The 229,483-nt window shown below is 66.6% G+C and carries 202 protein-coding genes, 11 tRNA genes and 3 pseudogenes (1 of these 216 cut by a window edge); 107 read left to right on the top strand and 109 right to left on the bottom strand.

The genetic code is table 11. The features are described from left to right. The 4 genes in view from panC to pcnB are tightly spaced (at most 31 nt apart) and all read right to left on the bottom strand, a layout consistent with a single transcriptional unit that may run on beyond the window. Positions 1-752, bottom strand: the 5' portion of a protein-coding gene (gene panC / locus IB227_RS15270; RefSeq protein WP_192288095.1) for a pantoate--beta-alanine ligase. The gene continues 91 nt to the left of window position 1, outside the view; 752 of the gene's 843 nt are visible here — the first part of the coding sequence; its start codon is at positions 750-752; its stop codon lies beyond the left edge, outside the window. Further along, positions 749-1,564 carry a 3-methyl-2-oxobutanoate hydroxymethyltransferase gene (gene panB, locus IB227_RS15265; RefSeq protein WP_132862799.1) on the bottom strand — a complete coding sequence of 272 codons (816 nt, stop codon included), beginning with the start codon at positions 1,562-1,564 and terminating at the stop codon, positions 749-751. The genes panC and panB overlap by 4 nt, the downstream gene beginning before the upstream one ends. A 31-nt stretch (positions 1,565-1,595) precedes the next feature. Further along, on the bottom strand, positions 1,596-2,084 hold the full coding sequence (gene folK / locus IB227_RS15260) for a 2-amino-4-hydroxy-6-hydroxymethyldihydropteridine diphosphokinase (protein WP_192288094.1): 489 nt from the start codon (positions 2,082-2,084) through the stop codon (positions 1,596-1,598). A 6-nt stretch (positions 2,085-2,090) separates the two neighbouring features. Beyond that, positions 2,091-3,446 (bottom strand): polynucleotide adenylyltransferase PcnB, encoded by a 1,356-nt coding sequence (pcnB, locus tag IB227_RS15255; RefSeq protein WP_192288203.1) that lies wholly within the window; start codon positions 3,444-3,446, stop codon positions 2,091-2,093. Between the two features lie 68 nt (positions 3,447-3,514). On the opposite strand from pcnB, the gene IB227_RS15250 reads away from it, so the two are divergent. Beyond that, a tRNA-Glu gene (locus IB227_RS15250) sits at positions 3,515-3,589 on the top strand. Between the two features lie 160 nt (positions 3,590-3,749). After that, entirely contained in the window at positions 3,750-4,073 is a 324-nt protein-coding gene (gene fdxA, locus IB227_RS15245; protein WP_132862797.1) for a ferredoxin FdxA, read from the top strand. A 71-nt stretch (positions 4,074-4,144) separates the two neighbouring features. Here fdxA and IB227_RS15240 read toward each other — a convergent pair whose 3' ends face one another. Beyond that, positions 4,145-4,651 (bottom strand): hypothetical protein, encoded by a 507-nt coding sequence (locus IB227_RS15240; protein ID WP_132862796.1) that lies wholly within the window; start codon positions 4,649-4,651, stop codon positions 4,145-4,147. Between the two features lie 31 nt (positions 4,652-4,682). Then, on the bottom strand, positions 4,683-5,576 hold the full coding sequence (gene dapA, locus IB227_RS15235) for a 4-hydroxy-tetrahydrodipicolinate synthase (RefSeq protein ID WP_192288093.1): 894 nt from the start codon (positions 5,574-5,576) through the stop codon (positions 4,683-4,685). A 160-nt stretch (positions 5,577-5,736) separates the two neighbouring features. On the opposite strand from dapA, the gene IB227_RS15230 reads away from it, so the two are divergent. The 9 genes from IB227_RS15230 to IB227_RS15190 all read left to right on the top strand — a co-directional run bounded on the left by IB227_RS15230 (position 5,737) and on the right by IB227_RS15190 (position 11,466). After that, entirely contained in the window at positions 5,737-6,297 is a 561-nt protein-coding gene (locus tag IB227_RS15230) for a glycine cleavage system protein R (RefSeq protein WP_132862794.1), read from the top strand. Positions 6,298-6,374: 77 nt separating this feature from the next. After that, positions 6,375-6,854 (top strand): peroxiredoxin, encoded by a 480-nt coding sequence (locus IB227_RS15225; RefSeq protein WP_192288092.1) that lies wholly within the window; start codon positions 6,375-6,377, stop codon positions 6,852-6,854. 82 nt (positions 6,855-6,936) lie between these two features. Continuing rightward, positions 6,937-8,337, top strand: a complete 1,401-nt coding sequence (locus tag IB227_RS15220) for a PhoH family protein (RefSeq protein ID WP_132862792.1) — start codon at positions 6,937-6,939, stop codon at positions 8,335-8,337. Positions 8,338-8,354: 17 nt separating this feature from the next. Further along, positions 8,355-8,834, top strand: a complete 480-nt coding sequence (locus tag IB227_RS15215; RefSeq protein ID WP_225591920.1) for a hypothetical protein — start codon at positions 8,355-8,357, stop codon at positions 8,832-8,834. A gap of 11 nt (positions 8,835-8,845) precedes the next feature. After that, positions 8,846-9,517 (top strand): YoaK family protein, encoded by a 672-nt coding sequence (locus tag IB227_RS15210; protein ID WP_192288091.1) that lies wholly within the window; start codon positions 8,846-8,848, stop codon positions 9,515-9,517. 34 nt (positions 9,518-9,551) lie between these two features. Then, positions 9,552-10,361, top strand: a complete 810-nt coding sequence (thiD, locus tag IB227_RS15205) for a bifunctional hydroxymethylpyrimidine kinase/phosphomethylpyrimidine kinase (RefSeq protein WP_192288090.1) — start codon at positions 9,552-9,554, stop codon at positions 10,359-10,361. After that, positions 10,358-11,200, top strand: coding sequence for an alpha/beta fold hydrolase (locus IB227_RS15200; protein ID WP_192288089.1), 843 nt, complete (start codon positions 10,358-10,360; stop codon positions 11,198-11,200). Before thiD ends, IB227_RS15200 begins: the two co-directional genes overlap by 4 nt. Before the next feature lie 62 nt (positions 11,201-11,262). Next, a tRNA-Arg gene (locus IB227_RS15195) sits at positions 11,263-11,339 on the top strand. A 50-nt stretch (positions 11,340-11,389) separates the two neighbouring features. Continuing rightward, a tRNA-Arg gene (locus IB227_RS15190) sits at positions 11,390-11,466 on the top strand. A 503-nt stretch (positions 11,467-11,969) separates the two neighbouring features. Here IB227_RS15190 and IB227_RS15185 read toward each other — a convergent pair. From IB227_RS15185 to rlmE, 14 genes are all read right to left on the bottom strand, one after another. Next, positions 11,970-12,062: transfer RNA gene (locus IB227_RS15185), tRNA-Ser, on the bottom strand. Positions 12,063-12,134: 72 nt separating this feature from the next. Continuing rightward, complete coding sequence (gene csrA, locus IB227_RS15180; protein WP_132862742.1) at positions 12,135-12,338, bottom strand: carbon storage regulator CsrA; 204 nt, start codon at positions 12,336-12,338, stop codon at positions 12,135-12,137. 140 nt (positions 12,339-12,478) lie between these two features. After that, positions 12,479-15,130, bottom strand: a complete 2,652-nt coding sequence (gene alaS / locus IB227_RS15175) for an alanine--tRNA ligase (protein ID WP_192288088.1) — start codon at positions 15,128-15,130, stop codon at positions 12,479-12,481. Positions 15,131-15,229: 99 nt separating this feature from the next. Continuing rightward, on the bottom strand, positions 15,230-15,721 hold the full coding sequence (recX, locus tag IB227_RS15170; RefSeq protein WP_192288087.1) for a recombination regulator RecX: 492 nt from the start codon (positions 15,719-15,721) through the stop codon (positions 15,230-15,232). A 113-nt stretch (positions 15,722-15,834) separates the two neighbouring features. Then, entirely contained in the window at positions 15,835-16,872 is a 1,038-nt protein-coding gene (gene recA, locus IB227_RS15165) for a recombinase RecA (RefSeq protein WP_132862739.1), read from the bottom strand. A gap of 187 nt (positions 16,873-17,059) precedes the next feature. Further along, complete coding sequence (gene lexA / locus IB227_RS15160; protein WP_192288086.1) at positions 17,060-17,704, bottom strand: transcriptional repressor LexA; 645 nt, start codon at positions 17,702-17,704, stop codon at positions 17,060-17,062. A 111-nt stretch (positions 17,705-17,815) separates the two neighbouring features. Further along, positions 17,816-18,307, bottom strand: a complete 492-nt coding sequence (locus tag IB227_RS15155) for a nicotinamide-nucleotide amidohydrolase family protein (RefSeq protein WP_192288085.1) — start codon at positions 18,305-18,307, stop codon at positions 17,816-17,818. 105 nt (positions 18,308-18,412) lie between these two features. After that, positions 18,413-19,723 (bottom strand): ribosome rescue GTPase HflX, encoded by a 1,311-nt coding sequence (gene hflX, locus IB227_RS15150; protein ID WP_192288084.1) that lies wholly within the window; start codon positions 19,721-19,723, stop codon positions 18,413-18,415. A 14-nt stretch (positions 19,724-19,737) separates the two neighbouring features. Beyond that, positions 19,738-20,016, bottom strand: a complete 279-nt coding sequence (hfq, locus tag IB227_RS15145; protein WP_132862736.1) for an RNA chaperone Hfq — start codon at positions 20,014-20,016, stop codon at positions 19,738-19,740. 91 nt (positions 20,017-20,107) lie between these two features. After that, on the bottom strand, positions 20,108-21,061 hold the full coding sequence (gene miaA / locus IB227_RS15140) for a tRNA (adenosine(37)-N6)-dimethylallyltransferase MiaA (RefSeq protein WP_192288083.1): 954 nt from the start codon (positions 21,059-21,061) through the stop codon (positions 20,108-20,110). Further along, positions 21,061-21,957: a dihydropteroate synthase gene (gene folP / locus IB227_RS15135; protein ID WP_192288082.1), complete on the bottom strand. Its 897-nt coding sequence runs from the start codon at positions 21,955-21,957 to the stop codon at positions 21,061-21,063. Before folP ends, miaA begins: the two co-directional genes overlap by 1 nt. After that, a complete protein-coding gene (locus tag IB227_RS15130) occupies positions 21,957-22,142 on the bottom strand; it encodes a hypothetical protein (protein WP_132862733.1) in 186 nt (61 codons plus the stop codon). Before IB227_RS15130 ends, folP begins: the two co-directional genes overlap by 1 nt. 110 nt (positions 22,143-22,252) lie before the next feature. Further along, positions 22,253-24,181 (bottom strand): ATP-dependent zinc metalloprotease FtsH, encoded by a 1,929-nt coding sequence (ftsH, locus tag IB227_RS15125; RefSeq protein WP_132862732.1) that lies wholly within the window; start codon positions 24,179-24,181, stop codon positions 22,253-22,255. Positions 24,182-24,234: 53 nt separating this feature from the next. Further along, positions 24,235-24,867, bottom strand: coding sequence for a 23S rRNA (uridine(2552)-2'-O)-methyltransferase RlmE (gene rlmE, locus IB227_RS15120; RefSeq protein ID WP_192288081.1), 633 nt, complete (start codon positions 24,865-24,867; stop codon positions 24,235-24,237). A gap of 64 nt (positions 24,868-24,931) precedes the next feature. On the opposite strand from rlmE, the gene yhbY reads away from it, so the two are divergent. Together yhbY and IB227_RS15110 are read left to right on the top strand one after the other, a co-directional pair. Further along, positions 24,932-25,237, top strand: coding sequence for a ribosome assembly RNA-binding protein YhbY (gene yhbY, locus IB227_RS15115; protein ID WP_132862730.1), 306 nt, complete (start codon positions 24,932-24,934; stop codon positions 25,235-25,237). An 18-nt stretch (positions 25,238-25,255) separates the two neighbouring features. Then, a complete protein-coding gene (locus IB227_RS15110) occupies positions 25,256-25,636 on the top strand; it encodes an Mth938-like domain-containing protein (RefSeq protein WP_132862729.1) in 381 nt (126 codons plus the stop codon). A gap of 130 nt (positions 25,637-25,766) precedes the next feature. On the opposite strand, the gene IB227_RS15105 is transcribed toward IB227_RS15110, so the two are convergent. Genes IB227_RS15105 through surE form a run of 4 tightly spaced genes read right to left on the bottom strand, consistent with a single transcriptional unit; the run spans position 25,767 to position 28,633 of the window. Further along, positions 25,767-26,549 (bottom strand): peptidoglycan DD-metalloendopeptidase family protein, encoded by a 783-nt coding sequence (locus tag IB227_RS15105; protein ID WP_192288080.1) that lies wholly within the window; start codon positions 26,547-26,549, stop codon positions 25,767-25,769. Beyond that, the gene (locus tag IB227_RS15100) at positions 26,546-27,160 is read right to left on the bottom strand and encodes a YqaA family protein (protein ID WP_192288079.1); all 615 of its coding nucleotides are present in this window, start codon (positions 27,158-27,160) and stop codon (positions 26,546-26,548) included. Before IB227_RS15100 ends, IB227_RS15105 begins: the two co-directional genes overlap by 4 nt. A 19-nt stretch (positions 27,161-27,179) precedes the next feature. Further along, on the bottom strand, positions 27,180-27,857 hold the full coding sequence (locus IB227_RS15095; RefSeq protein ID WP_132862726.1) for a protein-L-isoaspartate(D-aspartate) O-methyltransferase: 678 nt from the start codon (positions 27,855-27,857) through the stop codon (positions 27,180-27,182). Beyond that, a complete protein-coding gene (gene surE / locus IB227_RS15090) occupies positions 27,854-28,633 on the bottom strand; it encodes a 5'/3'-nucleotidase SurE (protein ID WP_132862725.1) in 780 nt (259 codons plus the stop codon). Before surE ends, IB227_RS15095 begins: the two co-directional genes overlap by 4 nt. A gap of 170 nt (positions 28,634-28,803) precedes the next feature. Here surE and IB227_RS15085 point away from each other — a divergent pair, with 170 nt between their 5' ends. Beyond that, a complete protein-coding gene (locus IB227_RS15085; protein ID WP_132862724.1) occupies positions 28,804-29,343 on the top strand; it encodes a Smr/MutS family protein in 540 nt (179 codons plus the stop codon). 69 nt (positions 29,344-29,412) lie between these two features. Here IB227_RS15085 and truD read toward each other — a convergent pair whose 3' ends face one another. From truD to IB227_RS15045, 8 genes are all read right to left on the bottom strand, one after another. Then, on the bottom strand, positions 29,413-30,447 hold the full coding sequence (truD, locus tag IB227_RS15080; protein WP_192288078.1) for a tRNA pseudouridine(13) synthase TruD: 1,035 nt from the start codon (positions 30,445-30,447) through the stop codon (positions 29,413-29,415). After that, a complete protein-coding gene (ispF, locus tag IB227_RS15075) occupies positions 30,444-30,944 on the bottom strand; it encodes a 2-C-methyl-D-erythritol 2,4-cyclodiphosphate synthase (protein WP_192288077.1) in 501 nt (166 codons plus the stop codon). Before ispF ends, truD begins: the two co-directional genes overlap by 4 nt. A 51-nt stretch (positions 30,945-30,995) precedes the next feature. After that, on the bottom strand, positions 30,996-31,694 hold the full coding sequence (gene ispD / locus IB227_RS15070) for a 2-C-methyl-D-erythritol 4-phosphate cytidylyltransferase (protein WP_192288076.1): 699 nt from the start codon (positions 31,692-31,694) through the stop codon (positions 30,996-30,998). After that, complete coding sequence (ftsB, locus tag IB227_RS15065) at positions 31,691-32,053, bottom strand: cell division protein FtsB (protein ID WP_132862720.1); 363 nt, start codon at positions 32,051-32,053, stop codon at positions 31,691-31,693. Before ftsB ends, ispD begins: the two co-directional genes overlap by 4 nt. Positions 32,054-32,058: 5 nt before the next feature. Continuing rightward, a complete protein-coding gene (eno, locus tag IB227_RS15060; protein ID WP_192288075.1) occupies positions 32,059-33,351 on the bottom strand; it encodes a phosphopyruvate hydratase in 1,293 nt (430 codons plus the stop codon). 177 nt (positions 33,352-33,528) lie between these two features. Continuing rightward, a complete protein-coding gene (gene kdsA, locus IB227_RS15055) occupies positions 33,529-34,362 on the bottom strand; it encodes a 3-deoxy-8-phosphooctulonate synthase (protein ID WP_132862718.1) in 834 nt (277 codons plus the stop codon). A gap of 146 nt (positions 34,363-34,508) precedes the next feature. Further along, positions 34,509-36,173, bottom strand: coding sequence for a CTP synthase (locus IB227_RS15050; protein ID WP_132862717.1), 1,665 nt, complete (start codon positions 36,171-36,173; stop codon positions 34,509-34,511). Positions 36,174-36,302: 129 nt separating this feature from the next. Next, complete coding sequence (locus IB227_RS15045; RefSeq protein WP_132862716.1) at positions 36,303-36,554, bottom strand: hypothetical protein; 252 nt, start codon at positions 36,552-36,554, stop codon at positions 36,303-36,305. Between the two features lie 158 nt (positions 36,555-36,712). Here IB227_RS15045 and parE point away from each other — a divergent pair, with 158 nt between their 5' ends. After that, positions 36,713-38,602, top strand: coding sequence for a DNA topoisomerase IV subunit B (gene parE / locus IB227_RS15040; protein ID WP_192288074.1), 1,890 nt, complete (start codon positions 36,713-36,715; stop codon positions 38,600-38,602). A 370-nt stretch (positions 38,603-38,972) separates the two neighbouring features. Here parE and IB227_RS15035 read toward each other — a convergent pair whose 3' ends face one another. Together IB227_RS15035 and IB227_RS15030 are read right to left on the bottom strand one after the other, a co-directional pair. Beyond that, positions 38,973-40,094 (bottom strand): inorganic phosphate transporter, encoded by a 1,122-nt coding sequence (locus IB227_RS15035; RefSeq protein WP_132862714.1) that lies wholly within the window; start codon positions 40,092-40,094, stop codon positions 38,973-38,975. 13 nt (positions 40,095-40,107) lie between these two features. Continuing rightward, positions 40,108-40,734, bottom strand: a complete 627-nt coding sequence (locus IB227_RS15030; protein ID WP_132862713.1) for a DUF47 family protein — start codon at positions 40,732-40,734, stop codon at positions 40,108-40,110. 275 nt (positions 40,735-41,009) lie between these two features. On the opposite strand from IB227_RS15030, the gene IB227_RS15025 reads away from it, so the two are divergent. Together IB227_RS15025 and IB227_RS15020 are read left to right on the top strand one after the other, a co-directional pair. Continuing rightward, positions 41,010-42,320 carry a hemolysin family protein gene (locus IB227_RS15025; protein WP_132862712.1) on the top strand — a complete coding sequence of 437 codons (1,311 nt, stop codon included), beginning with the start codon at positions 41,010-41,012 and terminating at the stop codon, positions 42,318-42,320. Continuing rightward, the gene (locus IB227_RS15020; RefSeq protein ID WP_192288073.1) at positions 42,304-42,963 is read left to right on the top strand and encodes an exopolysaccharide biosynthesis protein; all 660 of its coding nucleotides are present in this window, start codon (positions 42,304-42,306) and stop codon (positions 42,961-42,963) included. The genes IB227_RS15025 and IB227_RS15020 overlap by 17 nt, the downstream gene beginning before the upstream one ends. Positions 42,964-43,133: 170 nt before the next feature. Here the strand turns inward: IB227_RS15020 and IB227_RS15015 are convergent, their stop codons facing one another. The 3 genes from IB227_RS15015 to IB227_RS15005 all read right to left on the bottom strand — a co-directional run bounded on the left by IB227_RS15015 (position 43,134) and on the right by IB227_RS15005 (position 45,462). Beyond that, positions 43,134-44,126, bottom strand: a complete 993-nt coding sequence (locus tag IB227_RS15015) for an LLM class flavin-dependent oxidoreductase (RefSeq protein WP_192288072.1) — start codon at positions 44,124-44,126, stop codon at positions 43,134-43,136. A gap of 188 nt (positions 44,127-44,314) precedes the next feature. Further along, complete coding sequence (locus IB227_RS15010) at positions 44,315-45,070, bottom strand: sulfurtransferase (protein WP_192288071.1); 756 nt, start codon at positions 45,068-45,070, stop codon at positions 44,315-44,317. 26 nt (positions 45,071-45,096) lie between these two features. Continuing rightward, positions 45,097-45,462: a DUF6164 family protein gene (locus IB227_RS15005; RefSeq protein ID WP_192288070.1), complete on the bottom strand. Its 366-nt coding sequence runs from the start codon at positions 45,460-45,462 to the stop codon at positions 45,097-45,099. A 61-nt stretch (positions 45,463-45,523) separates the two neighbouring features. On the opposite strand from IB227_RS15005, the gene IB227_RS15000 reads away from it, so the two are divergent. After that, positions 45,524-45,955, top strand: coding sequence for an FKBP-type peptidyl-prolyl cis-trans isomerase (locus IB227_RS15000; protein WP_192288069.1), 432 nt, complete (start codon positions 45,524-45,526; stop codon positions 45,953-45,955). Then, the gene (locus tag IB227_RS14995; RefSeq protein WP_192288068.1) at positions 45,939-47,177 is read left to right on the top strand and encodes a TIGR03862 family flavoprotein; all 1,239 of its coding nucleotides are present in this window, start codon (positions 45,939-45,941) and stop codon (positions 47,175-47,177) included. The genes IB227_RS15000 and IB227_RS14995 overlap by 17 nt, the downstream gene beginning before the upstream one ends. A gap of 121 nt (positions 47,178-47,298) precedes the next feature. On the opposite strand, the gene IB227_RS14990 is transcribed toward IB227_RS14995, so the two are convergent. The 4 genes from IB227_RS14990 to hemN form a co-directional block, all read right to left on the bottom strand. After that, positions 47,299-48,921, bottom strand: coding sequence for an FMN-binding glutamate synthase family protein (locus IB227_RS14990; RefSeq protein WP_192288067.1), 1,623 nt, complete (start codon positions 48,919-48,921; stop codon positions 47,299-47,301). Positions 48,922-48,951: 30 nt separating this feature from the next. Continuing rightward, positions 48,952-50,241 (bottom strand): nucleotide sugar dehydrogenase, encoded by a 1,290-nt coding sequence (locus IB227_RS14985; protein ID WP_192288066.1) that lies wholly within the window; start codon positions 50,239-50,241, stop codon positions 48,952-48,954. A 22-nt stretch (positions 50,242-50,263) separates the two neighbouring features. After that, positions 50,264-50,350: transfer RNA gene (locus IB227_RS14980), tRNA-Leu, on the bottom strand. Between the two features lie 67 nt (positions 50,351-50,417). Beyond that, positions 50,418-51,827 (bottom strand): oxygen-independent coproporphyrinogen III oxidase, encoded by a 1,410-nt coding sequence (gene hemN, locus IB227_RS14975; RefSeq protein ID WP_192288065.1) that lies wholly within the window; start codon positions 51,825-51,827, stop codon positions 50,418-50,420. 196 nt (positions 51,828-52,023) lie between these two features. On the opposite strand from hemN, the gene IB227_RS14970 reads away from it, so the two are divergent. The 3 genes from IB227_RS14970 to IB227_RS14960 all read left to right on the top strand — a co-directional run bounded on the left by IB227_RS14970 (position 52,024) and on the right by IB227_RS14960 (position 54,785). Beyond that, positions 52,024-52,314 carry a hypothetical protein gene (locus tag IB227_RS14970; RefSeq protein WP_192288064.1) on the top strand — a complete coding sequence of 97 codons (291 nt, stop codon included), beginning with the start codon at positions 52,024-52,026 and terminating at the stop codon, positions 52,312-52,314. Beyond that, positions 52,311-53,369 carry a 4Fe-4S dicluster domain-containing protein gene (locus IB227_RS14965; protein WP_192288063.1) on the top strand — a complete coding sequence of 353 codons (1,059 nt, stop codon included), beginning with the start codon at positions 52,311-52,313 and terminating at the stop codon, positions 53,367-53,369. Before IB227_RS14970 ends, IB227_RS14965 begins: the two co-directional genes overlap by 4 nt. 279 nt (positions 53,370-53,648) lie before the next feature. Further along, positions 53,649-54,785 carry a tyrosine-type recombinase/integrase gene (locus IB227_RS14960; protein WP_192288062.1) on the top strand — a complete coding sequence of 379 codons (1,137 nt, stop codon included), beginning with the start codon at positions 53,649-53,651 and terminating at the stop codon, positions 54,783-54,785. A gap of 16 nt (positions 54,786-54,801) precedes the next feature. Here IB227_RS14960 and IB227_RS14955 read toward each other — a convergent pair whose 3' ends face one another. Then, on the bottom strand, positions 54,802-55,059 hold the full coding sequence (locus tag IB227_RS14955) for an AlpA family phage regulatory protein (RefSeq protein WP_192288202.1): 258 nt from the start codon (positions 55,057-55,059) through the stop codon (positions 54,802-54,804). 370 nt (positions 55,060-55,429) lie between these two features. Between IB227_RS14955 and IB227_RS14950 the strand changes: the two are divergent. Then, positions 55,430-55,618, top strand: a pseudogene (locus IB227_RS14950) (IS5/IS1182 family transposase); the annotation flags it as partial. A gap of 166 nt (positions 55,619-55,784) precedes the next feature. Then, entirely contained in the window at positions 55,785-58,766 is a 2,982-nt protein-coding gene (locus IB227_RS14945) for an AAA family ATPase (RefSeq protein WP_192288061.1), read from the top strand. Positions 58,767-58,783: 17 nt separating this feature from the next. On the opposite strand, the gene IB227_RS14940 is transcribed toward IB227_RS14945, so the two are convergent. Continuing rightward, positions 58,784-60,454: a tetratricopeptide repeat protein gene (locus IB227_RS14940; protein ID WP_192288060.1), complete on the bottom strand. Its 1,671-nt coding sequence runs from the start codon at positions 60,452-60,454 to the stop codon at positions 58,784-58,786. Positions 60,455-61,009: 555 nt separating this feature from the next. Between IB227_RS14940 and IB227_RS14935 the strand changes: the two genes are divergently transcribed. Next, positions 61,010-61,303, top strand: a complete 294-nt coding sequence (locus tag IB227_RS14935) for a hypothetical protein (protein ID WP_192288059.1) — start codon at positions 61,010-61,012, stop codon at positions 61,301-61,303. A gap of 6 nt (positions 61,304-61,309) precedes the next feature. Here IB227_RS14935 and IB227_RS14930 read toward each other — a convergent pair. From IB227_RS14930 to uvrB, 14 genes and pseudogenes are all read right to left on the bottom strand, one after another. Then, positions 61,310-62,521, bottom strand: a pseudogene (locus IB227_RS14930) (OB-fold nucleic acid binding domain-containing protein); the annotation flags it as partial. A gap of 77 nt (positions 62,522-62,598) precedes the next feature. Further along, on the bottom strand, positions 62,599-62,859 hold the full coding sequence (locus tag IB227_RS14925; RefSeq protein ID WP_192288058.1) for a hypothetical protein: 261 nt from the start codon (positions 62,857-62,859) through the stop codon (positions 62,599-62,601). A 1,441-nt stretch (positions 62,860-64,300) separates the two neighbouring features. After that, positions 64,301-66,349 (bottom strand): BREX system Lon protease-like protein BrxL, encoded by a 2,049-nt coding sequence (brxL, locus tag IB227_RS14920; protein WP_192288057.1) that lies wholly within the window; start codon positions 66,347-66,349, stop codon positions 64,301-64,303. After that, positions 66,346-68,700: a BREX-1 system phosphatase PglZ type B gene (gene pglZ / locus IB227_RS14915; protein WP_225591895.1), complete on the bottom strand. Its 2,355-nt coding sequence runs from the start codon at positions 68,698-68,700 to the stop codon at positions 66,346-66,348. Before pglZ ends, brxL begins: the two co-directional genes overlap by 4 nt. After that, positions 68,697-69,464, bottom strand: a complete 768-nt coding sequence (locus tag IB227_RS14910) for a nucleotidyl transferase AbiEii/AbiGii toxin family protein (protein WP_192288056.1) — start codon at positions 69,462-69,464, stop codon at positions 68,697-68,699. Before IB227_RS14910 ends, pglZ begins: the two co-directional genes overlap by 4 nt. Further along, positions 69,458-70,447, bottom strand: a complete 990-nt coding sequence (locus IB227_RS14905; RefSeq protein WP_192288055.1) for a helix-turn-helix domain-containing protein — start codon at positions 70,445-70,447, stop codon at positions 69,458-69,460. The genes IB227_RS14910 and IB227_RS14905 overlap by 7 nt, the downstream gene beginning before the upstream one ends. A gap of 83 nt (positions 70,448-70,530) precedes the next feature. Beyond that, on the bottom strand, positions 70,531-72,366 hold the full coding sequence (locus tag IB227_RS14900; RefSeq protein WP_192288054.1) for a DUF262 domain-containing protein: 1,836 nt from the start codon (positions 72,364-72,366) through the stop codon (positions 70,531-70,533). Further along, positions 72,363-75,767 (bottom strand): DNA methyltransferase, encoded by a 3,405-nt coding sequence (locus IB227_RS14895; protein WP_192288053.1) that lies wholly within the window; start codon positions 75,765-75,767, stop codon positions 72,363-72,365. Before IB227_RS14895 ends, IB227_RS14900 begins: the two co-directional genes overlap by 4 nt. Before the next feature lie 10 nt (positions 75,768-75,777). Beyond that, positions 75,778-79,224: a BREX system P-loop protein BrxC gene (gene brxC / locus IB227_RS14890; protein WP_192288052.1), complete on the bottom strand. Its 3,447-nt coding sequence runs from the start codon at positions 79,222-79,224 to the stop codon at positions 75,778-75,780. 24 nt (positions 79,225-79,248) lie between these two features. Beyond that, a complete protein-coding gene (locus tag IB227_RS14885) occupies positions 79,249-79,797 on the bottom strand; it encodes a BREX protein BrxB domain-containing protein (RefSeq protein WP_192288051.1) in 549 nt (182 codons plus the stop codon). Beyond that, positions 79,784-80,494, bottom strand: coding sequence for a hypothetical protein (locus IB227_RS14880; protein ID WP_225591894.1), 711 nt, complete (start codon positions 80,492-80,494; stop codon positions 79,784-79,786). The genes IB227_RS14885 and IB227_RS14880 overlap by 14 nt, the downstream gene beginning before the upstream one ends. 401 nt (positions 80,495-80,895) lie before the next feature. Next, positions 80,896-80,970 (bottom strand) — tRNA-Val (locus IB227_RS14875). A 116-nt stretch (positions 80,971-81,086) separates the two neighbouring features. Continuing rightward, positions 81,087-81,161, bottom strand: a tRNA-Val gene (locus IB227_RS14870). Positions 81,162-81,257: 96 nt separating this feature from the next. Beyond that, positions 81,258-83,273, bottom strand: a complete 2,016-nt coding sequence (uvrB, locus tag IB227_RS14865; RefSeq protein WP_192288049.1) for an excinuclease ABC subunit UvrB — start codon at positions 83,271-83,273, stop codon at positions 81,258-81,260. Positions 83,274-83,431: 158 nt separating this feature from the next. Here uvrB and IB227_RS14860 point away from each other — a divergent pair, with 158 nt between their 5' ends. Then, positions 83,432-83,983, top strand: a complete 552-nt coding sequence (locus IB227_RS14860; RefSeq protein ID WP_192288048.1) for a GspH/FimT family pseudopilin — start codon at positions 83,432-83,434, stop codon at positions 83,981-83,983. Positions 83,984-84,030: 47 nt separating this feature from the next. After that, positions 84,031-84,107 (top strand) — tRNA-Asn (locus IB227_RS14855). A gap of 154 nt (positions 84,108-84,261) precedes the next feature. On the opposite strand, the gene IB227_RS14850 is transcribed toward IB227_RS14855, so the two are convergent. From IB227_RS14850 to IB227_RS14825, 6 genes are read right to left on the bottom strand one after another with little or no spacing between them, the layout of a single operon-like run. Continuing rightward, positions 84,262-84,693: a type IV pilin protein gene (locus tag IB227_RS14850; RefSeq protein WP_132866047.1), complete on the bottom strand. Its 432-nt coding sequence runs from the start codon at positions 84,691-84,693 to the stop codon at positions 84,262-84,264. A gap of 13 nt (positions 84,694-84,706) precedes the next feature. Continuing rightward, positions 84,707-88,303 (bottom strand): PilC/PilY family type IV pilus protein, encoded by a 3,597-nt coding sequence (locus tag IB227_RS14845; protein ID WP_192288047.1) that lies wholly within the window; start codon positions 88,301-88,303, stop codon positions 84,707-84,709. Positions 88,304-88,332: 29 nt separating this feature from the next. Further along, positions 88,333-88,896, bottom strand: coding sequence for a PilX N-terminal domain-containing pilus assembly protein (locus IB227_RS14840; RefSeq protein WP_132862697.1), 564 nt, complete (start codon positions 88,894-88,896; stop codon positions 88,333-88,335). Next, complete coding sequence (locus IB227_RS14835) at positions 88,893-89,819, bottom strand: prepilin-type N-terminal cleavage/methylation domain-containing protein (protein ID WP_165931103.1); 927 nt, start codon at positions 89,817-89,819, stop codon at positions 88,893-88,895. Before IB227_RS14835 ends, IB227_RS14840 begins: the two co-directional genes overlap by 4 nt. Before the next feature lie 14 nt (positions 89,820-89,833). Then, positions 89,834-90,349: a type IV pilus modification protein PilV gene (pilV, locus tag IB227_RS14830; RefSeq protein ID WP_192288046.1), complete on the bottom strand. Its 516-nt coding sequence runs from the start codon at positions 90,347-90,349 to the stop codon at positions 89,834-89,836. Between the two features lie 16 nt (positions 90,350-90,365). Continuing rightward, on the bottom strand, positions 90,366-90,896 hold the full coding sequence (locus IB227_RS14825; protein WP_225591893.1) for a GspH/FimT family pseudopilin: 531 nt from the start codon (positions 90,894-90,896) through the stop codon (positions 90,366-90,368). Positions 90,897-91,024: 128 nt separating this feature from the next. On the opposite strand from IB227_RS14825, the gene IB227_RS14820 reads away from it, so the two are divergent. After that, positions 91,025-92,050, top strand: coding sequence for a histidine kinase (locus IB227_RS14820; protein WP_192288044.1), 1,026 nt, complete (start codon positions 91,025-91,027; stop codon positions 92,048-92,050). Positions 92,051-92,056: 6 nt separating this feature from the next. Here IB227_RS14820 and ppnN read toward each other — a convergent pair whose 3' ends face one another. The 5 genes from ppnN to grxD all read right to left on the bottom strand — a co-directional run bounded on the left by ppnN (position 92,057) and on the right by grxD (position 98,605). Then, complete coding sequence (ppnN, locus tag IB227_RS14815; protein ID WP_192288043.1) at positions 92,057-93,445, bottom strand: nucleotide 5'-monophosphate nucleosidase PpnN; 1,389 nt, start codon at positions 93,443-93,445, stop codon at positions 92,057-92,059. Between the two features lie 111 nt (positions 93,446-93,556). Next, on the bottom strand, positions 93,557-96,715 hold the full coding sequence (locus tag IB227_RS14810; protein WP_225591892.1) for a TonB-dependent receptor: 3,159 nt from the start codon (positions 96,713-96,715) through the stop codon (positions 93,557-93,559). 239 nt (positions 96,716-96,954) lie between these two features. After that, the gene (locus IB227_RS14805) at positions 96,955-97,548 is read right to left on the bottom strand and encodes a YhgN family NAAT transporter (protein WP_132862691.1); all 594 of its coding nucleotides are present in this window, start codon (positions 97,546-97,548) and stop codon (positions 96,955-96,957) included. Next, entirely contained in the window at positions 97,545-98,288 is a 744-nt protein-coding gene (locus IB227_RS14800; RefSeq protein WP_192288041.1) for an SDR family NAD(P)-dependent oxidoreductase, read from the bottom strand. The genes IB227_RS14805 and IB227_RS14800 overlap by 4 nt, the downstream gene beginning before the upstream one ends. Then, entirely contained in the window at positions 98,285-98,605 is a 321-nt protein-coding gene (gene grxD / locus IB227_RS14795; RefSeq protein ID WP_132862689.1) for a Grx4 family monothiol glutaredoxin, read from the bottom strand. The genes IB227_RS14800 and grxD overlap by 4 nt, the downstream gene beginning before the upstream one ends. 118 nt (positions 98,606-98,723) lie before the next feature. Here grxD and IB227_RS14790 point away from each other — a divergent pair, with 118 nt between their 5' ends. Next, complete coding sequence (locus IB227_RS14790) at positions 98,724-99,302, top strand: superoxide dismutase (protein ID WP_132862688.1); 579 nt, start codon at positions 98,724-98,726, stop codon at positions 99,300-99,302. 157 nt (positions 99,303-99,459) lie between these two features. Here IB227_RS14790 and IB227_RS14785 read toward each other — a convergent pair whose 3' ends face one another. Genes IB227_RS14785 through purE form a run of 3 tightly spaced genes read right to left on the bottom strand, consistent with a single transcriptional unit; the run spans position 99,460 to position 101,505 of the window. Continuing rightward, entirely contained in the window at positions 99,460-99,798 is a 339-nt protein-coding gene (locus tag IB227_RS14785; RefSeq protein WP_192288040.1) for a carboxymuconolactone decarboxylase family protein, read from the bottom strand. 46 nt (positions 99,799-99,844) lie between these two features. Beyond that, the gene (locus IB227_RS14780; protein ID WP_192288039.1) at positions 99,845-101,005 is read right to left on the bottom strand and encodes a 5-(carboxyamino)imidazole ribonucleotide synthase; all 1,161 of its coding nucleotides are present in this window, start codon (positions 101,003-101,005) and stop codon (positions 99,845-99,847) included. Next, the gene (gene purE, locus IB227_RS14775; RefSeq protein ID WP_192288038.1) at positions 101,002-101,505 is read right to left on the bottom strand and encodes a 5-(carboxyamino)imidazole ribonucleotide mutase; all 504 of its coding nucleotides are present in this window, start codon (positions 101,503-101,505) and stop codon (positions 101,002-101,004) included. The genes IB227_RS14780 and purE overlap by 4 nt, the downstream gene beginning before the upstream one ends. A gap of 59 nt (positions 101,506-101,564) precedes the next feature. On the opposite strand from purE, the gene IB227_RS14770 reads away from it, so the two are divergent. The 10 genes from IB227_RS14770 to rnfB all read left to right on the top strand — a co-directional run bounded on the left by IB227_RS14770 (position 101,565) and on the right by rnfB (position 112,856). Next, complete coding sequence (locus IB227_RS14770) at positions 101,565-101,834, top strand: Trm112 family protein (protein ID WP_132862684.1); 270 nt, start codon at positions 101,565-101,567, stop codon at positions 101,832-101,834. Further along, positions 101,834-102,691: a carboxylating nicotinate-nucleotide diphosphorylase gene (gene nadC / locus IB227_RS14765; RefSeq protein WP_192288037.1), complete on the top strand. Its 858-nt coding sequence runs from the start codon at positions 101,834-101,836 to the stop codon at positions 102,689-102,691. Before IB227_RS14770 ends, nadC begins: the two co-directional genes overlap by 1 nt. A gap of 62 nt (positions 102,692-102,753) precedes the next feature. Beyond that, positions 102,754-103,737, top strand: a complete 984-nt coding sequence (locus IB227_RS14760; protein ID WP_318639554.1) for a DUF2272 domain-containing protein — start codon at positions 102,754-102,756, stop codon at positions 103,735-103,737. Between the two features lie 46 nt (positions 103,738-103,783). Next, positions 103,784-104,134, top strand: coding sequence for a DUF3301 domain-containing protein (locus IB227_RS14755; RefSeq protein WP_132862681.1), 351 nt, complete (start codon positions 103,784-103,786; stop codon positions 104,132-104,134). Between the two features lie 227 nt (positions 104,135-104,361). Continuing rightward, positions 104,362-105,255: an ABC transporter ATP-binding protein gene (locus tag IB227_RS14750; protein ID WP_192288036.1), complete on the top strand. Its 894-nt coding sequence runs from the start codon at positions 104,362-104,364 to the stop codon at positions 105,253-105,255. 12 nt (positions 105,256-105,267) lie between these two features. Further along, positions 105,268-108,855: a M1 family aminopeptidase gene (locus IB227_RS14745; protein ID WP_192288035.1), complete on the top strand. Its 3,588-nt coding sequence runs from the start codon at positions 105,268-105,270 to the stop codon at positions 108,853-108,855. A gap of 122 nt (positions 108,856-108,977) precedes the next feature. After that, positions 108,978-109,424, top strand: a complete 447-nt coding sequence (locus IB227_RS14740; protein WP_192288034.1) for a DUF2147 domain-containing protein — start codon at positions 108,978-108,980, stop codon at positions 109,422-109,424. Positions 109,425-109,618: 194 nt separating this feature from the next. Beyond that, positions 109,619-111,697, top strand: a complete 2,079-nt coding sequence (gene metG, locus IB227_RS14735; protein WP_192288033.1) for a methionine--tRNA ligase — start codon at positions 109,619-109,621, stop codon at positions 111,695-111,697. Between the two features lie 48 nt (positions 111,698-111,745). Next, complete coding sequence (locus IB227_RS14730; RefSeq protein ID WP_192288032.1) at positions 111,746-112,336, top strand: HAD family hydrolase; 591 nt, start codon at positions 111,746-111,748, stop codon at positions 112,334-112,336. Positions 112,337-112,391: 55 nt separating this feature from the next. Next, a complete protein-coding gene (rnfB, locus tag IB227_RS14725; protein ID WP_225591891.1) occupies positions 112,392-112,856 on the top strand; it encodes an Rnf electron transport complex subunit RnfB in 465 nt (154 codons plus the stop codon). Positions 112,857-112,937: 81 nt separating this feature from the next. On the opposite strand, the gene IB227_RS14720 is transcribed toward rnfB, so the two are convergent. From IB227_RS14720 to IB227_RS14710, 3 genes are all read right to left on the bottom strand, one after another. Next, complete coding sequence (locus tag IB227_RS14720) at positions 112,938-113,444, bottom strand: hypothetical protein (RefSeq protein ID WP_132862675.1); 507 nt, start codon at positions 113,442-113,444, stop codon at positions 112,938-112,940. A gap of 80 nt (positions 113,445-113,524) precedes the next feature. Then, positions 113,525-113,872, bottom strand: coding sequence for a RidA family protein (locus IB227_RS14715; RefSeq protein ID WP_192288031.1), 348 nt, complete (start codon positions 113,870-113,872; stop codon positions 113,525-113,527). Beyond that, positions 113,869-114,564, bottom strand: coding sequence for a DUF998 domain-containing protein (locus tag IB227_RS14710; RefSeq protein ID WP_192288030.1), 696 nt, complete (start codon positions 114,562-114,564; stop codon positions 113,869-113,871). The genes IB227_RS14715 and IB227_RS14710 overlap by 4 nt, the downstream gene beginning before the upstream one ends. 153 nt (positions 114,565-114,717) lie before the next feature. On the opposite strand from IB227_RS14710, the gene mprF reads away from it, so the two are divergent. Next, entirely contained in the window at positions 114,718-117,267 is a 2,550-nt protein-coding gene (gene mprF, locus IB227_RS14705; RefSeq protein WP_192288029.1) for a bifunctional lysylphosphatidylglycerol flippase/synthetase MprF, read from the top strand. 36 nt (positions 117,268-117,303) lie between these two features. On the opposite strand, the gene IB227_RS14700 is transcribed toward mprF, so the two are convergent. Together IB227_RS14700 and IB227_RS14695 are read right to left on the bottom strand one after the other, a co-directional pair. Continuing rightward, positions 117,304-118,692 (bottom strand): glutamine synthetase family protein, encoded by a 1,389-nt coding sequence (locus IB227_RS14700; RefSeq protein ID WP_192288028.1) that lies wholly within the window; start codon positions 118,690-118,692, stop codon positions 117,304-117,306. Positions 118,693-118,698: 6 nt separating this feature from the next. After that, a complete protein-coding gene (locus IB227_RS14695) occupies positions 118,699-119,454 on the bottom strand; it encodes a gamma-glutamyl-gamma-aminobutyrate hydrolase family protein (protein WP_192288027.1) in 756 nt (251 codons plus the stop codon). Between the two features lie 173 nt (positions 119,455-119,627). On the opposite strand from IB227_RS14695, the gene IB227_RS14690 reads away from it, so the two are divergent. The 3 genes from IB227_RS14690 (at position 119,628) to IB227_RS14680 (ending at position 122,965) form a co-directional block, all read left to right on the top strand. After that, complete coding sequence (locus IB227_RS14690) at positions 119,628-120,917, top strand: FAD-binding oxidoreductase (protein WP_192288026.1); 1,290 nt, start codon at positions 119,628-119,630, stop codon at positions 120,915-120,917. 140 nt (positions 120,918-121,057) lie between these two features. Beyond that, positions 121,058-122,404 (top strand): diguanylate cyclase, encoded by a 1,347-nt coding sequence (locus IB227_RS14685; RefSeq protein WP_192288025.1) that lies wholly within the window; start codon positions 121,058-121,060, stop codon positions 122,402-122,404. Between the two features lie 99 nt (positions 122,405-122,503). Beyond that, a complete protein-coding gene (locus IB227_RS14680; RefSeq protein WP_132862667.1) occupies positions 122,504-122,965 on the top strand; it encodes a bacteriohemerythrin in 462 nt (153 codons plus the stop codon). 129 nt (positions 122,966-123,094) lie between these two features. Here IB227_RS14680 and IB227_RS14675 read toward each other — a convergent pair whose 3' ends face one another. Then, a complete protein-coding gene (locus tag IB227_RS14675) occupies positions 123,095-124,393 on the bottom strand; it encodes an MFS transporter (protein ID WP_192288024.1) in 1,299 nt (432 codons plus the stop codon). Positions 124,394-124,614: 221 nt separating this feature from the next. Here IB227_RS14675 and IB227_RS14670 point away from each other — a divergent pair, with 221 nt between their 5' ends. Then, on the top strand, positions 124,615-126,582 hold the full coding sequence (locus tag IB227_RS14670) for an oleate hydratase (RefSeq protein WP_192288023.1): 1,968 nt from the start codon (positions 124,615-124,617) through the stop codon (positions 126,580-126,582). Positions 126,583-126,631: 49 nt separating this feature from the next. On the opposite strand, the gene IB227_RS14665 is transcribed toward IB227_RS14670, so the two are convergent. Then, the gene (locus IB227_RS14665) at positions 126,632-128,134 is read right to left on the bottom strand and encodes an aldehyde dehydrogenase (RefSeq protein ID WP_192288022.1); all 1,503 of its coding nucleotides are present in this window, start codon (positions 128,132-128,134) and stop codon (positions 126,632-126,634) included. A gap of 168 nt (positions 128,135-128,302) precedes the next feature. Between IB227_RS14665 and IB227_RS14660 the strand changes: the two genes are divergently transcribed. The 8 genes from IB227_RS14660 to IB227_RS14625 all read left to right on the top strand — a co-directional run bounded on the left by IB227_RS14660 (position 128,303) and on the right by IB227_RS14625 (position 136,527). Further along, positions 128,303-129,196 (top strand): plasmid replication/partition related protein, encoded by an 894-nt coding sequence (locus IB227_RS14660; RefSeq protein ID WP_192288021.1) that lies wholly within the window; start codon positions 128,303-128,305, stop codon positions 129,194-129,196. A 53-nt stretch (positions 129,197-129,249) separates the two neighbouring features. After that, positions 129,250-129,894, top strand: a complete 645-nt coding sequence (locus IB227_RS14655) for a DUF5671 domain-containing protein (RefSeq protein WP_192288020.1) — start codon at positions 129,250-129,252, stop codon at positions 129,892-129,894. Next, positions 129,891-130,319, top strand: a complete 429-nt coding sequence (locus IB227_RS14650) for a hypothetical protein (protein WP_192288019.1) — start codon at positions 129,891-129,893, stop codon at positions 130,317-130,319. Before IB227_RS14655 ends, IB227_RS14650 begins: the two co-directional genes overlap by 4 nt. 3 nt (positions 130,320-130,322) lie before the next feature. Then, positions 130,323-131,609 carry a DUF445 family protein gene (locus IB227_RS14645; protein ID WP_318639553.1) on the top strand — a complete coding sequence of 429 codons (1,287 nt, stop codon included), beginning with the start codon at positions 130,323-130,325 and terminating at the stop codon, positions 131,607-131,609. Between the two features lie 322 nt (positions 131,610-131,931). Further along, entirely contained in the window at positions 131,932-134,163 is a 2,232-nt protein-coding gene (locus IB227_RS14640) for a TonB-dependent siderophore receptor (RefSeq protein ID WP_192288018.1), read from the top strand. 104 nt (positions 134,164-134,267) lie between these two features. After that, positions 134,268-134,594 carry a DUF3649 domain-containing protein gene (locus tag IB227_RS14635; RefSeq protein WP_243693940.1) on the top strand — a complete coding sequence of 109 codons (327 nt, stop codon included), beginning with the start codon at positions 134,268-134,270 and terminating at the stop codon, positions 134,592-134,594. After that, positions 134,591-136,210 carry a PepSY-associated TM helix domain-containing protein gene (locus tag IB227_RS14630; RefSeq protein ID WP_192288017.1) on the top strand — a complete coding sequence of 540 codons (1,620 nt, stop codon included), beginning with the start codon at positions 134,591-134,593 and terminating at the stop codon, positions 136,208-136,210. The genes IB227_RS14635 and IB227_RS14630 overlap by 4 nt, the downstream gene beginning before the upstream one ends. Next, on the top strand, positions 136,207-136,527 hold the full coding sequence (locus IB227_RS14625; protein WP_192288016.1) for a DUF3325 domain-containing protein: 321 nt from the start codon (positions 136,207-136,209) through the stop codon (positions 136,525-136,527). Before IB227_RS14630 ends, IB227_RS14625 begins: the two co-directional genes overlap by 4 nt. A gap of 122 nt (positions 136,528-136,649) precedes the next feature. On the opposite strand, the gene IB227_RS14620 is transcribed toward IB227_RS14625, so the two are convergent. From IB227_RS14620 to IB227_RS14610, 3 genes are all read right to left on the bottom strand, one after another. Then, positions 136,650-137,186 carry a GNAT family N-acetyltransferase gene (locus tag IB227_RS14620; RefSeq protein ID WP_192288015.1) on the bottom strand — a complete coding sequence of 179 codons (537 nt, stop codon included), beginning with the start codon at positions 137,184-137,186 and terminating at the stop codon, positions 136,650-136,652. A gap of 22 nt (positions 137,187-137,208) precedes the next feature. Continuing rightward, positions 137,209-139,350, bottom strand: coding sequence for a bifunctional 23S rRNA (guanine(2069)-N(7))-methyltransferase RlmK/23S rRNA (guanine(2445)-N(2))-methyltransferase RlmL (gene rlmKL / locus IB227_RS14615; RefSeq protein ID WP_192288014.1), 2,142 nt, complete (start codon positions 139,348-139,350; stop codon positions 137,209-137,211). A 126-nt stretch (positions 139,351-139,476) separates the two neighbouring features. Beyond that, positions 139,477-140,004 (bottom strand): hypothetical protein, encoded by a 528-nt coding sequence (locus IB227_RS14610; RefSeq protein ID WP_192288013.1) that lies wholly within the window; start codon positions 140,002-140,004, stop codon positions 139,477-139,479. Between the two features lie 51 nt (positions 140,005-140,055). On the opposite strand from IB227_RS14610, the gene IB227_RS14605 reads away from it, so the two are divergent. Further along, on the top strand, positions 140,056-140,619 hold the full coding sequence (locus IB227_RS14605; protein WP_192288012.1) for an N-acetylmuramoyl-L-alanine amidase: 564 nt from the start codon (positions 140,056-140,058) through the stop codon (positions 140,617-140,619). A 7-nt stretch (positions 140,620-140,626) separates the two neighbouring features. Here the strand turns inward: IB227_RS14605 and IB227_RS14600 are convergent, their stop codons facing one another. The 3 genes from IB227_RS14600 to IB227_RS14590 are packed head-to-tail and all read right to left on the bottom strand — an operon-like array spanning position 140,627 to position 143,309. Then, positions 140,627-141,565 (bottom strand): DUF1684 domain-containing protein, encoded by a 939-nt coding sequence (locus IB227_RS14600; protein WP_192288011.1) that lies wholly within the window; start codon positions 141,563-141,565, stop codon positions 140,627-140,629. 41 nt (positions 141,566-141,606) lie between these two features. Further along, complete coding sequence (locus IB227_RS14595; protein WP_192288197.1) at positions 141,607-142,503, bottom strand: sulfurtransferase; 897 nt, start codon at positions 142,501-142,503, stop codon at positions 141,607-141,609. Positions 142,504-142,505: 2 nt separating this feature from the next. Continuing rightward, complete coding sequence (locus IB227_RS14590) at positions 142,506-143,309, bottom strand: CoA pyrophosphatase (protein ID WP_192288010.1); 804 nt, start codon at positions 143,307-143,309, stop codon at positions 142,506-142,508. A gap of 334 nt (positions 143,310-143,643) precedes the next feature. Between IB227_RS14590 and IB227_RS14585 the strand changes: the two genes are divergently transcribed. Continuing rightward, a complete protein-coding gene (locus tag IB227_RS14585; RefSeq protein WP_192288009.1) occupies positions 143,644-144,093 on the top strand; it encodes a hypothetical protein in 450 nt (149 codons plus the stop codon). Further along, on the top strand, positions 144,090-145,784 hold the full coding sequence (locus IB227_RS18660) for a PA domain-containing protein (protein ID WP_192288008.1): 1,695 nt from the start codon (positions 144,090-144,092) through the stop codon (positions 145,782-145,784). Before IB227_RS14585 ends, IB227_RS18660 begins: the two co-directional genes overlap by 4 nt. Positions 145,785-145,947: 163 nt before the next feature. Here IB227_RS18660 and IB227_RS14575 read toward each other — a convergent pair whose 3' ends face one another. Then, a complete protein-coding gene (locus IB227_RS14575; RefSeq protein WP_192288007.1) occupies positions 145,948-146,649 on the bottom strand; it encodes an FKBP-type peptidyl-prolyl cis-trans isomerase N-terminal domain-containing protein in 702 nt (233 codons plus the stop codon). A 168-nt stretch (positions 146,650-146,817) separates the two neighbouring features. On the opposite strand from IB227_RS14575, the gene IB227_RS14570 reads away from it, so the two are divergent. The 16 genes from IB227_RS14570 (at position 146,818) to rnt (ending at position 160,817) form a co-directional block, all read left to right on the top strand. Next, on the top strand, positions 146,818-147,600 hold the full coding sequence (locus IB227_RS14570) for an enoyl-CoA hydratase-related protein (protein WP_132862646.1): 783 nt from the start codon (positions 146,818-146,820) through the stop codon (positions 147,598-147,600). 18 nt (positions 147,601-147,618) lie between these two features. Continuing rightward, positions 147,619-147,954 carry a hypothetical protein gene (locus tag IB227_RS14565; protein WP_318639552.1) on the top strand — a complete coding sequence of 112 codons (336 nt, stop codon included), beginning with the start codon at positions 147,619-147,621 and terminating at the stop codon, positions 147,952-147,954. 113 nt (positions 147,955-148,067) lie between these two features. Beyond that, a complete protein-coding gene (gene nth, locus IB227_RS14560) occupies positions 148,068-148,706 on the top strand; it encodes an endonuclease III (protein ID WP_132866043.1) in 639 nt (212 codons plus the stop codon). A gap of 169 nt (positions 148,707-148,875) precedes the next feature. Then, positions 148,876-150,084 carry an OprO/OprP family phosphate-selective porin gene (locus tag IB227_RS14555; protein WP_132862644.1) on the top strand — a complete coding sequence of 403 codons (1,209 nt, stop codon included), beginning with the start codon at positions 148,876-148,878 and terminating at the stop codon, positions 150,082-150,084. A 249-nt stretch (positions 150,085-150,333) separates the two neighbouring features. Continuing rightward, complete coding sequence (locus IB227_RS14550) at positions 150,334-151,113, top strand: hypothetical protein (protein WP_192288005.1); 780 nt, start codon at positions 150,334-150,336, stop codon at positions 151,111-151,113. Positions 151,114-151,227: 114 nt separating this feature from the next. Beyond that, positions 151,228-152,247 carry a phosphate ABC transporter substrate-binding protein PstS gene (gene pstS, locus IB227_RS14545; RefSeq protein ID WP_132862642.1) on the top strand — a complete coding sequence of 340 codons (1,020 nt, stop codon included), beginning with the start codon at positions 151,228-151,230 and terminating at the stop codon, positions 152,245-152,247. A gap of 351 nt (positions 152,248-152,598) precedes the next feature. Further along, positions 152,599-153,690, top strand: a complete 1,092-nt coding sequence (gene pstS / locus IB227_RS14540) for a phosphate ABC transporter substrate-binding protein PstS (RefSeq protein WP_192288004.1) — start codon at positions 152,599-152,601, stop codon at positions 153,688-153,690. Positions 153,691-153,975: 285 nt separating this feature from the next. After that, a complete protein-coding gene (gene pstC / locus IB227_RS14535; RefSeq protein WP_132862640.1) occupies positions 153,976-154,944 on the top strand; it encodes a phosphate ABC transporter permease subunit PstC in 969 nt (322 codons plus the stop codon). Continuing rightward, the gene (pstA, locus tag IB227_RS14530; protein ID WP_192288003.1) at positions 154,944-155,822 is read left to right on the top strand and encodes a phosphate ABC transporter permease PstA; all 879 of its coding nucleotides are present in this window, start codon (positions 154,944-154,946) and stop codon (positions 155,820-155,822) included. Before pstC ends, pstA begins: the two co-directional genes overlap by 1 nt. Before the next feature lie 16 nt (positions 155,823-155,838). Continuing rightward, positions 155,839-156,669: a phosphate ABC transporter ATP-binding protein PstB gene (gene pstB, locus IB227_RS14525; RefSeq protein WP_132862638.1), complete on the top strand. Its 831-nt coding sequence runs from the start codon at positions 155,839-155,841 to the stop codon at positions 156,667-156,669. 112 nt (positions 156,670-156,781) lie between these two features. Then, positions 156,782-157,489, top strand: coding sequence for a phosphate signaling complex protein PhoU (gene phoU, locus IB227_RS14520; RefSeq protein WP_132862637.1), 708 nt, complete (start codon positions 156,782-156,784; stop codon positions 157,487-157,489). A 157-nt stretch (positions 157,490-157,646) separates the two neighbouring features. Further along, positions 157,647-158,003, top strand: coding sequence for an RcnB family protein (locus tag IB227_RS14515; RefSeq protein WP_192288002.1), 357 nt, complete (start codon positions 157,647-157,649; stop codon positions 158,001-158,003). Between the two features lie 130 nt (positions 158,004-158,133). Then, positions 158,134-158,511 (top strand): hypothetical protein, encoded by a 378-nt coding sequence (locus IB227_RS18530; RefSeq protein WP_225591890.1) that lies wholly within the window; start codon positions 158,134-158,136, stop codon positions 158,509-158,511. Further along, positions 158,495-159,367, top strand: coding sequence for a DUF692 domain-containing protein (locus IB227_RS14510; RefSeq protein ID WP_313251447.1), 873 nt, complete (start codon positions 158,495-158,497; stop codon positions 159,365-159,367). The genes IB227_RS18530 and IB227_RS14510 overlap by 17 nt, the downstream gene beginning before the upstream one ends. Beyond that, on the top strand, positions 159,360-160,106 hold the full coding sequence (locus IB227_RS14505) for a putative DNA-binding domain-containing protein (protein WP_192288000.1): 747 nt from the start codon (positions 159,360-159,362) through the stop codon (positions 160,104-160,106). Before IB227_RS14510 ends, IB227_RS14505 begins: the two co-directional genes overlap by 8 nt. A gap of 66 nt (positions 160,107-160,172) precedes the next feature. Next, complete coding sequence (gene rnt / locus IB227_RS14500) at positions 160,173-160,817, top strand: ribonuclease T (RefSeq protein ID WP_132862633.1); 645 nt, start codon at positions 160,173-160,175, stop codon at positions 160,815-160,817. A gap of 21 nt (positions 160,818-160,838) precedes the next feature. On the opposite strand, the gene IB227_RS14495 is transcribed toward rnt, so the two are convergent. The 3 genes from IB227_RS14495 to IB227_RS14485 all read right to left on the bottom strand — a co-directional run bounded on the left by IB227_RS14495 (position 160,839) and on the right by IB227_RS14485 (position 163,949). Beyond that, positions 160,839-161,642: a GGDEF domain-containing protein gene (locus tag IB227_RS14495; protein ID WP_192287999.1), complete on the bottom strand. Its 804-nt coding sequence runs from the start codon at positions 161,640-161,642 to the stop codon at positions 160,839-160,841. 181 nt (positions 161,643-161,823) lie between these two features. After that, a complete protein-coding gene (locus IB227_RS14490; RefSeq protein ID WP_192287998.1) occupies positions 161,824-163,242 on the bottom strand; it encodes an ATP-binding protein in 1,419 nt (472 codons plus the stop codon). Then, positions 163,239-163,949, bottom strand: coding sequence for a response regulator transcription factor (locus IB227_RS14485; RefSeq protein ID WP_192287997.1), 711 nt, complete (start codon positions 163,947-163,949; stop codon positions 163,239-163,241). Before IB227_RS14485 ends, IB227_RS14490 begins: the two co-directional genes overlap by 4 nt. Before the next feature lie 216 nt (positions 163,950-164,165). Between IB227_RS14485 and IB227_RS14480 the strand changes: the two genes are divergently transcribed. From IB227_RS14480 to IB227_RS14470, 3 genes are read left to right on the top strand one after another with little or no spacing between them, the layout of a single operon-like run. Then, a complete protein-coding gene (locus tag IB227_RS14480; protein WP_192288196.1) occupies positions 164,166-165,509 on the top strand; it encodes an efflux RND transporter periplasmic adaptor subunit in 1,344 nt (447 codons plus the stop codon). Next, on the top strand, positions 165,506-167,458 hold the full coding sequence (locus tag IB227_RS14475; protein ID WP_192287996.1) for a MacB family efflux pump subunit: 1,953 nt from the start codon (positions 165,506-165,508) through the stop codon (positions 167,456-167,458). The genes IB227_RS14480 and IB227_RS14475 overlap by 4 nt, the downstream gene beginning before the upstream one ends. Positions 167,459-167,466: 8 nt before the next feature. Beyond that, positions 167,467-168,882 (top strand): efflux transporter outer membrane subunit, encoded by a 1,416-nt coding sequence (locus IB227_RS14470; RefSeq protein WP_192287995.1) that lies wholly within the window; start codon positions 167,467-167,469, stop codon positions 168,880-168,882. 658 nt (positions 168,883-169,540) lie between these two features. Here IB227_RS14470 and IB227_RS14465 read toward each other — a convergent pair. The 3 genes from IB227_RS14465 to rnr form a co-directional block, all read right to left on the bottom strand. After that, positions 169,541-170,728, bottom strand: a complete 1,188-nt coding sequence (locus IB227_RS14465) for a P1 family peptidase (protein ID WP_192287994.1) — start codon at positions 170,726-170,728, stop codon at positions 169,541-169,543. 11 nt (positions 170,729-170,739) lie between these two features. Next, the gene (gene rlmB / locus IB227_RS14460; RefSeq protein ID WP_192287993.1) at positions 170,740-171,483 is read right to left on the bottom strand and encodes a 23S rRNA (guanosine(2251)-2'-O)-methyltransferase RlmB; all 744 of its coding nucleotides are present in this window, start codon (positions 171,481-171,483) and stop codon (positions 170,740-170,742) included. Between the two features lie 121 nt (positions 171,484-171,604). Further along, the gene (gene rnr / locus IB227_RS14455; RefSeq protein WP_192287992.1) at positions 171,605-174,067 is read right to left on the bottom strand and encodes a ribonuclease R; all 2,463 of its coding nucleotides are present in this window, start codon (positions 174,065-174,067) and stop codon (positions 171,605-171,607) included. Positions 174,068-174,182: 115 nt separating this feature from the next. On the opposite strand from rnr, the gene IB227_RS14450 reads away from it, so the two are divergent. From IB227_RS14450 to IB227_RS14440, 3 genes are all read left to right on the top strand, one after another. Beyond that, a tRNA-Leu gene (locus IB227_RS14450) sits at positions 174,183-174,267 on the top strand. Between the two features lie 146 nt (positions 174,268-174,413). Next, positions 174,414-174,500, top strand: a tRNA-Leu gene (locus IB227_RS14445). 516 nt (positions 174,501-175,016) lie between these two features. Beyond that, positions 175,017-175,101 (top strand) — tRNA-Leu (locus IB227_RS14440). Positions 175,102-175,307: 206 nt separating this feature from the next. On the opposite strand, the gene IB227_RS14435 is transcribed toward IB227_RS14440, so the two are convergent. The 4 genes from IB227_RS14435 to IB227_RS14420 are packed head-to-tail and all read right to left on the bottom strand — an operon-like array spanning position 175,308 to position 179,968. After that, positions 175,308-176,867, bottom strand: coding sequence for a DHA2 family efflux MFS transporter permease subunit (locus IB227_RS14435; RefSeq protein ID WP_192287991.1), 1,560 nt, complete (start codon positions 176,865-176,867; stop codon positions 175,308-175,310). Positions 176,868-176,874: 7 nt separating this feature from the next. Further along, entirely contained in the window at positions 176,875-178,056 is a 1,182-nt protein-coding gene (locus IB227_RS14430) for an HlyD family efflux transporter periplasmic adaptor subunit (protein WP_192287990.1), read from the bottom strand. Between the two features lie 11 nt (positions 178,057-178,067). Further along, a complete protein-coding gene (locus IB227_RS14425; RefSeq protein ID WP_192287989.1) occupies positions 178,068-179,546 on the bottom strand; it encodes an efflux transporter outer membrane subunit in 1,479 nt (492 codons plus the stop codon). Then, entirely contained in the window at positions 179,543-179,968 is a 426-nt protein-coding gene (locus IB227_RS14420; protein ID WP_132865109.1) for a MarR family transcriptional regulator, read from the bottom strand. The genes IB227_RS14425 and IB227_RS14420 overlap by 4 nt, the downstream gene beginning before the upstream one ends. Before the next feature lie 245 nt (positions 179,969-180,213). Between IB227_RS14420 and parC the strand changes: the two genes are divergently transcribed. Continuing rightward, a complete protein-coding gene (parC, locus tag IB227_RS14415) occupies positions 180,214-182,457 on the top strand; it encodes a DNA topoisomerase IV subunit A (RefSeq protein WP_192287988.1) in 2,244 nt (747 codons plus the stop codon). Positions 182,458-182,714: 257 nt separating this feature from the next. Beyond that, on the top strand, positions 182,715-183,371 hold the full coding sequence (locus IB227_RS14410; protein WP_132865111.1) for a thiopurine S-methyltransferase: 657 nt from the start codon (positions 182,715-182,717) through the stop codon (positions 183,369-183,371). Positions 183,372-183,548: 177 nt separating this feature from the next. Here the strand turns inward: IB227_RS14410 and IB227_RS14405 are convergent, their stop codons facing one another. Then, the gene (locus IB227_RS14405; RefSeq protein ID WP_132865112.1) at positions 183,549-184,037 is read right to left on the bottom strand and encodes a bacterioferritin; all 489 of its coding nucleotides are present in this window, start codon (positions 184,035-184,037) and stop codon (positions 183,549-183,551) included. A gap of 185 nt (positions 184,038-184,222) precedes the next feature. On the opposite strand from IB227_RS14405, the gene IB227_RS14400 reads away from it, so the two are divergent. Further along, positions 184,223-186,634: a penicillin acylase family protein gene (locus IB227_RS14400; protein ID WP_192287987.1), complete on the top strand. Its 2,412-nt coding sequence runs from the start codon at positions 184,223-184,225 to the stop codon at positions 186,632-186,634. 90 nt (positions 186,635-186,724) lie between these two features. Here the strand turns inward: IB227_RS14400 and IB227_RS14395 are convergent, their stop codons facing one another. From IB227_RS14395 to IB227_RS14385, 3 genes are all read right to left on the bottom strand, one after another. Further along, complete coding sequence (locus IB227_RS14395; protein ID WP_192287986.1) at positions 186,725-187,153, bottom strand: RidA family protein; 429 nt, start codon at positions 187,151-187,153, stop codon at positions 186,725-186,727. Positions 187,154-187,233: 80 nt separating this feature from the next. Next, positions 187,234-188,919, bottom strand: a complete 1,686-nt coding sequence (asnB, locus tag IB227_RS14390) for an asparagine synthase B (RefSeq protein ID WP_192287985.1) — start codon at positions 188,917-188,919, stop codon at positions 187,234-187,236. A gap of 144 nt (positions 188,920-189,063) precedes the next feature. Further along, entirely contained in the window at positions 189,064-189,270 is a 207-nt protein-coding gene (locus IB227_RS14385) for a hypothetical protein (RefSeq protein WP_192287984.1), read from the bottom strand. A gap of 2 nt (positions 189,271-189,272) precedes the next feature. Here IB227_RS14385 and IB227_RS14380 point away from each other — a divergent pair, with 2 nt between their 5' ends. Further along, a complete protein-coding gene (locus IB227_RS14380) occupies positions 189,273-190,169 on the top strand; it encodes a tetratricopeptide repeat protein (RefSeq protein ID WP_192287983.1) in 897 nt (298 codons plus the stop codon). Positions 190,170-190,239: 70 nt separating this feature from the next. Here IB227_RS14380 and dapE read toward each other — a convergent pair whose 3' ends face one another. The 5 genes from dapE to map all read right to left on the bottom strand — a co-directional run bounded on the left by dapE (position 190,240) and on the right by map (position 196,459). Then, complete coding sequence (dapE, locus tag IB227_RS14375; RefSeq protein WP_192287982.1) at positions 190,240-191,367, bottom strand: succinyl-diaminopimelate desuccinylase; 1,128 nt, start codon at positions 191,365-191,367, stop codon at positions 190,240-190,242. Positions 191,368-191,456: 89 nt separating this feature from the next. Continuing rightward, a complete protein-coding gene (locus tag IB227_RS14370) occupies positions 191,457-191,813 on the bottom strand; it encodes a Spx/MgsR family RNA polymerase-binding regulatory protein (RefSeq protein ID WP_192287981.1) in 357 nt (118 codons plus the stop codon). A 169-nt stretch (positions 191,814-191,982) separates the two neighbouring features. Beyond that, positions 191,983-193,041: a 2,3,4,5-tetrahydropyridine-2,6-dicarboxylate N-succinyltransferase gene (gene dapD, locus IB227_RS14365; RefSeq protein ID WP_192287980.1), complete on the bottom strand. Its 1,059-nt coding sequence runs from the start codon at positions 193,039-193,041 to the stop codon at positions 191,983-191,985. Continuing rightward, positions 193,041-195,686, bottom strand: a complete 2,646-nt coding sequence (locus IB227_RS14360) for a [protein-PII] uridylyltransferase (RefSeq protein ID WP_192287979.1) — start codon at positions 195,684-195,686, stop codon at positions 193,041-193,043. Before IB227_RS14360 ends, dapD begins: the two co-directional genes overlap by 1 nt. Next, positions 195,683-196,459 (bottom strand): type I methionyl aminopeptidase, encoded by a 777-nt coding sequence (map, locus tag IB227_RS14355; protein WP_132865122.1) that lies wholly within the window; start codon positions 196,457-196,459, stop codon positions 195,683-195,685. The genes IB227_RS14360 and map overlap by 4 nt, the downstream gene beginning before the upstream one ends. 341 nt (positions 196,460-196,800) lie before the next feature. Between map and IB227_RS14350 the strand changes: the two genes are divergently transcribed. From IB227_RS14350 to IB227_RS14240, 23 genes are all read left to right on the top strand, one after another. Further along, positions 196,801-197,313 carry a spore coat U domain-containing protein gene (locus IB227_RS14350; RefSeq protein WP_192287978.1) on the top strand — a complete coding sequence of 171 codons (513 nt, stop codon included), beginning with the start codon at positions 196,801-196,803 and terminating at the stop codon, positions 197,311-197,313. A gap of 41 nt (positions 197,314-197,354) precedes the next feature. Continuing rightward, complete coding sequence (locus tag IB227_RS14345; RefSeq protein ID WP_192287977.1) at positions 197,355-198,122, top strand: fimbria/pilus periplasmic chaperone; 768 nt, start codon at positions 197,355-197,357, stop codon at positions 198,120-198,122. Further along, positions 198,073-199,764 carry a fimbrial biogenesis outer membrane usher protein gene (locus IB227_RS14340; protein WP_192287976.1) on the top strand — a complete coding sequence of 564 codons (1,692 nt, stop codon included), beginning with the start codon at positions 198,073-198,075 and terminating at the stop codon, positions 199,762-199,764. The genes IB227_RS14345 and IB227_RS14340 overlap by 50 nt, the downstream gene beginning before the upstream one ends. 8 nt (positions 199,765-199,772) lie before the next feature. Further along, positions 199,773-200,669, top strand: a complete 897-nt coding sequence (locus tag IB227_RS14335) for a fimbria/pilus outer membrane usher protein (protein WP_192287975.1) — start codon at positions 199,773-199,775, stop codon at positions 200,667-200,669. 89 nt (positions 200,670-200,758) lie between these two features. Next, the gene (locus IB227_RS14330) at positions 200,759-201,718 is read left to right on the top strand and encodes a spore coat protein U domain-containing protein (RefSeq protein ID WP_192287974.1); all 960 of its coding nucleotides are present in this window, start codon (positions 200,759-200,761) and stop codon (positions 201,716-201,718) included. A gap of 361 nt (positions 201,719-202,079) precedes the next feature. Then, positions 202,080-202,886 (top strand): 30S ribosomal protein S2, encoded by an 807-nt coding sequence (gene rpsB, locus IB227_RS14325; protein ID WP_192287973.1) that lies wholly within the window; start codon positions 202,080-202,082, stop codon positions 202,884-202,886. 134 nt (positions 202,887-203,020) lie between these two features. Further along, positions 203,021-203,899 (top strand): translation elongation factor Ts, encoded by an 879-nt coding sequence (gene tsf / locus IB227_RS14320; protein WP_192287972.1) that lies wholly within the window; start codon positions 203,021-203,023, stop codon positions 203,897-203,899. A gap of 172 nt (positions 203,900-204,071) precedes the next feature. Then, a complete protein-coding gene (locus IB227_RS14315; RefSeq protein ID WP_192287971.1) occupies positions 204,072-205,583 on the top strand; it encodes a GGDEF domain-containing protein in 1,512 nt (503 codons plus the stop codon). 109 nt (positions 205,584-205,692) lie between these two features. Next, positions 205,693-206,421, top strand: coding sequence for a UMP kinase (pyrH, locus tag IB227_RS14310; protein WP_132865134.1), 729 nt, complete (start codon positions 205,693-205,695; stop codon positions 206,419-206,421). A 78-nt stretch (positions 206,422-206,499) separates the two neighbouring features. Next, positions 206,500-207,057, top strand: coding sequence for a ribosome recycling factor (frr, locus tag IB227_RS14305; RefSeq protein ID WP_132865135.1), 558 nt, complete (start codon positions 206,500-206,502; stop codon positions 207,055-207,057). Between the two features lie 3 nt (positions 207,058-207,060). After that, positions 207,061-207,837, top strand: coding sequence for a polyprenyl diphosphate synthase (uppS, locus tag IB227_RS14300; protein WP_318639551.1), 777 nt, complete (start codon positions 207,061-207,063; stop codon positions 207,835-207,837). After that, positions 207,834-208,655, top strand: a complete 822-nt coding sequence (locus tag IB227_RS14295; RefSeq protein WP_192287970.1) for a phosphatidate cytidylyltransferase — start codon at positions 207,834-207,836, stop codon at positions 208,653-208,655. Before uppS ends, IB227_RS14295 begins: the two co-directional genes overlap by 4 nt. Before the next feature lie 2 nt (positions 208,656-208,657). Continuing rightward, the gene (locus IB227_RS14290; RefSeq protein WP_192287969.1) at positions 208,658-209,854 is read left to right on the top strand and encodes a 1-deoxy-D-xylulose-5-phosphate reductoisomerase; all 1,197 of its coding nucleotides are present in this window, start codon (positions 208,658-208,660) and stop codon (positions 209,852-209,854) included. Between the two features lie 26 nt (positions 209,855-209,880). Beyond that, on the top strand, positions 209,881-211,239 hold the full coding sequence (rseP, locus tag IB227_RS14285) for an RIP metalloprotease RseP (RefSeq protein WP_192287968.1): 1,359 nt from the start codon (positions 209,881-209,883) through the stop codon (positions 211,237-211,239). A gap of 71 nt (positions 211,240-211,310) precedes the next feature. Then, a complete protein-coding gene (gene bamA, locus IB227_RS14280; RefSeq protein WP_192287967.1) occupies positions 211,311-213,776 on the top strand; it encodes an outer membrane protein assembly factor BamA in 2,466 nt (821 codons plus the stop codon). 324 nt (positions 213,777-214,100) lie between these two features. Beyond that, on the top strand, positions 214,101-215,123 hold the full coding sequence (gene lpxD / locus IB227_RS14275; protein ID WP_192287966.1) for a UDP-3-O-(3-hydroxymyristoyl)glucosamine N-acyltransferase: 1,023 nt from the start codon (positions 214,101-214,103) through the stop codon (positions 215,121-215,123). Next, positions 215,120-215,578 carry a 3-hydroxyacyl-ACP dehydratase FabZ gene (gene fabZ / locus IB227_RS14270; RefSeq protein ID WP_132865142.1) on the top strand — a complete coding sequence of 153 codons (459 nt, stop codon included), beginning with the start codon at positions 215,120-215,122 and terminating at the stop codon, positions 215,576-215,578. The genes lpxD and fabZ overlap by 4 nt, the downstream gene beginning before the upstream one ends. 18 nt (positions 215,579-215,596) lie before the next feature. Then, on the top strand, positions 215,597-216,388 hold the full coding sequence (lpxA, locus tag IB227_RS14265; protein ID WP_192287965.1) for an acyl-ACP--UDP-N-acetylglucosamine O-acyltransferase: 792 nt from the start codon (positions 215,597-215,599) through the stop codon (positions 216,386-216,388). After that, the gene (gene lpxB, locus IB227_RS14260) at positions 216,385-217,659 is read left to right on the top strand and encodes a lipid-A-disaccharide synthase (RefSeq protein ID WP_225591888.1); all 1,275 of its coding nucleotides are present in this window, start codon (positions 216,385-216,387) and stop codon (positions 217,657-217,659) included. Before lpxA ends, lpxB begins: the two co-directional genes overlap by 4 nt. 38 nt (positions 217,660-217,697) lie before the next feature. After that, positions 217,698-218,309 (top strand): ribonuclease HII, encoded by a 612-nt coding sequence (locus IB227_RS14255; protein WP_225591900.1) that lies wholly within the window; start codon positions 217,698-217,700, stop codon positions 218,307-218,309. Between the two features lie 190 nt (positions 218,310-218,499). After that, entirely contained in the window at positions 218,500-222,093 is a 3,594-nt protein-coding gene (gene dnaE, locus IB227_RS14250; RefSeq protein ID WP_192287963.1) for a DNA polymerase III subunit alpha, read from the top strand. 73 nt (positions 222,094-222,166) lie between these two features. After that, a complete protein-coding gene (locus IB227_RS14245) occupies positions 222,167-223,126 on the top strand; it encodes an acetyl-CoA carboxylase carboxyltransferase subunit alpha (protein ID WP_192287962.1) in 960 nt (319 codons plus the stop codon). A gap of 26 nt (positions 223,127-223,152) precedes the next feature. Continuing rightward, the gene (locus IB227_RS14240) at positions 223,153-223,902 is read left to right on the top strand and encodes a tetratricopeptide repeat protein (protein WP_192287961.1); all 750 of its coding nucleotides are present in this window, start codon (positions 223,153-223,155) and stop codon (positions 223,900-223,902) included. A 155-nt stretch (positions 223,903-224,057) separates the two neighbouring features. Here the strand turns inward: IB227_RS14240 and IB227_RS14235 are convergent, their stop codons facing one another. Then, entirely contained in the window at positions 224,058-224,513 is a 456-nt protein-coding gene (locus tag IB227_RS14235; protein WP_192287960.1) for a CopD family protein, read from the bottom strand. 63 nt (positions 224,514-224,576) lie between these two features. Here IB227_RS14235 and IB227_RS14230 point away from each other — a divergent pair, with 63 nt between their 5' ends. Continuing rightward, entirely contained in the window at positions 224,577-225,173 is a 597-nt protein-coding gene (locus IB227_RS14230; RefSeq protein ID WP_192287959.1) for a methyltransferase domain-containing protein, read from the top strand. 83 nt (positions 225,174-225,256) lie between these two features. Further along, positions 225,257-226,486: pseudogene (phaZ, locus tag IB227_RS14225) on the top strand (polyhydroxyalkanoate depolymerase); the annotation flags it as partial. A gap of 352 nt (positions 226,487-226,838) precedes the next feature. Here phaZ and IB227_RS14220 read toward each other — a convergent pair. From IB227_RS14220 to IB227_RS14210, 3 genes are read right to left on the bottom strand one after another with little or no spacing between them, the layout of a single operon-like run. Continuing rightward, complete coding sequence (locus IB227_RS14220; RefSeq protein WP_192287957.1) at positions 226,839-227,153, bottom strand: multidrug efflux SMR transporter; 315 nt, start codon at positions 227,151-227,153, stop codon at positions 226,839-226,841. A gap of 1 nt (position 227,154) precedes the next feature. Beyond that, the gene (locus IB227_RS14215; protein ID WP_192287956.1) at positions 227,155-227,511 is read right to left on the bottom strand and encodes an SMR family transporter; all 357 of its coding nucleotides are present in this window, start codon (positions 227,509-227,511) and stop codon (positions 227,155-227,157) included. 54 nt (positions 227,512-227,565) lie between these two features. Beyond that, positions 227,566-228,174: a TetR family transcriptional regulator gene (locus tag IB227_RS14210; RefSeq protein ID WP_192287955.1), complete on the bottom strand. Its 609-nt coding sequence runs from the start codon at positions 228,172-228,174 to the stop codon at positions 227,566-227,568. 285 nt (positions 228,175-228,459) lie between these two features. Here IB227_RS14210 and IB227_RS14205 point away from each other — a divergent pair, with 285 nt between their 5' ends. Next, positions 228,460-228,729, top strand: coding sequence for a DUF2798 domain-containing protein (locus IB227_RS14205; protein ID WP_225591887.1), 270 nt, complete (start codon positions 228,460-228,462; stop codon positions 228,727-228,729). Positions 228,730-228,814: 85 nt separating this feature from the next. Here IB227_RS14205 and IB227_RS14200 read toward each other — a convergent pair. Then, positions 228,815-229,483, bottom strand: a 669-nt coding sequence (locus IB227_RS14200) for a sensor domain-containing protein (protein WP_192287954.1), incomplete at its 5' end; no start/stop codon positions are given.

The following is a 229,483-nucleotide window of genomic DNA, read 5'->3' as shown; positions in this document are numbered from 1 at the left end:
CCCAGATCCGGCAGCCGCACCACCGCGTAGTCCACCTGGAAACCAGCCGCTTCCAGCTGTGCGGCGCCCTCGGCCTCGACCTGCTCGCGCGTGGCGCCCGCCAGGTAGGCCTCACGCATGGCCAGCAGCACGCGCCGGATCACCGTCGCCTGCGGACGGACCTCCGCGGTCAGGTACTGGTTGCGCGAACTCATCGCCAGGCCATCGCCTTCACGGACGATCTCGCCGCCGAGGATCTCGATCGGGAATGCCAGGTCGGTCACCATCTGACGGATCACCGCCAGCTGCTGGTAGTCCTTGCGGCCAAACGCGGCCACGTCGGGCTGCACCTGGTTGAACAGGCGGCTCACCACCGTGCAGACCCCATCGAAGTGGCCGGGGCGGAAAGCCCCTTCCAGCAGGGCGCTCACGCCCGGCACATGGACATTGGCGGCCAGACCCACGCCAAACGGGTACATCGATTCGACCGTCGGCAGCCACAACACGTCACAACCGGCCTGCTCAAGGCCGGTTGTATCGGCCTCCGGGGTACGCGGGTAACGGGTGAAATCCTCGTTCGGACCGAACTGGGTCGGGTTGACGAAGACGCTGGAGACGATCCGGTCAGCGTGCTGGCGCGCCAGCTTGACCAGCGAATAATGGCCAGCATGCAGATTGCCCATGGTCGGCACGAAGCCCACGCGCAGCCCATCGCGCTTCCAACCGGCAACGATGGCACGCAGCCGGGCAAGGTCGGTAACGGTCTCGATCATGATGCGTACGCATGCTCCGCGTCGGGGAAGGTACCGGCGCGCACGGCGTCGGCGTAGGCCTGTACGGCACCGGCGACCGAGCCGCCTTCGGCCAGGAAGTCCTTGACGAACTTGGGCCGGCGATGGCCGCTGTCCAGGCCGAGGAAGTCGTGCAGCACCAGCACCTGGCCATCGCAGTCCGGCCCGGCACCAATGCCGATGGTCGGCGCGCTGACCGCGGCGGTGACGCGCGCGGCGACCGGGCTGGGCACACATTCGAGCACCAGCAGGCTGGCGCCGGCGGCGACCACGGCCTTGGCGTCATCGACCAGTTGCTGGGCGGCATCACCTCGGCCCTGCACGCGGTAGCCACCCAGGCGTAGCACCGACTGCGGGGTCAGGCCAAGGTGCGAGCACACCGGGATTTCACGCTCGACCAGGTGGCGGATGATGTCCAGCTTGAAGCCGGCACCTTCGATCTTGACCATCTCCGCGCCGGCCTGCAGCAGCTGCAGCGAGGCCTCCAGCGCGCGCTCGGGGGTCGCATCCGCACCGAACGGCAGGTCGGCCACCAGCAGCGCACGCTGCAGCACGCGCGACACCGCGCGGGTGTGGTAGACCATGTCGGCCACGGTCACCGGCAAGGTGGAATCGTGCCCCTGCACGACCATGCCCAGCGAATCACCGATCAGGATCAGGTCCACGCCGTTGGCATCGAAGGCGCGGGCGAAGCCGGCGTCGTAGGCGGTCAACATCACCAGCTTCTGGCCGTTGCGCTTGGCGTCGGCCAGGGCCGGGACGGTCCAGGGTTTGCTGTCTGCGTGTGTGCTCATATGGGGGTAACGCTTGGTGATAAGCCGAGCATTATCCCCCTATCGGCGCGATGTCGCAGGTTTTGATGACAGCAAGTGTGTCCCGCACCGTTCCATGGCCCGGGATAAGCGCCAGCGGTGCCACGTCGGCCAGCGGCAGCAGGGCGAAGGCACGCTCGTACAGGTAGGGATGGGGCACTGTTAGTTGCGGCAGGTCGATGACCTGCTCGCCATAGAGGAGCAGGTCCAGATCCAGCGTCCGCGGCCCCCACTGCTCGCCCGGGTTGCGGATCCGCCCGAAGGCCTGTTCGGTGGAGAGCAGCTCGGCCAGCAACTCCGGCGCCGGCAGACTGGTCTCCACCGCGGCGGCAGCATTGATGAAGTCCGGCTGGTCCTGCTTGCCCCAGGCCGGGGTGCGGTACAGGCGCGAGGCCGCCAGCAGCCGCGTCTGCGGCAGCCGGCCCAGCGCCTGGATCGCGGCGCGCACCGTGCCGGGCGCGTCGCCGAGATTGGCGCCGAGCCCGATGCAGGCCATCACCATCGTGGCTTACTCGCCCGATACCGCGCCGCCGGGGCGCCGGCGGCGACGGCGGCGGCGACGCGGCGCCTCGCCGTCCTGCTCGGCATCGACCTCGGCGTGGATCGACTCCAGGCTCGATTCCAGCTCGCGGCCGTTCTGCTGCTGTGCTTCCTGCCAGAACACGATGTCCTGCTCATGCTCCGGCGAGGCCACCTGGCGCAACACCAGGAAGTCGAACGCGGCCCGGAAGCGCGGATGGGTCAGGGTGCGGAACACGCGCTTGCGCTGGCGCGAGGCGAAACGCGACTGCAGCAGCCAGATCTCCTGCATCGGCAGCGAGAAGCGGCGCGGCAGGGCGATCGTGCTCAACTGGTGCAGGGTCACCCGGTCGGCGGCGCGACGCTGCGCCTCTTCCGGGGCCAGGCCCTGCTTCTGCAGCCCGATCAGGGTCCTGCAGAACGCCGGCCACAGCAGCAGCGCGAACAGGAAGGCCGGCGAGACCGGCTCGTCGTTGGCCACCCGCTCGTCGGTGCTGCGCAGGCCGGCGATGACCATCCGGCGCAACGCGCCGGTACGGTTGCTCTTCAGCGCGGCGGCGCTTTCCGGGAACAGCACCTGCAGCAGGCCGTAGCGCTCCAGGCCCTCGAAGCTGGCCACGCCGTGGCCGGCCAGGAACAGCTTGAGCACTTCCTCGAACAGTCGTGCCGGCGCGGCCTCATTCAATAGCGTGGCCAGGCGCGGGATCGGCTCGGCGGTCGGCCCGTCGATCTCGAAGCCCAGCTTGGCGGCCAGCCGCACCGCGCGCAGCATGCGCACCGGGTCCTCGCGGTAGCGCTGCTCGGGGTCGCCGATCAGGCGCATGCGCCGGGCCATCACGTCCTCGAAGCCGCCGACGTAGTCGCGGACCGAGAAATCCTCGATGGCGTAATAAAGCGCGTTGCAGGTGAAGTCACGGCGGACCGCATCGTCCTCGATGCTGCCGTACACGTTGTCGCGCACCAGCATGCCGTTCTCGACCTCGCGGTCGCCGCTGCCGTCATCGCTGTTGGCGCGGAAAGTGGCCACTTCGATGATCTCGCGGCCGAACACGACATGGGCCAGGCGGAACCGCCGCCCGATCAGCCGGCAGTTGCGGAACAACTGCTTGACCTGCTCGGGGGTGGCGTCGGTGGCCACGTCGAAGTCCTTGGGCCGCCCGTCCACCAGCAGGTCGCGCACGGCGCCACCTACCAGGTAGGCACCAAAGCCGGACTCGCGCAGGCGGTACAGCACCCGCAGCGCATTGGGGCTGATGTCCTTGCGCGAAATGGTGTGCTGGTCGCGCGGGATGACATGCAGCGTGAATGGTGTTGTAACTGGGGAATTGATGGTGGCGCTTCCAATTGGGTTTACGGGATTGCCGAACGGCAACCAGGTGCATATACTAGCGCGCTCGCCAGACGCGACCAAACGCTCCCTTCGTCTAGTGGTTAGGACGTGGCCCTCTCAAGGCTAAAACAGGGGTTCGAGTCCCCTAGGGAGCGCCAACTCCGTCTGCGATACATCAAGAGCCCCGCCCTGCGGGGTTTTTTGTTTTGCGGCCCAGCCCCCCCCTGCCAGGCCCCGCGGCCTGCCGCGAACGAACATCCCCCCGCCCTGCCACGGCATCCTGCACTAGAATTGCCGGGCTCAAAGCCGGACCCCGCCATGCCTTTCGTCGTTACCGAAAACTGCATCAAGTGCAAACACACCGATTGCGTTGAAGTCTGCCCGGTGGATTGCTTCCATGAAGGCCCGAACTTCCTGGTCATCGACCCGGATGAATGCATCGACTGCACCCTGTGCGAGCCGGAATGCCCGGTCAACGCCATCTTCCCGGAAGACGACGTGCCGGCCGGCCAGGAGGTCTTCGTCGGCCTCAACGCCGAGCTCGCCAAGGAGTGGCCGGTCCTGACCGTGCGCAAGGACCCGCCGGCCGACGCCGCCGACTGGGACGGCAAGCCGGACAAGCTGAAGCTACTCGAGCGCTGATCGCGCCGCAGCTCCCCCTATGAAAACGGGCGCCCTGGGCGCCCGTTTTCGCTGCTGGCGGCGGCCCGGCCTCAGCCGGCCAGCTTGGCCTTCAGCGCGGCGATCAGCTTGACCGCGGCCGCGTCCGTCGCCGGCATGCCGCGCGGGTCCACCGCCGACACGTAGGCACCGGCATCCACGGCCACCACGCGCACCAGGAAGTTGCTGCCTTCGTAGCCGACATCATAGGAGCCCAGCAGCTGCGCACGGCTGGCGATGGTCACCCCTTCGATGCCGCCAAGGGCGTCACCCACCTTGCCGAACACCTCGTCGCGACTACCGGCGGCGGTGAAGCCGCTCTGCGAGGAGGCCACGCTCGCCTGCGAAGCGGCCACCGGCTTGTTGGCCGAGGCCAGCGCCGGGATGGCCGCGGCACCGGAGGTGTTGGGCAGGTTCAGATCCGGCGGGACTTCCAGCGGGCGAGCTTCCGGCGCCAGGGCGTAATCGCCGCGCGCACCGCGGTGGCAGCCGGTGGCGGCAATGGTCGCAACGGCCAGCAACGCCAGCGAAAGCACGCGAACAGTAGAGGTTTGACGCATGGGTGAATCTCCGAGGTTCAGGCCGCTGCGATCAGCGGCTGGATAGTTCTTCCAGCGCACCCACGTCGGCGGCCAGATGGTCGGCAGCAGCGTGATGCGGCGCGGAAAGCGGGAGCAGCGGCAGGCGCAGCCCGTGACCGATGCCAATGCGCTGCAGCAGCGCCTTGACCGGGATCGGGTTGGACTCGACGCCACAGAAATCGTGGTACGGCTGCAGGCGGGCATCCCAGGACTCGGCCGCCTCGTGCCGGCCGGCACGGGCCAGGTCGCACAGGGTCCGGTAAGCGCCCGGCAGGACATTGGAGCCGACCGAGACCAGGCCATCGGCACCGGCCAGGATCGAGCGCGCGGCGGTGCCGTCATCGCCACTGAGCAGGGCGAACGTGTCGCTGCGCAGCTCCAGCAGCGCCTTCAGGCGCGCCATGTCGCCCACCGCTTCCTTGATGCCGACGATGTTCGGGTGCGTGGCCAGCTGGGCCACCGTCTCCGGCAGCAGGTCGCAGCCGGTGCGGCCCGGCACGTTGTACAGCACCACCGGCAGCCCGCCCTGCTCGGCCACCGCCAGGTAGTGCTGGCGCAGCCCTTCCTGGGTCGGCCGCACGTACGGCGGGGTGACCACCAGCGCGTGGGTCGCGCCATTGGCGGCGGCACGCCGGGTCAACGCGATGGTTTTCGCGGTACCGGACAGGCCGGTGCCGGCCATCACCGGAATTTTGCCGCCGAAGGTCGACACGGCGCTGCGCAGCAGGCTGTCGTACTCCTCGTCGGACAACGTGGCGGCCTCGCCGGTGGAGCCGGCGACGACCACGCCCTGCACGCCGGCCTGGCGCTGCAATGCGAGCAGCCGCTGCCAGGCGTCAGGATCCAATGCGCCGTCTTCCCTGAACGGGGTGGCCAGCGCGGTGATGAGACCAGTAATGGACAAGGAATCGTCGCTCTTCGTGGGGGTAAAGAAGCCCGCCAGACGGCGGGTTCGTGACCAAAAGCATGTTACTTGCCGGTCGAAAGCAGGGGCAAGTATGCTGGACGCCAGTGAACGGGCCGCCAGCGGCGCCGTTCAGACTCTCCAGCATTCCGGAACCACCTTGACCGACACCACGCCGCGGCCGCTGCCGACTGAAAACCACCTCCTGATCAACGCCTACACGACGCATCCGGAGTCCCCCCTGCTGTCCGTCACCCGTCGCATCGCCGACAGCGGCTGCAACCTGGTCGACGCCCGCCTCTCCACCGTCGGCCGTGATGTCTCGGTCACCACCCTGGCCACCGGCTCATGGGATGCCGTGGCCAAGCTGGAAGCCATGCTGTCGCGCCTGGAGCGCGAGGAAGGCCTGAAGCTGGTGTGGTACCGCACCGCCGCCAAGCAGGTGCAGTCCAACCTGCTGCCGTACATCGTCGAAGTGATCGCCGCCGACAAGCCGGGCATCCTGTTCCAGCTGGCCGACTTCTTCGACCGCCAGGGCATCACCATCGAGAACCTGCAGAGCACGCGCTACCAGGCCATGCAGACCGGTGCGGAGATGTTCTCCGCGCAGATCACCATCGGCGTGCCTTCCAACATGCACATCGCGGCATTGCGTGACGACTTCCTCGAATTCTGCGACCACCTCAACCTGGACGCGATCATGGACCCGATGAAGTTCTGACATTCGCGCGCCCGTCACAGGCGCGCGGCGTTTCATGTGATTGCAATCGAATTACCCCAGGCTCCGGAAAGGATCCAATGAACATCGGCGACACCCTGGACCGCACGACCCTCGACCTCCCGCTGGCCCTGTCCGGCGGCGCCACCACCACCCTCGCCGAACAGGCCGGCCACTGGCTGGTGCTGTACTTCTACCCGAAGGACAGCACCCCGGGCTGCACCACCGAGGGACTGGACTTCAACGCCCTGCTGCCCAGGTTCAAGCGTGCCGGCGCGCAGGTGTTCGGCGTCTCCCGCGACTCGGTCAAGTCGCACGACAACTTCTGCGGCAAGCAGGGATTCAAGTTCCCGCTGATCAGCGACGCCGACGAGGCCCTGTGCACCGCCTTCGACGTGATCAAGCTCAAGAACATGTACGGCAAGCAGGTGCGCGGCATCGAGCGCAGCACCTTCCTGATCTCGCCCGACGGCACGCTCGTGCAGGAATGGCGCAAGGTCAAGGTTGCCGGCCATGCCGACGCCGTGCTGGACGCCCTGAAGGCCGCCCAAGCCAAGTGACCCACCTCCCGTACCAACCCACGCCACCGCCCTGCCCCGCAGGCGCGGTGGCGTGACCCTGTCCCGCCACCAGGAATCGACGATGACCCGAGGCAAGCGCATCTACGTACTGGATACCAACGTGCTGATGCACGATCCGACCGCGCTGTTCAAATTCGAGGAACACGATGTCTACCTGCCCATGCAGGTGATCGAGGAGCTGGACAACGGCAAGAAGGGCACCACCGAAGCGAGTCGCAACGCCCGCCAGGTGAGCCGCTTCCTCAACGAGCTGATCGAGGCGGCCGGCATCAACAGCGTCAACGAGGGCGTGCCGCTGCAACGTCCGCAGGGCCTGCAGCTGCGCGGCGCGCAGAGTGCCGGCCGCCTGTACTTCCAGACCAGCCATTTCGATGCCGGCAAGAGCTTTGGCAAGGTCATCCCGGACAACGCCATCCTCGGCGCGATCCTGGCGCTGAAGGAGCAGCACCCGGAAACACCGGTGGTGTTCATTTCCAAGGACATCAACCTGCGCATCAAGGCGGCCATCGCCGGCATCGACTCGGAGGACTACGAGAACGACCGCGCGCTGGACGACTTCAGCCTGCTCTACACCGGCGCCAACGCACTGCCGGAAGACTTCTGGAAGAAGCACACCGACGACCTGCGCAGCTGGAGCGACAAGGGCCGCACCAGCTACGAGATCCGCGCCACCGACGACGAGGACTGGCATCCCAACCAGTACGTCTACCTGCCCGGTGACGACGAGGTGGAACTGAAGGTCGCCAAGGTCGAGGGCGATGGCCGCGTCGTGCTCAGCCTGGTGGATGATTTCCGCCATGGCTCGCATTCGGTCTGGGGCATCACCGCGCGCAACCGCGAGCAGAACTTCGCGCTCAACGCACTGATGGACCCGGAGATCGACTTCGTCACCCTGCTCGGCACCGCCGGCACCGGCAAGACCCTGCTGGCGCTGGCCGCCGGCCTGGCCCAGACCATGGATACCCAGCGCTACCGCGAGATCATCATGACCCGCGCCACGGTCAGCGTCGGCGAGGACATCGGCTTCCTGCCCGGCACCGAGGAAGAGAAGATGACGCCGTGGATGGGCGCGCTCACCGACAACCTGGAAGTACTCACCCACAACCAGGAGGGCGGCGCCTGGGGCCGCGCGGCCACCAACGACCTGCTCGCCAGCCGCATCAAGATCCGCTCGCTGAACTTCATGCGCGGGCGCACCTTCCTGTCGCGCTACCTGATCCTGGACGAGGCGCAGAACCTCACCCCCAAGCAGATGAAGACGCTGATCACCCGCGCCGGCCCGGGCACCAAGATCGTCTGCCTGGGCAACGTGGAGCAGATCGACACGCCGTACCTGACCGAAACCACCTCCGGCCTCACCTACGCGGTGGACCGTTTCAAGAATTGGCCGCACAGTGCGCACATCACGTTGCGCCGGGGCGAGCGTTCGCGCCTGGCCGATTACGCCTCGGAGGTCCTGTGAAGCACCTGCATGTCCTGCTGTCGGCCGGCGCGATCCTCGCGCTGGCCGCCTGCACCCCGTCCAACGTCAAGCCCGGCGCCCTCGTGCCGACCGCGATCAAGGCCGGGCAATCCTGGGTGGTCACGCGCCCGGTCGTCGCCGCGCAGGTGCTGGACACCTGCTCGCGCGACAGCCCGGCCCGCCATGCCGGCGCGGTAACCGGCTACTGGGCCCCCAGCCGCAGCGATGTCGATGCGCTGGAAAGCCACCTGCCGCAGCTGTCCGCCTCGGTGCCGGATGCCGCGCAGTCCAACCGCCAGTACGTCGGCTTCGAATCCGAAGGCAGGCGCCTGATCTACGTCAACGCCTTCCCGCTGCCGGACCACAGCGAGATCAACCCCGCCCGTGAAGCCATCCGCGTCTGCGATGGCGGTCGCCAGTTCTGGGGCGCGGTCTACGACCCGCAGGCCGGCAGCTTCTCCGACGTGCAGTTCAACGGCCCGCCCGCGACGCCCTGAGTGCGAGGGACGTGGGAATACGCCTGCCCACCTGGGTCTGGATTGGTGCCGTCGCACTGTCGTGCGTTGCCGGCATGGTCAACGTGGTCGGCTTTCTCGGCTTCGAGCACCAGGCCGTCAGCCACCTGACCGGCAGCACCAGCCAGCTGGGCATGGCACTGGCCCAGCGCGACTGGCGCAGCGTCGGCCACCTCTGGGGCCTGCTGATCGCCTTCTCGCTGGGCGCCATGCTCAGCGGGCTGCTCATCCAGGACAGCACCCTGCAACTGGGGCGCCGCTACGGCGTGGCCCTTGCGCTGGAATCGATGCTGCTGTTGCTGGCCATTCCCCTGTTCAAGCAACACCAGGTGTGGGGCGCGATGTCCGCGGCCATGGCCTGCGGCCTGCAGAACGCGCTGGCCACCACCTTCAGTGGCGCGGTGGTGCGCACCACCCACCTCAGCGGCATGTTCACCGACCTGGGCATCGGCCTCGGGCATCTGCTGCGCGGCCTGCCACTGCAATTGCGACGACTGACCCTCAGCGGCCTGATCATCAGCGGCTTCCTCGCCGGCGGCGTGATCGGCGCCTGGCTGTTCGTGCGCTGGCAGTACGACGCGCTGCTGGTCCCGGCCCTGCTGACCGGCCTGACCGGCCTGGGCTACGTGCTGTATCGCCAATGGGCGCTGTTCCGGCATCACTGAGGCAGGCATCGCGCAAACACTGCACAATCGGCGCATGACTCCTTCCACGCCCGTTTCCGCCCTGACCATCGCCGGCTCCGACAGCGGCGGCGGCGCCGGCATCCAGGCCGACCTCAAGGCCTTTGCCGCCCATCGCGTGCACGGGCTGTCGGCCATCGCCGCGCTGACCGCGCAGAACACCCGCGGCGTCACCGCCGTGCATGTTCCGCCGCCGGGCTTCCTGCGCGCCCAGATCGACGCCTGCTTCGACGACTTCGACATCCATGCCGTCAAGCTGGGCATGCTGGCCAATGCCGAGGTGATCCATCTCGTCGCCGATGTACTTGAGCAACGCCGTCCCGCCCACGTGGTACTGGACCCGGTGATGGTCGCCACCAGCGGCGCCAAGCTGCTCGAAGACAGCGCCCTGCAAGCCATGCGCGAACGCTTGGTACCGCTGGCTACGCTGCTCACCCCCAACACCCCGGAGGCCGAGTTGCTGCTCGGCCGACGCATCACCCATGCCGGTGACGCCGAGGACGCCGCCGCCGCATTGATCCAACTCGGGGCCGGCGCCGTCCTGCTCAAGGGCGGCCACCTGCACGAAGGCAGCCGCGTCATCGACCGCTATTTCGACGGTGTCAGCAGCGAGGAGTTCAGCCACGCACGACTGCCGGTGGACGCCCATGGCACTGGCTGCACGCTTGCCTCGGCCATCGCCGCCCAGTTGTGCCGCGGCCTGAGCGCGGCCAACGCCTGCGAAGCGGCGATCGACTACGTCGCACGCGGCCTGCGCGGCGGCTACCTGCCCGGCCGCAGCGAGGTCATGGTGCTGGATCACTTTGGCGCGGCACCCTCCGCATGATCGGCGAGGCCCGCTTGGACGTCTCCACGACCGATGGGCACCGCTTCGAACTGCTGGCGCAGTTGCCTGACCGCCCCGTTGCCAGCCTGCTGTGGCTGCCCGCCCTGGGTGTCGCCGCCCGCCACTACCTTCCCTTCGCCGAAGCATTGGCGGCACGCAACATCGCCGTGTTCCTGCATGAGTGGCGTGGCAACGGCAGCAGCAGCCTGCGCCCGGGCCGCCACCAGGACTGGGGTTACCGCGAGCTGCTGCAGCACGACCTGCCTGCCGCCGAAGCCGCGCTGCACGCTGCGCTGCCGGGCCTGCCGATGCGCCTGGGCGGGCACAGCCTCGGCGGACAGCTCGGCAGCTGTTACGCCGGCCAACGGACCGACGAACTGGATGCGCTCTACCTGGTCGCCAGCGGCACGCCATGGTGGCGCAGCTTTCCCCCGCCCCGTGGCTACCTGCTGCCCTTGGCCTATCGCTTCCTGCCCTGGCTCGCCGATCGCAATGGCACCCTGCCCGGGCGTCGCGTGGGTTTCGGCGGTACCGAGGCCCGTGGCCTGATCCGCGATTGGGCCCGCGTCGGCCTCAGCAACCGCTACGCCGCCGCAGGACTGGATACGGACCTGGAGGCAGGGCTGCGCCGCATCCAGGCGCCGGTCGCGGCCGTTGTGTTCGATGCGGACTGGCTGGCGCCGGCCAGCTCCATGCGCGCCCTGTTGGCGAAGATGCCGGCCGCTCCGAGCACGCTGCAATTACTCTCTTCGGCCCAGCTCAACGCCCGTGCAGATCACTTCCACTGGATGAAATCTCCGCAGGCCGTCGCCTCGGCATTGCTTCATCACGATGATTAAGAAAATTTCACAAAGGCGTTGACGCAGCCGCAGCATATCCGCATAATCTCGCTCCTGACGACGCGCCCGTAGCTCAGTTGGATAGAGTACCTGGCTACGAACCAGGCGGTCGGGAGTTCGAATCTCTCCGGGCGCACCACGTCAGAAAGCAGAATTCAATTCTGCATGCTTCAAAACCTAATGAAATATGCGCCCGTAGCTCAGTTGGATAGAGTACCTGGCTACGAACCAGGCGGTCGGGAGTTCGAATCTCTCCGGGCGCACCATTTCAATAAAAAACAGCAGGCGCAGCCTGCTTTTTTTATGCCCGTCGTCCGGGCAGCCCTACCTATCCCCCCTCCCTCGCACGCGCCGCCGCAAGGCAGCCGCGCGCACCCGGCACGAAACAGCCCTCAGACGCGCGCGATCACAGCGCCACGCGCAACATACAGCTCCGTCGCACAACCCCAGGCCGCCTGCATCACCCAGGCAGGCGTCGTGCACACCCTGACGCGCACCAAGCAAGGCAACAGGACAGCGCACCACTCGCCACCACGGCACCCTGCCGCTTCATGCTTCGCCGTGCGCACCACGCATGCAAGCTCCCGCCTGAAAACGCCCTCAAGGGCATGCCCCAAGCAATGCATGCAATTCACCACGGCATCGCCTCAACCCACCCTCGGCACTGATGAAGACGAAGCCGGCACGCTTCGAACATACCGGCATGCATCGCACGCCGAGGCAATATCACGGGCAATAAAAAAGCCCCTGAAAAGGGGCTTTTTTAGACTGGCGGAGTGAGAGGGATTCGAACCCTCGATAGAGCTTTTGACCCTATACTCCCTTAGCAGGGGAGCCCCTTCGGCCTCTCGGGCATCACTCCGTTTTTCTTGCCCGCTGCGTATTCCGTAGCGGGGCGCGAAGAATAACGTTAAACGAGGTGAAAGGTAAACCCTTATTCGGAAGTTTCTTCACTTCCCGATGCACCCGCATCATCGCCACGCTGGATGCGCTGGAAAATCTCCTCGCGATGCACTGCCACATCCTTCGGCGCGGTGATACCGATACGTACCTGGTTGCCCTTGACACCGAGCACGGTCACGCTGACCGAGTCGCCAATCATCAGGGTTTCGCCTACACGGCGAGTCAGGATCAACATTTTTGCGAATCTCCATGGAACCGGGGGGCTTCCCGCCGGCATTGGCGCGCTTTGAAGCGATGCGCCCCACGACAAAGGGAAAAGACTCCCAATGTTAACGGCAGGGCGCAAAGACCTTCAAGGCAGATTTCTGTTCATGTTCAGGTCAAATGCGGCTTTATCCACGCCAGCACACCGTCAAGGGCCGACACGAGCTTCGGACCATCCTCACCGCCACCTTGGGCCATGTCTGGACGGCCGCCGCCCTTGCCTCCGATCTGACCGGCGACATGGGAGAGCAGTTCCCCGGCCTTGACCTTGCCCAGTGCGGCGCCGTTCACACCGGCGACCAGCGCCGCCTTGCCGTCCTGCACGCCCGCCAGCAGGATCACCGCGTCGCCCAGTTGCTGCTTGAGGCGGTCCATGGCGTCGCGCAGGGCCTTGGCGTCAAAGCCTTCCAGGCGGGCGGCAAGCACCTTCACGCCGCCAACCTCAATGGCCGAGGCGCCCAGGTCCTCGGTCGCACCGGAGGCCACCTTGGCCTTGAGTGCTTCCAGCTCGCGCTCCAGCTTCTTCTGGCGCTCGCCCAGCTGGCGGATCTTGTCCACCACGTCCCCTGCACTGCCGCCCAGCAACTGGGCCGCATCGTGCAGGCGCTGCTCCTCGTCGGCCACGTAGTCCAGCGCGCCCTGCCCGGTCACCGCCTCGATGCGGCGCACGCCCGAGGACACACCGCCTTCGGAGGTGATCTTGAACAGGCCGATGTCACCGGTGCGCGACACGTGCGTGCCACCGCACAGTTCGGTCGAGTACTCGCCCATCTTCAGGACACGCACGTGCTCGCCGTACTTCTCGCCGAACAGCGCCATCGCACCGAAATCCAACGCTTCCTGCATGCCCATGTTGTGCACTTCGGCCGCATTGTTGGCACGCACCTGCTCGTTGACCTTGCGCTCGATGACAGCCAGCTCTTCGGCCGTGATCGGCTGGAAGTGCGAGAAGTCGAAGCGCAGGCGATCCGGTGCCACCAGCGAACCCTTCTGCTGCACATGGGTACCCAGCACTTCGCGCAGGGCCGCGTGCAACAGGTGGGTAGCGGAGTGATTGAGGATGGTGGCGCCACGACGCTGGGCATCCACCTGCCCGGCCAGCACGTCGCCGATCTTCAGGGCACCCTGCTTCAACGTACCGACATGGCCGTGGAACTGGCCCGCGAACTTCTGGGTGTCGCCGACGGCGAACTGCAAGCCGTTGCCCACCAGCGTACCGGTATCACCGACCTGGCCACCGGACTCGGCGTAGAACGGGGTCTGGTCAGTCAGCACGATGACCTCATCACCGGCCTGGACGCTCTCCACCGGACGGCCATCCTTGAGCAGCGCGACCACGGTCAGGCCATCGGCCTGCAGGCGGTCGTAGCCCAGGAACACGGTCGGTTTCAGCGTAGCGACCAGTTCGGCGGACAGCGTCACGCCACCGCCGAACTTGCCGGCTTCGCGGCCCTTGCGGCGCTGGTCTTCCATTGCGGCGTCGAAGCCGTCGGTGTCCACGGTCAGGTCACGCTCGCGCGCGATGTCCTGGGTGAGGTCAAGCGGGAAGCCGTACGTGTCGTACAGGCGGAACGCATCCACGCCCGGGATCACGCCATCGCTCACCTTGGCGGCGACGTCGTCGAAGATCTTCATGCCGGCGTCGAGGGTTTCGGCAAAGCGTTCCTCCTCGGCCTGCAGGGCACGCACGACCGTATCGACCTGCGCCGGCAGCTCCGGATAGGCCTCGCCCATCTGCTCGACCAGGGTCGGCACCAGCCTGCTGAAGAACGGCTGGCGCACGCCCAGCATCCACCCATGGCGCAATGCGCGACGGATGATGCGGCGCAGGACGTAACCACGGCCTTCGTTCGACGGCAACACGCCATCAACGATCAGGAACGAACAGGCGCGGATGTGATCGGCGATCACGCGCAACGACTTGTTCTCCAGGTCGGCCGTGCCGGTCAGCTCGGCGGCCTTGCGGATCAACGCCTGGAACAGGTCGATTTCATAGTTGGTATGCACGTGCTGCAGGATCGCCGCCAAGCGCTCCAGGCCCATGCCGGTATCCACGCACGGCGCCGGCAGTGGCTGCAGCGAGCCGTCAGGCTGGCGGTCGAACTGCATGAACACCAGGTTCCAGATCTCGATGAAGCGGTCGCCATCCTCGTCCGGCGAGCCCGGGGGGCCACCGGCGATATGCGCACCATGGTCGTAGAAGATCTCGGTGCAGGGGCCACACGGGCCGGTGTCGGCCATCTGCCAGAAATTGTCCGACGCGTACGGTGCACCCTTGTTGTCGCCGATGCGCACGATGCGCTCTTCCGGGATGCCCACCATGTCACGCCACAGCGCATGGGCTTCGTCGTCGGTGTGATAGACAGTGACCAGCAGGCGCTCGGCCGGCAGCTTCCAGACCTGGGTCAGCAGCTCCCACGCCCAGGCGATGGCTTCCTTCTTGAAGTAGTCACCGAAGGACCAGTTGCCCAGCATCTCGAAGAACGTGTGGTGACGGGCGGTGTAGCCCACCGAGTCGAGGTCGTTGTGCTTGCCACCGGCACGCAGGCAGCGCTGGACGTCGGCCGCGCGCACGTAGCTGCGCTTTTCCGCCCCCAGGAACACGTCCTTGAACTGCACCATGCCGGAGTTGGTGAACAGCAGGGTCGGGTCATTGCCCGGCACCAGCGGCGCCGACGGCACGATGGTGTGGCCCTTGCTCTTGAAGAATTCGAGGAAATCGCTGCGGATCTGGGAGGTAGTGAATTTGACAGGTGTATTCATGGGGACTGGCAATAAGCTGGCAGACGGGTCCCGACCACCCTGGCGGGCACGGGAATTCGGGACAACCGAAACCCTGAAAGGGTATCAGGCCCAGCCCTCTCAGTCCTCTGGATCGTATCGGGTGGCGCTGCGGATACAGCTGCCGTCAAACCCGCGCCGGGCCAACAGGTCGGCGGCCTTGCGCCGTTGTGGCAGCTCCTGCGGGCCGTCCTCGCCAAAACGACGGCATACCAGCTCACGGGCGTTCTCCGCCCAATCGCCCTCGAACGTGGCCATCGCGGCCTCGATCTGCTCCCCGCTCAACCCATGGGTGCCCAGTTCGGCCCGGACATGCAACGGCCCATAGCCGGTATTGGCCCGGTTGCGGACCAGCGCTTCGGCGAAGCGGGTATCGTCCTGCCAGCCCTCCTCCGCCAGCCGGTTCACGGCGGCGTCCACCGCTTCGGCCTCGATGCCCCGGGCCTTCAGCTTGCGGCCAAGCTCCTTGCGCGAATGCTCGCGGCGCACCAGCAGGCCCAGCGCCCGCTGCAAGGGGGTTTGCTCACGGCGGCGCTTGCCCTTGCCGGCCGCTGGCTCCTCAAATTCGCTCATTGCGTCCATCACCCTCCAGGATGGCGCCATCCCTGGCACAACGGCTCCTGGATAAAATGCCGCGGGAGCGGGACGACGTCACTGACGATGCGCCGCCCGCCCCCACGGGAAACTCATTCCTCGTCCTGCTCGTCGTCGCCTTCTTCACGCGCAGCTTCGGACGGCTGGAACTTCTCGCGCAGCTCGGCTTCCAGGCGCGCGGCGACCTGCGGGTTGTCGCGCAGGTAACCACGGGCGTTGTCCTTGCCCTGGCCGATGCGCTCGTCGCCGTAGCTGTACCAGGCACCCGCCTTCTCGACGAGCTTGGCGTCCACGCCCATGTCGATCAGCTCGCCTTCGCGCGAAATGCCCTCGCCATAGAGGATCTCGGTGATGACCTGCTTGAACGGCGGGGCCAGCTTGTTCTTGACCACCTTGATCTTGGTCTGGTTGCCGATGATCTCGTCACCCTTCTTGATCGCGCCGATGCGACGGATATCCAGGCGCACCGAGGCGTAGAACTTCAGCGCATTGCCGCCGGTGGTGGTTTCCGGGCTCTGGCCCGGCATCATCACGCCGATCTTCATGCGCAGCTGGTTGATGAAGATCACCAGCGTGTTGGAGCGCTTGATGTTGCCGGTCAGCTTGCGCAGCGCCTGGCTCATCAGGCGGGCCTGCAGGCCCGGCAGCTGGTCGCCCATCTCGCCTTCGATTTCCGCCTTCGGGGTCAGTGCAGCCACCGAGTCGATCACCAGGATGTCCACCGAGCCCGAACGCACCAGCATGTCGGCGATTTCAAGCGCCTGTTCACCGGTATCGGGCTGGGACAGCAGCAGGTCATCCACGTTCACGCCCAGCTTGGCGGCGTAGATGGGGTCCAGCGCGTGCTCGGCGTCGATGAAGGCGGCGGTGCCGCCCAGCTTCTGGCACTCGGCGATGGCCTGCAGGGTCAGGGTGGTCTTGCCGGAGGACTCCGGGCCGTAGATCTCAACGACGCGGCCCTTCGGCAGGCCACCGATGCCCAGTGCGATATCCAGCATCAGCGAGCCGGTCGGGATGGCCTCGACGGGCTCGACCACACGGTCACCCATGCGCATCACCGAACCCTTGCCGAACTGCTTTTCGATCTGGCCCAGTGCAGCGGCGAGCGCGCGCTTCTTGTTCTCGTCCATCGGGTTCGTCCTCGTCGTTGATTTCGTAGATTTCGTCATGGGGTCCACTGTAGGGGTGTCGTATCGCAAAGGCTGAGACTGGCGGCGAGGCGACAAAATTATTGGGTCGGCAAGGATACCGGCAGCAGCACAACCAGCCCTCTAACGTAAGAAAAACAGGTGGTTATGGCTGCGCAATCCGTCCCCATCAGCGGTTCGGCCGGAGCAGGCCGCAATACAGGCCTTCGATCGAGAAGTCCTGGTCGGGCAGCACTTCGATCGGTGCGTAGTCGGGATTGCGGGGCAGCAGGCGGATGCGGTCCTTGGCGATCTTGAGCAGCTTGACCGTGATCTCCTCATCGATCCGCGCCACCACGATCTGGCCCGAGCGCGCGTCACGGGTGCGGTGCACGCCGATCAGGTCGCCATCGAAGATGCCCTCGTCGATCATCGAATCGCCCTGCACCTTGAGCAGGTAGTCCGGCGCCGGCGAGAAGAACACCTTGTCCAGCACCACGAAATCATCCGAGCCGATGTCCGCGCCGATCGGCAGGCCCGCAGCCACGCGCCCCAGCACCGGCAAGCGCAGGATCTGGTCGTTGGCGGCAAGCACGGCAGGCACGGCGGCATCCGTCCCGGCAGAGGGGCGTACCACGCGGATACCACGCGCCCGACCCGGCACACGCTCGATGGCGCCGGCCGCTTCAAGGGCATCCAGGTGATATTGGGCCGAGCGCACGCCCTTGAAGCCAAAGGCACGTGCGATCTCGGTCTGCGATGGGGGCACGCCCTCGGCTTCGATGCGCTCGGCGATCAGGTCGAGGATGGCCTGCTGGGTATCGGTCAGGTTCATGGTTAGTAGTATTGCTACTAACAAAACCCGCCGTCAACAGGGCAGGAGTTCAGTTGGCTGAACAGCCACGACGTTCCGGCCGGCCAGGACTTCATCCCGACCTGAATGCCCTCACAGGGTTTCCAGGCCGCGCAGCGCGGCGCCCACGGTCTGCCGTCGCACAGCTTCGCGGTCACCCTCGAAATGGAACAACTCGGCGCGGGTGTAGCCCCCGCGACGCTTCCAGCCGATCCACACGGTGCCAACCGGCTTGTCCTCGCTGCCGCCACCCGGCCCCGCGATCCCGGTCACCGCCACGGCTACGCTTGCACCCGAGCGCACCAGTGCGCCGGAAACCATCTCGATCACGGTTTCGCGACTGACCGCGCCATGGCTTTCCAGCGTCTGCGGGCTGACGCCCAACAGTGCCTGCTTGGCCTCGTAGCTGTAGACGACCATGCCGCTGTCGAACCAGTCCGACGAGCCCGCAACGCCGGTCATGGCCTTGGCGATCCAGCCGCCGGTGCAGCTCTCGGCGGTGACCACGTGATCACGCGCCGCGCGCAGGCGCTCACCCAGCTGGGTGGCCAACTGGTCCAGGTCGAAGTCGGTGGGAATGCTCATGGGAACGTCCGTGGGGGATGACAGCGTTGTAACGCAAATCACCGCCGGATGCGTCCCTTTGCCGCGCACTGGATGGCAGAAGGGCCGCTTGGCGGCCCTTCGATGTCACCACTCCGGTTCCGGCTCCGGCAGCAATGCGCGGATCACCGCACCGTCGGCGCCGGCCGCCAGTTTCTCCGCCTCCGCAATGGGCAGGTCTACTTCGATCAACCAGCCCTCCTCGTCGGCCTGCTCGCTACGGATCACCTCCAGCTGATGCAGGCGCGAACGCAGGCGGCCCGCACTGGGCGGCAGCCGGATCGTGCCGGTCACGTGCTGCAGGCCGAGTCGACGGCCCAGCACGGATTGCAGCAGTTCCAGCCCGCGTCCGTCGCGCGCCGAAATCCAGACGCGCTCGCGGCGAGACTCATCCGGCACGCCGTCCTGCGCGTCATGACGCACCTCGGCACCTTCGATCCGGTCGATCTTGTTGAACACCAGCAGCTGCGGCAGCTCGCCGGCACCCACCGCCTGCAGCACCTCGTCGACCTGCGCGATGCGCTCCTCGCGCAGCGGATCGGCCGCATCGACCAGGTGCAGCAGGAAGTCCGCCTCGCGCGCCTCGGACAGGGTGGAACGGAAGGCAGCAACCAGTTCGTGCGGCAGGTCGCGGACGAAACCCACGGTGTCGGCCAGCATCGCCTTGCCGCCGGGCAGCGCGATGCGCCGCACGGTCGGGTCGAGCGTGGCGAACAACTGGTCCGCCGCATACGCACCCGCACCGGTCAGTGCATTAAACAGCGTGGACTTGCCGGCGTTGGTGTAGCCCACCAGCGCCACGCGCGGCATTTCGCTGCGCACGCGCGCGCGACGCATCTGGGTGCGCTGCACTTCGACCTTTTCCAGGCGCTTCTGCAGTTGCTCCACCCGCTTCTGCAGCAGGCGGCGGTCGGTTTCCAGCTGGGTTTCGCCCGGGCCACGCAGACCGATGGAACCGCCACGCTGGCGCTCCAGGTGGGTCCAACCGCGGACCAGCCGGGTGGCCAGGTGGCGCAACTGCGCCAGCTCGACCTGCAGCTTGCCTTCATGGCTGTGTGCACGCTGGGCGAAGATGTCCAGGATCAGGCCGGTACGATCAATCACGCGCCGTTCCAGGAAGCGCTCCAGATTGCGCTCCTGCACGGGGGTGAGCTGATGGTTCACCAGCACCAGGTCGGCGCCGGTGGCGTCGGCCGCAGCCTTCACCTCGTCCAGTTTGCCGCTGCCGATCAGCGTGGAGGGGTTGGGCCGATCCATGCGCGCGGTGATGGTCGCCGCGATGCTGGCACCGGCGGAGCGGGCCAGATCGGTGAACTCCTCCAGCACATCCTCTTCCAGCCGCCCTGCATGCGGCTGGATCAGCAACGCATGTTCGCCCCGTTTCGAGCGGTCAAACATGCGCCGCCACCTGCTTATTCGTTGTCGTCATCGCCTGCCTGGGAACTGCTGTCGGCGGACTGCACGTAACCACCGCCCGGGCCAACCTTGACGTTGCGCGCCGGCACCACGGTGGAGATGGCGTGCTTGTAGACCATCTGACTGACGGTATTGCGCAGCAGCACCACGAACTGATCGAACGATTCGATCGTGCCCTGTAACTTGATGCCATTGACCAGGTACACCGAAACCGGCACGCGCTCGCGGCGCAATGCGTTCAGAAACGGATCCTGCAAAGACTGCCCCTTGGACATCGTCTACTCCTCGTTATTGTTCTTATGGGCCGGATGGCCGGCACTCCCCTGCCGATCCGGAACCCCGATGGTAACACCGGCCGGGGGCCTCTCAGTTTCCCAAAAACAGCGAAACCGCGTTCCGCAGGCGGTCCATTTCGTGCTGCGGGTCAAACCAGCGGGCATCCAGTTCGCCGCGCAACCAGGTCAACTGACGCTTGGCCAGTTGGCGGGTGGCGAAGACCCCCTTGTCACGGAACTCGGCCACGCTGCCCTGCCCGTCCAGGAACTGCCAGGCCTGGCGATAGCCGACCGCGCGAATGGCCGGCAGGTCCAGCGGCGAGGGCACCTGCGTCATCTGTGGCAGGGCCCGCAGCCCACGCACCTCATCAAGGAAACCGTGCTGGAGCATCAGGTCAAAGCGCTGCTCGATGCGTTGGTGCAGCACCGAGCGGTCCGCCGGTGACAGCACCAGCTTGAGCACCCGCGCCGGCAGGCGGGCGATGCCGGGCTGGGCCTGCCAGTAACTGATCGGCTTGCCGGTCAGACGATAGACCTCCAGGGCCCGCTGGATGCGCTGCGGGTCGGTGGCATGGATGCGTCGCGCGGCCACCGGGTCGATCCCCGCCAGCTGCGCGTGCAAGGCTTCCCACCCCGTTTCCCCGGCCTCGGCGGCGATCTGCGCGCGCATGGCCGGATCCGCCTCGGGCATCGGCGACAACCCCTGCAGCAACGCCCGGAAGTACAACCCCGTTCCACCGGCGAGGATCGGCAACTTGCCGCGCGCGACGATGTCACGCACCGCGGCCGCGGCATCGGCGGCGAACTCCGCCGCCGAGTACGTCTGCCACGGGTCGCGCAGGTCCAGCAGGTGATGGGGAATGCCCGCCTGCTCTGCAGCATCCGGCTTGGCTGCGCCGATCTCCAGGCCACGGTAGACCAGCGCCGAGTCGACGCTGACGATCTCCCCGCCATGCGCCTTGGCCAGGGCGATCGCCGCCGCGGTCTTGCCGGAGGCGGTCGGGCCCATCAGGGCGATGGCCAAGGGCCGCTGGTCGACGGCCATCAATCCTCGTCCGGCCAACGCGGCATCGTCGGCGTGTCGGCTCGCGGCGCCGGTACCGCATCGACTGCAGCCAATACTTTCAATGCATCCACGGTCGCGGCGACATCATGCACGCGCACGATCTTTGCGCCGCGCTGGACCGCCAGCAGGTGCGCCGCCAACGAACCGGCAACCCGCTCGGCCGCCAGCGCACGCCCGGTCACATCGCCGATGCAGCGCTTGCGCGAGAAGCCTGCCAGCACCGGCACGCCGAGCGTCAGCAGGCGTTCCTGGGCCGCCAGCAGCGCGAAATTCTGCGCGGTGTCCTTGTTGAAGCCATAGCCCGGATCGACCACCAGCCGGTTACGGGCAATCCCCGCCATCTCCGCGGCGAACACGCGTTCGGCAAGGAAGCGCTGGACGTCACCGGCGATGTCGTCATAGGCCTGCGCCTGCCCTGCCGCGTACGGCCCACCCACCGCATGCATCAGCACCACCGCTGCGCCGGCGCCGGCCACTGCATCCATCGCCCCGGGCTGCTGCAGCGCCTGCACGTCATTGACCATCCCGGCACCGACCGCCAGCGCCGCCTGCATCACCTCCGGCTTGAAGGTATCCACGCTCAGCGGCACCCCGGTACGTTCGTGCAGCGCGGCGATCACCGGCACAACGCGATCAATTTCCTCCTGCACCGATACCGGCGTGGCGCCCGGGCGGGTCGACTCTCCCCCGATATCGAGCAGGTCCGCACCCTGCTCCACCAGCGCCAGCGCGTGTGCGACCGCGGCGTCCACGCTGAAATGCTGGCCGCCATCGGAGAACGAATCCGGGGTGACGTTGACGATGCCCATCACCTGCGGGCGGTCCAACCGCAGCTTGCGGCCGGCGCAATCGAACATGGGGGCGATATCGAACATCAGCGCTTGTTCCTCGAACGGATCCTGTTGCCGATCAGGCTCAACACCACGCCCAGCACCACGCCAACGAAGATGCCGGTCAGGTAGTTGCCGGTCTTCACCCCGAAGGCAACGCCGGCCACGGTCGCGATGACCATTTCCGGCATGTTGAGCGGTGGTGGTTGCTGCGGCTTGGGGGTGTTCATGTCGGTACCGGGATAACAGGAGTCGCGCCTATTCTCGCCCAGCGCGGGGCGGCCGCAAACGGAAACGGGCCGGAAGACCGGCCCGTTTCGTCACGCTCATCACTGGACGGTCAGTGCTGGCCGGCCGGATCGGTGATCGGCGTCACCGGGCGCTGGTCGTCGCCGCCCTTGCCGTCACCGGTGCGGTCGTTGTTGCCACCCTTGGCCACCCAACCGGCCGGCGGCGACGGCTCGCGGCCTTCCATCAGCGCCTTCACCTGCTCGGCGTCGATGGTTTCCCATTCCAGCAGCGCCGCAGTCATGGCCTCGACCACGTCGCGCTTTTCTTCCAGGATCTTGTAGGCAACGGCGTACTGCTCGTCGAGGATGCGACGGATCTCCGCATCCACCTTCTGCTGTGTGGCCTCGGAAATGGTCTTGTTGTGCATGCCATAGCCGCCTTCGTCATCGGCGTAGACCATGGTGCCCAGCACATCGGACATACCGTACTTGGTGACCATGCCGCGGGCCAGCTTGGTCGCACGCTCGAAGTCGTTGGACGCGCCGGTGGACATCTGGCCGACGAAGATCTCCTCGGCGATGCGGCCACCAAACAGGATCGCCAGCTCTTCCAGCATGCGGTCCTTGTACTTGCTGATGTGGTCGTGCTCCGGCAGCTGCCAGGTCACGCCCAATGCCCAGCCGCGCGGCATGATCGTCACCTTGTGGACCGGGTCGGCCTTGGGCAGCGACATCGCCACCACGGCGTGGCCGGACTCGTGATAAGCGGTGTTGCGACGCTCATCCTCGCGCATGACCATGCTGCGACGCTCCGGACCCATGTAGATCTTGTCCTTGGCGTCCTCGAAGTCCTTCATGTCGACTTCCTGCTTGTTGCGACGAGCCGCAAACAGGGCGCCTTCATTGATCAGGTTGGCCAGGTCCGCACCGGAGAAGCCCGGGGTACCCCGTGCCAGCACTTCCGGACGCACGTCATCGGCGGCCGGTACCTTGCGCAGGTGCACGCGCAGGATCTGCTCGCGGCCCTTGATATCGGGCAGGCCAACCATGACCTGGCGGTCGAAACGGCCCGGACGCAGCAGCGCCTTGTCCAGCACGTCCGGACGGTTGGTGGCAGCGATCACGATCACGCCCTCACCGCCCTCGAAGCCGTCCATCTCGACCAGCATCTGGTTCAGGGTCTGCTCGCGCTCATCGTGGCCACCGCCCATGCCGGAGCCGCGATGGCGGCCGACGGCATCGATTTCGTCGATGAAGATGATGCACGGCGCATGCTTCTTGGCCTGCTCGAACATGTCGCGTACGCGGCTGGCGCCGACACCGACGAACATCTCGACGAAGTCCGAACCGGAGATCGCGAAGAACGGCACCTTGGCCTCGCCGGCGATGGCCTTGGCCAGCAGCGTCTTGCCGGTACCCGGCGGGCCCACCATCAGCACGCCGCGCGGGATCTTGCCGCCCAGCTTGGTGAACTTGGTCGGGTCACGCAGGAACTCGACCAGCTCGCCCACTTCCTCCTTGGCCTCGTCGCAACCGGCGACGTCGGCGAAGGTGACCTTGATCTGGTCCTCGCCCTGCAGCTTGGCGCGCGACTTGCCGAAGGACATCGCGCCCTTGGCACCACCGCCACCGCCCTGCATCTGGCGCATCATGAAGATCCAGAAGCCGATCAACAGCAGCACCGGCAGGAACTGCAGTACCAGGCCCCAGAAGCCCGGGCCGGTGGCCGGCTCCTGGCGTGCCACTTCGACGTTCTTGGAATACAGCTGGTCCAGCAGCTTCGGGTCGGCCGGTGCGAACAGCTGGCCCTCCGAGCCGTCGGAGCGCTTGAAACGCAGGTGGTTGGTGGTGAGCGTGGTCTTGTCGGTGTACTCGACCGACTTGATCCGGCCCGAGTCCACTTCCTGCAGGAACTGCGTGTAATTGCGCGCATCGCCTGCAGCGACGGCTCCGCCGCGCGGGGCGAAGCTCTGGAACACCACCATCAGCACGACGGCGACAACCACCCAAAGCAGGAGGTTCTTGGTCAGGTCGTTCATCCTCATCGGCTCCGATGTCCCTCTAATTTCTTAACGCGGTCGTATGGTTGAGCTTACTTGATCTGCTTGCGCTTGCCCTGGCCCAGGGCATACACCTCGGGCGAACGCTTGCGCGAGGCCTCCGGCTTGCGGATGGACACCTTGTCATAACGCCGGCGCATCTCGCGCACGTAGTCATCAAAGCCAACGCCCTGGAACAGCTTGATCAGGAACGCCCCACCCGGCTTGAGGTGGTTGTCGGCGAAATCCATCGCCAACTCGGCCAGGTGCATCATCCGCGGCTGGTCGACCGCATCCATGCCACTCTTATTGGGGGCCATATCCGACAGCACAAGGTCTACCGGCTGATTCCCCAGCATGGCTTCAAACTGGGATAGGACGGTTTCTTCCCTGAAGTCACCGTGAAGGAACTCAACCCCGGCCAGCGGCGGCATCTCCAGGATGTCCAGGGCAAGGACCCGGCCGGTGTCGCCCATCTGTCTCCGCACCTGCTGAGACCAACCACCCGGAGCGGCACCGAGGTCGACCACCACCATGTTCGGCTTGAGCAGGCGGTCGCGCTCCAGCAGCTCTTCCAGCTTGTAGGCCGCACGCGAGCGCATCCCCTCCTTTTGTGCCTTTTTCACAAAGGGATCGGAAAAGTGTTCTTTCAGCCAGCGCTGGCTGCTCTTGCTATGGGAAGGCATCGAGAATGGGGCTTACAGGGGTGGTCATGATACCCTGAACCCCCTTGATAACCCGTATTCCTGCATGTCCATTGTCCTGACCCCGGCCCAAAACCGATTCCTGCGCGGCGTGGCGCACGATCTGAAAGCACTACTGCAGATCGGCGGCAAGGGGGTTACTCCCGCCTTCCTGGCGGAGCTGGACGAAGTGCTGGAACGCCACGAGCTGATCAAGGTCAAGGTGGGCGCCGAGGACCGCGAAGCCCGTGAAGCCATCGTCGCCGAACTGGTCCAGGCCAGCGGCAGCGCGCTGGTGCAGCGCATCGGCTTCGTTGCCGTGCTGTACCGCCCGGCCAAGGAAAAGCGCCAGATCGTGCTGCCCCGCGGCTGACCGCCGAGGATTCCCCACATGTTGCTCAGCCGTGAACTGCCGGACTACACCTACTCCCTGCGATCGGCCGATGGCCACCAGGCCCGGGTAAACGACCAGACCCTGCAGCACAGCTTCGTGCTGGCCCCCAACCAGCTGATCGAGAACTGGCCGGTCACCTCCGCCAGAACACTGACGCCCGAGCACCTGGATGCCGCGCTGGCGCAGGACCCGGAGCTGGTGATCCTGGCCACCGGCGAGAAGCAGGTGTTCCCCGCCCCGGCGGTGATGGCGGCTTGCCTGACCCGCGGCATCGGCATCGAGGTGATGAACAATGCCTCCGCCGCCCGCACCTTCAATGTGCTGGCCGGCGAGAACCGCAAGGTCGTGGTCGCGTTCATCCTGGAACCCGCCGCCTGAGCATTCGCCCATCGCCCCGCGCTCGCCCAACGCAAAAAGCCCGATGCATCGCATCGGGCTTTTTGTTTGATCGCGTCGATACCAAACAGCCGGGAGCGTTCTGTACTTCATCCCGGCCGACGGCGATGCATCAGCGGCTGGGCAGGTACTGCAGCGGGTCGACCGGCTTGCCGTTGTAGCGGATCTCGAAGTGCAGCATGTCGCGCGAGGTGCCGGTGCGGCCCATCTCGGCGATCTGGTCGCCGGCCTTCACGCTCTGCCCTTCGTTGACCAGGCGCTTGCGGTTGTGGCCATAAGCCGACAGCCACTGGTCGTTGTGCTTGATGATGATCAGCTCGCCGTAACCGACCAGCCCGGCGCCGGAGTACACCACCACGCCCGGACCGGCCGCACGCACGGCCTGCCCGCTGGAACCGGCGATATCAACGCCCTGCTTGGTGGTCTCGCCGGCCACGAAACGCCCGACCAGTGCGCCGTCAGCCGGCCAACGCCAGCTGATGCCGCTGTTGACCGGCACGGTGACCGGCGCCGTCGGGGTCGGCGGGCGCGTCGTGGTCGTGGCCGAACCGCTGCCGGACGGCCGCGTGGCGGCGGTGCCGCTGCCCTGCGGATACAGCTTCAGGGTCTGCCCGGGGTAGATCGTGTTGGGATTGGACAGGCCGTTCCACGCAGCCAGGTCACTCGGGGTGATGTTGTTGATGCGGGCCAGGCCGAACAACGTATCGCCGCGGCGTACCGTCACCGTCTGTCCCGGCCGCGGCACCGAGGTACGCGGCGTGGTCGACGCGGCGCCCGCGGACGAGCCACCTGCCGGCTTCTTGACCACCGTGGCCGTACCGCAGGCCGCCAGCGCGATGACCATCGCCGCTGCCGCCGCACCGCGGATCCCCTTGCCCAACTTCTTTGCATTCATGCGAATTTCGCTCTCCAGACCAGCCAGCCCACCAGGCCCACCACCAGCGCGGTGGCAATCCAGCCCAATGGTTCGATCCAACGACGCAGCGCCTCGACCGCGCGCGCGCCACCGAAGCGGATTACCGCCGCCAACAGGTACACGCGCTTGCCGCGCCCGACCAGCATGCTCAACACGTACTGCGGCAGCGGCACGCCCACGATACCCGAGGCCCATGTGAAGACCTTCATCGGAATGGGCATGAAACCACCCAGCACCAGGAAAGTGAACACCGCCCACGGCGATTCGATCATCTTTTCCTGCAGCGTGGCGATGCCCGACTCGATCGCCGGCAGCATGCCCATCCACTCGAAGACCGGCTTGAGCACCTCGAAGGCGTAATGGCCCAGCGCGTAACCGACCAGGGCACCGGCCATCGAGCCGATCAGGCTCAACGTGGCGAACCACCAGCCCTTGCGCGGCTGCGCCACGCACATCGGCATGAGCATCACCTCCGGCATCACCGGAAAGATGATCGCCTCGACGAAGCTGAGCACCGTCAGGTAAGTCGGCGCGCGCTCGTGGTTGGCCCAGCGCATCGCACGGTCGTACAACGGCCCGAAGATCTTCATTGCAGTCCTTGTTCCCGGTTCAATCCAACATGCCCGACAGCAGGGGCACGAAGCTCACCGGCGCCAGTTCTTCCTGGGCGATGGTGCCATCGGCCTGCCGGGTCAACTGCAACAACACCTGTCCGCCCGCACCGCCCACCGGCGCGACCAACCGGCCACCCACGGCCAACTGGTCGATCAGCGCGTCCACCAGCGCCGGCGCGGCGGCGGTCACCACGATGGCGTCATACGGACCATGTTCGGGCCACCCGATACGGCCGTCATCATGCTTGCTGCGCACGTTCATGCCCAGCTGGCGGAAGCGCTTGCGGGCCTGCCGCAGCAGGTCGCCAATACGCTCCACGGTGAACACCTCCAGCCCCAGCGCGGCCAAGATGGCGGCCTGGTAACCCGAACCGGTGCCGACCTCCAGCACGGTCCTGGGCTCCACCGCCAGCACCGCCTCGGTCATGCGCGCCACGACCCAGGGCTGGGAGATGGTCTGGCCATGGCCGATCGGCAGCGCGGTGTCCTCATAGGCGCGTGAGGCCAGTGCTTCATCGATGAACAGATGACGGGGCACGACGCGCACCGCGTTGAGGGCCGCTTCGTTGACGATGCCGGCTTCGCGCAGGCGGTCGACCAGGCGGTCGCGCACGCGCTGGGAGGTCATGCCGATCCCGACCGCCTCCGGCTGCAGGCGCAGGCGCGGGGTCATTCCGCCTTCCCCAGGGATTCGGTGAGCCCACCCACCCAGCCGGCGACCTTTTCCAGCGCCTCGTAGCGGGTCAGGTCCACCTGGATCGGGGTGATCGAGATATGCCCGGTGCGCACGGCGTGGAAATCGGTGCCAGGCCCGGCATCCTGCTCGCTGCCCGCCGGGCCGATCCAGTACACGGTGTTGCCGCGCGGGTCGGTCGCCGGTACGCAGGCCTCGGCACGATGGCGGTTGCCCAAGCGAGTGACCTCGAAGCCACGGATATCTTCCCAGGCCAGGTCCGGCACGTTGACGTTGAGGATGGTGTCGGCCGGCAATGGATCAGCGATCAACCGCGCCACGATCTCCACCGCCGCACGTGCCGCGCTGCGGAAGTGCTTGGCCTCGTGCTTGTGGGTGACCAGCGAGACGGCCACCGACGGCAGGCCGAGGAAGCGTCCCTCCATCGCCGCGGACACGGTCCCGGAATAGATCACGTCGTCGCCGAGGTTGGCGGCATTGTTGATGCCCGACACGACGATATCCGGCTCGTATTCGAGCATGCCGGTCAGGGCAAGGTGGACGCAGTCGGTCGGCGTGCCGGCCACCGCGCAGGTGTAATGGTCGATGCGACGCAGCCGCACCGGCTGGTCGAGGGTGAGCGAGTTGGAGGCGCCGGAACGGTCACGGTCCGGGGCCACCACGGTGACTTCATGCCCTGCATTGCGGAGCTCCTCGGCGAGCATCTTGATGCCGGGGGCGTCCACACCGTCGTCATTGCTTACAAGTACGCGCATTAAAGACCTGGATCACTGGATCAACACGCGGCGCCCCCTGCGCGCCGCAACCGCCGGACCGTCCTGCGCCTGGCGCCAGGCCGGCCGACCTGAAGGGCCATGATACCGGAATGCGCCCGGCCACTTACCCTGCCATTTGCCGGATACATGCCGCAGGTTACGCTGTGCGCATGTCGTACCCCGAAGATGAAGATGACAGCGCCCTGTTCCGCTCGGCCATCGGCGAAGTGACGCCGATGCGGCCAGTGGAGACACCGGCCACCGGCAAGCCGCGCCCGAAACCGCGCGCACGCATGGCTGAACAGGATGAATCGGAGGCGTTGGGCGAGTTCGCCCGGCTGCTGCGCTCCAGCGCGCCACTGGAAGCCGGCGACACCGCCAGCTACCGGCGTGACAACCTGCCGGCGCGGATGTTCCAGCGGCTCAAGCGTGGCCAGTACTCGGTGCAGGACGAACTGGACCTGCACGGTGCCACTGCCGCCCAGGCCGAAGGGTTGTTGCGTCAGTTCCTGGGCGAAGCGCGCGACCATGAACACGGCTGCGTGCGCATCATCCACGGCAAGGGCCTGCAGGCCGATGGCGGCGCGCCGGTGCTGAAGAACCTGGTGGACCGCCTGCTGCGCCAGCGCAACGACGTGCTGGCCTTCCATTCCGCCCCGGCGGCACAGGGCGGCACCGGGGCGGTGTTGGTGTTGTTGGCCCATCGCTGACAGGTACCGGCAATCCAAGCGACGGGGCTTTCATCGGCTTCGCGGCCGAGGCCGCTGCTACTGGCGGGGCTACTCCGCGCGGCTGGCGTCGTTGGTCTGGCCCAGTTCGTGCAGCACCGCCGTGGCGTAGCACCCCGGCGGCAGCGCGAACGACAGTTCGAGCACGTCCGTGGCCAGCCACTGGTGCTGCATCAATGCCGGACGCAAGCGCAGGGCACGACGCTCCTGCTTCAAGCCGGCTTCTTCAAGCCCGGCCCGCAATGCCAGCGCCTGGTCGTCGGACAGCGCCTGTTCTTCCAAGGCACGCGCGGCATCGGCGGAACGCAGCTCGCCGACGCCCCACAGCGGCGCGCTGGGATGGATATCGAAACGCGCCAGGCGCTCGGCCAACACATCACTCATCGGTTCCGGGCCGAACACCGAGCGGCTGCCGTCCAGCATCCATACCTCACCGTCCAACGGCGTGCCCCAGTTGCCCTGCTCCACGCGCGCGGCCAGGACGCGATTGAACAAGGCCGAGCGCGCGGCCGACAGCAGCATCGAACGCTGGTCCTTGCGCACGCGACGTCCAGCAAACATCTGCAGCGCGGCCGGCACGTTGCCGCCATCGCGACCGAAGCGCTGTTCACCAAACCAGTTGGGCAGGCCACGTGCGGCGATCAGTCGCAGGCGCTCATCGATGGCCGCCGCATCACCCTGCAGGTCACGCAGCACCAGCTTGAACCGGTTGCCCGCCAACGCACCGCGCTGCAGCTTGCGGTTGTGCCAGGTCGAGGCCAACACCTGCACGTCGTCGGACGCCAATGCCGCCAGATCGGGGGCGACCCGCTTGGGCAGGTGCACGCTGAAGCGCTGCGTGGTCACCGCGTGGCGATCCTTCTGCCCGGCATAGCTGACCGCCATTTCCGGCAGGCCGGCCCACTGCGCCAGTTGCTTGGCGACGGCAACGGTGTTGGCGCCGCGCTTGCGGATGTCGAGCAGCAGGTGTTCCCCCTCGCCGGTGGCTTCGAACGCCGGCAGCTCGTCCACCTGGAAATCCTCCGGCGTGCTGCGGATCGAGGCCGTCAACAGCGGCGCACCGAACGCCAGCGGCAGCGCACTCACAGCGCCACCAGCAGCACCGTCGCCTGCGCAGCGATGCCTTCCTCACGACCAGTGAAGCCCAGCTTCTCGCTGGTGGTGGCCTTGATGCTGACCCGGTCCAGCGTGATGCCCAGCAGCTGCGCCACCGTCTCGCGCATGGCCAGCGCATGCGGCCCGACCTTGGGCCGTTCGCAGATCACGGTGATGTCGGCGTTGCCGACCTGCCAGCCCCGTTCGGCCAGCAGCGCATTGCAGTGGCTGACGAAGCGGCTGCTGTCCGCGCCCTTCCAACGGTCATCCGACGGCGGGAAGTGCACGCCGATATCGCCCAGCGCCAGCGCGCCCAGCATGGCATCGCACAGCGCGTGCAGGATCACGTCGCCATCGCTGTGGGCGAGCACGCCGCAACGGTGCGGCACGCGCACCCCGCCCAGCATGATGTGGTCGCCTTCGCCGAAGGCATGGACGTCGTAGCCCTGTCCAATGCGGATGGGCGGAAACGGAGTGGAAGCATTCATGGCAACACCGTACGTCAGAACTGTGCCGGCGCAGCGCGCCGAGCGGGGATATCAGCTGCCGCGGCGCGACAGCTCGAACTCGAAGCGGGCCAGATCGGCCGGCGTGGTGACCTTGAAGTTGCCCTCGGCCCCTTCCACCAGCAACGGACGCACCCCCTGCCGCTCCATCGCCATCGCCTCATCGGTGACGTCGATGCCGGCAGTGGCGGCGTCGATCAGCGCCCGGCTCAACTGGTGGCGTCGGAACAACTGCGGGGTCAGCGCGCGCCACAGGCGTTCGCGCGGCTCGGTACGGTCGATGCCGCCATCGTCGCCGGCCCGCTTGAGGGTGTCGCGCACCGGTGCGGCGAGGATGGCACCCACCGGATCGGCACGGCCGACCTCCAGCAGGCGGGTCAGATCCACCGCGTCCAGGTTGGGACGCGCGGCGTCGTGCACCAGCACGAAGTCATCGGCGCGCACGCTGTCCGGCAAGGCCTGCAGCCCCGCCAGCACCGACGCGGCGCGGGTATCGCCGCCGACGCAGGTGAGCACCGGTTTGTCGGCAAAGGAGGTCCAGCCCGGCCAATCGGCATCGTTCTCGGCAATGGCCACCATCACCCCGGCCACCCCGGGATGGGACAGCAGGGCATGCAGCGTATGCGCCAACAACGGCTCGCCATCGGCCAGCAGGTACTGCTTGGGCACCGGGCCGCCGAAGCGGGTGCCACGGCCGGCCGCCGGAACCACCGCCCAGACCTGGGTCATCATGGCACCGGCTCCGTTCCATGCTCGACCGCGGTCGCCGCCGGCGGCGGCGCAGCCGGTGCGACCGGCGCGGCCACGGGGGCGTCCTCCACCACGCGATAGAACTTCTCGCCGGGCTTGATCATGCCCAGCTCGCTACGCGCGCGCTCTTCGATGGCCGCCTCGCCTTCCTTCAGGTCCTTGACCTCGGCAGCAAGCGCATCGTTGCGCTGCTGCAGGCCGTCGTTGTCCCGCTTCTGGTTGGCGACCTGGGCTTCGAGCATCATTACTTCACCCGAATTGCCCGGGCCGAACCAGAAGCGGTACTGCAGCAAACCCAGCAGTACCGCGAGCACCAGCAGCAGCCAGCGCCAGTTGCGCATCAGCGTCAGCGCTTCAGCGACACGAACGCGTCACGGCCGGCGTAACGCGCGCCGGCACCGAGGGCTTCCTCGATGCGCAGCAGCTGGTTGTACTTGGCCACGCGATCGCTGCGGCACAGCGAGCCGGTCTTGATCTGTGTGGCGGTGGTGGCCACGGCGATGTCGGCGATGGTGGTGTCTTCGGTTTCGCCCGAGCGATGCGAGACGATGGCGGCGTAATGCGCCTTGTCGGCCATCGCGATGGCTTCCAGGGTCTCGGTCAGGGTGCCGATCTGGTTGACCTTGATCAGGATGGCGTTGGCGGTGCCCGACTCGATGCCTTCGGCGAAGATCTTCGGGTTGGTCACGAACAGGTCGTCACCGACCAGCTGCACCTTGCTGCCGATGCGCTGGGTCAGCAGCTTCCAGCCTGCCCAGTCGTTCTCGGCCAGGCCGTCCTCGATGGTGATGATCGGGTACTGGCTGGTCCAGTCGGCCAGGAAGTCGACGAACTGCTCGGAGGTCAGGCGCTTGTTCTCGCCGACCAGGTTGTACTTGCCGTTCTCGTAGAACTCGCTGGACGCCACGTCCAGGCCCAGCAGGATGTCTTCGCCGGCGGTGTAGCCGGCCTTGCCGATGGCTTCCAGGATGGTGTCCAGTGCCTCGACGTTGCTGCGGAAGTCCGGTGCGAAACCGCCTTCATCGCCGACCGCCGTGCTCAGGCCATGGCCCTTCAGCACCGACTTCAGTGCATGGAAGATTTCGGTGCCGGCGCGCAGCGATTCGCTGAACGAGCTGAAGCCGACCGGCAGCACCATGAACTCCTGGAAGTCCACGTTGTTGTCGGCATGCGCACCGCCGTTGATGATGTTCATCATCGGCACCGGCAGCGACGGCGTGGCGCCGGTCTTGCCGGCCAGGTACTGCCACAGCGCCTGCTTCTTCGAGGCGGCGGCGGCATGCGCGGCGGCCATCGAAACACCCAGCAGCGCGTTGGCACCCAGGCGACCCTTGTTCTCGGTACCGTCCAGGTCGATCAGGCGACGGTCCAGGCCCTGCTGGTCGTCGGCATCGAAGCCGGCCAGTGCCGTGGCGATGGTGCCGTTGATGTTGGCCACCGCGTTGCGCACGCCCTTGCCCAGGTAACGGGTCTTGTCACCATCGCGCAGTTCCACGGCTTCCTTGGTGCCGGTGGAGGCACCCGAGGGCACGGCAGCACGGCCGAAGGAGCCGTCGGCCAGGGTGACTTCGGCTTCCAGCGTGGGGTTGCCACGGCTGTCGAGGATTTCACGGGCGTGGATCTTGGCGATAGTGGTCATGATCTGGGGGATAGGCTCGTTGGTTGAGTCTGAATTCGACGGGTTTCGTAAAACTGCGGGGCAGTTTAAACGATGGGAAGGCCGGCGCGAGGCGTTGCTTTCGGGTGAAAGCGGCCCGCTGCCGGGCCCTGAAACGCCGATGGCCCGTGAAACACGGGCCATCGGTTCAAGCAGCTATCAGACGGTGGATTCGAGGAAACCGTTCTTCTTGGTGATCGAATCCAGCGCCAGCAGGGTTTCCAGCAGCGCCTCCATCTTGTCCAGCGGCCAGGCGTTGGGGCCGTCGGACAAAGCCTTGGACGGATCGGGATGGGTCTCGGCGAACAGGCCGGCCACGCCCACCGCAACCGCGGCACGCGCCAGCACCGGCACGAACTCGCGCTGGCCGCCGGAGCTGCTGCCCTGCCCGCCCGGCAACTGCACCGAGTGGGTGGCGTCGAACACCACCGGGCACTGCGTGTCGCGCATCACCGCCAGCGAGCGCATGTCGCTGACCAGGTTGTTGTAGCCGAAGCTGGCGCCGCGCTCGCAGACCATGATGTCGTTGTTGCCAGTGGACTTGGCCTTCTCCACGACCGGCTTCATGTCCCACGGCGACAGGAACTGGCCCTTCTTGATGTTGACCGGGCGGCCGGCCGAGCAGACCTTCCTGATGAAATCGGTCTGGCGCACCAGGAACGCCGGGGTCTGCAGCACGTCCACCACCGAGGCCACTTCGTCCATCGGGGTGTATTCGTGCACGTCGGTCAGCACCGGCACGCCGATCTGCTTCTTCACTTCGGCCAGCACCTTCAGGCCTTCTTCCAGGCCCGGGCCACGGAAGCTGGTGCCGGAGGTACGGTTGGCCTTGTCGAAGCTGGACTTGAAGATGAAGTTCATCCCCAGCTTCTGGGTGATTTCCTTGAGCTTGCCGGCGGTATCCAGCTGCAGCTGCATCGACTCGATCACGCAGGGTCCTGCGATCAGGAACAGCGGCTGGTCCAGACCTACTTCAAATCCACAGAGCTTCATTCAATCACCTCGTGATGGTGGAACCTCGCCCCCGTCGGGAACGAAGCTGGAATAAGGGCAGGACGCAGTGAAATCAAGCCGACCACTGTCCCTGCCCTCATCCGCCCCTTGCGGGGCACCCTCTCCCGTCGGGAGAGGGACGAACCTCAGGCGCGTGCTTCCTTGAGCAGCGCACCGCCGGCCTTGCGCTCGCGCGCGGCGCGGATGAACCCGATGAACAGCGGATGCCCGCCGCGCGGCGTGGACAGGAACTCCGGGTGCGCCTGGCAGGCCAGGAACCACGGGTGCTGGTCACGCGGCAACTCGACCACTTCCACCAGCGTGTCGTCCATCGACTTGCCGGAGATCACCAGGCCGGCGTCTTCCAGCTGGGTGCGATAGCGGTTGTTGAACTCGTAGCGGTGGCGGTGACGCTCGGCGACCACGTCCTTGCCGTACAGCTCGTGGGCCAGCGTGCCCGGCTTCAGGCGCTGCTCCTGCAGGCCCAGGCGCATGGTGCCGCCCAGGTCGGACTTCTCGTCGCGCTTCTCGACTTCGCCGCTGGCGGTGCGCCATTCGGTGATCAGGCCGATCACCGGGTTCGGCGACTGGCGGTCGTTCTCGGTGCTGTTGGCACCGTCCAGACCGGCCACGTGGCGTGCGTAATCCACCACTGCCGCCTGCATGCCGTAGCAGATGCCGAAGTACGGCACCTTGTGCTCGCGGGCGAACTGGGAGGTCAGCACCTTGCCTTCGAAGCCTCGGTCGCCGAAGCCACCGGGCACCAGGATGCCGTCCACGCCGTCCAGGCTGGCAAGGCCGGACTCGGCCAGCTCCTGCGCCTCGAGCCACTTCAGGTTGACCTTGGTGCGCTGGCGCAGGCCGCCGTGCTTGAGCGCCTCGCCGACCGACTTGTAGGCGTCCTGGTGGTCGACGTACTTGCCGACCACGGCGATGGTCACTTCATCCAGCGGATGCAGCGCGGCGTCGAGCACCGACTCCCATTCGGACAGGTCGGCCGGACCGGCCTTGTCGCCCAGCTTGAGCTGGTTGACCACGATGTCGTCCAGGCCCTGCGCATGCAGGCCCATTGGCACGCGGTACAGCACTTCCACGTCCGGCACGCTGATCACGGCGCGCTCGGAGACGTTGGTGAACAGCGAGATCTTGCGGCGCTCCGAATCCGGGATGGCGTGCTCGGAACGGCACAGCAGCACGTCCGGCTGGATGCCGATCGAGCGCAGCTCCTTGACCGAGTGCTGGGTCGGCTTGGTCTTCAGTTCACCGGCAGCGCCGATGAACGGCACCAGCGTCAGGTGCATGAACAGCGCCTTCTCCGGTCCGCGCTCGGTGCGCACCTGGCGGATGGCCTCAAGGAACGGCAGCGACTCGATGTCGCCCACGGTGCCGCCGATCTCCACCAGCGCCACGTCGAAGCCTTCGGTGGCCTCGTCGATGCAGCGGCGGATCTCGTCGGTGATGTGCGGGATCACCTGCACGGTGGCACCGAGGTAATCCCCCCGGCGCTCCTTGCGGATCACGTTCTCGTAGATGCGCCCGGTGGTGATCGAGTTCTTGCGGCTCAACCGGGTGTGGACGAAGCGCTCGTAGTGGCCCAGGTCCAGGTCGGTCTCGGCACCGTCGTCGGTGACGTAGACCTCACCATGCTGGAAGGGGCTCATCGTGCCTGGATCGACGTTGATGTACGGATCCAGCTTCATCATCGTGACCTTCAGGCCACGTGCCTCGAGGATGGAGGCCAGAGACGCGGCTGCAATGCCCTTGCCAAGCGAGGACACCACACCGCCAGTAACAAAAATAAGGGGGGTCACGGCTCACTGCCTCCCGGAAAGCCCTAGTTTAAAGGTTGTCGCCCAAACACCCAAGCGCAGGATGCGGCGAGATCAAAAAAAAGACGCCCCGGCCTGCGCCGGGGCGTCTGTCATCCAGCGGGAAACGCGTCAGCGACGGCGACGGGCTTCCTCTTCCTCTTCTTCACGCGGCGCCGACTGGTCGCCCTGCGCCCTGTCCTGGGCGGCAGCGGCGGCACGGCGTTTGGCCTTCTGCTCGGCCTCGCTCTGGGCCTTGTCTTCCGGCGCCTTCTGGGCGGTCTCGCCCGCCTTCGGCTTGCCGGCGTCCTGCGCCATCACGAAGGGAACCGCCACCACTACGGCAGCAACAGCAGCCAGAGCCAGCATTTTCGACGATTTCATCCGATTCCTCCTGGGAACACCCCGTCCGACGGGACCGGGCTCTTCTTGGACCGGGCATAGGATACCCCGATCCGGCTCGCCCGCCCCTGAATGCCCTGCGTGCAAAAATCGTCGGCAGACCGCAAACTCGCACGTCGCTTTGCGCCTTATCGAGATACATGAACGCCCGCTATAACGCCGCCGACATCGAAGTCCTCTCCGGCCTGGACCCGGTCAAACGCCGCCCCGGCATGTACACCGACACCGCGCGCCCGAACCATCTGGCGCAGGAAGTCATCGACAACTCGGTCGACGAAGCCTTGGCCGGCCACGCGAAGACGGTGGAAGTCACCCTGTTCAAGGACGGCAGCTGCGAGGTCAGCGATGACGGCCGCGGCATGCCGGTGGACATCCATCCGGAAGAGAAGATCCCGGGCGTGGAGCTGATCCTGACCCGCCTGCATGCCGGCGGCAAGTTCAGCAACCGCAACTACACCTTCTCCGGCGGCCTGCACGGCGTCGGCGTGTCGGTGGTCAATGCACTGTCCAACCTGGTGGAGATCCACATCCGCCGCGAAGGCAGCGAGCACCGCATCACCTTCCGCGACGGCGACCGCGCCAGCCCGCTGGAAGTGGTCGGCAGCGTCGGCAAGAAGAACACCGGCACCCGCCTGCGCTTCTGGCCGGACCCGAAGTACTTCGACACCCCCAAGTTCAACGTGCGCGCCCTGCGCCACCTGCTGCGCGCCAAGGCCGTGCTGTGCCCGGGCCTGACCGTCAAGCTGACCGACGAAGCCACCGGCGAAGTCGACACCTGGTATTTCGAGGATGGCCTGCGCGACTACCTGAAGGCCGAGCTGGGCGAGCGCGAGATGCTGCCGGCCGAGCTGTTCACCGGCAGCCTGAAGAAGGAAACCGAGGTGGTCGACTGGGCCGTGGCCTGGCTGCCGGAAGGCGAGCTGGTCCAGGAGAGCTACGTCAACCTGATCCCGACCGCCCAGCACGGCACCCACGCCAACGGCCTGCGCACCGGCCTGACCGAGGCGCTGCGCGAGTTCTGCGACTTCCGCAACCTGCTGCCGCGCGGCGTCAAGCTGGCCCCGGAAGACGTCTGGGACCGCGTGTCGTTCGTGCTGTCGCTGAAGATGACCGACCCGCAGTTCAGCGGCCAGACCAAGGAGCGCCTGTCCTCGCGCCAGGCCGCCGGCTTCGTCGAGGGCGCCTCGCATGACGCCTTCAGCCTGCTGCTCAACCAGAACGTGGAGCTGGGCGAGAAGATCGCCCAGATCGCGATCGAGCGCGCCAGCGCGCGATTGAAGACCGAAAAACTGGTCACCCGCAAGAAGGTCACCCAGGGCCCCGCCCTGCCCGGCAAGCTGGCCGACTGCATCAGCCAGGACCTGTCGCGCACCGAGTTGTTCCTGGTGGAAGGTGACTCGGCCGGCGGCAGCGCCAAGCAGGCCCGCGACAAGGACTTCCAGGCCATCCTGCCGCTGCGCGGCAAGATCCTGAACACCTGGGAAGTCGCCTCCGGCAGCGTGCTGGCTTCCGAGGAAGTGCACAACCTGGCCATCGCCATCGGCTGCGACCCGGGCAAGGACGACTTGTCCGGCCTGCGTTACGGCAAGGTGGTGATCCTGGCCGACGCCGATTCCGACGGCCTGCACATCGCAACCCTGCTGGCGGCGCTGTTCCTGAAGCACTTCCCGGCCCTGGTCGATGCCGGCCATGTGTTCGTGGCGATGCCGCCGCTGTTCCGCGTGGACGTGGGCAAGCAGGTGTTCTACGCGCTGGACGAGGAAGAAAAGCGCGCGATGCTGGACAAGATCGAGCGCGAGAAGATCAGGGGCCAGGTCAGCGTGACCCGCTTCAAGGGCCTGGGCGAGATGAACCCCTCGCAGCTGCGCGAATCCACCATCCACCCCGATACCCGCCGGCTGGTGCAGCTGACCGTGGACGACAGCGAAGCGACGCGTTCGTTGATGGACATGCTGCTGGCCAAGAAGCGCGCGGCCGACCGCAAGGGCTGGCTGGAGAGCAAGGGGGATCTGGCTTCACTGGAAGCCTGACGCCCGGCTACTCATTGCCCCCAGCCGTGGCGACGGCGCAAGCATTCCCGCAACGGATGTGACTGCTTGGCGCGGTTGGAGAGCAAGGGCGACCTGGCCTCGCTGGAAGCCTGATCGCCGGACTCGCCCAAGAGCGCCGGGATTGCATCCCGGCCTGCGAAGCCCGCCACCATGGCGGGCTTTTTGTTGGCCGCTTCAGCCGCCTGCCGGCAGCGCGGCGCCTCGCTCCGCCACGAGCTTGCCAGACAAGCCTCATTCCTTCCCCTTGGCTTCGCCAAGGGGAGGCGCCGGGAACCGGAGCAAATGCCGGAAGCAGAAAGGCCCGCCATTCCTGGCGGGCCTTCGCACTTCTTCGTCGATCAGCGACTGATCAATTCCAGCCGATCAACGCGAACAGCTTGAGGATCAGATAGGCGCAGCCGCCGGCGGCCGGGATGGTCAGGATCCAGGCCCAGATGATGCGCTCGATCACGCCGATGCGCAGCGACTTCGGGTTCTTGGCGAAGCCCACACCCATGATCGCGGTGGAGATGCTGTGCGTGGTCGAGACCGGCATGCCGAAGTGGGCAGCCAGGGTCAGGATCGTCGCCGAGCTGGTCTCCGCGGCGAAGCCGTGGATCGGGTGCAGCTTGACCATCTTGTGGCCCAGCGTCTTGATGATCTTCCAGCCACCGGAGGCGGTACCGGCAGCCATCACCACCGCACAGGTCAGCACGATCCACATCGCGATGCCGTCACCGGCATGCGCGTCCGGGTGCATGAAGGCCAGCCAGGACGGCAGGTCGTTCAGCGCACCGGTCGCTTCGGCACCGATCAGGGTCATGGCGATGATGCCCATGGTCTTCTGCGCATCGTTGTGGCCGTGGGCGAAGCCCATGTAGGCCGCCGAGACGATCTGCGCCTTACCGAAGAAGGCATTGACCCAGCGCGGACGGGCCAGGCGGCCAAGCACGCCACCGGCGCGCGCCATGCCGGCGATGATCGCCCACAGCAGGCACATCACCACGATGCCGAGCAGGAAGCCCGCCACCGGCGAGGTGATCATCGGCACGAACACCTTCCACAACAGGCCCTTGTTCTGCGCCCAGTCGCCGACGTTCTTGGACCAGATCAACGCGTCCCAGTTGTTGTGCGCGGCCGCCAGGCCGGCACCGCACAGACCACCGATCAGCGCGTGCGAGGACGAAGACGGCAGGCCTTTCCACCAGGTGATCAGGTTCCAGACGATGCCGCCGAGCAGCGCGCACAGGATCACCTGCGGGGTCACGTCGACCACGTCGGTATTGAGCAGGCCGTTGGCGATGGTCAGCGCCACCGCGGTGCCGGTCAGCGCACCGATCAGGTTCATGCCTGCAGCCAGCATCACCGCCCAGCCGGGCGAGAGCACCTTGGTCGCCACCACGGTGGCGATGGAGTTGGCGGTGTCGTGGAAGCCGTTGATGAACTCGAAGACGAGCGCTGCCAGGATCACCACCAGTACGAGGGTGAGCATCTACCCGCCCCCGTCAGCTGTTTTTCAGCACGATCTGGTAAACCACCACACCGGCCTCGCGGCAACGGTCGATGGCCTTTTCCAGGATCTCGAAGAATTCCTTCAGCAGGAACATCTGCAGGTTGTCCAGGCGACCGGAATAGATGTCGCGGTACAGCTCCAGCATCAGGCGGTCGGCTTCGTTCTCCAGCGCACGCAGCTTCTCGTTGAGCGCGGTCATGCGGTCCAGGTTCATGTGGCGCAGGTCGTTGACCATTTCCACCACCACCCCGGCCGCCTGCTCCAGCATCGCCGCGCGCGGCGCGAAGTCGATCTGGTCCAGGTGCTGCACGGCCAGCGAGTAGCGATCGGCGAACTTCTCGATCTGCTTGGGAATCTTGTACAGCGCCGAACCCAGCGCTTCGATGTCCTCGCGCTCGATCGGGGTCATGAAGCTGTCCACCAGCGCCTGGCTGATCTTGTCCGAGGCGGCGCGCTCGCGCAGACGGGCGAGCTTGAAGGCATCCAATGCCGGCTGACGATCGGCTTCGCGCATCATCCCGTGCAGCGCCTTGGCACTGTCATAGGCGGCCTGCGCGGCCTCGTCGAGGTAGGTGTAGAACTGCTTGCCGGAGCCAAAGATGGTCTGCAACGAAAACATGGGGAACCTATTCGCCGTCGCGGGAGGGACGGCACCGGGGGCGAATTATGACGACTAGATGGCAATCAGGGTATTCCTGCGTCCCACCTGAACGAGAAATGTGAACACGGCGTTGCCGCGAAAGGGGCCCGGTTTGCTACTATTCGCCAGCGCCTTCACGGCGCACCCTATGGACGACGACCCTTATCCCCCGCCGCCGCGCCGGATCCCGCTCCTGAGCGCCCGCCGCCATCGCATGCACCCGCCCTCCCTGCCACCAACCCGGGGAGACGCCCGTGTTTGAACTGATCATCGTACTTGCCCTGATTCTTGTGAACGGGTTCTTCGCCATGTCCGAAATGTCGGTCATGACCTCGCGCAAGAGCCGCCTCAAGCAGCAGGCCGCCACCAGCAAGCGCGCCCAGCGCGCACTGGAACTCTCTGAAAAACCTGAGAATTTCCTGTCCACGGTGCAGATCGGCATCACCCTGATCGGCATCCTTACCGGTGTCTACGGCGGTGAATCGATCGGCCTGATGATCGCCGGCTGGCTGCATGAGCTGGCCCCGGGCTTCGCCTATTCCGATTTCACCGGCAAGGCGCTGGCCGTTGCTCTGATCACCTATTTGACGCTGATCTTCGGCGAACTGGTCCCCAAACGTCTCGCCCTGACCCGCTCGGAGAACATCGCCGGCTTCGTTGCGGTGCCGATGAGCTGGCTGGCCCGCATTGCCGCCCCCGGCGTGTGGCTGCTGTCGCGTTCCACCCAACTGGTGCTGCGCGTGCTCGGCCTGGGCAAGACCGAGTCGGCGTCGGTCACGGAAGAGGAGATCCGCATGCTGGTGGCCGAGAGCCACGAGGCCGGCGTGATCGACACCCATGAGCGCGACATGATGAACCGCGTGATGCGCCTGGGCGACCGCACCGCCGACAGCCTGATGACCCCGCGCAACCGCATTGCCTGGCTGGACACCACCGCTGCGCCGGAGAAGAACCTGCAGGCGATGCGCGACCATGCGTTCTCGCGCTACCCCGTCTACCGCGGCCACGACCAGGACATCGCCGGCATCCTCGAGGTGAAGTCGCTGGTGACCCGCCTGGACGGCGGCAACGGCTCGCTGTTCGAGAACCTGCGCGAAACGCTGTACGTGTCCGAATCCACGCATGCGATGAAGCTGCTGGAAATCTTCCGCGAGGAACACCAGTCAATGGCGCTGGTCGTCGACGAGTACGGCGAAATCCAGGGCCTGGTGACCATTTCCGACCTGATGGGCGCCGTGGTCGGCCGCCTGCAGGCGGCCGAGAACACCGACGACGACGCGCTGGTGGTGACCCGCGCCGATGGCTCGCTGCTGGTCGACGGCTCGCTGCCGGTGGACGACCTGCAGGAGCTGATGGACGGCGCCAGCCTGCCCGACGCCGAGGATGGCGACTACTACACCCTGGCCGGCATGTGCATGCACTATTTCGGCCGCATCCCGCACGCCGGCGAGTTCTTCGACTGGGCCGGCTGGCGCATCGAGATCGTCGACCTGGACGGCGCCCGCATCGACAAGCTGCTGTTGCACCGCCTGCCGGAAGAAGATGCCGATGACACCACCGGCTGAGCAGGACGACCCGGCACTGGACAACGCCTATCAGAACGAGGGCATCCGCACCCTGCTGGGGATGTTCGAGAAGGGTGACCCGGCCGAGCAGCTGTCGTTGGGGCAGGTGCTGCACGGATTGGAGCAGAGCGCCTTCGGCATGTTCCTGTTCATCGCCATCCTGCCCTCCTTCATCCCGATCCCGGGCGTTGGCGGCGCGGTCAGCGGCCCGCTGGTGCTGCTGATCGGGTTGCAGTTGATCATCGGCCTGTCGCGCCCCTGGCTGCCGGGCTTCATCGCCCGGCGCGGCCCCAGGCGCAGCACGATGCACAAGTTCCTCAACCGGATCAGCCGCCCGCTGCAGCGCCTGGACCGGATGCTCAAGCCCCGCCTGCCGCTGCTGATCGACCCGCTGCCGGCACGGATCCTGACGGGCCTGCTGTTGATCCTCACCGGCATCCTGCTGAGCCTGCCGATCCCCTTCACCAACTATCTGTTCGGCTTCCAGCTGCTGTTGTTCGCGCTGGCACTGATCGAGCGCGACGGCGCGTTGATGCTGTTCAACTGGATCGCCGCCATTGCCGGCGGCGTGTTCTTCGGCATGGGGTCCGGGCAACTGGTGAGCAGCATGCTGGAGCTGTTCCAGCGCTGGACCGGCGGCTGAGCGCCCATCTGCAACGCCTATCAGGGTTCACCGGCTTCGCGGCCAAGGCCGCCCCTGGCGGCCCATCGTAGGAGCGCTTTCAGGCGCGAAGCAGGCATGAGCCCTACGTGCATGGCCCCTGTGACCGGATGATCCGTCGGCTTCGCGGCCGAGGCCGCTCCTGCGCTGCGTCAACGATTGGCTTCGGTCCAGGCCTGCATCGCCAGCTCGAACGAACGCAGCCGCGCGCGGTGCTCGAAGATGTTGGCGGTCACCAGCATCTCGTCCGGGCGATGCCGCTCGGCGAAGGCCTTGAGCCCTTCGGCCACCTGCGCCGGATCACCCAGCACGGTGCAGGCCAACGCCCGCTCCACACCCGACTTCTCGTGCGGCTCCCAGAACGCCTCGATGTCGTCCAGGGGCGGCGGAATCAGGCCCGGGCGACCGCGACGCAGGTTGACGAAACTCTGCTGCTGGGTGGTGAACAGCCGGCGTGACTCCGCCTCCGACGCGCTGGCAACCACGTTCAAGGCGAGGATCACGTAGGGCTGTGACAGGCGTGCCGACGGGCGGAACTCGCGGCGATAGATCGCCACCGCCTCGTCCATGGCGTCCGGCGCGAAATGCGAGGCAAAGGCAAACGGTAGGCCCATGGCCGCCGACAGGCGCGCACTGAACAGGCTGGAACCCAGCAGCCACACCGGCACCTCGACGCCCGCGCCCGGTACCGCGCGCACGCTCTGCCCCGGCTCGGCCGGTTCGAAGTAATGCAGCAGCTCGGTGACATCCTGCGGGAACTGGTCGGCGCTGTCGAAGTAGCGGCGCAGCGCCCGCGCGGTGGCATGGTCGGTGCCCGGTGCACGGCCCAGCCCCAGGTCGATGCGGCCGGGATACAACGACGCCAGCGTGCCGAACTGCTCGGCCACCTGCAGCGGGGAGTGGTTGGGCAGCATGATGCCGCCGGCGCCGACACGGATGGTCGAGGTCCCACCGGCCACATGACCGATCAGCACCGAGGTCGCCGCACTGGCGATGCCCGGCATGTTGTGGTGCTCGGCCAGCCAGTAACGGCGATAGCCCCAGCGCTCGGCGTGCTGGGCCAGGTCGAGCATGTTGGCGAAGGCCTGGCGCGGGCCGGCGCCTTCGCAGACCGGTGCGAGATCAAGGATGGAAAGGGGGATCATGGTGCGGCTTCCAAAGACGATGCACGCAACATGGGGGAGCTGGATCGATTAAGGAACAGGCGAAGCCTGAACGCTGTTTTCCGCAGAACTCCCCTGCCCTGCCGCTTCAGGTGTACGCCCGCAGGGAAATGCGCCTGCCCGGAGCCGGCCTCGCCGCGCCGCTACCGGCCAACGGCCCTCGGGACGCCTCAGGCGACCTGGCTGGCGTCGTGGTCGACCAGCGGCTGCAGCTGCGGGTCCAGCGCCACGCGTTCGTCGAACACGAAGCAGCGGCCGTCGTAGCCTTCGCCACCCACTTCCTCGAAATAGCCCAGGATGCCGCCATCGAGCTGCAGCACGTTGTGCATGCCATCGTTCTGCATCCACAGCGCGGCCTTCTCGCAGCGGATGCCGCCGGTGCAGAAGCTGACCACAGTGGCGTCGGACAGTGCATCGCGGTGCGGCGCCAGGGCGGCCGGCAGGTCGGTGAACTTGGCGATCGGCAGGGTCAGCGCGCCGGCGAAGGTGCCGTGCGCGAACTCCTGCTCGTTGCGGGTATCGAGCATCACCACGCGCTTGCCAGCATCGTCATGGCCCTGCCGCAGCCAGCGCTGCAGCGTGGCCGGGGCCACGCTCGGCGCGCGCGGGTAGTCCAGCGGCTGACCGTCGTCACGGCGGAAGCTGATGATCTCCGGCTTGACCTTGGCCTTGAGCCGCGCGAACGGCTGCATCTGGCTGTAGCTGTACTTCACCCGCATGCCGGCGAAACGCGGTTCGGCGGTGAGCTGCGCATAGAACGCATCGATGCCTTCGCCGCTGCCGGCCAGGAACAGGTTGATGCCCTCTTCCGCCACCAGGATGGTGCCGCGCAGCGCCAGCGCCTCGGCGCGCTCGAGCAGGGTGGCGGTCAACGCCTCGGCATCGGCCAGGGCAACGAAATGGTAGGCGGCGGTATTGACGATCATGGCCGCATTGTACCGGCCGGCCGGGTTCAGCCGCGCAGCAGCATGAATGGCAGCAGCACCAGCGCAGCGGCCGCCAGCATGCCCAGCAGCACCAGGATCACGTACAGCGGGCGCTGCCTGAACAGGGAGCCAAAGGTTTCAGCGGTGCCATCGCGCCGCGCTGCCTCACGCTCGCCGCGCACCCGTCGCGAGCGCTCGGCCTGGTAGTCGGCCATCAACGCCTTGGCACGCGGATGGTCGTCGTTCTCGCGCAGCCAGATGCCGCCATGCGAGATCCCCCACGGGCTGGGTTCGGTGCGGTACCAGGCGATGCCGTTGCGGTCGAGCAGCTCGCCGACTTCCTGGCGTTCGTCCTGACCGACATTGCGCAGATTGAGTAGCAGTTTGGCCATCGCGCCATGATACCCGGCAGTGATGCGCTACCCTTGCACGCCCTTTCCGCCGGAGCCCGTCATGCGCCGTCTGTTCATCCCGCTTCTGCTGTCCCTGCTCGCCGCTGGCTGTACGCCTCCGGGGCCGCCACCGGGGGGCAGCATCGCCACGTTCGAGCGCATCGACACCCAGCCGGGTACCGGTGCCGAAGCGGTGCCCGGCACCAAGGTCACCGTGCATTACACCGGGTGGCTGTACGACGAACGCACCGCCGACAAGCATGGCGAGAAGTTCGACAGCTCGCTCGACCGCGGCGAACCGTTCGCCTTCAACCTGGGCGAGAAGCAGGTCATCCGCGGCTGGGATGAAGGCGTTGCCGGCATGAAGGTCGGCGGCAAGCGCACGCTGATGATCCCGGCCGAGTATGGCTACGGCAACCGCCGCACCGGGCCGATCCCGGCCGGCTCCTCGCTGGTCTTTGACGTTGAACTGCTTGATGTCCAGCCCCGCTGAAAAACACGCCGTGGTGATCGGCGGTGGCCCGGCCGGGCTGTTCGCCGCCGAGCGGCTGCGCGCCGCCGGCCTGCAGGTGGACCTGTACGAGACCAAGGGTTCGCCGGGACGCAAGTTCCTGATCGCCGGCAAGGGGGGGCTCAACCTCACCCATTCCGACCCGCGCCCGCTGTTCGACACCCGCTACCGCGAACGGCAGGCGCAGGTCGGCCGCTGGCTGGACGGCTTCGATGCCGAGGCACTGCGCCGTTGGGCGCAGGGGTTCGGCGTGGATACCTATGTAGGCAGTTCCGGGCGTGTGTTCCCGGTGGACCGCAAGGCCGCGCCATTGCTGCGGGGCTGGGTGCGTCGCCTGAAGGAACAGGGGGTGCGCTTCCATGTCCAGCACCACTGGCTGGGCTGGAATGGCGACGGCAGCCTGCGTCTGCGCAATGAGGACGGCGAGATCGGCGTGCACGCCGATGCCACCGTTCTGGCGCTGGGCGGCGGCAGCTGGCCGCAGCTCGGCTCCGACGGCGGTTGGACGACGGTGCTGCAGCAGCACGGCGTGGCCGTGGCACCGCTGCAATCGGCCAATTGCGGTTTCGACATCGACTGGAGCACGCATTTCCAGCAGCGCCATGCCGGTGCACCGCTCAAGCCGGTGATCGCGCATTGGTCGGACCTGCAGGGCCAACCGCAGCAGCTCCAGGGCGAGTGCGTGATCAGCGAGTACGGCATTGAAGGCAGCCTGATCTATGCGCTGGCAGCCGACCTGCGCGAGACGCTCAACCGGCAGGGCCGGGCGCAGCTGGAACTGGACCTGGTCCCGGGCCGCGAGGAAGCACGCCTGCTCGCCGACCTCGGCCGGCCGCGCAAGGGCCGCAGCTTCGGCGAGCACCTGCGCCGTGCGGCGGGGCTGGATGCGGTCAAGGCGGGGCTGCTGTTCGAAGTGCTGGGCAAGGACGCCGGCAATGACCTGCACGCGGTGGCGCGTACGCTCAAGCGCCTGCCGCTGCGTCTGCTGCGCCCGCGCCCGATGGCAGAGACCATCAGCACGGCAGGCGGTGTACGCCTGGAAGCCATGGACGACGGGCTGATGCTGACCGCCCTGCCCGGCGTGTTCTGCGCCGGCGAGATGCTGGACTGGGAAGCCCCGACCGGCGGCTACCTGCTCACCGCCTGCTACGCGAGCGGGCTGCGCGCTGCCGAAGGCGCGATCACCTGGTTGGCGCAGCGGTAAGGCGCAATACGCGGACGCCATCCCGGCCTGCCGGGAGCACATCGTCGCGAGCGCGCCGAGCCATGCGCGACGATGCTCTCCCGGTAGTACCGCAGCGGAGCATGGCTCCGCGCTGCCGGGGTCAGCGTTCCTTGCTTGCGCGCAGCGCGGCGATGCGCGAGGGCGGATTGAACGAATCGCTGCGTGCATCGGCCCAGTAGTCGCGGAACACGACGTGCTCCGGCACCTTGTTCAGCAGTTCACCCGGGGCCAGATAGCGGTACAGGCTGGAAAGCGAACGGATCTCCACCGGCGAAACGCGGCGCAGGATGTGCTCCGGGCCCAGCTCGGACGGATCGTTCAATCCGGCCGCGCCCAGCAGGTCGCGCAGCGCGCGCAGGGTGTTCTCGTGGTAACGGAACACGCGTTGCGCCTTGTCCACCGGCTCCAGGTGCCGCCAACGGCTGGGATCCTGGGTGGCGATGCCGGTCGGGCACTTGTCGTTGTGGCAACTCAGCGACTGGATGCAGCCCAACGCGAACATGAAGCCACGCCCGGCATTGCACCAGTCCGCGCCCAGCGCGATGGTGCGCGCGATCTCGAACGCGCTGGTCACCTTGCCGGCAGCGCCCAGGCGCACGCGGTCGCGCAGGTTCAGGCCCACCAGCGTGTTGTGCACCAGGATCAGGGCTTCGTTCATCGGCACGCCGACGTGGTCGATGAACTCGGCCGGGGCCGCACCGGTACCACCTTCGGCGCCGTCGACGACGATGTAGTCCGGCAGCAACCCGGTTTCCTGCATGGCCTTGGCGATGCCGAACCATTCCCACGGATGGCCGATGGCCAGCTTGAAGCCCACCGGCTTGCCGCCGGACAGCTCACGCAGCCGCGCCACGAACTGCAGCAGCTCGACCGGCGTGGAGAACGCCGAATGCTTGGATGGCGACACGCAGTCCACGCCCATCGGCACGCCACGCGTCTGCGAGATCTCGGCACTGACCTTGGCCGCCGGCAGCACGCCACCATGGCCCGGCTTGGCGCCCTGCGAGAGCTTGATCTCGATCATCTTGACCTGCTCAAGCCGGGCGTTCTCGACGAAGCGCTCCTCGCTGAAGCGGCCATTCTCGTCACGGCAGCCGAAGTACCCCGAGCCCAGCTCCCATACCAGGTCGCCGCCCTGTTCGCGGTGGTAGGGCGAGATCGAGCCTTCGCCGGTGTCGTGGTAGAAGTTGCCCAGCTGCGCGCCCTTGTTGAGTGCGCGGATCGCATTGGCCGACAGCGAGCCGAAACTCATCGCCGAGATGTTAAACACGCTCGCCGAATACGGCTTGGCGCAATCGGCACCGATGACCACGCGGAAATCATGATGCGGGATGCTGGTCGGCGACAGTGAATGGTTGATCCATTCGTAATCCACCGCATAGGCACTGCGCAGCGTGCCGAACGGCACCACGTCCATCTCGTTGCGTGAACGCTGGTAGATCAACTGGCGCTGCTGGCGCGAGAACGGCACGTCCTCCAGGTCGCTCTGCACGAAATACTGGCGGATCTCCGGCCCGATCGACTCGAAGCCATAGCGAAAATGCGCCAGCACCGGATAGTTGCGCCGCAGGACACTGCGGCGCTGCAGCACATCCCAGGTGCCGAGCACCGACATCAGGCCAAACAGGGCCACGCCCCAGTACCAGGCAGGCCATTGGCTTGCCAGGGCCAGCGATACCGGCAACAGGATCAGTGCCAGCACATAAACCAGATAACGATGCATTACCGTCCTCGCGGTCGGGGATGGCGGATTCTACAACCGGTCGTCCACTGCCTGCCGGGGCCAGGCCGATTTCACGTCGTAGACCACCACGTCCGGCACACCCAAGGCACGGATGGCGTCGACATCCAGTTCACGGAACTGCCGGTGCGCCACCGCCAGCACCACCGCGTCGTATGCGCCGGCCGCGGGTTCATCGGCCAGCGTCACCCCGCCCATGTCGTGCGCGCCGCGCGGATCCGCCCATGGGTCGAAGGCATCGACCGAAGCACCCGCCGCGGACAGCATCTGCACCAGGTCCAGTGCGCGACTGTTGCGCAGGTCCGGACAGTCCTCCTTGAAGGTGACGCCAAGCACCAGCACGCGCGCACCGGACAAGGCCTTGCCCTTGCCTTCGAGCAGCAACCGCACCCGCGTGACCACGTGCGCCACCACGCGGTTGTTGACCTGGCGCGCGGTATGGATCAAGTCCGGGTGATAACCCACGCTCTCGGACTTGTGCAGCAGGTAGTACGGGTCCACGCCGATGCAATGTCCGCCGACCATGCCCGGGCGGAACGGCAGGAAGTTCCACTTGGTGCCCGCCGCCTCGAGGACATCGAGGGTGTCGATCTCCAGCTTGTCGAAGATCAGCGCCAGTTCGTTGACCAGCGCGATGTTCACGTCACGCTGGATGTTCTCCACCACCTTGGCCGCCTCGGCCACGCGGATCGACGGCGCCGGCCAGGTACCGGCGGTGATGATGCGCCCGTACAGCGCATCGACCACATCGGCCGCTTCAGGGGTGGAACCGGCGGTGATCTTGCGGATGTCCGGCAGGCGCCGCTGGCGGTCGCCCGGGTTGATCCGCTCGGGACTGTAGCCGCAGTAGAAGTCCTCGTTGAAACGCAGCCCCGAACCCTGCTCCAGCAGTGGCACGCAGACTTCCTCGGTGGTCCCCGGGTACACGGTGGACTCGTAGATCACCAGGTCACCGCGCTTGAGCACGCCGGCGATCAACGCGCTGGCGCGCCGCATCGGCTCCAGGTCCGGCTGCTCGTAGGCGTCGATGGGCGTGGGCACGGTGACGATGTAGACGTTGCGTGGTGCCAGCGCGGCGGCGTCGGCCGTGTAGCGGGCATGCACGCCTGCGGCCAGTTCATCGTCTTCCAGTTCCAGCGTGTGATCGTGCCCGGCCTGCAGCTCGGCCACGCGTGCGGCATCGATGTCGTACCCCAGCACGTCCAGCGTCTTGCCGAACTCCACCGCCAGCGGCAGGCCGACGTACCCCAGGCCGATGATGGCGATCCGCGGCTCGGCCGCAGCAGTAATCCGGGCGCTCATGCCGCTCCTGACAATACGAAGGTGGTGCCCGGGGCGGGGATCGAACCCGCATAGCCTTTCAGCTGAGGGATTTTAAGTCCCTTGCGTCTACCAGTTTCGCCACCCGGGCATCGCGATAGCGTGCCTGATCCGGCCGCAATTGTGAATTGCGGCCGGCGTGGCGGGCGGCGCCGGCATCAGATCGCGCGTGAATAGCGGGCCGGTTGCCGGGGCGCCTTCAGGTAACGGTCAAAGCACATCGCGATCAGGCGCAGCAGGGGGCGCCCCTGGCGCGTGGCGGCCACCACGCCATCCCGGCAGCTGGCCAGCCCGTCCTGCTCCAGGCGGCGCAGCGCCTGCAGCTCGTCGGCGAAGTAGCGGTCGAAGTCCACGCCATGGCGACGGCCCAATGCACGTCCGTCCACCCGGCCATGGCACATCAGCTCCTGGATCAGTGCCGCGCGCAGCACGTCATCGGCATCCAGTTCCAGGCCACGCCAGACCGGCAAGCCACCCGCTTCCAGGCGCGCCTCCCAGTCCTTGAGATCACGCGGGTTCTGGCTGTAGCTGTTGTCGATGCGGCTGATGGCGCTCACCCCGAGCCCCAGCAGGTCAGTGTCGGCGTGCGTGGTGTAGCCCATGAAATTGCGATGCAGGCTGCCCGCCCGCTGGGCGCGCGCGAGATCCTCTTCCGGCAGGGCGAAATGATCCATGCCGATGTACTGGTAACCGGCCGCCGACAGCCGTTCCACCGCCAGCCCCAGCAGGGCCAGCTTCTGGTCCGGATCGGGGAGGTCGGCATCGAGGATCTGGCGCTGCGCCTTGAACATGTGCGGCAGGTGCGCGTAGCCATAGATCGCCAGGCGATCCGGACGCACGGCCATCACGGTGTCGAGCGTGCGCCCGAAGCCGGCCAGCGTCTGCTTCGGCAGGCCGTAGATCAGGTCCACGTTGACCGAGCGCATGCCGCTGTCGCGGCAGGCCTGGAGGATGGCCATCGTGTCATCGACGCCCTGCACGCGGTTGATGGCGTGCTGCACGTCCGGATCGAAGTCCTGCACGCCAAGGCTGGCGCGGTTGAAGCCCAGCGCCGCCAGTCCGGCGATATCGGCCACGCTGACCGAACGGGGGTCCAGTTCGATGGAGAAATCACGCTCGGCGCGCGGGCTGAAACGAAAGCGCCTTCCCAGCCCTTCCAGCAGCCGCCGCAGCTGCGCCGGCTCCAGGAAGTTGGGCGTTCCGCCGCCGAGGTGCAGCTGGATGACTTCGCGGGCCGGGTCGAACAACGGCGCGGCGCGGTCCGCCTCGCGCAGCACCTGGTCCACGTAGTGCTCGCCCTTGCTGCGGTCACGGCTGATCACCCGGTTGCAGCCGCAGTAGAAGCAGGGGCTGGTGCAGTACGGGACATGCACGTAGAGCGAGAGCGGCCGCGCCGAGGTATTGCTGCGCGCGATGGCGGCCTGCAGCTGCGATTGGCCGTAGCCGTCATGAAAGTGCGGCGCCGTGGGATAGGAGGTGTAGCGCGGCCCGGGGCGATCATGCCGGCGCAGCAGCTCCGGGTCGAAGGTCCAGCCCAGCGGGTTCAGCAGTACGGGATTCGTGTCCATGGCGCCAAGGATCTGCCAGCCGGGCTGGCCGCGCCTTGAGCCAGATCAATCCGGCCGCGGCCCATGGCTTGATCCAGATCAAGGCCTTCGGCGCGATCGCCTTCTAGGCTGCGGTCCTCGTCATTGCGCCCATCCATCGCGTACCCGCCTCCCCCACGGGCGCGCGGCACCGGCCCCGCTCCTCCCTCCGGAACCCATGAACGACATCGACCCTGCGCCGTCTTCATTACGCCCCGCCGCACAGCAACTTGGCGCGGTGCTCTGGCCCAGCTTCTTCGCCGCCGTGGTCGCCGCTGCGCTGTTCTTCTCGGTGGTCGACCCCCTGAAACTGGCCGCCACCAGCCTGCCGCAGCACGGCATCAGCCGCGAACTGGGCTACACCATCGGCTTCCTGCTGCTGTGGCTGGCCACCGCCTCGGCCAGCGCCGTCACCGCGTTGTTGCTGCGCCCGCGCAGGGATGCCGACGACGGAAGCGCCTTCGAATGAGCCTGTCGCAAGGCAAGCGCGCCCGCACCGCGCTGCGCACGGCCGTCGCGCTGGCGCTGCTGGCCGCGTTCTACCTGCTGCCGTGGCTGCGGCTGGATGGCCAGCCGATCCTGCTGCTGGACCTGTCGGCGCGGCGGTTCCATCTGTTCGGGTACAGCCTGCAGCCGGAGAACGCCCTGCCCCTGTTCTGGCTGGTCACCGCGGCCGCCGCATTGCTGTGCCTGGTCACGGTGATGTGCGGCCGGCTGTGGTGCAGCCATGTCTGTCCGCAGACCGTGCTGACCCGGGTATTCCGCAAGCTCGACCAGCTCACCGCCTTCGATGGCCCGGCCGCCCGCTTCGGGCCGGCGCTGCGGCACGTGCTATGGGCCGCCATCGCGCTGTGGACCGGCATCAGCTTCGTCGGCTACTTCAGCCCCATCGGCGGCCTGATCCATGACCTGACGCATTTTTCGCTGGGCATGTGGGAAGGCTTCTGGATCGTCTTCTACGCATTGGCCACCTGGGCCAACGTGGTCTACCTGCATGAACAGGTCTGCAGCCACCTGTGCCCTTACAGCCGCGTGCAGCACCTGATCACCGATGCACGCACGCCCACCGTCCGCTACATCGCCGCGCGCGGCGAGCCGCGCGGCCCACGCCCACACGGCGGCCCGAGCGTGCTGCATCGCTCGCGCGGGCTGCTCGACCCGGTGACCGCCAACGACTACGTGTTTCGTGCCGCCCATCCGACCATTGCCGGCGCCTTGCCCAAATTCAACCCCGAGCACCTGGGCGACTGCACCGATTGCGGGGCCTGCCTGCAGGCGTGCCCGATCCGGCTGGATATCCGCAATGGCCATTCCAGCCATTGCATCGAATGCGGCGCCTGCGAAGACGCCTGCGACGAGGCGATGGTGCTCCGGCATTTCCCCGAAGGCCTGATCCGACGCATGGCGCCGGAGCCGGACGGCGGGCAGCCCCCGCCCGCGCTGCGCGTCAAACCCCTGCTGTTCACGGCCGCCATGCTGGTGGCGCTGGTACTGACCATCGTTACCGCGGGGGCGCCGTACTGAGCCCCCCCTCCTGGAGGGCAGACACGAAAAAGCCGGCCCTGGGCCGGCTTTTCTGTTTCCACCCCCGCTGCGGGGAGTGGTGGGCGGTACAGGGCTCGAACCTGTGACCCCTACCATGTCAAGGTAGGGAAATGGGGATCCAGGAGCCACCATGACACCCTATGCCATTGATTCATATAACCATGAACAACCATGCTCACCACTATCTTTTCCGTACATTTTCCGTACCAGCTGAAATGCGGGTAGACTGCGCCGCCCTCGCCGCATTCGATAGACCACGTGCCAGACCTGTCCCTTGTCAAAACCCGAGAGAAGCTGAAAGCCAATCGAGAGCCGCATTGGCAGAAGTTAGGGGCCGGACAATTCATCGGATATCGCGTGCCAGCAGGCACATGGATCGCTCGCCACTACGACCCTGTGGCAATCAAGTACGTATCCCGCTCACTGGGCGACTACGCCAACCTGCCACCGAACGAGCGTTACGGCGCGGCGGTCAAGGCAGCCCGCGAATGGCTCGACCATCTGGCACGTGGTGGTTCCAAGGAGGTCCTAACAGTCCAGGACGCCTGTGAACGGTATGCCGAAGAAAAACCCGACGCCGCCAAGCGCTTCCCGCGTTACGTCTATAACGACCCCATCGCGCACATCCAGCTGCAGAGGCTGACCGACCGGCACGTCCGGGCATGGCGCAAGCGGCTGGAAGCAACCCCTGCTGAGGTCTCCAAGAACAAGAAGGGGCCAAAGGTCACCCGCCCACGCAGCCCTGCGACTGTAAACCGGGACATAGTGCCCTTTCGGGCCGCTTTGAACATGGCGCTTGATAGCGGCGACGTTCTGACAGCTAACGCATGGAAGAAGGCGCTGGAACCAGCCGAAGCGAACCAGCGCCGCGAACTCTATTTGAACAAAGAGCAGCGAAAGCGACTATTGGACACCATCACCGGGGACACCGCCATCCTCGCCCGCGCCCTTTGCTTGCTCCCGGTGCGCCCTGGTGCGCTCGCCGATGCTGACGTGTCGCACTACGACAGCCACCTTGGCTTCCTCTCCATCACTGCCGATAAAGCAGGTGCTGGCCGCAAGCTACCTCTGTCACAGGGCATGAGAACCATGCTGGACAGCCTGTGCCGGAACAAGCTGCCGAACACCCCGCTGTTCATGCGCGACGACGGAACACGCTGGAACAAGGATAAATGGAAAAAGCCATTCAAGCAGGCAGCCGCGTTGGCCAACCTCCCGAAAGAAACCTCCGCGTATACCCTCCGACACTCGGTCATCACTGATCTGGTGTCCTCCGGGCTAGATCTGTTCACCGTCGCTCAGCTGGCGGGCACCTCCGTACGAATGATCGAAAAGCACTACGGCCACCTCCAGCAGCATCTAGCCGCCAAGGCACTCGAAACACTCGCCATCTGATCAGTATCGCCACTCCTCATGACTGACACATCCGCGGGCGGATAACGCTGTAGAAGCCTCCATTCACTTGATGCAAATGGGGATCATGTAATTTTCTTTCTGCTTTTCGCGCATCAATCCATGCGTTAACTTCTGACCCAGCCCAGGCTACTGCCCTAGGGCCAATCGTTACCTTTATCGGGAACCTCCCTGATCGCTCAAGCCGATCAAGCGCAGTAGCACTGAGCCCCGTCCTTCTCAGAACTTCGCAACGCCGAATCAAGCGATCCTCCATGCCCGCATCAACGTCAGGGCCATTCGGGGAAGTATTTTCTGTTTGCTTTTCCATCTTCTTATTTAACGAACACATGGGTACATGCTTAGGATTTAATTTAACCAGTTCAGTCTGTAGCCAAGCCCGCGAAAGAACCCCGAATTTCAATGTCATTCAATAGCATCTGACCATCACCCCGGCTCTAACTTGCCCCAACGAGGGCTGGAGAAAGGACTACCTCGGCGATGCTCTGGTCAGCGCCTGCCAGGTGAAGTACATGGCCATGCCCGACGACTTCACTCGTAAGCTGGAGTCAGTTACTAGGGAAGGTCTGAACAATTCCCCTGAAGATGTCAGACTGCGCTCCACGATTTGAGAGCCTGATTCGCCCATGCAACTGACCTTTGGCGACGCTGAACAACAAGGCCGAAGCAAGCGCACTCGACGAGATATCTTCCTGTCGGAGATGGAGCAGGTTGTGCCGTGGAAGGCGCTGTTGGCGCTGATCGAGCCGCACTACCCGAAGACAGGCGGCCCAGGCCGGCAACCGTATCGGCTCGAAACCATGCTGCGTATCCACTAGCTGCAGCAGTGGTCTCCTTGGGGCTAGTTTGCCCGGAGACCTCTAAAAATGACTGGATCAAGTTTACGGGGAGGCGACAGGTAGATCTGCGAGTAGACATCAGCAACTGATCATTCGTTAGAATCAAGGCTCAGTCTGTAGTGCTCAGGGGGAACTAGAAGGTATGTCAGCGATTGTGTCGAGCAATTTCGCTTTCCTTTCCAACCAAGAGCCGCTCCTGCATCAGATTGCGACGGCAGCGGAAGCCTCTTTCTACTCAGACTCAAACGTTACGCTGGTCAAGCTACGCCAGCTGGCAGAGCACCTGACACGGAACGCTGCTGCCAGGCTTGGTATAGCCTCGGGCACAGATGAAAGCTTCTTCAGCCTAATCGCCTCCCTCAAGTCACGAATCGACGTTGACGAGAAGGTCACACGACTTCTGCACCACCTCCGCAAGAGCGGAAACGAAGCGGTGCATGAGTACCGGCACGACCAGGTCGAAGCTGAAAGAGCATTGCGCTCCGCGCGCGAGGCTTGCATCTGGTACTACCGCACGTTCTGCAGTCCTCATCCAACCTTCAAGCCCGGTCTGTTCATCAAACCACGCGACTGGAAGCAGGAGGAGGGGGATCTGCGAGCGGAAATCGCTCGCCTCAAGGTCGAGCTCGAGGAACGGCGAAATGACTCCGAGAAGAGCAGAGAACTCGTCCGAAGTCTCAAGGAACAGGAGGATCGCCTGCACGCCATCGTCAACGAGCGCACATTTGACGCCGAAGCCTCGCTCGCCTTGGCTGAGGAGCAGGAGAAGAAACTGCAATCACTCGCGGCCGAGTACGAAGAACGTCTGGCTGAGATCGCGCACCGGATGCAATGGGACGACGATGCTGCGACAACCATTTCGGAGCGATCCAGGCAGGCGGGCAAGCACGTCCAGGCAGAGTGGGCACCGGAGATCCGGCTGCGAGATGCGTTCGATAGACACCACCTAACCGCCAATCAGGAGAGCCTCGTTCTTGACCTTGAGGCGTTCCTGGTCGCCAAGAACGAGCACGTCTTCATCCTGTCCGGCCATGCCGGCACTGGCAAGACCTTCATCACCAAAGGGCTTTCCGAATTTCTCGCCGCTGCAGGTAGACAGTGCGTCCTGACTGCCCCGACCGGGAAGGCTGCCCGTGTCATCACGCAGAAGTCGGGGCGAACCGCGACCACGATCCACAAGAAGATCTACTCCATGGATGACATCCGGGAGTACAAGGTCGACGATCTGGACGGTTCCGAGACATACAAGCTGTATGCAGAGCTTGAGGTCAACAATGACGCCGACAATACCGTGTATGTCGTTGATGAATCATCAATGGTTTCCGATGTGTACTCGGAAGGAGAATTCTTCCGCTTCGGCTCGGGAAAGCTACTAAGTGACCTAATAAAGTATGTGAATCTCGATCACAATGACCACGCCAAGAAGGTCATCTTCATTGGGGACGCCGCCCAGCTTCCGCCGGTGGGAATGAATTCCTCTCCGGCACTTGATCAACGGTATCTTGCCAAGACATTCGGCGTGACCACTATCCGCAGATTTGAGCTGTCAGAAGTCGTTCGCCAAGACGCTGACAGCGGCATACTTTCGTCCGCCAACACGCTGCGGGACTCGCTCTCGAAGAAGATCTTCAACAAGCTCGCTCTAGCTACAGACGCTCCGGACGTGCAGACATGCCCCGAGGCCGACGACATTGTTACTGGCTATCTGACAGCGAGCGGCAACAAAGTCTCTGACGTGGCCATGATCATTGCCAGTTCGAATGCCGACGTGGCGTCGTTCAATGAACAGGTACGCCGCCGGCTTTTCCCTGATAACAAGTATGTCACCCAAGGCGACAAGCTTGTTGTGGTAATGAACTGCGTCGTGGACGGAAACACTCTCAACAACGGCGATCTCGTTTACGTTACGCGCGTTGGAGACGTGCCGGACTCCAGGTCGGTCACGCTCCGAAACAAGAACAAGTCAACAGGAAAAGTGGAAGAGACGGAGGTGACCCTCCGGTTCAGGGACGTGCAGATCGGTTTCCGACTTCCCAGCGGCGAGGTGGTGCGTGCGAACGTCAAGATCGTCGAGAGCCTGCTGTACAGCGGTCATCCCAACCTTAACTCCGACGAGTCGAAAGCACTGTACATCGACTTTAGGCGTCGCAATCCTCACCTGCCCAAGGGAGGGAAGGAACTGCGTGATGCGCTTCGAGATGATCCATACTTCAACGCCTTGCGTGTGAAGTTCGGCTATGCGCTGACTTGCCACAAGTCTCAGGGAAGCGAGTGGGCGGACGTATTCGTCCAGTGCAAGACCCACCACGCGAATCCCCGCACCGAGGAATACTTCCGCTGGCTGTACACGGCCATTACCCGCGCAAGCAAGCGAGTCCACCTCCTCAACCCGCCTCACTTCCGCCCTTGGCATGACTTTGGCGGCGCTGGCAAACCTGGCCAGCCGCGACCTGCAACGCCGCTCTCGAATCCGGACCCTGACGCACCGGCTACTGAGGACTCCGTTCCTCCTCCCGTGCCGCCATCCGAGCCTGATCTCGCTCGTTCAGATATAGCTGGCGAAAGCACTCCCGCCCCACGTACTGGCGATCTCATCCTGGATGGCATCTACCACGCAGTGTCCAACAGACTTGCAGACATGGCGGGGGTAAGAATCGAAAGGATCGATCACCATGCCTGGCAGGAGGCCTACTACATCTCCGACGGAACGCGCTTTACCAGAATCAACATCGCGTACAACGGCAAGGGCATCGCCGGCAGCATCATGCCTGTCCCAAGGGACGAGTTCGGCCTCGAGATCGCCGATCGACTTTCAGGGATCAAAGGCCGCCAGTTCCACCATCCAAAGCCACCCAATGCCCAGGAATCGCGGTTCACGCGCGATGTCTTCAATGAGTTCTTCCCAGTGTTCTCCAAGGCAGCCGTCTCGAACGGCCTCCAGATAATCGGGGTCACCGAGGAGGCTTGGAACCTGCGCCTCGTGCTGGCCAGCGGCACCACAAGAGGTGAACTCGCGATCTACTGCGATGGCAAAGGGCGCATCAACAAGCACGCTTGGATCGGTCGTCCGCCACAGGATCCGTCCCTGCATCAGGTACTGGACGCAACCATGGCCAACCTCTGACCCACTAAGGAGCCGGCTTAGCTCGCCGCCGAGATCCGCACCGCCCGCCAGCTATATCCCTCCTTCTTGGGGTGACGGGCGTAGACCGCCACAACGCCGACCTCATCGACGTGCTCTGGGACAGTCTTCACCACATGGGGCGGCACGAAAACATCTTCCACGAAGGCATGCGCCGAGGACTCGGCGCGCCGCAGCCGTCCCTGAATTTGCTTCACATCCGTATCAGTCAATTGAGCGGGACTAGCGGCGAACAGATCGATGCGACCATTCCTCGGATTCGTCGTCATCCGGAACGACACTCCGTCGCCAGCGCCCATCTTGTTGCCCGAAGTGGAGTGATTGTCGACAGTGAAATCACCAAGATCACGGCCGGCAAAGATCCGCATGGGCTTCCCGTCGGCGGCCTCCTGAACAACAACCCCGCGGCCAACGGTCGTACGATCCCACGCCTGTCCGTCCGGACGAGGGATGATCTGAACAACCGTCTCCTCGGTCTCGCCGGCTTGCCGGCCAAGCACCAAGGCCACGGGCTCCCCCTGCCTCCATGGAACCTTGCGAAGATGCGGCCCAAGGGTGCTGACCGACTTGCCTTCTTCGCGCATGACTGCAAATCGTGTCCGAGGTCGTGGCTTCCATCCCGGCTTGGCGTCCGGCGGAGGCGGAAGATTCAGCACACCGAGGAACGTTGCCGGTCGCGTTTCGACTTCATCGAAGCAAAGGGCGAGTGCCAGCGGGGCGTGTTCCGCGTAATAGCGCTTCGGATCCTGCGCATCCGTCGTTTCAGGACCGTACCAAGGCTCGCGCATGAGACTTTCCAGCTCGTCTCCCAAGCGCCACCCTTGCTCCTCCCGACTGGACGCTGCGATCCTGATTTCGACGGAGGCTTGCGCGAACTCACCACGCTCAGCCAGCATCTCTGCCAGCTCCCGGTGTGCCTTGGCCACAAACTCTGGAGATGAAGGACACAAAAGGGCTTGGCAAAAGCAAGCATGCGCTAGGTCGGGGTCATCCGTTACGTACAGCCGACCTGCTTCGGCCCAGACCCAGAACTCATTCCGCTTGGCCTTGATCACGGCCGAAAGAGCACGCGCTGCCTCATCGTAGCTCTCCAGCCGTCGCAGCATGCCAGCCCTATCCCACTGCAGCCACAGGCTGTCGTCACCTTCGGCAACGGATGTCGCGGCGTCCAGCCACTGCACCGCTTCTTCTATGCGCTGAACCGAGGCGTCGCGGGCTTTCGTCCATTTCGTTAACGCGCGCGCGATCGATACAACTAGGGCCGGCCAGGTTCCGTCATTGGATGACTGGGCACTCCAGTCCTCTTCTCTGAGCCCTTCGATGCCAACCCATTTGACGAAGGCGGCGAACCTGGGGAACTCGGGGCCAATACGGCACAGCTGTTGCAACACCACCGAGCAGGCCATGCCGGGGCGTTGGGCCGGTAGCTTTGTGAACTCCGTTAGCGCCCGATCGATACGGTGCAAATCGGTTTGCTGGGGGCGCTTGTCGGCCTTTACTGCATCAGTCGCATTCTTGAGTGCAGGCTTGGCCTCAAAGTAGATCAACCATTCCAGCTCAGAGCGCGTACGAAAATCGCGAGGATCAGCCTCCAGAAGGTCGTATCCAAGCTTCTTTCCTTCGACGAAGTTTTCTTGCTTTCGCAACCCTCGAACGTCTTTCCAATCCACCACATTCCCCAAAATGGGCTGACACTGTCATACATAATAATCAATAAAAGACTCACGCCGCTGATTACTGACGTTGTAACGTCCGCCATTGCAACTTCTGGAGTTACCGGGATTTAGTGGACACTTGGGCGGCGAGGTCGATGTGCCGCTTCGAACTCGATGGGGCTAACGCCACCGAGGTGGCTGTGTCGACGTATTCGATTGTAGAAGCCCGATGTACTCGGATACGTCCAAGACCTTGTCCCCAGAATGCTGGTAACTCCAGACTGAGCCGCCAAATAAAGCCTCATACGGAACGATCAGCCTTTAAGAATGAGCCATGTAGGGCATAGTTAAGACAATCGTTTTCCGTTGAAAGGTAATGCTATGGCTTCCAGCACTCCGCAGATGCGCCGCTTAGCCCGCTTAAAGCTTGACCAGACGGGCGATTGGCTGCGTCAGGTTCTGCCTAAGCTCCGTCCAGTACCTTGTGGTGGCTGGATTGCGGCCACGCGTGATGCCTTGGGGATGTCGCGAGTCGAGCTTGCACGACGGCTGGGGATGTAACCCAGCTCGGTGGTCAAGCTGGAGAACAGCGAGCGCGCCGGCAAGGTACAGATCGACACTTTGCGCCGCGCAGCTGCGGCCATGGATTGCGAAGTGGTCTTGCTTGTGGTGCCAAGACAGCCATTGCAAGTCAGTGTGGATCAGCAGCGCCTGAAGCTCTACAACACCATGTTCAACCGGGTTGCGGCCCACATGAAGCTGGAAGACCAAGCGGTCTCCGAGGATCTAAGTCGTCATCTTCTACAGCAGGCCGAAACCGTGATTCCAGACTCCGCACTGTGGCGAGCGCAGGAGGGAGAGTAATAAGGTCTACCTGAAGTCACGACTGCTTGCCTCTATATCGCCAAGCAATTGATTAAGGTTGGTCATCCGTTCGGCGATCAAGTGTGAAACGCCCTCCACCCGCTCCCATCGCCCTTCGATGCCGAGCAACCGACTCTCGACCAGCGTCCGGCGCTGCCGCTGCATCACCTGCTGCCAGACGACGACGTTGATCATGCCATTCTCATCTTCCAGCGTCACGAAGATCACCCCGCTGGCCGCGGGAGGCGATTGCCGCATGCGCACGATGCCGGCACGGCGCACGCGCCTGCCGTGGGGCAGCGCTTCCAGTTGCGCCGAACGCAGGTAGAGACGCGCCTCCAGTTGCCGGCGAATGAAGCGCATCGGGTGCCTGCCCAATGTGGTCCCCGTGGTGCTGTAGTCCGCTTGCGTGTCCTGCCATGGGGTGGGCAGCGGCAAGGCCGGTGCGGGCTCGCAGGTTCCCGGCAGGCCCTCGAACAGCGGCAGCGTCTTTTCCACGCCTGATGCCTGCCAGCGTGCGCGATGGCGATGCCCGGCCAGCCCCTTCAATGCGCCCGCGTCGGCAAACAATGCAAGATGGCGGGAATCCAGATCCACGCGATGGCTGAGGTCGGCCACATCGGTGAAGCCCCGATGTGGCCGTTGCCCTGCCAGCCTCCCGGCCACAGCCGACTGGAACCAGTCAATCATCCGAAGTCCGAGGCGGACTTCAGGATTTCCCGATCCATCATCGCGGGCAAACTCCAATGTGCAATCCCACTGGCTGTAGCGCACCTCCACCGGCCGTACCTTGACACCATGGCGGCGGGCGTCCTGCAGGATCTGGTCCGGGGTATAGAAACCCATCGGCTGGCTGTTTATCAGGCTGGCCGCAAACACCGCCGGTTCGTGACGTTTGAGCCAGCAACTGGCATACGTGATCAATGCAAAGCTGGCGGCATGGCTCTCGGGAAAACCGTAACTGCCGAAGCCCTTGATCTGGCGGAAGAGCTGCTCGGCATAGTCGTGGCTGTAGCCGCGCTCGAGCATGCCCTGCGTCAGCTTTTTCCGGTACGGCTCCAGCCCGCCCCGGCGCTTCCATGCCGCCATCGAACGACGCAGCGCATCGGCCTCGCCCGGGGTGAAACCGGCCGCCGCCACCGCCAGCTGCATCACCTGCTCCTGGAACAGCGGCACGCCCAGCGTGCGCTCGAACACATGATCCAGTTGCGGGGGGTATCCGAAGCCTTCGCCCTTGGCGACGTTGTTGTAGATCGGTCTCCCACCACTAGATCCGTTGGGCTTGGTCTTGGCCTTCAGCAACGACCAGTTGATCTCCAAGCGGCCCTTGTGGAGACGGGTGTGGAAGACAAGGGGGCAAACTGAGCCTTGTGCTCTTCCCTGGTGGTCGCTTCGCCAGGTAGGTCCTTGGTGCTCTTTCGGGCTTCCTTGAAGGATGAACCCAGCTGCTTAGCTTCGATCTCGATCAGTGCCTCTAGGACAGTAACCTGCTTGCTCAGGTCTTCGATGATGTGGGCCAGCTGGTCCAGGTCCAGCTCGTAAAGTTGGTGCTGCATATTTCTCCTGTTCCCCATATATCTACTTGCTATGGGAATGGAAAATTTCCCACACAGGGAAAGCAGGCAGAAGCGGGTTTTCAGGGTTAACAAAAGATCGTTTCCCCGTGCATGGGGGAGCCCCACCGTCCCCACGCATTGCATGGGAATGGAGATGCGTTCACAGACTAGGGCGCTCGTCCCAAGCATGGGGACGGATACGTTTTCCCATGCAGCAGTAGTGTGTGAACGAGGGGATTTTCCCATAGCCAATTTCGCGGATTTCGCTATGGGATGGTCATCCCCGGCAACGCGGTTAGAGCTGGCCCCAAATGCTCCGCATCCCACGTCACCAGGCCTACAGGTGATGCTTGCGGCCGCAAATTGAGGTCCAGGACTGCTGCTGAGTCATCATTGCCTTCACCGTCAGGAAGCATGCCGGCTAAAAGGGTCGAGATTCTTCATTCCTCAAGACTATTGCTACGCGGGGCTTTCGCCGTGGTTTCGCCTGCGGGTCACACCGATAAAGGTCGATATTTTTTCGATACCATACCCAACACCCTCATTTTTTGGGCCTTACAGGGCTGAAAAGATTGAATTTATTTGGCGCTCGTTTCCCTTGCGCCCCAAGCCTTTCGGGTAGAAATTCGCTCCACCTGCCCCGCCAAAAGGTCGAGATTGTTTGCGGCGCCCCAAGGAAGGTGGCTCTTTGACCCCTCACCCCAGTGATTTGGTCGAGCTTCTTGGCAGCCCGAGGAGCTTGAAATCCGGCTCGCAGCTCCGCGTCAGTCGACAACTACGCCTCAATGTAATCGCCCACTGAAAGCGGGAATCCCGTCAGTGGTGAGGTTGCCTTTGAGTGCTGGCGTAGATCATCACAGAGCGGGATCCATACGCGAAGCCGCGATTTTCCGGTACAGCTGATGGGAGAGGATTGGATGCAATCATTTCTCCCCCGGATTCGTCGGGGGTGCGATCATTTCTCCACGCCCCCTACTCGTAGCAATCGGCCTGGATTCGGGGGGAGCCCCCCCTTCACAACTAGCCCCATTGGGCTCTAGGAGGTGTGGAGAAATGATCGCACCCCCTGGGGTTCGCGAGGCCTCTCAGCCCTACTCGGCGGCCCCAGGATATGTATCCCTTTCCGCGCCTCGTCACTCGCCGCACCCTGAAGAAACCCTAGATATAGTACCTATCCGGAAATTTTCACCATATATCTAGCGATAATTCACAAGAAATGATCCCCACCCCTGACGACTCAGACCGGTGAAGCGACAAGTCGGCAGTCCTCTTTGGACGCTTGGGTGCGATCGTTTCTCCACGCCAAATTCGTGGGGGGGGGTGCGACTATTACTCCACATCCCTACATGTCGCAATCGGCCTGGATTCGGGGACCGTACGCACTTCACAACTGCCACCACTGGGCTTTATGAAGTGTGGAGAAATGATCGCACCCCTGGGATCAGTCCTGGATCGCCTTCAACAGGCAATCCCTGGCATCTGCGTAAAACTGGATGTCGATCCGGGTTGCCATGTCATCGGATAAGTCGATCAGCTGACGCCGACAAGAAACCGGCATCAATACCGCGTTGGCCCCTTTCTCCACGCCGAGCTCCACCAGATTGACTGGATCGTGCACTGGCTCGATCGATCCACCCAGATTGATCTCCCCAATCACGATCAGACCACCGCGAACGCTGCGTTTGAGCAGCGCCGTGCACAGGGCCACCAGGCAACCAACACCGACCTTCCCACCCGCCTTCGCTGCATCAAAAGCCCGCAGCTGTGCAGTGAATTCGTGCTGGCGCGGATCCTTGTCTCCAACCAGCTGCTGCGAACGCGCGTACAGGTTCTGCTCGGCGTACCCCATGCTCTCGCGAAAGGCAGGCGGTACAGGCTTGTTGAGGATCTTCACCCCCGAACCGGGCCCTTCATTCACCTCGATCCTGAAGAGCCCTGGATGCTCGTCGTCCGTACCCGGGCTGATCGTCCATACCTGCCCGGGCTCAAGCGGATCATCGCCAATCCCTCCGGAGCTCTGGATTTCCGGCGTAGACACGAAACGCTCGATGCCGTCCTCGCCCAACACGTAGCTGAAATGCGTATTGCGGAACTCGGCAGCACCGATCCGCTTCTGCTGCTCCTTAACCCGGCGCCTGGCCTCCAATGCGATGCGAACGGCCCACTCGATGTCCTCATCCGGAACATCGGCGGCAACCGGGTACAGGAGCTTCAGCAAACCACTGACCGTTTTGTTCACTGCGGTCGTGTCCCGCCCCGACAAGGCACCGCCATATTGCACGCGCCCTTGCAGCACACCCACTCGACTCTCCCCCCGCAGCTGGCTCCAGCACTCTGACAAAAAATCGCTGACCAGACCGAAATGACTGGTCAGCAGGTCGCGATTGACCTTGGGCACGTCCCAGCCCGGCAGGAAGGCATGGATGCGGTCCATGAACGCCGTATCGTCCCGCATCTCGGGCGGCATGGGTCCGAACAGGTGACCCACCCGCTGCTGATGTTCAACATCCACATCAAAATTGCCCACCAGCACGATGCTGCCATCGGCTCGGATGCTTTCCTTGCCGCGACTGAACTCACCGGACTCCATGTAGCCCTTCATGATGTTCACGCCGTCCTTCTGGTCAAAAGAGACACCAGACACTTCATCAAAGCAAACCACGTCGTACTGGCAGACCAGGCCGCGCTGGCCAGTCGAGTTGTTCACGAACATCTTCGCCACAGTGGCCTTGCCACCTGAAATCAGGTGCGCATAGGGCGAAACCTGCTGGAAAAGATGGCTCTTGCCAGTCCCGCGCGGACCCAGCTCTACCAGGTTGTAGTTGCGCTCGACGAAGGGGACCATGCGCAACAGCAGCGCATCCTTCTGCCGGTCGGACAGATTGCCCGATTCCATGCCAATTGAGCGCAACAGGAAATCTTTCCACTGTCCCGTTGAGAACCCTGCCCTTGCCCGACCAAGCTTCTCCAGTACATCTCGACTGGACAGCTGGATTTCCCGGATCGCATCGACGCCGAACGGTCGCCCGTTTTTCTCCTGGGCGATAGCCGCGTCATAGTCCAACGTGACTTCGGCGTAGAAGCCGCCCGTGAGCATGCGCTCATGCCGGCTCACTTGCTCGGCGGAGATTCGCACGTCCTTGAGCTGAAGGCTGGGTAGCGTGGCCAAATAGCTGTCGGTCTTTGTATCCAGCCGTGCAGTGACCAGATCGATCAGCTTGATCTGTCCCTGCTCACGCGCCCGGGATTTGAACAACTCCTGCTCGCCCGCCTTGACGGTCTTGGACTGCAGCTGTCGCTGCACGACCTCCAGCCCTTCCTCGATCTCATCTGGATCCACGCTCGCGCAGTAGCGGCCCAGCAGAAACTCGACTACGTAGGTTGGTACCGGGAACTGGCGGCTGAAAGTCCGGACCAGATCCTTACGGACCAGATAGCCGTCCAAGGCTTCGATAGCGAAGCGATCGATTTCATCAAGCTCAAGGTTCATTCGTTCACTCCAACCGTGACCGGCCGCTGCGAAAGCAGCGCCCCATCTGCATCAACAATCACGAGGTAAGCCTCCCGGCCTTGCAGATCCTCGTCTTCCACGATCAGGGAGCAAGCGCCATGTGTGGAGAACGGTTTCCTGGTCACCACGACGCTGCTTCCTGAGTCCCCTGCCTCAAGCCTGACATCGGCGGATGCGCCCGCCGCTGGCTCTTCCAGCGACACCGAAAGTCGAAGACCTTTCCAGCTCATGTCACCAATTCGCACCTGCCTCCGCGTCGGGCGGCCCCGAGAGGTCACCGTCAGCTGCAGGACCAAGCATTCCTGCAGGCTCAGCCCGCCATGGGCGTACTCCTCGCCATTCTTGTAACAGGCCACCCCGTCCGCCAGCGCAACAAGCTGTGCAGGATCCCAGTACCAGGGATATAGCCGCTCGTCCGAGTGGGCGCCTTCCTTGAGCACCGCGCAGCGCCCCCATTTGGTTGAAGTCAGAACCTTCGGCAGATCGACCTTCGGCAGGTTGCCGGGCAGCAGCAGCCATCCGTGATCGGTAACCACACGCACCTGCTCCCAACCGGCTGCCAGCAGAGCCGAGATTCGCTCGGCAATCTCCGCAAGCAGGGATTGTGCATGCAACGCCAGCTTCCAGCCTCGCGTGTGCCCCTCTTGGTCAATGTCGCCGAACTCGCACCAGGCCTGTCCGCCCGGCACGCCCACTTCTGCACCGGTCAACAGCTGCCACCCCGCGTCCGTCAGGGCCTTGCGCAACTGCTGCGTCGTCAATGCCGCGCCAGTTGCCGCAACTCCGGGTACGAAGTCTTCCGCCCCGACCCTCCCTCCGAACCGCTCGGCCACCGGTGCAACGGCTGCCTTGCCGGTGGCGGTCACGCTGGGCAATGCCGTCCAGGCGGGGTGTTCGGCCACCTCCAGCCCTCCGGAATCGAGCATCTCGATCAAGCGTCGGCCAAGGTCGAACCGCAGTCCATCCACAAACATTACGCACTGGTTCCTGGTGATATACGCCGGTGGCTTGCCTTCGCGCACACCGCCCGGCGACTTGCTTGCACTCACCAACTCCTGCAACCGCCTTGCCCCATCCGTCATCCACGGCAGATAGACACTCCGAATGGCTGCGGTGATCGCCGCGAGGCTGTCTGCCGATATGGCGTGCTCCAGAGCGCGCAGCACGGCGTCATCAGCCTGCCAACCGGTCGTCACGTAGACCGTCTGCATATCCTCTACGGTACTGGTCTCCAGAGATTGACCAGTCGCCTCCGCCAACCGGGCGAGCGGCGCCATAGCCATGGCCAGCGGTGCTTCACCCAGCGTCGCCCACACCAGGTCGCGCCGATGACGATGTTCCCGCTCCAGCCGCCGCAAGACAGCGCGGGCGTCATGCGGCGCCTGCTGGAACAGCGTTTTCAGGGAGGCCCGCAGGTCGGCTTCGCGCGCATCGTTCCACTGCGGCCAGCCACCCGCTGTTGCCGCATCGGTCAGCATGTCGAAAACAGGGGGAGTGCTGCGCCGGATCTGCGCCGGAATGTTGGGATAACGCACAGGAGCTTCGGCGAACCGCTCCCACACCAGCTGCCAAGTCCCCGTGCGGGCGGCGAGCTTGGCTGCTGCTGCCAACTCCCCGTCCTTGGGCTGGAATGCAAACTGGGCCTGGCAGACACGCAAGAATGCCGCCCAGGCATTCTCGTCGCGGGCAGCCCGGAACGCCGCAGGTGCGTCCATCCATTGCAGCAGATCACGTACCGGATCCCCACCGGTCAACAGAGTGTTGAACCAGGCGCCATCCAGACGCCGCGCCCGCAGCACCTCCAACGGTTGATCCATGATCTGGCCGAGGGCCAGCAACATGCTCTCCTTGGACTCCTTGTCCTGCCCGACATCCAGACCCAGCCCACCCTGCTCCGACTTCAGGAAGGCCAAGACCGTCCAGTCCTTGGCGTTGACCTGCGAAAACATCTGTCCGCGGTACTGCAACTCGGCCAGCGGTCTCAACTGGTCCGGGCAGTGCTCAATGGCACGCAGATCCTGACGTCCAACCTCGGGCAGATAGAGGATCGGAGGATGCGAGCCATCCAGTTGGATGGCGGGAACCTGCCCCGCCATAGCGCATCGCAGCCAGATACCCGGCCCGGTCCGGCGGGCCTCATCCAACGATCCGAGCACCAGCAGCTCCGGCAGCTCCGCCTGAAGGGCTCCGATGATGGGCCGCCACTGCGCATCCTTGTCCGGCCACAGAATGCAGTGCGGTGCACATTCTGCATCTTGGTTGAAGCGCTGCGCGCGACGCAACGCTTGGGCCAGCGCCTGCAGTGGCGTGGACGGCTCGGTCATGGTCATGCCTGTACTCCAAAATACCTGCGCACGCGCTCGATCAGGGCATCCGGCGCCTCAGCGATCTCCAACTGGCCCAGCAGCTGGGGGGAAATGTCCGTAACCACTTGCCGACAGAAGCTGGCGATATCGGCACGGATCGCTTCGGCCACCTCGATCCTTTCGTCAGGCGACAACAGTTGCGACAGCCGCAGCACGTCGCTGCGGTGCTTGCCGATATGTCGACTGTCGACCGCCTCGGAGTCGGCGGCTTTGCGTGCAGTGAGATCCAGCCAGGCCCGTGCCTTGAGGCCGATCAATGCCGGCTCGGTCACGATCCGTACCCCTGCAAGCTGCCGGGTATGAGCATGCAGAAAGTCGTAGTAGTCCTGATCGAGCAGGATGGCCGACAAGCTCTCAACCTGCTGATCAAACGGGACCGGGGTCAGGTGCGCATCTGCAGCGAGAGGCAGATGACCAGGCTCACGTGCGAAGAACTCAAGCATCGAGGGATACGCAGGATCAGCAGGCTTTGCGAAACGGTAGAAGCGTCGCCCTTCTATCCCCTCCTGGCGTACTTCATAGCCACCAGCGCGGATGAACGCCCACAGCTTTTCGCCGAACGCCGCATCAAGTGCCTCCACGCATAGCACGATGTCGAGATCCTTGGTGGCGCGAACCGGCAGACCGGCCTCTTCCAGCACCAGTTGCGTCGCCACGCCGCCGATGAGGACGTAGTGCGCCTCGTCGCCGGCAAAGAAGGCCGCAAACGTATCCAGTCCCCTCACCATGCCATCTGCTCCATCAGCGCCTCTAGGGCCAGTTGTACCCGCTCATCTTTGACATTCCCCAGACTCAGGAACAGCGACAGCGGATCCACTCGCCCCTGCGCGGCCGTTGCGTCGGGCCGATAGCGCCATAACTCAACCACACAGGTCCCGGCATCCGGCGTCGGAATGGCCGCTGGCGCGTCCTTCCGCTTCGGCCAATGGCGGCTGGCCATGGCATAGACTGGTTCGGACGGCTCGGCCAGATCGGTGGCCGCCGCCAAGGCACTTTCGCCCGCCAGAAGGTGAACGTCATGCGGCAGATCCTCCAGCCGTATCCGGATGCGCTGCCGCACCGGCGTGCGCAGCAACGGCTGGGCCTGTCGCCATACTTCGCTGGGCGCATCCGCCAAGACGAATATGCGCTCACGCCCCTCGGTCCGGCTCTTCACCAGAGCACTGGCCTCCAGTGCTTTCACGGCCTGGCTGACGCTGGCAGCCGTCCAGCCCAATGCCTCGGCAACTGCCGTGATGGCAAGCGGCGGCAGCACGCGCTGCAACAGCAGCGCGATCAACAACTGCTGCGCCACCGGCCCCAGCATATCCACCGGTTCTGGCCGCAGGCGCTGCGGACGCTGCACGGTCTCCGCGCTGCCTATCGCCGGCCAGAACAGCTGTCGGCCCGGCACCACGAACGGCTGTCCCAGCTCCACGAGGCGAGTCCGCAGATAGGGGGACAGGTGTTCAGCCACCAGGCTGGTGCCGGCAACGGGTGGATCGATACGGGTCTGAAGCTGGTCCAGCTGTTTGAGCAACTGCAAGGGAGTTGGCGCATCCGGTTGCCGCAGGAACACCACCAGCCAGGTCTTGCCGGCCAGCGTAGCCAGATGCGGCTCGTAGCGCTGCTCCAGATAGCTGGGCAGCGCGCCTGTCCACGGCTGCCATACAGGCGCCTGCCCGGTGAGCTGCTGGACGTAGGCTTCAAATTTGCCGGTAATCGGGGTCATGCGCGCCACTCTAATGCAATACAACACTAAAAAAAACAAATTTAGTGTAAATAAGTTGCACCAATACCCGGATGCAAGTGAGCTCAGATGCCGTTGAGACCAGCAGTCCGCAGATCGAAGCGCGCCATCACTTCCCCGGCCAAGGCGCGGGTACGTGCATCGATCTTCTCCGCACTCCAAGCCGCTGCCTTGGCCAGCTCGACATTGAGCACCAGGCCATTTCGATAGCCGACGTGACGCCCCTGGCGGTCAGTCCGGTCCCGTTTGTCCTCGAAACTCTTGTTGCCCAGTGCGCTGTTGAACCCGGAGATCGTCAGATTGCCCAGCCGGTGTACATGTACCTGCTGGAGCTCTTTGGCTTTGCCGCCATCACCAGCAGCCATCATGTCAACCCATGCATTGGGGATGTTCTCGCCCTGCGGAAAGATATGTTCGATTGTCCAGACGAACTGCTTGTTCTCGAACTTCCAAAGATCAACCCAAGTTTCGCGCGTCATTCCCTGCTCAGCCAAGCCGCACAGGATGAAGCGTGCAACTCCCGCGTTCTCGTCGTAGATGGCCCCCTCCAGCTTGCCGCGGAACACCTCATCAGAGGCGGAGACTGAAAGCAGTTCATCACGGATTGTCGCCTGGACATCATCGCCGGACTTGCCGGCAAGCTTGTCGACGATCGACATGAACAGTCTCGTCAGATCACGGGTAGGCGGCGTGTCTGTCAGATTGCGGCGAACGAAGAAGCACACCAGCAACTGCAGAATCGACCGGAGCTGCGCCAAATCCAGCTTTAGCGGCTTTTGCTCTGACAGCAGATACAACATGAGCAGATGCGAGGGTGCACCTTGAATGCGCTCAAGATCCCTCAGCGGCTTGTCCAGAGATGCCCAGACCTCCTCGTGATTTCGACCCAGCATCAGCGCATACAGCCGCCCTGCTTCACGAATCTCCCTCAAGTGCTGGGCGGCGTTCTGATTGATCAGCCTCTCGTAGATCTGGATCAGGTTGGAGCGCTTGGCCTCCGGCCCCAGCGGATCCTTCCGCTTGTCCTCATCACTGCGGAACGGAGCATTCAGCCGATCCTTGAAGGCGTTGTAGTAATGCCGGAAAAAGCGCTCCTGAAGTGCATAGTCGTCGCCCAGGTCTTCCAGCAATTTCTTCCAGACCTCGAAGTGGCGGTCCACCTTGCCGGGATCATCAACTTCCAGCCGTGCCAGCAGCTTGTTCTTGATCAGGTCGATTGCCGTCAACGGCACACCGCGGTTGTTCAAGGACTCGAACAGAATGTATGCATCCGCATGGTTGGCTACTTCGATCTTCACCAGGCAGGCCTGGCTAACCTTGTCGAGGAAGGCCATGATCGATCCGAGGCGATCCCCCTTCCCATCGAGCATCGCCTCGATACGAGACTGGAAGTAGCGGAATGCCTTGAACATCCGGCGATTCCCAGCATAGGGCGGCGTATCAACGTTACCGATGACCCCCACCTCCGCCAGCACGGCCCTGTAGTCATCCAGATTCCGGTTCTGGATCTGCGGCACCACCCGCAGCTCGTCCTCGCCCTTCTTCAGCACCAGCTTGCGCTTGAGATTGACGAGCTCCACGCGCTGGTCATCATCCAGCTCCTGGTCGTGCGCCCTCAACGTCTGGTACAGCGCGGCGAACAGCAACGACAGTGTGGTCAGTCGTTGCTGGCCATCAACAACCTCCAGACGCTGGATCGCCAACGTATCGGTGGTGTGATTGATGCAGATGACCGAACCCAGGAAGTAACCGGGATCGTTCTCTTCAATGTCATCGAAGAGCGCCTCCCACTGCTCCTGCCTCCATGTGTACTCGCGCTGATAGCGGGGAATGGCATAGACCACCCGCGCTTCGATGTCGAACAACTGCGAGATTGGAAAGTTCTTGACGTCCTTGATCACTGTTTTTGCTCCCGCGCCTTCTGCTTCTCGGCCAGGCTGAGGTGGTGATCGTTGATGCGGTCGCCTTCCTTGCCGCCGTATTCCAAGCCGAGGGAATACCACGGGGCCGAAGGGACGTCGCTGCCACGGTCCTTGTCCCATTTGACCTTGGGGCGTTCGCGCAGGATTCCGGCGCCCTTCTTGCCGACGTCGGGTACGGACAGGAAGGGGCGGATATTCAGGCGCACGCCGTCGTTGAAGTCGGGATCCCAGCCGATGGGCTGCTGGGCCAGCGGTTTCCAGCGCACGAAGATATCGTGCGGCTGCTCGCCCTTGAGGATCAGTTCCAATTTCTGCTTCAGCGCCTGGGCGGCGTGCAGTTTCTCCTGAGCACCATCCACACCGGCGGCCAGGTCCCGGGTCTGGCGGGTGATCCAGTCGCCGAGGTAGGTGTAGATCAGCGTTTCCAGGGCCTTGGTATCGAGGCGGTGGTAGTTGACCAGCGCGGCAAAGCCGTCGCGCAGGCCGTCCCAGACGTGCCAGATGAAGGGGCGCTGGTGGAATAGCTCGCAGTGCTGGGCGAAGAACCTCTCGCGCAGCCAGCTCTCCAGCGTCTTGCCAGCATGGCCGGCCGAAACCAGCAACCTGGCCAGCACGTCATTGTTCCAAGCCGGTCCGTAGGCGGCGGCGAGCAAGTTCAGCAGGCGGTCGGCGGCGGGCGCTTCCCGGCCCACCGGCGGCAGGCAGACGATGCCGTCGCGATCGGCAAACACCGCCAGCGCGTCGCAATGTTTGACCCAGGCGCGCTGTTCGTCGGCCAGCTCCATCGCGGCATCGGTTTCCGCCGGCCAGCGATAGCCCAGCAAACGGGCCACGGCGATCTGCAGCACGTTGGCGTCTGTGCGCAGCGCGCCGTCGGCGGTGTGCTTGCTGCCCTCGTCCCAGACCACGGAACCGCAAGGATGGCCATGGAAGATCCATTGGGTGGGATCGTCGGAATAAGGCTGTGGCAGCCCGTGTGGGTAGCGTTCGGCTGCAACTTGCTGCCAATGACCAAGATCAAAAGGAACTTTGACGAGAGTTCCGTTGGCAACGATAACCGACTGCTCGATTTTTCGAACGACCTCGTTGAACTTGGGGTCGGAACAATAGGCCCAAAGAGCAGGCAGATGACTTTCCTTCCGAGGCACGAGCACAGCCTGCGATTTGTCGTATCGAAACCCTTGATAGAACGACGCCTTTAGGTCGCGCATCAAGGCAATTGAAATGCCGGGCCTCCCCCACGCCTGTTGTCCACTCTGATCTTGATTGTGGATACGCTCCCTATGAAGTGCATCCATGCCACGTACTCGCATCTCTGTCGAGTCCCATGCAACAAGATGTGACAAACCCTCAAAGGCACCATGCGAATCTGGTGAGCACTGCAGGTAGCTCCACTCCGTGAAACCGTCGCCAGCAAGCTCCCAAAACACACGACCGAACTTTTCGAAGTCCCCAGTCCCCAACCCTAGAAACGAATCCGCATGAATCGATAGCAGCGCCCCGCGTTCGATGTCATCTAGAGAAATCCTGGCATCAGGATTGTCCAACTGCCTCTTCTGGCTCACCTCCACCAACTCACCATCGCGCAACAACGTCGCCTTCTCCAGCGCCACCTTGGGTGCGCTGGCATCGACGCCGCGCAGCTTCAACCCGTCCGATGGCTTGGCGCGAGTTTGGGTCAGCAGGACAGCCTGCACGACCTCGCCGCTGATGGTTTCGAAGGCGCCGGGTCCCAACCTCGCCAGCAAGTTCCATTCAACTCGCTTGAGCAACGACTCGCGTTGCTTCTTGTAGCTGCCAAGAAACAGCCAGTTCTGCGGCATCACAATCTGCACCACACCACCGTCGCCGCACAGCTCCAGGCAACGCTCCAGGAACACATTGGCCAGGTCGTTCTTCGCCGCGGGGTAGTGGACTGCGCAGTAGTCGCGCAGCGCTTCGCTCTGCTTGCCGCGCGCCAGATACGGCACATTGGTGATCACCAGCTGATAGCGCACGTCCAGCAGCCGTGCCGCATCCAGCAGGCCCAGCGCACTGAGCGCCGATTCACGCCGCCCACCGGCCTCCTCGCCACCGCCTTCCTGCTTCAAGGCTGCCAGCAGCAGCGGTTCCAACTGCGCGTAGTCCGCGCTGTACAGGTCGCCCTTGTGCCGGCTGGGCGAGAGCAGGCTGCCCAGCAGCGGCGCCTGCGCGAACTGCTGATGCAGCCGCGCCAGACCTTCGCGCAGCGCCTTGGCATTCACCGCACTGTCCGGCACCAGCGCCTGCCAGTCCTCGGCTTTGCCGGCCACTTTCAATCCGCAACAGGCGATATGCGGACTGGGGATTTCACGCACGCCCAGCGGCTGGCCGCGTTCGTCCGGATAGCGCCAGGCTTCCAGCGCCACCGCAAACACCGCGATCTCCACGCAGCGGGCATCCAGCTCCAGTCCGTGTAGGTTCTGTGCCAGCACGCGATCCACCGCCTCGCGTGCGCTCAGCCCTTCGGCCGCCATGCGCATCGGCACCAGCATGAGGAAAGCCGCGACGAGGAAATGGCCCGAGCCGCAGCTCGGGTCCAGCAGCTTGTAATCGGCCAAGGTGTCCGGCCAGGCCTCGAAGGTGCCGGCGGCGGGCGTGCCGTCTTCCAGCCTGCGCAGATAGTCCAGCGTGACCGGGCACGGCGTGTCGGGATGACGCGTGGCCCACCAGGCACCGAGCGCGTTGTCCAGCAGGAAGGCCACCATGTACGGCTCGGTGAACAGCTGGGTGACGGCCGACAGCTCGTCGGCGCCGATCTTTACTTCCGACTTGTTGATCGCGTCCTTGTTGTCGGCCTGCCAGAACTGGTAGACCCAGCCCAGGCTGTCGGAGGCGGTGAACACTTCGGCCGGCAGGCTGGCCAGCAGGGCTTCCAGCGGAATCTGCACGTCGGCCGACAGGGGCAGCTCGAACACCGGCGAGCCGGCCTTGAAGACCTGCGGCAGCATGCGTTCGGCCAGCCGTCCGGCCAGCTCCCAGCCGTTGCGGGCGCCTTCATCGGCAGCCAGTTCCTCGCACTCTTCCAGCGTCACCGCGACGCCGTCGTACATCAGCAGTTGGTTCTCGGCCAGGAAGCGGGCAAACAGCATGCGGTGCCAATGCTGGTAGGCGACCTCTTGGGTAAGGTGCGCCATAGTCTGCACCTTGCCGCCGTTGAGACTGTCGCCCAGCTGGCGGCCATGTGCGCGCAACCGCACGCGCAGATCGCGTTGCGCCTCGCTCAAATGCGTCGGCCGGCTGGCCTCAGCCACGCCTATTTCATTCAGTGCTGCGTGCGCGCCGGCTTCGGCTTGCCGCCGCGCCTGCTTGACCGCAGCCTCCAGGCGGCTGCGTAAGCCGCGTTCCAAGGGTTCCGTCACATTATTCTCCTTAGCGCGGGCGCACGGGGCCGTTGGCCAGCGCGACCTTGAGCATCTCAGCCGCCTCAGCCACCCAGGCATCCACGTCGGCGGCGTTTTGCAGGATGCGCTGGGACAGCGCGATGAACTGCACCTTGGGCTCGCACAGCTGCGCGGTGTCTTCGGCTACGCGGGCAAAACGCTCGGGTAGCGCGACGACGCGATCCACCAGCCCTGGCAGCGGATACGCCTGCAAGGTGGCCAGCACGTCCTGGGTGGTCTGCACCTTGACCGGAGGGACATCGGCCAAGGTCAGTCGCTGGGTGGCAAGCAGGTCATGGCGCTGTTCTGGTTCCAGCCTGACCCAGTTGGGGTCAGCCTCCAACGCATTCATGCCCGCCTTGTGGCGTTCGGCATAGGCGCTCGCCTGCTGGTTGAGCTGCTCGCGCAGCGCCTGCGACAGCGCTGTACTGAGCCCGGGCACGGGGTCAGGATCGGCCAGGAGCTGGCGCGAGGCCGCAAGCGCTTCGACCTGGGCCAGCGCGGCTTCGGCACCGTCCAGCCCGGATGCGTGCGTTGCCAGTTGCCTGAGCGACTGCCAAGGCGCCCAACGTGCCTCGATCTTCTCGGCATCGCGTTGCCACTCACCGATCAGGGTGGTCAGGTCGTCGCGCTGGTTGTACAGGGCCAGCAGCTGTTCGTTGCCGGCGCTGTAGCGAAGCTCGTCGATGACCGTGGTATCGCGCTTCTCGGGTTTGGGCGCTTCACCACCGGCACGCTCGGCGAGCACGCGCAACTTCTCCAGAAACACCCCGACCGCCGACAGCTCTTCGTTGGGTCTGGCGATCACATCCAGTGTCTGCAGCAGCTTGCGGATCTGGATGCGCTGCGGTGCGGTGATGGTGGTGGCCTCGACCCGGAAATGGGTCTTGCCGATGGTCTTGCGCTCCAGCGTCTTGAAGTCGACCGGCTGACCGCGTTCGTCTTGGGCACGCAAAGCACCCGCTACCAACAGCGCGAACAGGGCGCCATCAACTGTATCGCCCGACCAGCCATAGGGCGCGCCTTCAAAGCGGCTACGGATCTCGGCGCCGGTCTTGCCTACCGCAATAAAACCCAGCACCGCCTTGCAAACCAGGTTTTTCTCCGATTCACCTTCATCACCTACGGCTTTCAGCGCATCCGGCGCACCTTGGCGGGCGCGGTCGAACACTTTGCCCCAGCCGGCATGGTCCCCCATCCCGAACTGCGGATAGAGGCGGTGCAGCGCACTTTCCGCAGCCTCCTTCGCCATCGCCTGCACATCGGCGCCAGTGACTTCGGCACCGCCCCCCTGAAACACGCGGGCATCACCGAAACAGTCGCGCAAAATGGCCTGGATGCGGTTCTCTGCATTGCGTGCCGTGGTCTGCATGGCCTCGAAGGCTTCACGGGTGTCGGCAGCGGCATTGGCGCCGGGAGTACCGCGCTCACTGATGGTGTTGCTGGCCGCCTTGTACTCCATCAGCTGCTGATGCAAATCGTCGCCATGGCGCTTGGGTAGGAAAAGGAACACTGTGGGCGACTCGCTGCCCGCCTGCCGGGCCTCGGCCCGTACCGCGTTCTCGTCGGTGCTCCAGCCGTCGCGCACCCAGACGTAGATGCGTTGATCCGCATCTTTGGGCAATGCGGCGTCGAACAAGGAGCTGACGTCGCGGGGCACCTTGGCATCACCCTGGGTCAGCGACAGCCGCCCGACGACTTCGCCAAACATTTTGCGGATGCGGGTATCGCGCTCGTGCTCGAGCGCATGCCCCTGGCTAGCAAGGATGGCACGCTGGTTCATGAAGCTGTCGTTCCAAGCCGCGCTTTCTTCGGTTTGGATGCGGTACTCGGCATCGACCTTGATCAGCAGTTCGCAGCTATCCAGCAGCTCTGGCAGGCGGCTGCGCAACGCGCTGGAGCCAGCCGGAAGATCCTCCAGCAGCAAGTCGGCCAGCGTGTCCACGGTGGCGCGGATGCCGATATCGGTATTGGCTGCGGCGACCTTGTTGATCAGGAATACCAAGCCGGTGGCACGGGCAATCAGGCGCTCGTCGTCGCTGCCGCGCATCCAGGCACTGGTCTTTTCATGCACCTTGCGCGGTAGCTGGCGTGACTGCAGCAGGTTGTCAGCGCTGTCGAAGAACACAAAGTCCGCAGCCACCACTGAGCCCAGCGGAGCGTCCAGGTTGGTCTGGATTACCTTGTGCACCACGGACAGCTGGTTGCGCAGCTGCGCGGCGGTACCGGTCTGGTCGAGCACCTTGAGCGCGGCCTCCCAGAAGCGCCGGCGAACCGGCAGCAGCGGGTAGTCCTGCGGGAACACCGGCACGTCATTTGAACGATGCGCCAGCGCCGTGCCCGACAGGTGGCGTGAAATTTCGCCAAGGTTGCGGTCGAGGGTGCTGGCAATCTCGGGGATGGCTTCCGGTTTCTTGGCCAGGATCACCTTGCGGATCACGGCATCGACATCGGAATCGGACAGCTCGACTCGAACGGTGAAGCGGCCCTGCAGGCGCTGCAGATTGGCGGTGCCGGTCACGGCGGTCTGGCCGGTGCCGACAAACAGCAGCTTGCCACCGATATTCTTGCTGCAGGCCTCGACCGTTTCCTGCACGTCCAGCGAGCGCTGGCTATCGCTACCGATGTACTGCTGCACCTCGTCCATCACGACCAGGGTCAAGGGGAACTTGCCATCCCGGATCAGTGCCTGGCGGATCGCCTTGATCATTTCGTCGCTGGAGACGTCGGCTACTGCCGGGAACATCTGGGTCAGCGTCTCGACGCAGGCATTGCGGGAAGAAAAGCGATCGGGCCAGACCTGGATGAGTGCATCGGCGATGCCATCGGCCACGTAGAAGTTGTCCAGCTCCTCCTGCCAGTCGTAGCCGGCTGCGGCGACCGCGGCACGCACTTCGTCCAGCCGCCCCTCCTTCATCAGCCACATCACGAAGCGCGCCACCGGATACTGCTCTGGCAGCCCGGCAGACTTGAAAATGATGCGCAGCAGGGCCAGTCGCACACTGCCGGAAGCACCGGCCCCAAGGGTTCCAGATGCGGCATGCAGACCACCGTGGCGTCGGCCCTGCGCACTGAGCTCCTTGAGATGATCCTGTATGCCCTGCGGAAGTTCGGCGATTCCGCGCGGCGTGGCGCCATCGGGGAACGGCGCGTCCTGCCACAGCGCACGCATCATCTTCACCAGGTGAGACTTGCCCGAGCCGAAGAAGCCGCTGATCCACACACCGGGCTGCTGCGGCTGGTCGATGTTGCGCAAGAAGGTGTCGAGGATGTCCGAAAGGCCTTTCTCGTACTGGCCGTCGCAGACGAAGGTCTCCAGTTCGTAGCGGAGGACGGCAAGCGCATCGGCCGAAGCGTCGTCATTGACACTGGCCACACCTTGGTTGACCAGCTTCCGCTGGGCGGGATCCTTCAAATAGATGTCGCGATTGAGCATAACTACCCCTGGATAGCTCGATGTTCAGGCCTGGTCTGCAGTGATGGGGACAGCGAGGTAGTTCCAGCCGTCGTAACCGTCAAGCAGGCGATAGTTGTTGTTCTCGAAGCTGCCTGGGAAAAGCACAAGCAGCCGTCCGCTGACGCGGGGCGCAAAGGCATCGACCACATCCTTGACCTTGGACAGCCCGAACAGAGAGCCCACGCCGCTCACCGCCACCACGGTGTTGCTGTCAGCACCGACCTGTTCGGCAAAGGATGCGAACCGACTTTCCAGATATTCCAGATACTTGGGCAGCAAGGTGCCAAGCAGTTCGGGTTTCTCGAAGTACTTTTGCGCGTAGCGCTGCGTGCCCAGCCACTGCGCGAACGTATCGGTCAGGTCGAAGTGCTGCCAGCGATGTCCCGCAGCGGTAGTTGCCAGCTCGAATTCACCGATGCGGGAACGCAACGCACGCTCCTCAATCGGGTCGTACACGCAAAAGACCACGCGCTGGGCCGCCGCCACGTCGTCGCGCCACGGCGTCGCGATGAAACGTTCATAGGACTGCAGCAGGCGTTTAAGCTTGCTCACGGATCACAACCTCCTCCTCAGGACGGATAAGGCGGGGAAAGGCGACTTCCATCACGTCTGCGACGCGCTTGAACTCGATCCAGCCCTTGCGGGCCGCCTCTTCCGCGAAATCAATGCAGACAGCGACCGGCACGTCCTGTGCTTTCATGAAGCGAGTCTGGAAGAGCTCCGGGCCCCTGGCGCCGGAGGCGTATCCCAGCAGGAGGGCATAGGCGACCGATCCTGCTGTGGGGCGAGCTTGCTGCCGCAGCTTCCGCACCCGGCCCGAAAGGTGCCCTGCCTGGGTCAGGGTGGCATTGATGTTCTGCGCGACCGACTTCAAAGTCGCCGGGCTGAAGCGATCAGGGAACTTGCCGGCGATGAAGGTCTCCACGGACTCGCGAGAAACCGTTGACTCTAGGGCGGCCGCCCAGATATGCGGGGCAACCGAAGACAGCAGCCCGTCCCGCGCCAAGGCTGCGCCTAGGGCAAGCAATGGACGACCTTGGATGTCCCGATACCAGAACCAGCACATGCCGCGGTAGAGCAATTGCTCAGGGTTCACACCGTACAGATCGACCAGATGGCCCCAAGTCAGTGCTCTGGTATTGCCCGAACGCTTGCCAAGGCAGTTCATGTCCACGACCGCCTCGCGATAGTCAGCTTGGGCAGCCCCCTCCGGGCAGGCATCGAGCAGCAAGCCAAGCTCGGCCAGCATGATGGTTCGAGACGCATGTGCGCCCCCGGTAGTGGTCTTGAATCCCAAGTCTGGGAGAAGCATGAGCATAAATCCGGCCTGCGCCTTACGAGCCGAGGGGCATGCAGGTCGCGTCTCGACATTCGTTTTAGGGGGGGAGTAGATGCTAGCCGTTTTGGTCGCTATCAGTCGACATGATCGACAGTCGACCTCTTATATCTGACTGCAATTAGTGATGCCGAAATCAGCCAAGAGATGCACTCCAATGCTCGTATCGGACGCTGAAGGTGACACACTCCGAGCATGGAAGGCCATGTCACTAGCTCAGAATCGAGGCACAAAAAAAGCGGCGCTTATGCAGGCCGCTTTTCCGTATTTTTTCCGTACGTGCCACGAGTCAAAGTAGTAAGTCTTTGATTTCGTGGTGGGCGGTACAGGGTTCGAACCTGTGACCCCTACCATGTCAAGGTAGTGCTCTACCGCTGAGCTAACCGCCCCTGTCGCAACACGCGTGCATTGCGGTGGTGCTGCCCGCACCGGGGTACTGCTTCAACAAAAAGGCCGACCCGATGGCCGGCCTTTTTGGATGCCCACTCGACCCGATTCCGGGGAGTGGTGGGCGGTACAGGGTTCGAACCTGTGACCCCTACCATGTCAAGGTAGTGCTCTACCGCTGAGCTAACCGCCCGTCGCTGCAACAATTCACCGTTGCGAGGGCGCGTATCTTAACCAACCCGGCCCGGTTGGACAACCGTTTTCTGCAAAAATCTTCACGCTGGCCACCTCAGCCCAGATTGGCCTCCTTGAGCTTGTGGATCTGGTCGCGCACCCGGGCCGCGTCCTCGAACTCCAGGTCGCGGGCATGCTGGTACATCTTCTGTTCCAGCTCCTTGATCCGCGCCGCCAGTTTGCCCGGGTCCATTGGCAGGTAGTCGGCCTCCGGCTCGGCCACGCGACGCCCCTTGCCCTTGACGCTGGACTTGGCCGACCCCTCCTCGTGCGCCCCTTCCAGGATGTCCACGATGGGCCGCGCCACCGAGCGGGGCACGATGCCGTGCAACTCGTTGTACTCCACCTGCTTCTGCCGGCGACGGTCGGTCTCGTCGATGGCCGCCTGCATCGAGCGGGTCATCTTGTCGGCGTACAGGATCGCCTTGCCGCGCACGTTGCGGGCGGCACGGCCGATGGTCTGGATCAACGAACCGGTCGAGCGCAGGAAGCCCTCCTTGTCCGCGTCCAGGATCGCCACCAGCGATACTTCCGGCATGTCCAAGCCCTCGCGCAGCAGGTTGATGCCGACCAGCACGTCGAACTTGCCCAGGCGCAGGTCGCGGATGATCTCCACCCGCTCCACCGTATCCACGTCCGAATGCAGGTAACGCACACGGATGCCGTGCTCGCCCAGGTACTCGGTGAGGTTCTCGGCCATGCGCTTGGTCAGCGTGGTGACCAGCACGCGGTCGCCCATCTTGATGCGCGCATTGCACTCGGACATCAGGTCATCGACCTGGGTGCCGACCGGGCGGATCTCCACCTGCGGATCGATCAGGCCGGTCGGGCGCACCACCAGCTCGGTGATCTCCTCGCCGGATTCGCGCAGCTCGTACGGGCCAGGCGTGGCCGACACATAGATGCTGCGCGGCGAGCGCGCCTCCCATTCCTCAAACCGCAGCGGGCGGTTGTCCAGCGCCGAGGGCAGGCGGAAGCCGAACTCCACCAGCGTTTCCTTGCGCGAGCGGTCGCCCTTGTACATCGCGCCGATCTGCGGAATGGTGACGTGCGATTCGTCGATGACCAGCAAGGCGTCGGCCGGCAGGTAGTCGAACAGGGTCGGCGGCGGCTCGCCGGCGGCCTTGCCGGTCAGGTGGCGGGAGTAGTTCTCGATGCCGTTGCAGTAGCCGACCTCGGCCATCATCTCCAGGTCGAACTGGGTGCGCTGCGCCAGGCGCTGCGCTTCGACCAGCTTGTTCTGCGCGTACAGCAGCTCCAGCCGCTCCTTCAGCTCGACCTTGATGGTCTCGATCGCCGCCAGCACGCGCTCGCGCGTGGTCGCGTAGTGCGTCTTGGGGTAGATGGTGTAGCGCTGCATCCTGCGCAGGCTTTCCCCGGTGAGCGGGTCGAACATGCTCAGTTGCTCGATCTCGCCGTCGAACAGCTCGATACGCACCGCCTCGCTGTCCAGTTCGGCCGGGAACACGTCGATCACCTCACCGCGCACGCGGAAGGTACCGCGCTGCAGTTCGTACTCATTGCGGGTGTATTGCAACTGGGTGAGATGCTTGATCAGGTCACGCTGGTCGATGCGCTCGCCCTTGGACAGGATCAGGCGCAAAGACAGGTAGTCCTCGGGCGCACCCAGGCCATAGATCGCCGAAACGGTGGCCACCACGATCGCGTCCGGTCGTGACAGCAGCGTCTTGGTCGCGGCCAAGCGCATCTGCTCGATGTGCTCGTTGATCGAACTGTCCTTCTCGATGAAGGTGTCCGAGGCCGGCACGTAGGCCTCCGGCTGGTAGTAGTCGTAATAGCTGACGAAGTACTCCACCGCGTTGTGCGGGAAGAACGCCTTGAACTCGCCGTACAACTGCGCGGCCAGGGTCTTGTTCGGCGCCATCACCAGCGTCGGCCGCTGGATCTGCTGCACGACGTTGGCGATGGTGTAGGTCTTGCCCGAGCCGGTCACGCCCAGCAGCGTCTGCTTGGCGATGCCCGCGTCGAAATTGGCCACCAGCTTCTCGATGGCGGCAGGCTGGTCGCCGGCCGGAGCGTAAGGCGATACGAGCTGGAAGCTGTCGGACATGGGGAGGCCTTGCCTGCGTGGACTGCCCAGTATAGCGAGCGCCGTGATGACGACCCGGCAGGGACTAACCTCAAGTTCAGGGGCCAGCTCCCCCGAGTCCCGGCACACGCACACCCATGCAGCATGGGACGACCCGATCAGCACGGAAGCCCCGCCCCATGATGGGTCAACGACGTGTCAGCCACCCCGCCAGCAGGGGCTTTTCCCAGATCGAAACACTCGCATGCATTGTCGTGGCCTCCTTGTTGGCAGCGCTCGCCGCGCCGGCAATGAGCGGGCAACTTCGTCATTCCCGGGCAACGGCGTTGCAGAATGCCTTGGTGGGGCATCTGCATCTGGCCCGCCAGACTGCGATCTGGCAGCGCAAACCCACCCTGCTATGCCCCTCCATGGACGGCAAGCAGTGCACGTCAACCCGCAACTGGGCGGAGATCTGGCTGGTCTTCACCGATCCTGACGGCAACGGGCAGCCTGACCTTCCCACGGACATCATCCGGACCGGCAGACAGCTCGCGCCAGCAACCCTGAACCTGAGGAGCAGCGCTGGTCGGAGTCGGGTCCGCTACCTCCCCGACGGCCGCAATGCGGGCTCCAACCTGACCCTTTCGATCTGCACCACCACAGGCCAGCTGCTCAGGCAGGTGGTCGTCAACAACAGTGGGCGCGTCCGCAATGGACGGATCATCGAGGGAGCAACCTGCCCGCCCTGAACGGGGAGTTGCGCGGTCGGGCCGTGCTGAGTAGAATGCGCGTCCCCGCCCGAATAGCTCAGCCGGTTAGAGCACTTGACTGTTAATCAGGGGGTCGTTGGTTCGAGTCCAACTTCGGGCGCCAGATCAAGAAAGCGATAAAGCCCGCCGCAAGGCGGGCTTTATCGTTCCTGCGTCTGCGAGAAATGGATGCCATGCTTCCCGACGCAAGGGCACCGTTTCCTGCAACAAAAAAACCCGCCGGTTCCGGCGGGCTTCTTGGGGAATCGTGCGGCGCATCACCAGCAATCAGCAACCGTCGCCGTTCCGCTCTTCGTGCGCACCCCTTGCGCATTGACCGTCAACGTCCCGCACTTGGGATCCTTCTGGCTCGACGTCGGCACCGCCTGCAGGATGTAGGCACGCGCGGTCGGATCCCCTCCCTGGAAGCCTACCTGGTAGAACGCCGCCAAGTCCGCGTCACAACGCGGAGCCGGTGCACCGACATACGTCAGATTGGTTGTGTAGTAACGCTCCATCGTCTGCGCATGCTGCTGCAGGCAGCCTGCCACGGCCGTACGACGCGCCTTGACCACGTACTCCCGGTAGTTGGGATAGACGATGGCTGACAGGATCGCGATCACCGCGACCACGATCATCAACTCGACCAGCGTGAAACCCGCCGCCCGGCCCCTACCTGCAAGCACCGCCCCCCGTTGTGCACGAACCATCTTGTTCACTCCCTTAGTTCCCGATCAGTTCGCGCCAGGAAACGCGCTTGATGTTGCCGTTGTTGGTATTGGTCTTGGTCTTGTCGTAGGTGCCATCGTCAAGACTGGTATACATGTTGTCACCGATGAAGATCGGATTGTTCGGGCTGCTGCCGTAACCGATGCCCGATACCGGCACGCCATCCAGCGAGTCCTTGCTGTCGATCACGCCATCGCCGTTGGCATCGAAGAAGCCGCCGGACAGGCGCCCACCCGTGAACGGATCGATCGCCATCGTATAGCCCTTGCCGGTCGGGCTGCACACATCCGCTGAATCCGGGATGCGCGTGGTGCCGATCAGGGTCAGGCCCTGGAAGAAGTTCGGCACCACCATGCGCTCACCTGCCGCAGTACCCGAGGACGGAAGCAGGTTCATGTACCAGCCGTCCTCACCCGTCGTGGCCACGCGCTCGATGACACGCACGTCGTAGCCGCCGACCTTGCCTTCGTTGAGGACGCTCACCTGCTTCAGGCCGCCCGCTCCGGAAATGGTCGAACCCTTGTCGATCAGGCCATACCAGGTCTGCACGTTCTTGTTCGCGCGGTCCGCCGAATTCAGGTAACGGCCCGTACCGTAGAACACCCAGGTCTGCAGGGTCTTGGGGTTCACCGCGACCAACGGGGCCGCCGTGATGGGCTTGGTGGCCCCTGCCGCAAACAACAGGCTGGCGGTTCCCGTCGACAGCTTGAAGCGCCACATGTTGCCCTTGAGGTCACCGGCATACACGGTATCGACCAGGCCGTTGCCTGCAGCGGACCAGGCGTTGATGCCGGACAGGCCATTGTCGCTGCCAGTCGCCGTGGAAATGGTGGACATGCTCCCGTTGGACATGTTGATCACCACCAGCTTGGCGATCCCGTCACTGCTGTTCGGGCCGTTGCCCAGCAACACCTTCCACTCCCCGTCAGCCACCTGCGAAACGATCGGCTGGCCCAGGTTGTTGCCCAACGCTGCATCGTTCACTTCCCACATCAGGGTGGGCGACGCCGGGTTGGTCACGTCCAGCGCGAAGACGGTCTTGCCGCCACGCCCCATGGTGCCGACCAGCGCGGTACGCCAGTTCGCACCGTCATACCAGTCCGCCGCGGTCATGGCACCGTCAACCGTATAAGTGTGCTCGTAGGCCGGGTCGGTGTACTTCAACGCACCACTGAGCTTGGCCATGCCTTCGGTGGGAACGAAGGCAAACAGCTCCTTGCCACTGCTCGCATTGAACGCATGCAGCATGCCGTCGTTGGCCCCCACATACACCACCGGAGTACGTGTGGCCTGGACGGAAGCAAACGATGCGTAGTTGCTGGAACCGGCGAAGGTGCTCTTCATGTACAGACGGCTGTTGGGCGCGCCCACATACACCGGCTGCGAATTCACGATGTCGCCCAGCAGGCTCAGGCGGTTACGGAAAGTCCCGCCATTGCTCTTCTCACCGGAACGATCACCGCGCAGATAGTTCACCACCGCCGCGGACAGGCCGTTGACCGAACCTTGGAACGCGGCAAGCGATCCACCATTGTTGTAGAAGATCTTGCGCGCGTTGGTGGTGGCGTTGGTCGGCCCCCAGACCGGGAACTGGTCGGCAGCGGACCAGGCCTGCGTCAGCGCACCAGTGGTGGCATTGACGTCATACGCATACAGGCGCCCCGCCCACTCGCGATTCTGGCCGGTGACGAACTGCGCCTGGAACGTGCGTGCACCGGCATCCAGCTTCGTCGAGTTGCTGGCGAACGAGCTCGCCGAGCCCTCCGCCTTCTTGGCGATCGACTCGAAGGCCTGGCGCAGGCTGGCCACCATCTTGTCGGCCTCGCTGGCCACGTAGAAGTTGTCCGGACGCGGGTAGCTGTTGACGGTGCTCGTCACGCCGCCACCTGAACCACTGGTCAGGTAGTCGGTATTCGTATGCCACCACGACTCCTGCAACGCCTTGGTCGTCAGCGGATCGAAACCCAGCGGCACGTCGAAGCCACCGTATTTGGCAGTCAGCCAGTACTGGTTGGCGGTCTTCGGCTCCAGGATCTGGTTCTCGCGCACGTCCACCCAATAGGTCGAGAGCGTCTGCTTCCCGGTGGTGTTGGGCTTGGCCAGGTCATCCGGACGGATGTCGTTCGTATTGGCGTAGTACGCCAGGCCGGCGATGAAGGCCGAGTTGCCACGACCACTGAAACTGGAGGCATTGGCCTTGGTGGTAATACCTTCCAGGTCAAAGATCTTCTGCGTGTACTTGACCGCCAGGTCGTAGTCCTTGTCCGGCGTATTGGGAATATCGCGGTCTTCGTGGGTGTTCACGTCACCGATGCCCAACGCCGCGTTCACCTGGCAGGAGTACCGGATCGGATCATCCCAATCGGTGATGACCGGGAAACCGTCGGCGTAGGTGTAGTTGATGTTCCGGGTATAGGCATCGATGTTGCCCTGCCCACGGAAGTAACGCAGCGCCGCGTAGTACAGCTCGCTCACCGGGTCATTGCTCTTCGGCGAAGCCGTCGTCATCTGGCCGAACTTGTTCAGATAATTGATGACGCCGCTGTCCTGGATGCCGGTGGTTGCGGTGGCACTTGCATCGTCCGGGTCGGGATTACGGCGCAGCACGCCCGTGGTGGAATCCCATTCGGCGTTCGCGTTCACCAGCGTGCCGACTTCCGGGTAGTAGCTGTTGGGGCCGACGAACTTCTGGCGCGCACGCATCACGCCGCCATTCCGGGTATTCCCCGACTCGTTGAGGAAGCCGAAGATGCTGTAGCGGATGCGCTTGGAGTACTCCTGGATCAGGCCTTCAGGCTTCCAGCCCTGCGAGTACTGGACGCAATTACTCTCCACGCCCACGCTCGCATCGCAGACCTTCACGCGCACACTGACTTCATAGACGGTGCCGGCATCACCATTCTTCCCCGTGGTGAGGGTATGCACCGCCGGGTTGTAAGGCACCGGAGTGGCACCGAGATCGCCGCTGGAAGTGAAGCGCATCTTGTTGCCCAGCCCTGCGATGCGGATCTTCAGGCTGTTCCACTGCGCACCGGTCAGGTTGTTGACCAGGGTGGCATTGGTGGACGACGCGGGGATGGTGCGGTCCGGATACAGACCCGAGCCGTGGTGGCGCGCCTTCTCCAGAACCGTCGTGGTCGGGGTATCCACCACGCGGTACCCACCGGTAAGCCCGGAGCGGAACGGGTCGATGGTCTGGGTGGCCGCCCAGTTCATGTAATTGCCGCTCCACTGCTTTGCAGTGGCGCAATTGAACGAAACCGCCGCACCCACAGGATAGAAGTAGCGGTCCGTCTCGGTGGCACTGTAGTTGTACAGATAGCACTTGGCCGGATCGAAGTAACCCGAATACCGGCGCGACGTGTCGTAGTTGCCGATGTTCGCCTGGCTGATCAGGGTTGGATATTCCACCGACGGCACCAGCACCAGGTTGCCTGGCACGTCGCTGCCCACGTACATCGGTGACTGGGCGATCTCCACGGCCGGCGCCTGGGCCGAGCACAAGGCGGCGAACAGGCCGATGGCGAAAGCGCCAAATCGACTGCTCAACGAACGCGGCTGGACGATTGTTTCGATGGATGTCGTTTTCATGATCTTTCAGAGTCCCAGGACGACGGTACTTACTTGACCGTGATGTTGGATTGCAGGACCACAACCGCGCGATCCGTGACGGCGGCCGGATCATGGCTACGGGCGACGATGCGGTAGAACGACTCGAGCGTCACGCCACCACCGCCACCGTACTGGTTGGCGTTGGCGCTCTGGTTCTGCTGCAGCTCGTCCGTGCTTTCGCGTTGGCCGAGGTATTGGACGTAGTACTGCGGGCGCCCCGCCGCCAGCGTCTGCGTGGCCGTACCGTTGATCCAGCCCGCCCCGCCGCCGCTGTAGGTGTTGGCCGGCGGGATGGGGCACGCCGTGGCCGGATTGCTGCAGTCCACGCCGATCGTGCTGCCCGCCACGACCGCCGCCCGGACGGCGACCTCCGCCTCGCGCAATGCCGATTCGGCGGACTGGAAGGCCAGGCTGCGGTCATACATGTTGCCGCTCATACGCTCGCGCAGCAGCGTGCCGCGGATGCTCGCCAGCCCGATCAGGGTGATGACGATCAGGATGATCAGGACCACCAGCAGGCTTGCCCCCCCCTGCCGCACCGCGTACCCGCGCACGCGCTTGTTGATGTTCATTGCGCACGACTCCTCAGGGTGACCACGTACTCAAGCTGGCGCGACAACGGCGTGTTGCCCGTCCCCACCGCGCTGTCGCTGTTGACGGTGAAAGTGATCCGTATCGACGTCACGTCCTGCCAACCCGCCACCGCGCCGGCGCCGACGTAGTCGGTCGTCGCCGGATCCTGCAGAAACGCCAACTGCATGTCGTTGACACCTTCAACCATTTCCTCGCGGGCAGCACCATTGAGCACGCGGAACAACGAACGGCCACCGCGGCCGTTGTCAGCCACGAACCAGCGCACGCCATTGAGCCTGCTGATCACGGAATTGCGCGGGTAGATGTACGCCGGTGCGGACGCGTTGCACGGCGCCGGCAGCACATTGAGGCTGTTGCTGCAGTTGCCACCGTTCGAATGGCTCACGCTGGTCGCACTGGTCGCGCCCGCCCGGAACACCGCCAGCTGCTTGGTGTCGCAGACCATCAGCACGTCATTGGCCGCAAACCTGCTGCCGTTGTCGACGGTGAAGGTCGTGCCCGCATGTGCGCTGACATTGGCGATATCCGAGCCGACGAGCAGCAGCTGCAGCGCGTCGGTCCCGGCGGTGGAGCCGGACAGCGAACCATTGTCGTAGCCACGCACCGGCTGCGACCAGGTGCTCCACCAGTTCGTCCCGCCGAGGTCAGCCACATTGGCGACCGGCAGATCGATGTCGCACGGGTTGCCGCCGGCCTCGCGGATGTCCCGGGCCATCATCTCGAATCCGAACTGCATGTTCTCCTGCACCTTGCCCAGCCCATCGGTGGTCCGATACGCCTGCTGGCTGGAGAGGAAGATCATTGCCACCGCACCGAGCACGACCAGGCCGATGATCAGCGAGATCATCAGCTCGATCAGCGTCATGCCGGCCATCCCCGACCGCGACTGCATCTTCTTCATTGCACGTATGCCACTCATAGCCTGACCACCGTCTGCACCTGGCGCTCGGCGCCCCCCTCCACGTTGTCGGCGTTGTCAGCCGCCGCATTACCCTTGCTGCCGCGGGTGTCATCCCATTGCACGGTGACCGTGCATACCTCGGCCGCACAGGCGATCTGCCCGCAGACGGACTCGTCGTCGTCGGAACCGGCCATGCCGTTCTTCAGCGATTCGATCCAGCGACTCACATCGTTCTGCGCCAGGGTCCCGCCGTCGGGCACCGAGCACTCCATGCCGCCGGTGTTGTATGCGCCGGCCAAGGCCTCCTGCCGGTTGGCCCGCATTGCATCGATGACCGAGTAGGAATAGGCGACGACCTGGCTGCGCTCCAGCGAACTCTGCCCGTTCCGCAATGCGGTGGCCTGCATGGCAGCGATGCCCAGCAGGGCCACGCCCAGCACCAGGACCGAAACCATTACCTCGATAAGGCTCACGCCCACCTGCCGACGCTTCGAAGAGCCAATCCGCCCGGGGATTGCTGCGGTTCTCATCTGTGGAGCTCCCGTCTCAAGGACATGCGCCGCCACCATCGACCCGGCTGCTGTTGACGCGTGCAGCCGATGTCAGGGTGACGGTACGTTGGTTGTCCGCCGGGCTACCGGTCGGAATACAGAAGGTGACGGCACTGTTGACGGCCGTGCTGGACAGGCCGTCGGGACGGAAGGTGAACCGGGCCACATCGGAACTGACCTCGACCGGCGCCTTTGAGGTGCCCACGTGCAGCACGGTGCTGTCGGACTCGATCACGGTCAGCCAACTGTCCCAGCCCCCGCCACATGTCGCACCATCGGCGCTGCCACATACCGAAACCTGGGCATTGCGCTTGATGGCTTCGCTGCGGGCCAACTGCAGCGAGGCCACCAGATCATTGGACTGGGAGGTCAGACGGTTGGCGTTGATCACCGAACGAAATGACGGCACCGCGATGGCCGCCAGGATCGCGGCAATGGCCACGGTGACGATCAACTCGACCAAGCTGAAGCCCCGCGCGCGCAGGCGCAGAGGCCTTCGGCCGGTAGCTCGAAGATTGCTGGGCATATCCTTCCCCATTTGGACGACTTACTCTAATGACCGGCCACGTCCCGCTTCAATGTCTGGGGGACGAACGGGCCGATCCATCGCATGAATGGCAACCCCCCACCGCCCCTCCTGGAATCTGGCACGGCATGCCCGCATCCCCTCAGGCAGCACTGAACCCGCTGGACCCCCTCTCGCAGGCCCAGACCATCATCCGGATCATGCTGACCGGCGAGGCGCTGGCCGCCCTGCTGACCCTGTCACAGAGCGCGCGGGTGGACCTGCTGACCTATTTCGGGCTGGCTTCGTTCACCATTCAATGGGTCGCCCTCGCCTCTCTGGCGATGTTGTACCTGGCAAGGCGCCACCTGCTCCGCGTCAGCCCGACACGGATCGCGGCGGTCGCCCTGGCAGCCCTGCTATGCAGCACATGGCTGGTTACCACATTGGCATGGGTGGTACTGCACGACACCTGGCTGGTACCGGCCGAAGGCTGGCCTGTTTTTGCCGTGAAACTCACCACCCTGGCCCTGCTGGTGGGCCTGCTGGCACTCGTCGCCTTCCACAGCCATTGGCGACTGCGCCAACTCGCGGTCCGCGCCAAACAGGCCGAACTGGAAGCGCTGCAGGCCCGCATCCGCCCCCACTTCCTGTTCAACACGCTCAACACGGGCGCGGCACTCGTCCACCAGCGCCCGGAAGACGCCGAACGGCTGCTGCTGGACCTGGCCGACCTGTTCCGCGCGGCCCTGGCCGGCCCCCGGGCCATCCCGCTTAGCGAGGAAATCGCACTGTCCCGGCGCTACGCCGAGATCGAGGGGCTGCGCTTCGGTGACCGCATGCGCATCCACTGGGATCTCCCCGATCCGCTGCCGGGTCGCGCGGTTCCCACGCTGTCGATCCAGCCCCTGATCGAGAACGCGATACGCCATGGCGTCGAGCCCTCCCCGTCCGGAGGCGACATCCACGTCCGCCTGGACGTGGCCAGGGACATGCTGAGCATCCTGATCGAGAACGACCTGCCGCCCGCCGGCAGCACTGCGGCACGCACGGGCCACAAGCTCGGACTGGAGTCCTCGCGGGCTCGCATCCAGGCCCTGACCGGCGGCCTGGGCGACGTGGCGACGCGCATCGAGAACGGCCGCCACATCACCCTGGTCACGCTGCCGACCTGAGTCGACTCAGGCCACCACCTGGTAGCACGGCCGGTAATCGCCGGAGATCTTCATGCGGCGCTGCTCCACGAAGGCCCGCAGCAACGCATCCAGCGCCTGCATCATCTCCGGGTCGCCGTGGATCCTGAATGGGCCGAAGTCCTCGATGCGGCGCATGCTTTCCTCCTTCACGTTGCCGGCCACGATGCCGGAGAACGCGCGTCGCAGGTCGGCGGCCAGGTCCGGGGCCGGCCTGCCCTTGTGCAGGTCCAGCGCGGCCATGGCCTCGTGGGTGGGCACGAACGGCTGCTGGTAGGCCAGCGGGATGTCGACCTGCCAGTTGTAGAAGAACGAATCGCGGTGCGCCAGGCGGAACTCGCGCACCCGCTTGATCCCCTGCGACATCTTGCGCGCCACCGCGACCGGGTCGCCGACGATGATCTCGTAGCGCTCGGCAGCGCGATCGCCCAGGGTCAGGCGGATGAAGCGGTCGATCTGCTCGAAGTACGGCGCCGCGATGGCCGGGCCACTGAGGATCAACGGGAACGGCAGCTCGGCGTTCTCCTCGCGCAGCAGGATACCCAGCAGGTACAGGATCTCCTCGGCGGTGCCCACGCCACCCGGGAACACGATGATGCCGTGCCCCAGCCGGACGAACGCCTCCAGACGCTTCTCGATGTCCGGCATGATCACCAGGTGGTTGACGATCGGGTTCGGCGACTCGGCGGCGATGATGCCCGGCTCGGTGATGCCGATGTAGCGGGTGTTGGTACGGCGCTGCTTGGCATGGGCGATGGTGGCGCCCTTCATCGGCCCCTTCATCGCGCCCGGTCCGCAGCCGGTGCAGATGTCCAGCCCGCGCAGCCCCAGCTCGTAGCCGACCTGCTTGGTGTAGATGTACTCGTCGCGGGAGATCGAATGGCCGCCCCAGCAGACCACCAGGTTGGGCTCGCTCGGCTGCAGGATGCGCGCATTGCGCAGCACGCCGAACACCGCGTTGGTGATGCCGTCGGTGGTCTCTAGGTCCGAGGCGTACTCCGGCCCCAGCTCGATGGCCATGTAGGCCAGGTCGCGCACCACCGAGAACAGCAGCTCGGCGATGCCGCGGATGATCTCGCCGTCGACGAAGGCCGCCGCCGGCGCGTTGCTCAGGTCGATGCGGACGCCGCGGTCCTGCTGGGTCACCTGGATGTCGAAGTCCGGGTACAGGTCGCGCGCGGCGCGCGGGTCGTCCGAAGCGCTGCCGCTGGTGAGCACTGCCAGCGCGCAGCGGCGCAGCAGCTCGTGCATGCCGCCGCTGGAGGCATCGCGCAGGCGCGCCACCTCGGTCCGCGACAGCACGTCCAGCCCGCCACGCGGGTAGATGCGCGCGTCCTGTACCGGCAGCGCCCTCGCTGCCCCTTCACTCTTGGTCATTTCCACTGCTGCTCCTTCTCATTGGCGATCGACTTTAGCGCTGCCCCCATGAAAAGGAAAACGGCCGGGTTGCCCCGGCCGTTTTCGGTTTACATCCGATCAATCAACCGATCAGAACTTGTAGCGGAAGCCCAGCTGCAGCGACCACTGCGAGACACCGGTGTTGAAGCCGTCGGCGTCCGCGTTGGCGTAGGCACCTTCGGTGACCGTTGCCGACTGGTTGCCCACGCGGGCAGTGCGGAAGTCGTAGATGTACTTGCCGGTGGCCTGGTCGATGCCGATGAAGTTGGCAACGCCCTGGTCAGCATAGAAGCCGTAGTCGTAGATGCGACCCCACTTCTTGTTCAGCATGTTGCCGATGTTCTGGATGTCCAGCCAGATCTCCGACTTGTGGCCCTTCATGAAGCCCGGCAGCTGCTGGGTGATGCGCACGTCAAAGGTGTTGACGAAGCCGGCACGGCCAGCGTTCTGCGGGGTGACCGAACCTGCATAGCGTGCCAGTTCCGGGTTCGACTCCAGCCACTTGAAGAACGCGTCTTCCATGGCCGCGCCGCCCTTGAACATCACGTCGCCACGGCCCTTCGGCACGTAGAACAGATCGTTGAAGGTACGGCCGTCGCCGTTCATGTCGTTGGCGTACACCCAGCTGTAGGCGCGACCGGTACGGCCTTCATAGAACAGGCCAACCTGGGTCTCGTAGTCCGAGAAGAACTTGTGCTTCCAGTTCAGGGCACCGGAGATACGGTCACGGACTTCGTAACGCGAACGGGCCAGGGCGTCTTCGTTGGCCTGGAAGATGTAGTTGTTGTTCCAGTTCGAGGTCGCCACCGACGAGGTGTTGCTCGCCACTTCCTTGGCATCGGTGTAGGTGTAGCCCAGGCTCCAGGCCCAGTCGCTCTGCTCGCTGAACGGCTTGGACAGCGAAGCGGTGAACTGGGCGGTACGGCCCTTGTCGGTGTTGTCCAGCAGCACGGCGTCGCTCGCCCAGCTCGGGCCGGTCGACTTGGAGCCGGAGGTGGTGCCGTAGACGCTCTTCCAGAAGAACTCACGGCCATCCGGGGCACCGACGAAGCTCGGGTTCTCCAGTTCCAGGCGCTTGAAGAACAAGCCATCCTTGACCTTGGAGTACAGGAACTCGGCCGAACCCACGATGCCGTACCACGGCAGCTCGTGGTCGAACGCCAGGTTGGCCTTCCACACCGACGGGGTCTTGAAGTCGTCGGAGACGAAGTTCACGACCTGCTGTGCGTCCTTCGAGGTGCCCTTGATCGGGTACTCGGTGGTCTGGCTGTAGTTGATGCCGGTGTTGGCGAAGATGTTGCCCAGCCACACCTGCGGCGATTCACCACGGAACAGGCCAACGCCACCGCGCAGCTGGGTCGGACGATCCGAGTCGAAGGTGTAGTTGAAGCCAACGCGCGGCTGGAACAGGAAGCTGTTGTCGCCGATCGAGGTGTTGTTGTAGCCGAAGTACTCCGACGCCTGCTGGTTGTACTGCGGGCGATGGTTGGTGTCGTACTTGTCGGCACGCAGGCCCAGGGTCAGGGTCAGGTTGTTGTTGACGTACCAGGTGTCCTGCACGAACAGGCCCAGGGTTTCGTACTTGTACTTCGCGGCCAGGCTTTCGGCGCCGCCGGTGGCCGGGTCACGCCAGATGGTCTGGACCGGGGTGTCGTTGCGGAACGCATCGATACCCAAATATTCCAGGTAGCCATCAACGTACGGCGCATAGACGTTGTTGATGTCGTTGCTGCTGAAATCGGCACCAAACTTCACGTCGTGGTCGCCCAGGGTCAGGGTGCCCGCGCCGAAGTAGTTCCAGGTCTTGGTGTACAGCTCGTTGTACTGGGTGTTGCTCTCGGTGCCCAGCCACAGGTACGGGCTGTTGCCGTATTCCTGGCTGCTGTGGATGCCGCCGAAGTCGATCTTGATCGCCGGGGTGCCCTTGGCCGACGGATTACGCACGGCCTGGAAATCACGGTAGCTGACCTTGAACTCGGTCGAGAAGTTGTCCGACCAGTCGCTGAACAGCTGGCCGACGTAGGACTCGATTTCCTTGTCGTGCTGGTACCAGTACGAGCTCACCGAGGCAGCAGTGGTCGAGAAGCCGTTCACGCGCAGCTTGCTCTGCTCCAGCTTGCTGTAGCGGAAGCTGGCGCGGTGGTCGTCGTTGATGTTCCAGTCGATCTTCAGCGCGTACTCTTCCAGGTCCGTGTCCGAAGCCGAGGAGTAGTCGCCAGCGGAGACGCCATAGCGCTCCTGGAAGATCTTCTGCGCTTCAGCGACGTCGCCGAGGCTGATGGTGCCCTTGCCCAGCGGGCTGCCTTCAACGTCGGCGCCCGGAGCAGCCTGCTCGTACTTTTCGTAGTTGGCGAAGAAGAACAGCTTGTCCTTGACGATCGGGCCGCCGAAGGTGACGCCGTAGGTCTTCTCGTCCTCGAAGCCGTCGAACTTGCCGCCGCCCGGGTTGTCGCCGAACCAGGAGCCATCGCGCATGTAGCCATAGACCGAACCATGGAACTCGTTGGTACCGGACTTGGTCACGGCATCAACCACCGCGCCGGTGGCGCCGGTGATGGTGATGTCGTAGCTGGACATGTCGACGTTGATTGCTTCCAGCGCTTCCATCGAGACCGGCTGGCGCTTGGTCGGCATGTTGTTGCCTTCCAGACCGAAGGTGTCCGAGGCGTTGACGCCGTCGATGCGCACCGCGTTGTAACGCGGGTTCTGGCCACCGGCCGAGATCGAGCCCGAGGCGCGGTCAACGAAGGCCACGCGCGGATCCAGGCGCATGTAGTCCTGGATGTTGCCGTTCATCGACGGCAGCGCTTCGATGGTCTGGCGGCTCACCGAGGTGCCGGTGCCCATCTTGGTCGCGCTGAACACTTCCGAACCACCGGCAACGGCCATGACCTGCACGGCTTCCAGGGTGGTGGCAGCCATGTCGCCGGTCAGGGCGGCGTTGACGGTGCCGTTCTGGTTCACGCCCAGGTAGATGCCGTCTTCGGTCTTGGTGCCTTCACCGGACTTGGTGATGGTGACGCTGTACGGACCACCCACGCGCAGACCGCGGGCGTTGTAGCGACCAGCCGCGTCGGTGGTCGCACGGCTGACCGTGCCCGACTCGACGTGGGTGATGGTGACTTCCGCACCAGCGACCGGCTGGCCGGCGGTGTTGGTGACCTGGCCGCCGACGCCGGCGGAGGTGCTCTGTGCGAAAGCCGGAGCAGCCGCGAGGGCGGCAATGAGGCCAAGGGTGAGCTTGGACATCCGGATGCGAGGATGATTCATGGGTAGGTAGCCTCGAAACGAGTTGGCGATTGAAAAAAAACGCGATCCATCAGCCCCGGGGTCAACCGGGCGCCTGATCGGCTTGAATCTGGGGGTCCCTTCCGGAGCGGTTTCAGCCGCAACGGTTAAGATAAGGTTAACACGGTAATGACAGTTTATGACTGCAATAAGACAGTCCTGCGGCAACACGATCGGACAAGAACCGACAAATCAATCGGTTATTGGAGTGACCCGAGGTAGGTGGCCAGGCCATCGAGCAGCATTTGCACGGAAATAGCGACCAACAGCATGCCCATCAGCCGCTCCAGGGCGGTCAGCGCGCGGGCACCCAGCAGCTTGTACAGCAGGGTGGCCGACATCAGGATGGCGGCGGTCGCGCCCCAGGCCAGCAGCAGGGCCAGGCTCCAGTCACCCAGCCGGTCGGGCTCGTTGCTGCCCATCAGCATCACCGCCGCCATGCCCGAGGGGCCGGCCACCAACGGGATCGCCATCGGCACGATGAACGGCTCGCCGTCCGGCACCGCCCCCATCAGCCCTTCCGGCTTGGGGAAGATCATGCGGATGCCGATCAGGAACAGCACGATGCCCCCGGCGATGGCCACCGATTCCTGGCGCAGGTGCATCAGTTCCAGCGCGTACTTGCCGCCCCACAGGAAGGCCATCAGCACGGCCAGGGCGATCAGCAGCTCGCGCACAAGCACGATGCGCTGGCGACGCGGGGCCAGGGGCTTGAGCAGGCTCAGGAATACCGGGATGTTGCCCAGCGGGTCCAGGATCAGGAACAGCAGCAGGGCCGCCGAGAGGATGGTCACCCGGCCGCGTCCAGCACCTGCCCGCGCCAGGCCGAACCGGCGGCCGACAGCAACGTGACGCAGGCCGCGGCATAGGCCGAAGGATCCTGCGCGGCGGTGTCCTCGCCATGGATAAAGGCCCGCGCGCGCAGCGCGGTCCGCATCGGCCCGGGCTGCACGCCACTGATACGCACCGGGCCATTGCGCAGCTCGTGGTGCAGCGTGTCGATCAGGCCACGCAGCCCGTACTGGGCCACGCCGTAGCCGCCCCAGAACGCCTGCCCTACCCGCGCCGGATCATCCAGGCTGAACACCACCGCCGCGTCGTCACGCTGGCGCAGCAGCGGCAGGCAGGCCTGGGTGAGCCAGGCACGTGCGGTCAGGTTGACGTGGATGGCGCGCGAGAACGCCGCCGGGCTGGCCAGGTCGAACGGGGTCAGCCCCGGGAAGTCCGCCGCGCAGTGCAGCAGCCCGTCCAGGCCGCCCAGCTCCGTGGCCAGCCGCTCGGCCAGTACCGCGAAGTCGTCCGGGGTCGCCCCTTCCAGGTCCAGCGGGTAGAGCAGCGGCTCCGGCCCCAATTGGGCCACCGCGTCGTATACACGATTGAGCTTGGGCAACTTGCGGCCGAGCAGCACCACCGTGGCGCCGGCCGTGGCGCACGCCTTGGCGGCCGCCGCGCCCAGGCCACCGGCCGCGCCGGAAACCAGCACGACCCGCCCCGCCAGGTCCGTTTGCGCCCAACCTTCCGGCTGGGCACTCACGCCTGGCCCGCCTCGGCGACGATGCGCTTGAGCTCGCCGGATTCGAGCAGCTCCAGGATGATGTCGCAGCCGCCGATCAGCTCACCGTGGATGAAGAACTGCGGAAAGGTCGGAAGGTTCGAGAAGCGCGGCAGGTTGGCCCGCACTTCGGGGAACTCCAGCACATTGACCGTGCGCAGGTGCGCGGCACCGGCGGCCATCAGCGCCTGCACGGCGCGGCTGGAAAAGCCGCACATCGGGTACTGCGGCGTACCTTTCATGAACAGGACGAGGGGATGCTGCTCCACCTCTGCCTGGATTTGCTCCATCACCGGCATTCGAATTCTCCTGCTGCGAAAGAACGGCCCGTCCTGGTCGGATAGACTTTCCCGTGGCCACGGATTGTAAGCCGAGCCGACGCATTCCCGGCGCCTTTGCCCTGAAAAGAAATATTCCATGCCCGTCCAACTGCCTGACCTGCCCTACTCCCGCACCGCACTGCAACCGCACATTTCGGCGCAGACGCTGGAACTGCACCATGGCCGCCACCACCAGGCCTACGTGGATGCGGTCAATGCCCGCATCGCCGGCACCGAGATGGACGAGATGCCGCTGGAGGAGATCGTCCGCAACAGCCAGGGGGCGCTGTTCGAGGCGGCGGCACAGGCCTGGAACCACGGCTTCCACTGGCAGTGCCTGCACCCCCGGGCCGGCGAGGAACCGCACGGGGTGCTTGCCGACCGCATCAACCGCCAGTTCGGCGACGTGCAGAAGCTGCGGGAAGAGTTCAACCGTGCGGCAATGGCGGTGTTCGGCTCGGGCTGGGCCTGGCTGGTGCAGCATGCCGATGGCCGGTTGGCGGTCGTCACCACCCGCAACGCCAATACCCCGTTGACCGGCGACAGCACCCCGCTACTGGTCTGCGACCTGTGGGAACACGCGTATTACACCGATTACCAGAACGACCGCCTGCGCTACCTGCAGGCGTTCTGGAAGCTGGTGAACTGGGACTTCGCGGCCAGCCAGCTGCGCTGATCACCGGCTGGAGCGGCCTCGGCCGTGAGGCCTGTAATGGCCGAGCCCCCACGATCAGGCTCGCCGCGGAGGCCGTCCACGGCCCGGAGAGGTCGATCCGTCGCCTGTGCAGCATTGGGGCGCGCCGACTTTGCGGCCGAGGCTACTCCTGCCGAGGTCAGGTGTCGTGGGCGGCGACCGCATCCAGGACGCGGGCCGAATAGACCATCGCCGCGCCGGCGTTGAGGGCCACCGCCACACCCAGCGCCTCGGCGATCTCCTCGCGGCTGGCGCCCTGCTTCAGGGCGGCATCCACGTGCGTGGTGATGCAGCCGTCGCAGCGGGTGGTGACGGCCACGGCCAGCGCGATCAGTTCGCGGGTCTTGCCGTCGAGGTGGTTGGTCTGGGCGCCGGCACCACTGAGGGCCAGGTAGCCCTTGAGGGTGTCGGGCGAAAGCTTGCCCAATTCGCCGATGCGGCCCTTCAGTTCACGGCGGTACGCATTCCAGTCGAGCATGGTGGTTCTCCGGGGATGGACCCGGAGAACCTTACGCCCGCCCGGCTTACGCCGGCGTTACGCCGCCGTCCCGAAGGGACTGGACCACCGGTGCCACCTGTGCCTGCCGGCCCAATGCGGCCCCGATGCGCTCCAGCGCACCGGCCAGCGCCGCGGTCGAATCCTCGCGCAGGTTGGCGTGGCCGACCTTGCGCCCGTCGCGCGGCTGCTTGCCGTAGTCATGCCAGTGCCCGGCGGGCTCGGCCAGCACCGGCGCCGGGTCGGGCATCCGGCCGATCCAGTTGAGCATGCAGGCATGGCCCAGCACCCGGGTGTCGCCCAGCGGCAGGCCGAGCACGGCCCGGACATGGTTCTGGAACTGCGAGGTCTCTGCGCCATCGCTGGTCCAGTGGCCGGAATTGTGCACGCGCGGGGCCATCTCGTTGGCCAGCAGCTCCTCGCCACGGCAGAACAGTTCCAGCGCGAACACGCCGACATAGTCCAGCCGCTCGGCGACACGGCGCGCATAGCTGATCGCCGTCTGTTGCTGGGCCGCGGACACGGTGGCCGGCGCCAGGCTGGCCGACAGCACGCCATCCACATGCCAGTTGCCGGTCAACGGCCAGGCACGGAATTCGCCGTCGCGGCCGCGCACCGCCACCACGCTGACCTCGCGATCGAAGGCGACGAAGCCTTCCAGGATCAGGCCGGTCTTGTCCGCCTGCGCGCCCAGCGCCTGCCAGGCGGCATCGATGTCCGCCTCGCTGCGCAGGCGGAACTGACCCTTGCCGTCGTAGCCCAGTCGGCGGGTCTTGAGGATGCATGGCAGGCCGAACTCGGCGACCTTGGCCGCCAGTTGCTCACGGCTGCCAATGTCGGCAAACGGCGGCAGCGGGATGCCCAGTTCCCGGAACAGGGTCTTCTCGCTCAGCCGGTCCTGCGCCACCGCCAGCGCGGCGGGGTTGGGGAACACCGGCTTGCGCTGGGCCAACCAGCGCGCGCTTGCGGCAGGCACGTTCTCGAAATCGAAGGTGACCACGTCCACGCGGCCGGCAAATTCCTCCAGCGCGGCCAGGTCATCGAACGCACCGACCTGCAGCGGCGCCACCTGGCCGGCGCAGGCATCGGCGGCCGGGTCGAACACCACGAAGCGGATGCCCAGCGGCGCAGCTTCCAGCACCATCATGCGGGCCAGCTGCCCGCCCCCCAGAATGCCGACCGTGATCATTGACGCGGATCGTCCGCGGCCATCACGTCGTGGGTCTGGCGCTCGCGGAACGCGTCCAGCGCCGCGCCGATCTGCGGCTGTGCCGGGGCCAGCATGGCCGCGGCGAACAGCGCCGCATTGGACGCCCCCGCATTGCCGATGGCGAAGGTCGCCACCGGGATGCCGGCCGGCATCTGCACGATCGACAGCAACGAGTCCATGCCGTTCAGCGCCTTGGACTGCACCGGCACGCCAAGCACCGGCACGACCGTCTTGGCGGCCAGCATGCCCGGCAGGTGGGCCGCGCCACCGGCACCGGCGATGATCGCGCGCAGGCCGCGCGCTCCGGCCTGTTCGGCATAGCTGAACAGGACATCCGGCGTGCGATGCGCCGAAACAACCTTCACTTCATACGGAACACCCAGGGCATCAAGCTTCTGGGCTGCGTGCTGCATGGTTTCCCAGTCGGAACGGGAACCCATGACGATGCCGACAAGCGGCTCGGAGGGGTTGGGGGTCATTGGCCGTCACCTGCTGCAAAGACGTATTCTAGCCGTCTTCCCCGCAAGACCACGACCTGATGGACCGCAAACTGCTCGACCTGCTCGTCTCCCCCGACACCCGCCAGCCGCTGGCCCAGCTGGAAAGCGCCGGCCTGGATGCCCTGAACCGCGCGATCGGCGCCGGCGGCGTCACCCGGGCCGATGGCAGCGCCCAGGCCCAGCCGCTGCGCGAGGCACTGGTCACCCGCGACCGCAAGCAGGTGTTCCGGGTGGAGGACGGCATCCCGGTGCTGCTGGCCGACGAGGCCATCGCCACCGCCCAGATCACCGACTTCCCGGCCAAGTAATGCTGCCGCATCCGCCGCTTGCCCCGCCGCAGGAACAGATCGACGCCGATGTCGCCCGCGCCCTGGCCGAGGACATCGGCAGTGGCGACGTCACCGCCGCCCTGCTCCCCGACAGCGCCGACATCGCCTACCTGCTGTGCAAGCAGGACGCGGTGATCGCCGGCCGCCCCTGGTTCGACGCCACCCATCGCGCGCTCGACCAGGAGGTGAAGATCCACTGGCGGGTACTGGAAGGCGACCGGGTCAGCGCCGGCACCGTGCTGGCCACGCTGGAAGGCCGCAGCCGCAGCCTGGTCAGCGCCGAGCGCACCTCGCTCAACTTCCTGCAGACGCTGTCCGGGACCGCCACGATCACCGCCCGCCACGTCGAAGCGGTAGCCGGCACCGGCGCGCGCATCCTCGACACCCGCAAGACCCTGCCCGGGCTGCGCCTGGCGCAGAAGTACGCGGTGCGCTGCGGCGGTGGCGACAACCACCGCATCGGCCTGTTCGACACGGTGATGCTCAAGGAAAACCACATCCGCGCCGCCGGCTCGCTGGGCGCGGCGGTGCGCGCCGCCCGGGCGCAGCAACCCACGCTGCCGCTGGTGGTGGAGGTGGAGGACCTGCAGCAGCTGGAGCAGGCCCTGGCCGCCGGCTGCGAACGCATCCTCATCGATGACTTCAGCCCGGCGATGCGCCGCGAGGCGGTGCGCATCGCCGCCGGCCGCATCCCGCTGGAGGTGTCCGGCAGCGTCGACCTGTCCATGCTGCGCTCCATTGCCGAAGATGGCGTGGACTGCATCTCCATCGGCGGGTTGACCAAACACGTGCAGGCGATCGACCTGTCGTTGAAGCTCGGCCCGCCGCCGGCCTGACTCACGCCGCCCACACGGCCTCGCCTGCAACACTGGCTTCCTCCACCCCCACGGAGTTCGATGTGGTCTACCGGTACCTGCTGTGCGGCGTTGCCCTGCTTGCCCCCGCCTTTGCCGCGCACGCGGTGGAGGCCTGTGACATCCCGCCCCGCTTCGGCGTGAGCGAAACCGCCAAGGCGGTGGTGCGCGCGGCCTGCGACGAGCACCGGCTCTGGTACCGCCCCTTCATCGACCGCGATGGCCGCATCGCCAGCCTCGGGGTCACCGAGGCCGAAGCCGAGCACCTGGCCGACAACGGCCTGATCGCCTGGCAGCGCGTGGCCGGCTACTGGCGCGAGAGCGGGACGCTGTCGCCGATGGGGGCCATCCCCGGTGCCACCAGCTGCATGCAGCCGGCCGGCAACCGCTATACCGACAGCGACTGCCGCGCCTTCCTGATCGACAACCCGTGGTCGGCGGCCTTCATCTCCTGGGTGATGACGCGTGCGGGCGTGCCCGGCTTCAACCGTTCACCGCGCCACATCGACTACATCCGCGCGGCCTACCAGGGAGGCGCCAACGCCTCGCCGTACCGGTTGGCCGACCCGGCCAACGAAAAGCCCGGCCCCGGCGACATGCTGTGTTTCCTGCGCGATCGCAGCACGTCACTGAACCATGCGGGGCTGATACAGGCGCTGGGCAGCGGCCGTGCCGGCAACTGGAAGTCCCATTGCGAGGTGGTGATCGGCGCCAATGTCGGCGGTGACCGCACGCTGTACCTGGTCGGTGGTAACGTCGCCAACACCGTGGCGATGCGCAAGCTCACCCTGGACCGCACCGGCATGATCGAGCTGCCCAAGCCGTCACAGGCCGCCGCGGACGCGGTCGTCGAAGCGGGCTGCTCGCCGGGCCATGAAGAAGAATGCAACCTCAACCGCCAGGACTGGGCGGCCTTGTTGAAGCTCACCGCCAACGTGCCGATGCAGGGCCCGACGCCGGTGTTCGACGGCAATGCGCCGCTGCCACCGCCACCGGATGAACCGGTCCCGGCGCCACCAACGCGTTGACCGGGCCAGGCTGCGCCGGGCACGGCGAATCGCCTAAAGTGTCGGCATGCCTACCCTGCTCATCCTGATGATCGTCGGCGCGATCGGTTTCGCGTTCTGGGACCGTTCCCGCGCCGCCGCCGACCGCGCCACCGAACTGGGCCGCAATGCCTGCCGCGCCGCCGACGTGCAATGGCTGGACCAGAGCGTGCATGCCACCGGCATGCGCCCCTGCCGCCTGCCCAATGGCTGGATCGGTTTCGAGCGCAGCTTCCGCTTCGACTATTCCTACGACGGCATTGATCGCCACACCGGGCGCATGGTGCTGCGCGGCGGCCAGCTGGTGTCCTTCACCGGCCCGGCCGCCGCCCAGATCGGGCGCCTGCGGCAGAGCACGGAAGACGCCGAGGACGTTTGAGCGTCCGGGTTGGCGGGCGCCGCTACGGACTGATTCCCTCCCTGCTTCGCGGCCGTGGCCGCTCCTGCCGTCGGCGCCGCCCCTGAGTGCGCGCATCCCTGTGTCTTGGGCCGTGGTCACATCCGCCGCGACGGCGCGTCCTGTTGACCTAGTGACTTCCGGCGCATTGCCGTCAGCCCGACGGCAAACGGAAAGTGTCCTCATCCGTCCATACAGGGGCTTGGTCCATGCTGCAGATCCGCGGTTTGTCGAAAACCTACGCCAATGGCGTCCATGCACTGAAGAACATCGACCTGGACATCCCGCGCGGCATGTTCGGCCTGCTCGGCCCCAACGGCGCCGGCAAGTCGTCGTTGATGCGTACGCTGTCCACCCTGCAGGAGGTCGACAGCGGCAGCGCCACGCTGACCACCGCCGATGGCACCCGGATCGACGTGCTCAAGGACAAGGACGCGCTGCGCCGCCGGCTGGGTTACCTGCCGCAGGACTTCGGTGTCTACCCCAAGGTCAGCGCACTCGACCTGCTGGATCATTTCGCCGTGCTCAAGGGCCTGACCGCGCGCAGGCAACGCAAGGAAGTGGTCGAGGGCCTGCTCCAGCAGGTCAACCTGTGGGACGCGCGCAAGCGCAAGCTCGGCACCTATTCGGGCGGCATGCGCCAGCGCTTCGGCATCGCCCAGGCACTGCTCGGCGACCCGCAGCTGGTGATCGTCGATGAACCCACCGCCGGCCTTGACCCGGAGGAGCGCAACCGTTTCCTCAACCTGCTGGCCGAGATCGGCGAGAACGTGGTGGTGATCCTGTCCACGCACATCGTCGAGGACGTGACCGACCTGTGCCCGAACATGGCCATCATGAACAAGGGTCAGGTACTGCTGACCGGCCGGCCGGTCGATGCGATCGGCGCGCTGCAGGCCCAGGTCTGGCGCAAGCAGGTCGGCAAGGCCGAGCTGGCCGACTACGAATCCCGTTTCACCGTGCTGTCCACGCGCCTGGTGGGTGGCCACCCGGTGATCCACGTGTTCAGCGCCACCCAGCCGGACCAGGGCTTCGTGCCCGTCGAGCCCGGGCTTGAGGACGTCTACTTCCAGCGCCTGCGCCTGCAGGCGCTGGCCGCCTGACGGAGACGGCCCATGACCCTGAACTTCCTGCGCTTCGAGCTGCGCGAGCAGCTCCGTTCCCCGCTGTTGTGGCTGCTGGCATTGTTCCTGGCGCTGATGGCCTTCGCCGCGGCCTCCAGCGATGCGGTCCAGATCGGCGGCGGCATCGGCAACGTGCATCGCAATGCGCCGTCGGTGATCACCTCGCTGATGACCGCCTTCACCCTGCTTGGCCTGCTGGTCACCACCTTGTTCGTCAGCAACGCGCTGCTGCGTGACTTCGAGCTGGGCACTGCCGAGCTGGTGTTCTCCAGCCCGATCAAGCGCCGCGACTACCTGCTCGGCCGCCTCGGCGCGGCGCTGCTGGCCTGCCTGGTGATGTACGTCATCGTCGCCGCCGGCCTGTTCATCGCGCAGTTCATGCCGTGGATCGACGCCGCGCGGCTCGGCCCGGTGTCACTGCAGCCCTACCTGTGGGCATTCGTGGTGATGGTGCTGCCCAACGTGCTGTTCACCACCGCGCTGCTGTCGCTGCTGGCGGCCACCACCCGCAGCATCCTGTGGGTGTACATCGGCGTGATCGTGTTCTTCGTGCTGTATGGCGTCAGCCGCGTGATCCTGGCCGACATCGACAACCAGCAGATCTCCGCCCTGCTCGACCCGCTGGGCATCCGCGCGATCAACCTCGTCACGCGCTACTGGTCGGCCGAGGAACGCAACACCGCCGTGCCGGCGCTGGCCGGGTTCCTGCTGCAGAACCGCCTGTTGTGGCTGGCGATCAGTGCCGCCTTGTTTGCCGCCACCTTCGCCCTGTTCCGCACCCAGCGTGCCGGCACCGGCCGCGCCAGCCGCCGCCAGCGCGGCAGGCAGGACACCGCGCCGGCAGCAGTTGCACGCCCGGCTGCCACCGCGCCGCGGGTGACGCCGACGTTCGCCACCTCCACCCACCTGCGCCAGCTGCTGCGCCAGGTCCGCTTCGACACCTTCGGCATCTTCCGCAGCATTCCCTTCATTGTGCTGCTGTTGCTGGGCCTGGCCAACTTCATCCCGTCGTCGCTGTTCCGCCAGAACATGTACGGCACGCCGACCTGGCCGGTTACCTCGCAGATGCTGGAGGCGCTGCAGGGCAGCTACAGCTGGCTGCTGGTGCTGATCGTGCTGTTCTACGCCGGCGAGCTGGTATGGAAGGAACGCACCGCGCGCATCGCTGGCATCACCGATGCCACACCGGTCCCGAACTGGGTGCCGCTGGCGGGCAAGTTCCTGGCGCTGGTGGCCGTGGTGCTGAGCTTCCAGGCCATTGGCGGTGCGGCCTCGGTCCTGGTGCAGCTGTCCAAGGGTTACACCCACATCGAACCGCTGCTGTACGTGAAGACCCTGCTGCTGAACTCCACAGTGTTCGTGCTGATGGGCGGGCTGGCGCTGGTGCTGCAGGTACTGAGCAACAACAAGTTCCTCGGTTATGCACTGCTGATCCTGGTGCTGATCGGGCAATCGGTGCTGGGGCTGCTGGACTACGCGCAGGACATCTACAACTACGCCAGCGCGCCGAATGCGCCCTATTCGGACATGAACGGTTACGGCCACTTCCTGACCGCGCAGTTCGCCTTCCAGGGCTATTGGGCCCTGTTCCTGGGGGTGCTGTTGCTGCTGTGCGCGGCCCTGTGGGTGCGTGGCGTGGACGGCGGCCTGCGCACCCGCCTGCGGCTGGCACGCCAGCGCCTGCACGGCGGCCTGGGGGTTGCACTGGCCCTGGCCGTGCTGGCCTTCGTCGGCTGCGGCGGCTGGCTGTACTGGAACACCAACATCCGCAACGAGTACCTCTCGCCCGATGCCGAACTGGACCGTCTGGCGTACTACGAGAAGACCTACCGCCAGTTCAAGGACCTGCCGCAGCCGCGCATCATCGCCGTGGACAACACCGTCGACCTGCACCCGGAAACCCAGTCGGTGCGCATCGACGGCCACTACCGTGTGCGCAACACGCATGCCGTGGCGATCCCGCAGCTGCACATCTCCATCGCCGACGACAAGACGCTGACCGCACTGGACCTGGGCGCCGCCAGGCTGGACAAGAATGACGCCGACGTCGGCTATCGCATCTACACGCTGGATACGCCGATGCAACCCGGCGAGGAACGCGACATCCGCTTCACCGTCGACATCCACCCGGACGGCATCCCCGCCGGCCAGGCCCAGACCCGGATCGTCGACAACGGCAGCTTCTTCAACAGCGGCATCCTGCCGGGCTTCGGCTACAACGCCGGCGCCGAGATCGATGACCGCAACGAGCGTCGCAAGCGTGGCCTGGGCGAGCCCACGCGCATGCCCAAGCTGGAGGACGAGGCGGCACGCGCCAACACCTACATTTCCAACGACGCCGACTGGCTGGACTTCCGCAGCACCGTCTGCACCGCGCCGGACCAGATCGCGCTGGCCCCGGGCTACCTGCAGCAGGAGTACACCCGCGACGGCAGGCGCTGCTTCGACTACGCCATGGACCGGCCGATGCTGAACTTCTACGCCTACCTGTCGGCACGCTGGGCGGTGCGGAAGGCGGCCTACAAGGACATCCCGATCGAGATCTACTACGACCCCAAGCATCCCTACAACGTGGACCGGATGATCGAGGGCGTGCAGAAGTCGCTGGCCTACTACGAGGCCAACTTCAGTCCGTACCAGCACAAGCAGTTCCGCGTCATCGAATTCCCAAACTACGTGGGAAGCTTCGCGCAAGCCTTCGCCAATACGGTCCCCTACTCCGAAGCCGTGGGATTCATCGCCGACCTGCGTGACCCCGACAACATCGACTATGTCTTCTACATCACTGCGCATGAGGCAGCACATCAGTGGTGGGCGCACCAGGTAATCAGCGCCAACGTGCAGGGCGCGACCATGCTTACCGAGTCACTTGCACAGTACTCAGCTCTGATGGTGATGGAGAAGGAGTATGGCCGCGCGCACATGCGCCAGTTCCTGAAGACCGAACTGGACCGCTACCTGTCCGGGCGTGGTGGCGAAGATGTTGAAGAACAACCGCTGTACCGCAATGAAAACCAGCAGTACATCCACTATCGCAAGGGTTCGGTGGTGTTCTACCGCCTGCGCGAGGAGATCGGCGAGGAGGCATTGAACCGCGCACTGCACCGCTTCCTGCAGGCCAAAGCCTTCCAGCAACCGCCGTACACGACCTCGGCCGAACTGCTGGAATTCATCCGCGCCGAGGCCAGGCCGGAGCAGCAGGCATTGATCACCGACCTGTTCGAAAAGATCAGCTTCTACGACAACCGGGTGGTCGAGGCCACCGCGAGCAAGCGCGCCGACGGGCGCTACGACGTGACCCTGCAGCTGCACGCCGACAAGCGCTACGCCGATGGCCTGGGCAAGGAAACGGCCGGCACGCTGGACGACTGGATCGAGGTCGGCGTGTTCGCCAGCGGCACCTCGGGCAAGGAGCGCGACGAGAAGGTGCTGTACCTGCAGCGCCACCACATCACCGCTGGCAATCCGACCCTGACCGTGACCGTGGACCAGAAGCCGAACGAAGCCGGGTTTGACCCCTACAACAAGCTGATCGACCGGGTTTCGGCCGACAACCGGAAGCGGATCAGCCTGCGATGAGACAAGAGCCCGCAGCGCCGCGTGATCTGCTGCGCTGCGGATTCCGTACGGCGGCGAATGCGGGTACATTCGGCACCGTACCGGCGCCGCCGGAAGCCGAAACACACCCTGGGAGGGGATACATGCGCACCACCTTCAAAACCCTGTTGCTGGCCCTGCCGCTGCTGGCCGCCGGCTTCTCCGCCAGCGCCTCGGACAGTGCCGCCGGCCGCTGGCGGACCATCGACGACGAAACCGGCCGGGTGAAGTCCATCGTCGAGATCACCCAGGCCGCCAACGGCACCCTGAGCGGCCGCGTGCTGCAGGTGCTGCAGTCCGCCCAGGGCCCGAACCCGGTCTGCAGCAAGTGCGAAGGCACCAACAAGGACAAGCCGATCCAGGGCATGACCATCCTCTGGAACCTGCGCCCGGACGGCACCAACAAGTGGGCCAACGGCACCATCCTGGACCCGGCCAAGGGCAAGACCTACAGCTCCAAGGTCGCCCTGATCGAGAACGGCAGCAAGCTGGAGGTGTCCGGCTGCATCGCCTTCATCTGCCGCTCGCAGACCTGGCTGCGCGACCAGTAATCCGCTGTGAAGCCCCTCTCCCATCGGGAGAGGGGTTGGGGAGCGGGTGCGTCCGCCCATCCCTCACCCTCATCCGCCCCTTCGGGACACCTTCTCCCGGCGGGAGAAGGAAGCACGCCAGCCCCGGGCCTTCCCGGGGCTGGCTGTTTTCCGACATGCGATAATCCCGCGTTCCCCTGCACCAAATGATGGCCATGACCCGTACCGCGCTCGTCACCAATGCCCTGCCCTATGCCAACGGCCCGCTCCACCTGGGCCACCTGGTCGGCTACATCCAGGCCGATATCTGGGTGCGCGCCCGCCGCTTGATGGGCGAGAAGGTCTGGTACGTCTGCGCCGACGACACCCATGGCACGCCGATCATGCTGGCCGCCGAGAAGGCCGGGGTGAGCCCGGAAACCTTCATCGCCAACATCCAGGCCGGCCATGAGCGCGACTTCGCTGCCTTCGGCGTGGATTTCGATCACTACGACTCGACCAACTCGGCCGCCAACCGCGAGCTGACCGAGGCGCTGTACACCCGGCTCGACGACGCCGGCCACATCAGCCGTCGCTCGGTGGCCCAGTTCTATGACCCGGCCAAGGGCATGTTCCTGCCGGACCGCTACATCAAGGGCACCTGCCCGAAGTGCAAGTCCCCGGACCAGTACGGCGACAACTGCGAGGTCTGCGGCGCCACCTACGGCCCGACCGACCTGATCGACCCCAAGTCGGTGGTGTCCGGCGCTACCCCGGAAATCCGCGATTCGGAGCATTACTTCTTCGAAGTGGGCCGCTTCCAGGACTTCCTGCGCCAGTGGCTGGCCGGTGACGTCGCCCTGCCGGGCGTGAAGGCCAAGCTGTCCGAGTGGCTGGACGCCGAGGGCGGCCTGCGCGCCTGGGACATCTCCCGCGACGCGCCCTACTTCGGGTTCGAGATCCCCGGCGCGCCGGGCAAGTACTTCTACGTGTGGCTGGACGCACCGATCGGCTACCTGTCCAGCTTCAGGAACCTGTGCGCCAAGACCGGTGACGACTTCGATGCCGTGCTGGCCGCCGACAGCAGCACCGAGCTGCACCACTTCATCGGCAAGGACATCGTCAACTTCCACGGCCTGTTCTGGCCGTCGGTGCTGCACGGCACCGGCCTGCGCGCGCCGACCCGCCTGCATGTCAATGGCTACCTGACCGTGGACGGCGCCAAGATGAGCAAGTCGCGCGGCACCTTCGTGATGGCCCGCACCTACCTGGACGCTGGACTGGCGCCGGAAGCGCTGCGCTATTACTTCGCCGCCAAGTCCTCCGGCGGCGTGGACGACCTGGACCTGAACCTGGCCGACTTCACCGCCCGCGTGAATGCCGACCTGGTCGGCAAGTTCGTCAACCTGGCCAGCCGCTGCGCCGGTTTCATCTCCAAGCGCTTCGACGGCCGGCTGGCCGATGCGCTGCCCGACCCGGCCCAGTACGACCGCTTCGTGGCCGCGCTGGCCCCGGTACGCGAAGCGTACGAGCGCAACGACCCGGCCGCGGCGATCCGCCTGACCATGGCGCTGGCCGATGAAGCCAACAAGTACATCGACGACACCAAGCCATGGGTGATCGCCAAGCAGGAAGGTGCCGACGCCGAACTGCAGGCGGTCTGCACCCAGGGCCTGAACCTGTTCCGCGTGCTGGTTGCCGCGCTCAAGCCGGTGCTGCCGGCCACCGCGCTGCAGGCCGAAGGCTTCCTCAATGCACCGATGACCGGCTGGGGCGATATCGCCGCCCCGCTCACCGCCCACACCATCGCGCCCTACGTGGCGCTGTTCACCCGTATTGACCCCAAGATGATCGACGCAATGACCGACGCCTCCAAGGACACCCTGACCTCCCAGCCCGCCGCCGAGGCCAAGCCGGCCAAGGCCGAGAAGCCCGCCAAGGTGGAAGCCAAGGCCGAGCCCAAGGCTGACGGCGAGGCGGCCGCGTACATCGGCATCGACGATTTCGCCAAGCTCGACCTGCGCATCGGCAAGGTCATCGAGTGCGGCTTCGTCGAAGGTTCGGACAAGCTGCTGCGCTTCCTGCTGGACGCCGGTGACCTGGGCCAGCGCCAGATCTTCTCCGGCATCCGCGGCAGCTACGCCGAGCCGGAAACGCTGGTCGGCCGCAACGTGGTGTTCATCGCCAACCTGGCCCCGCGCAAGATGCGCTTCGGCCTGAGCGAAGGCATGATCCTGTCGGCCGGCTTCGACGGCGGCGCCCTGGCGCTGCTCGATGCCGACGCGGGTGCATTGCCGGGCATGCCGGTGCGTTGATGGACCCGGGGCGCGCCCCTGCGGTGCGCCCTTCTCCCGGAGCGGACCATGCAACTGGCCCTGTTCGATTTCGACCACACCATCACCACCCAGGACACCTACAGCCGGTTCCTGCGGCGGGTGGCCACGCCGGAACAACGTGCGCAGGCGTGGTGGCGGATCGGCCCCTGGGTGCTGGCCTACCGGTTGAAGCTGATCTCGGCCGAGCGCATCCGCCGCCGCGTCACCGCGCAGGTGTTCACCGGCCGCCATGCCGGCGAGGTCAGCCAGCTTGCGCGCGAGTACGCACGCGAGCACCTGGCGGGCATGATGCGTCCGGAGATGCTGGAACAGATCCAGTGGCACAAGGCGCAGGGGCATACCGTCGTGGTCGTGTCCGGCTCGCTCGACCTGTACCTGCGCCACTGGTGCGAGCAGATGGGCCTGCAGATGATCTGCAACACGCTCGAAGTGCAGGACAACCGCCTCACCGGCCGCTATGCCGGCGGCGACTGTGGTCCGCGCAAGGTGGCCCTGATCCGCAAGCGTTTCGACCTGGACACCTACCAGCGCATCCACGCCTACGGCGACAGCCGCGAAGACAAGCCCATGCTGGCGCTGGCGCACGAGCGCTGGTATCGCGGCAAATGCCTTACCTGAGCCCCTCTCCCTCCGGGAGAGGGGTTGGGGTGAGGGCGAACAGCAGGACTCCCCAATGATTACCCAACCCTCATCCGACGCTGCGCGCCACCTTCTCCCGGAGGGAGAAGGAAGGGCTGCGCTGGTCGAGCGCCTCGACCGCCTGCTGCCGCAGACCCAGTGCGGCCAGTGCGGCTTTGACGGCTGCCGCCCCTACGCCGAGGCGATGGCCCGCGGCGAGGCCGGCGTGGATCACTGCCCCCCCGGCGGCGACGCCGGCGCACGCGCCCTGGCGCATGTACTGGGCGTGGCCGCCGTGCCATTCGACCGCAGCCGTGGCGAACACAAGCCCGCGCAGGTCGCCGTCATCGTCGAGGCCGACTGCATCGGCTGCACCAAGTGCATCCAGGCCTGCCCGGTGGATGCCATCGTCGGCGGCGCCAAGTACATGCATACCGTGCTGGCTGACCTGTGCACCGGCTGCGAGTTGTGCATTCCACCGTGCCCGGTGGATTGCATCGCGCTCCACCCGCTCCCGTAGGAGCGGGCCTCGGTCGCGAAGCCATTGAACGCCCGGATTGCGGGCATCGCCTTCGGCTTCATTGGCGGGCAAAGCCCGCTGCTAGGGTGACGGCGGCACCGTGTATTGCCGGCCAAACCGCCGGCAATCGGCGATCAATGCCTCCACATCGCTACGCATGACAGCGCGCGTACCCAATGGAAAGCTACCGTCCTCGACGACGTCGCTGCGCAGGTCGGTCACCGGCGAGAACGAGGCCGATTCGGCATCCTCCTCCGCCACGCCGGCCGGGTCCCCGCCCTGCCACCGGATCAGCGATTGCGCGTTGTCCCACAGCAGCACCGTTTCCAGTGTCCCGCTCTTCAAGCGGTAGCCCACCGCGCAGAACCGGTTGGGAACGCTGCGATCACCGTGGCGGCGCACGGTGTTGCGCAGCTCCGCCTCGATCTGCATGAACTGCGGGTATGCCAGCGGATCGATCCGCTCCTGCGGCGGATGCGCGTAGATCATCGACGGTATCGATGCGCGTGCGGTGGAAGCCGCCCGCGCGGGCATCCCCGTTCCCAGCAACAGGCTGGCAGTCACGACAGACAACAGGCAACGCTTCATTCCCTTTCCCGTTACCAAGGCGGCGACCATGTCGCCGTTGCCCCGGATGCTTCACGCAGCCGGGGCGGCCAGCCTGCGCCTTACGGCACCACGGCAGTGATGACGATCTCGATCTTCCATTCCGGATTGGCCAGCTTGGCCTGCACGGTCGCACGCGCCGGGGTGGCACCGGCCGGCACCCACTTGTCCCAGGCCTGGTTCATGCCGGCGAAGTCGGCCATGTCGGCCAGGAAGATCTCCGCACGCAGGATGTGGGTCTTGTCGGTGGGCGCCAGCCGCAGCAGGTCGTCGATGGCCTGCAGCACCTGCTCGGTCTGGCCGACGATGTCGGCGCTGGTGTCTTCCGGCACCTGGCCGGCGAGATAGGCCACGCCGTGGTGGACGGTCATTTCCGACATGCGCGGGCCGGTATCGAAGCGTTCGATCATGGGGAGGTATCCCTGTTGTGGAGGTGTGCCCCATTGTGACCCGATCCGTCGGTTTCAGCTGTGCCTTTGTGCAGGCGCCGCCACAACGCCCAGCCCACCCAGAACAGCCAGCCCACCACCAGCGCGATCACCAGCTTCTGGCCCAGCCCGCGCGGGCTGCCACGCCAGAGCACGTGCAGCCACAGCGCGATGAAAGCCAGCCATGCCCAGCCCCAGGCCAGGGCGTACTGCGCACGCCAGCGCGGATCACGGCCAAAACACCACGCCTGGACCAGCATCGCCACGCTCGCGCACAGGAATGCGGTCTGCGCAGCCAGGCCGTGCACCAGCGGTGCCAGCAACGGCGCGTAGCCGGGCAGCCAACTGTCACCGATCGCCACCACCGCCAGCCCCAGACCGGCCATGCCGAACAGGCCCACCGGCAAGCCGCGGCGCCCTGGTCCCGGCCGCATCTGCGCATGCAGGCCAATCGCCAGCAGCGTGATCGCCACCGCCAGCAGGCAGTACGCGGCCCGCAGGAGCACCCCGTAAGGCCCATGCAGGTACAAGCTCAGGGTCGCCCGCACCCAGTCCAGGTCGGTGCGCTCGAACTGCAGCCACACCGCGCAGCCACTGAACCCCAGCAGGGCCGCCAATACCAGCAGCACCGCGCCGCGTTGTCGGCGGACCGATGCTGGTGCCGTGTCCTGCATGCTGCTCTCCCTCCCGCCATGGCAAGCGCCGAGTCTAAGGCGCCGGCCGCCAACACGCGCGGCTGAAGGCCACTGCAATCCCCGCCACCGCCCTGCTGCCGTCCTCCCGCGGTGGCGCTACTCTTTGCAGCTTCCTCCCCTGCCCCGCCTTCCATGCGCTCACCCGCCGCGATACCGGACCCCAAGGCCGCCCGCTGGCGCAGGCTGGCCGCCATCGCGGCGACCGTGCTCATCATGGTCATGGCGCTGCGCGCCCTGGCCGGTGAGTTCGACGACCACGGCTACCACCAGATCCGCATCGCCCTGCACGCCGTGTCCTGGCCACAGCTGGTGTTGGCGACCGTGCTCGGCATGGCCAGCTATGCCTGCCTGATCGGCTTCGATGCGATCGGCCTGCGTCGTGCACGACGCAACCTGCCCGCCAGTCGCGTGGGCATCACTGCGTTCCTTGCCCACGCAGCAGGCCAGACCCTGGGGTTTGCCGCCCTGACCGGCGGCGCCATCCGCATGCGCAGCTACGGCCGCGCCGGCCTGAGCCTGGCCGAGATCGGCCAGGTGGTATTGATGAGCACGCTGGGCTTCGTGTTCGGCGCCTGGCTGCTGCTGGCGCTGGCGTTGTGGCTGGAGCCGGCCGCCGCCGCGCGTGCCCTGCCGCTTTCGAGCGATGCGGTCCGCCTCATCGGCGTCGCACTGCTGGCTGCCTTCGCCGTGATGCTGGTCGCCGTCGGACGCGAAGGGCGCAGCATTGGCTGGCGCACCCACCGGGTGTGGCTGCCGGACCGCCGCACCACGCTGGAAGTCACCGCGCTGAGCGTGGTCGAGCTGTGCCTGGCCTCGGCGGCGTTCTACGTGTTGTTGCCCGGCCAGGCCGACGTTGGATTCATCGGCTTTGTCGGCCTGTACCTGGTCGCGGTGGTCGCCGGCCTGGTATCCACCGTACCGGCCGGGCTGGGCGTGTTCGAATGGAGCCTGCTCAAGCTGCTGCCGCAGGTGGCGCCGGCGGCGGTGCTGGCCGCGGCGGTGGCCTACCGGGTGACCTACTACCTGCTGCCCCTGCTCGCCTCCGCGGTGCTGGCGGCGCTGGCCAGCGTGCGCCAGCCGTTGCGTAGCGGCGCCGGCGCGGTCTGGGGCACGCTGCGCCCCTGGTTGCCGCAGATCATCGCCCTGGCGGTCTTCGCCGCCGGCACCCTGCTGCTGATCGACGGCACGCTGCCGTCACCGCGCCATCGCCTTCTCACCGCGCCGCTGCCGATCATCGAGACCTCGCACCTGCTGGGCAGCCTCGGCGGCGTGGTGTTGCTGTTGATCGGCCAGGGATTGCAACGCCGCAGCCGCGTGGCGTGGTGGATCGCGCTGGCGCTGTGCGTGCTGCTGCCGTTGCCGGTGTGGCTGCGCGGTGGCCACGCGTTGGTCGCGCTGGCCCTGCCGGTGATCGCCATTGCCTTGTGGGCGGCACGGCGCGAGTTCTACCGCGAGGGCGCACTGCTCGACGAGGCATGGTCCTGGCCCTGGCTGCGCAACGTGGCGCTGGTGCTGCTGGGAACGCTCTGGCTGCTGTTCTTCGTGTACAGCCACGTCGAGTACCAGAGCGAGCTGTGGTGGCAGTTCGCCATCTCCGGCAATGCCCCGCGTGCGCTGCGCGCGTTGCTGCTGGTCAGCCTGGTGGTGGTGGTGTTCGGGGTGGCGCGTCTGCTGCACAGCACCCGCACGCCGTTGCCGGCACCGGACGCGGCCACCCTGGCACTGCTGCGCCCGGTGCTCGCGCAGGCCCAGGACACCCAGGCCAGCCTGGCGATGACCGGCGACAAGGCGATCCTGCGCAGCGAGGCCGGCGATGGCTTCGTGATGATGCAGCGCTACGGCGGCTCGCTGATCTCCATGGGCGACCCGGTGGGACCGCCCGACGTGGCCCGCACCCTGATCTGGAAGTTCCGCGAGGAAGCCGACCGGCTCGGCCTGCGCCCGGTCTTCTACCAGACCAGCGGGAACTACTGGCAGACCTACCTCGACCTCGGGCTGACCCTGGTCAAGCTCGGCGAGGAAGCGCTGGTGCCGCTGCAGGGCTTCAGCCTGGAAGGCAGCGCGCGTGCCGACCTGCGCCAGGCCTGGAACCGCGGCAAGCGCGGCGGGCTGTCGTTCCGCATCGTCGATGCGGACCAGGTTGCCGCGCTGCTGCCGGCACTGAAGGCCATCTCCGACGCCTGGCTCGATGAGAAGGCCGGCGAGGAAAAGGGGTTTTCACTGGGCAGCTTCGACCCGGCTTACCTGTGCAGTTTCCCGATGGCGCTGGTGGAAGCCGACGACGGCGTGGTCGCCTTCGCCAACCTCTGGCAGGCGCCGGCCGGGCACGAGTTGTCGGTGGACCTGATGCGCCACCGCCCCGACGCACCGAAGGGCACGATGGATTTCCTGTTCATCGAACTGTTCCTGTGGGGCGCGGCCAACGGCTTCACCCGCTTCTCGCTGGGCATGGCGCCATTGACCGGGCTGGCCGAACACCGCCTGGCCGGCCGCTGGAACCGCTTCGCCAACCTGATCGCCCGCCATGGCGAGCGCTTCTATGGCTTCAGCGGCCTGCGCCGCTTCAAGTCCAAGTTCTCGCCGGAATGGCGCCCGCGCTATCTGGCCGCGCCCGGCGGCGTGCACCTGCCGGCGGCGCTGCTGGACGTCACCCGGCTGATCTCGCTGGACCCGCAGCGCTGACCCGTACCCGCCAGCTCTGGCGGGTAACGGTCCGGCTCAGACGTTGAGCAGCAGGAACTCGCGCTCCCAGGAGCTGATCACGCGGAAGAAGGTCTCGTATTCCTTGCGCTTGACCGAGATGTAGGCACGGCAGAAGCGCCGGCCCAGCAGTTCCTGCAGCGCTTCGCACGCCTCCAGGCCATCGAGTGCTTCGCCCAGCGAGCGCGGCAGTTCGTAGCCCAGCTCCTTGGCGTTGCCGGTGATCGGCGGGGTCGGGCTGAGCCCTTCGCGGATGCCGAGCAGGCCGCACGCCAGCGTCGCCGCCACCGCCAGGTAGGGATTGGCGTCGGAGCCGGCGAAGCGGCTTTCCACGCGGCTGTTCTCCAGGCTGTCCATCGGCACGCGCAGGCCGCAGGTGCGGTTGTCGAAGCCCCACTCCACGTTGCTCGGCGACACCTCGCCGAACACCAGCCGGCGGTAGGAGTTCACGTTCGGCGCGAAGAAGCCCATCGCCATCGGCACGTACTTCTGCAGGCCGCCCAGGTAGTTGCCGAACAACGGGCTGTACTCGCCCTCGTTGTCGCCGGCGAACACGTTGACCCCGTCCGACGGCCGCACCAGGCTCTGGTGGATGTGCATGGCACTGCCCGGCTCGGTCTCCATCGGCTTGGCCAGGAAGGTGGCGTACACGCCGTGGCGCATCGCCGCCTCGCGCATGGTGCGCTTGAACAGGAACACCTGGTCGGCCAGCGCCATCGCATCGGAATGGGTGAAGTTCACTTCCAGCTGGGCCGCGCCGGATTCGTGGATCAGGGTGTCCACGTCCAGCTTCATCGCGTCGCAGTAGTCGTACATCAGGTCGAGGATGGGGTCGAACTCGTTGACCGCGTCGATCGAATATGACTGCCGCGCCGTCTCCGGGCGGCCGGAGCGGCCGGCCGGCGGCAGCAGCGGGAAGTCCGGGTCGGTGTTCTTCTGCACCAGGAAGAATTCCACTTCCGGCGCCACCACCGGCTTCAGGCCGAGCGCATCGTAGGCGGCCAGCACCCGCCGCAGCACGTTGCGCGGCGCCAGCTCGTGCGGCTGGCCGTTCTTGGTGTAGCAGTCGTGGATGATCTGCGCGGTCGGGTCGGTGGCCCACGGCACCATGCGCACGGTGTCCGGGTCCGGGCGCAGAATCATGTCCGCGTCGGCCGGCGAGGTCAGCTCGTAGTAGTCGTCCGGGAAGTCGCCGGTGACCGTGGTGGCGAACACGCCCTCGGGCAGGCGCGTGCCGTAGTCGTGGCGGAACTTGTCGGCGGGGATGATCTTGCCGCGGGCGTTGCCGGTGATGTCAGGCACCAGGCATTCGACCTCGGTGATCTGCCGCTCCTTGAGCCAACGCAGCAGGGAGCTTTCTTCCTGCACGCTGGCGGCGGTCTTGCGGGTACGGGGACGCGATGTCATGGCGGATCAACTTTGCTTCTGTTTCTGGTAACGGCGACAGGCCTCGCCGAAGGCTTTGAAGATGCCCAGGTGGAACGGGTTTTCCAGCACCCGCCACTCCGGATGGAACTGCACGCCGAGCAGGAAACCCGGCCCGGGCCCGCGGAAGGCCTCGACCAGGCCATCCGGCGCGCGCGCCTCGACCTGCAGGCCCGTGCCCAGCCGGGACACGCCCTGGCCGTGCACCGAGTTGACCTGCACGGTGCCCGCGCCGGCGATGCCGGCCAGCAGCCCACCGGGGCTCAGTGCCAGCGCATGTGCCGGCCCATACTGCACGTCCAGCGGTGAATCCGGGTCTTCACGATGATCGGCCAGGCCCGGCACTTCATGCACCCGGGGATGCAGGCTGCCCCCGAAGGCCACGTTGACCTCCTGGAAGCCCCGGCAGATCGCCAGCACCGGCACGCCCATCGCCAGCGCCTGCGGGAGCAGCCCGAACACGTTGGCATCACGGGCCGGATCATGCGGGTTGCCGGCCCAGCTCGGGCCACCGTCGTAATGATGCGGCTCGATGTTGCTGGTGGCACCGGTCAACAGCAGACCATCCAATTGTTGCAGCCATGCCTGCGCGGGAAGCGGCGGCTGCAGCAGTGGCAGTACCAGCGGCATGGCCTGTGCCCCATCGACCACGGCACGCACGTATTTCTCACCGACGACGAGGAAAGGATGGGAGCCGATCGGTTTGCGGTCGGTAGGCAAGCCGACCAGCGGCAGGCTGGCCATGCGTCTGGCTCTGGTGACGTGCAGGCACGCTACCCCTGCCTCGCCGATTAGGCAACCACGCGTACCGTTCAAGCAGCGCGCGGCACAATGCAGGGCATCGTCCGCCGCCTGCGCCAAACCGACACACCGTGGCCGTTACACTGCCCGCCCCGACACAACCGCCATCCATCCCGATGTCCGTGGACGCCCCGTCCGACTACCCGCCCAGCTGGTACGCCGCCAGCCAGCCCTTGCCGCCGCCCCGCGCCGCACTGCAGGGCACGGCGCGTGCCGACGTGGCCGTGCTCGGCGCCGGCTACACCGGCCTGACCGCGGCGTTGGCGCTGGCCGAGCAGGGCTACCGGGTCACCGTGCTGGAAGCCGAACGGGTCGGCTGGGGTGCCTCCGGCCGCAATGGCGGCCAGGCCATCGTCGGCTACGGCTGCGAGCAGGACACGCTGGAACGGCTGGTCGGCGACGCCGACGCGCGGCTGCTGTTCGACTTCTCGCGCGACGGCATGCAAATGCTCAAGCAGCGCATCGCCCGCCATGGCATCGACTGCGACTGGCGCGATGGCCACGCCAGCGTGCCGATCCATCCGCGCCAGGAGCGCGCCCTGCGCGCCGACATCGAGCGCATGGCGCAGCGCTATGACTATCCGCTGGAATGGTGGGACCGGGCCCGGTTGCGCCAGGAGCTGGCCAGCGAACGCTACCTCGGCGCGATGTACGACGCCGCCAGCGGCCACCTGCACCCGCTCGCCTACGTGCTGGGCCTGGCACGCGCTGCCGAGGCCGCTGGCGTCACCGTGCACGAGCATTCGCCGGTGCTCCGGCTCGAACGCGGCCCGCGCCCCGTGCTGGCCACCGCGCAGGGACGGGTCGAGGCCGAGTTCGTGGTGCTGGCCGGCAATGCCTGGCTGCAGGGCATCGCGCCGGAGCTGGAGACCCGGATGATGCCGGTCGGCACCTATATCGGCGCCACCGAGCCGTTGGGCGAAGCACGTGCCCGGTCGCTGATCCGCAACGACATGGCGGTGGCCGACGTGAACTGGGCACTGGACTATTTCCGGCTCAGCCGCGACCACCGCCTGCTGTTCGGCGGACAGGCCAACTACTCGGCACTGCCGCCGCCCGGGCTGCGCGCCAGCATGACCCGACGCATGCGCCGGGTGTTCCCGCAGCTGGCCGACGTGTCGCTGGAATACGTCTGGGGCGGCTACATCGACATCACCCGCAACCGCGCCCCGCACTGGGGCCGGCTCACCCCGAATGTCTATTTCGCGCAGGGCTTCTCCGGCCACGGCGTGGCCAGCACCGGCCTGGCCGGTGAAGTGATCGCCGCTGCCATCGCCGGCCAGGCCGGACGGCTGGATGTGTTCGAGCGGATCCCGCACGGCATCTTCCCCGGCGGCAAGGCACTGCGCATGCCGCTGCTGGTCGCGGCCATGTCGTGGTACAAGCTGCGCGATCTGCTCGGCTGAGCGCGCGGAAAGCGTGGCGCTGGCGTGCCCTGCCGGTTCAACCCGAGGATGGCTCTCGTCCCGGCGCCCTCCCCGCTCCACGCCTAAAGTCCAGCCGATTGCTGCCGCTATCCCGTCCTGAGACCCCCAGAACCTTTCGCATGGCCGCCTCATCCCAGGCCGGCTTCACCAGCCCGCCGATCACGCCCCTGCCGCAGCGCATCCTGCTCGTGGAGAACTCGCGCACCTTCACCACGATGCTGCGCGCGGCCATCGAGCAGCGCCTGGAGCTTCCGGTCAGCATCGCCTCGACCCTGGCCGAGGCCGGCGAGCTGCTGGAACGCGAGCAGGGCTGGTTCCTGGTGCTCACCGGGCTGGTGCTGGCCGACGGTGACCGTGACCACGTGGTCGACTATTTCGTCAGCCGCGGGTTGCCGACCATCGTGGTCAGCGGCGTCTACGACGAAGACCTGCGCAAGCGCGTGCTGCAGCAGGAAATCATCGACTACGTGCTGAAGAACACCCCCGGCAGCGTCGACTACCTGGTCTGGCTGGTGCAGCGCATGGAACGCAACCGCCGCATCTCGGCGCTGGTGGTCGACGACTCCCCCTCGGCCCGGTCGTATGCCGCGGCGCTGCTGGGCATGTATGGCTACCACGTCACCCAGGCCGGTGATGGCCCCTCGGCGCTGCATGCGCTGGAAGCGGACCCGGCCATCCGGCTGGTGATCGTGGACCAGGAGATGCCGGGCATGGACGGCGTGGAGCTGACCCGTCGCCTGCGCGCCCTGCGCGCGCGCGACAAGGTGGCGGTGATCGGCATCTCCGGCAATTCCGACCCGTCGCTGATCCCGCGCTTTCTGAAGAACGGCGCCAACGACTTCCTGCGCAAACCGTTCTCGCGCGAGGAGTTCTTCTGCCGCGTCTCGCAGAACGTGGACCAGCTGGAGTTGATCGGCACGCTGCAGGACCTGGCCACGCGTGACTTCCTCACCGGCCTGCCCAACCGGCGCAGCTTCCTGGAACACAGCCAGCGCCAGCTGGGCCGTGGCGAAGGCAGCGTGGCGGTGGCCATGGTCGACATCGACCACTTCAAGCACATCAACGACAGCCTCGGCCACGAAGCCGGCGACCAGGCCATCCGCGCGGTCGCCAGCGTGCTGCAGGGCCATACCCGGCCACGCGACATCAGCGCCCGCTTCGGCGGCGAGGAATTCTGCCTGCTGGTCCACGGGCTGGGCGATGACGCCAGCGCGGCGCACTTCGAGCAGTTGCGCCAGGCCATCGAGGCGATCCGCCTGCAGATCGGCGAGAACGTCCTGCGCATGACCGTCAGCATCGGCGTCAGCCGCGACCCGGGCGGGCGCAGCAGCCTGCACCAGCTCATCACCGAGGCCGACCGCCAGCTCTACCTGGCCAAGGCCGACGGCCGCAACCGGGTGCGCAGCATGCAACTTGCGCCAGCGGCGACCACCGGTGCCGCGACGCCTGCACGACTACATTCGTGAACGCTTCCCTGCCGGCGCAGGGCCATTGATCCAGATCAACGCGCCGGCGAAGGTGCGCCCCTAGAGTGCCCCCAAGGAAATCACAGGGAGGAACTCGCGATGGCACTACTGGTTTGGCAGGACGACCTCAACACGGGGGTCGAGGTCATCGACCATCAGCACATGCGCATCGTGGAGATGCTCAACCACCTGCATATCGCCCAGAAGAGCCTGGAACGCGTCGCGGTGGCCGAGGTGATCGACGAACTGGTGGACTACACCATGTCGCACTTCGCCTTCGAGGAAGAACTGATGGAGGAAGCCGGCTATCCGTTCTGCGCCGCCCACAAGCGCGTGCACGAGGTGTTCGGCAAGCGCGTCTCCGAATACCGCATGCGCTTCCAGGCCGGCGAGGACGTCACCGACGAGCTGCGCAACATGCTCTCGCGCTGGCTGTTCAACCACATCCGCGGCGATGACAAGGCCTATGCCGAGCAGGTCAAGCGCCACCTCAACCAGTTTGCCCGCGATCACCAGGAAGGCAGCTGGCTGGGCCGCACGCTCAAGCGCCTGTTCAACTGACCGGCCCCGTGCAGGAACGACGCGGCGGCGGCCGATCCCCTCCCTACGTGGTGCTGCCGCGCCGTTCCTGCCCTTTCCGTCCTGCTGCCCCACAGGCTGATGACTTCCCAGCGCGCCGCCACCAGCGGCTCAGGCCGCTTCGGCACCTGCCCGCTGCTGGCGCCGGCCAATGGCCCACAACGCCAGCCCGGTAACCAGCGCGGTGACGCACAGGTAGCCGCCCACCGCGGCGATGCCGAACCGGCCTGCCAGCCAGGTGGCCGCGTAAGGGGCCGGTGCCGCACCCAGGATGCCGGCCAGATTGAACGACAACGACGCGCCGGTGTAACGCACCTGCACCGGATACAGGCTGGCCAGCATGGTGCCGCACGGGCCGTAGGTCAGGCCCATCAGGAACAGTCCCAGCGACAGGAACAACAGCACCAGCAGCGGGTGCCCGGCCTGGAACAACGGCTGGAACAGCAACCCGAACACGAAGATCGCCACCGTCGCCAGCAGCATCGCCTTCACCGTGCCCTGGCGGTCGCCGTAGCGTGCGGCGAGCGGGATGCCGGCGGCGAAGAACAGGATGCCGACCATCTGCAGCAGCAGGAAATCCTCGCGCGCGTAGCCCAGCGTCTTGGTGCCATGGCCCAGCGTGAACACCGTCATCAGGTAGAACAGCACGAAGGTGGCGAACGCAGCCAGCGTCCCCACCACCACCGCAAAGCCATGCCCGACCAGCACCTCGCGCATCGGCAGGCGCACGCGCTGGCCCTGGTCCAGCGCCTTCTGGAAGTCCGGGGTCTCGCGGATGTTCAAGCGCACCCACAGGCCGACGATCACCAGCAACGCGCTGGCGATGAACGGCACCCGCCACCCCCAGCCGAGGAAGGCCGCATCGTCGAGCACGCGCCCCAGCACCAGGAACACGCCGGCCGACAGCAGGAAGCCCAGCGGTGCCCCGAGTTGCGGGAACATGCCGTACCAGGCGCGCTTGCCCGGCGGTGCGTTCTCGGTGGCCAGCAGCACCGCCCCGCCCCATTCACCGCCCAAGCCCAGGCCCTGGCCGAACCGGCACAACGCCAGCAGCAGCGGCGCGACCAGGCCGATGTCGTGGTAGGTCGGCAGCAGTCCGATCGCGACGGTGGAAAGGCCCATGGTCAACAACGCCGCCACCAGCGTGGCCTTGCGGCCGATGCGATCGCCGTAATGGCCGAACACCGCCGAGCCGACCGGGCGGGCGATGAAGGCCACCGCGAAGGTCGCCAGCGACTGCAACAACGCCGCATCCGGGCTGCTGTCGGGAAAGAACAACCTGGGGAACACCAGCACCGCGGCGGTGGCGTAGATGTAGAAGTCGAAGAACTCGATGGTCGTACCGACCAGGCTGGCCGCCAGCACGCGGCGCGGGGAATTCAGGGGCACGGAGGCTGCAGCGGTCGACATGAGCCGGGACAAGGGAAACAGGTGCCGCAGTCTGCCACGCGTCGCCGCCCGGCCCCAGAAATGGTTGCAGCCGTGACCTTCCCACCCCTTATGCCCTCCACGGCCCCCCGCATGACGCCCGCTCACGCCGGGTTTCAACCCCGTGTAACCGCCCCGACGGGATTCCCGTGCAGACTGGATCGGCGGTTGCACCTGTCCCTCCCCTCACACCGGAGAACACCATGAGCACTCCCTCCCCCCGCATCGAACACGCCCCGGACGCCAGCGCCCGCTACTGGCACAACGCCCCGCTCAACACCTTGCCGCCGCCGGACATGGTCGGCAACTACCAGCGCTTCAAGCCCCTGCCCACCGAGGGCATCGCCGAGCGCAAGGCCTGGATCGTCGGCGGCGGCATCGCCGGCCTGGCCGCGGCGTTCTACCTGATCCGCGATGGCCACATGCCGGCACGCAACATCACCATCATCGAAGGCCTCGACATCGAGGGCGGCTCACTGGATGGCTCGGGCAACCCGCAGGACGGCTACCTGGTGCGCGGTGGCCGCGAGATGAACTGGAACTACGACAACCTGTGGGACATGTTCCAGGACGTGCCCGCGCTGGAACTGCCCGAAGGCTTCAGCGTGCTCGACGAGTACCGCCTGGCCAACGATGCCGACCCCAACTGGTCCAGGTCGCGGTTGATGCACAAGCAGGGCCAGGTGCTGCCGGATTTCACCCGCTTCGGGCTGAGCCGCAAGCAGCAATGGGAAGTGGTGAGCCTGCTGCTCAAGCGCAAGGACGAACTGGACGACCTGACCATCCAGGACCATTTCAGCGACGGCTTCCTGGCCAGCAATTTCTGGTTCCTGTTCCGCTCGATGTTCGCCTTCGAGAACTGGCACAGCCTGCTGGAGATGAAGCTGTACATGCACCGCTTCCTCGATGCCATCGACGGCTTCGGCGACATGTCGGCGCTGGTGTTCCCCAAGTTCAACCAGTACGACACCTTCGTCACCCCGCTGGTCCGCCTGCTGCGCGAACAGGGCGTGCAGGTGCAGCTCGGCACCCAGGTGCTGGACATGGACTTCGACGTGCAGGGCGAGCAACGCACCGTCACCGCGCTGCGCACCCGCACCGCCGAGGGCGAGGGCCACATCGCGGTGGCCGCGCGTGACCTGGTGATCGCGCTCACCGGCTCGATGACCGAGGACACCGCCTACGGCGACCTGGACACCGTGCCGGTGCTGAAGAAGCGCCACGGCGGCCCGGCCGAGGGTAGCAGCTGGGGCCTGTGGCAGAACCTGGCCCGGCAGTCGCCGGTGTTCGGCAAGCCGGACAAGTTCTGCGGCGACATCGACCGCTCGATGTGGGAGTCGGCCACGCTGACCTGCACCGCCTCGCCGCTGCTGGACAAGCTGACCGAACTGTCGGTCAACGACCCCACCTCCGGCCGCACCGCCACCGGCGGCATCATCACCTTCACCGATTCGAACTGGGTGCTGAGCGTCACCATCAACCGCCGGCCGCACTTCCCCGGCCAGCCCAGGGACACGGTGGTGATGTGGGTGTACGCGCTGCTGATGGACCAGCCCGGCAACTTCGTCAAGAAGACCATGCCCGAGTGCACCGGCCGCGAGATCGTGGCCGAGCTGTGCTACCACCTGGGCATCGCCGACCAGCTCGACGCGATCATCCCGCACACCAAGGTGCGGTTGGCGCTGATGCCGTACATCACCGCGCAGTTCATGCCACGCGCGGCCGGCGACCGCCCGCAGGTCGTGCCGCACGGCTGCACCAACCTGGCGCTGGTCGGCCAGTTCGTGGAAACCGCCAACGACGTGGTGTTCACCATGGAAAGCTCGGTGCGCACCGCCCGCATCGCGGTCTACACCCTGCTCGACCTGCCCAAGCAGGTGCCCGACCTGAGTCCCACCCAGTACGACATCCGCAACCTGTTCAAGGGCGCACGCGCGCTCAACAACGGCGAACCGTTCATCGGCGAACGCTTGCTGCACAAGCTGCTGGACAACACCTACTTCGCCCACATCCTGCCGCCGCTGCCGAAGCACGAGGGCGAAGCCACCCGGCGCGAGCGCCTGGAGGCGGAGTTGGCCAACCTGCGCGACAAGGGCGGCGTGGCCCTGCAGGGCTTCGCGCAATGGCTGGAGCGCTTTGCCGGCCAGTTGCGCAAGGGCGGCAAGGACTGAGCCTGGCCCGGGGTGCCCTGACGGCAGGGCACCCCGCCCACTCACGGAATCAGTCGCCGAGGTGGATCCAGGTCGCCTTCATCTCGGTGTATTTGTCGAAGGCATGCAGCGACTTGTCACGGCCGTTGCCCGATTGCTTGTAGCCGCCGAACGGAGCGGTCATGTCGCCACCGTCCCAGTAGTTGACCCAGACGCTGCCCGCGCGCAGGTTGCGGGCCACGCGGTGGGCCCGGGAGATGTCCCGCGTCCAAACGCCCGCGGCCAGCCCGTACTCACTGTCATTGGCCAACTGCAGCGCCTGCTGCTCGCCGTCGAAGGTGATCACCGACAGTACCGGGCCGAAGATTTCCTCACGGGCGATGCGCTGCTGCGGTGAGACCTCGTCGAACACCGTGGGTTCGAGGTAGCAGCCGCCCTCCACCACCTGCGCACGCTTGCCGCCCAGCAGCAGCCGCGCGCCTTCGGCGGTGCCTTCGTCGATGTAACCGAGCACCCGCTGCAACTGGGCTTCGTCCACCATCGCGCCCATCGGCGCCCCCGGTTCGAACGGATGCTTCGGCTGCATGCGCCGGCCATGCTCGACCACGCGCGCGACGAATTCATCCTTGATCGAGCGTTCCACCAGCAGCCGCGAGGCCGCCGTGCACACCTCGCCCTGGTTGTAGAAGATGCCACTGGCCGCCGCTTCGGCGGCCTTGTCCAGCTCCGGGGCGTCGGCGAACACGATGTTGGGACTTTTGCCGCCGCATTCCATGTACGCGCGCTTCATGTTGGACAGGCCCGCGCATTGCAGCAGCCGCTTGCCCACCGCTGTGGAGCCGGTGAACACCAGCCCGTCCACGTCCATGTGCAGGGCCAGCGGCTCGCCTGCGCCCTTGCCATTGCCCGGCACCACGTTGAACACGCCCTCGGGCACCCCGGCCTCGGCCACCAGCTCGGCGAAACGCAGCGCGCTCAGCGGCGACTTCTCCGAGGGCTTGAGCACCACCGAATTGCCGGCGGCCAGCGCCGGGGCGATCTTCCATGCCGCCATCAGCAGCGGGAAGTTCCACGGCACGATCGCCGCGACCACGCCCAGTGGCTCGCGCGTGATCAGGCCCAGCTCGTTGCTGCCGGTGGGCGCCACCTCGCCATACAGCTTGTCCACCGCCTCGGCGGTCCACTGGATGCAGCGGACCACCCCGCCGATGTCCACCCCGCGTGCTTCGCCGACCGGCTTGCCCATGTCCAGCGTTTCCAGCAGCGCCAACTCATCGGCATGGCGCTCCACCAGCCCGGCCAGGCGCAGCAGCACCTGCTTGCGCCGCGCCGGCTTCAACCCCGCCCACTGCCCCTTCTGGAAGGCACGCCGCGCCGCGGCCACGGCGTGGTCCACATCCCGTTGGCCGCATTCGGCCACCTGCGCCAGCACCCGCCCATCAATCGGGCTGATGCACGGGAAGCTCGCGCCGGACGCGGCATCCACGTAGCGGCCGTCGATGAAGGCGCGGGTGCGCAGCGACAGGCCGTCGGCCAGCGTCTGCCATTGTTCGCGGAGGTGCGGCGTATTCATGGTCTGCTTCCTGTTGCGGGACAACGCGGCGCGGGCCGCCACCGTGCATGGTACGCCGGCCACGCTGCACGGCCGTCATGAATCCCTGCCGTCGCACGGCCTACGGGACTTGCCCCGGCACCGCCCCGGGTCACTACAATGCCCGCCCACGTTTCAACCGGCAGCCGCATGGACATCATCGTCAACGAAGAACTCAAGGCCTACATCGACCCGCTCACGCAGGACGAACATGACGCGCTGGAGCGCAGTCTGCTGGCCGAGGGCTGCCGCGACGCGCTGGTGTTGTGGGGCAACATCCTGATCGACGGCCACAACCGCTACGGCATCTGCACCCGGCACGGCATTCCGTTCAACACCGTGCAGAACACCCGCTTCCAGTCGATGGACGACGTGCACCTGTGGATGATCGAGCAGCACCTGGGGCGCCGCAGCGTGTCCGATTTCCAGCGCGGCGTGCTGGCCCTGCGCAAGCGCGCCATCGTCGAGGCGCGCCGCCGCGCCGAGCAGGAGCAGTTGCGCCGGGAGAGCGAAGGTGAAGCCGCGCTGGCCGACGACCACGCCAGCGATGCCGACTCCCCGCCGTGGGACCCGGCACCGAAGCTGTCCAAGGCCGACCTGGCGCGTGAAGCCAAGCTCAGCGCCAGCCAGGTGACCCTGATCGAGAAGATCAGCGCACATGCCGCCCAGGAAGTGATCGAGGCGGTCAAGGCCGGGGAGATCTCGCTCAGCGCCGCCGCGGTGGTCGCCAGCCTGCCGGAAGCCGAACAGCGCGCCGCCGCCCAGGGGGGCAAGAGCGAGTTGAAGGAAGCGGCCAAGCGGGTACGTGAATCGCGCCGCAAGCCCAAGCCCGAAGCCCGCCCGGAGCACGACCAGGACGCCCACGACGAAGTGCAGTCCGCACCGTCCACCGCGGCGGCCAGCCCCGAAGTGGAGGCGTTGCGCCAGCGCGTGGCCTCGCTCACTGCGGAGAACCAGGCCCTGCGCATGGAACTGGACGCGCTGCGGGCGCGGCTGGCCGCCAGTCGCGCGGAGGAACCGGAAGCGGCCGCCTCCGACTATTGATCGCCACGCGGCCGGCCCCTTACGCTGCGGGCACGCATGGCAGGGAGCACGCGATGGCATCGGCTTCACCCGAACTCGAATCATTCGTCCGCGAGGCCCTGATGCGCGGCCACAGCCGCGCCCAGGTCAACCAGGCACTGCTGGCCGCCGGCTGGAGCCAAGCGCAGGTACGCGGGGTGCTCGATGGCTGGGCCGAGGTGGATTTCGCCTTGCCGGTACCGCGCCCGCGCGCCTCGCTGTCCGCCCGCGAGGCGTTCGTCTACCTGCTGCTGTTCAGCACGTTGTATTTCTATTGCTGGAACCTGGGCAGCCTGCTGTTCAAGCTGATCGAACACGCCCTGCCCGACCCGGCCGATGCACGCTGGCAGATGCTGCAGCTGGGGCCGTCGATCCGCTGGTCGATCTCGGCGCTGGTGATCGCCTTCCCGGTGTTCGCCTTCCTCAGCCACCGGGTCAGCCGCGACGTGGCCCGGCATCCGATCAAGCGGCTGTCGCCGGTACGGCGCTGGCTGACCTACCTGACCCTGTTCGTCGCCGCCGGGGTGCTGATCGGCGACCTGACCACGCTGGTCTACAACCTGCTCGGCGGTGAACTGAGCCTGCGCTTCGTGCTCAAGGTGCTGGCCGTGGCGCTGCTGGCCGGCACCGTGTTCGGCTGGTACCTGGCCGACCTGCGCCGCGAGGAGGTGAGCCCATGAGCCAGACCACTTGGGGCAGCCGCCTGCTGTGGGCCACCGGTGTGTTCACCGCACTGGCGATCGCGGCCGGCGTCTGGGTGATCGACTCGCCGGCGCAACAGCGCCTGCTCCGCCTCGACGAAAGCCGCCTGCAGGACCTGCGCTCGCTGGAGCAGGCGGCACGCAGCTACCGCACCGCACATGAGGCGCTGCCACCGGACATGGCCCGCCTGCGCGCCACACCCGGGCTGGACCTGCCGCTGCACGATCCCGCCGGTGGGCCGGACTACCGCTACCGCCTGCTCGACGACAGCAACTTCGAACTCTGCGCCCTGTTTGCCACCGACAGTGCCCGGCAACGGCGCTTCGGCGGCCTGGAAGCCGATTGGGCTCACCCGGCCGGCGAGCATTGTTTCCGGCGCTCGATCAAGAACGATGAAGACTGAGGCGTGAACGCCGTCGACGATCCGCGCCGCGCGCAGCTGCGCCGGCTCAAGCTGTATGCGGTGGCGATGCTGCTGGCAATGCTGGCCGGCTTCATCGTCAGCCATCTCAACGGCGAGCGCGGCATCTGGGCCTGGGTCAGCGCGTTCTGCGAGGCGGCCACGGTGGGCGCCCTGGCCGACTGGTTCGCGGTGGTGGCGCTGTTCCGGCGCCCGCTCAACCTGCCGATCCCGCACACGGCCATCATCCCGCGCAACAAGGAACGCATCGCCGACAGCCTGGCGGTGTTCGTGCGCGACCACTTCCTGGAGCCGGAAACGCTGCTGGCCAAGCTCAAGGTGTTCGACCCCGCCACCCGGCTGGGCGAATGGCTGGCGCAGCCACAGCAGGCGCGCATGCTCGCCGGCATGGCCCGCGGCTGGGCGGTGCAGGCACTGGACCTGCTCGACGAAGCCGCCGTGCGCCGCGCCATCCAGTCCTTCGTGGTCGAACAGCTGCGGCAATGGAATGCGGCGGCCACCGCTGGCGAACTGCTCGGCCTGCTGACCGCCGACAACCGCCACCAGCGCGTGCTCGACGAAGGCCTGAAGCGCGTGGCCACCTGGCTGGACAAGGACAGCGTGCGCCAGCATGCCTCGGCACTGATCGTGCGCTACATCCGCAAGGAATGGCCGACGCTGGCCAGCACCGTGGATTGGGTCAAGCCGATCGACGAGATCGGCGATTCACTGGCCGACCGCCTCGCCCGCGCCGGGCTGGAGGAACTGCAGGACGTCCTCTCGCAACCGGAGCACCCGCTGCGGCAGGACTATGCCCGCTGGCTGGGCGACTACATGCAACGCCTGCGCGAAGACCCGGCGCTGGCCGAGAAGGTCAACACGCTCAAGCAGCAGGTGATCGACCACCCGGCCGTGCAGGATTACGTGCAGGGGCTGTGGAAGCGCGTGCACGACTACCTGCGCGATGACCTTTCGCGCGAGGATTCGGTGCTGGCCGGCTACCTGGAGCGCAGCCTGTCCAAGCTGGGCACCGCCCTCGGCGAGGACCCCGCCCTGCGCGATGCCCTCAACCAGCACATGCTGGCCGGTGCCGAGAAGCTGACCAACCGCCTGCGCAACGGCGTGACCACGCACATCGCGCAGACGGTGAAGGCCTGGGACGAGAAGAAACTGGTCGAGCAGCTGGAACTGAGCGTCGGCCGCGACCTGCAGTACATCCGTTTCAACGGCACCCTCGTCGGCGGCCTGATCGGCCTGCTGCTGCATGCGATCACCGGCTGGCTGAAGTTCTGAGCATCGCGGCTTCGTGACCCTGCTCGCTCCTGCGGGGAGGCGGTCGTTTGTGACAATGACGCTTGCCATTGCCAATAAGAATCGTTATCGTTTCGTTCATAGGCAGTACGCTTAGCCTCCCGCGGCATGGACGCCCCGCGCGTTCCCCGCCAAGCCCCGTGTACCCCCATTACAACTCCTGCCACGCGATGCCAACGGCCTCGCGTTGTGCACGCGGCTGACTTCAGGGAGCACTACCCCGCAACGTTGCTCACGCATGGCGTGAGGCGTCGCCATGGGCGAATTCCAGGTCGGCCACCCTTTCGCCCACCAGGAAACCACGATGCAACGCCCTGCCCCCACGTCCCTGCACTTCTCGCTGCTGGCCAGCGCCCTGGCCGCCGCCCTGGCCACCCACGCCGCGCCCGTCCTGGCCGATGACGCCGCCCGCGACCCGGCCACGCTGGATACGGTCAAGGTCGTGGCCGAAGGCGAACTGGCCAACTCCTACACCGTCAAGCACACCGGCACCGCGACCAAGCTGGACCTGTCGCTGCGCCAGACGCCGCAGTCGGTCACCGTCATCACCCGCCAACGGCTGGATGACATGGGCCTGTTCTCGCTGCAGGACGTGATGGGCCAGGTCACCGGCGTGCACGTCTCGGTGACCGACAGCGAACGCATCAACTACGTCTCGCGCGGCTACAACATCACCAACTTCCAGGTCGATGGCATGCTCAACACGTTCGGCGGGTCGATCAAGACCAACACCGACAACGTGATCTACGAGCGCATCGAAGTGGTGCGCGGCGCCACCGGCCTGACCACCGGCGCCGGCGATCCGTCCGGCACCATCAGCTTCGTGCGCAAGCGCCCCACTGACACCCTGCAGATGGGCGCCAACCTCACCGTCGGCCGCTGGAGCAACCAGCGCATGGAGTTCGACCTCGGTGGACCGGTGGCCTGGGATGGCCGCATCCGCGCGCGCGTGGTCGGCGCCAAGCAGCAGAGCGACTCCTTCCGCGACGTCTACAAGCTGGACAAGGACGTGTTCTACGGCATCGTGCAGGCCGACCTGAGCGACAGCACCCTGCTGGAGCTGGGGTACGAGTACCAGTCGCCCAAGACCACCGGCGTGACCTGGGGCGTGGTGCCGTACTGGGGCGTGGATGGCAAGCCGGCCAACCTGCCGCGCTCGACCAACCTGTCGGCCAGCTGGAGCCAGTGGCCAATCGTGGAGAAGACCAGCTTCGCGCGCCTTGAGCAGCAGTTGGGCAGCAACTGGACGATCAAGGGCAGCTTCACCCATGCCGACCGCGATACCGATGGCAGCGTCTGGTACGGCGCGGCCGGCAACCCGCGGCCCGACGGCACCGGGGTGACCGCCTACATCTCGCACTTCGCCGAAAAGAGCACGATGGACGTGGCCGACGTCAACGTCACCGGCGCCTTCGAGCTGTTCGGCCACGCCCAGGAAGTGGTGTTCGGCTACGGCCAGTCGCTGCGCAAGAGCAAGGCGCCGTCGATCAGCATCCCCGACTACCCGGACAGCTACGCGCAGGTGCCGGACTGGCGCAACTGGACCGGCGACGTGCCGCAGCTGCCCATCGTCCGCAATGGCTACCTCGGCTCGCAGGACGAACTGCGCCAGCGCGGCGCCTACCTGGCCGCGCGCCTGCAGTTGGCCGACCCGCTGCTGGCCGTGGCCGGTGCGCGCTACAGCACCTGGGAAACCCGCAGCTGGCGCTACAGCTACGACAACGCCGGCAACCGCACCGGCACCACCCGTGGCGGCTACAAACCCGACAACACGCTGACCCCGTACTTTGGCCTGATCTACGACATCAACCGGACCTTCAGCGCCTACGCCAGCTACACCGACATCTTCCAGCCGCAGAACTACCGCGACAAGAACAACAGCTACCTGGAGCCGGTGGTCGGCGACATGTGGGAAGCCGGCCTCAAGGCCGAGTTCTTCGACGGGCTGCTCAACACCTCCGTGGCCGTGTTCAAGGGCGAGAAGGACAACGTGGCCGAGCTCGATGACAGCGTGCCGGCCAAGTTCCTGCCCGATGGCAGCGATGCCTACCGCTCCACCGGCAAGGGCAACAAGGTCCAGGGCTGGGAAGTGGAAGCACAGGGCAGCCTCGGCGAGCACTGGAACCTGTCCACCGGCTACGCGCATACCGTGATCGAGAACCAGAAAGGCGTGCGCCAGAACACCACCACGCCGGTCAACACCTTCCGCCTCAACGCCAGCTGGCGTCCGGGCGGCATCGACGGCCGCTTCTGGCTGGGCGGTGGCGCTACCTGGCAGAGCGAGATCTGGCGCAACGGTGCCAGGCCGGCACCGGACTACCTGGTTACCGGGCGTACCGAGAGCGTGCGCATGACCCAGGACGCGTTCTACCTGCTCAACCTGTCCGGTGGCTACCGCTTCAACGCCAATTTCAGCGCCCAGCTCAACGTCAACAACCTGCTGGACAAGAAGTACTACAGCAACGTCGGCTTCTACAACGGCGTGTACTGGGGCGAGCCGCGCAACGTGCAGTTGACCCTGCGCTGGAAGCTGTAACGCCTTTGGGGACGCGCCGCACGCGGCGCCGGCCAGGGATGGCCACTTCATGCAGCGCCGGTCGCCACCGGCACTGCCCGCTCCAGCCTTCACCGCAGGTTTCCGTGGACAGCACGCCCATCGCCAGCTCCTGGCTCGCCCGAATCGAGCACTTCCTCGCACGCCCCTGGCTGGGCGTGCTCTCGCGCAGCATCGCCGCCATCGTCGGCGGGTACGCGCTCGCCGCCACTTCCGCGATGTTCTTCGCCCTTGCCCTGCCGCTGCCACGCAGCCAGGCCGTGCTGACCGGCATGCTGGTCGCCATCGTGCTGTGCGCTTGTGCCGCGCTGTGGGCGTTCGCCACGCGCAGCGCGCTGCGCGCCTGGCTCGGCATCGTGCTGCCCGCCGCGCTGTTCTGGATGGCCGCCGAATGGCTGGGGGTGATGGCATGAAGAACGGATTCCGCCAATCGATGGCATGGCTGCACACCTGGACCGGCCTGCTGGTCGGCTGGTTGTTGCTGCTGATCTTCATGGCCGGCACCGCCAGCTACTACCGCGAGGAAATCAGCCGCTGGATGCGCCCGGAGCTGCCACGCAACACGGTCAGCAGCGACGTCGCCGCTGCCAATGCAGTGCGCTTCCTGCAGCGCAAGGCCCCGCAGGCCGAGAGCTGGACCGTCACCCTGCCTGATGCACGCAACCCGGCCATGCGCATGTTCTGGCGCAACCCCGAATCGATGGCCACGCCGCCGGCTGAAGGCGAGAAACGCCGCCGTCGCGGTGGCGGTCGCTTCGGCGACGCCACCGTCGACCCGAACAGCGGCCAGGAGGTGCGTGCACGCGAAACCCGCGGCGGTGACTTCTTCTACCGCCTGCACTTCGACCTGCACTACATCCCGGTGATCTGGGCACGCTACATCGTCGGCTTCTGCGCGATGTTCATGCTGGTGGCGATCATCACCGGGGTCATCACCCACAAGAAGATCTTCACCGACTTCTTCACCTTCCGCCCGCAGAAGGGGCTGCGTTCCTGGCTGGACTTCCACAACGTCAGTGCGGTGATGGCGCTGCCGTACCACGCCATGATCACCTACACCGGCATCGTCACCCTGATGTTCCTGTACCTGCCATGGGGCGTGAAGGCGGCCTACCCGGCCGACCCGGATGCGTTCTTCTCCGAAGCCTTCGCACGCATGGCCGACGTCGAGGGCCCGGCCGAAGGGCGCGCGCCGCCGCTACCGATCCAGCAGTTGCTGGACAGTGCCCGCAAGGAATGGAACGGCGCCGAAGTGGCGGGTTTCACTGTCCATCGCCCGGGCGCGGACAATTCGGTGGTCGACGTGCTGCAGCGGGACGGCCATCGCCTGTCGATCGACACGCCCTCGCTGCGCTACGACGCCCTCACCGGCGTGCGCCTGGAGGGCAGCCCGGCACCGGGCGGTGCCACCCAGACCCGCGGCGTGATGTACGGCCTGCACCTGGCCCGCTTCGCCGACTGGGGGCTGCGCGCCCTGTTCTTCGTCTCCGGCCTGATCGGCTGCCTGATGGTGGCCAGCGGCGTGGTGCTGTGGGCGGTCAAGGAGCGCCCCAAGCACGCCAAGTCGGGCAGGACCGGTTTCGGCCTGCGTCTGGTCGATGCCCTGAACATCGGCGCGGTGGCGGGTTTGCCGATCGCCTTCGCCGCCTACTTCTGGGGCAACCGACTGTTGCCGGTGGAACTGGCCGAACGCAGCGCGGCCGAAGCCAACGTGTTCTTCTACGCGTGGGGGGCCGCCCTGCTCGCGGCATTCATCTGGCCCAAGCGGATGATGTGGGCCTGGCAACTGTACGTGGGCGCGGCGATGTTCGCGCTGATTCCGCTGGTCAATGCACTGACCACGCACGCCCATCTGGGCGTGACCCTGCTGCAGGGCGACTGGCCGCTGGCCGGCGTGGATCTTTTCATGCTGGTGTTCGGCGTCGTACTGGCCTACTGCGGCTGGCGCATGCAGCACTGGCAGCCCACCTTGAGTGCGGCGGAGAAGAAGCGTCGCCAGCAGGCGGCCGCCATGGGAGCGGGCGCATGATGCTGCTCGCCCTGGGGCTGTCGTTCGCGGCGTTCACCGCGCTGTCGCTGGCCATGGAAAAGCACCAGCGCGAACTGCAGCGCGGCTCCGAACGCACGCCGCTGTGGCGTTGGCTGGGCTGGGGCCTGCTCGCGTTGGCCTTCGCGGTCTGCGTCGCCGACCACGGCTGGGCCGCCGGCCCGGTGTTGTGGCTGGGGGCGCTGACCGCCGCCGGGCTGCTGCTGGCGTTCGGCCTGTACCCCTACCGGCCCCGCTGGATCGTGCCATTGGCCTGGGCCCTGCCGGTCATCGGCCTGGCCGCGACCGTCGTGCCCTGAGCCCGTACGAGCGACCCTGGTCGCCAAGCCGATGATGCATCCGGATACGCCTTCATCGTCCAACGACCGGGCGAGCCAGGCGGTATCGGCTTCGCGGCCAAGGCCGCTCCTGCCCACTTCGGTCAGGGCACCAGCGAGAACAGGTGCGCCGGGACGGGCCGGTCATGGACGATGAGCCGGTTGCGCGCGATACCCTCGTGCAATGCGCCGGACTTCACCGCCACCCTTTCGCTGGCGGTGTTGCCCACCGCCACCACGATCTCGATGCGCTGCAGGCCTTCGTGGTCGAACCCATGCGCCGCCAGCGCGCGCACGCAGCGTGGCGCGATGCCGTGCCCCTGGCGCGACGTGCGCACCCAGTACCCCAGGTTGCAGAACCGGTGCCCACGCCGGATCTCGTTCAAGCCCGCGCCGCCAAGGAAGGCCCCGGTCTGCGCGCAGAAGACCCCGAACTCCAGTGCATCCCCCCGCTCGCGTCGTGCACGGCAGTCGGCGAACCACGCCAGCGCCTGCACGGTGTCGTAGTCCGGTGTTGCCCATGGCATCCACCGGCCCACGCTCTGGGCCGATTCGCGTACCGCTTCGGCGAACGGCTCCGCGTCGCTGTCCTCGAAGGGCCGCAGCAGCAAGCCTTCAAACACGATGGACGATGCTGCCATGCTGCCTCCCGCGCTCATCGTCTCATCCCAACCGCTGCAGTTCCCAGGCGCGGTGGATGCGGGCGTTGCGCTCGAAATCCGGGCCGATGGTCCTGGCACTGATCTCGCGGCAGCGCGCGAACTCGGCGATGGCGTTCTCTTCCAGCTTGAAGCGGCGGAAGTTGTTGGAGAAATACAGCACGCCGCCCGGCGCCAGGCGCGCCACCGCCGCGCGCAGCAGGCGCAGCTGCTCGCGCTGCACGTCGAAGTCCTCCGCGCGCGCGGAGTTGGAGAAGGTCGGCGGGTCGCAGAAGATCACGTCGAACTGACCCTGCTCGGCCTCCAGCCACTTGATCGCATCGGCCTGCACCAGCTGGTGGCGGCTGCCACCCATGCCGTTCAGGGCCAGGTTGTCGGCGCACCACTGCAGGTAGGTGCCGGACAGGTCGACGCTGGTGGTGGAGACCGCGCCAGCCACCGCCGCTTCCACGCTGGCCACGCCGGTGTAGCAGAACAGGTTGAGGAAGCGCTTGCCGCGCGCCTGCTCGGCCATGTGCCGGCGCAACGGGCGGTGGTCCAGGAACAGGCCGGTGTCCAGGTAGTCGAACAGGTTCACGCGCAGCAGCGCATTGTTCTCGCGCACCAGGATGAACTCGCCACGCTGCTCGAAACGGCCGTACTTGCTGCCGCCCTTGCCGCGCTCGCGCGACTTCAGCGCCACCTGCTCGGCCGGCACCTGGAGCACCTCGCGCGCGGCGGCCAGCAACTCGTTGCGGCGGCGGCGCACGTCGGCATCGGGAATCGTGGCCGGCGCAGCGTACTCCTGCACATGCAGGAAGGTGCGGCCCTTGCCGCCATCCTCGCGGTAGACGTCGATGGCGGCGGCGTACTCGGGCAGGTCGGCGTCATAGGCGCGGAAGCAGGTAACGTCCTCGCGCGCCAGCCAGCTCTTGAACTTCTTGAGGTTCTTGCGCAGGCGGTTGGCCACCATCTGCGCACCTTCGCTCAGCTCGCGCGGCTGGCCATCGTTCTCGCGCGCCGGCACCGCGATCGGGTCGCAGACGATCAGCGCGCACTCGATGGCACCGTTGAACAGCTGGTAGGTCTTGCGCGCACGCAGGCCCGTGGCGAAGGCCAAATCGGCGCTACCGCACAGCAGGCTGGCCTTCCATTGCGGCACCGCGCGCTTGAGCGCATCACCGATGCGACGGTACAGCACCGCGTCGGCGGCCAGGCGTTCGTCGTACGGCGGATTGCAGACCACGCAGCCGATTTCCTGCGGCGGCACCTGCATGTCGGCGACATCACGCACGCCGAACCAGATCGCTTCGCTGACACCGGCCACCTCGGCGTTCTCCTTGGCCGCACGGATCGCCTGCGGGTCGATGTCGCTGCCGTGGATGACCTGCTTCAGCGCGGCACGCCCGGCCTGCTCGCGCTCGCGCGCCTCGCCCATCAGCGCCTTCCACTGCGCCTGGTCGAAACCCCGCCAGCGGCTCGGCGGAATGCTGCCGTGGCGCTGCAGGCCCGGCGCGACATCGGCGGCCATCAGCGCGCCCTCGATCAGCAGCGTGCCGCTGCCGCACATCGGGTCGAGCAGGCCACCACCTTCGGCATGGATCTTCGGCCAGCCGGCGCGCATCAGCACCGCGGCGGCCAGGTTTTCCTTCAGCGGCGCGTCGTTCTGCGACTGACGCCAGCCGCGGCGGTGCATCGGGCCACCGCTCAGGTCGATCGAGATGGTGGCGCGGCCCTTGCGCAGCGACAGGTTGATGCGCACGTCCGGCAGATCGACGTTCACCGACGGGCGTTCCAGGCCTTCACCGCGCAGGCGGTCGACCACCGCGTCCTTGACCCGCTGCGCGGCGAAGCGCGCGTGGGTGATGGCGGTGCCGGACACATGCGCGTCCACGGCCAGGGTCAGGTCGGCGTCCAGGTGGTCTTCCCACGGCATCGACACCACGCCCTGGTACAGCGCGGCTTCGTCGGGGCAGTCGAACTCTTCCAGCGGCCACAGCACGCGGCTGGCCAACCGCGACCACAGCACCACGTGCTGCGCATCGCGCAGCTCGCCTTCGGCATTGACGCCGGCAATGGTGGCGGTGGCCTTGGGCAGGCCCATCGCCAGCAGTTCGTCGGCGAGCAGGTACTCAAGGCCCTTGGCGCAGGAAACAAAGAATTTCACGGGATCGGATCAACTGTCGGAAAGGAGGGGATGCGGGCGGGCACGACGGCCGGCCCCGGACGGCATCCAGGGGCGCCATTGTAGGCAGTTGCCGGCCAACGCGCCGGAACGCCGGCTTGACAGGGCTCAGAGCGAGCGCAGCAGGGTCTCGAAGGCCTGCGCGGAGGCCTCGACGTTGCGCATCAGCCGGTGGCTGTCATTGACCATCAACAGGCGCGCCGAGCGCTGCCCGGCCCAGCGGATCACCTCCTCGGCCGGGATGATCTCGTCATGCCAGGCGTGCACCACGCTGATCGGCACCGCGGCCGCGTCCAGCGCCGGCATCGGCCCCATCGTGGTCGGCGGCACCATCAGGAACAGACCCTTGACCGGCACCTGCAGCGAGGTGATCGCCGAGATGTAGGCGCCCAGGCTGGAGCCGCCCAGCACCAGCGGGCCACACGCGGCCATTTCGCCGGCACGCTGGACCAAGCGCTGCAGCCGCGCCGGCACGTCACCGACCGGGCTGATCTCGCGGCGGGCATCCAGGTCGGTGTAGTCGGGGCGCTCGTGGGTCCAGCCCAGCCGCTCGGCGACTTCGGCCAGCGCGGTGACCTTGGTGGCGTCCGGGCCACTCTCGAAACCGTGGGAAAGGATGCAGTGGCCGCGGCTCATGGCTGGCAGGCGGGAAGATCGGGATTCATCGACGAATGCTAGCATCCGCACATGCCTCTGCCGCCCCCGATCATCGCCGCGCCCCTGCCCTACGAACCATTGCTGGGCAGCCGCGCGCTCACCGACGTCGACCTGGTGGTCGTCCACTGCACCGAACTGCCGGACCTGGCCACGGCCCGCCAATACGGCGAGCGCACCGTCTACGACAGCGGCACCGGCAACAGCGGCCATTACTACATCGACCGCGACGGCAGCATCCTGCAATACGTGGCGCTGGAGCGGGTGGCGCACCACGTGCGCGGCATCAACCCGCGCTCGGTCGGCATCGAACTGGTCAACACCGGGCGTTACCCGGACTGGTTCGACTCACGCACCCAGCAGATGGGCGAGCCCTACCCCGAGGCCCAGATCGCATCACTGGTGCGCCTGCTGCAATGGCTGCCGGACCAGCTCCCGGCGTTGCGCTGGATCGCCGGCCACGAGCAGCTGGACACCGCGCGCGTACCGGCCAGCGACGACCCGACCCGCGAGGTCGCGCGCAAGCTCGACCCCGGCCCGCAGTTCCCGTGGGCGCAGGTGCTCGGCGCGGTCACCCTGCAGCCACTGCCGCTCTGAGCCTGGCCTATTCGGCCACGAACTGGTACTTCTCGCCTGCGGTCACCCGCAGCTCGAGCCGGTTGACCGCCGGCGCGATCGGGCACACCACGTGCCGGCTCAATGCGCAGGGCGGGTTCTGCGCGCGGTTGAAGTCGAGCACGACCTCGCCGTCACGCGGCGCCGATGCATTGAGATAACGCGCGCCGCCAAAGGTCTCGCGGCCGCCGGTAAGGTCGGTGAAGATGAAGAACAGGTTGGGCGACAACGGTTCGGAGGCATCCTGCATCGCCTGCAGGCGATAGTGGCGGCCCCCGACCTCGAACTCGGCCTCCCCGGGCGCGACGGCCGGCAATGGCGTGCCGATCGAACTGAGCAGCATCGCCGGAGCCGGGCGCGGGAATGGTTTCCAGCGCGCCACCACCCGCCAGCGCGGGTCCACCGGGAAGTGCTCGATGCCACGGAAGCCGCGTCGCAGCGCCGCGTTGGTATCCCGGCATCGCCAGCCCAGCACGTTGCCGATCCGCACCAGGTAGAACTCGGCGCTGCCGAAATGCAGCCGGCTGGCCTCCTTGCCATCACCCGCCGGCTGCAGCGTGGCGCCCCGCAGCGGCTGGCCGTTGAGGGTGACGCCGGTGCCCGGGTAGCCCTCGATGGTGGCCTTGCCGGCCGCGTCGATGCTCAGCCGGCCCACCCGCTCCGGCCCCAACGGCAGCCGCACGTCGCTGTCGGGCGCGCTGCCGACCGAATAGGTCGTCCCGGCCTCCAGCCGCCCCGAGCCCACGTAGCTGAGCCAGCCCTGCGGCCCGCGCAAGCGCGCCAGGCGCTGCGTGCGCCATTGCTCCACGTCACGCTGGTACTGCCGCACGTCGTAGGGGTGCTGCAGCGCGTCGTTGGCAAACGGGTCATTGGCCGGCGTACAGGCCGCCAGCACCAACGCCAGCGACAGCAGGAATGCCCCTTTCATCGAAACCATGTCTCCCCCGAGGCCCTTGGTTCTTTCGCGTGTCAGCCTACCGCCACGGGTCGTGACGGATCACTGGACCAGCCACTCCAGGAGTCGGCGAACACGCGCGCCCCCGCCAGGCCGGCATGTTCGAACGCCAGCAGCAGGTGGCAGGCGGTCACCCCGGACCCACACATCAGCACCGTCTCCCAAGCGGGCTGGTCACCCAGCAGCGCGCCCAGTTCGGCCTGCAGTTCCGCCGCCGGGCGCAGGCGCCCTTCATGCACGTTCATGCCGAACGGCCGGTTCAATGCCCCCGGCACGTGGCCGGCGACCCGGTCCAGCGGCTCGACGTCACCGCGATAGCGTTCGGCCGCGCGCGCGTCCACCAGCCACCCCGGCCGCTGTGCCAGGCGCGCCTGCACCTCGTCGGCGCTCACCACCTGGGCCATGTCGAACCGGCCCGGATACGGTCCCAGCGCGGTCACTTCCGGCACCTCGCTGTCGAGCGGATGGCCGGCCGCCTGCCAGGCCGCCAGCCCGCCATCGAGCACGGCAACGTTGCGGTGGCCGATCAGGCGCAGCAGCCACCACAGGCGCGCGGCCGCCATGCTGCCGTCGGCGGCGTCATAGACCACCACCTGGGTGTCGGGGCCGATGCCCCAGCGGCCCAGCGTCGCGGCGAAGGTGTCGCTGTCCGGCAGCGGGTGGCGGCCATGTCCCTGCCTGCCCAGGTCGGACAGGTCGCGGTTGAGGTCGGCATGCAGCGCGCCGGCGATGTGCCCCGCCGCGTACTGCGCCGCCCCCGATTGCGGGTCGGCCAGCGAGAAACGCGCGTCCACCACCCGCACCGCGGTGCTGGCGGTGGCGCGTGCATCGAGCACCTGCACCGACGGCCCGACCAGCGCGGCGGCCAGGCGGGGAACATCGACCAGCGTGGTCCACGGCAATCCGGTCAGGCTCATCTCACGTGCTCCAGGCGACGACGCAGGTTGTAAAGGATGGCGGCCGTGGCTCCCCAGATGCGCTGGCCCGGCCAGGTGTACTCCAGCACATGCCGCACCCGGCCGCGGTGCTCCACGTCCACGTGGCGCAGGTTGGCCGGATCCATCAGGTAGTCCAGCGGCACTTCGAATACTTCGGCCACCTCGCCCGGCTCCGGGCGCGGCACGAAATCCGGGTCCACCACCGCCACCACCGGCGTCACCCGGAAGCCACTGATGGTGATGAACGGGTCCAGGTACCCCAGCGCCAGCACCTGCTGCGATGGCAAGGCGATTTCCTCGTCGCTCTCGCGCAGCGCGGCGGCCAGGGGATTACGGTCGCGCTTTTCCATCCGGCCGCCCGGGAAGCCGACCTGCCCCCCGTGGTTGCGCAATGCCTCGGTGCGGCGCGTCAGCAGCACCTGCGTACCCTGCGCGCGCGGCACCAGCCCGGCCAGCACCGCGGCCTCCACCGGCGGCCCCGGCGGCAACAGGTCTTCCAGTTCACTGCGGTTCCAGCCCGGTCCGGCCGGCACGCGGGTCAGCGGAAGCAGGGCCTGCTGCAGGCGATCACGCCCGGCCAGGCGCTCGGCGAAGCTGGCCGCCTGGCGCGCACGCCCCGGCAACACCTGCTCCATCAATCCGCGACGCTCGCTCTCGCTCATGCGCATCCAGCTCCCGATCTCGTTTCCCGTGCGCCAGCACCCTCGGCAAAGGCCTTCCGCGTCCAGTGCGCACACACCGATGCAGGGGCTGGAGACGGCACGAACCGGAGAACCCATCAATTCAGACATCTCCCCAGCTTAGCGCGGCGCGAGGACAGCGCACAGGCTGGACAGGGCGTGATGTCGCGCTGTTCCACGCGGGTCGGTGATCGCGATGCGGGCGGAACGGCCGTGCCCCAACGGCGGCGCCCTGCCGCCTGCACAGTAAAATTTGTGACGGGCATCAAGTCTATTGAACTGACGTTCATCCCCATGCACACTCGGGTTGCCGTCAGGGGGAAACACGAAACCACGTCACGCAGTCCGCAGGGTCCGGTGGCACGCCCACCACACCACTGCTGCCTTCGTTGCGCTGGGGCCTCTCGTTTTTCACTCTGTAACGGAGCCAGAAATGAAAGTGGCAAAACCTTCCCTGTTGTTGACCGCGCTTGCGCTGGGCACCTGCCTTGCCGCCCACGCCGCCGAACCACCCACCACCGAAGCCCCGGCCACCACGGCCGAGAGTGGCATGGTCGCCGGCATCGACCCCACCACCGGCAAGCTGCGCAAACTCACCGACGCAGAAATCCGCGCCCTCTCCGAGAAGGCCAACGCCATGCCCGCCACGGCGCGTAGCGCCGCCGGCAGCAGCACCGCCACCAACGCCGCCTGGGCACGCATGCCGCAGAACAGCGCCCAGGCCACCGCCACCATCCGCACCCATGCCAACGGCATGAGCAGCGCGGAACTGCCAGTCTCGGCAATGAATTCGCTCACCGTCGAACGCGCTGCCGATGGCAGCGTGCAGGTGCTGGAGAACGGCGCACCGCCGTCGCATGGACGCCAGGAGGTCAGCAAATGAAGACGCATCTGCTCTGCGCCCTGATCGGCGCCAGCCTGTTCGCCGCGTCGGCCGAAGCGGCCGTGATCACCCCGGTCAACCAGGACCCGGTTGGCAAGGGCCTCAATGACCCCACCGCACGCGCGCCGGAAGGCGGCAACCCGGGCAAGACCGTCGGTGAACAGCGCCGCATCGTCTACCGCTACGCCGCCGACCTGTGGGGGGCAGTGCTGAACAGCGACGTGGAAACCTTCGTCGGCGCCAGCTTCCAGGACCTGACCTGCACCGCCACCGGCGGCACCCTGGGCTCGGCCGGCGCCGCATGGATCGCCACCTCCGCGCCCTCGGGCAGCCAGCTCGGCATGATCTACCACGGCCCGCTGGCCAACGCGATCAACGGCTCGCGCATCAGCATCAGCTCGTCCGGCACCGACATCACCAGCCGCTTCAACAACAACCTGGGCGGCACCAATCCGGACGGCACGCCGTGCATGACCGGCTCGGGCTGGTACTACGGGCTCGATGGCAAGACGCCGGCCGGGCAGATCAACTTCCTGGACGTGGTGCTGCATGAGATCGGCCACGGCCTGGGCTTCTCCGGCTTCGTCGGCTACACCAGCGGGCGCCTGGGCGAACGCACCGGCATCCCCAGCTACTACGGCTATTCGGACGTGTACACCGACAACGCGTTCGACAACCTCACCGGCAAGCGCTTCACCGACGCGAGCATGACCAACGCGCTGCGTGCTACCTCGATCAAGACCCGCGGCGGCCCGGCCTGGAATGGTGCCAGCACCCGTGCGCAGGCGCCGTTGTGGCTGGATCCGGCGGTGGTGCTGTCCATCAGCGGCATCAGCCCCACCTTGGTCACCCAGTTCTACGGCACGGCTTCGTTCGGGCCCAAGGCCACCTCCGACAACTTCGCCGGCAGCGTGGTGGTTGCCAATGACGGCACCGGCAGCGACACCGCCGATGCCTGCGAGGCCCTGCCGGCCGGCAGCCTGACCGGCAAGGTGGCCTACATCAACCGCGGCGGCTGCGCCTTCGAGATCAAGGCCGCCAACGCCGAAGCCGCCGGGGCGGTCGCGGCGATCATCGGCAACGTGGCCAGCTCCGGTGATCCGGGCACCGCACCGGGCATGGCCGAGGATGCAACGGTCACCGCCAACATCCCCACCGTCAGCGTCAACCTGACCGATGCCAACCGCATCAAGGCCGGAGCCCAGGGCGGTGCGGCGATGACCGCGGCGTTGGGCGAGGTGGCCGGGCAGATGGCCGGTGCCGATCCCAGCGGGCGTCCGCTGCTGTACGCCCCTGCCACGGTCGCCAGCGGCTCGTCGTTCTCGCACTTCGAGAGCGTGCTGATCCCCGACGCCCTGATGGAGCCGGCCAACAGCGATGAAACCGACGGTGCCCGCATCGTCGACCTGACCCTGGGCGTGTTCGCCGACGAGGGCTGGGTGTTGAACACCGGCACGGCGCGTATCGGCACCTGCGATACCGGCGTGAAGCTGTTCAAGAACCCGGGCCTGATCGCCGGTGCCAACGTGCAGGCACAGGACCGCCTGTGCCGTACCAGCGCCAACGGCAACCGCGGTGCCTACCTGCGATGCATGAACGACACCGCCTCGGACCTGAAGGCACTGGGCATGGTCAGCAACGTCGAGCAGGCCAGCATCCGCTCCTGCGCAGCCAAGGTGACATCGCTGTAAGCCCGCGCTTCAACCCTGCAGTACCACGACCGGCGCCCGCGTGGCGCCGGTCGTGTGTCAGGCCCCTTCCCGCGTAGGCCCGGAATCGATCCGGATGTACACCCACAAAAAAGCGCCGGTGCTTTCGCACCGGCGCTTCGTGTTTCCGTGCAACTGGCGTGGATTACTTCACGCTGACCAGCTTGATCTCGAACTGCACGGCCACGTTCGGCGGGAACGGGGTACGCGGGTCGGCACCGTAGGCCTGTTCCGGCGGCAGGGTTACTTCCCACTTGGCGCCGGCCGGCATCTGCAGCAGGGTTTCGCGCATCGCGGCCATTTCGACTTCGCTGACCTTGATCGACGGAATCTGCTGGGCCGGACGGGCTTCGGTCGGACGCTGGCCGTACGGGAACGGACCGGCCACTTCCAGCGCAACGGTGCTGGCCTGGGTCGGCTTGGCGCCGTTGCCGGCTTCGATCACGCGGTACTGCACGCCGCTGGCCAGCGCCTGCACGCCCGGCTTGGCCCGGTTGGCGGCGATGAACTGGTCGCTGCGGGTCTTGTTGTCGGCAGCGGCCTTGTCGTACTCGGCCTTGGCGGCCTGGGCACGGCTCTGCTCACGGCGCTGGAAGGCTTCCACGGCCGGCTTGAGCTGGTCGGCGGTGATCGCCGGCTGCTTCTTGGCGTAGGCATCCTGCAGGCCCTTCACCACCGAAGCGATGTCCAGCTGCTCGCCGCGACCGGTGAGTTCAGCCAGGTTGTTGCCGTAGTCATAGCCGAAGTAATAGCTCAGCTTGCCCTTTTCGGACGAGACGTCCTGGGCGAATGCAGTGCCGGTGATGGCCAGAGCGGCCACGGCGACCGCGATAGAACGCAACTTCATCAAACTGTTCTCCAGGGAAGGTGTCTCAGGGCAACCATGCCGCTTGAGGCGACGGGTTAGGATAGCCGTCACAAAGGCGCTCCGCCACTGACGACCCGGGCTCTGACCCACATGGGTTCGATTTAGTTCAAAACTCACTTTTTTTTAACTTTTCAGGAGCTTCACCGTATGTCCGACGCCCCGGTCTCGATCGCCACCCGCGACGGTATCCGCACCATCACCGTGCAACGTCCGGAAAAGCTCAATGCATTGAACCGTCAGACCCTGGAAGCCTTGGATGCGGCATTCGCCGCGGCCGGCCAGGCCGACGACGTGCGCGTGGTGGTCCTGACCGGGGCCGGTCCCAAGGCGTTCGTGGCCGGTGCCGACATCGCCGAGATGAATGGCCTGACCCCGGTGCAGGGGCGCGACTTCTCGCTGGTCGGCCAGCGCCTGATGCGCCGCATCGAACGCCTGGAAAAACCGGTCATCGCGATGATCAACGGCTTCGCGCTGGGCGGTGGCATGGAGCTGGCCATGGCCTGCCACCTGCGCATCGCCGCCGACAGCGCCAAGGTCGGCCAGCCGGAAATCAACCTGGGCCTGCTGCCGGGCTTCGGCGGCACCCAGCGCCTGCTGCGCCTGGCCGGCCGTGCCGCGGCGCTGGAGCTGTGCCTGCTCGGCGCGCCGATCGACGCCGCCCGCGCCCAGCAACTGGGCCTGGTCAACCGGGTGGTGCCGGCCGCCGAGCTGGAGGCGGAGACGCTGAAGATCGCCACCCAGTTGGCCCATGCCGCGCCGCTGGCACTGCGCGGCATCCTGGACGCGATCAACGTCGGCGGCGAGTGCGGCATCGAGGAAGGACTGGAGTACGAAAGCGCGCAGTTCGGCCTGGCCTTCTCCACCGAAGACATGCGCGAAGGCACCTCGGCCTTCCTGGAACGCCGCAAGCCGGAATTCAGGAACCGCTGAGCTGCACCGATGCCTGTCGTGACCGCCACACCGCAACAGCTGCTGCAGTTCATCGCCGCCGACGACCTGGACGCGGCCGTGCGCGCCGGGCTGATGGAGTACGCGCCCGAAGCCGCCGGGCTGGACACCGCGCAGGTACAGCCGTTGCTGGAAGCACAGCAGCGCCTGCGCCAGGCCTGGGCCGCGCGTGAACGCCACCGCGCGCGCGACGCACGGCTGGCCCGGCGCGCGGCCGAGCGCGAAGCACGCCGCGCGCCACCGCCGGCGCCGGACCGCAAACCCGCCCTGCCCTCGGCAGCGGCCGCCATCCTCGCCCGTGCCAAGGCACGGGCCGCGGGAAAGCCCACTGCATGACTGCCCCCACCGTGAAGAAAGCCGCGGCACGCAAGGCCGCGCCCCGCAACGCCGCCACCCCACCAAACGCCACGACGGTGAAGAAGCCGTCGACGCCGCGTGCCGGCAAGCGCATGAGCCGCGAGGAAGTGCGGGAGATGTTCACCCGCCTGCGCGAGCTCAACCCGCACCCCAAGACCGAACTGGAATACAGCACGCCGTTCGAACTGCTGGTGGCGGTGACGCTGTCGGCGCAGGCCACCGACGTGGGCGTCAACAAGGCCACCCGCAAGTTGTTCCCGGTGGCCAACACCGCCCAGGCCATCCTCGACCTGGGCGAGGAAGGGCTCAAGCGCTACATCGCCACCATCGGCCTGTTCAACGCCAAGGCGAAGAACGTCATCGCCGCCTGCGCGATCCTGGTGCAGAAGTACGGGGGCGAAGTGCCCGCCGACCGCGCCGCGCTGGAAGCCCTGCCCGGCGTCGGCCGCAAGACCGCCAACGTCGTGCTCAACACCGCCTTCGGGCAACCGACCATGGCGGTGGACACGCATATCTTCCGCGTCGCCAACCGCACCGGCCTGGCGCCCGGCAAGGACGTGCGCGCGGTGGAGGATGGCCTGTTGAAGGTGATCCCCGGGGAATTCCTGCAGGACGCGCACCATTGGCTGATCCTGCACGGCCGCTACGTCTGCAAGGCGCGCAAGCCGGACTGCCCGCAATGCGTGATCCGCGATCTGTGTCACTTCAAGGACAAGACAGCCGACGCCTGAGCGCGGCCGGCTGCCATCTGCACGACACCTGACCGTAACAGCGCCCGCGTCCAATACGCGGGCATGGGCGTTGCGTGCGCGGAAGGTCGTCGCCGGACTGTCACATTTACGCAATCTTTACGCCCTAGCCTTCGCAGCATCCTCAACCTGCCTGCAAGGCTACCCATCCATGAAACTGCATCGCCAACTCCTCACTGCAGCCGTTGTGTCGGCGCTGTTTGTCCCGGCCGCACACGCCGAAATCGCCATCGATGTCATCGGCGGCTCCGAAATCACCTTCGAAGGCCTGGTGCAGGCTGATGGCAACTGGTTCGACAACGACCGCGCCGACCTGAACGGCGTCGCCAAGAACGGCAAGGACAGCGAGTTCGAGCTGCGCCGCGCCGAGCTGGTGCTCAAGGGCAAGGGCCCGGGCAACGTGGAATGGGTGGTCGGCTACGACGCCAAGGCCGACAAGTTCCTGGACACCAACCTGAAGTACAAGCTGGGCGGCAACAGCAACCACTACCTGCAGGCCGGCCAGTTCAAGCAGCCCAACAGCCTGGAAGAGCTGTCCAGCACCAAGAACAACGACTTCATCTCCAAGGCCACCGTGACCAACACCTACGCCGTGGCCCGTCGCCTCGGCCTGGGCTACAGCATCGGTGACAGCGACTGGTCGGTCACCGCGTCGGCGTTCGGCCGCGAACTGACCCGCGACCTGGCCCATGGCAGCGGCTACGGCGTGCGCGGCACCTTCGCCCCGATCAACGAGAAGGGCAACATCCTGCACCTGGGCCTGAGCTACGTCGATTACGACACCGACGCGGACACCCTGCGCTGGCGCGCCCGCCCGAACGCCGACCTGGCCACCGTGCGCCTGGTCGACAGCGGCGACCTGAAGGACAGCGACCGCATCAGCACCATCGGTGCCGAAGCCATGTACGTGCAGGGCCCGTTCAAGGCCCAGGCCGAGTACTACAACTCCAAGGTCAAGCGCTACGACCATGACAACTACACCACCGACGGCTACTACGTCAGCGGCGTGTGGAACGTCACCGGCGAAACCTGGGGCTACAAGGGCGGCACCCCGAGCCTGGGCCTGCCGGACGATCCGGGCCGTGGCATGTGGCAGCTGGGCGCCCGCTTCGACAGCATCGACCTGAACGACGGTGGCCTGCGCGCCCCGGCCGTGATCGGTGGTGCTCCGCTGGTGGACGGCGTGCTCGGTGGCAAGATGGACATCTGGACCGTGGGCGCCAACTGGTACTGGCGTTCGAACTTCAAGGCCTCGCTGAACTACGTGATGGTCGACAGCAAGAAGTACAGCTCCAGCGCCCGCACCTTCCTCAGCGACAAGCCGAACATCCTGGAAGCCCGCCTGCAGTTCTTCTGGTAAGCCCAGGCAGCGATGATCGAGGAGGACGCCCCGCAAGGGGCGTTCTCTTTTTCCTTGGGGGAACGACCTTGGCCGCGAAGCCCGTCGTCGTTCCGAACGCGGGAATACCCATTGTCGTGATCCTCGCCGGAAGCCATGGTCCGCCGTTCGTCGTTTCGCGGCTGGATGCATTCCCGGCTTCGCGGCCAAGGCCGTTCCCTCGCCGGGCGAGCGGCTATGCTGCGGGCCTACGTCGTCAACGGATTGATCATGCGCATCGCCCTGCTGTTGTTCCTGCTCGCCCTCCCCGTCACGGCATTGGCCCAGGACTGCGGCGCCGACAGCGCCACCCGCATCCGCCAGGCCTATGCGCAACTGCCCGCCGGCACCCTGCCGGAACATGGCCAGATGCGCATCGAGGCCACCCAGGGCGTCTGCCGTGTCTGGCCGGCCGACACCTCCCTGACCCTGATGGCCGTGCCGCTGCTCGGTGAATGGCAGGAGGACGGCTCTTACCGCGACGGCGACCTGGACCTGCTGGTGGTCGACACCACCACGCTGCACCCGCGCGCCACCCTGCGCCTGCCCGGTGCGATGAGCAGCGACGCCGTCCGCATCGAGGGCGTCAGCCTGGACACCGCCCGCTACCGCCTGTCCGCGGACGTACGCGCGTTCGGCGTGCGCATCTCGCGCAGTGGCTCCTCGCAGCCCAACCCGTTCTCTGACACACGCCTGCAATTGTTCGTGCTGGACAAGGACCGGCTCACGCCGGTCACCGGCCAGATCGTGATGAACCTTTTCAGCGGCGAATGGGACACCCGCTGCACCGGCGAGTTCAACGACGTCGAGCGGACCCTCGAAGTGGAGCCACCGCCGGCACAGGGCTTTGCCACCCTGCGGGTGCGCGAGCGCATCACCGGGATCATCAACCGCGAGGATGCCGCCGGCCAATGCGTGGAGGATCGCCACACGCTGCCGGTCAAGCACTACACCCTGCAACCCAAGGGCCGCAGCTACCCGCTGCCGGAGGCGATCACGGCCAGCTTCTGAGCAGGTTGCGGCTGTCACCGCGTCGTCATATGACAGACGCTGCGTTGTCATCAAATGGTTATGGAATAGGCGCCGGGCGGAACTCACCGCACATTCACCTCCCAGGAGCCATTCGTGATCCACGCCATCAAATCGCGCGCCGTCGTCGCCATCCTCGCCGCGTCGTCCGTGTTCGCCGCCAATGCCACCGATGTCACCGGCGCTGGCGCCTCCTTCATCTACCCGGTCATGTCCAAGTGGTCGGCCGACTACAGCGCCGCCACCGGCAAGCGGGTGAACTACCAGTCGATCGGCTCCGGCGGCGGCATCGCCCAGATCAAGGCCAACACCGTCGATTTCGGCTCCTCCGACGCCCCGCTGCGTCCGGAAGAACTGGCCTCCTCGGGCCTGGTGCAGTTCCCGTCGGTGATCGGCGGCGTGGTGCCGGTCATCAACGTGGCCGGCGTCGAGGCCGGTGCCATGAAGCTCGACGGCCCGACCCTGGCCAACATCTTCCTGGGCCGCATCACCAAGTGGAACGACCCGGCCATCGTCGCCCTCAACGCCGGCCTGGCCCTGCCCGACGCGAAGATCACCGTCGTGCACCGCTCCGACGGTTCGGGCACCACCTTCAACTTCGTCAACTACCTGTCCAAGGTCAACAACGACTGGAAGACCAGCGTCGGTGAAGGCACCAGCGTGCAGTGGCCGGTCGGCATCGGCGGCAAGGGCAACGAAGGCGTCGCCGCCTACGTCAAGCAGATCAAGGGTTCGATCGGCTACGTCGAGTTCTCCTACGCGCTGCAGAACCGCCTGACCTTCTCGCGCATGAAGAACGCCGCCGGCAACTTCGTGCAGCCGCGTGACGAGACCTTCTCGGCCGCTGCCGCCAGCGCCGACTGGGCCAATGCCCGCGACTTCTACCTGGTGATGACCAACGCCCCGGGCGAGCAGGCCTGGCCGATCACCGCCACCAACTTCATCCTGATGCGCAAGCAGCCCAAGACCGCCGAAGGCGCCAAGGCCGCGCTGGACTACTTCCGCTGGATCTACGCCAACGGTGATGCACAGGCCCGCCAGCTGGACTACGTGCCGCTGCCGGACAGCCTGGTCCGCCAGATCGAAACCTACTGGCAGCAGAACGCGCGTTACTGAGTGTAGAGCCGACGAGTCCCTCTCCCTCGTCGCCTCAGGCGCGGATCGAGCGATCCGCGCCTTTTTTTTGCACATCCCGGCAGCACGGAACCACGCACCGCCGCGGCGCCACCGGGAAGGCCCTGCCGGGCATGCCCCCGGCATTCCGCCCTGGCGTCATCCGGAAGGCCAAACGCGTCACACAGCACCGCTGTCCCGGCCGTTTCCGGACGCCCCACTGCATCCTGTAGCCCATTGATGAACATGGGGTTTTCAGATTTTTTTCAGCATGTAATCAGGCTGTAACAAAAACATCATTTCATAGCCGCATCCGCTGGCGCCGCCAGCCTTTCTCCCGCTATGGAGTGACGCATGAAGCTGCACACGACCGGCCTTGCCGCCCTTTCCCTGGCCATTGCCCTGGGCCTGTCGGCCTGCGGTGGCAACAACGGCAACCCCGCCGCTTCCAACCCGGAAAACGCTGCTGCCGGTGCCCCGGCCGCGGGTGACAAGGTTGCCGCCGAGATCTCCGGCGCAGGCGCCTCGTTCATCTTCCCGCTCGTGTCGAAGTGGTCGGCCGACTACAACACCGCCACCGGCGCCAAGATCAACTACCAGTCGATCGGCTCGGGCGGCGGTATCGCCCAGATCAAGGCCGGCACCGTCGACTTCGGTTCCTCCGACAAGCCGCTGTCCAGCGAAGAGCTGGCCCAGGCCGGCCTCGGCCAGTTCCCGTCGGCCATCGGCGGCGTGGTCCCGGTGGTCAACCTGGAAGGCATCCAGCCGGGCCAGCTGCGCCTGAGCGGCGCCCTGCTGGCGGACATCTTCCTGGGCAAGGTCACCCAGTGGAATGACAAGGCCATCGCCGATGCCAACCCGGGCGTGACCCTGCCCGACACCAAGATCACCCTGGTGCACCGCTCCGACGGTTCGGGCACCACCTTCAACTTCTCCAACTACCTGTCCAAGGTGAGCGGCGAGTGGAAGGACAAGGTCGGCGAAGGCACCTCGGTGCAGTGGCCGGACGGCGTGGGCGGCAAGGGCAACGAAGGCGTCGCCTCCTACGTGCAGCAGATCAAGGGCTCGCTGGGCTACGTCGAGCTGGCCTACGCGCTGCAGAACAACATGCCGTACGCGTCGATGCAGAACGCCGCCGGCAACTGGGTGCAGCCGACCGCCGAGACCTTCGCCGCCGCTGCCGCCAGCGCCGACTGGGCCAACGCCAAGGACTTCAACCTGGTCATCACCAACGCCCCGGGCGCCAATGCGTGGCCAATCACCGCCACCAACTTCATGCTGATGCACAAGCAGCCGAAGGACGCCAAGCGCAGTGCCGACACCCTGGCCTTCTTCAAGTGGGCCTTCGAGAACGGCCAGACCCAGGCCAACGAACTGCACTACGTGCCGCTGCCGGCGGAGCTGGTGACCCAGATCGAAAGCTACTGGGCCGCCGAGTTCAAGTAATCGAACCGCACGGGTGCGCCACGGGCGCACCCGTGCAGGTTGCATGCAGTACCCGCAGGACCGTTGTCGTTGTTGCTGTTGTCGTCATTCCCGCGAAGGCGGGAACCGCTCCTGCTTCCGGGGTTGCATCGGGGGTAAAGGCAGGAACGATCCCCGCCTTCGCGGGAATGACGAACGCCTCCGCTTCCACCGCCACTGCGCGGACAACGTTGCCACCGCTGTGTCCTTCCCGGAATACCGGGGACAGAACCAAAACCGCCTCCCCCTTGGGCCTACGCCGCTGCCATGAATGCCATCGCACCGTCCCTCGCTTCGCCCAGCTCGCGTGATGTGCGCGATGCCCGCAATGACCGGCTGTTCCGCTGGTTCCTGATCGCCACCGTCATCTTCGTGCTGGTCGCCCTGGCCAGCGCCGCGCTGTCCATGCTGTGGGGCGGCCGCCATGCCCTGCAGGAACAGGGCCTGAGCTTCTTCTACTCCGCCGACTGGAACCCGGTGGAGAACAAGTTCGGCGCGCTGGCGCCGATCTACGGCACCATCGTCACCGCGCTGATCGCCATGCTGATCGCCGTGCCGGTGAGCTTCGGCATCGCCTTCTTCCTGACCGAGGTGGCGCCGCGCTGGCTGCGCGGTCCGGTCGGCACCGCCATCGAACTGCTGGCCGGCATTCCGTCGATCATCTACGGCATGTGGGGCCTGTTCGTGCTGGTGCCGGTGATGACCGAGTACGTCACCCCGTTCCTCAACGAGAACCTCGGCGGCCTGCCGGTCATCGGCGCGTTGTTCCAGGGGCCGCCGCTGGGCATCGGCATGCTCACCGCCGGCTTCGTGCTGGCGATCATGGTGATCCCGTTCATCTCCTCGGTGATGCGCGAGGTGTTCCTCACCGTGCCGACCCGCCTGAAGGAGTCGGCCTACGCGCTGGGCTCGACCAAGTGGGAAGTGAGCTGGGACATCGTGCTGCCCTACACCCGCTCGGCGGTGATTGGCGGCGTGTTCCTCGGCCTGGGTCGCGCCCTGGGTGAAACCATGGCCGTGGCCTTCGTGATCGGCAACAGCGTGCGCCTGACCCCGTCGCTGCTGGAGCCGGGCACCACCATCGCCGCGCTGATCGCCAACGACTTCGGCGAAGCCACCGAAACCTACCGCTCGGCGCTGCTGCTGCTCGGCTTCGTGCTGTTCATCGTCACCTTCGTGGTGCTGGCCATCGCCCGACTGATGCTGCTGCGCCTGTCCCGCAAGGAGGGCAACTGATGTCCACCGCCGCTTCCCACAAGGCCGCCGACGCGCTGTACCTGCGTCGTCGCATCACCAACGGCCTGGCCCTGCTGCTGGCCTGCGCCACCGCGCTGTTCGGCCTGTTCTTCCTCGGCTGGATCCTGTGGACCCTGCTGTCCAAGGGCCTGCCGGGCATCAACCTCAACCTGTTCACCAAGATGACGCCGCCGCCGATGCAGGAAGGCGGCCTGCTCAACGCCTTCTTCGGCAGCGCGGTGATGTGCGCGCTGGCCATCGCCATCGGCACGCCGCTGGGCGTGGCCGCCGGCACCTGGCTGGCCGAGTACGGCAATGCGCGCAAGGCCGGCACGGTGGTGCGCTTCGTCAACGACATCCTGCTGTCGGCGCCGTCGATCGTGCTGGGCCTGTTCGTCTACACGCTGTACGTGATGCAGACCGGCGGCCAGTTCTCCGCCTTCGCCGGTGCCCTGTCGCTGGCCTTCATCGTGCTGCCGGTGGTCATCCGCACCACCGACGAAATGCTGCGGCTGGTACCGGTGCAGATGCGCGAAGCGGCGCTGGCGCTGGGCGTGCCGCAGTGGAAGGTGATCATGCAGGTGCTGTACCGCAGCGCCATGGCCGGCATCGTCACCGGCATCCTGCTGGCGCTGGCACGCATCTCCGGCGAGACCGCGCCGCTGCTGTTCACCGCCTTCGGCAACCAGTACTGGAACAGCAACGTGTTCCAGCCGATGGCCTCGGTGCCGGTGGTGATGAACCAGTTCGCCGGCAGCCCGTATGAATCCTGGCAGGTGCTGGCCTGGGCCGGCGCACTGGTCCTGACCGTGTTCGTGCTGCTGGTCAGCCTCTCCGCCCGCGGCCTGCTGCTGCGCAATCGAATTTCAAACGACTGATCCCATGGACCTTCCCATGAACGACCTCAACAACGCCGTGCCCATGCAGCGCATCAACGTGCCTGCCTCCAACCAGGAGCTGCACGCACCGGCGCCGGTGAAGCTGGCCGCACGTGGCCTGGACTTCTACTACGACAAGTTCCATGCGCTCAAGGGCATCAACCTGGAGATCCCTGAAAAGCGCGTGACCGCGCTGATCGGCCCGTCCGGGTGCGGCAAGTCCACCCTGCTGCGCATCTTCAACCGCATCTACGCGCTGTACCCCAAGCTGGAAGCGCGCGGCGAAGTGTTGCTGGACGGCGAGAACATCCTCTCGCCCAAGTACCCGATGAACCGCCTGCGCTCCAAGGTGGGCATGGTGTTCCAGAAGCCGGTGCCGTTCCCGATGACCATCTTCGAGAACGTGGCCTACGGCATCCGCCACCACGAGAAGCTGTCCAAGGCCGAGATGAACGTGCGCGTCGAGCAGGCGCTGCGCCAGGGCGCGCTGTGGGACGAGGTGAAGGACAAGCTCAACCAGAGCGCGCTGGGACTGTCCGGCGGCCAGCAGCAGCGCCTGTGCATCGCCCGCGCCGTGGCCCTGCGCCCGGACGTGCTGCTGCTCGACGAACCGACCTCGGCGCTGGACCCGATCTCCACCAGCCGCATCGAGCAGCTGGTCGAGGAACTGAAGAACGACTACACCATCGCCATCGTCACCCACAACATGCAACAGGCCGCGCGCGTGTCCGACTACACCGCCTTCATGTACCTGGGTGACCTGATCGAGCATGACCGCACCGAGGTCATCTTCTCCAACCCGTCCAAGCAGCAGACCGAAGACTACATCACCGGTCGGTTCGGCTGAGCCCGGGCAATGGGGAGCCGGCAGGCGGGAGCCCAGTCCTCCCGCCCCCTGCCCCACCGGACTTCAACGCCCTGCCTCCCCATTCCTGTTTCCCCTTTTCCGGCTGACGCCCATGAACAACCCCAACGACCACATCGTGAAGAGCTACGACGAAGAACAGCAGCGCCTGGTAACCGAGATCGTGCGCATGGGCGAGATGTCCGTCGCGCAGCTGGAAGCGGCGCTGGACGTGATCGAACGCCGCGACGAGAAGGCCGCCCAGCGCATCGTCGCCAACGACGAGGCCATCGACCAGCTCGAACAGCAGATCAGCCATGACGTCATGCGCCTGGCGCTGCGCGGCCCGATGGCGCGCGACCTGCGCGAGATCCTGGCCGGCCTGCGCATCCCGGCCGACATCGAACGCATCGGCGACTACGCCGCCAACGTTGCCAAGCGCTCGATCGCGCTGGTGTCGGTGCCGCCGATGCCGCAGATCCAGGGCGTGCGCGCACTGGGCCGCCTGGCCGCCCAGCAGGTCCGCGCCGCGCTGGTGGCCTACCGCGACAACGATGCCGAAGCGGCGTTGAAGCTGCGCGAGGAAGACGCCCGCCTGGACGCGCAGTACACCGCGCTGTTCCGCGAACTGCTGACCTACATGATGGAAGACCCGCGCAACATCACCCCATGCACGCACCTGCTGTTCATGGCCAAGAATCTGGAGCGCATCGGCGACCACGCCACCAACATCGCCGAGAACGTCTGGTTCCTCGTGCACGGCGAACAGCCGCTGCCGCCGCGCGAGAAGCGCGACGAAACCAGCACGGTCGACCACGCCTGAGCCTGGCAACGGCCCGTCGGATCCTCGTCCCGGCGGGCCGTTACATGCCGATACAAAGCGATACCGCGGCGGCGGGAAATTTAATTACGCGTTCATGGATTTTTTCCTAGCGTGGTGTTGCACGCGGCATCCCCGCCACGTCCCCCAGGAAACCACCATGAAGCGCATCTTCGCCACCGCCCTGTCCCTGTCCCTGCTGGCCTCGGCCAGTGCCTTCGCCGGCCCCGCGCAGGACCGCGACCGCCACGACCCGCCGGCACCGTCGCATGCGCAACAGCACCCGGCAGCCGCGTCGTCCAATGGCGCCCGCCATGCCGCCCCGCAGTCGGCCCATCACGCCCCCCGCAAGGGCGAGCGGCTGTCCCAGCACCAGCGTGGAACACGCGTGGCCGACTACGCTCACCATGGCCTGCGCAAGCCCGGAAGGGGCAATGAGTGGCGCCGGATCGACGATCGCTACGTGTTGATCGCCATCGCCACCGGCCTGGTCGTGGACATCGCCAGCGGTCGCTGAACACCGCCCGTACCGCAACCCCGACAGGCCCGAACCGGGCCTGTCGACACATGCGCTACCCGCACGCCCGCCACCGCGCTTGCTAAGCTCCAGCCTCCCCCGCACACCTCTGACACTGGAGCACCACCGCATGGCCATCGATCTCCGCAAGCCTGCTTCCCTCGCCTTGGGTGTCGCGTTGCTCGGGGGCAGCGCCGCCCCGGCCTTCGCCATGACCGACCTGGCCCAGGGCTACGCACTGGCCGCCACCGGCCAGACGCCGCCGGCCGAACAGAAGCCGGCCACGCCGCCGCCGACCGGCACCACCGAGGCACCGGCCAAGCATGCCGAGGGCAAGTGCGGCGAAGGCAAGTGTGGCAGCAGCCACGCCGGCGCCGCTGCGACCGCCACCCCGGCACCGGCCGCTGCCCCCGCACCGGCCAAGGCCAGTGACGACAAGGCCGCCGACAGCGCCAAGACCCACGCCGAAGGCAAGTGTGGCGAGGGCAAGTGTGGCGGCAACCACTGACCGCCTCCCCGGCAACCTGCGCGCGCCGGCAGCGGCCAGCGCAGGACTGGGCCTGCGGCGGTCACTGCTGGATGCACTGGCCGCCGCGCCGGCAGGCGCGTTCGATTTCCTCGAATGCGCCCCGGACAACTGGGTGGGCGTCGGCGGCCGGCTGGGCGAGGTACTGGCCGAGCTGTCGCGGCGTCACCCCCTGACCTGCCATGGGCTGTCCCTGTCGCTCGGCGGCCCAAGCCCGCTGGACGTGGCATTCCTGCAGCGCACCCGTCGCTTCCTCGACCAGCATCAGGTCGCGCTGTACAGCGAACACCTGAGCTGGTGCAGCGACGACGGCCACCTGTACGAGCTGCTGCCACTGCCGTTCACCGCCGAGGCCGTGCGCCACGTGGCGGCCCGCATCCGCCAGGCGCAGGACATCCTGGGCCGCCGCATCGCCGTGGAGAACGCCTCCTACTACGCCGTGCCGGCCGCCGACATGGACGAAGCCGGCTTCATCAACGCCGTGCTGGAGGAGGCCGACTGCGACCTGCTGCTGGACGTCAACAACGTCTACGTCAACGCCATCAACCATGGCTACGACGCGCACGCCTTCCTCGCCCGCCTGCCGTCGGCACGCATCGCCAGCTATCACGTTGCCGGCCACCATGACGAAGCCGACGACCTGAAGATCGACACCCACGGCATGCCGGTCAAGCACGATGTCTGGCAGTTGCTGGCGGCCAGCCATGCCCTGCACGGGGTCCGCCCGACGCTGCTGGAGCGTGATTTCAATTTCCCGCCCCTGCCCGAGCTGCTCGACGAGCTGCAGGTCATCCGCCGGTTGCAGCAGGCCGCCGCGACGGAGCACGCGCATGGCTGAAACCTTGGCGCAACTGCAGCAGCGCTTCGCCGCCCACCTGCGCGACCCGGAGCGGCAGCCGGCGCCCGATGCCATCGCCGGGCGTCGCATGCAGGTGTATCGCGAACTGTATTTCAACAACCTGCAATCGTTGCTGGCGGCCAACTTCCCGGTCATCCGCCGCACCCTGGACGATGCCGAGTGGTTGTCGCTGGTCCGCGCCTTCTGTCGCGACCATCGCGCCCACACGCCCTTGTTCACCGAGATCGCGCAGGAGTTCATCCTGTTCCTCGACCAGCGGCCAGCGGACCCGCGCTACCCCTGGCTGCTGGAACTGGCCCACTACGAGTGGATCGAACTGGCCCTGCAGATCAGCGACGCCGCCCTGCCCGCCCACGACCCGCAGGGCGACCTGCTGGACGCCGCGCCGTTGTGCTCCCCCTGGTGCCGGGCCCTGGCCTACCAATGGCCGGTGCATCGCATTGGCCCAGCGTGGCAACCGACGCAGCCCCCGGCCGAGCCGACCCTGCTGCTGGCACGGCGCAGCATCGATGGCAGCGTGGCGTTCTCCACCGTCTCGCCGCTGCTGTTCCGCCTGCTGGAGCGGCTGGAGCAGTTCCCCGGACACAGCGGCCGCGCGCATCTGCAGGCGCTGGCCGAGGAAGCCGGCGTCGTCGCCGACCCCGCCTTCCTCGCCAATGGCGCTGCGATGCTGCAGCAGCTGCGCGAGCGCGCCTGCATCCTGGGCACCGCCCGGTAGGCGCGCCTGCAGGCGCGAAACCCGCCTATCACCGGCCGTTCTTACGCGCTCTGCTACCCTATTGCGATGAACGAACACGTTGAATCGCCCGTCCCGCGCCCCGTTTTCACGCCCATGGCGCAACGCTTCCGTGGCTTCCTGCCGGTGGTTGTGGACGTGGAGACCGGTGGCTTTGACTGCAACCGGCATGCACTGCTGGAGATCGCCGCGGTACCGGTGGAGATGGACGAAAACGGCCTGCTGTATCCCGGGCAGACTGCCAGCGCCCACGTCATCCCGGCCGAAGGCACCGAAATCGACCCCAAGTCGCTGGAAATCACCGGCATCGTGCTGGACCACCCGTTCCGCCTGGCCAAGCCCGAACGCGACGCGCTGGAGCATGTGTTCGCCCCGGTGCGCGCGGCCATGAAGAAGTACAACTGCCAGCGCGCGATCCTGGTCGGCCACAACGCCCATTTCGACCTGGGATTCATCAACGCCACCGTGGCCCGCAGCGGCCACAAGCGCAATCCGTTCCATCCCTTCAGCGTGTTCGACACGGTGACCCTGGCCGGCATGGCCTACGGCCAGACCGTGCTGGCCCGCGCGGTGCAGGCGGCCGGCTTCGAATGGGATGCCAACGAGGCGCACAGCGCTGTCTACGACACCGAACAAACCGCACGGCTGTTCTGCAAGATCGTCAACGCCTGGCCCACCCCGCTGGGCCGCTGAGCGGCCCGCCGCTATCGTGGCTCAGGCCGCGCAGGTGCGTGCGCGCCCGTCCTGCTTGGCCTGCGCCAAGGCGTTCTTGGCACGCTGGTAGAACAGCACCGGGGCCTGGTCGGCATCGCCCATCTGCACCGCGCCGGCACTGAAGGTCACGGCAATCTCGCCTTCACCGCGGCCACCCCATTCGCCGTACTGGCCAAACAGGCGCTGCAGGCGCTGGCAGACCATCTCGGCATCGGCCAGGGTGGTGTCGCCCAGCAGGATCGCGAACTCCTTGTTGCCCAGCCGCGCCGGCATGTCCGAGGCACGCAGGCTGCGCCGCAGCAGTTCGCCCACCTCGCACAGCACCAGGTCACCGACGGCACGCGACCAGGCCGCGTTGATCTGCTTGAGGTGGTCGATGCTCAGCACCACCAGGCACAACGGTCGTTCGCTGCGGCGCGAGGCGGCCATCTGCCGCGACAGCGCATCATCGAAGGCACGCCGGTTGGGCAGGCCGCTGAGGTCGTCCTCGTGCGCCAGCCGCGCGAACGACTCGGCCTGCTGCTGCATCTGCAGCTCCAGCTCAGCCACGGCCTGCTCGGCCGCGGCCAGCCGCTCGGCGGCCTGGCGCCCGTCGCGGGCCTGCCGTTCGGCATCCTGCATCAACCTGGCCAGTTGCATGCGCTGCTGGCCAAGCCGGTAACCGCACCACAGCAGTGCCGCCATCAGCAGCGCGCCGACGCCGGCCAGCACCGGTACCGTGGCCACCGCCAACGGCGGTGCCGGCGGCGCGCCAGCCGCCTGCGCGAACAGCGGCAACGCCAGCAAGGCCGGCGCCGCCAACACGGCCTTCCGGCGCTGTCTGCGCGTGCGCTTGCCACACCTGTCAACCGCCCCCGGCGTACCTGCCAGAACCGTATCCCTTGCCATCGATCTGCATCCCCGGATAGTGCGGCGATACTAGCAAAGACACCGGCCCCGCCAGGCGACCTCCTTCACAGCCCGGCGCTGCAGATGCCCGCCCCGCTCAACCGCGCTGACCGGTCTCCCACTGCGGCTGCTCCCACCGCACCACCGCCTCCAGGCCGCCTTCAGGGTGGTTGCGCAGCACCAGCGTGGCACCGTCCTTCTCGGCCAGCGCGCGGGCGATGGTCAGGCCCAGCCCGGCACCGCCGGTCTCGCGCGAACGCGAGGTCTCCAGGCGCAGGAACGGCGTGAACACCGCCTCCAACTCGTCCCTGGCCAGGCCGGGCCCATGGTCACGGATCACCACCTGCACCGCATCGCCCTGCCGGCTCGCATGCACCTGCACGCCACGCCCGTACTTGACCGCGTTGTCGACCAGGTTGGAGAACAGCCGGCGCATGGCCAGCGGGCGCAGCATCAGCACGGCACCGCAGCTCTGCTCCAGCGTGGCGTCATGGCCAGCCTCGGCGGCATCCTCGACCACGCTCTCCAGCAACGAATCCAGGTCCAGCGCGGCGCGCTGCTCGGCGCTTTCGGCGCTGCGTGCCAGCTCCAGGCCCTCGCGGATCAGCGCCTGCATCGCGGCCAGGTCGCCGATCAGGCGCTCACGCAGTTGTTCGTCGGCGACGTTCTCCAGGCGCAACCGCAACCGGGTCACCGGTGTCTGCAGGTCGTGCGTGATCGCCGCCAGCATCTGCGTGCGTTCGCCGAGGTGGCGCTGCAGCCGCTTCTGCATGGCATTGAAGGCTTCGGCGGCACGCCGCACTTCCAGTGGCCCGCTCACCGGCAACGGATCGCGTTGCAGGTCCTGCCCCAGTCCGGCGGCGTGCGCGGCCAGGCGTTCCAGCGGGGTACTGGCCATGCGCGCGACCACGTAGGCCAGCACCGCGATGGCCAGCCCCAGCAACGACAGGAACCACGGATCGAACGCCGCCGCGGGGCTGCGCGCGATGGCCGGGTACTCCAGCGCCAGCCGCACCGGGGTGCCGTCGCTCAGCTTCAGTTCGACCAGGCGACAGCGCGGCGGCGTGAACGCCGGGTCATGCACATGGCGACGGCGCTCGCCCTCCCGGCGCCCCTGCGGCGGGGCCGGTGGCCGCATGAACTGCGGCAGCGGCACCATGCAGGCGCGGAAGCTGGTGGCCCGCACCTGCGCACCGGCCACCACGCCACCGCGCTGCGCCAGGGTCTCCATCAGCGCCGTGTCCGGCGCGCCGGTACGGAACGTGTCCTTGACCACCCGCACGCTCGGCCCGCCCACCGCCAGCAGGCGGGCGCGCAGCTCCGGGTTGCCATCGAGCAGGTTGACGAAGCCCTGCAGGCGGTCGGCGATGCGCGCCAGGTTCTGCCGTTCGAACTCCTGCTGGCGGCGGGACTCGGCCAGCAGCGTGGCACCGATCGCCGCGACCATCATGCCGACCATCAGGATCACGAACAGGCGTCCCGTCATCGAGGACAGGAACCGGCGCAGGCGCTTCATTCCAGCGTCACCGCGCTGGCGAACACGTAACCCTCGTTGCGCACCGTCTTGACCAGGCCATCGCTGCCGCCGGCATCGCCCAGCTTCTGGCGCAGGCGACTGACCTGCAGGTCGATCGCGCGATCCTGCGACTCGTAGTTGCGGCCGGTGCTCAAGGCCACCAGCTGCTCGCGCGAGAGCACCTTGTTGGCATGCGCGACGAACACCCGCAGCAGCCGGAACTCGGCGCCGGACAGCATCACCACGCGCCCGGCCGGGTCGACCAGGTGGCGATGCTCCAGGTCGAACACCCAGCTGGAAAATCCCGCCCGGCGCATCGCCAGCGGCTCCAGGTTGGCCGGCAGCGCCTCGGTCCGCCGCAGCACGTTGCGGATGCGCGCCAGCAGCTCACGCGGCTCGAACGGCTTGGCCAGGTAATCGTCGGCCCCCATCTCCAGGCCCAGCACGCGGTCGATCGGCTCGCTGCGCGCGGTCAGCATGATCACCGGCGTGGCCGAGCGCGCGCGGATCTCGCGGCACAACGCCAGCCCGTCCTCGCGCGGCAGGTTCAGGTCGAGCACGATCAGGTCGATGTGCTCGCGCGCCAGCACCTGGCGCATCTGGCCGCCATCGCCGGCCGTGCTCACGGTGTAACCGGCCCGTCCCAGCTGTTCGGCCAGCAGGCTGCGGATGTCGCTGTCGTCGTCTACCACCAGGAGGCGGTGCATGGTCTGTACTTCCGTCATGGCGCCATGATCCATGCTAGCGGATCAACGTGCGCAGGCGCGCCTGTATCGGCATGTATCGATCGTCGCGGCCGATACACACCGTTACACAGCGTGCCGGACCGGACACAGAACGATACAACCCGTGCATTGAGGCGGCATCTTCCGCTGGCGACACTGGCACTGTCGCCGCGCCCTGCGGCCCGCCATGAGTGTCCGATCATCGTGAAGCTGCTGCCCTCCTCCCGCCGCAACCGCCTGCTGCTTGCCGCCGCCATCATTGTCCTGGCCGGCGCGGCCGCCGCCTGGGCGTTGCGCAAGCCCGCCGCGCCGTCAGTGGCCACCTCGCCCGTCACCCGCGGCGACCTGGAGCAGACGGTCGATGCCACCGGCGTGATCGATGCCTACAAGCTGGTCAGCGTCGGTGCGCAGGTGTCCGGCCAGATCAAGTCGCTGAAGGTGCAGCTGGGTGACGTGGTCAAGCAGGGCGACCTGATCGCCGAGATCGACTCGGTCACCCAGCAGAACAGCCTGAGGAACGCACAGGCCGCGCTGGAGAACATCCGCGCCCAGCGTGCGGTGCAGACCGCCTCGCTAAAGGAATCAGAGCTGGCCTTCGCCCGCCAGAAGGAAATGCTGGCCGCCGAGGCCACTTCGCGCGCCGACTACGAGGCCGCCGAGGCCAACCTCGCCAGCACCCGTGCGCAGATCCGCGCGCTGGACGCGCAGATCATGCAACGCGAAACCGAACTGAGCACCGCCCAGGCCAACCTGGGCTATACCCGCATCATCGCGCCGATCGACGGCACCGTGGTGGCGGTGGTCGCCGAGGAAGGCCGCACCGTCAACGCCAACCAGTCCGCGCCGACCATCGTCAAGCTGGCCCGCCTGGACCTGGTCACGGTCAATGCCGAGATCTCCGAGGCCGACGTGGTCAAGGTCAAGCCGGACATGCCGGTGTACTTCACCATCCTCGGCAAGCCCGACCACAAGTACGAGGCCAGGCTGCGCACGGTCAATCCGGCGCCTGCCTCGATCAGTACCGACAGCACCACCTCCAGCAGTTCGTCCTCCTCCAGTTCCAGCACGGCGGTGTACTACAACGCGTTGTTCGACGTGGAGAACCCGGACGGCACGCTGCGCATCGACATGACCGCGCAGGTTTCAGTACTGCTGGCGCAGGCCAGCGATGCGCTGCTGATCCCCACCGTCGCACTCGGCCCCAAGGTGCCCGAAGGCGGCCCGGCAGGCACGGGCGCGCAGCGCGAGCCGCGCAGCCTCGGCGAGGCCCAGCGCCAGCAACGCCAGGCGCGGGCGCGGCCGGATGCCGCCGCACCGGCCAACAGCAACAGCTACATCGTGCGGGTGCTTGGCAAGGACGGCCAGCCGGCACCACGCCGCATCAAGGTCGGCCTGAACAACGGCTCCAGCGTGCAGGTGCTCGAAGGGCTGGAAGAAGGCGAGCAGGTGGTGGTGGGCGAAGTCACCGATGCCGAGAAGGCCAGCGCACGTGGCAATACCCGGGGACCGATGAGTCCGATGATGGGCGGGCCGCGTCGATGAGCCAGCCGCTGCTGCAGCTGCGCGAGCTGCGTCGCGAGTTCCCGGCCGGCGAGGAAACCATCGCCGTGCTCAAGGACGTCAACCTGGACATCCATGCCGGCGAGATGGTCGCCATCGTCGGCCAGTCCGGCTCGGGCAAGTCCACGCTGATGAACATCCTCGGCTGCCTGGACCGTCCCACCGTGGGCTCGTACAGGGTCGCCGGGCGCGAGACCGGCCGCATGCAACCGGACGAACTGGCGCAGCTGCGCCGCGAGCACTTCGGCTTCATCTTCCAGCGTTACCACCTGCTCGGCGACCTGGACGCACGCGGCAACGTCGAGGTGCCCGCCATCTACGCCGGTACGCCGGCGCAGGCCCGTCGCAGTCGCGCCGAGGCACTGCTGGCACGGCTGGGCCTGTCCGACCGCATGGGCCACACACCGGGCCAGTTGTCCGGTGGCCAGCAGCAACGCGTGTCGATCGCGCGTGCACTGATGAACGGCGGCGAGGTGATCCTGGCCGACGAGCCCACCGGTGCGCTGGACAGCGCCTCCGGCGAGGAGGTGATGAAGATCCTCGGCGAGCTGCATGCCGAGGGCCACACCATCATCATCGTCACCCACGACATGCATGTGGCCGAGCACGCCCAGCGCATCATCGAGATCCGCGACGGTGTGATCATCGACGACCGCCGCAACGACGCCGCGCCACGGTTCCCGGCCCAGCAGCGCGCCACGCCGGTGAAGACCGGCGGCAGCGCCTTCCAGGCCGCGCGCGACCGCTTCCTGGAAGCCTTCCGCATGGCCTTGCTGGCCATGAACGCGCACCGCCTGCGCACCTTCCTGACCATGCTGGGCATCATCATCGGCATCGCCTCGGTGGTTTCGGTGGTGGCGATGGGCAATGGCTCGCAGCAGGAGATCCTGAAGAACATCTCGGCGCTGGGCACCAATACCATCGACGTCTACCCCGGCAAGGGCTTCGGCGACATGCGATCGGCGCGGGTGCAGACCCTCAAGTCCAGCGACGCCGACGTCCTGGCCCGGCAGAGCTACATCGACAGCGCCACGCCCAGCGTCTCCAGCTCGGTCACCGCCCGCGTCGGCAACAAGGCGGCCTCGGCGCAGGTCAGCGGCATCGGCGAGCAGTACTTCCGGGTCAAGGGCATGACGCTGGTGTCCGGGCGCTACTTCGATGAAAGCGAGGTCAAGGGCCTGGCGCAGGTGGTGGTGATCGACGAGAACACCCGCACCCAGCTGTTCGGCAGCGACGACCCGCTGGGCAAGGTGGTGTTGCTGGGCAACGTGCCGGCACGCGTGATCGGCATCGCCAAGCGCCAGTCGATGGGCTTCGGCGGCAGCACCAACCTGAGCGTGTGGGTGCCCTACACCACGGTGATGGCGCGCATGCTCGGGCAAAGCTACCTGAGCAGCATCACGCTGCGGGTCAAGGACGACACCCCGATGGATGCGGCGCAATCGGCCATCACCCGGCTGTTGACCCTGCGCCACGGAACCGAGGACTTCTTCCTCAGCAACACCGCCGAGATCCGCGAGACCATCGCGTCCACGACCCGGACCATGACGCTGCTGATCGGCGCCATCGCCGCCATCGCACTGGTGGTGGGCGGCATCGGCGTGATGAACATCATGCTGGTGTCGGTGACCGAGCGTACCCGCGAGATCGGCGTGCGCATGGCCGTGGGCGCGCGCCAGAGCGACATCCGCCAACAGTTCCTGATCGAGGCGGTGCTGGTGTGCCTGCTCGGCGGCATCCTCGGCATCGTGCTGGCGCTGGCCATCGGCTGGGCGTTCCGCACCTTCGGCGCCAGCTTCACCCTGCTGTTCTCCACCGGCTCGATCGTCGCCGCCTTCGCCTGCTCGACCCTGATCGGCGTGGCGTTCGGTTTCCTGCCGGCCCGCAATGCCGCCCAGCTGGACCCGGTGGAGGCATTGGCCCGCGAATGAAGATGACCATGACTGCCTATCGTCCCCTGCTGCTTTCCGCCGCATTGACCACGGTGCTGGCCGCCTGTGCCACCACGCCCAGCGCCGATCCCGCCGCCCATCTGCCGGTACCGACGCAGTACGGCCGCGGCGATGCCGCCGCCAACGCACCGGTGCAGGACATCCAGCGCGAGGTCACCGCACCGCCCGCCGACATCCGCGCCGACGCCTGGTGGCAAGGGTTCGCCGACCCACGCCTGGACCAGCTGATCGCACGCGTGCTCGACAGCAACACCGACATGGCCTCGGCCGGACTGAAGCTCGAGCGCGCACGCGCGCAGGCCGCCCTGGCCGGTGCCGACCTGTGGCCGCAGGCATCGGGTTCGGTCAGTGCCAGTGCCAGCCGCAGCACCGACCGCGGCGACGACTGGTCCCGCAACCACGGCGCCAGCGTGTCGCTGGGCTGGGAGCTGGACCTGTGGGGCAAGCTGCGCGGCCAGCGCGACATCGCCCACTGGGAAGCGCAGGCCACCGCGCAGGACCTGCAGAGCACGGCGTTGAGCCTGGTCGGCCAGAGCTGCGAGCTGTACTGGCAACTGGGCTACCTCAACCAGGCCATCGCCACCGGCCAGGCCAACCTCGATCGGTTGGAGCGTACCGCCGCGCTGGTGCAAAGCCAGTTCAAGGCCGGCGCGGTCTCGCGGCTGGAGGTGCGCCAGGCGCAACAGAACATCGAGAGCCAACGCGCCGCGCAGGCCCAGCTGGAACAGCAACGGGTGGAAACCCGCAACGCGCTGACCGTGCTGCTCGATGGCCAGCCTTGGCCGCTGGCCGATGAACCGCAGAACCTGGACGTGGCGCAGAGCCCGGCACTGGCAGAAGGGCTGCCGGCCGAACTGCTGGCACGTCGCCCGGACCTGCGCGCGGCCGAGCTGCGCCTGCGCCAGTCGCTGGCCAGCATCAAGGTCACCGCCACCAGCTACTACCCGAGCCTGAGCCTGAGCGGCAGCATCGGCAGCTCCAGCCCCTCGCTGGGTGAGGTACTGACCCATCCGGTGGCAACGCTGGGCGCGGGCCTGAGTTTGCCGTTCCTGAAGTTCCGGCAGATGCAGTTCGACATCGATTCGGCCGACCTCTCCTACCAGATCGCCGCCAATGATTTCCGCCGGACGCTGTACACCGCACTGTCGGACGTGGACAACGCCCTGTCCGCGCGCACGCGCCTGGCCGAGCAGCTCGCCGCCGCGCAGGCCTCGTACGAGGAAGCGGTGGAGATCGCGCGGTTGTATGAAGTGCGCTACCGCGCCGGCGCGACCGACCTGCGCACCTGGCTGGAAGCCGAGCAGACCCGTCGCAGTTCCGAGTTGTCGCTGGCGCAGGTCAAGCGCAGCCAGCTGGTCAACGACGTGACTCTGTACAAGGCATTGGGGGGTGGGACCCTGTGATGGAACCCCTTCTCCCGTCTGCGTGAGAAGGGAGCCCTCGCGCCATCCGGCAGTTCCCGCACCGCTCGCAATCCAAGCCCCTCTCCCGCGCCGCGGGAGAGGGGTTGGGGTGAGGGCACGTATCGCGGAACGCAAAAGCAACAGCGCCCTCATCCGGTGCTTCGCACCCCCTTCTCCCGCAGGCGGGAGAAGGGGGCCATCGCGCCATCCGGCAGTTCCCCGCACCGCCTGCAATCCAAGCCTTCTCCCGCAAGCGGGAGACGGGAGTCATCACGCCATCCGGCAGCTCACGCACCGCTCGCAATCCAAGCCCCTCTCCCGCCCCGCGGGAGAGGGGTTGGGGTGAGGGCACGTATCGCGGAACGCAAAAGCAACAGCGCCCTCATCCGGTGCTTCGCACCACCTTCTCCCGCAGGCGGGAGAAGGGAGTCATCACGCCATTCGGCAGTTCCCGCACCGCCTGCAATCCAAGCCCTTCTCCCGCAGGCGGGAGAAGGGAGTCATCACGCCATCCGGCAGCTCCCGCACCGCTCGCAATCCAAGCCTTCTCCCGCAAGCGGGAGAAGGGAGTCATCACGCCATCCGGCAGCTCCCGCACCGCTCGCAATTCAAGCCCCTCTCCCGCCTAGCGGGAGAGGGGTTGGGGTGAGGGCCGCTTTTACGACGCGGGCGCAATCCCATGCGCACGCAGCACATCGCGCACCTTGTCCAAGGGAATCGCCTCCACCGTCTTGCCGTTGCCACTCGTGGTGGTCGCCATGAACAAGGCGTTGTAGACCGCCTCTTCCACCGCATCGACGCTGGCCTGGAACACCGCGCTCATCGGCTCGTTGGCCAGCTCCGTGGTCTGCAGGCGGGTCGCATCGAAAGCCCGTCGCACCGACTCGGCGGTGGAGAACGCCAGCACGTAATCGCCGCTGCCGTTGGAGGCCGAGCTACCGGTGCGCCCCAGCCCCATCATTCCGCGCGATGCCAACCGCTTCAGGTTGCGGTCCGACAACGGCGCGTCGGTGGCGATCACGATGATCACCGAGCCATCGCCCCGGTCATCGGCCAGGCCGCGCGTGTTGTCCTGCATCGCCACCGCGTTCTGGAATGCATAGCGGTCCAGCGCGCGGCCGACCGGCGCGCCTTCCACCTGCAGCACGCCGCCGAAGTTGGCCTGCACCAGCACGCCGACCGTCCAGCCGCCGAGGCTGTCGGGCAGCTTGCGCGAAGAGGTTCCGATCCCGCCCTTCCAACCGAACGCCACCGTGCCGGTGCCGGCACCCACGCTGCCTTCCTGTACCGGCCCGCTCTTGGCGCCTTCCAGTGCATTCCGCACTGCCCCGGCGGTGATCGGCCTGGCGCGGATGTCATTGAGTCCGCCGTCGTTGGTTTCGCCGACCACGACATTCAGTGAGCGCACCTGCTGCATGTCCGGCTGGGCCAGCATCCACTCGGCCATCGCATCGGCCGCCTTCCACACGCACAACGTGCAGGTCAGCAGGATCGGGGTTTCCAGCTCGCCCAACTCGTTGACCTGGGTGCTGCCGACGAACTTGCCAAAGCCATTGCCCACGTGCACCGCCGCCGGCACCCGTGAGCGATAGGCATTGCCCGGGTGCGGCAGGATCGCGGTGACGCCGGTGCGCACGCTGTCGCCCTCGGCCAGCGTCACCTGGCCCACGCGCACGCCGGCCACGTCGGTGATCGCGTTGTAGTGGCCCGGCGCGAAGATGCCCGGGGCCACGCCCAGGTCACGGGCGCGGGCGCGCGGGGCTTCCTGTGCGGAAGCCACCAGGGCGCACAGCCCCAGCAGCGCCGCAGTCAGTCGAAGGGAGAGACGATACGGCGCAGGGAGCATGTGGTTTCCTCTTACAGTCGTTGGCGGACGGCTTCGAACAGCGCCACGCCGGTGGCGACGGAGACGTTGAGGCTCTCGATGTCGCCCGGCATCGGGATGCGCACCAGTTGGTCGCAGGTTTCGCGGGTGAGGCGACGCAGGCCATCGGCTTCGCCGCCCATCACCAGCGCCACGTTGCCGCGCAGGTCCAGCTGGTGGAGGGTGGTGTCCACCTCACCGGCCAGGCCGTACACCCACACGCCCAGCTTCTGCATGTCCTTGATGCAGCGGACCAGGTTGGTCACCGCGACCACCGGGATGCGGTCAGCGGCGCCGGCACTGACCTTGCGCACCGTGGCATTGACCGGCGCGCTCTTGTCCTTGGGAATCACCACGGCGGTGACGCCGGCGGCGGCCGCGCTGCGCAGGCAGGCGCCGAGGTTGTGCGGGTCCTGTACCTCATCGAGCACCAGCACCAGCGCCTTGCCCTCGGCGGCCGTGATCAGGCCTTCCAGTTCGTTCTCGGCCCACAGCTTGGGCGCGGCGTACCGCGCGGCCACGCCCTGGTGGCGCACCTGGCCGGCCACGCCGCCCAGCGCCTGGGCGTTGACCTTGCGCACGTCGATGCCCTTGCGCAGGGCTTCTTCCTCGATTTCGACCAGGCGCGGGTTCTTGGCACCGGCCTCGATCAGGACCTCGCGGACGTTCTCCGGGTCCTTTTCAATCGAAGAAGCCACGGCATTGACGCCGACGATCCATTGGTTCTGCTTGCTCATGGGCGTCACATGGGGAAATTCGGGGGGTGGCAATGGTAGGCCCAATCGAGCCGGCCCGCAGCTGCCACCGGCCTGCGGGGGACTGCCCGGGCGCCGCCACGCAGCGGCGGCACCCCGGTCCTCAGTACTTCTGCTTGGTCCGCTTGGCCGGCTTGCCGCGCTCGGGCAATGGCGGCAGGCCGCTGTCCATGGCCTCCCCGTCCAGCTTCTCGACCAGGCGGAAGTCGATCTTGCGCTCCTCCATGCTGGCCTTGAGCACCAGGATCCGGACCCGGTCGCCCAGCCGGAACGCGTTGCCGCGACGGTCGCCACTGAGCGTCTTGCGGATCGGGTCGAACTGGTAATAGTCGTGCGGCAACTGGGTCACGTGGACCAGGCCGTTGACCTTGGACTCGTCCAGCTCGACGAACAGGCCGAAGCTGGTCACGCCACTGATCACGCCATCGAACTGGCCACCGACGTGCTTTTCCATCCACGCCGCACGGAAACGCTCGTCGACCTCGCGCTCGGCCTCGTCGGCACGACGCTCGCGTTCGGAGCACTGCAGCGCCAGGGCTGCCATCTCGCGCGGGGTGTAGGTGTACTTCTCACGCGGCGCGCCGGTCAGCGCGTACTTGATCGCGCGGTGCACCAGCAGGTCGGGGTAGCGGCGGATCGGCGAGGTGAAGTGCGCGTACGCCTCCAGCGCCAGGCCGAAGTGGCCGTTGTTGTCCGGCGAATACACCGCCAGCGACTGGCTGCGCAGCAGCACCGATTCCAGCAGCGCCGCGTCCGGGCGCTCGCGCACCTTCTTCAGCAGCTTGGTGTAGTCGCCCGGCTGCACCTTGCTCCAGGCCGGCAGGCTGAGCTTGAACTCCTTCAGGAATTCCAGCAGGTCGGCGAACTTGGACTCCGGCGGCCGCTCGTGCACGCGGAACGGGGCCGGGATGTGCGTGGACAGCAGGTAGCGCGCGGCCTCCACGTTGGCCGCGATCATGCATTCCTCGATCAGCTTGTGCGCGTCGTTGCGCACCATCATGCCGGCCTGGGTGACTTCACCGCGGTTGTCCAGCACGAAGCGCACTTCGGAGGATTCGAACTCGATCGCGCCACGCCGCTCGCGCGCCTTGGCCAGGATGCGGTACAGCTGGTGCAGGCTCTCGATCTGCGGCAGCAGCGGGCCGATGAAGGCCTTGGCGTCGGCATCGTCCTCGCCCACCGCGGCCCACACCTGGGTGTAGGTCAGGCGTGCATGCGAGTTCATCACCGCTTCGTAGAACTTCGAGCCGGTCACCTGTCCGTCGCGGCCCACCTGCATGTCGCAGACGAAGCACATGCGGTCTTCCTTCGGCCGCAACGAGCAGATGCCGTTGGACAGGGTTTCCGGCAGCATCGGCACGACGAAGCCGGGGAAGTACACCGAGGTGGCGCGCTTCTGTGCCTCATCGTCCAGCGGCGTGCCGGGACGCACGTAGTTGGACACGTCGGCAATGGCCACCACCAGGCGGAAGCCGTCGCGGTTCGGCTCGCAGTACACCGCGTCGTCGAAATCCTTGGCATCCTCGCCATCGATGGTCACCAGCGGCATCGAACGCAGGTCCACGCGCGTGCCGATCATCGACGGCTCGACCGTCATCGGGATGGCGGTGGCTTCGTCCAGCACTTCCGGCGGGAACTCGTACGGCAATTCGTGGCCGTGGATGGCGGTTTCCACCACCAGCGACGGGGTCAGCTTGTCACCCAGCACCGCGATGATCCTGCCGATCGGCGGGCGCCGCGAATCCGGGGCATGGGTCAGCTCGCATACCACCAGCTGCCCATCCTTGGCCCCGCCGGTGGCATCGGCCGGGATCTGGATGTTGCGCTGGATGCGCTTGTCGTCCGGCACCACGTAGCTGATGCCGGCCTCGACGCTGAAATGGCCGATCAGGCGGTTGACGCCGCGCTCCAGCACGCGCGCGATGGCGCCTTCGCGGCGACCACGGCGGTCGATGCCGGTGACGTTGGCCAGCGCACGGTCACCGTGCATGACCTTGCGCATTTCATACGGCGACAGGAACAGGTCGTCGCCGCCCTCGTCCGGGCGCAGGAAGCCGAAGCCCTCCGGGTTGGCGATCACTACGCCGGGGATCAGGCTCAATGCCAGCACCGGGGCGAAGCCGCCACGGCGGTTCTGCACCAGCTGCCCATCGCGCACCATCGCCCCCAGGCGCTTGGCCAACGCATCGGCGCGGTCCGGTTCGGTCAGGCCCAGCTGCGCGCCGATCTCCTCGGCGTTCTGCGGCCCCTCGCAGCGCTCCAGCAACTGCAGGATCGCCTCGCGGCTGGCGATGGGCTGGGCGTAGCGCTCGGCCTCGCGTGCGGCGTAGGGGTCATCGAAGGCCGGGGCCGGGGCCGCCTTGCGGCGGCCGCGCACAAAACTCTGTGGCGAGGCGTTGTCCGACGTCTTCTTGCCGCGGCCGGGCTTGGCCGGGGCGGTCATGCTGTCCGGCATCCAGGCCGGCAGCTTGGTGGATTTGCGGGCCTTGCCCGGCGCCTTGCCCGGCGTGCTGCCGGAGGCGGACTTGTGGGCCTTGCCGGCCCCAGTGGTCTTTTTGTTTTTCATCGCCCTACATGGTACCTGCTGCGCCGTGGATACAGTGCGTACGCCGTCAAGCGCGGCGGATGTGAAAAAACGTTGACAAAGCCTGTCACCCCGGCCAAAATCGCCGGCCTGAAATGCCCAGGTGGCGGAATTGGTAGACGCACTAGTTTCAGGTACTAGCGGGTAAAACCGTGGAGGTTCGAGTCCTCTCCTGGGCACCAAGCACAAGATCAGACCCGCGCAAGCGGGTCTTTTCGTATCCGGCGTTCAACGCGGCCCTGCCGGCACGCAGGAGCCCTTCCCGCACCGGCCTTCACAAAAGTGTTGACGAAGGGAAAAACGACCTGCATAATCTCGCTCCTGAGTCGCCCAGGTGGCGGAATTGGTAGACGCACTAGCTTCAGGTGCTAGCGGGGGCAACTTCGTGGAGGTTCGAGTCCTCTCCTGGGCACCACGACTCAAGAATGAAGAAACCCGCGAAAGCGGGTTTTTTCATGCCCGCGATCCAGCACGGGACAGGCGGTGCCGAGCCACGCCCGGCAAGCATCCCGACGCAGCATGCCTGCGCCCACCCCTGCATCACCCCTGCACGTCAGCGCGCGAACTCCTTCGCACCGGCCACGCACGGCACCGCGGCCAGCATCACTGCACGCTCACCGCCTCGTGCAGCAACGATGCCACCGGCATTGCACTCGCCTTGCGCGCTTCCCCCTGAAGGAAGACATCGCGCCCGCCACCGGCAACGCCTTCGATCAATCGCACAACGCCGGCAGCGTCCTACGGTTCAACGCCGCCCAACAAGTGGATGAGCGCATCCACGAGGTGCTCGCACGCGCGTTGTCCGCCGCAGTTGGTGATGTCCGCAGGGACGCGATGCAGGACTGATGCAGCGCCAAAAAAAACCTGCGCATCGCCTGCGAAATCCTGTTGACATGTCGCGCGTTCTCCAACAGAATTCACGCCCTGAGTCGCCCAGGTGGCGGAATTGGTAGACGCACTAGTTTCAGGTACTAGCGGGTAAAACCGTGGAGGTTCGAGTCCTCTCCTGGGCACCACGACTCAAACAGATCAAACCCGCGAAAGCGGGTTTTTTCATGCCTGCAGTCCAGCACGAAAGAAGATCGAAGCAAGGCAGTGCCGGGCCATGCCCGGCACGTATCCGGCAGGGCACAGCGCAGCACGGCAGCGCTCTACCGCTGCACCACCCGATAGTGCCGAGCCACGCTCGGCACGTATCCGGCACCTGCTCCGCCAACGCCGATCAATGACCGCCCGCCGATGCCGCGCCACCGCCCGCACCGAACGGCGGCCTGGCCATCCACACGATGCCGGTGATCAACAGGAACACCCAACCCAGCAACAGGAAGATGTCGTTGAAGCCCATCTGCGAGGCCTGGTGCACGATCATGTTGTCCAGCACCGCGGCACCGCGCTGCAGATCGCCCTGCCCCATCGCGGTGACCTGCGCATGCATGCCCGGGTCGTACAGCGACACGTGCTCGGTCAGGCTGGCGTGGTGCTGCTGGGTGCGGCGCGCCCACAGCCAGGTAGTAAGCGAAGCTGCGAAGCTGCCGCCCAGGGTGCGCAGGAAGGTCGCCAGGCCCGAACCTGCCGCCACTTCGCGGCCATCCAGGTCGGACAGCACGATCTGCAGCACCGGCATGAAGAACAGCGCCACGCCCAGGCCCATCAACAGCTGCACGCCGGCCACATGCTCGAAGTTGACCTGCAGGTTGAAGCCCGCGCGCAGGAAGCAGGTCGCCGACAACACCACGAAGGCGAAGCTGGCCAGCGTGCGCATGTCGAAGCGGTGCCCGAACTTGCCCAGCAACGGCGCCAGCAACACCGGCAGGAAACCCAACGGCGCCGTGGCCAGGCCCGCCCAGATCGCGGTGTACCCCATGTCCCGCTGCAACCACTGCGGGATCATCAGCGCCACCGAGAAGAACGCGGCGTAGCCGACCACCATCGCCAGCGTACCGGCGCGGAAGTTGCGGTGGCGCAGCAGGCGCAGGTCCACGATCGGATCCTTGTCGGTCAGCTCCCAGATCACGAACACCGCCAGCATCACCACCGCGATGCAGGTCAGCACCACGATCTTGGTCGAGGCGAACCAGTCTTCCTCGTTGCCCAGGTCCAGCATCAGCTGCAGGCAGCCCACGCCGATCACCAGGGTGACCAGCCCGACGTAGTCCATCTTCGGCTTCTCGACCTGCTCCACACGGTGCCGCAGCTGGCCACCGACGATGGCTGCGGCGATCACGCCCAGCGGCACGTTGATCAGGAAGATCCATTCCCAGCTGTAGTTGTCGGTGATCCAGCCACCGAGGATGGGCCCGGCGATCGGCGCGACCACCGTGATCATCGCCAGCAGCGCCAGCGCCTGCCCCCGCTTCTCGCGCGGATAGATCGACACCAGCAGCGACTGGGTGATCGGGTACATCGGGCCGGCGACGAAGCCCTGCAGCGCGCGCGAAACCACCAGCATGCCCATGCTCTGCGCGATGCCGCACAGCAGCGAGGCGATGGAGAAGGCGATGGTCGCCCACATGAACAACTTCACCTCGCCGAAGCGCCGGCTCAGCCAGCCGGTCAGCGGCAGCGCGATGGCCGTGCTGACCGCGAACGAGGTGATGACCCAGGTCGCCTGCTGCGAACTGGCACCGAGGTTGCCGGCGATGGTCGGCAGCGAGACGTTGGCGATCGTGGTGTCGAGCACCTGCATGAACGACGCCAGCGCCAGGCCGGCCGTGCACAGCGCGACGTTGACCGGCGCCTGGCCGGCCTCCGCCTGCGGGGCTGCGGGAGCTTGAGCGGACATGATGACCTCAGCCGGCGCGGGCCGACGACGGCAGGTTGCCCTGGATGATGGTGTGGATCAGCGCGTCGGCTTCCTGCAGCTGCCTGGCGTAGACCTCGGTGCCATACACGGCGCCCTTGGCGACGTCGGCCGGCAGCACGCTGCCCTTCTGGTCGTGCAGGTTCACCTCGGCCTTCATCGACAGGCCGATGCGCAACGGGTGGTCAGCCAGCTGCTTGGCATCGATGGCCACGCGCACCGGCACGCGCTGCACGATCTTGATCCAGTTGCCGCTGGCGTTCTGCGCCGGCAGCAGCGAGAACGCCGAACCGGTGCCCAGGCCCAGGCTGGTGATATGGCCCTTGTAGGTCACCTCGCCGCCGTACAGGTCCGAGCGCAGTTCCACTTCCTGGCCCAGGCGCATGTGGCGCAGCTGGGTTTCCTTGAAGTTGGCCTCCACCCACATCTGCTCGGTCGGCACCACCGCCATCAGCGCGGCGCCCGGCTGCACGCGCTGGCCGACCTGCACCGAACGACGGGCCACGTAGCCACTGACCGGCGCCACGATGCCGGCGCGGGCATTGTTCAGATAGGCCTGGCGCAGCTGCGCCGCGGCGGCCTGCACGTCGGGCTGGGTGGCGATGACGGTGTCATCGACCAGCGCGCGGCTGCGCTCCACGCTTTCGCGCGAACCGGACACCGCCGCTTCGGCGGCCGCCAGTTCGTCGGCGGCGTGGGCAAGTTCCTCGCGCGAGATCGCGCCGGTATCGGCCAGGCCCTTGCGCCGCGCGTAGTCCTCGCGGGCGCGCTTGAGCGTGACCTGGCGGGCGTTCAACTCGGCCTGCGCGCCTTCCACGCTGCGGTACATGCCGCGCACCTGGCGCACGGTGCGGGCCAGGTTGGCTTCGGCCTGCTGCATGGCCACCTCGGTGTCGGCCGGGTCCAGCTGCACCAGCAACTGGCCCTGCTCCACCTTCATGCCGTCATCGGCGGCGATGGACACCACCGTGCCACCGACCAGCGGGGTGATCTGCACCTGGTTGCCGACCACGTAGGCGTCGTCGGTTTCCTCGGCCCAGCGGCCCATCAGGTAGTACCACGCCACGAAGGCGACCAGCAGGATCACCACGATCAGGAACAGGCCGCGCAGCAGCTTGCCGCGGCGGCTGGGTGCGGCGGCGGCCGCGTCATTGGAAGAAGTCTGGCTCATGGAAAGGACTCTCAGGAATTCGGAAGATCGGAAGCCTTGGCGGTACCCGGCAGCGCGTCGTCGCCGGGCTGGTAACCACCGCCCAGCGCCGCGCTCAACTGCACCGAGGACAACAGCTGCTGCGACTGCAGGTTGCTCAGCCGCTGCTGCGCTTGCAGCAGCACGTCCTGGGTGCCGAGCACGTCCAGGTAGTTGCCGATGCCCGCGCGGTAGCGCTGCTGCGCCAGCGCGTTGGCCGACTGCGCGGTGGCCACGGCCTGCTGCTGGGCTTCCACCTGGGTGGCCAGCGAACGCACCGCGTTGACCTGGTCGGCCACCTCGCGCAGCGCCTGCACCACGGTGGTGTTGTAGCTGGCCACGGCCAGGTCGTAATCGGCGTCACTCTTGGCCAACCCGGCGCGCAGACGGCCACCGTCGAAGATCGGCAGGCTCAATGCCGGTGCCAGCAGGCCGAAGGTGGAGCCGCTTTCCAGCAGGCTGCCGACGTCCTTGGACACCACGCCGCCGAGCGCCATCAGGTTGAGGCTGGGATAGAAATGCGACTTGGCGACATGGATCTGCTTGTCCGAGGCTTCCACCCGCCAACGCGCGGCGACCACGTCGGGACGACGACCCAGCAGTTCGCTGGGCAGCACGCCCGGCAACTGCAGCGCCAGCGGGCTCAGCGCCTCCGGCACGGTGATCTGCAGGCCGCGGTCCGGCCCCTGGCCCAGCAATGCGGCCAGCCCGTTGCGGGCGGCATCGATCTGCTGCTGCGCCGCCAACTGCTGCTGCCGTGCCAGCGGGATGCGGGCTTCGGCCTGGCGCACCTGCAGGTCGCTGTCGATGCCGGCGCTGCGGCGCTGGCGGGTCAGTTGCAGCAACTGTTCCGAGCGCGCCAGCTCGTCATTGGCCACCCGCTGCAGGGCACCGGCGTGGGCCAACTGGGCGTAACCCTGGACGATGGCCGCCGACAGGTCCAGCCGTGCCGCCTGCGCGTCCACCGCCGCGGCATGCCGGCTGTCCACCGCCGCTTCCCAGGCGGCGCGCTTGCCGCCCCACAGGTCCACGCCGTAGCTGAAGTTCAGCACGGTCTGCACGCTGCCGGCGTAGTGGCCACCGGCCTCGCCCAGCATCGATTCGGGCAGGCGCATGCCGGTGTAGCCCGGCGAGACCGACAGGCTGGGCATGCGTTCGGCCTTGCTGCCGGCCACCTGCGCCTGGGCCTGGCGCAAGCGCGCATCGGCCACTTCCAGCGACGGACTGTTGCGCAGCCCTTCGGCGACCAGCGCGTCGAGCTGGGCATCGCCCAGGGCACGCCACCAGTCCACGGCAGGGAAACCGGAGGCGCTCAGGTCATCACCGGCCAGGCTGCGGCCGGCCTGCAGGCCGTCCATGTCGAGCAGGCGTCCCTGCGGCTGCAGCCCACGGCTGCTGGCACAGGCGGTGAGCGCCAACGCCAAAACGCCCACCAACAGCGGGCGGGCTGATTGCAATGGATGAGTTTTCATGGGGAAGAGAGGGAGTCGCGGACTCGGGTCAACAGGGAAGTCAAAAGAGCGCGCTCGGCGTCGTCGAGGTCGCGCATGGCCAGGTCCATCACCCGGTCACCGCGCACCTTCAACTGCTGCCAGAGCGCCTGGCCTTTTTCGGTAAGCACGATCTGCAGCGCACGCCGGTCCTGCGCATGCGGCTCGCGGCGCAGGCAGCCCAGCGCTTCGAGCTTGTCCAGCAGGCGCGTGACCGCGCTGGGCACCTGGTTGATGGCCTGGCCCAGCTCGGCCGCCGTGCACGGGCCCATGTTGGCCAGCACCTTCAGGCCCACGTAGTGGGTGAAGTTGATGCCCAGGCCTTCTTCGGCCATGGCGGCATCGAGCTGGCGCACCAGCCCGTCGCCGACCTGGCGCAACAGCAGGCCGAAACTGGGGGGCATGGCGATCGGGGGCACGGACAGGCAGGAAATCATGGGGCGGCATATTATTTCCATTTGGAAATATTCTCAATGGAACATTTCCAACAAGAAGTGAATTCAGTGTTACAGATTTGGATCGAATCCTGCGCCGTGCCGGTTGCCGCGGCGGTACACGCTTGGCATCGCCGCCGCCATCCGGATAATCGGGCGGCTGGAAGCCGGCAGCCACGCCGCGGCTTCAACGTTCACAGGTAGCACCACCCGCAATGACCGACCTTGCACGCCCCGCGTTCCACGGCTTCGAACAGCAGCCGCTGCGTGAATACGCCGAACGCGCCTATCTCGATTACTCCATGTATGTGGTCCTGGACCGCGCCCTGCCGTTCATCGGCGACGGGCTCAAGCCGGTGCAGCGCCGCATCATCTACTCGATGAGCGAGCTGGGGCTCAGCGCCTCGGCCAAGCCCAAGAAGTCGGCACGCACCGTCGGTGACGTGATCGGTAAGTACCACCCGCACGGCGACAGCGCCTGCTACGAAGCACTGGTGCTGATGGCCCAGCCGTTCTCCTACCGCTACCCGCTGATCGACGGCCAGGGCAACTTCGGCTCCAGCGACGACCCCAAGTCGTTCGCGGCCATGCGCTATACCGAATCCAAGCTCACCCCCATCGCCGAAGTGCTCCTGGGCGAGCTGGGCCAGGGCACCGTGGACTGGACGCCCAACTTCGACGGCACCCTGGAAGAGCCCAGCTGGCTGCCGGCGCGCCTGCCGCACCTGCTGCTCAACGGCACCACCGGCATCGCCGTGGGCATGGCCACCGACGTGCCCTCGCACAATCTCAATGAGATCGTCAGCGCGCTGGTGCACCTGATCGACGACCCGGACGCCACCGTGGCCGAGCTGTGCGAGCATGTGAAGGGCCCGGACTACCCGACCACCGCCGAGATCATCACCTCGCCGTCGGACCTGCGGAACATCTATGAGACCGGCAACGGCAGCGTGCGCGCCCGCGCCACCTTCCTGCGCGAGGCCAGCAACATCGTGGTCAACGCGCTGCCGCACCAGGTCTCCCCGTCCAAGGTGATCGAGCAGATCGCCGCGCAGATGCGCGCCAAGAAGCTGCCGTGGCTGGAAGACATCCGCGACGAGTCCGACCACGCCAACCCGGTACGGGTGGTGCTGATCCCGCGTTCCAACCGCGTCGATGCCGAACAGCTGATGGGCCACCTGTTCGCCACCACCGACCTGGAACGCAGCTACCGCGTCAACCTCAACGTGATCGGCCTGGACGGGCGCCCGCAGGTCAAGAACCTGAAGATGCTGCTCGGCGAATGGCTGCGCTTCCGCCAGGACACGGTCACCCGCCGCCTGACCCACCGCCTGCAGAAGGTCGAGCGTCGCCTGCACCTGTTGGAAGGCTTGCTGATCGCCTTCCTCAACCTGGATGAGGTGATCCGCATCATCCGCACCGAGGACGATGCCAAGGCCGCGCTGATCGCCCGCTTCGCGCTGAGCGAGGACCAGGCCGAGTACATCCTGGAGACCAAGCTCAAGCAGCTGGCCCGCCTGGAGGAAATGAAGATCCGCGGCGAGCAGGACGAGCTGGCCAAGGAACGCGACAAGATCCTGTCGATCCTGCAGAGCAGCGCCAAGCTGAAGAAGCTGGTCAAGGACGAGCTGCTGGCCGATGCCAAGAAGTTCGGCGATGCCCGCCGTTCGCCGCTGGTGCAGCGTGTTGCCGCCCAGGCCATCGACGAGACCGAGCTGGTCGCCAGCGAACCGATGACCGTGGTGCTCTCGGAGAAGGGCTGGGTGCGCGCAGCCAAGGGCCACGACGTGGACGGCGCCACGCTGTCCTACCGCGAAGGCGATGGCCTGCTTGCCGCCACCCGCACCCGCAGCACCCAGCAGGTCGCCTTCCTCGACAGCGAGGGTCGCGCTTACTCCACGCCGGTGCACACCCTGCCCTCGGCGCGCGGCAACGGCGAGCCGCTGACCGGCCGCTTCTCGCCGGCGGCGGGCAGCTCCTTCGTCACCGTGGCCAGCGGCGAGAACAACACCCGCTTCGTGCTGGCCTCCTCGCACGGCTATGGCTTCGTCACCCGCTTCGAGAACCTGGTCGGCCGCAACAAGGCCGGCAAGGCGATGCTCAACCTGAGCACCGGCTCGGCGGTGCTGTCGCCGTCCGTGGTCGCCAACCCGGAGACCGACCGCATCGTCGCGGTGACCAGCGCCGGCAACATGCTGGCCATCCCGGCCGCCGACCTGCCCGAGCTGGACAAGGGCAAGGGCAACAAGATCATCGAGATCCCCAAGGCCAAGCTCTCCACCGAGCGCGTGGTGGCGGTGGTCGCGGTGGGCCCGGGCAACACCCTGCTGGTCCGCAGCGGCCAGCGCACGATGAACCTGTCGTTCAAGGACCTGGAAACCTACCTGGGCACCCGGGCCACGCGCGGGCATTTGTTGCCGAGGGGGTGGCAGAAGGTCGAAGGGCTGGAAGTCCAGTAATTCGCTTCACTGGCGCGCGGCGGCGCGTTCGGCAATGCGATTGCCGGATGTGTGCATGGCGCGGCAGAGGTCGAAGGGCTGGAAGTCCAGTAATCACGAAAAAGCCGGGCAGAACGCCCGGCTTTTTTTTCGCAGGAGCGGCCTCGGCCGCGAAGCCGATGAACGCGTCGGTCAGGCACGGCCTGCATCTGCAGCATGCCCGGCATCGCGGCCGAGGCCGCTCCTACAATGGTGCCCTCTTCCCTTGGACGAACCCCATGCATCCCGACTTCTGGCTCCAACGCTGGCATGACGGCCAGATCGGCTTCCATCGCAACGAGGTGATGCCGTTGCTGCAGAAGCACTGGCCCGACCTGCAGCTGCCCACCGGCAGCCGGGTGCTGGTGCCGCTGTGCGGCAAGACCCTGGACATGCATTGGCTGGCCGCGCAGGGGCACCGCGTGCTGGGCGTGGAGTTGTCATCGCTGGCCGTGGAGCAGTTCTTCGCCGAAGCCGGTCTCACCCCGCAGCGCCACCGCAGTGCCAACGGCGAGCACTACGTCGCCGGGCCGATCGAGATCATCTGCGGCGATGCCTTCGCGCTCGATGCAACGCTGCTCTCCGACATCGCCGCACTCTACGACCGTGCTGCGCTGATCGCCCTCCCGCCGGCGCTGCGCGAGCGCTATCGCGACACCGTCTATGCACGCGTGCCGCAGGGCTGCCAAGGCGTGCTGATCACCCTGGAATACCCGCAGGACGAAAAGCAGGGCCCACCGTTCTCGGTCGAGCAGCCCGAGGTGGAGCAGCTGTCCCGGCTGGGTTGGAAAGTGCAGCTGGAAGAGCGCCGCGACATCCTCGACCAACAACCGGACTTCCGCGCGCAGGGCGTGAGTGCGCTGTCCACGGCCGTGTATCGCTTGCTGCACGGCTGAAGACCGCCCTCACCCCAATCCCTCTCCCGCAAGCGGGAGAGGGGCTTGTCACAACCAGTCCACGGACTCCGAGCCCCTCTCCCGCTTGCGGGAGAGGGATTGGGGTGAGGGTCGCTTCAAGGAAAGACCCCAGAAAGAAGAAGGGCGGCTTGCGCCGCCCCTCCTCCGTCATCCCGATCAGTGCGCCGGGGTGCCCTTGGCGTCCATCTTGCTGGTCTGGTACAGCGCCAGGCCGATCCGCTTGATCAGACCCAGCTGCTGCTCCAGCCACCAGGCATGGTCTTCCTCGGTGTCACGCAACTGCGCGATCAGGATGTCGCGGCTCACGTAGTCGCCGTGCGCTTCGCACAGCTTCACGCCCGCGGCCAGGTTGGCGCGCACCTGGTATTCGACCTGCAGGTCCTTCTCCAGCATCTCCACCACGGTCAGGCCCGGCTCGAAGCCGTGCGGGCGCATGTCCGGGTTGCCGCCCAGGAACAGGATGCGGCGCAGCAGCGCATCGGCGTGCTCGGTCTCCTCCTCCATCTCGTGGCCGATGCGTTCGTACAGCGCCTGCAGGCCCTGGTCTTCATAGCGACGGGAATGGATGAAGTACTGGTCGCGCGCAGCCAACTCGCCGCGCAGCAGCTCCTTCAGGCATTCGATGACTTCGGGTTTGCCCTGCATGGGGGTGCTCCTGATGGTTCGGAATGGGCATAGGGTGCCCTATCCCGCCGCGCAATGATCTAATCGGAATCACTTTCAGTTGCGCTTCCCCTCGCCGGCCCGCCTTTTGACACCTGCCGGCTTCACAAGCTGTCTACAATCGCCGGACACACCTGACCGGGGGTAGGCCTGTGCTGCGTTGGCTGATGCGTTCACTGGGGATCTTGCTGGGTCTGTTGCTTGTTCTGGTTCTGGTCGTCTGGCTGCTGCTGCGCGGCAGCCTGGCCCAGTTGGATGGCGAGTTGCTGTTGCCCGGGCTCAGCGCCCCGGTCAGCCTTGATCGCGATGCCAACGGCATGCTCACCGTACAGGCCGCCAATGAGGCGGACATGGCGCGTGCGCTGGGCTACGTGCACGCGCAGGAGCGCTTCTTCGAGATGGACCTGATGCGGCGCGCCGCCGCCGGCGAGCTGTCCGAACTGTTCGGCGCCGCCGCCCTGCCCCGCGACCGCGCCATGCGCGTGCACCGGCTGCGGGCACGCACCCATGAAAACCTGGGCGTGGCGCTGGGCGACAAACGCAAGGTCATCGAGGCCTACCGCGAGGGCGTCAACGCCGGCCTGGCCGCCCTGCCGGTGCGCCCCTGGCCGTACCTGCTGCTGCGCCAGCAGCCACGGCCGTGGGAACTGGAAGACTCGGTCCTGACCGGATTGGCCATGTATGCCGACCTGCAGGACACCAGCAATACCCGCGAACTGGCGCTGGGGCGCATCCGCGAGGTCGTGCCTCCGGCCCTGTATGCCCTGATCAGCCACGACGGCAGCAGCTGGGACGCGCCCCTGTTCGGAAACGCGCGTGGCGATGCGGTGCTGCCGGGGGCGGATGCCTTGGATCTGCGCGTTGCGCCGCCCGCGCAGGGCGACGCGACGGCAGCCCTCTCTCCACCCTCCGCGTCGCAGAGGGCCCCCCTCTCTCCCGCGCGGCGGGAGAGAGGCCTCGGCGGGCCGCCGGAGGCGGCCGATTACTTTCCGGGGAGCAACAACTTCGCCGTGTCCGGGACACTCACCGCCGACGGCCGCGCGATCATCGCAGATGACATGCACCTCACCCTGCGCGCACCCAACATCTGGTTCCGCGCGCGCCTGCGCTATGCCGAACCCACCGCGCCGGACGGCAACATCGATGTCACCGGCTTCACCCTGCCCGGCCTGCCGGCGGTGATCGTCGGCAGCAACACGCGCGTGGCTTGGGCGTTCACCAACAGCTACATCGACACCGCCGACTTCGCGCCGCTGCCTGCGGACACGCCGCTGCGCGAGCACGTGGAATCCATTACCGTCGCCGGACAGGCACCGGAACGGCTGCTCGTGCGTGAATCCGACTGGGGCCCGGTGCTGCATGACACCCCCGATGGCTCGCTGCTGGCGCTGCGCTGGGTGGGCCAGCTGCCCGGCGCGGTACGCCTGGACTTCGCCGACATGGCCAAGGCCGCCGACCTCGATGCCGCCTTTGCCGTGGCCGACCGCTCCGGCATCCCGGCGCAGAACCTGCTGGTCGGTGACCGCAAGGGTCGCATTGCCTGGCGGCTGATCGGCGCACGTCCGGACCGGAGCCCGGACTGTTCGCATGGCATCGACACCCCCACCCAGGCGGTGCCCGCCATGCCGGCGACGTGTAGCGCGTGGGCGATCCGCTCCGACCAGGCCCCGTCACTGGTCGACCCGCCGGACCACCGCCTGTGGACCGCGAACGGGCGCGTACTCGACGGCCCGGCGCTGGCGGTGGCCGGCAACGGGGGCTACGACTTCGGCGCACGCGCCCGGCAGATCCGCGACGGCCTGTTCGCACGCCAGCAGTTCACCGAACGCGACCTGCTCGCCATCCAGCTCGATGACCGCGCCCTGCTGATGGAACGCTGGTGGAAGCTGTTGCGGCAGACCGTCGAGCACAGCAGCGATCCCGCGCTGCAACGGCTGGAAGCGGCCACCCGCAGCTGGGAAGGCCACGCCAGCGTCGACTCGGTCAGCTACCGGCTTGCCCGCGGCTTCCGCGGCATCCTGCTCGACAACCTGCAAGCCGCGCTGCTGGCACCCGCGCAGGCCACCTTGGGCGATGACTTCATCGCGCCCAACCTGCCGCAGCTGGAGGGCGTGGCCTGGCCACTGCTGACCGAACGGCCGGTGCACCTGCTGCCGCCACCGTTCAAGAGCTGGGATGCGTTGCTGGCCGAGAGCGCCGTCCAGCTGGAGAAGGACCTCACCGCCCAAGGGGCGGACCTCACCCAGCGCACCTGGGGCGAACGCAACACGGCGGCCATCTGCCACCCGGTCAGCCGCGCACTCCCGGAACTGTTCAAGCGCTGGCTGTGCATGCCGCGCCAAGCCCTGGCCGGTGATGGCGACATGCCGCGCGTGGTCGGCCCCTCCTTCGGCGCCTCCGAGCGCATGGTGGTCTCACCCGGACATGAAGCCGATGGCATCGTGCACATGCCCGGCGGCCAGAGCGGTCATCCGTTGTCACCGTTCTGGGGCGCGGGCCATGAGGACTGGGTCAAGGGCACGCCGACCCCGTTCCTGCCCGGGGAACGCGTGCACACGCTGCGCCTGAGCCCACGTTGATCCCGGCCGGCCGGAGCGCGTCCGGTCGGCGGGGCCACTGCAATGAAGCCCGGCCGGCCATGCGCCGCCGGGCCATCCCTCATGCGGCGGTCACTTCAGCCGCACGGTCCACTCCACTTCCAGCATGTCCTGCGCATTGAACAGGCGCTCCACCTGTACCCAGGAGGCGGCCGGATAGCGGCCATCGGCAAAGAACGCCTTTCGTTCCGGGATGGCCTTGACCAAGGCATCCATGTCGGTGGTGAACGCGGTTTCCTTCACCACCTGGCTGCTGTCGGCACCGAAGCGCTGCAGGATCTCGTTCAATTTCCCGTAGCAGCGCTGCACCGCCTCCTGCATGTCCTTGCCCCGGCACGGCACGCCGGAGATATGCAGCGTGTCGCCGTCACGGACCACGCCGCTGTAGCCGATGTCGGCCTCCCAGCTGCCCAGCGAATGCCGTTCCAGCGGGACCTCCGTCGCCTGCGCCAGGCCACACGCCAACAGGCCGGCAATTCCCGGCATCAATGCACGCATCATTCCTCCTCCCTGTCATGGAAATGCCGTCACCGGCGATGGATACGACGGGACCCGCATCCGTGCGGGCCCCGCCGCGCGGCTCAACCGGCCAGTGCCTGCTCATGCACGCCGGCCACGGCGCGACCGGAGGGGTCGGCCATGTTGGCGAAACTGGCATCCCAGGCAATCGCGGCCGGCGAGGAACAGGCGATCGACTTGCCGCCCGGCACCGTCTCCGACGCCGCGCGGCTCGGGTAGAACTGTTCGAACAGGTGGCGATAGTAGTACGCCTCCTTGGTCTGCGGCGGGTTGTACGGGAAGCGCTTGTCGGCCGCGGCCAGCACGCGGTCGCTGACCTGCTCCTCGGCGTGCGCCTTGAGCCCGTCGATCCAGCCGTAGCCGACGCCGTCGCTGAACTGCTCCTTCTGCCGCCACAGGATCTCCTTCGGCAGGTAGCCCTCGAAGGCTTCGCGCAGCACCGCCTTCTCGATGCGGCCGGTGCTCTTGTCGACCATCTTGTAGCGCGCGTCCAGCTGCATCGCCACGTCCATGAACTCCCGGTCCAGGAACGGCACGCGCGGCTCCACGCCCCAGGCCATCATCGACTTGTTGGCGCGCAGGCAGTCGTAGTAGTTCAGCGCATCGATCTTGCGCACCAGCTCCTCGTGGAACTCGCGCGCGTTCGGCGCCTTGTGGAAGTACAGGTAGCCGCCAAAGATCTCGTCGCTGCCTTCGCCGGACAGCACCATCTTCACGCCCATCGCCTTGATCCGGCGCGCCAGCAGGAACATCGGCGTGGAGGCGCGGATGGTGGTGACGTCATAGGTCTCGATATGCCGGATGACTTCCGGCAGCGCGTCCAGCCCTTCCTCGAAGGTGTACTCGAACCCGTGGTGGACGGTGCCCAGTGCCTCGGCGGCAACCTTGGCCGCGGCCAGGTCCGGCGAGCCCTTCAGGCCGATGGCGAAGCTGTGCAGGCGCGGCCACCAGGCCTCGCTCTGGCCGCCGTCCTCGATGCGATGGCGTGCATAGCGCGCGGCCACCGCCGCGACCAGCGACGAATCCAGCCCGCCGGACAGCAGCACGCCATACGGCACGTCGGTCATCAGCTGGCGGTGCACTGCGCGCTCGAACGCCTCGCGCAGTTCCTGCAACGGCACGTCCACGCCCTGGACGGCGTCATAGTCACGCCACGGCCGCTCGTAGTAGCGGGTCAGCGTGTCGGTGCTGCTGTCGTACCAGTGGCCCGGCGGGAACTGCGCCACGTCGGCGCAGGTATCGGACAGCGACTTCATCTCCGAGGCCACGCAAAGGCGGCCCTGCTTGTCATGCCCCCAGTACAGCGGCACCACGCCGATCGGGTCGCGGGCGATGATCGCGCGGCCCTTGGCCTTGTCCCACAACGCGAAGGCGAAGATGCCGTTGAGGCGGTTGAGGAACGATGCCGGTTCGTCCTGCCGGTACAGCGCGTTGATCACCTCGCAGTCCGAACCGGTCTGGAAGGCGTAGGGCTGAGCGAGTTCCTTCTTCAGCTCCTGGTGGTTGTAGATCTCGCCGTTCACCGCCAACGCCAGCTCGCCGTCCTCGGACAGCAGCGGCTGCGAGCCGCCGGCCGGGTCGACGATGGCCAGGCGCTCGTGCACCAGGATGGCGCCGGTGTCGACGTAGACGCCGCTCCAGTCCGGGCCGCGGTGGCGCTGGCGCTGGGATTGGTCAAGCGCCTGGCGGCGCAGCGCCTGCAGGTCATCGCCCGGTTGCAGGCCGAAAATGCCGAAGATGGAACACATGGGAAAGCTCCTGGGGTTGTGTGGGGACAAGCATTCGAAGCAACGGCATGGGGACGGCGCAGCCGCTTGGTATTCCCGCCCGGCCACAAAAAAACCCGCATCGACCGATGCGGGTTTTCTGGTGTCCTGAGCGTGTTGCCTGTTCTAGCTCTGGTCGCAGTCCCGCATCGGCCGCGCACGATTATTCGCGCGCAGATTATTGCGGTTGTTGTTGACGGCGGTGGCCAGGAACGAGGACATGGCGCTGACCGTATCCCTGTTTTGGCGACCGCGCAACTGTTGCTCGCGCAACCGATTCAGCGGGTGGGCCGCCACGGTCCCGGATAATCCCCTGCCCTGCCAGGACTTCACGGATGATCCCCCACGCTCCCCGCCTGCTCCTGGGCGCGCTCGCCCTGTTCATCCTGGCCGGCTGCGCGTCCACCCGGACACACCGGCCAAGCGACGACGGCGAACGCCAGGCCCTGGCCGCCACCGCCGATGGCCAGTTCGATTCGGCCCTGCGCATGGCGCGCCTGTACCGGTCCCGCAACGATCCGCGGGCACTGGACTGGTACGCACGCGCCGCGGCGATCCCGCCCCGCACCCACCACAGCGCCAGCGCCGAGGAACAGCTCGGGACGATCCTGGAACGTGGCCGGCTCGACAGTGGCGATGCCCCGCAGGAACCCGGGCACGTCGTGCTCAAGCCATCGCCACGCAAGGCCTACCGCTGGTACCGCAGCGCCGCCTACCACGGCTCGCCCTATGCCATGGCCGACCTGGGGCGGTGGCATGCCGATCGCGGTGACATGGCCGGCGCGCTGCGGTGGCGGATGCGCCACGCGGTCTACATGCGCGAGTTGTACAAGCTCGCGCCCCTGCGCGCGGCGGCGGGTGAGCCGGCATCGGTCGGCCGCCTGCGCCTGGACGGGCCATCGTTGAACGCCGTGATCGCGCGCATCCAGCGCGACGCCGCGCGTGGCGACGCCGAGGCGCAGGTCGATCTCGGCGCGCTGCACGAAGCCGGACTGGGCGTGGCCGAAGACACCACCGAAGCGCTGCGCTGGTACCAGCGCGCGGGCGCACAGGGCAACGTCTACGGGCAGTACTTCGCCGGACTGGCGCTGGGACGCGGCAGCAAGGGACTGCAGGCCGACGTGGACGCTGCGGCCGCGTGGTTCGCACAGGCGCAGGCCCAACAGTTCTATCTGGCCGAAGAGGCCTACTGGCGCAAGGCCATCGCCCCGCCCTTCTTCATCTTCGAATAGGGCGCCTGCCCCGCGCCCGGGTCCTGCCTCGTCGAATGCCGGCCGCCGCGTCGCCGCCGGCGGGCAGCGGCTAGGCGAGCAGGCGCTCGATCAGCCGCTGGTACAGCGCCGGCAAGGCTTCCAGGTCGGCCACGCGCACGTTCTCGTCCACCTGGTGGATGCTGGCGTTCACCGGCCCGACCTCGATGCACTGCGCGCCCAGCGGCGCGATGAAGCGGGCATCGGAAGTGCCACCGCCGGTGCTTTCTTCCGGCGGCGCGCCGGCGAACCCGGCCAGTACCTCGCGCGCGACGCTGCGCAGGCGCCCTTCCGGCGTGTAGAACGGCTCGCCGCTGCGATGCCAGTTCAATTCGTAGTCCAGGCCATGGCGATCAAGCAATGCGGTGATCTCCGCCTCCAGCTGGTCGGCATTCCAATGCGGGTTGTAGCGCAGGTTGAACATCACCTGCAGCTCGCTGGGGATCACGTTGTTGGCGCCGGTGCCGGCGTTGATGTTGGACACCTGCAGGCTGGTCGGCGGGAAGCTCTCATAGCCATCGTCCCAATGCCGCGCGGTCAGCTCGGCCAACGCCGAAGCGGCCAGGTGGATCGGGTTGCGCGCCTTGTCCGGATAGGCCACGTGACCCTGCACGCCCTTCACCCGCAGCTTGGCCGACAGGCTGCCACGCCGGCCCACGCGCAGCAGGTCACCAAGCCTTGCAGTGGAAGAAGGCTCGCCGGTGATGCACCAGTCGATGCCCTGCCCGCGCTCGCGGAACAGGCGCGCCACGTGGCGCACGCCATCGATGGCATCGCCCTCCTCATCGCTGGTCAGCAGCACCGCCAACGTGCCCGGATGCTGCGGATGCGCGGCCACGAACTGCTCGGCGGCGACCACGAACGCGGCCACGCTGCCCTTCATGTCGGCCGCACCACGCCCATACAGCACGCCTTCGCGCACGACCGGGGTGAACGGTTCACTGGCCCATTGCTCGGCCGGGCCGCTGGGCACCACGTCGGTGTGACCGAGCAGCACCAGCACCGGCGCACCACTGCCGTGGGTGGCCCACAGGTTGTCGACTTCGCCCAGGCGCAGGTGCTCGCAGTGGAAACCGGCGGCGGCCAGGCGCCCGCCGATCAACTGCTGGCAACCGGCATCGTCCGGGGTTACCGAGGGGCGCGCGATCAACGCGCAGGTCAGGTCGAATACGTCGCTCATGGGGGCCTCGTTCGAGGGTGCGCCGGGGTTTGCGCCACGGATGTTTCAGCGGTGGTGGTTTCGCGGCCGAGGCCGCGCCTACGTTGAATTCAGGCGATGTCGAAGCGCTTCTTGAAGGCGTTGTCGCTGAAGCCCTGGCTGAACTGGCCATCCTCGGTGATCACCACCGGGCGCTTGATCAGCTGCGGGTATTCGCGCAGCAGCAGTTTCCACTCGGCATCGGACGCAGCGCCCTTGCGGTTGTCCGGCAGCTGCCGCCAGGTGGTCGAGGACTTGTTGATCATCGCCTCGAAAGCGCCGGCCTTGCCGGCCCATTCCAGCAGCGTTTCCGGGCTGGGCTTGTTGTCGCGGTAATCGACGAAGGTGTAGGCGACGTTGAAGCGGTCCAGCCACTTGGTGGCCTTCTTGCAGGTGTCGCAGTTCTTCAAACCGAAAACGGTGGTCATTGTTCAATGCTCGCGATGATGTACTCCCCTCTCCCGTGTACGGGAGAGGGGTTGGGGGTGAGGGCAAGCTCCAGGTTTGCGTGCATCAACAGCACAGAAGCGCCCTCATCCGGTGCTTCGCACCACCTTCTCCCGCTCGCGGGAGAAGGGAACGCCAGGGGCTGCTGCGTTAGTCGGCCAGGCCGCGCAGCAGGTCGTTGACGCTGGTCTTGCTGCGGGTCCGGGCATCAACCTGCTTGACGATCACCGCGCAATACAGCGAGTGGGTGCCGTCCTTGGACGGCAGCGAGCCGCTGACCACCACGCTGTACGGCGGGATGTAGCCGTAGCTGACCTCGCCGGTGGCGCGGTTGTAGATGCGGGTGCTCTGGCTCAGGAACACGCCCATGCCGATCACGCTGTGGTGGCCGACGACCACGCCTTCCACCACTTCCGAACGCGCACCGATGAAGCAGTGGTCCTCGATGATGGTCGGGCTGGCCTGCAGCGGCTCCAGCACGCCACCGATGCCGGCACCGCCGGACAAGTGGCAGTGCTTGCCGATCTGCGCGCACGAACCCACCGTGGCCCAGGTGTCGACCATGGTGCCCTCACCCACGTGCGCGCCGATGTTGGTGAAGCTCGGCATCAGCACCACGTCCTTGCCGAAGTGCGTACCGCGGCGGGCGATCGCGCCCGGCACCACGCGCACGCCGGCCTGGCGGAAGCGGGTTTCGTCATAGCCTTCGAAGCGCGATTCGACCTTGTCCCAGAACGGTGCCGGACGGCCTTCCATCACCGCCATGTCGTTGACGCGGAAATACAGCAGCACCGCCTTCTTCAACCATTCGTTGACCTTCCAGCCGCCATTGCCATCGGGCTCGGCGACGCGGAATTCACCCGACTCCAGTCCATCGATCACGCGGTTGACCAGCGGGCGGGTCGACCCTTCGATCTCGTCGACGGTCAGCATCGCGCGGCGCTCGAACGCGCTCTCGATGCTGAACTTCATTTCCGCCACGCCCGGCGCCGGCGGCTTGCGCAGGCTGCGCGGCCCCACCGATTCGATGGTCTTCGGCTTGGCGGCGGCCACCGCCTTCTTCGCTGCCGGCTTGGCCGCTGCAGCGGGCTTCTTCACCACCGGCTTCTTTGCAACGGGCTTCTTCGCAACAGGCGCGGGGGCTGCCGGCTTGGCGGCGGTCTTCTTGGTCGGTGCAGCCTTCTTGGCGGCGGGTTTCCGGGTGGCCATCAGTGGGGGTCTCCTGGCGTTTTTTCAGGCTCCAGGCTGGCCAGCAACGCTTCGCGCAGGGCCTGCCGGGAGGATTCGGTAAGGGGTTGGTCGTGCCGGTCGGTCAACTGGAACTGGTCTTCGGCGCGCTCGCCAAACGTGGCGATGCGCGCATCCTGCACGCGCAGTTGCTGGTCACGCAGGACATGCGCCACGTCGGCCAGCAGGCCGGGGCGATCCGGCGCCACCAGGTTCAACAAAGTGCGGTCGGCATGCGTGGACTCGATGAACTCGATACGCGGCGCGAAGCGGAAATGCTTGAGCTGGCGTGGCATCACCCGCCGCGCCGGCCGCAGGATCTGGATATTGCCGGCCAGTGCCTTGCGCAGCGCCGCCTCCAGCCGCGCGGTATCGCCATCGGCAAAGTTCACCGCCGGGGTCACTTCGAACGTATCGAAGATGGTGTCGTCCGGGCCGTCCAGCACGCGCGCGCGGTGGATGCCGTACCCGGCGCGGTCCAGCGTCATCACGATGGCGGCGAACAGGCCATCGCGGTCCGGCGAATGCACGAACACTTCCAGTGCATCGCTCTCCGGAGTGATGCGGCGCACCTTCACCAGCGTGCCGCCCTTGCGCACCTCCACCAGCGAGGCTGCCTGCCACACCAGCTGTTCGGGACGGAAGCGCAGGAAGCTCTCGTCCGGCATCGCCGCGAACTGGCGGTCGATCACCGCGTCGGCATGGCCGAGCAGCCGCATCTGCTCGCGCACGTTGTCACGTGCTTCCTGCACGCGCTCGGCTTCGGGCAAGGTGTGCTCGCCACCTTCGCGCAGCGCGCGACGGGTGGCGAAGTACAGGTCGGCCAGCAGGCGGTCCTTCCAGGCATTCCACAGCTTGGGGCTGGTGCCGGCGATATCGGCGCAGGTCAGCAGGTACAGGTAATCCAGCCGGTCGCGGTCGCCCACCAGCGCGGCAAACCGCTGGATGACGTCCGGGTCGGTGATGTCCTGCTTCTGCGCGGTCACCGACATGCGCAGGTGCTGTTCCACCAGCCACGCCACCAGTTCGGTGTCGGAGGTGCTGAGCTCATGTGCGGCGCAGAACCCGCGTGCATCCACCGCCCCCAGTTCGGAATGGTCGCCGCCGCGGCCCTTGGCGATGTCGTGGAACAGGCCGGCCAGCAGCAGCAACTCGGGCTTGCGCAGGCGCGGCCACACTTCATGGGCGATGGAGAAGCGCTCATCCGCGCGCCCGGAAGCGAACAGGCCGATGTTCCGCAGCACCATCAAGGTGTGCTGGTCCACCGTGTAGACGTGGAACAGGTCGAACTGCATGCGCCCGGACACCTGCGCGAACGCCGGGATCCACTGGCCGAGCACGCCCAGGCGCGCCATCCGGGCCAGCGTGTCGACCGCGCGCGGGCCGCGCAGCAGCGCCATGAACTGGTCGCGCACCGCCACGTCCACCTCGGTGTACGCGGGGATCTCGTCCAGCATCTCGGCCAGGCCACGCGCGGTCATCGAATGCAGGCCACGCACGTCCGGGGTGCGTGCCCAGCAGGCAAACAACGCGAACAGGCTGCGGATGTCGCCGTGCGGCCAGGCGGGGTCGTCGGCGGACAGGTAACCGCGGCGCAGCGAGAAACCATCGCCCACCGGCTCCGGGCTCGCCTCGCCGTCGAACTGTTCCTCGAAGCGCTGCAGCAGGCGGTCGCTGATGCGACGGATCACCGCGGCGCTGCGGTAGAAGCCCTGCATCATCTTTTCCACGCCCAGGCTTTCGGCGTCATCGACGAAGCCCATGCGCGCGGCGAGCGTCTTCTGGTGATCGAAGCGCAGCCGCTCCTCGGCACGCTGGGCGACCAGGTGCAGGCCGAAGCGCAACCGCGCCAGCACCAGCCGCTCGCGCTTGAGGGCGGCGGCCTCGTCTAGGCCCAGGTGGCCCAGGCCCACCAGCGCGTCGATGTTGCTCACCCCGAACGCGCGCAGCGCCATCCAGCCCAGCGTGTTGAGGTCGCGCAACCCGCCCGGGCCGTCCTTGATGTCCGGCTCCAGGTTGTCGGCGGTGTCGCCAAAGCGCTGGTGCCGCCGCTGCAGTTCCTCGCGCTTGGCCAGGAAGAATTCGCGCGCCGGCCAGACCAGCCCGGGGGCGACCGCGCGCGCCAGCGCCTGCTGCGCGGCGTTGCCCGCGCACAACGGGCGTGCCTCGATCAACGCAGTCAACACGGTCTGGTCGGCGGCGGCCCGGGTGCACTCCTCGGCCGAACGCACTGCATGGCTGGCCGGCAGGCCGGCGTCCCACAGCAGCGCGAACAGGCGCGCCAGGTCCGCCTCATGCGCCTGTTGGGCCGGCACCTCGCCCAGCACCAGCAGGTCGATGTCCGAGCGCGGGAACAACTCCCCCCGCCCGTAACCGCCGACCGCGAACAGGGACAACGCGGCATCGCCAATGCAGCGCTGCCAGGCCTGGCGGATCAGCAGGTCGGCCGCGCGCGCGCGCAGCCCGAGCAGGCGCTCGACGTTGTCGCCCTGCTCGAAGCGTTTGCACAACCGCGCATCGGTATGCGCCAGTGATTGCCGCGCCTGCGCGGCCCACTGCGCATCACCGGCAGGATCTGCCGGCGCGTCCGGTACGGAATCGACCTGACCCGCCGGCAGTTGGCTCATGCCTGCGCGGATTCGGCTGGCGACAGCGTCAGCACTTCCACGCCGTCTTCAGTCACCGCGATCATGTGCTCCCACTGGGCCGACAGCTTGCGGTCCTTGGTCACCACGGTCCAGCCGTCGGGCAGTACCTTGGTGTAGCGGGTGCCTTCATTGATCATCGGCTCGATGGTGAAGGTCATGCCCGGCTTGAGCACCAGGCCCTGGCCCGGACGGCCGTAATGCAGCACCTGCGGCTCGTCGTGGTAGACCTTGCCGATGCCATGCCCGCAGTACTCGCGCACCACGCTGAAGCGTTCGGATTCGGCGTACTCCTGGATGGCGTGGCCCACGTCGCCCAGCGTCGCGCCCGGCTTGACCGCACGGATGCCGCGCCACATGGCTTCCCGGGTGGTCTCCACCAGGCGCTTGGCCATCACCGACGGGGTGCCGACGTAGTACATGCGGCTGGTATCACCGTGCCAACCGTCCTTGATGACGGTCACGTCGATGTTGACGATGTCGCCGTCCTTCAACACCTTGGCTTCGCTCGGGATGCCATGGCAGATGACGTTGTTGACCGAGGTGCAGACGGTCTTGGGGAACCCGCGGTAGCCCACGTTGGCCGGGATCGCACCCTGCACGTTGATGATGTGATCGTGGCAGATGCGGTCCAGTTCCTCGGTGGTGACACCGGGCTTGACGTGCGGACCAATGATGTCGAGCACCTCGGCAGCCAGGCGGCCGGCGATGCGCATCTTCTCGATTTCTTCAGGGGTTTTCAGTTGGATTGCCATCGGCGGATTATCGCGCATTTGGGGAGATCGCTGAACCTTTCACATCATTAAACGTTTAGGTGCCCCGGCGGCCGCCCGGACCGGCCGACCCTGCCGTCAAGCACGCGCCCGCTCCGCCAGCCTCCGGTTGCCGCCACGGCCCAGCTGACAGCAGCTCTGTCAAATTGGCGGCAATTTGGCCGACAAGCATCACAAAAACCCCGGATCCGGCCATATCTCATCCTTTGGCCCGGCGGCCAGACAGCACACTGGATCCCGCACCTGCTCCCACATTCCTGCCTTGCTGCAAGGGCTCGCCAACGCGGCAGCCGGTGCCCCACTCCCCCCGCGCAAGGATCCCAATGAACGCTCGTACCGCTCATCTGTTCGCCGGCCTGTTGGCTGCCTCCCTGCCCGGCGCCGCCCTCGCCGCCACGGATGCCACCCAGTTCCAGGTCAAGATCGTCATCACCGAGTCCTGCGATGTGCACACCATCAGCGCCACGGACATCGACTTCGGCACCCACGCGCGCTCCACCGACGCCACCCCGATCGACAAGCAGGGCGCCCTGCAGCTCAACTGCACCAAGGGCACGCCCTACCAGATCGCCATGAATGCCGGCCTCAACCCGACCAGCCCCACGGCATCGGCCGACAACCGCAGGATGGTCAGCGCCGACAACCGCTACGTCCGGTATGGCCTGTACCGCGACGCAGCGCGCACCGACTTCTGGGGCGATGTGAGCAACACCAACACCCTGGCCGGCACCGGCACCGCGGCCACACAGTCCATTCCGGTGTACGGGCGCGTCCCGGGTACCGATGCCCCCGCCGGCACCTATGTGGACACGGTCACTGCCACCGTCACGTACTGAGCGGGCCCCTCATGTCCCCACGCCACCCGCCCGCATCGCGGGTGGCGGGCCTGCGCGGGCTCGCCACCGCCGCATTTGCGTTGCTGTTGATCGCCGCGGCCAACACACATGCGGGCAACCTGCAGGTCGCCCCGATCCTGCTGGAGTTTGCCCATGGCCAGCACTCGCAGACGCTCTGGCTGGCCAACACCGGGCAGCACCCGCTGCGCGCGCAGATCCGCGTCCAGCAGTGGACACAAGCGGGTCAGCAGGACGTGTTGCATTCCTCCGACGCCCTGCTCGCCAGTCCGCCACTGATCGAGATCGCGGCAGGCCACAGCCAACTGGTACGGCTGGTACAGGCCGAACCCGTTATCAATAACCAGGAGAAAGCGTTCCGCCTGATCGTCGACGAGTTGCCCGGCGACGCGGATACCCCCGCCCCTGGCCTGCAGTTCCTGCTGCGTTATTCCATCCCCGTGTTCGTACTGCCGCCCGGTGCAGTGCCCCAACTGGAGCGCAGCGGCGGCCGCCTGCCAACGGACGCACACCACCTGCAGGGCCACTGGACGAAGGAACGCGGCAACCTCTCCCTGGCGCTGCACAACCACGGCACACAACGCATCCGCATCAGCCAGCTGCGCTGGGTGACGCCCACGGGCCCGGACATCGAATTGTCCCCGGGCCTGCTGGGCTACGTGCTGCCGGGCGCCGGCGTGCGCTGGACACTGCCCCTGCCTTCGCCCCTGCACGGCAACGGCACGCTTCACGCAAGACTCAATGACGACACCGACCCACAAGCGCTGCCGCAGATCACTGCCAGCCAGTAGGCTTCGGCAGGCCGTTGCCGCCGCGGTCACCGGGCTCGCCCTGGCCGACGCCCCTGCCAATGATGCGATGGATATCGCGGTCGGCGAGCACGTGCTTTACCTGGACACCCGCGTCAACGAGGCCGCCACCGGCAAGCTGGCACGCTTCGTACGACGCGGTGACGTGCTGCTGGCCAGCCCGGCCACCCTGTGGAAACTGGGGCTCCGACTGCCGGCCGGGGCTGCCACCCGGCACCTGGTCGAACTGCCCTCGCTGGCGGGGCTCAGCGTGCAGTACGACGCACCACGGCAACGCCTCGACCTGCTGGCGCCGGTGGAGATGCTCGACCGCCCGATGGCGCATATCGACCTGACCCGCACCGAGGCCGCACCGCGCGATGCACGCCAGCGCGTGCCCGGTGCGGTACTCAACTACGACCTGTACGGCCAGCGCTCCGGTGAGGGAAGCAACCTCAGCGGCTTCAACGAACTGCGCTTGTTCGGCGTGGGCCGTGGTGTCTGGAGCAACACGATGCGCAGCCGCCTGCATGCCGGGCCCGCCAAGGCGGACGTCCGCGCCCGCAACACGCGCCTGGACAGTCGCTGGCAGCTGGATCTCCCCGAATCCATGATCACCCTGACCGTGGGCGACACCACCACCAGTGCGCTGGAATGGTCACGCGCGACGCGTATCGGCGGCATTCGACTGTCGCGCAACTTCGCCCTGCAGCCTTACCGCATCACCACGCCCCTGGCCGCATTCTCCGGCGAGGCGGTGTTGCCCTCCACGGTGGACCTGTACATCGACGGCATCCGGCAATCCACCCATTCCCTGCTCCCCGGCCGCTTCCAGCTGGATGGCAGCCCTTCGCTCAACGGCACCGGACAGGCGCAACTGGTCATCACCGATATCAACGGACAACGTCGCGCGCTGGACTTCAGCCTGTATGGCAGCCCCCGCCTGCTGCAGGCGGGGCTGTCGGACTGGTCGCTCGAGGGTGGGGTAATCCGACGCGAATACGGCCAGCGTTCCCTCCGTTACGGCGACTTCCCCCTGGCCAGCGCCAGCCTTCGCCATGGCATGAGCAAGCACCTGACCCTGCAGACCCATGTCGAGGGCAGTCACGGCATCGGCCAGGCCGGAGCCGGCGCGGCCCTGCTGCTTGGCCAGCGTGGCGGGGTAGTCAGCGGCTCGTGGGCGAGCAGTCGCGCCGGTGCCAGGACGGGCCAGCAACGGGGGCTGGGTTACCAATGGACGTCATCGCGGCTTGCCGCCGCGGCCAGCACGTTGCGCCGCAGCGCGGACTATCGCGACGTGGCCGCCGTGCATGAGGGCGCCACCTTGCCGCGCCGGACCGAACAGGCCTCCCTCGGCATCAGCACCCCAGCCGGACAGCTGGGCCTGAGTTATGTGATGCAGCAGCACCCGGATACCTCGCGCAACCGCCATGCAGGACTGAACTGGTCCATGACGTCCCCCGGCGGTGCGCTGCTCAACCTCAGCGTCAACCGCGACCTCACCGACCACCGCGGCGAGAGCGCGTTTCTGTACTGGTCGATGCCCCTGGACCGGCACACCGCCACGGCCGCGTCCATCGGCCATGACCGCGGCGGCAGATGCAGCAGCACCCGGATACCTCGCGCAACCGCCATGCAGGACTGAACTGGTCCATGACGTCCCCCGGCGGTGCGCTGCTCAACCTCAGCGTCAACCGCGACCTCACCGACCACCGCGGCGAGAGCGCGTTTCTGTACTGGTCGATGCCCCTGGACCGGCACACCGCCACGGCCGCGTCCATCGGCCATGACCGCGGCGGCAACAGCCTGTCCGTGGAAGCCCATCGCAGCGCCAGCCGCGAGCAGGGCAAACTGGGCTGGCGCGCGCAGGCCAGCGTGGGCAATCGCCGCTTCGGCGCGCGCGGGGAAATCAGTCAGCACGGCAACCATGGCCAATGGACGGCCGGCCTGGACCACGACAACCGCAGCGGCAACAGCCCGCTGCTCTACGCTGGTGCCAACGGCGGACTCGCCTGGCTGGGCGGGCGCCTGCACACACTGCCCCGTGTCGATGACGCCTTCGCCCTTGTATCCACCAGCGGCGTGGCCGGCGTCCCGGTGCAACTGGAGAACCGCACCGTCGGCGTCACCAACAAGCATGGACAGCTGTTGATTCCGCAACTCACTGCCTGGCAACGCAATCAACTGTCCATCGACCCGCTGGACCTGCCGGCCGACATGCTGCTGGAGACCGTCCGGCATGACGCCGTACCGGAAACACGCAGCGGGATCCAGGTGGCGTTTGCGATGCGTCGCACCCTGGCCATCCAGTTCGGCGTGCGCGACCGGGCCGGCCAATGGTTGCCGGCTGGCAGCCGCCTCACCCTCAAGGCACCCGGCGCCCCACCGGCCACCACGCTGGTGGGTCACGAAGGCAAGGTCTACCTGCTCGATCCGCCCCCGCTGGCACACCTGCACTTCCGCTCCGACAGCGACGCCTGCAACACCGCCGTGCCCGAAACACCCTTGCGCGAAGGGCGCATCAACCTGGCCGATGTGGTCTGCCAATGAGCCATTCCTGCATTCCCCTGCGCCGTCCCGGCCCCCTGATGTGCATCCACTCCAGGAGCCACGCCCACGCATGGCCAACGCAGGTGCTGTTGGCCCTGGCCATCCTGTTGGCGCCCTGCCTGTCGTTTGCTGCCTACCCGGTGTGCACTGTCCGCCAGCAGGCATCCCTGGATTTCGGCACCGTCTCCGGCAGCGGTGCGCGCGATGCCAGCGCTTACCTTCGCGTGGAATGCAGCGGTGACACCAACACCTTGATCAGCACCGCCCTGTTCCGGGTCTGCCTGTTCATCGGCGAAGGCTCGCCTGCCGGCATCGCACCACGGCGGATGTACAACGGCACGGATGCCTACATGAACTATGACCTCTACTCTGATTCCAGCCGGACGCTGATGATCGGCACACCGGGATCCAACCATCCCCTGCACAGTGCCACCTTCGGCGTCGCCCCGCGGGCCACCTACTACCATGACTTTCCCATCCATGGCCGGGTACGGGCGGGGCAGAACCTGCCCGCCACCTCGGCCTACAAAGGGCTGCCAACCAATTCGATGGTGCGGTACAGCTACGGCTACGTGTACACACCGACGGAAAGCGAGTGCCGCGCCGGGACGCCAGGCCACTTTGGCGGTGCCGGCATCGCCAATTTCACCTGGAGCGGGATCCACGCACGCGCCGCCAACACCTGCAGAATCTCCACTGCTACCGACATGGATTTCGGCACGGCCGGCGGCTTGGCTGCCGCGCTGGAGCAGACCTCGACCATCCGGTTCAAGTGCCCGACCAATACCGCATGGCACGTCACCCTGAACGATGGCGCCTACGCCCAGGCGGGCCGTCGCTTCATGAACGCCGGCGGCAAGCGCCTCGGCTACGAGTTGTACCGGGACCCCGCGCTGCTCGAACGCTGGGGCAATACCCGGGCCACCGGGGTCAGTGGCATCGGCACCAATGTCGAACAATCACTGACGGTCCATGGCCGTGTCTCCAGCGACCCCACCGCCGCACCGGGCAGCTACCGCGACACCATCACGGTCACGCTCACCTTCTGAAGGTGCCGCCCGCCCAGCCCGGCACCCGCGCCGACAGCTACACGGACACCGTGACCGTGACCCTGACCTACTGATCCGCCCATCTGCCCGCCCCCAGGCGCCGCCGGGCCTGGCAATTTGCGGCCGACACCCGCTACCGCTATACTTCGCGGGCTTTGCCGGGCCCTGCCCTGTCAAATGCCGCCCACGCCGTGCGTCATCGGTGAATCCACACCCTTCGCCCCCATCCGTGCCGGGGTGCCCTGCCAGTCAGGGTTCGGCCACGGAGGCGTCGGGGAAGCCCAACCCCGGAACCTACCGCTTCAATGCGGACTGCCCTTCCTTTTACCCGGCAGCCGGTTCCCCGTCAGGAGTTTTTGCAATGCCCCAGATCACCATGCGTCAGATGCTGGAAGCCGGCGTCCACTTCGGCCACCAGACCCGCTACTGGAACCCCAAGATGGCTCCGTACATCTTCGGCGCCCGCGGCAAGATCCACATCATCAACCTGGAAAAGACCGTCCCGCTGTTCAACGATGCGATGAACTTCATCTCCTCCGTTGCCCAGAAGCGCGGCACCATCCTGTTCCTGGGCACCAAGCGCAGCGCGCGCGAAGCCATCAAGGAAGAAGCCGAGCGTTGCGGCATGCCGTTCATGAACCAGCGTTGGCTGGGCGGCACCCTGACCAACTTCCGCACCGTGAAGCAGTCCGTTGCCCGCCTGAAGGAACTGGAAGCCGGTGAAACCGACGGCACCTTCGACAAGCTGGTCAAGCACGAAGTGCTGGGCCTGCGCCGCGAGCGCGACAAGCTGGAAGCCTCGCTGGGCGGCATCAAGGAAATGAACCGCCTGCCGGACGCCATCTTCGTCATCGACATCGGTCACGAAGACATCGCCATCAAGGAAGCCAAGAAGCTCGGCATCCCGGTGATCGCCGTGGTCGACACCAACTACAACCCGGAACTGGTGGACTACGCCATCCCGGGCAACGACGACGCCATCCGCGCCGTGCAGCTGTACGCCCGCGCCGCCGCTGACGCCGTGCTGGAAGGCAAGGCCGCTGCTCCGAACGCCGCCTCGGTGCGCGAGGAAGAGTTCGCCGACGCCGACGCCGGCGAAGAAGCCAAGCCGGCTCGCCGCGCTCCGGCCAAGAAGGGCGCCAAGAAGGGCGACGAGGCTTCGGCCTGATGCACCCGGCGGGCGCAGCCCCTGCGCCCGCTCTCCCTGTACCGGCAGCCCAGCGCGCCGGCTTCTGACAGGGCCACGTAACAACGGCCGGCGACCATTGCCGGCCTGCCCCTTTCTATTCGTGAGGAAATTCCATGGAAATCACTGCTTCCCTGGTCAAGGAACTGCGTGAGCGCACCGGCGCCGGCATGATGGAGTGCAAGAAGGCTCTGTCCGAAACCAACGGCGACATCGACGCCGCTGCCGAGGCCCTGCGCAAGTCCGGCGCCGCCAAGGCCGACAAGAAGGCTGACCGCGTCACCGCCGAAGGCCGCATTGGCGTCGCCGTCGACGGCGGCAAGGCCGTGCTGGTCGAAGTGAACTCGGAAACCGACTTCGTCGCCAACGACGTCAACTTCAAGGCATTCGTTGATTCCGTCGCCCTGGCCGCCCTGGCCTCCGGCGCTGGCGACGTGGAAGCCCTGAAGTCGGCCAAGCTGCCGACCGGCGAGACCGTCGAGGAAACCCGCGCCACCGCCATCCAGAAGCTGGGCGAGAACATCCAGATCCGCCGCCTGGTCAAGGTTGACGGCAACAACACCGTGGGCGCCTACGTGCACTCCAACGGCAAGATCGGCGTGCTGGTCGACCTGGCCGGCGGCAACGCCGAGCTGGCCAACGGCCTGGCCATGCACGTGGCCGCGATGAACCCGCCGCACAACAAGGCCGCCGACGTGCCGGCCGAGTTCGTTGCCAAGGAAAAGGAAATCGAGCTGGCCAAGATGACCGACAAGGACAAGGCCAAGCCGGCCGAAATCCTGGAAAAGATCATCAGCGGCAAGATCAACAAGATCATCAGCGAAGTGACCCTGTACGGCCAGGCTTACGTGCTGGACAGCGACAAGACCGTCGAGCAGGCCGTCAAGGCCGCCGGTGGCGACGTCGTCGGCTTCCAGCGCCTGATGGTCGGCGAAGGCATCGAGAAGGTGGTGGAAGACTACGCCGCCGAAGTTGCCAAGGCCATGCAGGTCTGATCCCTGCCTGAGCCCGCAACACCGAAGAAGCCGCGGACCTCCGCGGCTTCTTTGTTTTTCCGCAAACCGAAGCACACGGGAAGTGCAACCACTTTCATGCAAAACCATGACGCCCCTTTCATATTCGGGGGGTGTCTGTATGCTTTGAGGGATTGCCTCCTGCCTGCCTGTCATGTCGCCCGAGCTCAACGCTGCACTGTCCCTCTGCCGCAACCTGCCCTCGCCGCCTGCCATCGCCGTCCGCCTGATCGAGCTGGCGCAGGATCCGGAGACCGATATCGCCACCGCGGCCGATGTCATTGCACTGGATATGGGCCTGAGCGCGCGCATGATGCGCATCGCCAACTCCCCGCTCTACGCCAGCCGCCGCCGCATCGAGAACCTCGGCCAGGCGCTGACCATGCTCGGCCTCAACGCCACCCTGCAGCTCGCACTGGGTTTCAGTCTCTCGCGAGCCCTGGAGGACGACGCACGCAACGCGCAACTGCATGAGGCGGTCTGGCGCCGCGGCATCCTCAGCGCACTGGGCGCCCGCTACCTGGGCCTGGCCATCGGCGTGCGCCGCCTCGAGGAACTGATGCTGGCCGGTCTGCTGCAGGACATCGGCATCCTGGCCCTGCTGCAGGTCCGTGCCGACAGCTACCCGGCCATCCTGGCCGATGCCACCAGCAACGACAGCCTGCTCGACCACGAGCGCGCCCTGTTCGACTGCACCCACGCCGACATTGGTTCCCGACTGGTGGAGATGTGGGGCCTGCCCCACTACCTCACCCACGCCATCGCGCACAGCGAACCCCCGGCCGAACCGGCCGACCCGTTCGAACGCTGCGTGGCGCTGTCCGGCGCGCTGGCCGAGATGTGGCTGGCCGACGACGTCGACGCGGCCCGTGCCCACGCGCTGAACCTGGTCCACACCCAGCTCGGCCTGGACAGCGCCCAGTTCGAGCAGGTCCTGCAGCAGATGAGCCAGATGCTGCCGGAGATCAGCGCACTGTTCGACATCCCGGTCCCCTCGCCGGCACGCATCACCTACCTGCTCGACCACGCCAGTGAGCTGATGGCCCTGCGCAACCTGCGCGAGCTGCAGGACGCCAGCGCCTCGCACCGCCGCGCCGACGATTTCGAGGCCCAGGCCCGGCGCCTGTCCGAACAGGCCCACCTGGATGCCCTGACCGGCGTGCTCAACCGGCGCCAGCTGGAAGTCGTGCTGGAACAGGAGTTCACCCGCGCCAGCGCCGCCGCCCGGCCGCTGTCGGTGGCCTTCATCGACCTGGACGACTTCAAGAAGATCAACGACCAGCACGGCCACCTGGTCGGCGACCAGGTGCTGCAGGCCTTCGCCAGCCGGCTGCAGGGCCAGCTGCGCGGCACCGACACCGTCGCCCGCTTCGGCGGCGAGGAGTTCGTGGTGCTGTTCCCAGGCGCGAACGAGCAGATCGCGGTGGAAGTGATCCGCCGCGTGCTGCAGGTCATCACCCAGACCCCGATGGCCATCGTCAACGAGGCGCCGCTGTACGTCACCTTCTCCGCCGGGGTGGCCACCCATGGCGCCTACGAGCGCTTCAGCGACACCCGTGGCCTGCTCCAGGCCGCCGACGACGTGCTCTACCGCTCCAAGAACCTGGGGCGCAACCGGGTCATCGCCCGCGCACCGTCCCCGGTGTCGCAACCGTCCGCCTGCTGAACCGGCGGGCGGCAATTCCCGCAAATTGTCGCCGCACTGCAACAAAGCTCTGACTGTACGACCCGGGTTCCGTTAGAATTCCCGCGTTTTCCAGCCACCAGAGGTCGTCATGTCCAAACTCGCCTACCAACGCATCCTTCTGAAACTCTCCGGGGAGGCGCTGATGGGAGATGAGGACTACGGCATCGACCCCAAGATCATCAACCGCCTGGCGCGTGAGGTCATCGAAGCCCAGCAGGCCGGTGCCGAAGTGGCGCTGGTGATCGGCGGCGGCAACATCTTCCGCGGCGCCGGCCTGGCCGCCGGCGGCATGGACCGCGTCACCGGCGACCAGATGGGCATGCTGGCCACGGTCATCAACGCGCTGGCCATGCAGGACGCGCTGGAGAAGCTCGGCGCCAAGGCGCGCGTGATGAGCGCGATCAAGATCAACGACGTGTGCGAGGACTACATCCGCCGCCGCGCCATCCGCCATCTGGAAAAGGGCCGCCTGGTGATCTTCGCCGCCGGCGTCGGCAGCCCGTTCTTCACCACCGACTCCGGTGCCGCGCTGCGCGCCATCGAGATCGGCGCGGACCTGCTGCTCAAGGCCACCAAGGTCGACGGCGTCTACGACAAGGACCCGAACAAGCACGCCGACGCGGTCCGCTACGACACCCTGAGCTACGACCAGGTCATCAGCCAGGGCCTGGAAGTGATGGACACCGCCGCCTTCGCCCTGGCCCGCGACAGCGACCTGCCGCTGCGCGTATTCGACATGGGCCAGCCGGGCGAACTGCTCAAGATCCTGCACGGCGAGAACATCGGCACCCTCGTCCACGGCCGCGACGCACACTGACCTTCCACGGTTCCGGTCCGATGGAGGGGGGTCTTCGCCTATAATCGCCCGGTTCCAGCACCATCAAGGATTCGGGCGATGATCAACGACATCAAAACCACGGCGCAGACGCGCATGGCAAAGAGCCTCGACGCTCTGCGCCACACCCTCACCACCATCCGTACCGGCCGTGCCTCCCCGGCGCTGCTGGACGGCATCAAGGTCAAGGCCTACGGCACCGACACCCCGCTGAACCAGGTGGCCAGCATCAGCGTGTCCGAAGGCCGCTCGCTGGTCATCACCCTGTTCGACAAGAACATGATCAAGGAAGTCGAGAAGGCCATCTACGCCTCGGACATCGGCATCACCCCCACCACCATGGGCACGGTGATCCGCCTGAACCTGCCGCCGCTCACCGAGGAGCGCCGCAAGGAACTGGCCAAGTCGGTCAGCAAGGAAGGCGAGGAGACCAAGGTCGGCATCCGCAACATCCGTCGCGATGCCAACCAGGACGTGGCCAAGCTGCTCAAGGACAAGGCCATCACCGAGGACGACGACCGTCGCGCCCAGGACGACATCCAGAAGCTGACCGACAAGGCCATCAAGGACGTCGACGACATCGTCAAGCAGAAAGAACAGGAACTGATGGCGGTCTGACCGGTGCCATCCGTCCTGCCCAGCGGCACACCCGCACCGCGCCTGCCGGGCCACATTGCCATCATCATGGATGGCAATGGGCGCTGGGCGCAGCAACGCCGTCGGCCGCGCATGATCGGCCACCGCGCCGGCGCGCGCGCGGTCAACCGCACCATCGACTTCTGCCTGGAACGCGGCATCGCCGCGCTCACCCTGTTCGCGTTCTCCAGTGAAAACTGGGGTCGCCCGCAGGACGAGGTGGACGCGCTGATGAAGCTGTTCCTCGGCGCGCTGGACCGCGAGGTGGATGAACTCCACCGGCGCGGCGTGCGCGTGCGCTTCATCGGCGACCGCTCCCGCTTCGCCGCCAGCATCGTCCAGCGCATGGACAAGGCCGAGCAGCGCACCGCGGCCAACGCTACGATGACCCTGAGCATCGCTGCCAGCTACGGCGGCCGCCAGGACATCGCCATGGCCGCCCGACGCCTGGCCGAGCAGATCGCCGCGGGCACGCTGCGCCCCGACCAGGTCGACGAGACCCTGCTCGGGCAACACGTCGCCCTGGCCGACATGCCGCCGCCGGACCTGTTCATCCGCACCGGTGGCGACACCCGCATCAGCAACTTCCTGCTGTGGCAGTTGGCCTATACCGAACTCTGGTTCACCGAGGTGCTGTGGCCGGACTTCGATGCTGCCATCCTTCAACAGGCACTGGATGACTATGCCGGGCGCGAACGCCGCTTCGGCCTGACCAGCGCCCAGATCGCCGCCGGCAAGGCGGCCGAGAGCGCCCTTCCATGACCAAGACCCGAGTGATCGCCGCGCTGATCATGGCCCCGGTGGCCATCTGCGCGATTCTGCTGCTGCCCACCCAATGGCTGGCGGCCGCGGCCGCGCTGGTGTTCCTGGTCGGGCTGTGGGAGTGGCTGAAGCTGTCCGGCGTGGACGGCCTGCCGCGCACCGTGCTGCTGGTCCTGAACCTGCTGCTGATGGTGCTGCTGGTCTGGGCTTCGGCCGGCTATGACGTGCTGTTCCAGCTGACCGCGCTGATCGGCGTCGGTTTCTGGTTGCTGGCCCTGCTGTGGTTGCGCTTCTTCAATTTCGGCGCGCACGAGGAAAGCGGCGCCCGCCCGCTCAAGCTGGCGGCCGGCACGCTGGCGATCGTGCCGGCCTGGGCCTCGCTGGTGCTCATCCACGGCAGCGAGCCGAACGGACACCGCTGGCTGCTGACCGCCCTGACCCTGGTCTGGGCGGCCGACTCCGGCGCCTACTTCGCCGGCCGCGCCTTCGGCAAGCACAAGCTGGCCCCGCGCATCAGCCCCAACAAGACCATCGAAGGCCTGCTTGGCGGCCTGGTCGCCGGCATGGTCACCGCGGGCGTGTTCGGCTGGATCGCCGGAGTGCAGATGTCGCAGTTCGGCTGGCTGATGCTGGTGGCGGCCATCGCCGTGCTGGCCTCGGTGCTCGGCGACCTGTTTGAAAGCCTGCTCAAGCGCCACGCCGGCGCCAAGGATTCGGGCCACGTGATCCCGGGCCACGGCGGCGTGCTGGACCGCATCGACGGTGTGCTGGCCGCGCTGCCGGTATTCGCGCTGGGCAAGGAAATCTTCGGTTTCTGACCATGTCCTCCTCCTCGACCCCGCGCCAGGTCGCCATCCTCGGCGCCACCGGCTCCATCGGCACCTCGGCGCTGGACGTCATCGCCCGCCACCCGGAGCAGATGCGCGCCAGCGTGCTGGCCGCCGGCAGCAACGTGGATGCGCTGCTCGCGCTGTGCCGCACCCACCGCCCGGACCACGCCGCGATCGCCGACCCGGCCCTGTTCGAACGCCTGCGTGACGGGCTGGCCGACGCCGGGCTGGCGACCGAAGCCCATGCCGGGCATGCCGCCATCGAGGCGCTGGCGGCCAGCGCCGCCTGTGACACCGTGGTGGCCGCCATCGTCGGCGCCGCCGGCCTGGCCTCCACGCTCGCCGCCGCCCGCGCCGGCAAGCGTCTGCTGCTGGCCAACAAGGAATCGCTGGTCCTGGCCGGCACCCTGCTGACCCGGGAAGCGGCCGCCGCCGGCGCTGAAATCATCCCGATCGACAGCGAACACAACGCCATCTTCCAGTGCCTGCGCTCGCGCGATGCCAGCCTGGACGCCGGCGTGCGCCGGATCATCCTCACCGCCTCCGGCGGCCCGTTCCGCGGCCGCAGCCGGGCCGCGCTGGAGACGGTCACGGTCGCCCAGGCCGTGGCCCACCCGAAATGGTCGATGGGGCCGAAGATCTCGGTGGATTCGGCGACGTTGATGAACAAGGGGCTGGAGGTCATCGAGGCCCACCACCTGTTCAACGTGCCCGGTTCGCGCATCGACGTGCTGGTCCACCCGCAGAGCCTGGTGCATTCGCTGGTCGAGTTCATCGACGGCTCGACCCTGGCCCAGATGGGCCTGCCGGACATGCGCACCACCCTGGCCGTGGGCCTGGGCTGGCCGCGCCGCATCGAATCCGGCGTGGCCGGGCTGGACCTGCTGAGCCAGGGCCGGCTGGATTTCGAGGCCCCGGACCTGGACGCCTTCCCCTGCCTGCGCCTGGCCTGGCAGGCGATGGACGCCGGCGGCACCGCCCCGGCCATCCTGAACGCGGCCAACGAAGAAGCGGTTTCAGCCTTTCTTCAGGGCCGCATAGGCTTCCTGTCGATCCCTGCGCTGGTGGAACATGCCCTCTCCACCCTGCCTCACGCGGCCGCCGATACACTGGAGGCCCTGCTGGCCGCTGATGCACAGGCCCGCCATACCACCCGCACCGCCATCGCCCACCTGCCGCATGTCTGAGCCCTTCCCCCAACCGAGCGCTGCACATGGCTGACTTCCTCGGTTCCGTGTGGTGGATGATCGTCAGCCTTGGCCTGCTGGTGACCTTCCATGAATTCGGCCATTACTGGGTGGCCCGCCGCTGCGGGGTGAAGGTGCTGCGCTTCTCGGTCGGCTTCGGCAAGCCGCTGTGGAGCCGCTACAACAAGGACGGCACCGAGTTCGCGATCGCCGCGATCCCGCTGGGCGGCTACGTGAAGATGCTCGACGAGCGCGAGGTCGAGGTCCCCGCCGGGGAGCGCGCGGTCGCGTTCAACAACAAGACCGTCTGGCAGCGCATCGCCATCGTCGCCGCCGGCCCGGCCGCCAACCTGCTGCTGTGCATAGCCCTGTTGTGGGTGATGTTCGTGATCGGCCGGCAGGACTATTCAGCCACCCTCGGCCGCACCACCGGCGTCGCTGCCAGCGCCGGCTTCGCCAGCGGCGACCGCGTGCTGGAGGTGGATGGGCGCAAGGTCGACACCTGGGCCGAGGCCAGCATGGCGCTGACCACCGCGGCCATGGACCGCCAGGACGCCCATGTGCGCGTCCGCGACGCCCTGGACAACGAGCGCACCCGGGTGCTGCCGCTGTCACAGCTGCCGGCCGGCTTCGACGAGCGCCAGGTTCCGGCCCAGGCCGGCCTGGTCTGGCAGTTCTCGCTGCAGCCGGCCCGGGTCGACAGCGTGGTCACCGGCTCGGCCGCCGCCAACCTGCTGCAGAGCGGCGACCTGATCCTGGCCGTCGATGGCCAGCGCGTGGACAGCATGGACCAGGTCACCCCGCTGGTGCAGGCGCTGGGCAAGCGCGGCGGCCCCGGCATGGTCGAGGTCGAGCGCAATGGCGAGCGCCTGGCGCTGGAACTGACCCCGAAGCCCGGGCAGGGTGCCGACGGCAAGCCGCAATGGCTGCTGGGCGTGGGTTTCCAGCAGGGGCAGGCCCCTGCCTATGACGCCCGCCAGCAGTACGGTGTGCTGGCCGCCCTGCCGGCCGCGGTGCGCGAGACTGGCAAACTGGCGTCAGATTCGCTTGGCATGATGCGCCGGATGCTCACCGGCCACGCCTCGTTGAAGAACGTTTCCGGCCCGATCACCATCGCCCGCGTGGCCAATGCCTCGGCCGAGCGCGGGGTGGACTGGTTCCTGTATTTCCTGGCCCTGCTGTCGCTGAGCCTGTGCATCATCAACCTGCTGCCCATCCCTGTCTTGGACGGCGGGCACCTGCTGTATTACCTTATCGAGTTGGTCAAGGGCAGCCCGCTGAGCGAGCGTGCCATGGCGACGGGTCAATTCATCGGCCTGGCGCTGTTGGCCGGGCTGATGGGCTTGGCGTTCTACAACGACATCCTCAGCCTGGTCCCGCGATGAACTTTTTCCCGCTGACGTCGTCATACGCCGGCACCCACGCAACTCTGAAATCGACTCCAACCGGACGTGATATGACGCGACTCCCCAATCGCCGCCTGCTAGCCCTCGCCCTTGCTGCCGGCCTGGCACTGCCTGCGCTCGCACAGGCGGCCGAGCCGTTCACCGCCAGCGACATCCGCGTGGACGGGCTGCAGCGCATCTCCTCCGGCACCGTGTTCACCTACCTGCCGGTGGAGCGTGGCGACGTGGTCGACGATGCCAAGGTCGGCGACACCATCCGTGCGCTGTACAAGACCGGCTTCTTCGAGGACGTGCAGCTGGACCGCCAGGGCGACATCCTGGTCGTCACCGTCAAGGAACGCCCGGCGATCAACAAGCTGACCGTCACCGGCAACAAGGACATCAAGAGCGAGCAACTGCTCAAGGGCCTGGCCGACATCGGCCTGAGCGAGGGTGGCACCTTCGACCGCCTGAGCCTGGACCGCGTGACCCAGGAGCTGCGCCGCCAGTACAACGACCGAGGCAAGTACAACGTCGAGATCACCCCGACCGTCAGCCCGCTGGACCGCAACCGCGTGGACGTGGCCATTGCCGTGAAGGAAGGCAAGGCTGCCAAGATCCGCCACGTGAACCTGATCGGCACCGAGAAGTTCCCGGCCGAGGACATCCTGGAAACCTGGGAGTCCAAGGAGCACAACTGGGCCTCGTGGTACCGCCGCGACGACCAGTACTCCAAGGAAAAGCTGTCCGGCGACCTGGAAAAGCTGAACTCCTGGTACCTCAACCGCGGCTACGTGGACTTCAGCGTCGATTCCACCCAGGTCTCGATCAGCCCCGACAAGCGCGACATGTTCATCACCACCGGCGTGACCGAGGGTGAGCAGTACAAGATCTCCGACATCAAGGTCACCGGCGACACCATCCTGCCGCAGGAAACGGTGGAGAAGATGGTGTTCCAGAAGTCCGGCGACATCTTCTCGCGCGGCCTGCTGGAGCTGAGCGCGGACAGCATCACCAACAGCCTGTCCAACATCGGCTACGCCTTCGCCAAGGTCAACCCGATCCCGACCAGCAACCGCGGTGACCGCACCGTGGCGGTGAACATGCAGGTCGTGCCGGGCCCGCGCGTGTCCGTGCGCCGCATCGTGTTCAAGGGCAACTCGCGCACCGCCGACGAGGTGCTGCGCCGCGAGATGCGCCAGTTCGAGAACAGCTGGTACTCGCAGGCCGCCATCGACCGCTCCAAGATCCGCCTGCAGCGCCTGGGTTACTTCGAGTCGGTGGACGTGGAAACCACCCCGGTCACCGGCAGCAACGACCAGGTCGACGTGGTCTACAACGTCAAGGAAACCACCTCCGGCAGCTTCGTGTTCGGCCTGGGCTACTCGCAGTCCTACGGCATGACCACCTCGGTGCAGCTGTCGCAGAACAACTTCCTGGGCGGCGGCAACCGCGTGTCGGTCGAGGCTTCGCGCAGCAGCTACCTGCAGCGTTATGGCTTCTCCTACACCAACCCGTACTTCACCGATGACGGCGTGTCGCTGGGTTACAACCTGTCCTGGCGCGAGCTGGACTACTCCGACTTCAACACCGCCCAGTACAACAGCACCAACGGTGCGGCGCAGGTGGTGTTCGGCGTGCCGATCACCGAGAACGATGCGTTCTCGCTGATGTTCGGCATCGACAGCAACCAGATCACGACCTACCCGGGCTACACGCCGGCGGCGATCATCAACTACATCGAGGCCGTCGGCGCCAAGACGTTCCACTCCTGGCGTACCGAGCTGGGCTGGGCGCGCGACACCCGCAACGATTACTTCATGCCGACCGCCGGTACCTACCAGCGCGTGGGCCTGGAAGCCACGCTGCCGGGTTCGACCGTGGAGTACTACAAGCTCAGCTACCAGTTCTCCAAGTACTGGCCGATCATCCCGTCGCTGGTCATCAACACCCGCCTGGAACTGGGCTACGGTGATTCGTACGGCAGCGACAAGGTCCGTGACATCTGCTGGAACGTGATCCCCGGTACGCCGGGCACGCCGGCCAACGGCAGCACGCCGGCGGTCCCAGGCACCCCGGACACCACCCAGGTCGTCGACTGCGCCACCAACCCGACCGCCAACCACCGTCAGGTGAAGGCCACCGGCCTGCCGTTCTTCGAGAACTTCTACGCCGGCGGCACCAACTCGGTGCGCGGCTTCGAGGACAACACCCTGGGCCCGCGCTCGGAAGTCATGGCCGGCTACTACAACGGCCAGCCGCTGGGTGGCTCGGTGAAGACCGTCGGCTCGATCGAAGCCTACTTCCCGAAGCTGTTCGACAGCCCGTCCGCGCGCGTGTCGGCCTTCGTCGACTTCGGCAACGTCTACAACGGCGTGGACAACTTCAAGGCCAACGAGCTGCGTGCCTCGGCCGGTGTCGCCCTGTTGTGGCGCGCCCCGGTCGGCCCGATCTCGATCAGCTACGCGATCCCGCTGAAGAAGGAAGACGGCGACGAGATCGAACGCCTGCAGTTCACCTTCGGTGGGCAGTTCTAAGCAACTGCCACGCTGACCCCGGGGCGACCCGGGGTACCCGGCATCACGCCATGGGCGCGCTGCCGGGGCGCGCTCCGGGACTTCCAGATCCCCACGCGCCCTTACCAAAGGGGCTTTCCTCCAGAACCGCCGGCGCGCGGTTCTGGTCGTTTAGGGCTTCCGGTTTACTGCCCCCTCCCCGGCCTGCATGGGCGGTGGCGGGCGCTGGCTTCCTTTCCGGTCCACGCCCTGACCGCTGTTGGCCGGTCCACGTCCGTCTGGCTCGCGCCACGTCGGCCGGGCCGCCCGCATGACCACCACCTGCACAGGCTGTAAACTCGCCACGTGAATATTCCTACCCATACCGCACAGGAACTTGCCGACCGCTTCGGCCTGCAGGTGCACGGCGATCCGGCTGCTGCCATCTCCGGCGTGGCCACGCTCGCCCATGCCGGCCCCGGCCAGCTGACCTTCCTCGCCAATCCCCGCTATCGCGCGCAGTTGGCCGACAGCAAGGCGTCGATCGTGGTGCTGCGCGCCGATGATGCCGAGGCCGCACCCGGCACCGCGCTGATCGCCAAGGATCCCTACACCACCTTCGCCAAGATCGGTGCACTGTTCGAAACCGTGCCGGTCCGCGAGCCCGGCATCCATCCCAGCGCGGTGATTGATCCCAGCGCGACGGTGGCGGACAGCGCGCACATCGGTCCCCACGTCTGCATCGGCGCACGCTCGATGATCGGTGAGGCCGCCATCATCGGCCCGGGCTGCGTGATCGGCGATGACTGCATCGTGGAGGCCGGCAGCGAACTGCTGGCCCGCGTCACCCTGGTCGCCCGGGTCAAGCTGGGCAAGCGCGTGCGTATCCATCCCGGCGCAGTGCTTGGCGCCGAGGGCTTCGGCCTGGCGATGGACAACGGCCACTGGATCAAGGTGCCGCAGCTGGGCGGCGTGCGCATCGGCGACGACTGCGAGATCGGCGCCAACAGCTGCGTGGACCGCGGCGCGCTGGAAGACACCGTGCTCGACGAAGACGTGCGCGTGGACAACCTGGTGCAGATCGCCCACAACGTGCAGATCGGCGCGCACAGCGCCATCGCCGGTTCCACCGGCATCGCCGGCAGCGCCAAGATCGGCCGTTACTGCCTGCTCGGCGGTGCGGTAGGCGTGGTCGGCCACCTGGAAATCTGCGACCACGTGGTGATCACCGGCAAGTCGGTGGTCCGCAACTCCATTACCGAACCGGGCGAGTACTCGTCCGGTACCCCATTGACCGATAACCGCACGTGGCGCAAGAACGCCGCGCGCTTCAAGCAGCTCGATGCGCTCGCGCGGCGCATCCTGGCTGTGAGCAAGGAGAAGGAATGAACGCACCGCTGCAGCTGCCCGTCGACGTCAACACCATCCAGACGTTGATCCCGCACCGCTACCCCTTCCTGCTGGTCGACAAGGTCGTCGAGCTGGACGTGGAAGGAAAGCGCATCGTTGCGCACAAGAACGTGACCATCAACGAGCCGTTCTTCCAGGGCCACTTCCCCGGCCAGCCGATCATGCCGGGCGTGCTGATCATCGAGGCGCTGGCGCAGGCCGGTGGCGTGCTGACCCAGCTGAGCCTGGGCCGTGATGCGCAGTCCAAGCTGTTCTACCTGGTCAAGGTCGACAACGTGCGCTTCATGAAGCAGGTGGTGCCGGGCGACGTGCTGGAGCTGCATGTGCAGGTCAAGCGCGTGATCCGCAACATGGCCGTGTACTACGGCGAAGCCAAGGTCGACGGTGAAGTGGTCGCGCACGCAGAAGTGCTGTGCGCCGGCACCCGCGAGTAATCCAGCCGGAGTCTTTGCATGAGTGACAGCGCCCCCCTGATCCATCCGACCGCGGTCATCGACCCTTCCGCCAAGCTGGGTAGCGGCGTGCGCGTGGGCGCGTTCACCCTGATCGGGCCGGAAGTGGAGATCGGCGACGGCACCGAGATCGGCCCGCACTGCAGCGTCCACGGCCCGACCCGCATCGGCCGCGACAACCGTTTCATCGGCCACGTCGCCGTCGGCGGCGAGCCGCAGGACAAGAAGTTCGCCGGCGAACGCACCGAGCTGGTCATCGGTGACCGCAACGTGTTCCGCGAGTTCGTCACGCTCAGCCGTGGCACCGCCGGCGGTGGTGGCGTGACCACCATCGGCAACGACAACTGGATGCTGGCCTACACCCACATCGCCCACGACTGCCATGTGGCCGACCACTGCGTGTTCTCCAACAACACCACGCTGGCCGGGCATGTCAGCGTCGGCAGCTGGGTGATCATCAGCGGCTTTGCCGGTGCCCACCAGTTCTGCCGCATCGGCGACCACGCCTTCCTGGGCATGGGCTCGCTGGTGACCGGTGACATTCCGCCGTTCACCATGGTCGGCATCGATGGCCATGGCCGCCCGCGCGGCATCAACAGCGAAGGCCTCAAGCGCCGCGGGTTCGATGCCGAGCGCATCAGCGCGATCAAGCGCGCCTACCGCACCATCTACGTCGCCGGCCTGCCGCTGGCCGAGGCCAAGCAGCAACTGGCCGAACAGGCGCGCGACAGCGACGACGTGAAGCAGCTGCTGGACTTCATCGAAAGCGGCGAGCGCCCGTTGCAGCGATGAGCATGGGGAACCGCCCGGGGAACGGGGAGCTGGCGGCAGCAAGTGCGCCGACCACGGCGCAGCCAGCTGCCCTTCCCGCCTCCCTGCTCCCTGTTTCCCGCCGCAAGGTCCGCATCGCGCTGGTCGCGGGCGAGGCGTCCGGCGACGGCCTCGGCGCCGGCCTGATCAAAGCACTGCGCGCGCGCTATCCAGACGCCGAATTCGCCGGTATCGGCGGCGATGCCATGCGCAACGCCGGCTGCGAAACCTGGTTCGATGCCAGTGAACTGGCGTTGATGGGCCTGGCCGAGATCCTGCGCCATCTGCCGCGCCTGCTGAAGCTGCGCAAGGCGTTCCGCCAGCGCGTGCTGGACTGGCAGCCGGACGTGTTCATCGGCATCGATGCGCCGGACTTCAACCTGGCCGTGGAGAAGTGGCTCAAGCAACGCGGCATCCGCACCGTGCACTACGTCAGTCCGTCGGTCTGGGCATGGCGCGAGAAGCGCGCCGAGAAGATCGGCGCCAGCGCCGACCTGGTGCTGTGCCTGTTCCCGATGGAGCCGCCGATCTATGCCCGGCACGGCATCGACGCGCGCTTCGTCGGCCATCCCATGGCCGATGACATCCCGCTGCAGAGCGACCGCCTGCAGGCACGCCAGGCACTGGACATCCCCGCGCAGGCACCGGTGCTCGCGGTGCTGCCCGGCAGCCGGCTGGGCGAGGTCAGCCGCCTCGGCCCGCCGTTCTTCGCCGCCGCCTGGCAGCTGTGCGAGGACAGGCATGACCTGCACCTGGTGGTGCCGGCCGCCAATGCCAGATGCGAGGCGATGCTGGTCGAGCAGATCCGCGCCGCGGCGCTGCCCAGCGCGCGCGTGCACCTGCTCGATGGCCGCGCCCGCGAGGCCATGACCGCCGCCGACGTGGTGATGCTGGCCTCCGGCACCGCCACGCTGGAAACCATGCTGGTCAAGCGACCGATGGTGGTCGGCTACCGGGTGTCCGAGCTGACCTACCGCATCGTCAGCAGCCTGGGGCTGATCAAGGTCAACCGCTATGCACTGCCCAACGTGCTGGCCGGCAAGGATCTGGCACCGGAGCTGATCCAGCACGACTGCACACCCGACAACCTGGCCGGCGCCGTGCGTGACTGGTTCGACAACCCGGCCCGCGTGGCCGGACTGCAGGACGACTACCTGCGCCTGCACCAGCAACTGCGCCAGGACGCTTCCGCCCGCGCCGCCGATGCGGTGGCAGGCCTGCTGGATGCACCGGCCCGGCAAGCCCAGCCGTGAACGCCCGCCGTGTTCCTGCCAGGACAGCGGACCTTTCGCTGTCCCTGTTCGACGATGCCGCGCTGGCGCAACGCCAGGGCCCGCGCCTGGTCGCAGGCGTGGACGAAGCCGGCCGCGGCCCGCTGGCCGGCCCGGTGGCCGTCGCCGCGGTGGTGTTCGACCCGGCACGCCCGCGCATCAACGGACTGGACGACTCCAAGGCCCTGACCGCCGGCAAGCGCGAACTGCTGTACGACCGCATCGTCGAGCGCGCCCTGGCCTATTCGATCATCTTCGTCGACGTGGCCGAGATCGACAGCCTGAACATCTTCCAGGCCACCATGCAGGGCATGCGCCGCGCGGTGGAAGGCGTCGGCCACGTGGCCCAGTTCGCCCGCATCGACGGCAACAAGATCCCCAAGGGGCTGCCCTGCCCGGCCGAAGCGCTGGTCGGCGGTGATGCCATCGACCGCGCGATCATGGCCGCCTCGATCCTGGCCAAGGTCAGCCGCGACCGCTACATGCTGGAGCTGCACCAGCGACACCCTGAATACGGCTTCGACCAGCACAAGGGCTACGGCACGCCATTCCACCTGGCCGCGTTGAAAGCCCACGGGCCCTGCGCCGAACACCGAAGGTCGTTCGCGCCGGTCCGGGACGCCCTCGGCTAGCGCCGGAGGGCTGCGCAAGGCGGCAACGGCAGGACAACGGCGCAACCTGGCCGCGCTCCTGCTCCTGGCCTTCGTTCCCGCAAGGGGGAACGAAACCGTGCCGGCAGCCGCCCCGCCCCCTGTTCACCCCTGAGCCCTTGTTCCCCCGTTCCCCCGTCGCTACCCTGCTTCGGCACACTTCTGGCCCGGCATGTCTACTTCTTCCCGATTCGTCCATCTCCACGTCCACACCGAGTTCTCGATGGTGGACTCCACCATCCGCGTGCCGGCCAAGCCGGACCAGGCAGACCCGAAGAAGGCCAAGCAGGCCAACATCCTCAGCCGTTCGGTGGAGATGCAGGCCCCCGCGCTGGCCGTCACCGACCTGAACAACATGTTCGCGCTGGTGAAGTTCTACAAGGCCGCCGAAGGCGTGGGCATCAAGCCGATCGCCGGTGCCGACCTGCTGATCGCCGAGGAGAACCAGGACCCGTGGCGGATGACGCTGCTGTGCCGTGACCGCGAGGGCTACCTGAGCCTGTCGCGGCTGCTCACCCGCGCCTGGATGGAAGGCCACCGCAACGAAGGCGGCGTGGCGGTGCACCCGCAATGGCTCAAGGACGGCGGCCAGCACCTGTTCGCGTTGGCCGGCCGCCACAGCCTGGCCGGCCGCCTGGTCGCCGAAGGCCGCCACGACCTGGCCGAGCAGCAGCTGGCCGACTGGCAGCGCGTGTTCGGCGACGGCCTGCACCTGGAGCTGACCCGCACCCAGCGCGAGGGCGAGGAAGCCTTCAACCAGTTCGCGCTGATGGCCGCCGGCCAGCGTGGCCTGCCGGTGGTCGCCACCAATGACGTGCGCTTCCTGTCGCCGGAGGATTTCGACGCGCACGAAGCGCGCGTGTGCATCTCCACCGGGCGCGTGCTCGATGACCCCAAGCGTCCGCGCGAGTACAGCCGCGAGCAGTACCTGAAGACGCCCGAGCAGATGTGCGAGCTGTTCGCCGACATCCCCGACGCGATCGACAACACGCTGGCGCTGGCGCAGCGCTGCAACGTGGAGATGCGGCTGGGCACCTACTTCCTGCCCAACTACCCGGTGCCCGACGACGAGACCCTGGATACCTGGATCCAGAAGATGTCGCGCGACGGCCTCACCGAGCGCCTGGAGAAGAACCCGCTGGCGCCGGGCATGAGCCGCGAGGACTACTTCGAGCGGCTCGAGTTCGAGCTCAACACCATCATCAAGATGGGGTTCCCGGGCTACTTCCTGATCGTTGCCGACTTCATCCAGTGGGGCAAAAACCAGGGCATCCCGATCGGCCCGGGCCGTGGCTCGGGCGCCGGCTCGCTGGTGGCTTGGGCGCTGAAGATCACCGACCTGGACCCGCTGCCGTACAACCTGCTGTTCGAGCGCTTCCTCAACCCCGAACGCGTGTCGATGCCCGACTTCGACATCGACTTCTGCATGGACCGCCGCGACGAGGTGATCGACTACGTCGCGCGCAAGTACGGCCGCGAGCGCGTCAGCCAGATCATCACCTACGGCACCATGGCGGCCAAGGCGGTGGTGCGCGATACCGGCCGCGTGCTGGGCTTCCCGTATGGCCTGGTCGACGGCGTGTCCAAGCTGATCCCCAACATCCTGGGCATCCACCTGAAGGATGCGCTGGGCAAGGGCAAGGAAGGCGTGGATTCGGAAATGGCCTCGGCCGAGCTGATCCAGCGCTACGAGACCGAGGACGACGTCCGCGACCTGATCGACCTGGCGCTGCAGCTGGAAGACCTCACCCGCAACGCCGGCAAGCACGCCGGCGGCGTGGTGATCGGCCCCGAGCCGCTGAGCGAGTTCTGCCCGCTGTACGCCGAACACGACGAAGGCGGCATCGGCAAGAACCCGGTCACCCAGTTCGACAAGAACGACGTGGAAGAAGTGGGCCTGGTGAAGTTCGACTTCCTCGGCCTGCGCACGCTGACCATCATCGATTGGGCGGTGAAGGCGATCAACAAGCGCCACGAGCGCGCCGGCATCCCGCCGGTGGACATCACCCAGATCCCGCTCGACGACGCCCCGACCTACAAGGACATCTTCGCCAACGGCAACACCGGCGCGGTGTTCCAGTTCGAATCCTCGGGCATGCGCCGCCTGCTGAAGGACGCACGCCCGGACCGCTTCGAAGACCTGATCGCGCTGGTGTCGCTGTACCGCCCCGGCCCGATGGACCTGATTCCCTCCTTCAACGCGCGCAAGCACGGCCAGGAAGAAATCATCTATCCCGACCCGCGCACTGAAGCCATCCTCAAGGACACCTACGGCATCATGGTGTACCAGGAGCAGGTGATGCAGATGGCGCAGATCGTCGGCGGCTACTCGCTGGGCGGCGCCGACCTGCTGCGCCGCGCGATGGGCAAGAAGGTGCCGGCGGAAATGGCCAAGCACCGCGAGATCTTCCGCGAGGGTGCGGCCAAGGGCGGCGTCGACGGCCCCAAGGCCGATGAAATCTTCGACCTGATGGAGAAGTTCGCCGGCTACGGCTTCAACAAGTCGCACGCCGCGGCCTATGCCTTGGTCAGCTACCAGACCGCGTGGCTCAAGCGTCACTACCCGGCCGAATTCATGGCCGCGACCTTGTCCTCGGACATGGACAACACCGACAAGGTGGTCGGCTTCCTGGCCGAGGTGCGCAACCTCAACCTGACCGTGCTGCCGCCGCGTGTGAACGACTCGGCCTACATGTTCGAGGCCGCCAACGCCGACACCATCCGCTACGGGCTGGGTGCGATCAAGGGCGTCGGCCAGGGGGCCTGTGAGGCCGTGGTGGACGAGCGCCTGCGCAGCGGCGAGTACGTTTCGCTGCTGGACTTCTGCACCCGCGTGGAGTCCGGCAAGCTCAACCGCCGCACGCTGGAAGCGATGATCAACTGCGGCGCGCTTGACGGGCTGGGCAAGAACCGCGCCACGCTGATGCTGCAGTTGCCGGAAGTGCTCAAGGCCACCGACCAGATGGCGCGCGAGAAGGCCTCCGGGCAGAACTCGCTGTTCGGCGCGCCGGACCCGGTCAGCACCGCCAACCAGCTGGACCTGCCCGAAAGCAAGGAATGGCCGCTGGCGCAGTTGCTCGGCGGCGAGCGCGAGACGCTGGGCTTCTACCTCAGTGGCCACCCGTTCGACCCCTACGCCGAGGACGTCAAGGAACTGGTCGGCACCGACCTGGGCGGCCTGGACAAGATGGTCACCCCGGCGTTGCCGTCCAAGGACGGCGAAAAGCGCGCCTGGCGGCAGGAGGCGCAGGTGATCCTGGCCGGCATGGTCATCGGCGTACGCCGCAAGGGCGACAGCCAGGTGTTCGTGACGCTGGAGGACGGCAAGGGCCGGGTCGAGTGCAGCGCCTTCTCCGACGGCCTGGCCGAATTCGGGCACCTGATGACCAAGGACCGCATCCTGGTGGTCAAGGGCGGCCTGCGCGAGGACGAATTCAACGGCGGCTATGCCCTGCGCATCCGCCAGTGCTGGGACTATGAACAGCTCAGCGCCGACCATGCCACCGGCATGTTCCTGCGCGTGGACGGCCGCGGCGGCCCGATCTGGCAGCGCATCGACGCCCTGCTGGCTGGCAGCCGGCCCGGCCGCACGCCGCTGCGCCTGGACCTTCTGCTCAACGGCAAGCCCAACGGCAGCGTGGCCGGCATGCTCGACCTGGGCGGCCAGGGGGCGGTGCGGGTCAGCCCGCAGCTGCTCGATACCCTGCGCGAGGACCCGGCCGTGCGCCGGGTCAAGGTCAAGTACAGCCCGCCCTGGGCGAACTGAACCGGACGGACGCGTACGGGTTCATTCGACGCGTTCGGCTACACTTCCCCCCTTTAATTCATGACGGTTTCCGATGAATCCGAACTACCTCGACTTCGAGCAACCCATCGCTGATCTGGAAACCAAGATCAAGGACCTGCGCAGCGCCAGCGCCGGGCCGGCGGTCAATGTCGATGCAGAGGTGAAGGCGCTGGAAGACAAGCTGCGCCTGCGTACCGCACAGATCTTCCGCAACCTGACCCCCTGGCAGGTGCTGCAGGTGGCCCGCCACCCGTCGCGCCCGTACCCGCTGGACTACATCCGCATCTTCTGCGACGAGTTCCAGGAACTGGCCGGCGACCGCGCCTTCGCCGATGACAAGGCCATCGTCGGCGGCCTGGCCCGCATCGGCGGCCGGCCGGTGATGCTGATCGGCCACCAGAAGGGCCGCGACACCAAGGAAAAGATCAAGCGCAACTTCGGCATGCCCAAGCCGGAGGGCTACCGCAAGGCATTGCGCCTGATGAAGATGGCCGAGCGCTTCAAGCTGCCGGTGCTGACCTTGATCGACACCGCCGGTGCCTGGCCGGGCATCGATGCCGAAGAGCGCGGCCAGTCCGAGGCCATCGCCCGCAACCTGATGGAAATGGCAGAACTGAAGGTGCCGGTGATCTGCACCGTGATCGGTGAAGGCGGCTCCGGCGGCGCGCTGGCACTGGGCGTGGGTGACCGCACCCTGATGCTGGAGTACAGCGTGTACTCGACCATCACCCCGGAAGGTTGCGCCTCGATCCTGTGGAAGGACGCCGGCAAGGCCAAGGACGCCGCCGAACAGCTCGGCATGACCGCCCCGCGCCTGAAGAGCCTGGGCTTGATCGACAAGATGATCCGCGAGCCGATCGGCGGCGCCCACCGCAACCCGAAGCAGATGGCCACTCGCCTGAAGGCCGTGCTGCTCAATGAGCTGGACGCGCTGGACAAACTGAGCGTGGAAGCATTGCTGGAGCAGCGCTACAAGCGCCTGCGCAGCTACGGTGCCTACGAGGCCGCCTGAGCCAACGCCGCCACGGGGACACAGGGATGAGCCCGATCATTCTGCTTTCGCTGGTATTGCAGGTTGCCTGCTGCGTGCACGTCGTGCGCAACGGGCGGCCGCTGTACTGGATCGTCATCATCCTGATGTTCTCGTACCTGGCGGTGCTGATCTATTTCATCGCCGAGATCCTGCCGGGGTTGCGCAACAACCCCAGCGCGCGGCGCGGCCTGCGCCAGATGCGTGACCAGCTTGATCCGTCCCGTGGCAAGCGCCAGGCCGACCAGCGCCTGCGCGTGTCCGACACCGCCGAGAACCGCCGGCAACTGGCGCAGCAGCACCTGGACCACGGCGAGTACGCCGAGGCTGCCACGCTGTTCGAAAGCGCCCTGCGTGGCATCCACCGCGAAGACCCCGACCTGATACTGGGCCTGGCCAAGGCCCAGTACGGGCTCGGCCAGGCAGCGCAGGCCCGGCAGACACTGGACGCGCTGATCGCTGCCAATCCCTCCTTCCGCTCGCAGGAAGGGCACCTGTTGTATGCCCGCGCCGTGGAGGACAGCGGCGATGTCGATGCCGCCCTGCACGAGTACGAGGCCATGGTCGACGGCTTCGCCGGCGAGGAAGCACGCCTGCGCTATGCCCTGCTGCTCAAGCGCGCCGGCCGCCCCGACGAGGCGACCGTACAGCTGCGCAAGCTGCTGGATCGTGCCGAGCTCTCACCGAAGTACTACCAGCGCGCCCAGCGCGAATGGACCGACCTGGCCCGCAAGGAACTGCGCCAGCTCACCGCGTAGCCTCGGCCGCGAAGCAGGGGACCCCTCCCCTCACAGGAGTGCCCGCCATGGCAGCCCATTGGCGGGCGGTTTTCATGCGCGCGGACGCCGCAATGGCATCGCGGGTACAAGAAAGGCCTGCATTGCCGGCCTTTCTGCTTGATACCCGCCGCGTATCAGAACGGCTTGGCGATCACGAAGTACACGATGGCGATGAACAGCACCAGCGGCAGTTCGTTGAACCAGCGCAGCGCGCGCGAGGACGGCAGTCCCCTGCCCTTGGCCACGCCCTTCAACCAGCGACCGGTCACGGTGTAATAGACCATCAGCAGCACCACCAGCCCGAGCTTGGCGTGCAACCAGCCCGCCCCGCCGGGAGCCACCATGGTCGGGAAGTCCGGCAGCACCTTGTAGCCCAGCCACAACACCAGCCCCAGCAGGAAAGCGATGCCGAACATCATGTGGCCGAAGCGGTACAGGCGCATGCCCATCAACTGCAGGCGCTGCTGTACGGGCGCCTGCCCGGCGGTCTCGGTCAGGTTGACCAGGATCCGCGGCAGGTAGAACACCGCCGCCATCCATGCCACCACGAAAACAAGGTGGAAGGTCTTGACCCAAAAATAGGACTGCATGCACTGGCTCCAGCGGCGGCGTAGGATGTGCGCCATTTTCGCCCATCCGCACAAGACACGCACATGCAGGAAAAACAGTACGACGCCGCCTACTTCCAGCGTTGGTACCGCCGTGGCGATATCGGCGGCGCCGCGCGCCTGGCGCGCAAGGTGCAACTGGCGGTGGCCAGCGCCGAGTACTACCTGGAACGGCCGATCCGCAGCGTGCTGGACATCGGCGCCGGTGAAGGCGCCTGGCGCGCGCCCCTGCTCAAGCTGCGCCCGAAGCTGCAGTACATGGGCTTTGACGGCAGCGAGTACGCGGTGCGCCGGTTCGGCCGCACCCGCGACCTGCACCTGGCGCGTTTCGGCGACTTCCAGTGGCTGCGCCCGTGCGCGCCGGTGGATCTGCTGGTCTGCTCGGACGTGATGCACTACGTGCCCAGCCGCGAGCTCAAGGCCGGGCTGGAAGGCCTGGCCGAGCTGTGCGGCGGGGTCGCCTTCCTGGAAACCTTCACCGCCGAGGACGACTTCCACGGCGACCATGACGGCTTCCAGAAGCGCCCGGCGCGCTGGTACCGGCGGCAGCTGCAGGAGGCCGGCTTCCGCGCGGTGGGCTCGCACTGTTGGCTCGGCCCCGCATTCAGCGACGACGTCGCCGCGCTCGAAAGCCCCCGCTGAGCCAGTCCGGCCGGCCTTAACGCCATCGCTGCCAGACTGGAGTATGCTGCGCAGCACCATATGACCATACATATTTGGACGTCATGCTTTATCAACTGCATGAATTGACCCGCAACCTGCTTGCCCCGTGGGTCCACCAGGCCCAGGCCAACGCGGCGTTCTTCAACAACGGCGGGCACTGGTGGTCGTCCATGCCCGGCGCCGACCGCCTGGCCGCGATGAACGAGCTGTTCCATCGCCTCGGCAAGGATTACGAAAAGCCGGAATGGGGCATCCACGAGCTGGAGCTGGACGGCGAGATCGTGCCGATCGCCCAGCTCACCGAGGTCGAGAAGCCGTTCTGCAAGCTGCTGCGCTTCAAGCGCCACAGCAACGAGACGTCCAAGGTCGAAGCCCTGCTGGCCCAGCCGATCGTGCTGGTAGTGGCGCCCTTGTCAGGCCACCACGCCACCCTGCTGCGCGACACCGTGCGCACGCTGCTGCGTGACCACCGCGTCTACGTCACCGACTGGGTGGATGCGCGCATGGTGCCGGTCGAACAGGGCGAGTTCGGCCTGGACGACTACATCGAGTACGTGCAGGAATTCATCCGCCACCTCGGCGCCGACAACGTGCACGTGGTCAGCGTGTGCCAGCCGACCGTGCCGGTGCTGGCGGCGGTGTCGCTGATGGCCAGCCGTGGCGAGGCCACGCCGCGCTCGCTGGTGATGATGGGCGGCCCGATCGACGCCCGCCACAGCCCGACCGCGGTCAACAACCTGGCCACGCGCAACCCGTTGTCGTGGTTCGAGAACAACGTCATCCACACCGTGCCTGCGCCGTACCCGGGCCAGGGCCGCCGGGTCTACCCGGGCTTCCTGCAGCACGCCGGTTTCGTCGCCATGAACCCCAGCCGGCACCTGATGTCGCACTGGGATTTCTACACCGACCTGGTCAAGGGCGACCTGGACGACGCCAACGCGCACCGTCATTTCTACGACGAGTACAACGCGGTGCTGGACATGCCGGCACAGTTCTACCTGGACACCATCCGCGTGGTGTTCCAGGAGTTCCTGCTGCCGCGCGGTGAATGGTACGTACGCGGTGAGCGCGTGGACCCGTCGGCGATCCGCGACACCGCGCTGCTGAGCATCGAGGGCGAGCTGGACGACATCGCCGGCCTGGGCCAGACCGAAGCGGCGCAGGCACTGTGCACCGGCATCCCGGCGTCGCGCCGCAACCACTTCATCGTCGAGGGTGCCGGCCATTACGGCATCTTCAGTGGTCGCCGCTGGCGCGAAGTGGTCTACCCGAAGATGCGCGACTTCTTCAGCGCGCAGTCGCAGCCGAGCGCGGCGAAGAAGAGCCGCAAGGCAGCGGCGAGCAATGTCACGCCACTGCGCCGTCGCGCGCAGCGCTGAGTACATTTGGACCTTTGCAGCCCCTCTCCCGCCTGCGGGAGAGGGGTTGGGGTGAGGGCAGATCGAAACGATGGCAATGCGCTTGGCAGCGTACTGCCCAAAACCCGCTGTCAGGGCCAAGGCAGAAGCCTCAAATGCTCAAGTGCTCAGAATCCCCTCATCCGCCCCTAGCGGGGCCCCTTCTCCCGCTCGCGGGAGAAGGGATGCAATCAGCGCCTGCCTCATTCAATACAAAGGCCCCGGCAATCACCGGGGCCTTCTGCGTTTACGACACTGCCTTCAATCCGACCACCCCAGCCACGATCACGCCCAGGCTCAGCAGGCGCGCGGTGCTGCGTGACTCACCGAAGAACAGCATGTTCACCAGCACCGCCGCCGCGGTGCCCAGGCCGATCCATACCGCATAGGCCACGCTCAGCTGCAGGTAGCGGAACGACTGGTACAGCAGCACGAACGAGGCACCGAAGCCGCCGAAGAACAGCAGCGCATTGAGCGCATTCCTGCGCTGGCTGTAGCGCTTCAGGCCAACCACGCCCAGCGTTTCCATCAGCGCGGCGATCACCACCAGGAACCAACCCATTTCAACCTTCCTTGCCGGTCGCACCGGCAGTGTCTGCTTCCTTGCCATCGGCCAGCTTGAGCGCGATCACGCCCGCCACCAGCAGCGCCATGAAGGCACCCTTGGCGACGCTGAAGCTGCCACCGAACAGGAAGATGTCCATCAATGCGGCGCCCACCGTACCCACTGCCGCGAACACCGCGTACACGGTGCCGGTCGGCAAGGTTTCGCAGGCGCGGGCCAGCCATTGGAAGTCGACCAGGATGACCGCGATGATCGGTATCCAGTGCCACCAGGCCGAGGCCACGTTGAACCCATACACCCAGACCAGCTCGAACACGCAGGTCAGGGCAACAAACAGCCAGCCTTTCCCGGCCATGTCGTTCTCCTTGCTTCTCGTTGTTGTGTGCGGTGCGCATCGGCACCGCCGTGATCAGACCGCCGGCGCGCGCCCCAGTCCGGCGCCGATGAAACGCTCCAGTTCGGCCAGATGCGCCCGCGCCTCGTCGGCCGATGTATCGGCATACAGGTGCACCTGCTCGGCGGCGGCCTCGATGGCACCGACCAGCACCCGCGCGGCATGCCGCGGCTGCACGCCGGCGGCGATCGCACCGTCCGCGCGTGCCTGTTCCAGCAGTTGCTGCAGCCACGCGTACAGCGGCGCGTAGATCTGCTCCCAACGCCGCATCTGGTCGGTCTGGGTCATGCCGCTGTACAGCAGTGCCACCTCCTGGTGCTGCGCGCCGACCTCGGCGAAGATCACCGCCGCCAACCGGTCCAACTGCTTGCCGGCCGGCAGGCCATCGAGCTGCGCATGCAACCGCGCCAGCAGCTGGGTCAGCACGCGCTCGGCGATGCCGCCCATCACCGCCAACCGCGACGGGAAGTACAGGTAGTACGTGCCCTGGGCGATGCCGGCGCGCTTGACGATGTCCGATACCGTTGCCTTTTCGACGCCCTTTTCGGCGAACACGGCGATGGCGGCGTCGATGATGGCGGCGCGCTTGTCCATGGCGAACCCAACTGACTGACTGTCAGTCATTTTAGGGATCCGCTCCGCAAGGTCAACCCGGACCCGCGCCGGGGCTGAACCACGATTTAGAAAGACCCCTTGCCCGCGTTCCGGAAGGAACACCCGGCCCCACCAGACAAGATCGCTTGCCAGCGGCCGGCGCGGCCCCTAACATGCGCGCCGTCGTCCCGGTTCTCGTGGCGACCGTAAGCGTTCACGTCAACCAACGCGCCCATCAACTCCGGCCCTGCCGGGGCTGTTTGCCCGCTCGCGGGCGATAGGCGCCTTTGCTTGACCGGATCCTGGAGATCGCTCTTGAACGCTTCACACAAACCCACCATTTTCCTCGGCATTCCCAAGCTTCCCGTGCGTTACGGCGCCCTGGTCATGCCGTTGCTGCTGTCCCTGCTGATGACCAGCATCGTGTCGTTGATCAGCACCCTGAAAAGCATCGGCCTGTCGCCGCAGCTCACGTCCAAGTGGCTGGGCGCCTGGGGCGTTTCCTGGCTGATCGCCTTCCCCGTGCTGTTGTTGCTCCTGCCGGTGGTACGCCGGGCGACCGCCGCATTGGTGCGCTCGCCCTGAGCATCCGCGCAGGGCTCCACCGTCATGCCACAAACGAACGGGGCGCCAAGGGCGCCCCGTTCGTTTGTTCCTGCTGGCATGTGGCTTACAGGCGCACCAGCAGATGCTTGGCCATCGCGCCATGCAGCTTGCCGATGCCCCGTGCCAGGTGCAGCGTGCCGAACAGCAGCAATGCACCCACCGCCACCGATACCGGCCACACCCAGAAGGCGGTGGCCACGTTCACGCCGTCGATCCAGATGCCGGCCGGATGGTCGAACAACAGGTCCCCCAGCGGCGCGAACATCAGTGCCAACGACAGCGACAACAAGGTCGTCGCAATGGTGAAGTAGGCCACGCCCAAGGGCAGCATCAGCAGGAAGTACAGCATCGTCAGCCAGGTGCGCCCGTCGGCGAACATCGCCCCGATGCGCGCCAGCCAGCCCTGGCTCTTGTCCGTGTAGGCCGGGCGACGCGGCATGCGCACCCCGAGCATGGTCTCGATGATGCGGCCCTCCACCAGCGACAGCACCCGCACCGACCCCAGGAACAGCAGCAGGATCGGGATGCCGATGATCAGGATCAGCAGCGATACCGACAGCGACAGGCCAGTCACCACCCAGGTGAAGAAGAACGTGCCGGTGGCCAGCGACAGCAGCATGTAAAACAGCGCGCCGTAGGTATGCGGGTCGAGCACGACGCCAAAGAAGCGCGCCGCCAGCGACCGCTGCGGCGCGGCGGCCGGCGGTGGCGACGCCGCCGGCCCGGCCGGGGC

Source organism: Stenotrophomonas sp. STM01 (assembly GCF_014852135.1).
GTDB classification, from domain to species: domain Bacteria; phylum Pseudomonadota; class Gammaproteobacteria; order Xanthomonadales; family Xanthomonadaceae; genus Stenotrophomonas; species Stenotrophomonas capsici.
Note: the sequence above shows the minus strand (reverse complement) of the source record. Positions and strands in the feature narration are given on the sequence as shown.

Bases quoted from the DNA above. Each gene is read 5' to 3' on its own strand.
- panB (WP_132862799.1), bottom strand. From the start codon at position 1,564: ATGAGCACACACGCAGACAGCAAACCCTGGACCGTCCCGGCCCTGGCC.
- folK (WP_192288094.1), bottom strand. From the start codon at position 2,084: ATGGTGATGGCCTGCATCGGGCTCGGCGCCAATCTCGGCGACGCGCCC.
- fdxA (WP_132862797.1), top strand. From the start codon at position 3,750: ATGCCTTTCGTCGTTACCGAAAACTGCATCAAGTGCAAACACACCGAT.
- IB227_RS15240 (WP_132862796.1), bottom strand. From the start codon at position 4,651: ATGCGTCAAACCTCTACTGTTCGCGTGCTTTCGCTGGCGTTGCTGGCC.
- IB227_RS15225 (WP_192288092.1), top strand. From the start codon at position 6,375: ATGAACATCGGCGACACCCTGGACCGCACGACCCTCGACCTCCCGCTG.
- IB227_RS15220 (WP_132862792.1), top strand. From the start codon at position 6,937: ATGACCCGAGGCAAGCGCATCTACGTACTGGATACCAACGTGCTGATG.
- thiD (WP_192288090.1), top strand. From the start codon at position 9,552: ATGACTCCTTCCACGCCCGTTTCCGCCCTGACCATCGCCGGCTCCGAC.
- IB227_RS15200 (WP_192288089.1), top strand. From the start codon at position 10,358: ATGATCGGCGAGGCCCGCTTGGACGTCTCCACGACCGATGGGCACCGC.
- csrA (WP_132862742.1), bottom strand. From the start codon at position 12,338: ATGTTGATCCTGACTCGCCGTGTAGGCGAAACCCTGATGATTGGCGAC.
- alaS (WP_192288088.1), bottom strand. From the start codon at position 15,130: ATGAATACACCTGTCAAATTCACTACCTCCCAGATCCGCAGCGATTTC.
- recX (WP_192288087.1), bottom strand. From the start codon at position 15,721: ATGAGCGAATTTGAGGAGCCAGCGGCCGGCAAGGGCAAGCGCCGCCGT.
- recA (WP_132862739.1), bottom strand. From the start codon at position 16,872: ATGGACGAGAACAAGAAGCGCGCGCTCGCCGCTGCACTGGGCCAGATC.
- lexA (WP_192288086.1), bottom strand. From the start codon at position 17,704: ATGAACCTGACCGATACCCAGCAGGCCATCCTCGACCTGATCGCCGAG.
- IB227_RS15155 (WP_192288085.1), bottom strand. From the start codon at position 18,307: ATGAGCATTCCCACCGACTTCGACCTGGACCAGTTGGCCACCCAGCTG.
- hflX (WP_192288084.1), bottom strand. From the start codon at position 19,723: ATGTTTGACCGCTCGAAACGGGGCGAACATGCGTTGCTGATCCAGCCG.
- hfq (WP_132862736.1), bottom strand. From the start codon at position 20,016: ATGTCCAAGGGGCAGTCTTTGCAGGATCCGTTTCTGAACGCATTGCGC.
- miaA (WP_192288083.1), bottom strand. From the start codon at position 21,061: ATGGCCGTCGACCAGCGGCCCTTGGCCATCGCCCTGATGGGCCCGACC.
- folP (WP_192288082.1), bottom strand. From the start codon at position 21,957: ATGTTCGATATCGCCCCCATGTTCGATTGCGCCGGCCGCAAGCTGCGG.
- IB227_RS15130 (WP_132862733.1), bottom strand. From the start codon at position 22,142: ATGAACACCCCCAAGCCGCAGCAACCACCACCGCTCAACATGCCGGAA.
- ftsH (WP_132862732.1), bottom strand. From the start codon at position 24,181: ATGAACGACCTGACCAAGAACCTCCTGCTTTGGGTGGTTGTCGCCGTC.
- rlmE (WP_192288081.1), bottom strand. From the start codon at position 24,867: ATGCCTTCCCATAGCAAGAGCAGCCAGCGCTGGCTGAAAGAACACTTT.
- yhbY (WP_132862730.1), top strand. From the start codon at position 24,932: ATGTCCATTGTCCTGACCCCGGCCCAAAACCGATTCCTGCGCGGCGTG.
- IB227_RS15110 (WP_132862729.1), top strand. From the start codon at position 25,256: ATGTTGCTCAGCCGTGAACTGCCGGACTACACCTACTCCCTGCGATCG.
- IB227_RS15105 (WP_192288080.1), bottom strand. From the start codon at position 26,549: ATGAATGCAAAGAAGTTGGGCAAGGGGATCCGCGGTGCGGCGGCAGCG.
- IB227_RS15100 (WP_192288079.1), bottom strand. From the start codon at position 27,160: ATGAAGATCTTCGGGCCGTTGTACGACCGTGCGATGCGCTGGGCCAAC.
- IB227_RS15095 (WP_132862726.1), bottom strand. From the start codon at position 27,857: ATGACCCCGCGCCTGCGCCTGCAGCCGGAGGCGGTCGGGATCGGCATG.
- surE (WP_132862725.1), bottom strand. From the start codon at position 28,633: ATGCGCGTACTTGTAAGCAATGACGACGGTGTGGACGCCCCCGGCATC.
- IB227_RS15085 (WP_132862724.1), top strand. From the start codon at position 28,804: ATGTCGTACCCCGAAGATGAAGATGACAGCGCCCTGTTCCGCTCGGCC.
- ispF (WP_192288077.1), bottom strand. From the start codon at position 30,944: ATGAATGCTTCCACTCCGTTTCCGCCCATCCGCATTGGACAGGGCTAC.
- ispD (WP_192288076.1), bottom strand. From the start codon at position 31,694: ATGATGACCCAGGTCTGGGCGGTGGTTCCGGCGGCCGGCCGTGGCACC.
- ftsB (WP_132862720.1), bottom strand. From the start codon at position 32,053: ATGCGCAACTGGCGCTGGCTGCTGCTGGTGCTCGCGGTACTGCTGGGT.
- eno (WP_192288075.1), bottom strand. From the start codon at position 33,351: ATGACCACTATCGCCAAGATCCACGCCCGTGAAATCCTCGACAGCCGT.
- kdsA (WP_132862718.1), bottom strand. From the start codon at position 34,362: ATGAAGCTCTGTGGATTTGAAGTAGGTCTGGACCAGCCGCTGTTCCTG.
- IB227_RS15045 (WP_132862716.1), bottom strand. From the start codon at position 36,554: ATGAAATCGTCGAAAATGCTGGCTCTGGCTGCTGTTGCTGCCGTAGTG.
- parE (WP_192288074.1), top strand. From the start codon at position 36,713: ATGAACGCCCGCTATAACGCCGCCGACATCGAAGTCCTCTCCGGCCTG.
- IB227_RS15035 (WP_132862714.1), bottom strand. From the start codon at position 40,094: ATGCTCACCCTCGTACTGGTGGTGATCCTGGCAGCGCTCGTCTTCGAG.
- IB227_RS15030 (WP_132862713.1), bottom strand. From the start codon at position 40,734: ATGTTTTCGTTGCAGACCATCTTTGGCTCCGGCAAGCAGTTCTACACC.
- IB227_RS15020 (WP_192288073.1), top strand. From the start codon at position 42,304: ATGACACCACCGGCTGAGCAGGACGACCCGGCACTGGACAACGCCTAT.
- IB227_RS15015 (WP_192288072.1), bottom strand. From the start codon at position 44,126: ATGATCCCCCTTTCCATCCTTGATCTCGCACCGGTCTGCGAAGGCGCC.
- IB227_RS15010 (WP_192288071.1), bottom strand. From the start codon at position 45,070: ATGATCGTCAATACCGCCGCCTACCATTTCGTTGCCCTGGCCGATGCC.
- IB227_RS15005 (WP_192288070.1), bottom strand. From the start codon at position 45,462: ATGGCCAAACTGCTACTCAATCTGCGCAATGTCGGTCAGGACGAACGC.
- IB227_RS15000 (WP_192288069.1), top strand. From the start codon at position 45,524: ATGCGCCGTCTGTTCATCCCGCTTCTGCTGTCCCTGCTCGCCGCTGGC.
- IB227_RS14995 (WP_192288068.1), top strand. From the start codon at position 45,939: ATGTCCAGCCCCGCTGAAAAACACGCCGTGGTGATCGGCGGTGGCCCG.
- IB227_RS14990 (WP_192288067.1), bottom strand. From the start codon at position 48,921: ATGCATCGTTATCTGGTTTATGTGCTGGCACTGATCCTGTTGCCGGTA.
- IB227_RS14985 (WP_192288066.1), bottom strand. From the start codon at position 50,241: ATGAGCGCCCGGATTACTGCTGCGGCCGAGCCGCGGATCGCCATCATC.
- hemN (WP_192288065.1), bottom strand. From the start codon at position 51,827: ATGGACACGAATCCCGTACTGCTGAACCCGCTGGGCTGGACCTTCGAC.
- IB227_RS14970 (WP_192288064.1), top strand. From the start codon at position 52,024: ATGAACGACATCGACCCTGCGCCGTCTTCATTACGCCCCGCCGCACAG.
- IB227_RS14965 (WP_192288063.1), top strand. From the start codon at position 52,311: ATGAGCCTGTCGCAAGGCAAGCGCGCCCGCACCGCGCTGCGCACGGCC.
- IB227_RS14955 (WP_192288202.1), bottom strand. From the start codon at position 55,059: ATGGAGGATCGCTTGATTCGGCGTTGCGAAGTTCTGAGAAGGACGGGG.
- IB227_RS14945 (WP_192288061.1), top strand. From the start codon at position 55,785: ATGTCAGCGATTGTGTCGAGCAATTTCGCTTTCCTTTCCAACCAAGAG.
- IB227_RS14925 (WP_192288058.1), bottom strand. From the start codon at position 62,859: ATGCAGCACCAACTTTACGAGCTGGACCTGGACCAGCTGGCCCACATC.
- brxL (WP_192288057.1), bottom strand. From the start codon at position 66,349: ATGAACCTTGAGCTTGATGAAATCGATCGCTTCGCTATCGAAGCCTTG.
- pglZ (WP_225591895.1), bottom strand. From the start codon at position 68,700: ATGACCATGACCGAGCCGTCCACGCCACTGCAGGCGCTGGCCCAAGCG.
- IB227_RS14910 (WP_192288056.1), bottom strand. From the start codon at position 69,464: ATGGTGAGGGGACTGGATACGTTTGCGGCCTTCTTTGCCGGCGACGAG.
- IB227_RS14905 (WP_192288055.1), bottom strand. From the start codon at position 70,447: ATGACCCCGATTACCGGCAAATTTGAAGCCTACGTCCAGCAGCTCACC.
- brxC (WP_192288052.1), bottom strand. From the start codon at position 79,224: ATGCTCAATCGCGACATCTATTTGAAGGATCCCGCCCAGCGGAAGCTG.
- IB227_RS14880 (WP_225591894.1), bottom strand. From the start codon at position 80,494: ATGCTGGCCGAGCTTGGCTTGCTGCTCGATGCCTGCCCGGAGGGGGCT.
- uvrB (WP_192288049.1), bottom strand. From the start codon at position 83,273: ATGTCCGACAGCTTCCAGCTCGTATCGCCTTACGCTCCGGCCGGCGAC.
- IB227_RS14860 (WP_192288048.1), top strand. From the start codon at position 83,432: ATGATGGGTCAACGACGTGTCAGCCACCCCGCCAGCAGGGGCTTTTCC.
- IB227_RS14850 (WP_132866047.1), bottom strand. From the start codon at position 84,693: ATGGTTCGTGCACAACGGGGGGCGGTGCTTGCAGGTAGGGGCCGGGCG.
- IB227_RS14845 (WP_192288047.1), bottom strand. From the start codon at position 88,303: ATGAAAACGACATCCATCGAAACAATCGTCCAGCCGCGTTCGTTGAGC.
- IB227_RS14840 (WP_132862697.1), bottom strand. From the start codon at position 88,896: ATGAACATCAACAAGCGCGTGCGCGGGTACGCGGTGCGGCAGGGGGGG.
- IB227_RS14835 (WP_165931103.1), bottom strand. From the start codon at position 89,819: ATGAAGAAGATGCAGTCGCGGTCGGGGATGGCCGGCATGACGCTGATC.
- pilV (WP_192288046.1), bottom strand. From the start codon at position 90,349: ATGAGAACCGCAGCAATCCCCGGGCGGATTGGCTCTTCGAAGCGTCGG.
- IB227_RS14825 (WP_225591893.1), bottom strand. From the start codon at position 90,896: ATGCCCAGCAATCTTCGAGCTACCGGCCGAAGGCCTCTGCGCCTGCGC.
- IB227_RS14820 (WP_192288044.1), top strand. From the start codon at position 91,025: ATGCCCGCATCCCCTCAGGCAGCACTGAACCCGCTGGACCCCCTCTCG.
- ppnN (WP_192288043.1), bottom strand. From the start codon at position 93,445: ATGACCAAGAGTGAAGGGGCAGCGAGGGCGCTGCCGGTACAGGACGCG.
- IB227_RS14810 (WP_225591892.1), bottom strand. From the start codon at position 96,715: ATGTCCAAGCTCACCCTTGGCCTCATTGCCGCCCTCGCGGCTGCTCCG.
- grxD (WP_132862689.1), bottom strand. From the start codon at position 98,605: ATGCCGGTGATGGAGCAAATCCAGGCAGAGGTGGAGCAGCATCCCCTC.
- IB227_RS14790 (WP_132862688.1), top strand. From the start codon at position 98,724: ATGCCCGTCCAACTGCCTGACCTGCCCTACTCCCGCACCGCACTGCAA.
- IB227_RS14785 (WP_192288040.1), bottom strand. From the start codon at position 99,798: ATGCTCGACTGGAATGCGTACCGCCGTGAACTGAAGGGCCGCATCGGC.
- IB227_RS14780 (WP_192288039.1), bottom strand. From the start codon at position 101,005: ATGATCACGGTCGGCATTCTGGGGGGCGGGCAGCTGGCCCGCATGATG.
- purE (WP_192288038.1), bottom strand. From the start codon at position 101,505: ATGACCCCCAACCCCTCCGAGCCGCTTGTCGGCATCGTCATGGGTTCC.
- IB227_RS14770 (WP_132862684.1), top strand. From the start codon at position 101,565: ATGGACCGCAAACTGCTCGACCTGCTCGTCTCCCCCGACACCCGCCAG.
- nadC (WP_192288037.1), top strand. From the start codon at position 101,834: ATGCTGCCGCATCCGCCGCTTGCCCCGCCGCAGGAACAGATCGACGCC.
- IB227_RS14755 (WP_132862681.1), top strand. From the start codon at position 103,784: ATGCCTACCCTGCTCATCCTGATGATCGTCGGCGCGATCGGTTTCGCG.
- IB227_RS14750 (WP_192288036.1), top strand. From the start codon at position 104,362: ATGCTGCAGATCCGCGGTTTGTCGAAAACCTACGCCAATGGCGTCCAT.
- IB227_RS14745 (WP_192288035.1), top strand. From the start codon at position 105,268: ATGACCCTGAACTTCCTGCGCTTCGAGCTGCGCGAGCAGCTCCGTTCC.
- IB227_RS14740 (WP_192288034.1), top strand. From the start codon at position 108,978: ATGCGCACCACCTTCAAAACCCTGTTGCTGGCCCTGCCGCTGCTGGCC.
- metG (WP_192288033.1), top strand. From the start codon at position 109,619: ATGACCCGTACCGCGCTCGTCACCAATGCCCTGCCCTATGCCAACGGC.
- IB227_RS14730 (WP_192288032.1), top strand. From the start codon at position 111,746: ATGCAACTGGCCCTGTTCGATTTCGACCACACCATCACCACCCAGGAC.
- rnfB (WP_225591891.1), top strand. From the start codon at position 112,392: ATGATTACCCAACCCTCATCCGACGCTGCGCGCCACCTTCTCCCGGAG.
- IB227_RS14720 (WP_132862675.1), bottom strand. From the start codon at position 113,444: ATGAAGCGTTGCCTGTTGTCTGTCGTGACTGCCAGCCTGTTGCTGGGA.
- IB227_RS14715 (WP_192288031.1), bottom strand. From the start codon at position 113,872: ATGATCGAACGCTTCGATACCGGCCCGCGCATGTCGGAAATGACCGTC.
- IB227_RS14710 (WP_192288030.1), bottom strand. From the start codon at position 114,564: ATGCAGGACACGGCACCAGCATCGGTCCGCCGACAACGCGGCGCGGTG.
- mprF (WP_192288029.1), top strand. From the start codon at position 114,718: ATGCGCTCACCCGCCGCGATACCGGACCCCAAGGCCGCCCGCTGGCGC.
- IB227_RS14700 (WP_192288028.1), bottom strand. From the start codon at position 118,692: ATGACATCGCGTCCCCGTACCCGCAAGACCGCCGCCAGCGTGCAGGAA.
- IB227_RS14695 (WP_192288027.1), bottom strand. From the start codon at position 119,454: ATGGCCAGCCTGCCGCTGGTCGGCTTGCCTACCGACCGCAAACCGATC.
- IB227_RS14690 (WP_192288026.1), top strand. From the start codon at position 119,628: ATGTCCGTGGACGCCCCGTCCGACTACCCGCCCAGCTGGTACGCCGCC.
- IB227_RS14685 (WP_192288025.1), top strand. From the start codon at position 121,058: ATGGCCGCCTCATCCCAGGCCGGCTTCACCAGCCCGCCGATCACGCCC.
- IB227_RS14680 (WP_132862667.1), top strand. From the start codon at position 122,504: ATGGCACTACTGGTTTGGCAGGACGACCTCAACACGGGGGTCGAGGTC.
- IB227_RS14675 (WP_192288024.1), bottom strand. From the start codon at position 124,393: ATGTCGACCGCTGCAGCCTCCGTGCCCCTGAATTCCCCGCGCCGCGTG.
- IB227_RS14670 (WP_192288023.1), top strand. From the start codon at position 124,615: ATGAGCACTCCCTCCCCCCGCATCGAACACGCCCCGGACGCCAGCGCC.
- IB227_RS14665 (WP_192288022.1), bottom strand. From the start codon at position 128,134: ATGAATACGCCGCACCTCCGCGAACAATGGCAGACGCTGGCCGACGGC.
- IB227_RS14660 (WP_192288021.1), top strand. From the start codon at position 128,303: ATGGACATCATCGTCAACGAAGAACTCAAGGCCTACATCGACCCGCTC.
- IB227_RS14655 (WP_192288020.1), top strand. From the start codon at position 129,250: ATGGCATCGGCTTCACCCGAACTCGAATCATTCGTCCGCGAGGCCCTG.
- IB227_RS14650 (WP_192288019.1), top strand. From the start codon at position 129,891: ATGAGCCAGACCACTTGGGGCAGCCGCCTGCTGTGGGCCACCGGTGTG.
- IB227_RS14640 (WP_192288018.1), top strand. From the start codon at position 131,932: ATGCAACGCCCTGCCCCCACGTCCCTGCACTTCTCGCTGCTGGCCAGC.
- IB227_RS14630 (WP_192288017.1), top strand. From the start codon at position 134,591: ATGAAGAACGGATTCCGCCAATCGATGGCATGGCTGCACACCTGGACC.
- IB227_RS14625 (WP_192288016.1), top strand. From the start codon at position 136,207: ATGATGCTGCTCGCCCTGGGGCTGTCGTTCGCGGCGTTCACCGCGCTG.
- IB227_RS14620 (WP_192288015.1), bottom strand. From the start codon at position 137,186: ATGGCAGCATCGTCCATCGTGTTTGAAGGCTTGCTGCTGCGGCCCTTC.
- IB227_RS14610 (WP_192288013.1), bottom strand. From the start codon at position 140,004: ATGAGCCGCGGCCACTGCATCCTTTCCCACGGTTTCGAGAGTGGCCCG.
- IB227_RS14605 (WP_192288012.1), top strand. From the start codon at position 140,056: ATGCCTCTGCCGCCCCCGATCATCGCCGCGCCCCTGCCCTACGAACCA.
- IB227_RS14600 (WP_192288011.1), bottom strand. From the start codon at position 141,565: ATGAAAGGGGCATTCCTGCTGTCGCTGGCGTTGGTGCTGGCGGCCTGT.
- IB227_RS14590 (WP_192288010.1), bottom strand. From the start codon at position 143,309: ATGGGTTCTCCGGTTCGTGCCGTCTCCAGCCCCTGCATCGGTGTGTGC.
- IB227_RS14585 (WP_192288009.1), top strand. From the start codon at position 143,644: ATGAAAGTGGCAAAACCTTCCCTGTTGTTGACCGCGCTTGCGCTGGGC.
- IB227_RS18660 (WP_192288008.1), top strand. From the start codon at position 144,090: ATGAAGACGCATCTGCTCTGCGCCCTGATCGGCGCCAGCCTGTTCGCC.
- IB227_RS14575 (WP_192288007.1), bottom strand. From the start codon at position 146,649: ATGAAGTTGCGTTCTATCGCGGTCGCCGTGGCCGCTCTGGCCATCACC.
- IB227_RS14570 (WP_132862646.1), top strand. From the start codon at position 146,818: ATGTCCGACGCCCCGGTCTCGATCGCCACCCGCGACGGTATCCGCACC.
- nth (WP_132866043.1), top strand. From the start codon at position 148,068: ATGAGCCGCGAGGAAGTGCGGGAGATGTTCACCCGCCTGCGCGAGCTC.
- IB227_RS14555 (WP_132862644.1), top strand. From the start codon at position 148,876: ATGAAACTGCATCGCCAACTCCTCACTGCAGCCGTTGTGTCGGCGCTG.
- IB227_RS14550 (WP_192288005.1), top strand. From the start codon at position 150,334: ATGCGCATCGCCCTGCTGTTGTTCCTGCTCGCCCTCCCCGTCACGGCA.
- pstS (WP_192288004.1), top strand. From the start codon at position 152,599: ATGAAGCTGCACACGACCGGCCTTGCCGCCCTTTCCCTGGCCATTGCC.
- pstC (WP_132862640.1), top strand. From the start codon at position 153,976: ATGAATGCCATCGCACCGTCCCTCGCTTCGCCCAGCTCGCGTGATGTG.
- pstA (WP_192288003.1), top strand. From the start codon at position 154,944: ATGTCCACCGCCGCTTCCCACAAGGCCGCCGACGCGCTGTACCTGCGT.
- pstB (WP_132862638.1), top strand. From the start codon at position 155,839: ATGAACGACCTCAACAACGCCGTGCCCATGCAGCGCATCAACGTGCCT.
- phoU (WP_132862637.1), top strand. From the start codon at position 156,782: ATGAACAACCCCAACGACCACATCGTGAAGAGCTACGACGAAGAACAG.
- IB227_RS14515 (WP_192288002.1), top strand. From the start codon at position 157,647: ATGAAGCGCATCTTCGCCACCGCCCTGTCCCTGTCCCTGCTGGCCTCG.
- IB227_RS18530 (WP_225591890.1), top strand. From the start codon at position 158,134: ATGGCCATCGATCTCCGCAAGCCTGCTTCCCTCGCCTTGGGTGTCGCG.
- IB227_RS14505 (WP_192288000.1), top strand. From the start codon at position 159,360: ATGGCTGAAACCTTGGCGCAACTGCAGCAGCGCTTCGCCGCCCACCTG.
- rnt (WP_132862633.1), top strand. From the start codon at position 160,173: ATGAACGAACACGTTGAATCGCCCGTCCCGCGCCCCGTTTTCACGCCC.
- IB227_RS14490 (WP_192287998.1), bottom strand. From the start codon at position 163,242: ATGAAGCGCCTGCGCCGGTTCCTGTCCTCGATGACGGGACGCCTGTTC.
- IB227_RS14485 (WP_192287997.1), bottom strand. From the start codon at position 163,949: ATGCACCGCCTCCTGGTGGTAGACGACGACAGCGACATCCGCAGCCTG.
- IB227_RS14475 (WP_192287996.1), top strand. From the start codon at position 165,506: ATGAGCCAGCCGCTGCTGCAGCTGCGCGAGCTGCGTCGCGAGTTCCCG.
- IB227_RS14470 (WP_192287995.1), top strand. From the start codon at position 167,467: ATGACTGCCTATCGTCCCCTGCTGCTTTCCGCCGCATTGACCACGGTG.
- IB227_RS14465 (WP_192287994.1), bottom strand. From the start codon at position 170,728: ATGCTCCCTGCGCCGTATCGTCTCTCCCTTCGACTGACTGCGGCGCTG.
- rlmB (WP_192287993.1), bottom strand. From the start codon at position 171,483: ATGAGCAAGCAGAACCAATGGATCGTCGGCGTCAATGCCGTGGCTTCT.
- rnr (WP_192287992.1), bottom strand. From the start codon at position 174,067: ATGAAAAACAAAAAGACCACTGGGGCCGGCAAGGCCCACAAGTCCGCC.
- IB227_RS14435 (WP_192287991.1), bottom strand. From the start codon at position 176,867: ATGTCCGCTCAAGCTCCCGCAGCCCCGCAGGCGGAGGCCGGCCAGGCG.
- IB227_RS14430 (WP_192287990.1), bottom strand. From the start codon at position 178,056: ATGAGCCAGACTTCTTCCAATGACGCGGCCGCCGCCGCACCCAGCCGC.
- IB227_RS14425 (WP_192287989.1), bottom strand. From the start codon at position 179,546: ATGAAAACTCATCCATTGCAATCAGCCCGCCCGCTGTTGGTGGGCGTT.
- IB227_RS14420 (WP_132865109.1), bottom strand. From the start codon at position 179,968: ATGCCCCCCAGTTTCGGCCTGCTGTTGCGCCAGGTCGGCGACGGGCTG.
- parC (WP_192287988.1), top strand. From the start codon at position 180,214: ATGACCGACCTTGCACGCCCCGCGTTCCACGGCTTCGAACAGCAGCCG.
- IB227_RS14410 (WP_132865111.1), top strand. From the start codon at position 182,715: ATGCATCCCGACTTCTGGCTCCAACGCTGGCATGACGGCCAGATCGGC.
- IB227_RS14405 (WP_132865112.1), bottom strand. From the start codon at position 184,037: ATGCAGGGCAAACCCGAAGTCATCGAATGCCTGAAGGAGCTGCTGCGC.
- IB227_RS14400 (WP_192287987.1), top strand. From the start codon at position 184,223: ATGCGTTCACTGGGGATCTTGCTGGGTCTGTTGCTTGTTCTGGTTCTG.
- IB227_RS14395 (WP_192287986.1), bottom strand. From the start codon at position 187,153: ATGATGCGTGCATTGATGCCGGGAATTGCCGGCCTGTTGGCGTGTGGC.
- asnB (WP_192287985.1), bottom strand. From the start codon at position 188,919: ATGTGTTCCATCTTCGGCATTTTCGGCCTGCAACCGGGCGATGACCTG.
- IB227_RS14380 (WP_192287983.1), top strand. From the start codon at position 189,273: ATGATCCCCCACGCTCCCCGCCTGCTCCTGGGCGCGCTCGCCCTGTTC.
- dapE (WP_192287982.1), bottom strand. From the start codon at position 191,367: ATGAGCGACGTATTCGACCTGACCTGCGCGTTGATCGCGCGCCCCTCG.
- IB227_RS14370 (WP_192287981.1), bottom strand. From the start codon at position 191,813: ATGACCACCGTTTTCGGTTTGAAGAACTGCGACACCTGCAAGAAGGCC.
- dapD (WP_192287980.1), bottom strand. From the start codon at position 193,041: ATGGCCACCCGGAAACCCGCCGCCAAGAAGGCTGCACCGACCAAGAAG.
- IB227_RS14360 (WP_192287979.1), bottom strand. From the start codon at position 195,686: ATGAGCCAACTGCCGGCGGGTCAGGTCGATTCCGTACCGGACGCGCCG.
- map (WP_132865122.1), bottom strand. From the start codon at position 196,459: ATGGCAATCCAACTGAAAACCCCTGAAGAAATCGAGAAGATGCGCATC.
- IB227_RS14350 (WP_192287978.1), top strand. From the start codon at position 196,801: ATGAACGCTCGTACCGCTCATCTGTTCGCCGGCCTGTTGGCTGCCTCC.
- IB227_RS14340 (WP_192287976.1), top strand. From the start codon at position 198,073: ATGACGACACCGACCCACAAGCGCTGCCGCAGATCACTGCCAGCCAGT.
- IB227_RS14335 (WP_192287975.1), top strand. From the start codon at position 199,773: ATGACGTCCCCCGGCGGTGCGCTGCTCAACCTCAGCGTCAACCGCGAC.
- rpsB (WP_192287973.1), top strand. From the start codon at position 202,080: ATGCCCCAGATCACCATGCGTCAGATGCTGGAAGCCGGCGTCCACTTC.
- tsf (WP_192287972.1), top strand. From the start codon at position 203,021: ATGGAAATCACTGCTTCCCTGGTCAAGGAACTGCGTGAGCGCACCGGC.
- IB227_RS14315 (WP_192287971.1), top strand. From the start codon at position 204,072: ATGTCGCCCGAGCTCAACGCTGCACTGTCCCTCTGCCGCAACCTGCCC.
- pyrH (WP_132865134.1), top strand. From the start codon at position 205,693: ATGTCCAAACTCGCCTACCAACGCATCCTTCTGAAACTCTCCGGGGAG.
- frr (WP_132865135.1), top strand. From the start codon at position 206,500: ATGATCAACGACATCAAAACCACGGCGCAGACGCGCATGGCAAAGAGC.
- IB227_RS14295 (WP_192287970.1), top strand. From the start codon at position 207,834: ATGACCAAGACCCGAGTGATCGCCGCGCTGATCATGGCCCCGGTGGCC.
- IB227_RS14290 (WP_192287969.1), top strand. From the start codon at position 208,658: ATGTCCTCCTCCTCGACCCCGCGCCAGGTCGCCATCCTCGGCGCCACC.
- rseP (WP_192287968.1), top strand. From the start codon at position 209,881: ATGGCTGACTTCCTCGGTTCCGTGTGGTGGATGATCGTCAGCCTTGGC.
- bamA (WP_192287967.1), top strand. From the start codon at position 211,311: ATGACGCGACTCCCCAATCGCCGCCTGCTAGCCCTCGCCCTTGCTGCC.
- fabZ (WP_132865142.1), top strand. From the start codon at position 215,120: ATGAACGCACCGCTGCAGCTGCCCGTCGACGTCAACACCATCCAGACG.
- lpxA (WP_192287965.1), top strand. From the start codon at position 215,597: ATGAGTGACAGCGCCCCCCTGATCCATCCGACCGCGGTCATCGACCCT.
- lpxB (WP_225591888.1), top strand. From the start codon at position 216,385: ATGAGCATGGGGAACCGCCCGGGGAACGGGGAGCTGGCGGCAGCAAGT.
- dnaE (WP_192287963.1), top strand. From the start codon at position 218,500: ATGTCTACTTCTTCCCGATTCGTCCATCTCCACGTCCACACCGAGTTC.
- IB227_RS14245 (WP_192287962.1), top strand. From the start codon at position 222,167: ATGAATCCGAACTACCTCGACTTCGAGCAACCCATCGCTGATCTGGAA.
- IB227_RS14240 (WP_192287961.1), top strand. From the start codon at position 223,153: ATGAGCCCGATCATTCTGCTTTCGCTGGTATTGCAGGTTGCCTGCTGC.
- IB227_RS14235 (WP_192287960.1), bottom strand. From the start codon at position 224,513: ATGCAGTCCTATTTTTGGGTCAAGACCTTCCACCTTGTTTTCGTGGTG.
- IB227_RS14230 (WP_192287959.1), top strand. From the start codon at position 224,577: ATGCAGGAAAAACAGTACGACGCCGCCTACTTCCAGCGTTGGTACCGC.
- IB227_RS14220 (WP_192287957.1), bottom strand. From the start codon at position 227,153: ATGGGTTGGTTCCTGGTGGTGATCGCCGCGCTGATGGAAACGCTGGGC.
- IB227_RS14215 (WP_192287956.1), bottom strand. From the start codon at position 227,511: ATGGCCGGGAAAGGCTGGCTGTTTGTTGCCCTGACCTGCGTGTTCGAG.
- IB227_RS14210 (WP_192287955.1), bottom strand. From the start codon at position 228,174: ATGACTGACAGTCAGTCAGTTGGGTTCGCCATGGACAAGCGCGCCGCC.